At 41.7% G+C, this 199,154-nt stretch carries 163 protein-coding genes and 6 pseudogenes; 42 read left to right on the top strand and 127 right to left on the bottom strand.

Translation table 11 applies throughout. The annotated features are described in order from the left end of the window. Positions 1-209 (bottom strand): annotated as a pseudogene (locus BMZ22_RS16910) (hypothetical protein); the annotation flags it as partial. A 798-nt stretch (positions 210-1,007) separates the two neighbouring features. On the opposite strand from BMZ22_RS16910, the gene BMZ22_RS08600 reads away from it, so the two are divergent. Then, on the top strand, positions 1,008-1,598 hold the full coding sequence (locus BMZ22_RS08600) for a general stress protein (protein WP_090084396.1): 591 nt from the start codon (positions 1,008-1,010) through the stop codon (positions 1,596-1,598). A 286-nt stretch (positions 1,599-1,884) separates the two neighbouring features. On the opposite strand, the gene BMZ22_RS08595 is transcribed toward BMZ22_RS08600, so the two are convergent. The 5 genes from BMZ22_RS08595 to BMZ22_RS08575 all read right to left on the bottom strand — a co-directional run bounded on the left by BMZ22_RS08595 (position 1,885) and on the right by BMZ22_RS08575 (position 6,534). Continuing rightward, complete coding sequence (locus tag BMZ22_RS08595) at positions 1,885-2,469, bottom strand: hypothetical protein (protein WP_090084393.1); 585 nt, start codon at positions 2,467-2,469, stop codon at positions 1,885-1,887. A 60-nt stretch (positions 2,470-2,529) separates the two neighbouring features. Next, a complete protein-coding gene (locus tag BMZ22_RS08590; protein ID WP_090084391.1) occupies positions 2,530-3,993 on the bottom strand; it encodes a sodium:solute symporter family protein in 1,464 nt (487 codons plus the stop codon). A gap of 18 nt (positions 3,994-4,011) precedes the next feature. After that, positions 4,012-4,230: a hypothetical protein gene (locus BMZ22_RS08585; RefSeq protein WP_090084388.1), complete on the bottom strand. Its 219-nt coding sequence runs from the start codon at positions 4,228-4,230 to the stop codon at positions 4,012-4,014. A 35-nt stretch (positions 4,231-4,265) separates the two neighbouring features. Then, a complete protein-coding gene (locus BMZ22_RS08580; RefSeq protein ID WP_090084385.1) occupies positions 4,266-5,225 on the bottom strand; it encodes an ornithine cyclodeaminase family protein in 960 nt (319 codons plus the stop codon). Between the two features lie 142 nt (positions 5,226-5,367). Continuing rightward, the gene (locus tag BMZ22_RS08575) at positions 5,368-6,534 is read right to left on the bottom strand and encodes an NAD(P)/FAD-dependent oxidoreductase (RefSeq protein ID WP_090084382.1); all 1,167 of its coding nucleotides are present in this window, start codon (positions 6,532-6,534) and stop codon (positions 5,368-5,370) included. Positions 6,535-6,718: 184 nt separating this feature from the next. Between BMZ22_RS08575 and BMZ22_RS08570 the strand changes: the two genes are divergently transcribed. Beyond that, positions 6,719-7,909, top strand: coding sequence for a CdaR family transcriptional regulator (locus BMZ22_RS08570; RefSeq protein WP_342710334.1), 1,191 nt, complete (start codon positions 6,719-6,721; stop codon positions 7,907-7,909). A gap of 78 nt (positions 7,910-7,987) precedes the next feature. On the opposite strand, the gene BMZ22_RS08565 is transcribed toward BMZ22_RS08570, so the two are convergent. Continuing rightward, complete coding sequence (locus tag BMZ22_RS08565; protein ID WP_090084377.1) at positions 7,988-8,533, bottom strand: GbsR/MarR family transcriptional regulator; 546 nt, start codon at positions 8,531-8,533, stop codon at positions 7,988-7,990. A gap of 248 nt (positions 8,534-8,781) precedes the next feature. Here BMZ22_RS08565 and BMZ22_RS08560 point away from each other — a divergent pair, with 248 nt between their 5' ends. Genes BMZ22_RS08560 through BMZ22_RS08540 form a run of 5 tightly spaced genes read left to right on the top strand, consistent with a single transcriptional unit; the run spans position 8,782 to position 13,350 of the window. Beyond that, positions 8,782-9,903: a betaine/proline/choline family ABC transporter ATP-binding protein gene (locus BMZ22_RS08560; RefSeq protein WP_090084373.1), complete on the top strand. Its 1,122-nt coding sequence runs from the start codon at positions 8,782-8,784 to the stop codon at positions 9,901-9,903. Then, positions 9,904-10,545, top strand: coding sequence for an ABC transporter permease (locus BMZ22_RS08555; protein WP_090084370.1), 642 nt, complete (start codon positions 9,904-9,906; stop codon positions 10,543-10,545). It abuts the gene before it with no gap. A 23-nt stretch (positions 10,546-10,568) separates the two neighbouring features. Continuing rightward, complete coding sequence (locus tag BMZ22_RS08550) at positions 10,569-11,477, top strand: ABC transporter substrate-binding protein (RefSeq protein ID WP_090084367.1); 909 nt, start codon at positions 10,569-10,571, stop codon at positions 11,475-11,477. 17 nt (positions 11,478-11,494) lie between these two features. Next, positions 11,495-12,139 (top strand): ABC transporter permease, encoded by a 645-nt coding sequence (locus BMZ22_RS08545; RefSeq protein WP_090084363.1) that lies wholly within the window; start codon positions 11,495-11,497, stop codon positions 12,137-12,139. A 29-nt stretch (positions 12,140-12,168) separates the two neighbouring features. Then, positions 12,169-13,350, top strand: a complete 1,182-nt coding sequence (locus BMZ22_RS08540) for a M20 family metallopeptidase (RefSeq protein ID WP_090084361.1) — start codon at positions 12,169-12,171, stop codon at positions 13,348-13,350. Positions 13,351-13,731: 381 nt separating this feature from the next. On the opposite strand, the gene BMZ22_RS08535 is transcribed toward BMZ22_RS08540, so the two are convergent. The 6 genes from BMZ22_RS08535 to BMZ22_RS08510 form a co-directional block, all read right to left on the bottom strand. After that, complete coding sequence (locus BMZ22_RS08535) at positions 13,732-14,907, bottom strand: M20 metallopeptidase family protein (protein ID WP_090084358.1); 1,176 nt, start codon at positions 14,905-14,907, stop codon at positions 13,732-13,734. 75 nt (positions 14,908-14,982) lie between these two features. Continuing rightward, on the bottom strand, positions 14,983-15,987 hold the full coding sequence (locus BMZ22_RS08530) for a TRAP transporter substrate-binding protein (RefSeq protein ID WP_090084356.1): 1,005 nt from the start codon (positions 15,985-15,987) through the stop codon (positions 14,983-14,985). Positions 15,988-16,020: 33 nt separating this feature from the next. Next, entirely contained in the window at positions 16,021-16,824 is an 804-nt protein-coding gene (locus BMZ22_RS08525; protein WP_090084354.1) for a creatininase family protein, read from the bottom strand. Between the two features lie 18 nt (positions 16,825-16,842). Beyond that, entirely contained in the window at positions 16,843-18,117 is a 1,275-nt protein-coding gene (locus tag BMZ22_RS08520) for a TRAP transporter large permease (RefSeq protein ID WP_090084352.1), read from the bottom strand. Then, on the bottom strand, positions 18,114-18,623 hold the full coding sequence (locus BMZ22_RS08515; RefSeq protein ID WP_177183396.1) for a TRAP transporter small permease: 510 nt from the start codon (positions 18,621-18,623) through the stop codon (positions 18,114-18,116). Before BMZ22_RS08515 ends, BMZ22_RS08520 begins: the two co-directional genes overlap by 4 nt. Before the next feature lie 14 nt (positions 18,624-18,637). After that, positions 18,638-19,372, bottom strand: coding sequence for a GntR family transcriptional regulator (locus tag BMZ22_RS08510; protein WP_177183395.1), 735 nt, complete (start codon positions 19,370-19,372; stop codon positions 18,638-18,640). A 379-nt stretch (positions 19,373-19,751) separates the two neighbouring features. On the opposite strand from BMZ22_RS08510, the gene BMZ22_RS08505 reads away from it, so the two are divergent. Genes BMZ22_RS08505 through BMZ22_RS08500 form a run of 3 tightly spaced genes read left to right on the top strand, consistent with a single transcriptional unit; the run spans position 19,752 to position 22,599 of the window. Then, positions 19,752-21,167, top strand: coding sequence for a sodium:solute symporter family protein (locus BMZ22_RS08505; RefSeq protein WP_090084343.1), 1,416 nt, complete (start codon positions 19,752-19,754; stop codon positions 21,165-21,167). 53 nt (positions 21,168-21,220) lie between these two features. Continuing rightward, positions 21,221-21,355: a hypothetical protein gene (locus BMZ22_RS17380; RefSeq protein WP_281242077.1), complete on the top strand. Its 135-nt coding sequence runs from the start codon at positions 21,221-21,223 to the stop codon at positions 21,353-21,355. Continuing rightward, positions 21,352-22,599: an NAD(P)/FAD-dependent oxidoreductase gene (locus tag BMZ22_RS08500; RefSeq protein ID WP_090084340.1), complete on the top strand. Its 1,248-nt coding sequence runs from the start codon at positions 21,352-21,354 to the stop codon at positions 22,597-22,599. The genes BMZ22_RS17380 and BMZ22_RS08500 overlap by 4 nt, the downstream gene beginning before the upstream one ends. 158 nt (positions 22,600-22,757) lie before the next feature. Here the strand turns inward: BMZ22_RS08500 and BMZ22_RS08495 are convergent, their stop codons facing one another. The 6 genes from BMZ22_RS08495 to BMZ22_RS08470 all read right to left on the bottom strand — a co-directional run bounded on the left by BMZ22_RS08495 (position 22,758) and on the right by BMZ22_RS08470 (position 30,197). Further along, positions 22,758-24,440 (bottom strand): glycoside hydrolase family 13 protein, encoded by a 1,683-nt coding sequence (locus BMZ22_RS08495; RefSeq protein ID WP_090084337.1) that lies wholly within the window; start codon positions 24,438-24,440, stop codon positions 22,758-22,760. A 55-nt stretch (positions 24,441-24,495) separates the two neighbouring features. Beyond that, a complete protein-coding gene (gene treR, locus BMZ22_RS08490; protein ID WP_090084334.1) occupies positions 24,496-25,209 on the bottom strand; it encodes a trehalose operon repressor in 714 nt (237 codons plus the stop codon). Positions 25,210-25,221: 12 nt separating this feature from the next. Further along, positions 25,222-26,880, bottom strand: coding sequence for an alpha,alpha-phosphotrehalase (treC, locus tag BMZ22_RS08485; RefSeq protein WP_090084332.1), 1,659 nt, complete (start codon positions 26,878-26,880; stop codon positions 25,222-25,224). 26 nt (positions 26,881-26,906) lie between these two features. Beyond that, the gene (gene treP, locus BMZ22_RS08480) at positions 26,907-28,826 is read right to left on the bottom strand and encodes a PTS system trehalose-specific EIIBC component (protein WP_090084578.1); all 1,920 of its coding nucleotides are present in this window, start codon (positions 28,824-28,826) and stop codon (positions 26,907-26,909) included. Positions 28,827-28,980: 154 nt separating this feature from the next. After that, the gene (locus BMZ22_RS08475; protein WP_090084329.1) at positions 28,981-29,163 is read right to left on the bottom strand and encodes a hypothetical protein; all 183 of its coding nucleotides are present in this window, start codon (positions 29,161-29,163) and stop codon (positions 28,981-28,983) included. 491 nt (positions 29,164-29,654) lie between these two features. Then, the gene (locus tag BMZ22_RS08470) at positions 29,655-30,197 is read right to left on the bottom strand and encodes a D-lyxose/D-mannose family sugar isomerase (protein WP_090084326.1); all 543 of its coding nucleotides are present in this window, start codon (positions 30,195-30,197) and stop codon (positions 29,655-29,657) included. 270 nt (positions 30,198-30,467) lie between these two features. Between BMZ22_RS08470 and BMZ22_RS08465 the strand changes: the two genes are divergently transcribed. The 5 genes from BMZ22_RS08465 (at position 30,468) to BMZ22_RS08445 (ending at position 34,881) form a co-directional block, all read left to right on the top strand. Next, positions 30,468-31,502 carry a zinc-dependent alcohol dehydrogenase gene (locus tag BMZ22_RS08465; protein WP_090084323.1) on the top strand — a complete coding sequence of 345 codons (1,035 nt, stop codon included), beginning with the start codon at positions 30,468-30,470 and terminating at the stop codon, positions 31,500-31,502. A gap of 60 nt (positions 31,503-31,562) precedes the next feature. Further along, positions 31,563-31,955 carry an HIT family protein gene (locus BMZ22_RS08460; RefSeq protein ID WP_245745290.1) on the top strand — a complete coding sequence of 131 codons (393 nt, stop codon included), beginning with the start codon at positions 31,563-31,565 and terminating at the stop codon, positions 31,953-31,955. Beyond that, entirely contained in the window at positions 31,948-33,024 is a 1,077-nt protein-coding gene (locus tag BMZ22_RS08455; protein WP_090084318.1) for a TRAP transporter substrate-binding protein, read from the top strand. The genes BMZ22_RS08460 and BMZ22_RS08455 overlap by 8 nt, the downstream gene beginning before the upstream one ends. Positions 33,025-33,109: 85 nt before the next feature. Next, the gene (locus tag BMZ22_RS08450) at positions 33,110-33,601 is read left to right on the top strand and encodes a TRAP transporter small permease (protein WP_090084315.1); all 492 of its coding nucleotides are present in this window, start codon (positions 33,110-33,112) and stop codon (positions 33,599-33,601) included. Beyond that, the gene (locus BMZ22_RS08445; protein ID WP_090084312.1) at positions 33,601-34,881 is read left to right on the top strand and encodes a TRAP transporter large permease; all 1,281 of its coding nucleotides are present in this window, start codon (positions 33,601-33,603) and stop codon (positions 34,879-34,881) included. Before BMZ22_RS08450 ends, BMZ22_RS08445 begins: the two co-directional genes overlap by 1 nt. 2 nt (positions 34,882-34,883) lie before the next feature. On the opposite strand, the gene BMZ22_RS08440 is transcribed toward BMZ22_RS08445, so the two are convergent. After that, positions 34,884-35,768 carry an AraC family transcriptional regulator gene (locus tag BMZ22_RS08440; protein WP_090084310.1) on the bottom strand — a complete coding sequence of 295 codons (885 nt, stop codon included), beginning with the start codon at positions 35,766-35,768 and terminating at the stop codon, positions 34,884-34,886. Between the two features lie 99 nt (positions 35,769-35,867). Between BMZ22_RS08440 and xylB the strand changes: the two genes are divergently transcribed. Further along, on the top strand, positions 35,868-37,364 hold the full coding sequence (xylB, locus tag BMZ22_RS08435) for a xylulokinase (RefSeq protein WP_090084307.1): 1,497 nt from the start codon (positions 35,868-35,870) through the stop codon (positions 37,362-37,364). A gap of 486 nt (positions 37,365-37,850) precedes the next feature. Here xylB and BMZ22_RS17440 read toward each other — a convergent pair whose 3' ends face one another. From BMZ22_RS17440 to BMZ22_RS08325, 23 genes and pseudogenes are all read right to left on the bottom strand, one after another. After that, positions 37,851-38,255 (bottom strand): sodium:solute symporter family transporter, encoded by a 405-nt coding sequence (locus BMZ22_RS17440; RefSeq protein ID WP_342710286.1) that lies wholly within the window; start codon positions 38,253-38,255, stop codon positions 37,851-37,853. Positions 38,256-38,283: 28 nt separating this feature from the next. Continuing rightward, positions 38,284-38,388, bottom strand: a pseudogene (locus BMZ22_RS17435) (hypothetical protein); the annotation flags it as partial. 107 nt (positions 38,389-38,495) lie between these two features. Continuing rightward, positions 38,496-39,281 (bottom strand): creatininase family protein, encoded by a 786-nt coding sequence (locus BMZ22_RS08425; protein ID WP_177183394.1) that lies wholly within the window; start codon positions 39,279-39,281, stop codon positions 38,496-38,498. Positions 39,282-39,444: 163 nt separating this feature from the next. Further along, on the bottom strand, positions 39,445-41,019 hold the full coding sequence (locus tag BMZ22_RS08420) for an N-acyl-D-amino-acid deacylase family protein (protein ID WP_090084304.1): 1,575 nt from the start codon (positions 41,017-41,019) through the stop codon (positions 39,445-39,447). Positions 41,020-41,057: 38 nt separating this feature from the next. Beyond that, complete coding sequence (gene panF, locus BMZ22_RS08415; RefSeq protein WP_090084301.1) at positions 41,058-42,551, bottom strand: sodium/pantothenate symporter; 1,494 nt, start codon at positions 42,549-42,551, stop codon at positions 41,058-41,060. After that, positions 42,541-42,843: a YhdT family protein gene (locus BMZ22_RS08410; RefSeq protein ID WP_090084299.1), complete on the bottom strand. Its 303-nt coding sequence runs from the start codon at positions 42,841-42,843 to the stop codon at positions 42,541-42,543. Before BMZ22_RS08410 ends, panF begins: the two co-directional genes overlap by 11 nt. Before the next feature lie 300 nt (positions 42,844-43,143). Next, positions 43,144-43,854 carry an alanyl-tRNA editing protein gene (locus BMZ22_RS08405; RefSeq protein ID WP_090084296.1) on the bottom strand — a complete coding sequence of 237 codons (711 nt, stop codon included), beginning with the start codon at positions 43,852-43,854 and terminating at the stop codon, positions 43,144-43,146. 72 nt (positions 43,855-43,926) lie between these two features. Next, on the bottom strand, positions 43,927-45,153 hold the full coding sequence (locus BMZ22_RS08400) for a M20 family metallo-hydrolase (protein WP_090084293.1): 1,227 nt from the start codon (positions 45,151-45,153) through the stop codon (positions 43,927-43,929). Between the two features lie 69 nt (positions 45,154-45,222). Then, the gene (locus BMZ22_RS08395; protein ID WP_090084290.1) at positions 45,223-46,107 is read right to left on the bottom strand and encodes a 2-dehydropantoate 2-reductase; all 885 of its coding nucleotides are present in this window, start codon (positions 46,105-46,107) and stop codon (positions 45,223-45,225) included. Positions 46,108-46,153: 46 nt separating this feature from the next. Next, positions 46,154-47,377, bottom strand: coding sequence for a metal-dependent hydrolase family protein (locus tag BMZ22_RS08390; protein WP_090084287.1), 1,224 nt, complete (start codon positions 47,375-47,377; stop codon positions 46,154-46,156). Then, on the bottom strand, positions 47,374-48,372 hold the full coding sequence (locus tag BMZ22_RS08385) for a threonine ammonia-lyase (protein WP_245745280.1): 999 nt from the start codon (positions 48,370-48,372) through the stop codon (positions 47,374-47,376). Before BMZ22_RS08385 ends, BMZ22_RS08390 begins: the two co-directional genes overlap by 4 nt. A gap of 49 nt (positions 48,373-48,421) precedes the next feature. Continuing rightward, positions 48,422-49,510, bottom strand: coding sequence for a branched-chain amino acid aminotransferase (locus BMZ22_RS08380; RefSeq protein WP_090084283.1), 1,089 nt, complete (start codon positions 49,508-49,510; stop codon positions 48,422-48,424). 45 nt (positions 49,511-49,555) lie between these two features. After that, positions 49,556-50,011, bottom strand: a complete 456-nt coding sequence (locus BMZ22_RS08375; RefSeq protein ID WP_342710285.1) for a hypothetical protein — start codon at positions 50,009-50,011, stop codon at positions 49,556-49,558. Between the two features lie 10 nt (positions 50,012-50,021). After that, a complete protein-coding gene (locus tag BMZ22_RS08370; protein WP_090084280.1) occupies positions 50,022-50,849 on the bottom strand; it encodes a DUF3100 domain-containing protein in 828 nt (275 codons plus the stop codon). A 203-nt stretch (positions 50,850-51,052) separates the two neighbouring features. Further along, positions 51,053-52,822 carry a helix-turn-helix domain-containing protein gene (locus BMZ22_RS08365; RefSeq protein ID WP_177183393.1) on the bottom strand — a complete coding sequence of 590 codons (1,770 nt, stop codon included), beginning with the start codon at positions 52,820-52,822 and terminating at the stop codon, positions 51,053-51,055. 335 nt (positions 52,823-53,157) lie between these two features. Continuing rightward, complete coding sequence (locus BMZ22_RS08360) at positions 53,158-54,081, bottom strand: aminopeptidase (RefSeq protein WP_425434277.1); 924 nt, start codon at positions 54,079-54,081, stop codon at positions 53,158-53,160. Then, positions 54,053-54,859: an IclR family transcriptional regulator gene (locus tag BMZ22_RS08355; protein ID WP_090084270.1), complete on the bottom strand. Its 807-nt coding sequence runs from the start codon at positions 54,857-54,859 to the stop codon at positions 54,053-54,055. Before BMZ22_RS08355 ends, BMZ22_RS08360 begins: the two co-directional genes overlap by 29 nt. Before the next feature lie 81 nt (positions 54,860-54,940). Continuing rightward, complete coding sequence (locus BMZ22_RS08350; RefSeq protein ID WP_090084267.1) at positions 54,941-56,215, bottom strand: M20 family metallopeptidase; 1,275 nt, start codon at positions 56,213-56,215, stop codon at positions 54,941-54,943. A gap of 15 nt (positions 56,216-56,230) precedes the next feature. Further along, positions 56,231-57,175 (bottom strand): DUF1177 domain-containing protein, encoded by a 945-nt coding sequence (locus BMZ22_RS08345; RefSeq protein ID WP_090084264.1) that lies wholly within the window; start codon positions 57,173-57,175, stop codon positions 56,231-56,233. Positions 57,176-57,191: 16 nt separating this feature from the next. Further along, positions 57,192-58,160 carry an ABC transporter ATP-binding protein gene (locus BMZ22_RS08340; RefSeq protein ID WP_090084262.1) on the bottom strand — a complete coding sequence of 323 codons (969 nt, stop codon included), beginning with the start codon at positions 58,158-58,160 and terminating at the stop codon, positions 57,192-57,194. Then, positions 58,138-59,169, bottom strand: a complete 1,032-nt coding sequence (locus BMZ22_RS08335; RefSeq protein WP_090084259.1) for an ABC transporter ATP-binding protein — start codon at positions 59,167-59,169, stop codon at positions 58,138-58,140. Before BMZ22_RS08335 ends, BMZ22_RS08340 begins: the two co-directional genes overlap by 23 nt. 15 nt (positions 59,170-59,184) lie before the next feature. Next, on the bottom strand, positions 59,185-60,078 hold the full coding sequence (locus tag BMZ22_RS08330; RefSeq protein WP_177183392.1) for an ABC transporter permease: 894 nt from the start codon (positions 60,076-60,078) through the stop codon (positions 59,185-59,187). A 4-nt stretch (positions 60,079-60,082) separates the two neighbouring features. Beyond that, the gene (locus BMZ22_RS08325) at positions 60,083-61,045 is read right to left on the bottom strand and encodes an ABC transporter permease (RefSeq protein WP_090084253.1); all 963 of its coding nucleotides are present in this window, start codon (positions 61,043-61,045) and stop codon (positions 60,083-60,085) included. Between the two features lie 241 nt (positions 61,046-61,286). On the opposite strand from BMZ22_RS08325, the gene BMZ22_RS08320 reads away from it, so the two are divergent. Together BMZ22_RS08320 and BMZ22_RS08315 are read left to right on the top strand one after the other, a co-directional pair. Next, positions 61,287-62,903, top strand: a complete 1,617-nt coding sequence (locus BMZ22_RS08320) for an ABC transporter substrate-binding protein (RefSeq protein ID WP_090084251.1) — start codon at positions 61,287-61,289, stop codon at positions 62,901-62,903. Between the two features lie 57 nt (positions 62,904-62,960). Then, positions 62,961-63,635, top strand: coding sequence for an AroM family protein (locus BMZ22_RS08315; protein WP_090084248.1), 675 nt, complete (start codon positions 62,961-62,963; stop codon positions 63,633-63,635). A gap of 991 nt (positions 63,636-64,626) precedes the next feature. On the opposite strand, the gene cysQ is transcribed toward BMZ22_RS08315, so the two are convergent. From cysQ to BMZ22_RS08245, 13 genes are all read right to left on the bottom strand, one after another. Next, positions 64,627-65,430: a 3'(2'),5'-bisphosphate nucleotidase CysQ gene (cysQ, locus tag BMZ22_RS08305; protein WP_090084243.1), complete on the bottom strand. Its 804-nt coding sequence runs from the start codon at positions 65,428-65,430 to the stop codon at positions 64,627-64,629. After that, entirely contained in the window at positions 65,430-66,032 is a 603-nt protein-coding gene (gene cysC, locus BMZ22_RS08300; RefSeq protein ID WP_090084241.1) for an adenylyl-sulfate kinase, read from the bottom strand. Before cysC ends, cysQ begins: the two co-directional genes overlap by 1 nt. A gap of 51 nt (positions 66,033-66,083) precedes the next feature. After that, complete coding sequence (locus BMZ22_RS08295; protein ID WP_090084239.1) at positions 66,084-67,862, bottom strand: SLC13 family permease; 1,779 nt, start codon at positions 67,860-67,862, stop codon at positions 66,084-66,086. Between the two features lie 60 nt (positions 67,863-67,922). Further along, on the bottom strand, positions 67,923-69,074 hold the full coding sequence (sat, locus tag BMZ22_RS08290; protein WP_090084236.1) for a sulfate adenylyltransferase: 1,152 nt from the start codon (positions 69,072-69,074) through the stop codon (positions 67,923-67,925). Positions 69,075-69,457: 383 nt separating this feature from the next. Then, complete coding sequence (locus tag BMZ22_RS08285) at positions 69,458-70,405, bottom strand: DnaD domain-containing protein (protein ID WP_090084234.1); 948 nt, start codon at positions 70,403-70,405, stop codon at positions 69,458-69,460. 240 nt (positions 70,406-70,645) lie between these two features. Then, complete coding sequence (locus BMZ22_RS08280) at positions 70,646-71,218, bottom strand: sigma-70 family RNA polymerase sigma factor (RefSeq protein ID WP_090084231.1); 573 nt, start codon at positions 71,216-71,218, stop codon at positions 70,646-70,648. A gap of 351 nt (positions 71,219-71,569) precedes the next feature. After that, positions 71,570-72,553 (bottom strand): ABC transporter ATP-binding protein, encoded by a 984-nt coding sequence (locus BMZ22_RS08275; protein WP_090084228.1) that lies wholly within the window; start codon positions 72,551-72,553, stop codon positions 71,570-71,572. Then, on the bottom strand, positions 72,534-73,550 hold the full coding sequence (locus BMZ22_RS08270; RefSeq protein WP_090084226.1) for an ABC transporter ATP-binding protein: 1,017 nt from the start codon (positions 73,548-73,550) through the stop codon (positions 72,534-72,536). The genes BMZ22_RS08275 and BMZ22_RS08270 overlap by 20 nt, the downstream gene beginning before the upstream one ends. 33 nt (positions 73,551-73,583) lie before the next feature. Further along, positions 73,584-74,468 carry an ABC transporter permease gene (locus tag BMZ22_RS08265; RefSeq protein WP_090084224.1) on the bottom strand — a complete coding sequence of 295 codons (885 nt, stop codon included), beginning with the start codon at positions 74,466-74,468 and terminating at the stop codon, positions 73,584-73,586. A 13-nt stretch (positions 74,469-74,481) separates the two neighbouring features. After that, complete coding sequence (locus BMZ22_RS08260; RefSeq protein ID WP_090084221.1) at positions 74,482-75,432, bottom strand: ABC transporter permease; 951 nt, start codon at positions 75,430-75,432, stop codon at positions 74,482-74,484. Between the two features lie 78 nt (positions 75,433-75,510). Further along, positions 75,511-77,109, bottom strand: a complete 1,599-nt coding sequence (locus BMZ22_RS08255; protein WP_090084219.1) for an ABC transporter substrate-binding protein — start codon at positions 77,107-77,109, stop codon at positions 75,511-75,513. 28 nt (positions 77,110-77,137) lie between these two features. Further along, positions 77,138-78,787 (bottom strand): amidohydrolase, encoded by a 1,650-nt coding sequence (locus tag BMZ22_RS08250; protein WP_090084216.1) that lies wholly within the window; start codon positions 78,785-78,787, stop codon positions 77,138-77,140. 1,137 nt (positions 78,788-79,924) lie between these two features. After that, positions 79,925-80,818, bottom strand: coding sequence for a MurR/RpiR family transcriptional regulator (locus BMZ22_RS08245; protein ID WP_177183391.1), 894 nt, complete (start codon positions 80,816-80,818; stop codon positions 79,925-79,927). A 407-nt stretch (positions 80,819-81,225) separates the two neighbouring features. Here BMZ22_RS08245 and BMZ22_RS08240 point away from each other — a divergent pair, with 407 nt between their 5' ends. Continuing rightward, complete coding sequence (locus tag BMZ22_RS08240; RefSeq protein WP_090084212.1) at positions 81,226-82,350, top strand: tyramine oxidase subunit B; 1,125 nt, start codon at positions 81,226-81,228, stop codon at positions 82,348-82,350. Positions 82,351-82,386: 36 nt separating this feature from the next. Beyond that, a complete protein-coding gene (locus tag BMZ22_RS08235) occupies positions 82,387-82,530 on the top strand; it encodes an excalibur calcium-binding domain-containing protein (RefSeq protein ID WP_090084209.1) in 144 nt (47 codons plus the stop codon). A gap of 721 nt (positions 82,531-83,251) precedes the next feature. Here the strand turns inward: BMZ22_RS08235 and BMZ22_RS08230 are convergent. From BMZ22_RS08230 to BMZ22_RS08185, 10 genes are all read right to left on the bottom strand, one after another. Next, on the bottom strand, positions 83,252-84,181 hold the full coding sequence (locus tag BMZ22_RS08230; RefSeq protein ID WP_177183390.1) for a 3-hydroxyacyl-CoA dehydrogenase family protein: 930 nt from the start codon (positions 84,179-84,181) through the stop codon (positions 83,252-83,254). 486 nt (positions 84,182-84,667) lie between these two features. After that, complete coding sequence (locus BMZ22_RS08225; protein ID WP_090084573.1) at positions 84,668-86,326, bottom strand: glycerol-3-phosphate dehydrogenase/oxidase; 1,659 nt, start codon at positions 86,324-86,326, stop codon at positions 84,668-84,670. A 98-nt stretch (positions 86,327-86,424) separates the two neighbouring features. Continuing rightward, positions 86,425-87,915, bottom strand: a complete 1,491-nt coding sequence (gene glpK / locus BMZ22_RS08220) for a glycerol kinase GlpK (RefSeq protein WP_090084204.1) — start codon at positions 87,913-87,915, stop codon at positions 86,425-86,427. A gap of 15 nt (positions 87,916-87,930) precedes the next feature. Beyond that, complete coding sequence (locus BMZ22_RS08215) at positions 87,931-88,827, bottom strand: LysR family transcriptional regulator (RefSeq protein WP_090084201.1); 897 nt, start codon at positions 88,825-88,827, stop codon at positions 87,931-87,933. Between the two features lie 44 nt (positions 88,828-88,871). Next, a complete protein-coding gene (locus BMZ22_RS08210) occupies positions 88,872-90,158 on the bottom strand; it encodes a TRAP transporter large permease (protein ID WP_090084198.1) in 1,287 nt (428 codons plus the stop codon). A gap of 42 nt (positions 90,159-90,200) precedes the next feature. Next, the gene (locus BMZ22_RS08205; protein ID WP_090084196.1) at positions 90,201-90,716 is read right to left on the bottom strand and encodes a TRAP transporter small permease; all 516 of its coding nucleotides are present in this window, start codon (positions 90,714-90,716) and stop codon (positions 90,201-90,203) included. Positions 90,717-91,011: 295 nt separating this feature from the next. After that, positions 91,012-92,133 carry a TRAP transporter substrate-binding protein gene (locus BMZ22_RS08200; protein ID WP_090084193.1) on the bottom strand — a complete coding sequence of 374 codons (1,122 nt, stop codon included), beginning with the start codon at positions 92,131-92,133 and terminating at the stop codon, positions 91,012-91,014. Between the two features lie 27 nt (positions 92,134-92,160). Then, the gene (locus BMZ22_RS08195) at positions 92,161-93,063 is read right to left on the bottom strand and encodes a formylglycine-generating enzyme family protein (protein ID WP_090084191.1); all 903 of its coding nucleotides are present in this window, start codon (positions 93,061-93,063) and stop codon (positions 92,161-92,163) included. 73 nt (positions 93,064-93,136) lie between these two features. Further along, a complete protein-coding gene (locus BMZ22_RS08190; RefSeq protein ID WP_090084187.1) occupies positions 93,137-94,759 on the bottom strand; it encodes an arylsulfatase in 1,623 nt (540 codons plus the stop codon). A 23-nt stretch (positions 94,760-94,782) separates the two neighbouring features. After that, complete coding sequence (locus BMZ22_RS08185) at positions 94,783-95,553, bottom strand: GntR family transcriptional regulator (protein ID WP_090084184.1); 771 nt, start codon at positions 95,551-95,553, stop codon at positions 94,783-94,785. A gap of 230 nt (positions 95,554-95,783) precedes the next feature. Between BMZ22_RS08185 and BMZ22_RS08180 the strand changes: the two genes are divergently transcribed. The 3 genes and pseudogenes from BMZ22_RS08180 (at position 95,784) to BMZ22_RS08170 (ending at position 98,822) form a co-directional block, all read left to right on the top strand. Further along, positions 95,784-96,557 (top strand): sulfite exporter TauE/SafE family protein, encoded by a 774-nt coding sequence (locus BMZ22_RS08180; protein ID WP_090084571.1) that lies wholly within the window; start codon positions 95,784-95,786, stop codon positions 96,555-96,557. Positions 96,558-96,608: 51 nt separating this feature from the next. After that, positions 96,609-96,998: pseudogene (locus BMZ22_RS08175) on the top strand (ATP-binding protein); the annotation flags it as partial. 276 nt (positions 96,999-97,274) lie between these two features. Beyond that, positions 97,275-98,822 carry an ATP-binding protein gene (locus tag BMZ22_RS08170; RefSeq protein WP_090084568.1) on the top strand — a complete coding sequence of 516 codons (1,548 nt, stop codon included), beginning with the start codon at positions 97,275-97,277 and terminating at the stop codon, positions 98,820-98,822. Between the two features lie 457 nt (positions 98,823-99,279). Here BMZ22_RS08170 and BMZ22_RS08165 read toward each other — a convergent pair. The 9 genes and pseudogenes from BMZ22_RS08165 to BMZ22_RS08130 all read right to left on the bottom strand — a co-directional run. Then, positions 99,280-99,685 (bottom strand): annotated as a pseudogene (locus BMZ22_RS08165) (hypothetical protein); the annotation flags it as partial. Between the two features lie 168 nt (positions 99,686-99,853). Further along, the gene (locus BMZ22_RS08160; protein WP_090084181.1) at positions 99,854-101,275 is read right to left on the bottom strand and encodes a YfcC family protein; all 1,422 of its coding nucleotides are present in this window, start codon (positions 101,273-101,275) and stop codon (positions 99,854-99,856) included. Next, positions 101,259-102,476, bottom strand: a complete 1,218-nt coding sequence (locus BMZ22_RS08155) for a M20 family metallopeptidase (RefSeq protein WP_090084179.1) — start codon at positions 102,474-102,476, stop codon at positions 101,259-101,261. Before BMZ22_RS08155 ends, BMZ22_RS08160 begins: the two co-directional genes overlap by 17 nt. Before the next feature lie 259 nt (positions 102,477-102,735). Then, positions 102,736-102,906 (bottom strand): annotated as a pseudogene (locus BMZ22_RS17270) (magnesium chelatase domain-containing protein); the annotation flags it as partial. Positions 102,907-103,263: 357 nt separating this feature from the next. Then, a complete protein-coding gene (locus BMZ22_RS08145; protein ID WP_090084173.1) occupies positions 103,264-103,761 on the bottom strand; it encodes a hypothetical protein in 498 nt (165 codons plus the stop codon). 383 nt (positions 103,762-104,144) lie between these two features. Then, complete coding sequence (locus tag BMZ22_RS08140; protein WP_090084170.1) at positions 104,145-107,885, bottom strand: SIR2 family NAD-dependent protein deacylase; 3,741 nt, start codon at positions 107,883-107,885, stop codon at positions 104,145-104,147. Between the two features lie 442 nt (positions 107,886-108,327). Further along, entirely contained in the window at positions 108,328-109,302 is a 975-nt protein-coding gene (locus tag BMZ22_RS08135) for a DnaD domain-containing protein (RefSeq protein WP_177183389.1), read from the bottom strand. A gap of 5 nt (positions 109,303-109,307) precedes the next feature. After that, positions 109,308-109,484: a hypothetical protein gene (locus BMZ22_RS16905; RefSeq protein WP_218144034.1), complete on the bottom strand. Its 177-nt coding sequence runs from the start codon at positions 109,482-109,484 to the stop codon at positions 109,308-109,310. Positions 109,485-109,699: 215 nt separating this feature from the next. Further along, the gene (locus BMZ22_RS08130; protein ID WP_245745273.1) at positions 109,700-110,437 is read right to left on the bottom strand and encodes a sigma-70 family RNA polymerase sigma factor; all 738 of its coding nucleotides are present in this window, start codon (positions 110,435-110,437) and stop codon (positions 109,700-109,702) included. Positions 110,438-110,566: 129 nt separating this feature from the next. On the opposite strand from BMZ22_RS08130, the gene BMZ22_RS08125 reads away from it, so the two are divergent. The 3 genes from BMZ22_RS08125 to BMZ22_RS08115 all read left to right on the top strand — a co-directional run bounded on the left by BMZ22_RS08125 (position 110,567) and on the right by BMZ22_RS08115 (position 112,089). Beyond that, positions 110,567-110,815, top strand: a complete 249-nt coding sequence (locus BMZ22_RS08125; protein ID WP_177183387.1) for a helix-turn-helix domain-containing protein — start codon at positions 110,567-110,569, stop codon at positions 110,813-110,815. 79 nt (positions 110,816-110,894) lie between these two features. Next, a complete protein-coding gene (locus BMZ22_RS08120; protein WP_090084161.1) occupies positions 110,895-111,371 on the top strand; it encodes a competence protein ComK in 477 nt (158 codons plus the stop codon). Between the two features lie 70 nt (positions 111,372-111,441). After that, the gene (locus BMZ22_RS08115; protein ID WP_090084158.1) at positions 111,442-112,089 is read left to right on the top strand and encodes an excalibur calcium-binding domain-containing protein; all 648 of its coding nucleotides are present in this window, start codon (positions 111,442-111,444) and stop codon (positions 112,087-112,089) included. Positions 112,090-112,199: 110 nt separating this feature from the next. On the opposite strand, the gene BMZ22_RS08110 is transcribed toward BMZ22_RS08115, so the two are convergent. The 8 genes from BMZ22_RS08110 to BMZ22_RS08075 all read right to left on the bottom strand — a co-directional run bounded on the left by BMZ22_RS08110 (position 112,200) and on the right by BMZ22_RS08075 (position 120,358). Next, positions 112,200-112,469, bottom strand: coding sequence for a hypothetical protein (locus tag BMZ22_RS08110; protein WP_090084155.1), 270 nt, complete (start codon positions 112,467-112,469; stop codon positions 112,200-112,202). 553 nt (positions 112,470-113,022) lie between these two features. Then, positions 113,023-114,513, bottom strand: coding sequence for a tripartite tricarboxylate transporter permease (locus BMZ22_RS08105; RefSeq protein WP_090084152.1), 1,491 nt, complete (start codon positions 114,511-114,513; stop codon positions 113,023-113,025). A gap of 148 nt (positions 114,514-114,661) precedes the next feature. Continuing rightward, positions 114,662-115,135, bottom strand: coding sequence for a tripartite tricarboxylate transporter TctB family protein (locus BMZ22_RS08100; protein WP_090084149.1), 474 nt, complete (start codon positions 115,133-115,135; stop codon positions 114,662-114,664). A 236-nt stretch (positions 115,136-115,371) separates the two neighbouring features. Further along, complete coding sequence (locus BMZ22_RS08095; protein ID WP_090084147.1) at positions 115,372-116,343, bottom strand: tripartite tricarboxylate transporter substrate binding protein; 972 nt, start codon at positions 116,341-116,343, stop codon at positions 115,372-115,374. Between the two features lie 275 nt (positions 116,344-116,618). Next, positions 116,619-117,824, bottom strand: coding sequence for a M20 family metallopeptidase (locus tag BMZ22_RS08090; protein WP_177183386.1), 1,206 nt, complete (start codon positions 117,822-117,824; stop codon positions 116,619-116,621). A 186-nt stretch (positions 117,825-118,010) separates the two neighbouring features. Continuing rightward, the gene (locus BMZ22_RS08085; RefSeq protein WP_090084142.1) at positions 118,011-119,249 is read right to left on the bottom strand and encodes a threonine synthase; all 1,239 of its coding nucleotides are present in this window, start codon (positions 119,247-119,249) and stop codon (positions 118,011-118,013) included. 62 nt (positions 119,250-119,311) lie between these two features. Next, entirely contained in the window at positions 119,312-119,686 is a 375-nt protein-coding gene (locus BMZ22_RS08080) for a Rid family detoxifying hydrolase (RefSeq protein ID WP_090084139.1), read from the bottom strand. A gap of 12 nt (positions 119,687-119,698) precedes the next feature. Beyond that, positions 119,699-120,358, bottom strand: a complete 660-nt coding sequence (locus BMZ22_RS08075) for a helix-turn-helix transcriptional regulator (RefSeq protein ID WP_090084136.1) — start codon at positions 120,356-120,358, stop codon at positions 119,699-119,701. A 354-nt stretch (positions 120,359-120,712) separates the two neighbouring features. Between BMZ22_RS08075 and BMZ22_RS08070 the strand changes: the two genes are divergently transcribed. Then, positions 120,713-121,432 (top strand): GntR family transcriptional regulator, encoded by a 720-nt coding sequence (locus BMZ22_RS08070; protein WP_090084133.1) that lies wholly within the window; start codon positions 120,713-120,715, stop codon positions 121,430-121,432. Positions 121,433-121,477: 45 nt separating this feature from the next. Here BMZ22_RS08070 and BMZ22_RS08065 read toward each other — a convergent pair whose 3' ends face one another. The 21 genes and pseudogenes from BMZ22_RS08065 to BMZ22_RS07965 form a co-directional block, all read right to left on the bottom strand. Then, entirely contained in the window at positions 121,478-121,753 is a 276-nt protein-coding gene (locus tag BMZ22_RS08065) for an Ldh family oxidoreductase (protein WP_090084131.1), read from the bottom strand. Between the two features lie 12 nt (positions 121,754-121,765). Then, a complete protein-coding gene (locus BMZ22_RS17375; RefSeq protein WP_281242079.1) occupies positions 121,766-122,053 on the bottom strand; it encodes a tripartite tricarboxylate transporter permease in 288 nt (95 codons plus the stop codon). A 57-nt stretch (positions 122,054-122,110) separates the two neighbouring features. After that, a pseudogene (locus BMZ22_RS08055) lies at positions 122,111-122,806 on the bottom strand (tripartite tricarboxylate transporter substrate binding protein). A gap of 275 nt (positions 122,807-123,081) precedes the next feature. Then, entirely contained in the window at positions 123,082-123,474 is a 393-nt protein-coding gene (panD, locus tag BMZ22_RS08050) for an aspartate 1-decarboxylase (protein WP_090084128.1), read from the bottom strand. Between the two features lie 200 nt (positions 123,475-123,674). After that, positions 123,675-125,291, bottom strand: a complete 1,617-nt coding sequence (locus BMZ22_RS08045) for an amidohydrolase (RefSeq protein WP_090084126.1) — start codon at positions 125,289-125,291, stop codon at positions 123,675-123,677. Between the two features lie 18 nt (positions 125,292-125,309). Next, entirely contained in the window at positions 125,310-126,704 is a 1,395-nt protein-coding gene (locus BMZ22_RS08040; protein WP_090084123.1) for a sodium/glutamate symporter, read from the bottom strand. Between the two features lie 369 nt (positions 126,705-127,073). After that, positions 127,074-128,171: a glycosyltransferase family 4 protein gene (locus BMZ22_RS08035; protein WP_090084121.1), complete on the bottom strand. Its 1,098-nt coding sequence runs from the start codon at positions 128,169-128,171 to the stop codon at positions 127,074-127,076. Further along, positions 128,171-129,043, bottom strand: coding sequence for an NAD-dependent epimerase/dehydratase family protein (locus tag BMZ22_RS08030; RefSeq protein ID WP_090084119.1), 873 nt, complete (start codon positions 129,041-129,043; stop codon positions 128,171-128,173). Before BMZ22_RS08030 ends, BMZ22_RS08035 begins: the two co-directional genes overlap by 1 nt. After that, positions 129,015-129,671, bottom strand: coding sequence for a sugar transferase (locus BMZ22_RS08025; RefSeq protein WP_090084116.1), 657 nt, complete (start codon positions 129,669-129,671; stop codon positions 129,015-129,017). Before BMZ22_RS08025 ends, BMZ22_RS08030 begins: the two co-directional genes overlap by 29 nt. Positions 129,672-129,745: 74 nt before the next feature. After that, positions 129,746-131,026 (bottom strand): nucleotide sugar dehydrogenase, encoded by a 1,281-nt coding sequence (locus tag BMZ22_RS08020; RefSeq protein ID WP_090084114.1) that lies wholly within the window; start codon positions 131,024-131,026, stop codon positions 129,746-129,748. After that, positions 131,026-132,039 carry an NAD-dependent epimerase gene (locus BMZ22_RS08015; RefSeq protein ID WP_090084111.1) on the bottom strand — a complete coding sequence of 338 codons (1,014 nt, stop codon included), beginning with the start codon at positions 132,037-132,039 and terminating at the stop codon, positions 131,026-131,028. Before BMZ22_RS08015 ends, BMZ22_RS08020 begins: the two co-directional genes overlap by 1 nt. A 1-nt stretch (position 132,040) precedes the next feature. Then, positions 132,041-133,168: a glycosyltransferase gene (locus BMZ22_RS08010; protein WP_090084108.1), complete on the bottom strand. Its 1,128-nt coding sequence runs from the start codon at positions 133,166-133,168 to the stop codon at positions 132,041-132,043. 17 nt (positions 133,169-133,185) lie between these two features. Next, the gene (locus BMZ22_RS08005) at positions 133,186-134,676 is read right to left on the bottom strand and encodes an asparagine synthase-related protein (RefSeq protein ID WP_090084106.1); all 1,491 of its coding nucleotides are present in this window, start codon (positions 134,674-134,676) and stop codon (positions 133,186-133,188) included. Between the two features lie 6 nt (positions 134,677-134,682). Beyond that, positions 134,683-135,765: a glycosyltransferase gene (locus tag BMZ22_RS08000; RefSeq protein ID WP_090084104.1), complete on the bottom strand. Its 1,083-nt coding sequence runs from the start codon at positions 135,763-135,765 to the stop codon at positions 134,683-134,685. After that, positions 135,766-137,211, bottom strand: a complete 1,446-nt coding sequence (locus BMZ22_RS07995) for an oligosaccharide flippase family protein (protein ID WP_090084101.1) — start codon at positions 137,209-137,211, stop codon at positions 135,766-135,768. Between the two features lie 177 nt (positions 137,212-137,388). Continuing rightward, a complete protein-coding gene (locus BMZ22_RS07990) occupies positions 137,389-138,723 on the bottom strand; it encodes a hypothetical protein (protein ID WP_218144032.1) in 1,335 nt (444 codons plus the stop codon). A gap of 45 nt (positions 138,724-138,768) precedes the next feature. Continuing rightward, the gene (locus BMZ22_RS07985; protein ID WP_090084096.1) at positions 138,769-140,598 is read right to left on the bottom strand and encodes a polysaccharide biosynthesis protein; all 1,830 of its coding nucleotides are present in this window, start codon (positions 140,596-140,598) and stop codon (positions 138,769-138,771) included. Positions 140,599-140,820: 222 nt separating this feature from the next. Then, on the bottom strand, positions 140,821-141,585 hold the full coding sequence (locus tag BMZ22_RS07980) for a tyrosine-protein phosphatase (protein WP_090084094.1): 765 nt from the start codon (positions 141,583-141,585) through the stop codon (positions 140,821-140,823). Between the two features lie 70 nt (positions 141,586-141,655). Further along, positions 141,656-142,408 carry a tyrosine-protein phosphatase gene (locus BMZ22_RS07975; protein WP_090084093.1) on the bottom strand — a complete coding sequence of 251 codons (753 nt, stop codon included), beginning with the start codon at positions 142,406-142,408 and terminating at the stop codon, positions 141,656-141,658. 129 nt (positions 142,409-142,537) lie between these two features. After that, a complete protein-coding gene (locus tag BMZ22_RS07970; RefSeq protein WP_090084090.1) occupies positions 142,538-143,230 on the bottom strand; it encodes a CpsD/CapB family tyrosine-protein kinase in 693 nt (230 codons plus the stop codon). Then, the gene (locus BMZ22_RS07965) at positions 143,199-143,972 is read right to left on the bottom strand and encodes a YveK family protein (protein WP_090084087.1); all 774 of its coding nucleotides are present in this window, start codon (positions 143,970-143,972) and stop codon (positions 143,199-143,201) included. The genes BMZ22_RS07970 and BMZ22_RS07965 overlap by 32 nt, the downstream gene beginning before the upstream one ends. Positions 143,973-144,588: 616 nt before the next feature. On the opposite strand from BMZ22_RS07965, the gene BMZ22_RS07960 reads away from it, so the two are divergent. Beyond that, positions 144,589-145,107, top strand: coding sequence for a hypothetical protein (locus BMZ22_RS07960; protein ID WP_090084084.1), 519 nt, complete (start codon positions 144,589-144,591; stop codon positions 145,105-145,107). Positions 145,108-145,374: 267 nt separating this feature from the next. On the opposite strand, the gene BMZ22_RS07955 is transcribed toward BMZ22_RS07960, so the two are convergent. Together BMZ22_RS07955 and BMZ22_RS07950 are read right to left on the bottom strand one after the other, a co-directional pair. Continuing rightward, positions 145,375-145,845 (bottom strand): hypothetical protein, encoded by a 471-nt coding sequence (locus tag BMZ22_RS07955; protein WP_090084081.1) that lies wholly within the window; start codon positions 145,843-145,845, stop codon positions 145,375-145,377. A gap of 26 nt (positions 145,846-145,871) precedes the next feature. Continuing rightward, positions 145,872-146,315, bottom strand: coding sequence for an RpnC/YadD family protein (locus tag BMZ22_RS07950; protein ID WP_090084079.1), 444 nt, complete (start codon positions 146,313-146,315; stop codon positions 145,872-145,874). Positions 146,316-146,875: 560 nt separating this feature from the next. Between BMZ22_RS07950 and BMZ22_RS07940 the strand changes: the two genes are divergently transcribed. Beyond that, positions 146,876-148,504 (top strand): aryl-sulfate sulfotransferase, encoded by a 1,629-nt coding sequence (locus BMZ22_RS07940; RefSeq protein ID WP_090084075.1) that lies wholly within the window; start codon positions 146,876-146,878, stop codon positions 148,502-148,504. A gap of 128 nt (positions 148,505-148,632) precedes the next feature. Here BMZ22_RS07940 and BMZ22_RS16900 read toward each other — a convergent pair whose 3' ends face one another. The 5 genes from BMZ22_RS16900 to BMZ22_RS07925 form a co-directional block, all read right to left on the bottom strand. Beyond that, entirely contained in the window at positions 148,633-148,989 is a 357-nt protein-coding gene (locus BMZ22_RS16900; RefSeq protein ID WP_218144031.1) for a hypothetical protein, read from the bottom strand. 89 nt (positions 148,990-149,078) lie between these two features. Next, a complete protein-coding gene (locus BMZ22_RS07935; RefSeq protein WP_342710266.1) occupies positions 149,079-149,756 on the bottom strand; it encodes a sugar transferase in 678 nt (225 codons plus the stop codon). Next, complete coding sequence (locus BMZ22_RS07930) at positions 149,686-150,699, bottom strand: Rossmann-fold NAD(P)-binding domain-containing protein (RefSeq protein ID WP_090084073.1); 1,014 nt, start codon at positions 150,697-150,699, stop codon at positions 149,686-149,688. Before BMZ22_RS07930 ends, BMZ22_RS07935 begins: the two co-directional genes overlap by 71 nt. A gap of 87 nt (positions 150,700-150,786) precedes the next feature. Next, positions 150,787-150,927, bottom strand: a complete 141-nt coding sequence (locus BMZ22_RS16760) for a glycosyltransferase family 4 protein (protein WP_143069968.1) — start codon at positions 150,925-150,927, stop codon at positions 150,787-150,789. A gap of 339 nt (positions 150,928-151,266) precedes the next feature. Beyond that, complete coding sequence (locus tag BMZ22_RS07925) at positions 151,267-152,487, bottom strand: O-antigen ligase family protein (protein ID WP_177183384.1); 1,221 nt, start codon at positions 152,485-152,487, stop codon at positions 151,267-151,269. Positions 152,488-152,663: 176 nt separating this feature from the next. Between BMZ22_RS07925 and secA2 the strand changes: the two genes are divergently transcribed. The 3 genes from secA2 (at position 152,664) to BMZ22_RS07910 (ending at position 156,902) form a co-directional block, all read left to right on the top strand. Further along, positions 152,664-155,039 carry an accessory Sec system translocase SecA2 gene (gene secA2, locus BMZ22_RS07920; protein WP_090084067.1) on the top strand — a complete coding sequence of 792 codons (2,376 nt, stop codon included), beginning with the start codon at positions 152,664-152,666 and terminating at the stop codon, positions 155,037-155,039. Positions 155,040-155,065: 26 nt separating this feature from the next. Continuing rightward, positions 155,066-155,962, top strand: a complete 897-nt coding sequence (locus BMZ22_RS07915) for an accessory Sec system S-layer assembly protein (protein ID WP_090084064.1) — start codon at positions 155,066-155,068, stop codon at positions 155,960-155,962. 178 nt (positions 155,963-156,140) lie between these two features. Then, positions 156,141-156,902, top strand: a complete 762-nt coding sequence (locus BMZ22_RS07910) for a transposase (protein WP_090084061.1) — start codon at positions 156,141-156,143, stop codon at positions 156,900-156,902. Between the two features lie 218 nt (positions 156,903-157,120). Here the strand turns inward: BMZ22_RS07910 and BMZ22_RS07905 are convergent, their stop codons facing one another. Beyond that, positions 157,121-159,307, bottom strand: coding sequence for a 5'-nucleotidase C-terminal domain-containing protein (locus tag BMZ22_RS07905; RefSeq protein ID WP_090084059.1), 2,187 nt, complete (start codon positions 159,305-159,307; stop codon positions 157,121-157,123). Between the two features lie 411 nt (positions 159,308-159,718). Then, a complete protein-coding gene (locus BMZ22_RS07900; protein ID WP_177183383.1) occupies positions 159,719-161,827 on the bottom strand; it encodes a S8 family serine peptidase in 2,109 nt (702 codons plus the stop codon). Between the two features lie 297 nt (positions 161,828-162,124). Between BMZ22_RS07900 and BMZ22_RS07895 the strand changes: the two genes are divergently transcribed. Together BMZ22_RS07895 and BMZ22_RS07890 are read left to right on the top strand one after the other, a co-directional pair. Then, positions 162,125-163,105 (top strand): SEC-C domain-containing protein, encoded by a 981-nt coding sequence (locus BMZ22_RS07895; RefSeq protein WP_090084053.1) that lies wholly within the window; start codon positions 162,125-162,127, stop codon positions 163,103-163,105. A gap of 316 nt (positions 163,106-163,421) precedes the next feature. Next, entirely contained in the window at positions 163,422-165,488 is a 2,067-nt protein-coding gene (locus BMZ22_RS07890; RefSeq protein WP_090084051.1) for an S-layer homology domain-containing protein, read from the top strand. A 198-nt stretch (positions 165,489-165,686) separates the two neighbouring features. Here BMZ22_RS07890 and BMZ22_RS07885 read toward each other — a convergent pair whose 3' ends face one another. The 3 genes from BMZ22_RS07885 to BMZ22_RS07875 all read right to left on the bottom strand — a co-directional run bounded on the left by BMZ22_RS07885 (position 165,687) and on the right by BMZ22_RS07875 (position 173,010). Further along, entirely contained in the window at positions 165,687-168,263 is a 2,577-nt protein-coding gene (locus tag BMZ22_RS07885; protein ID WP_177183382.1) for an S-layer homology domain-containing protein, read from the bottom strand. Between the two features lie 449 nt (positions 168,264-168,712). Further along, positions 168,713-169,573, bottom strand: a complete 861-nt coding sequence (locus tag BMZ22_RS07880; RefSeq protein ID WP_090084046.1) for a hypothetical protein — start codon at positions 169,571-169,573, stop codon at positions 168,713-168,715. 257 nt (positions 169,574-169,830) lie between these two features. Then, the gene (locus tag BMZ22_RS07875) at positions 169,831-173,010 is read right to left on the bottom strand and encodes an S-layer homology domain-containing protein (protein ID WP_090084043.1); all 3,180 of its coding nucleotides are present in this window, start codon (positions 173,008-173,010) and stop codon (positions 169,831-169,833) included. Positions 173,011-173,488: 478 nt separating this feature from the next. Here BMZ22_RS07875 and BMZ22_RS07870 point away from each other — a divergent pair, with 478 nt between their 5' ends. The 6 genes from BMZ22_RS07870 to BMZ22_RS07845 all read left to right on the top strand — a co-directional run bounded on the left by BMZ22_RS07870 (position 173,489) and on the right by BMZ22_RS07845 (position 179,505). Continuing rightward, positions 173,489-174,427, top strand: coding sequence for a decaprenyl-phosphate phosphoribosyltransferase (locus BMZ22_RS07870; protein ID WP_090084041.1), 939 nt, complete (start codon positions 173,489-173,491; stop codon positions 174,425-174,427). 15 nt (positions 174,428-174,442) lie between these two features. Next, a complete protein-coding gene (dprE1, locus tag BMZ22_RS07865) occupies positions 174,443-175,795 on the top strand; it encodes an FAD-binding protein (RefSeq protein WP_090084038.1) in 1,353 nt (450 codons plus the stop codon). A gap of 29 nt (positions 175,796-175,824) precedes the next feature. Next, positions 175,825-176,565, top strand: coding sequence for an SDR family oxidoreductase (locus BMZ22_RS07860; protein ID WP_090084035.1), 741 nt, complete (start codon positions 175,825-175,827; stop codon positions 176,563-176,565). Beyond that, entirely contained in the window at positions 176,565-177,524 is a 960-nt protein-coding gene (locus BMZ22_RS07855; protein ID WP_090084033.1) for a lysylphosphatidylglycerol synthase transmembrane domain-containing protein, read from the top strand. Before BMZ22_RS07860 ends, BMZ22_RS07855 begins: the two co-directional genes overlap by 1 nt. Positions 177,525-177,589: 65 nt before the next feature. Further along, a complete protein-coding gene (locus tag BMZ22_RS07850; RefSeq protein ID WP_245745270.1) occupies positions 177,590-178,030 on the top strand; it encodes a divergent PAP2 family protein in 441 nt (146 codons plus the stop codon). Continuing rightward, complete coding sequence (locus BMZ22_RS07845; RefSeq protein ID WP_090084027.1) at positions 178,027-179,505, top strand: glycosyltransferase family protein; 1,479 nt, start codon at positions 178,027-178,029, stop codon at positions 179,503-179,505. Before BMZ22_RS07850 ends, BMZ22_RS07845 begins: the two co-directional genes overlap by 4 nt. 20 nt (positions 179,506-179,525) lie before the next feature. Here the strand turns inward: BMZ22_RS07845 and BMZ22_RS07840 are convergent, their stop codons facing one another. The 6 genes from BMZ22_RS07840 to BMZ22_RS07815 form a co-directional block, all read right to left on the bottom strand. Further along, positions 179,526-180,590 (bottom strand): glycosyltransferase family 2 protein, encoded by a 1,065-nt coding sequence (locus BMZ22_RS07840; RefSeq protein WP_218144030.1) that lies wholly within the window; start codon positions 180,588-180,590, stop codon positions 179,526-179,528. Between the two features lie 163 nt (positions 180,591-180,753). Continuing rightward, positions 180,754-182,073 (bottom strand): nucleotide sugar dehydrogenase, encoded by a 1,320-nt coding sequence (locus tag BMZ22_RS07835; protein WP_090084023.1) that lies wholly within the window; start codon positions 182,071-182,073, stop codon positions 180,754-180,756. Between the two features lie 49 nt (positions 182,074-182,122). Beyond that, the gene (locus BMZ22_RS07830; RefSeq protein WP_218144029.1) at positions 182,123-183,205 is read right to left on the bottom strand and encodes a glycosyltransferase; all 1,083 of its coding nucleotides are present in this window, start codon (positions 183,203-183,205) and stop codon (positions 182,123-182,125) included. A gap of 154 nt (positions 183,206-183,359) precedes the next feature. Beyond that, entirely contained in the window at positions 183,360-184,820 is a 1,461-nt protein-coding gene (gene murJ, locus BMZ22_RS07825) for a murein biosynthesis integral membrane protein MurJ (protein ID WP_090084018.1), read from the bottom strand. Between the two features lie 95 nt (positions 184,821-184,915). Beyond that, positions 184,916-186,082, bottom strand: coding sequence for a polysaccharide pyruvyl transferase family protein (locus BMZ22_RS07820; protein ID WP_090084015.1), 1,167 nt, complete (start codon positions 186,080-186,082; stop codon positions 184,916-184,918). Positions 186,083-186,483: 401 nt separating this feature from the next. Beyond that, positions 186,484-188,364 (bottom strand): S-layer homology domain-containing protein, encoded by a 1,881-nt coding sequence (locus BMZ22_RS07815; protein ID WP_090084013.1) that lies wholly within the window; start codon positions 188,362-188,364, stop codon positions 186,484-186,486. A 266-nt stretch (positions 188,365-188,630) separates the two neighbouring features. Here BMZ22_RS07815 and BMZ22_RS07810 point away from each other — a divergent pair, with 266 nt between their 5' ends. Beyond that, a complete protein-coding gene (locus BMZ22_RS07810; RefSeq protein ID WP_090084011.1) occupies positions 188,631-189,806 on the top strand; it encodes a C40 family peptidase in 1,176 nt (391 codons plus the stop codon). A gap of 146 nt (positions 189,807-189,952) precedes the next feature. Continuing rightward, positions 189,953-190,078, top strand: coding sequence for a hypothetical protein (locus BMZ22_RS17370; protein WP_281242075.1), 126 nt, complete (start codon positions 189,953-189,955; stop codon positions 190,076-190,078). A 117-nt stretch (positions 190,079-190,195) separates the two neighbouring features. Here BMZ22_RS17370 and BMZ22_RS07805 read toward each other — a convergent pair whose 3' ends face one another. The 5 genes from BMZ22_RS07805 to BMZ22_RS07785 form a co-directional block, all read right to left on the bottom strand. Continuing rightward, on the bottom strand, positions 190,196-191,869 hold the full coding sequence (locus BMZ22_RS07805) for an S-layer homology domain-containing protein (RefSeq protein ID WP_177183379.1): 1,674 nt from the start codon (positions 191,867-191,869) through the stop codon (positions 190,196-190,198). Positions 191,870-192,043: 174 nt separating this feature from the next. Continuing rightward, positions 192,044-193,087, bottom strand: a complete 1,044-nt coding sequence (locus BMZ22_RS17430) for an S-layer homology domain-containing protein (protein ID WP_177183378.1) — start codon at positions 193,085-193,087, stop codon at positions 192,044-192,046. Between the two features lie 122 nt (positions 193,088-193,209). After that, positions 193,210-198,054, bottom strand: a complete 4,845-nt coding sequence (locus tag BMZ22_RS07795) for an endonuclease (RefSeq protein WP_177183377.1) — start codon at positions 198,052-198,054, stop codon at positions 193,210-193,212. Between the two features lie 49 nt (positions 198,055-198,103). Then, positions 198,104-198,652 carry a hypothetical protein gene (locus tag BMZ22_RS07790; protein WP_090084000.1) on the bottom strand — a complete coding sequence of 183 codons (549 nt, stop codon included), beginning with the start codon at positions 198,650-198,652 and terminating at the stop codon, positions 198,104-198,106. 296 nt (positions 198,653-198,948) lie between these two features. Then, positions 198,949-199,154 (bottom strand): transposase (locus BMZ22_RS07785; RefSeq protein ID WP_177183376.1); only part of this gene is annotated, 206 nt, incomplete at its 5' end.

Here is a 199,154-nt window from a genome sequence, read left to right as displayed (position 1 = left end):
ATCTCTCCCTTAAAATCTTGCATGTCTCCTTTAAAGTCGCGCATTTCTGTCGTGAAGTCAGTCATGTCTCCCTTGAAACCATACATCTCTCCCTTGAAGTCATACATTTCTCCCTTGAAATCACGTATTTCTGCCGTGTGATTTTGCTGTCCTTTTTCCAGTGTTTCTAACTTTTCAAGAATACGACCCAGCAATGTTTCATTATCCAATAAGATCACCCACCTGTTTATATTTTATAATATTTTGTTGCTATATTCCATCTTAAATCTATTTTTCATCCTCAGACGATAATCTTCGCCAGCTACCGGCTTAGGCGAAATATGACCTGAAGCAAATGCTGCATTTCCAATAAAACAGCTACTTTTTGTTTATGGATCTATTTACGATAACAGTCTCCAAATTTAACCTAACTCATCAAATTACACACGTCATCTCAATACAATCCCCTTCAATTATTAGTCATTGTTACGTATAAGTTAAGCGATACCAGTTAAAAAGTCAAGAACGTTTGTTTGTGTTCGCCCCCCTTAAAATTGTCTTATGAACACCAAGAATAAGGTGAATTTCTATTTCAGGAAACATTCAAAGGTGAAATTACAAGAATACCGAAAAAGAACAGCAGAAAATGCGATAAAAATTAAATTTTTCATGTGCACGAAAAAGCCACCAGCTCTAATCGAACCAGCAGCTGCTATACAATTGCTTTGTGCGGTCGTCTGTGTTGCAGCGATTAGCGCTTATACCCGAACTGCGTACATCAATGCTTTCCGGTATTTCGCTCCTTTTTCAATTTCAATAACTTCCGGAACTGTCAGGTATTCAACATCAATTGAACACTTCCGGCACATGTTTCTGTGTTTGCGCCCATAAAATGCATACACCCGCCCATGCCCTTACGCTCTCCATCCCATACCGAGCAGCCTCACCCCCTTCAATACACAAGATGCATATATTTTGCCGCTGACGGGTATTAGTCTATAAATCATCCATAAGAGGAGGCTACAACGATGGATAAGAAAATTATCGGCGGTGTATTTTCCGATGTAAGTACAACGGAACGGGTCATCAGAGAGTTGAAAGAACATGGTTATGGAACAAATGATATTTCTGTATTTGCCCGGGATAAGAATAAAGTCAACGTAATCGAGGATGAGGCAAATACCAGCGTAAGTACCAATGATCACGGGCGCGGTCAAAATGCCGGGAAAGGCACTGGGATCGGTGCAGCATCCGGTGGTGTGCTCGGTGGTCTCGGCGGATTAATTGCCGGCCTCGGCATGCTTGCTATCCCTGGCGTCGGGCAAGTAGCTGCAGCCGGACCATTGGTGGCCGCACTAACGGGTGCCGGTGTCGGTGCAGGCGGCGGCGGAATTGTCGGCGCCCTGGTCGGAGCAGGCATTCCAAAAGAGCATGCCGAGCAGTATGAAAACTATCTGAAGGACGGGAAAATTATTGTGTTAGTGGAAGCCGACGAAGAAACTGAAAGTAAAGTCTACCATACCTTCCTGTCCCACGAGACAGAAAACCAGAGCATGTATCCCAATGGTATGTTGGACAACCCTAAGACGAAACAGCGCAGGACTGCGACGCGCCGCTAAACCAAGAAGATAGGAATGCCAACACATCGACCATGGCATACACCCCAACGTTATAGGCAAACATAACGTTTGGGGTGTTAATTATAGTTGAATTGAACTGCTTGCTCATTTTGTCGGTGCTGCCTTACAGTTCAATACCACCTCGACAGTCCAAGCGAACAAATTTGATGAAGATACTAATCTGGAAGGGGAACTCGTGGTGAGTGTATTGTAGCCATGTTGTGTTGTTGCCTACCCTGATGAACAGTTTCCAGAACATGTTGGTGACAGGCACCTTACAATAATATCAAAGTAAATCCACCTTGTTCTGCCAGCGCTCAGACATGAATTTTTCCGATTCGCCGGTATTGCCGTTTATAAAAAATGTCTCGTCCAACAGCTCGCTGCTAACCGACACTTTCCACAGCGGCAGATAGAACAGGGATATCTCTCTAATCTCATGCATCGGCTTCTTCAAAATATACGATCGGTTAATCTGGTTTTCCTGGACATTTTTCACATACCGTTCAGCATCATCCGTATCAGTTATAAATGTTTCTACAATGGATCCATCACCGATTTCCCGATTGCTAATGGGCGGGATTTTAGAGAAAACGCCCCGATACCCTGACACCGCATCAACAAAAATCATGTTAGGCTGTTTACGGGGAGGAAATGGCGGACGATCCGCGATAACGAGTGTTTTGGCAAGCCAAAAGGGATGAAATAGTAACTCACACGTTTTTGTGTTCTGCCTCAGAAAATCTTCATTGATGGAGCTGCTCAGCCGGGCCTTTATCCCGGCCGCTTTATAGACATGGTTATATAATTCGTTCTCTCGAATTGCGGGGTGATCCCCTATGACGTTAATCGTTGCTTCTTTCGTTGGCACGCATACATCATCCTATCTATTCCCAAATGGGTGTGGTTATGATTGACCCTGACAATTCTCTCATCCTGCAGATTTTTTTGTATCAGCGTCAGTTGGCTCTGCATGATACCGATTGACCTGCTCCTGTGTCTTTGCAGATGGTGGTGCCGTCATCAGACTAACGAGAATAACCAGTATCAAAGAAATTGGTGATGCAATAATCGGTTCTGATACTAACGCAAACGGCTTTGTAATGACTAGAATCAGAAAGGTGAGCGCGCCTCCCAACATGCCTGCCAACGCACCCGCTTTGTTCGCTCGATTCCACCAAATTCCAAGGACAAGCGGAAAGCCAAACGATGAAAGCAGGAAGCCGCCTACCCAGCCAACCATAATCGCAATCAGCTGTGGTGGGTTAATCGCAATGATAATGCCAACGATGCTCGCAACAATCATCACGGTAAAGCCGATTCTGGTAACCGTTTGCTCAGAAGCCTCTTTGTTAAGGTACTCCTTGTAAATATCACGTGCCACACCAGCTGAAATTGCCAAAAGCATCGCATCAGCAGAAGACATAATTGCCGCAAGAAGCCCTGCAAGCATAATACCTGCCAGAAGCGGCGACATATAATTTTCAATTACCGATACAAAGATCATATCCTGATTGTCCAATGTGTCAGCAATGCCTAGACTCGCTCCTCCTGCAGCAACAATCAGACCAAAGACAAAAATAAGCAAATATAACAGACAAGCCCACATGGCAGACCGCCGTGCTGTTTTTGCATCCCGTGACGCAAAATTACGCATCACAGCAGACGGTGACACAATTCCGAACCACAGAAATGCCAAAAACAACCCAAAATATGACAACCACGGCTGTGTCACATCCCCAAAATTTGGTGAGGCAGCAAGTGCATCCTGAATCAATGGTGAAAAACCATCATGCTGAAACAAAATGAGAATTGATAATACCAGCATACCGATAAGCATGACAGAACCTTGAATCAAATCAGTATACGTAATTGCCCACATCCCGCCAAGTGCAGCATATACTGTAAATCCGATTCCGAGCACGATAACCGCAGTTGTATAATCAATCCCAAGTACATATGAACCAATCAGCCCTGAAGCGGTCAGTTGCGGTACCATGTAAAATGTCATGCCAATCACAACGATGGCTACAGCCACCAACTGCACGGCGTTTCCATATCGCTGTTTGAAAAATTCAGGCAACGTGTTGACGCCTGAGCGCCTGATTTGTCCTGACACAAGAAAAAGTGTAAACGGCAAAATAGCGACAGCCCCAAACCCATAAGCAAACAAGAAAGGAATCCCTAATGCGACACCGGATCCAACCGCCCCCATAAGCGAACTGGAACTAGCTAAAGCTGCAAACAACGCAAACGCACCGACGAACGTATTAATGCTTTTACCAGCTGTCCAAAAATCACTTTCAGAAGAATGTGCACGACGTGTGAAGTATACCCCGATTAAAGTGGTTAAAATTAAATAAACACCTAAAATGACAGCCTCCATCACCTGCATAGATTTATCCCTCCATTTTTATCCGCCATTTTTCGCGTCTCTTTTTTCCATCCAGACAACGTAAATAATAGACAGCGCAAACCATACAAAATAACTGAAGAACATTAACCAACCTGCAAGCGTAATCCCCATGAAATAGATATCAGTCGGCCACCAGATTAATACAATTGCTGAAATAACGAGCAATATAGCAACAAGAATGATACCAGGGTCTGACCACCTGGATTTTGATTTCATAGAAAACTCTCCTCTCATCATTTTTCAAGTATCAGCTATAAGGTTAATTTGGTTCCTGCCCCTTTTTCCTTAGCTTTCCGATACATCAGATTAGCAACGACGACATCAAATAAAGCCATTCCGGTTGTTTTAAGCACAACGGTTTTGTCTTCTTTAACTTCTGCCTTATTGGCAATCAGATCAGACATCGTTATAATCGATTCCCGGTCAACCCATCCCTTTTCAATCGGTGTCGCAATATCTCCCGACTCGTCGATAGCGTGTTCAGTGTCCACAATCACCTGGTCAGCCGCTTTGAATACTGATTCAGGAAACTCCCGCATGGTCGGCTGAAATGAACCGACACCAATGATCAATTTATTTTCGAACAAATTTTGTTTATCTGGAAGAACCGGGTTGTTGGAAGTTGTGGCAGTGATCACGATATCAGCTTCATGGAGGGCTTCCTCAACCGTATGACATGGGTTGATGGAAACGTCTTTGCCTATCCATTCCTGCAGTGATTTCGTGAAGGATTCGATCTTCTCGGGTGAACGGTTGAAGAGATAAATATCGTTGATTGGTCGTTCGGTAACTGCAGCTATTGCCTGATAGAGCCCCTGAACTCCGGTTCCGATGATTGCAAGCGAAGATGCATCTTCTTTAGCCAGATGGCGTACCCCCGAGCCACCAATTGCCCCTGTTCGCATACCTGTCAAAATCGTTCCGTTTAGAATACCTTGAATGTCACCGGTCTCACTATCATTCAGCACAACCAATCCGTGAAGGGTCGGCAGCGACTCGTTATTCGGAAATATGGTCACTAGTTTGGTGCCAATCGCGTCGCCTGTAAAACACGGCATCAACAAAAGCGTATTATCGCCCTCCTTTACTTGCATGCGCTGAGGCATTTGGAATTTGCCGGATTGATAGATTTCATACGTCGCATCAATCGCATCAATGACATCCTTCATGGAAACCGCTTCTTTGATAGTTTGCTCACTTAAAAACAGCATTTTATTTTACCCCCTTTTTCTTAAATCTTGCTATATATATTATCACTATCAAACATTAGTTATCATCGTTTTTTGAATATTCGTACCGTAATTACATAAATTACTGAATTAGTCCTAATTTAGGATCTGCTTGATTTAACCACTACACAACGGCTCCTTCAACAACCAACTTATTAGTGGCAAAGCGTTCAAATTGCAATGGGCTTAAATCCAATGTTTCAAAGCGGCCGGTCCGGATCATTTCAGATAGACCTTTCCCGACAGCCGGGGCCTGCTGCATGCCATGACCGCTGAAACCACACGCCATATAGTAACCATTCAGCTCTGGGTGTTCGCCGATGATCGCGTTTTGGTCTTTTGTATTATGACTGTAGATACCCGCCCAACCGTTATTGATTTTTGCCCGCTCAAAATTCGGAATACGCGCCGCTAAAACCGGCCAAAGCTGGTCTTCAAACAGTGATCGTTTCCATCTGAAATCAATCCCGGGATTTACTTTCTCGGCCAAACCGGTTATCAGTGAGTTGCCTTCATGCCTGAAATAAACACCCGCCGGATCGATCGTGAGCGGCAAATATCTTTCGAGTGGTTCAGCAATATCGAATTGGATAATTTGTCGTTTCAACGGCACAATCGGAAGCGGAAGCCCAATCTTCTCACTTAATTCGTGCGCCCATGGGCCGGCACAGTTGATGACAATCGGCGCTTTATAAACGTCCCCTTTCTTAAGCCGAACCCCTGTTACCTCTCCTCGTTCGGTCAGGATTGTCTCAACTTCGTCATAAACATATTCCGCTCCAAGTTCCTTCGCTTTTTTGATATATCCCTGCATCACTGAGTACGGATCCAAATAGCCATCCTCTGCACAATACAGCCCCCCTTGCAAATCATCGGTTATCAGTTCCGGAATGATTGACGACAGTTCTTCTTTTGCCAGTAATTCCGACGGCACACCATGCTTATGCTGCAATTGCAGCTGTTTTTGCAGCTGGCTGACATTTTCGCCCCGGGCAAGAAAAAGGTAGCCGCGCTGCTTAAAGTCAATTTCGGCTTTTTCCGTCCCGATTGCCATATCCTCTGCAAATGTCTTATACTTTTGCAGCCCATATCGGCTGATTTGAATATTTACTTCTGTTGTAAAAAGCTGCCTCAAACCACCGGCACTTCTGGGCGTTGATGCGTATTTATAGACGTTATCTTTTTCAAATATCATAATGTCACCATCATAACCATCATTCAGCAAATTAAAGGCAATGCTAGACCCGATCACACCACCGCCAACAATGATGATGTCGCATTGTTTTTTCATTTTGACCACCTCTGACAGCAGGTTTGTTTAAATTATTCACAATATTATATTTATTTTATAACGTACTTCGCCTATAAATTTCTACAGTTAACATGAACAAGATCATAAAGATATATCATAATAATTTGAATCATGATACAATTCTAACTGGGGATGATGATTGTGATAAAGGGGGTGGAACGGTATCAACGAGTTTATTCACGTTGCACAAAACGTTGTGAAAGCGGTTTCAAAAATATTGCCGTTTCATATCAGTTTGAGTGATGAAGAAGGTTATATTATCGGATCCTCGATTCCGGAACGAATAGGCAAACTGCATGCACCATCAAAAGAAGTATTGGAAAAAGATTCGTATTTGATTTTCAACGAAGAAAAAGTTAAAAACTTGCCCAATGTCCTTCCCGGTGTTGCTGTCCCAATAAACTTCGATTCCTCAACGGTTGGTGTCCTTGGAATTATCGGTCCCCCGGAACAAGTTGAACCTTACGCACAGCTCATCAGCAAATATATTGAAATGAGATGGCAGGAAATGGTTGATGAGCAACTGGAAGAATTAAACAATAAAACATTAGAAACGTTTGCCCAGTATATTCTGTTAAACAACAAAACCGATCACTTAAGAGTCGAGCAGTATTGCAAAATGCTAAATATATCATCTGCCACTAAACGGTTTTGTATTGTAGTGGATATTGGGGATTCACTTATCAACACGGTGCAAAATAAAACGCCCATCGAACAATTGAAAAAACGATTAGCGGGTTGCACACAAAAAGCATTCAATAGCAATCAAAATGTCATATGCACCTTTTTAAATACCGAAAAACTCGTTCTGCTGAAACCTGTTCAGTCAGAAGATGATTACATGGCTGCCCTAGAACAATTTGAAACGCAAAGCCAGCATTTAACCGACATGTTTAAAACCTATCAAGTTAATCACATCTTTATCGCAGCCGGGAACATGCGCGATACCATCAATCAAATGAACGAATCATATCACGAAGCGGAAAGCTTAATTAAATTTGGCAGGCAACACAATATATCACCCCAGGTTTATTCACTTCACAATTGGGATGTGTTAAAAGAAATGCTCCCTTACCAGATCAATAACCATTTCAGGGAAAAAATCATGTTCCGGATACACTCACTTTTCGACGATGACGACTTTCCCGAACTCATGCGTAATTTTCTAGTATACTGCGATAATCAAATGAATATCAGCCAGTCAGCTAAAGAGCTATACATCCATCGCAACACCCTTAACTACCGCTTGAAAAAAATTGAGAGAATTACTTCCGTAAATATAAAGGACTTTGAGCAATGCATAATACTGTATCTGGTATTAAAAAAATATGACAAAAGCTTCTCTCTTAATTAAAGAAAGAAGCTTTTACGCATTGCATGTTCATTGCTTGGGTAAAGTCTATGAGAGGTTATCTCTTAACAAAACCTACTATTAATCACTTTGCTGAGTTGGCTTAGGGATGTGTTCAAAAACTTCTTTAGTATCGAAGAATGTAACGAGCTTATCCACCCAATCGAAAAACGCAACAGATTCTTTTGTATCCTCCAAATAGGCTTTTGCTTTCTGTATTTCTTCTTCGTTTGCATTCTCATCTGTAATGATGTCATTTAATTCTGCCATTATCTCTTCATCTATTTTTTTGTTTCGCATGACAACTTCCCGCCAATTTGAAGTGAATAATGAAATAAACATCCTATAGTAATCAGCTTCGACTGTATAATAATCCTTCCGCGTTCCTTTCACATAAACTTTTTCGGCAATATTTAAATGAGCCATTTCTCTTAGAACTTGACTCATGCGCGTTTTGCTCATTCCAGTATGTTCTGCAAGTTCATCTAAACTCATTGAATCATTATGATAATAGATAGCTGCAATAACTTGACCAATCGTGCCTTGATAACCATATGATTTCATATTTTCAGATATTTGTTGAACAATTTTGTTATGGACCTTATCTAGTTTTTGTGATTCTGTCACCACTATCACTCCCTTATTTAACAAAAAATAACATAAACCCTATAAGAATAATAGTAGCATATTGACCAGTAATCTTCAGATAAAACAAGGAATTTTAAGATAGCCCAAAACTACACACATCATAAACCTAATATTGCATGTTATTTATATAATATGAGGTTTATGCTAGTTTTCATTTGAATATGTTCTCTGTGTATAATATTGATTATGCGTTCAGTCAATATATTAAAGATAGAAGGAGAACTTCAATGATCCAATTACAAAACGTTAACAAAACTTACGATGATGGTTTTGAAGCGCTGAAAGACATTAATCTTGAATTTCAGGAAGAGAAGATTAATGTGTTGATTGGTCCAAGCGGTTGCGGAAAAACTACCACAATGAAATTGTTGAATCGGCTGACTGATCACACTAGCGGCGAAATTTTGATGAATGGAAAAAACATCAAAGAGATTGATCCAATCGAATTACGTCGGCAGATGGGCTATGTCATCCAAAACATTGGTTTATTTCCACATATGACCATCTATGACAACGTGGCAGCTGTACCAAAACTATTAAAATGGGATAAAAAAACCATTAAACAAAAAGTCGACGCGTTATTGAATATGGTTAATTTGGACCCGGAAATTTACAGAACCCGTTATCCATCTGAATTAAGTGGTGGTCAGCAGCAGAGAATCGGCGTCATTCGGGCTCTGGCTGCTGAGCCGGACACGATTCTGATGGATGAACCATTCAGTGCTTTAGACCCGATTAGTAGGGAACAATTGCAAGACGAACTTGTTCATCTTCAACAAGAAATTAACAAAACCATTGTTTTCGTAACGCATGATATGGATGAAGCTATCAAAATAGCTGATCAAATCATATTGATGGAAGACGGAAACATTGTCCAAAAAGGGACACCGAATGAATTAGTGACAAACCCGGTTAATGATTTTGTCAAAGATTTCATTGGAACCAAACGGTTAAAGAACAACCAATCAATGCCTCAGCTATCAAGTATTAAGAAGGCATTTCCATCCATTACGAAGAGCAAGCCGGTGGAAGATGCCATCAAGATAATGGTTGAAAAGCAAATCTCTTATCTGCCGGTTGTAGAAGAAGATAATAAGTATAAAGGCATTATCAACCTTTATGATGCACTGTCGCACAAAGACGGATATGTTCATGAAATTACAAATACTACCTCAAACGCAGTTAATATTAATTCTGACGCAGCAGAAGCAACACGAATCATCTCAGGATCAGGCGCTGCATTCTTACCTTTATTATCAGATACCCAGGAATACCTCGGTGTGGTTGATAACCAAGCGTTGTTAAAATCATTCGAAGGTTTTTTCGCAGACAGAGGTGGTGAAATATAAATGGAACTCGTTTCTGACTACATCGAATTTTGGCAAGAAAAGAATAACGTCATTTGGGAATATACTTATCAGCATATTGCGATTTCCTTCATAGCTATACTATTTGCCATACTTCTGACAGTACCACTAGCTATTTATATGACGAAAATGAAAAATAATTTTATTAAAAACTCTATTTTTAACATCGCCAATGTTTTTCAAACGATTCCAACCATTGCTTTATTTGCAATAATGATTCCATTTTTAGGCATAGGATTTAAACCTGCTGTTATAGCACTATTTTTATACGCCTTATTGCCTTTATTAAGAAATACGTATGCTGGTGTTCAAGCGATCGAACCAGATATTATCGAATCCGCAAAGGGGATGGGTTACAGTCCAATGCAACGTATTTTCAAAATTGAAATACCAGTTGCCTTACCCTATATTATGTCTGGCATCCGTACAACAACGGTTTACGTTATCAGCTGGACCACTTTAGCAGCTGTCGTTGGCGCCGGCGGATTGGGCGGTCTTGTCTTATCCGGCATTGGCTTTAATGACCAGCACATGATATTCACCGGAACGATCTTAGCTATATTAATGGCGTTATTACTGGATTTCTTTTTTGCAAGTGTCGAACAAAAATTATTAAAACGATAACGATTATGAAAGGAAGTATGATGATGAAAAAGATATTATTTGGCAGTTTATTTTTAATTGGATTTATTTTGACCGGCTGTGGTGATGATAGTTCAGCAGATGGCGGTGAAGTGTTTCAATATGGAGCACAAACGTATTCAGACCCTAAAATCATGGGACAAGTCGTTAAACAATTAGTGGAAGATCAGACAGATCATGAAGTGGAAATTACTGAAGACATTCAGGCTAGCCCGCAGATTATCAATGCGTTAGATCAAGGCGAGTTTGACTTTGCTACCCTATTCTCAGGAGAAGTGTATAACAATCATTTTGACGAGGATAAAATTGAGTTTTCAACAGATCCACAAAAAACAATCGATCAAGCACAAACACTGTTTGACGAAAAGTTTAATTTAAATTGGTATGACTCGATCGGATTCAACAACCAGTATAGCATCACGGTACCAGAAGAGTTTGCAACAACGCATGATTTGCAAACCATATCCGACTTAAGTGAGTATGCCAGTGATATGGAAGTCGGAGCGGATTCAGCTTGGAAAGAACGGGAGAATGATGGCTACAGAGATTTTGTTGATGAATACGGTTATGAATTTAAAAACGTACGGGGTATGGAAATTTCATTAATGTATGAGGGGATAGCAGGCGGCGACCTTGACGCCATTACGGCATACACAGTTGATCCGCATATCTTGGAAAATAATCTGGTCATCTTGGAAGATGATCAAAACTTCTTCGCGCCTTATGATGCTTCAATCGTAGCAAGAAATGAATTGCTGGAAAATTATCCAGAAGTCAGTGACGTCCTTGATTCAATTGTTGATTCAATCAGTACGAAAGAAATGACGGCACTCATCCGTGAAGTGGATATCAATGAGCGCAGCACCGCAGAAGTAGCAGAGGAATTTTTGAAGGAAAAAGGAATGCTGGAATAATTGAAAAAGGTGATTAAATGAATTTTCTTACCGAATTAGGCACTTATGTAGTTGAAAACCAAAGTGAGCTTTTGTCGATGACTTGGACGCACATTTTGATGGTTATCTACGGTATAGCGCTGGCACTTCTTGTGGGGGTGCCCCTAGGGATATTGGCGGCAAAATTTGAAAAAATTGCACCTTTTATACTGTCGTCGACCAATATTCTGCAGCTCATTCCAAGTCTTGCAATGCTGGCCATCCTAATGCTTTATTTCGGACTAGGTTTTCAAACAATGGTCATCGGGCTTTTCTTTTATTCACTGCTTCCAATCGTAAGAAATACATACGTTGGGATTAAAGAGGTGGATAAGAGTGTAACAGAAGCTGGAAAAGGTATCGGTATGACCCCCGGACAGCTTCTGAGAAAAATTGAAGTGCCATTGTCTTTACCATTTTTAATGGCTGGCCTGCGCGTTGGTTCTGTTATAGCCGTTGCAGTCGCATGTATCGGTCCATATATCGGAGCAGGTGGTCTGGGCGATGAAATTATTTCAGGCATCAGTCTTCAATCCGAAATAAAAATCTATGCAGGGGCAATACCAGCAACTTTAATAGCAATTATCGCGGACGCTGTACTTGGTAGATTTGAAGCTAAAACGAAAGCAAGAATGGCGCCGTAATGATATAGAAAGAACAGGTGAATGATTAAATGAAACGTCAAATATTTGATGAACTCGAAAATCTATATGATGAAATGATAGACATAAGAAGATGGCTTCATATGTATCCGGAGTTATCATTTCAGGAAGTAAATACTGCCAAGTTCATCGCAGATTTCCAACGCGATTTAGGACTTGACGTTAAAACAAACGTTGGCGGCAATGGTGTTGTCGCCACATTAAGAGGCGGCAAGCCGGGTAAGAATGTAGCAATACGGGCGGATTTTGATGCATTGCCTATTATTGAGGAAAACGATGTGCCATATAAGTCCAAATATGAGGGTGTGATGCACGCGTGTGGGCACGACGCACATACCGCCATTGCTTTAGGCATGTCAAAAGCATTTTCTAGCATCAAAGAGGAGCTTGAAGGCAATATTATATTTATCCATCAACATGCGGAAGAACAAGATCCCGGCGGCGCAGCTTCCATGGTGGAAGCTGGAGCGCTTGAAGGGGTGGACGTTATTTTTGCTACCCATATGGAGAATTATATCCCAGTAGGCCATATCTGGCATAATGACCAATATGTATTAGGGTCTTCAGATGATTTCGTGATCGAAATCAAGGGCGCTGGCGGCCATGCGGCTTTCCCGCAAGATTCTGCAGATGTGATCGCCATCGGAAGTCAACTGATTAGTAATTTACAGCAAATTATTAGCCGTAAAGTCGATCCGCTTAAACCGGCGGTCCTTACAGTGGGATCATTTCACGCAGGAGAAAAAGGAAATGTCATTCCAAATAGCGCCAGACTTGAAGCGACTGTAAGAACGTTTGATGAAGACGTGCGAACACAAATTCATGACTTGGTCAATCAAATAACGGAAAATACATGTAAGTCATATGGCGCGGATTACCATCTTGATTATCAATTCGGCTACCCGGCGACCAAGAATGATAAGTCGACCAATCAGCTAATGGTGAATGCAGCAAAAGATGTTCTACCAGAAGAAAATATTATCGAGATGGAACCAAACATGGGAGCAGAGGATTTTTCTTACTTCTTACAGAAAACGCCAGGAACCTATTTTTTCACGGGTTCTGCCAATGAAGAAAAAGGTTTGGTCTATCCCTACCATCACCCCAAATTCGATATAGATGAAATGGCATTATTGAACGGAGCCAAAGTATTATCTTCATCTGTTATTGATTACTGGAAGAAGCATAACTAAACTTAATGGTAAAAGTATGTGCTAGCAGATGGTTTCATACTTTAATTAGATGCCCCTTTTTTAAGAAGGGGCATCTTTTTATAGATGCTCAAATAATTTTGAGAAAGGCATGGGATAATATGGTGATTTACTTTACAACATACTCAGATTCTAAAATATTCAGGCAATGACAGGTAACCAACTAATCCTTTACTGTGGCGCATGTTTTTAACATTGCCCCATCCCCCTCCGCACCCTCCTATGGCGACCTCTCTCAAGCCCATGTAACGGCACTTGCGCCCATGTTCCCGTTTTCTTGTGCATATCGCCCCCCCTCAAAAAAGAAACATTCTCACCCCTTATTCAGGCAAGAATGTTTCTATCATAATTAAAGCGGCTATTTTATTTTAAGAATTCCACAGCAAACGAGCTCATCGCGGTTATGCCAGCTGGTATGGCCTTTTCATCGAAAATAATCCCAGGGTTATGCAAGGAACGTGTTGATTGTTCTTGATCATTCTTCGTACCGATTCTGAATAACATACCATCAACATGTTCGAGATAAAATGAAAAATCCTCGCCTCCCAAGGATGGTTCAGGAAGATAAACCAGGTTATCATCGCCGAGTTCTTTTCTCACCGCTGTATCCATAATATCCACCAGGCTTTCATCATTAATAACAGGCGGACTTCCAGGGTGAAACGTTACTTCTGCTTGGGTATCATGGGCTTTGGCTATGTTTTCACTAACCTCTGCTATATTGTTTTTAATTTGATCTCTTACCTCGGGGTCCAATGATCTCACGGTTCCAGAGAGTCTCACTTCACTGGCCATAATATTATTGGCTTCACCACCATGTATCTGCCCTAACGTGACAACTGCCGAATCTAGAGGGGAGATACGACGCGAGATAATCGATTGCAAACCGCTGACAATCTGGCCTGCAACGGGAATCGGGTCCGTACTCTTATGAGGGTGAGCGGCGTGGCCTCCTGAGCCATCGACCCGGATATCAAAAGTATCTGTTGCCGCCATAATCGGCCCTTTTCGCACGCCAATTTTTCCAGCGTCCACTTGAGGCCACGTATGCAAGCAAATAATCTTGTCCACTTTTGGTTCAGCATCCAAGACACCCTGATCAATCACATAATTTGCCCCCTGCATTACCTCTTCACCGGGCTGAAAAATAAATTTAATATTTCCATTCAATTGTTCCCGCTTTTTATTCAACACCAGCGCTGTACCAAGCAGTACGGAAGTGTGCAAATCATGGCCACAAGCGTGCATGATGCCCTCTTTGTCGGAGGAAAACGCCAACCCTGTTGCTTCTTTAATTGGCAGGGCGTCCATATCACCTCTTAGGCCAAGGGTAGGACCTTCTCCTTCCCCTCTTAGTACACCTACGACCCCGGTGTCCCCCTTCAACTTTTGCAAATCGATAGCCGTATCTTTCAGGACATCCATTACTAGATTAGTTGTATTGTATTCTTGCATGCTCAGTTCCGGGTTTTTATGGAGGTGTCGCCTGATTTTCACCATTTCTGTCTGTATCTCTTCTGTCATCTCATGTATCCGCAATCCTATATCCTCCTTGCTTTCATACAAATTTGGAGGTCGACTAACCTATTTTAGCTAGTCGACCGTGGTAATAAACTATTCCAGATCTTGTTGACCCATCTCTACAACTTCATTATACGTTTCTTCGCCCCAGATTTCGGTACCTAATTCGTCCCTTACAGATTGTGTTGCTTCCTTAAAGGCTTCGATATCCGGGTCTACGAAAGTTACGCCTTCTTCTTCCATTTCAGACTTCATTTCTTCTGCATTTTCTTCCAGTTTTTCCTGTGCATGCGCTTGTCCTTCTTCAGCAGCGCTCAGCAAAATGTCCTGATAGTCACTTGGCAGGCTTTGGAAAAACTCGTCATTTATCGTTACGAATGCTGGTTTGTACATATGGTTTGTATTAATAACATAATCCTGAACTTCATGGAAACCAGCCGAATAAATTGTTTCCAGCGGGTTTTCCTGTCCTTCTACTACCCCGTTTTGTAAGCCACTATAGACTTCACCGAAATCCATTGGCGTTGGATTGGCTCCCAGTGCTTCAAATGTTTGGACATAATAATCAACTGCCGGCGCTCTAATTTTCATCCCTTCCATATCTTCAGGCTTGGTTATTTTAACGTTGGAGGAAACCACACGCGGCCCACGCGGCAGTGTGCCGATAGTACGCACACCTTGTTCATTAATCAATTGATCGTTCCATTCCTGTCCGATTTCAGATTGAAGGACTGCTGTCCAATGCGCGTTCGAATCCATTAAATACGGCAACGCCAAATATTCAATCTCGTCCATCCCAGGGTCACCACTCGACATCATTTCGATTGTCCCAAGCTTCACCTGCTCCATTTGTTCAACAGTTGAACCAAGCTGATTGCCCGGATGCAATTCAATTTCCACATTACCATCTGTTTCCTCTTCAACAATCTCTTTAAAACGCTCCATACCTAAATAAGCCGGTTCACCTTCATTAGCCCATGTGCTGTAAGAAATGCTAAATGTTTCATTGGAACCTCCATCATCCGACGATGACTCTTCACCCCCGCAAGCAGCTAAGAAAACTAAGCTTAAAACAATACCCAATACTAATTTTTTCATCGTTTACCTCCTAAAATTTTAAAATGACGTGATTTACGTGTTGTTCTTTTTCTGCACCATATTAGAAGCTTTAATTTTTTGAGCCAACTCCACACCATACGTTGTCAACGTATCTATAATCTTTTCACCACGCTCGTATGACGCGTTGGCAGGATTGCCTACAATACCTTCGGGCGCTATCTCCTCCATGTCGAAAAAGAGATTCGCTGAGGTCGTCTCTGTGCTTACTTTATTAAAGCTTTCAACAGAGAACGATTCCCAATGATCTTTCATTTCCCATTCTTCCAGTAAATCCATCCGCATTTCCTCGGGATATAAGTAACTCATGATGGAAGACAGCGGCTCGCCGCCATGCCCTGATGGGTCTTCTTCCTGGTAGATTGTCTCTTTATTATCTTTACTGAGCCATTGCCATAAGTTAACGGCAGCTATCATAATATTGCTTTCTCTTTTTACCTTCCGGGCAACCTGATCGACTGCCGAACTATTACCAGCATGGCCATTGAATACTAGAATTTTCGTAACACCGTGCTCGGTTAAGCTGCGGAAAATTTCCTCCAAAATACGGAGAACGGTTTCTTGCGACAGCGAAATCGTACCGGGATAACCTCTAAAGTATTCGGAATTGCCAAAAGGAACAGGCGGAATGTAATAACTGCCTGACTGCTCAGCGACTCTTTTTGCTAACTCCACAGCCGCAAGATAATCCCCGGTAATCGAGTGTGGGCCATGTTCTTCCATAGATCCTAAAGGTACAATAACAACGGGATCGTTTTTAAAAGCTTGATCAACTTCTTTCCAAGTCATTAAGTGCAATGCGTGTTTATTGTTGCTCATGCTATCACTCCTAGTTGTTTATTCCATAAATGTTTCGATTAATATTAGAGACAGCGATGGGAAAAAGGCTGTTATAAACGCTGTAGCCACTAAGGGAATGTACATGGGAGCCATTTCCCTAACCAATTTGGTATATTTTAGTTTGGCAATATCCGCGACGATATATAAAAGTATGCCGACTGGCGGAGAAGCACCTCCAATTGTCAGTGTCAGCACCATTACAACACCAAAGTGAACAGGATCTACGCCTACTTGAATCGCAATTGGTGTCAAAATTGGAGCAAATACGATAATTGCTTCAGACGGCAGCATAAATAATCCAATAAGAAGCATAAAAATAACCATCAACGTAAGAATTACATAAGAGTTTTCCGAGAAACCAAGGATGAAATCTGCCAATGTATCGGATATCCCTGAAACTGTTACGACCCATGCGAACACTGTGGCTGCAGCAAGTGTGAACAAAACATTTGCTGAATCAAAGCTCGCATTCTTAAGGATGCGCGTAAACGACCGAACATTAACATTTTTATAGTAGAAAAATGTAATAACAACACCATATAACACAGCAACAGCTGCGGCTTCAGTTGGCGTAAATGCACCAGAGACAATTCCAACGACGATAATGACAGGCAATAATAAAGCTACAATCCCTGATCTGAATGCACTTCCAGCTTGTTTGATGCTTGCTCGCTCATATCTTGGGTAATTTCGTTTGCTGGCCGTAAAATAGGTGTAAACCATAAGCGAAACAGCCAGTAACAACCCAGGTATCAACCCGGCAATCAGCAGCGGACCAATGGGCTGCTGCGTAACAATTCCGAAAATAATGAGTGTAATACTAGGCGGAATAATCGGTCCTACGATGGAAGAGGCAGCTGTTATAGCAGCGGCAAACCGTTTATCATACCCTTCACGTTCCATCGATGGAATCAATACAGAACCCAATGCAACCGTATCGGCTGTCGCAGATCCGGAAATACCTGAGAAGAGCACACTGGCCAAAATATTAACCTGAGCCAGCCCTCCTTTAAGGTGCCCTACAAAAACGCGGGCGACATCGATGATTCGATTGGTGATCCCGCCAGAGTTCATTAGCTCACCTACAAGAAGGAAAAACGGAACAGCTAATAATGTGAACGAGTCCACTCCCCTAACCATACTTTGGGCAACCATGGCCAAATCAATGCCTTCAATCATCAAATACACAAGTGAACTTAACCCCAGCGCGAAGGCAACGGGCATACCGGCTACAATTAAGACCACCATTAATACTACGACTAAAAATATCATGTCTCCGTCCCCTCCTTACTTGAGTCGTCACCATACGTTCCGGAGCGGAAATCCCTTATATCCAACACACTTCTCAGTACGGTGTAACCAATCATTAAAATCGATCCAACCGTAATGGAAACACGCCAATAAGAGAATGGAATTTCGAGTGCTCCCGAGCGATTATAATGCGCTGCTGCCACGATATCGATTGATGTATAAATAAGAATGCCCAAAAAGATAACGATGACGGACCTAACGATTAAATCGCTAATTAGCTTTATACGTGGTGGCATGTTTTCCTGCAGAACATTGACCGCCAAATGTTTATCATCAAACGAGACAATCCCCGCTCCCAAAAACACCATCCATATCAGTAAAAACCTGGAGAGCTCGTCCGTCCAAACCAACGGACTATCCAATACAAACCGAAAGAACACCTGAAGGAGTGTAATAAATACAATCGCAAGCAGTAACACAACAACAATATAACGGAGTATTTTAGCAAAATCCTTTCGTTTTTCCACCTTCACACCTCCATTCAGTTTTCAAATGGCCCACCACCTTTTGAAAAAATAACTTGATAAGGCCAATGGTTACTTTTTACAAAGTATTCAACATACTCAACTGGGTTGTAATCTTTGTCAAAAGAGGTTCTTTTTATTCTAAGAAGCGCATCACCAGGGTTGGTCTCCAACAGAACACTTTGCTGATAATCTGCCTTTACAGCTGTTAATTCTTCGGAAACGTATTCAAAATTGATACCCAACACATGTGTTGCAAACTGTCTCATGTATAGAATATCGCCCGCTTCTTTTATTTTTTCCATGTCAACCGAATCTGGATAATAATGTTTCAAAAGAAATATCGGCGAATTATTTTCTTTTCTTACCCTAATCACTTGAATGATTGGTTCACCCTCAGGAAGCTTTAAGGTTCCCGTTATTTCTTCATTTACAATGGATTTAGAAACATCAACTGTGTTACATACAAGCTCACCTTCGTGGGAGCGGAAATGTGAACTAAACCCGCCCATCGGCGTCCAATCGGAAAAAATAGTATTCTCCGCAACTATGGTCCCGATGCCTGGCTTCCTGTGAATAAAGCCTTCATTTTTGAGCTGCGACATGGCAGTTCTAATTGGAGCCCTGCTTACGCCATACATCTCCTGAAGTTCCTCTTCTGTTGGTAATACATCTCCAACTGAATAATAATTAGATTTTATTTTATTGTATAAGTCTTCAAATATAACTCCAGAAAGCGTTTTCCCAGCCAAGAACACCCTCCTTCAACACACTTTGTTATAACAAAGTTTGATTATGTAATATATTAATGCTCATTTACATAATTGTCAATACTTTTTTAATTTTGGTTATGTCGTATTATTTTAAAAATGTTAGCTGGTGCCGGGCAATAACTGAGAAAAGTTACTCTTAAGATTTGCGGTGATTTTTCAAGCGGGTAATAGACTTCACCGACTGAATTATCAATTGAATATTCGATTGCCAGTCCCAACCCCACATCCCTAAATAAAACCTATCTCATAAAATAATTCATAATTGCCAAATAGATAACATATTAATTTGCAAAGCTACTAATTTTATCAAGTAATAAGGGGGATTTAGAGGAATGTAACAGGCTATGATATAGCAATAATGGTAGTCTTTTTCCTAATCATACTAGTGATTGGATATTATTCTTACCGCAAAGTAAATGGCTTCGAAGATTACGCTGTCGCAGGAAGAAAAATTCCTATCGTACTGCTTTTTGCGACGATGGCCGCAACTGCTACAGGTGGTGGAGCAACCATCGGAAGGGTTTCTTATGCGTATGATATAGGAATTGTAATTATCGCTGCTGCAGTGGGTTTTGTAGCAAATCAGATTCTGACAGGTTTATTTATTGCGCCCAAAATGCGAGCGATGGGAAATGTTTATACTATTGGCGATATCATGGGGTATTATTATGGTCGATTAGGATTAGGGATATCTGGTATTTTCACTTTCATCTATAGTATTGGGGTCTATGGAGTTCAAATACTGGCTATGGGTTTAATTTTGCATACTATGACCGGGTTTGACCTTGTTCCGCTTACGATTATCGCTTCTGCCATTGTTGTTCTGTATACATGGGCAGGTGGTATGTTCGCAGTTATTTATACCGATGCATTACAGTTTATTATTCTGGCAATTGGGATAACCACTGCAGCGATACTCAGCTTTAATGAAGTAGGAGGTATTAGCGGTCTGCAGGCTAATCTCGACCCTAGTTATTTTGACTTTACCGGCGGGTGGTCAATTGGTGCTTTTATTGCGTTTTTCCTTACATTTTTATTAGGCGAGGCAATCGCTCCCATGTATGTCCAACGCTATTTGACTACCAAAACGCCGAAAGACACCAAGTGGGGTGTAACATTATTTGGTGTTTACTATGGTTTTTATACTGTTGTTGTAACAATGATTGGCTTAGCAGGCGTCATTCTATTACCAAGTATCGACCCGGACACAGTTCTAAATGAAGTCATACTGAACTTCTTACCGGTAGGGATTGTAGGACTCGTTTTCGCCGCAATGATGGGCGCTATTATGTCCAGTGGTGACTCACTCTTGAACACCTCCGCAGTGATTTTTACACGTGATATTTATCAACGTTTTATTAATAAAAATGCAGATGACAAAAAACTCCTCTTCTGGTCCAAGATTTCTACCATAGTAGTTGGTACAGGTGGAATAGCTGCCGCATTAAGCTTACCTAAAGTATTGGATTTATTAATGTACACCTATTCCCTATGGGCCCCCTCCATCATACCGCCTATTGTAATAGCTGTTGTCTGGGGAAAAGCCCTGGATAGAAAGGTTTCGACATATGCAGGGCCCCCAGCAATAGTGATCGGATTAATCACCACATTAGTCTGGAATCATCTCCTCGGGGAGCCTTGGGGATTGCCAGCAATTGTTGCCGGTATTTTTGCAAACCTTATTGTATTCTGGGCAGTTCATGTGCTGACAAAATCAAAAACACCGACCGGTATATTTGCATCTGAGAAAATTTATGAAAACTTAAAAGAATAATAAAGCAAAAGAGTCCGTGACAAACACAAAATAAAGAATGGGAGAGAATGTAAATGACAATATGGGATATTATCTTTTATATTTCAGCCGGCATTGTATACGCAGCGGCTGGAGCTACCATTATTGGCTGGATTAACCATGCCAGAAAGGGAAATGAAAAAGATAACCGGGAAGGCGTAAATATATGACACAGAAAGCTATTGTAATTGGCGGAGGCGTTATCGGACTTTCCTGTGCATTTTATTTACGTAAAAAAGGACTTGAAGTGACTCTCCTTGAGAAAGATCAGTTCGGGAATGCAAGCTCATGGGGGAACCAGGGTTGGATTTGCCCGACACTCCATGAACCAGTCCCAGCTCCTGGTCTCGTGGGAGATTCACTAAAATGGCTAATGAAGAAAGATAGCCCGTTATATATTAAGCCTACTGCCGGCCCACAACTGTCCGGCTGGTTAGCTCAATTTATGAAGTACTGTAACAAACGTGACTTTAATTATGGAAAAGACGCCCTTCTTACTCTAAGTAAATCCACGCTATCTTTATATGACTCGCTGGAACGTGAAGGATTAGATATGGAAATACATCGTAATGGATTTTTGTTTACTTTCTTTGATGACCAACAGCTACAACAAAGCTTTGATAAATTCGAATCTAATTGGACTAACTATGGCCATAATAAACCGACAATGCTAACAAAAGAAGAGGTTAAAAAGCTTGAACCTAATATCACGCGTGATATAACTGGCGGCATTTTCCTTAATGAACAGCGTCATGTTCGCCCTGACACTGTGACAGCAGCATTCTACGATTGGCTGAAGTCATCAGGAGCAGAATTACATTCCAATACTGAGGTAACGAATGTAGAATATGAAGGAAGTACATTTAAAGCAGTCCAAACGAATGAAGGATTGATAGAAGCCGATATATGTGTTGTTACCTCTGGTGTGTGGTCGGGTTCTCTAGCAAAACAACTTAATTATTCCCTACCGTTGCAAGCCGGAAAGGGCTATAGTATCACCATATCCAATCCTAATTTAACATTTAATCGCCCAATATACCTGGGTGACTCCAAAGCAGGTATCAGCCCTTTTAAAGATCAGGTCAGAATTGGCGGCACCATGGAACTGTCAGGTATAAATACGAATCTGGATAAAAAAAGAGTAAAGAGTCTCAGAGAATCGGTTTCCAAATACCTGAGTGAGAAGCTTTACGGGGAGACAGAAGTAGAATGGACCGGCATGCGCCCAATGACCCCAGACGGTTTACCAGTCATCGGAAGCATACCGGATTTTAATAATGTATTTATTGCTACCGGCCATGGTATGGTCGGGTTATCGATGGCACCTGTCACAGGCGAAATCATATCCGATTTAGTTTGTAATGGTGAAACAGAATACGATATATCAGCATTTTTACCAGAACGATTTTCATAGCCTATAAGTTCTCTATCAAAGAGCAGACGTTAACCCCTCTTATGTTGACCGCTCTCCAGCCCTTGTAATCCGGGGGGTGACAGACGCCTAGACTTATACAGAAAGGGGGACAGAGTGTCTGACACTTTGTCCCCCTTCCTGCTGGATATCTTTTCATTTTATTTTCCTTTATACACTCTTGCTTCATACGGCTTCAATGTAACACGCGTATAACTGTCGGCAGGGAAATCACCGTAGTTACCGATCAAGCTTTCTTCGGCTGTAAATGCTGCATCTGCCGGAAGTTCAAACGGAACATGGTCACCGCTGAAGTTCGTTATGACGAGCAATTTTTCATCATGATACGAACGAAGATAAGCGTAAACCTGCTCATCTTCCGGCAGAATTAATTGATAATCTCCGTATACAATCACCGGATGCCGTTTTCTGAGCCGGATCAGCTTACGGTAATAATGATAAATGGAATTGGCGTCATCCCTTGCCTGTTTTGCATTAATCGTCCGGTAATTCGGGTTCACTTTCATCCACGGTTCACCGGTTGTAAACCCGGCGTTCTTTGAATCATCCCATTGGAATGGTGTTCTGGCGTTATCCCGGCCCTTCGCATAGATTGATTCCATCACTTTATTAGGATCTTCACCGTTTTCGACCACTTTTTCCTGATACATATTCAATATTTCAATATCGCGATAATCCTCGATCGAATCAAACCGGACGTTCGTCATCCCGATTTCTTCGCCTTGGTAAATATAAGGCGTTCCTTGCAGCATATGCAAGAACGTTGCGAGCATTTTGGCTGATTCAATACGGTGTTCACCGTCATCCCCAAACCGGGAGACCATCCGGGGCTGGTCGTGATTGTTCAAATAAAGACTATTCCACCCGATGCCGTTCAAGCCTTCCTGCCACTTCGAAATGTTCGCTTTTAAATCGGTCAGCTTTAATGGCTTAACGTCCCATTTGCCATTGGGTCCAGCGTCAAGTCCCATATGCTCAAACTGAAACACCATATCCAGTTCGTTTCGCGATGGATCGGTATATTTTTTTGCCTCTTCAACATCGACCCCGGGCATTTCACCGACCGTCATGACGTCATAGCCAGCCAATGCTTCATTGTTCATTTCGTGTAAAAATTCATGAATCCGCGGTCCGTTCCGATAATACCGGCTTCCGGAAGCATATGTCTCGCCTGATTTTACCACACCGTCCGGGAGACCGGGGACTTTGGAAATAAAGTTAATAACATCCATGCGGAACCCGTCAATGCCTTTGTCCAGCCACCATTTCATCATGTCGTACACTTCTTGACGGAGTTTCGGGTTTTCCCAGTTCAGATCGGGCTGTTTTTTACTGAACAGGTGTAAATAATACTCGTCCGTATTGGGATCATATTCCCAGGCTGAGCCGCCAAAGTTGGATTTCCAATTGTTCGGCTCGCGGCCATTTTTTCCCGGACGCCATATGTAATAGTCACGATACGGATTGTCTTTTGACTTTTTCGCCTCCTGAAACCACACGTGTTCATCAGACGAGTGGTTCACGACCAGATCCATGATGAGTTTCATGCCCCGCTGATGCAAAGCCGCAAGCAGCTCTTCCCAATCGGCCATTGTGCCGAATTCAGCCATAATCGCCTGATAATCGGAAATGTCATAGCCGTTATCATCATTGGGCGACTGATAGACCGGAGACAGCCAAACCACATCCACCCCAAGATCCTTAAGGTAGTCCACTTTTTCCGTAATACCCTGCAAATCGCCGATACCATCCCCATTACTGTCATTAAAACTTCTCGGGTATATTTGGTAAACGACACTTTCTTTCCACCAATTATGGTGCATTGAACACCCTCCAAATCCAAACACCGCCTCACGAAAACAGATAAGGCGTTGTTTATCAGTTTGTTACCCGCCGTGCAAAATCGACAAAGCGGAATTTATCAGGCCTGTGACGCGATTCGGAGTATTGAAACAGACTGGTATCGTCCAAATACACATGACTCCGGATCACCACAATGCTTGAAAAGCCTTCCATATCCAATAATGTCCTGTCTTCAGGCGTCGGTGCTTCCACAACCATTTCTTTTTGCCCAAAAGCAATCGGAAGGCCAAGTTCTTCTTCAATATACTGATAAATCGAGCGTTCACAAATGGCTTTTGATAATTTTGGGACGAAACGCTCAGTAAAATAATCTTTATCCAAAATGATACGCTCACCGGAAATTTCACGAACCCTGTTAACCTGCCAGACGTTTTCAGTACCACTCCGAAGTATGGTGGAGATTTCTTCCGCATCATCGAGGTAAGCGAGTTTTTCCACAATCGTCCTGCTGGAAAGATGCAGGTCCTCGTTCAACTCCTGAAAACTGACAATGCCGGAAACCGGGAAAGAAAATTTATTGAGATCAATGACGACTGAGCCTTTTCCCCGTATCTTTTGGATATAGCCGTTATACGACAAAAGATTTAACGCTTTCCGAATCGTTTCACGCGAGGTATTGTAGTGATCAGCCAGCTTGTTTTCTGACGGCAGCATCGACGAAGCCGGATAATCACCACCTTTTATTTTTTCCACCAAATCGTCATATATTTTCTGATATTTCTTTTTCATCGCTAAACCCCATTATGTCACATGATAGACAACCGATTCATACGGCCGTAAATGCAGTTGATCCGGGGACTTGGCAGAATCCGGGTAATTGGACAAAAGTAAAGTCACGTCACCCGTGGTGTCAACAGGAAGTTTAACCGCTGTTTCTTCAGCATAAAAATTGTTGACGACAATCAATTTCTCCCCGTTCCAATTCCGTGTATACGCAAAAACCCTCGGATGTTCTTCAAGCAAGAGCGCATAATCCCCATACGTGATGATATCATATTCCTTACGCAGGCGGATTAACGCCCTGTAATGATAATAAATCGAGCCGGGATCATTGACCGCTTCGTCTACATTTATCTGCGGATAGTTAGCCGCCGGCTCAATCCAAGGTACGCCGTCAGTAAACCCGGCATTCGCCTGATCAGACCATTGCATCGGCGTCCGGGAATTATCCCTCGACTTCTGACGTAAAATCGCCATAATCGTTTCATGCGGCACACCATTTTCCTCCAAATTCGTGTACGCGTTGAGTGATTCGACATCGCGGTATTGGTCCAGTGAGGTGAAGTTTGGGTTCGTCATGCCGATTTCTTCACCCTGATAAATATACGGGGTGCCTTGCATCATGTGAATGACCGTTGCAAGCATTTTCGCCGATTCTACCCGATATATTTCGTCATCCCCAAACCGCGATACAGCCCGGGGCTGGTCATGATTACACCAGAACAACGCGTTCCAGCCCCCGCCTTCATGCATGCCCACCTGCCAGTCGGAAAGGATTTTTTTTAACTGGATAAAGTCAAACGGGGCTTCGGTCCACTTTTCACCATTTGGGTAATCAACTTTTAAATGATGAAACTGAAACGTCATGTTCAACTCCTGCCGCTCGGGCTTCGTATACAACACACAGCTCTCAAGCGTTGTTGACGACATTTCACCGACGGTCATTAAATCATAAGGTGCCAGAGCCTTCTGATTCATTTCATGGAGATACGTATGGATTTTCGGCCCGTCTGTATAAAACTTCCGCCCGTCTCCCGTCGCATCGTTCGGAAAACGCTGGTCCTTCGAAATAAGGTTAATCACATCAAGCCGGAAACCATCGATTCCTTTCTCCGCCCAAAACGTGATCATATCGTAAAGTTTTTGCCGTAGGTCGTCGTTCTCCCAATTTAAGTCTGCTTGCGTGACATCAAATAAATGGAGATAATACTGGCCCGATTTCTCGTCATATTCCCAGGCAGGACCGCCAAATTTGGATTGCCAATTATTCGGTTTCCCGCCTTCTACCGGATCTTTCCAAATATAAAAATCACGGTATGCATTTTCGCTGGACGATGACGCTTGTTTAAACCATTCGTGGTCTGTCGACGTATGGTTAATCACCAAATCCATGATCAGCTTCATGCCGCGTTTATGGGTTTCTTCCAACAACTGTTCAAAATCCCCCATCGTCCCGTACGACGGGTTGATCGCGTAATAATCGCTGATATCATAACCGTTATCCCGTTGCGGGGACTGATAAATCGGGGTGAGCCACAAGACATCGACCCCGAGATGCTGCAAATAATCGAGCCGTTTAATAATGCCTTGAAGGTCTCCCGTGCCACTTCCCGTCGTGTCCTGAAAGCTTTTCGGATAAATTTGGTAGACGCTTGCGCGTTTCCACCATGTTTCAGTCATATGATTTCCTCCAGTCGGTTCCATGATTAATGGTTATTTAATTTTCGTTTGGCAACAAGGTATGTGATGATAAACGGCACGACCAAAACGATCGCCATGCCGATAAAGAACGCGCCCCAGTTCGCTCCAACGATGGACAAGAATGCCGGAAGACCGCCGACACCGATCGACGTTGCCTGGACATTTTGCATCGTGATAAAAGCACCGGCAAGAGCCGTGCCAATCAATGCTGCCAAAAACGGATATCTGAACCGTAAGTTAACACCAAACATCGCTGGTTCGGTTACGCCGAGAAATGCGGATAGACTCGACGTACCTGCCAGCCCTTTTGTTTTTTCTTCTCTGACAACAAGCATCATAGCGAGCGCGGCAGCACCCTGGGCGATATTCGACAGCGCCACAACCGGCCACAGGAATGTCGTGCCCGTACTGCCAATCAACTGCAAATCGACTGCCAAAAACGTATGGTGCATTCCCGTTATAACAAGCGGTGCATATAATGCCCCATACAACATACCGCCAATTAATGGAAATGCCTCGAATACACTGACAATGCCACCTGTTATCCACTCACCAATCGTAAACGTCACGGGACCAATCACAATGAATGCAAGAAAACCGGTAACCAATAAAGCGACAGGTGCGACAATCAGTAATTGCAATGAATCAATAACCCGTTTGCGAAGCCAGATTTCTATTTTAGCCATCACCCATGCCGCAACCAATACCGGCAGCACCTGACCCTGGTAGCCCATCATATTGACATCGAAACCGAACAGATTCCATGTCGGTGCGTTCCCTTCAGCTTGTGCCTGAGCGTATTCACTGGCAGGCGTCAATGCCGGGTGAACAAGAATCAAACCAAGCACAATACCAAGCAGCGGATTCCCGCCGAATCGTTTGGCAGCCGACCAGCCGATCAATGCCGGCAGAAATGTAAACGCCGTATTGGCTATAATATTGATCATATCGGCCACGCCGGCCCATTGTGGATATAATTCAATCAATGGAACGTCAGTAAAAATCGGATTAACTAAAATATTATTCAGACCAAGAAGTAAACCAGCAGTTACGATGGCCGGCAAAATCGGTATGAAAATGTCAGCAAGAACTTTCACACCGCGCTGCAGAAGATTTTGCTTTTCCCCTCCCGCTTCTTTCACATCTTCTTTCGTTGCTTCACTGATGCCTGTTTCGTCGACCATGGCCTTGTACACTTTATCAACCGTACCTTGGCCAATCACGACCTGGAACTGCCCATTTGCGGCAAACGTTCCCGCAACGAGATCGATCTTTTCCAATGCATCCTGATTGACTTCATTCTCATCATTCAACGCGAACCTCAACCGCGTCACACAATGCGTCGCAGCCTTAATATTATCAAGACCGCCAACCGCGGCGACAATCTCTTTGGCTTCCTCACCATATTCCACGCTGCTGATAGATTCCTTTTCAGTCCGCATATCGTCAGTTTCAGTCGGACTGGTTCCTTCCTCAGATTTTTCTTCGCCTTTTACGGCCGCTTCAAACAGCGCCGTCTCGCCAGCCGTGGTATCCACGGCATCTGTTTTTTCTAAAGTTTCAAGCACATCACCATTCGTTATAATGATCGGGGAAACAGCACTGGCTGCTTTTTCTTTAATGAAATCAAGATCAAAGGTGATCAGCGTATCACCGACACTCACCTGATCGCCGCTTGAGACATGGGCTTCAAATCCCTCGCCATCCAAAGCTACAGTTTCCAAGCCTATATGGATGAGCACTTCCACACCGGAAGCCGTCTGAAGACCAACGGCATGCTTGGTCGGAAACACTTGAACAATTTGACCATCGACAGGCGCGGTCACTTTTCCTTCAGTGGGATCAAGCGCCAGCCCGTCCCCCATCATCTTTTGGGAAAATGTCGGGTCAGGCACATCTTCCAGTTGAACAACCTTACCTGACATCGGAGAATAAACGATCAATCTATCATCAGCCACAAAAAATCCTCCCTCAATTAGCTGTAAAGTGAAACTTCATTCAGCGGAATGGTTTCCCCGCTGAATGTTAGTTGAACCGAATCGGGCATTTAGGGTCAGTTAACCGCCGTAGTCTGGCGGATTACTGACCATTACATGCGGGGAAAAGTGAAACTTCATTCAGCGGAATGGTTTTCGCCGCTGAAAACAGGAGAACAAAGGCTAAGTTCGCCACGTCCTCGAAAAAGAAAAGCACTTTTTCTTCGTGCGAAGTATCGCTGTCGCAGTTTTCCTTGTCCTGTGGCAACGCCTTTGTGACCTGCATCCTGCAGCCCCGAACCGAATCGGGCATTTAGAGTCAGTTAACCGCCGTAGTCGGGCGGATTACTGACCATCGATTGCAAGTATAACTATCTTACCACAACTTGTATATACATGTTGTAACGATTTCATTGTAACTTGTATGTACAAGTTTTGCAACGGCTTACATTCAACGGTATTTTTGTTATATTATTTATCCTACTTCCTCAACTTCCCTTTTGGAGCGGTTAAATAAACAATTTCCATAATGTTGTAAGCACATATAAAAAAACTCCGCAACTGATTAAAGGCGGAGTTAATTCGGTCATGCTTTATTCTTTTTTCCATTGATCATTGTTTCCGCATGCGTGCACTGCGGCCCATATTTTCCGCTTTCCGGCACATATTTTTCTGTTGGCGCACATATGAGGTGGGACAAAGTGTCAGACACTTTGTCTCACTACCAATAATTACGTCTTTGAATAGCTTCTTGTTCACTTTTTTAACTATAGGAGTTTATTCGACAATAGGAAGTCTTTCAATATCTGGATCTGTAAAGATATCATTTTCATCAGTACTTTTAGTAGAAAACTCAGATACGACTGCACCTTCACTACCAGCTTGAAACCAATGGAGTGTGTTGGGAAAAATAGTATATTGCTCTCCTGGATTTAAGACAATCTCATTCCATACTGTAAAGGTTTCTTTTTTGTCATCAGGCACAGTTGTTTTTGGATTCTCAACAGCTGGACCAGAGACATATAAATAAACAGTGCCATAACGGCATCTAAAAGTTTCCTCTTTACCAGGTGAATCTCCTACAGGTGGATGTAGATGTTCAGGGCATGTTTGTCCGGGAAGCAGAACAAGATCTTTTGCACAAACCCGATCTGTATTAATATATTCTATTAATTGAAGACCTAATTCTCTTATTCTATTAAGACCAAAATCAGCTACTTCAATCTTTTCTTTTTCTTCTTTAGTAAGTTTTATATTACATTTGCTGAAATATTCAAGTACCTCTTTTCTTATATTTTCATATACCGTACGTGAAATCATTTATTATCCCCTCCTTTTATAGCTTCTAAAAGAAATTTTAAACTAGCTTAGCATATTTTCATATAACAAATATATGTATATATTTAACCAAAACTCAAATCTTATTCACCTGGTATCACTATTATATTCCAATTCGACAAATTTCTTATCTGAGTTTTGGTTAAGCATAATTGAATTCTAGCTATAGTACTTTATAAAGGTTACAAGTATGATAGAAGTATGCAATGTAGGCGCTTACAAAAATGCCACTAAGAAAAAGGAGAATTATTTATGGTAACTAAAATGACAACACCTGAGATGAATTTGGTCGATTACGAGGGGCCTGACACACAACTTTGTGCGGTCATGACTGACAGTGAGAAAATTGAGGTAAAACGTGCGAAAATTCCTGAGCCTTCCGAGGGGGAGGTAAGAATAAAGATAAAATGGGTCGGTATTTGTGGCAGTGATGTCGAGGTTTTCCGTGGAAACAGGGAACCTGAATTTGTATCATATCCAACGCGTCTAGGCCATGAAGTTGCTGGAGTCATAGATAAGGTCGGAGAAAATGTTATTGGGTTAGAAGAGGGAGATCATGTAGCACTTCGTTACGTTTGGGGAGCCTTTGCTGAGTATGTATGTTGCAAACCTTTCTCCATAAAAGTACTACCTAAGGAGCTGCCATTGGTTGAAGGGTCATTAATTGAAGTACTTCCAGCCCTGTTATCCGCAGCTGAAAATGCAGATATCTCTCCTAATAAAAATGTATTAATTATGGGACAGGGTGTTAGTGGCCTTGCATTAACACAAGTAGTGAAACTTTACAGTCCTAAAAATTTAGTCGTAACAGATTTATTTGATGAAAAGTTAGAGCTGGCTAAAAAATATGGCGCCACGCACACTTATAAAATGCCATCATCTGATGCTAATACAATGGATATTGTTGGTGAAGACTTTCCTGAAGGTTTTGATATAGTTATTCCTTGTCTATTAGAAGGTTCTGGAATGGTTGATGCCATTGATGCTGCTGCGCAAAATGGAAGAATTGTTATGTATGGTTGCATTGGCACATGTCATAAGCCAATTGACTTCTTTAAAGTTCATAAGAAAAGACTTGATATCTTTTCAACTGAACCAAAAAGAGATATAGATAATAGAAGATATTTTGATGAAGGTTTAAAACTCGTATTAGATGGACTTGTTAATACAAAAGAAACCATCACCCACACTTATTCATTGAAAGACGTAGATAAAGCCTTTGAAACCCGTAATACACACAAAGGGGATACTATTCACGTCATGATCGATTGTGAAGTAAAGGATTGATAACACCGTATGAATAATACCTGTTTCTATTGTGAAAAAAACGATAAATTAGAGGAATTAATGATAAAAATAGCAGATTTTGAAGCTTCTACTTTATACCTGAACAGAGATCAAACCCACGAAGGAAGATGTATTCTTGCATTTAAAGATCACAAAAGGGAGGTGTATGAGTTAACCGCAATTGAACGTGATCTATTTATGAAAGAGCTGTCCTTATCAGCGAAATTAATAAGTGATATTTATGATCCTGACAAAATTAACTATGGAATATTTGGCGATTTGGTTTCACATCTCCATGTTCATATTGTTCCTAAATATGTTGGAGAGAAAAATTGGGGAGAAGCCTTTACTAATAACCCAAAACATAAAAAGAAACTACACGAGTTTGAGTACAAAGAAATAATAAGTCAGATAAATAAAAAGTTAATAATAGAGGAGGAGTATCATGTTTAAAATGAATGGAAAGATATTTTTATTTTTACTATCATTGTTAGCGGTTATTACTTTAATTGGGTGTTCATCAGACGGGGCAGCATCAGATAACAACGCAGATGATAGTAGTGATGTCGAAAACAATAGTGAAAGTGGAACAGAAGCCGAAAGTTCTGGAGAAGCAGAAATAACTTTACGACTTTCAGAGCCACAAGTTGATGACTATCCCGACTCTATTGCAGAAAAAGAATTTGCTAAAAAGGTAGAAGAATTGTCCGATGGAAGGATAAAAATTGAGGTATATACCGGTGGACAATTAGGAGACGAGAAAACAACTATTGAACAAACACAAGTAGGTATTATTGATATCGGCAGAGCAAATGCAGGTCCATTAACTGAATTTGCAGGAGATTTTGGCGTCTTCAGTTTTCCATTTCTATTTGACAGCAGAGAGCACATGTGGAATGCATTAGATAATTCATTAAGAGATAAATTATTTGCCAATTTAGAAAGTGCTGATTTAATTGGTCTTTCTATATTTGATGCCGGGGCTAGAAGTTTCTATACAATGGATCCCATTGAAACTATTGAAGATATTGAGGGCAAAAAAATTCGTGTCATGCAAAATGACATTTTAATTGATGCGTTTGGGAAATTAGGTACCTCTCCTACTCCACTTGCTGCATCTGAAGTTTACAGTGGTCTACAAACAGGCGTTATTGAAGGCGGGGAAAATAATGTAAGCACTTACGTTGCTGATGGTCATTATGAAGTAGCGGAAAATTTTACACTTTCAGAGCACTTAAGAATCCCCGGAGTAATGTTTATGAGTAAAGATTCTTGGGACAAATTGTCTGAAGAGGATCAACAAATAATTAAAGACGCAGCTTTAGAAGCTGAAAAAATCCAACTTGAAGAATACGATAAATACTCACAAGAAGCAATGGATAAAGTAGTGGAAGCGGGTAATAATGTAGTCGAATTAACTGAAGAAGAACGTGCAAAGTTCAGAGAAAAAGTAGAACCACTATATGATGAGTACGATTCAGAATATGGTGAGTTATTCCAAGTAATTGAAAATGCAAGATAACGACTAGTTTAGGGTGTGGGTAAAGGGGAGCATTTTTGACCCTTTACCCATTTTACAAGAAGTCAGATAACTGGAGGGGATTCAGTTGATCGAAAAAGCTCTCATCAAAATTAGAAAAATAGTCGAATACGCGATATTATCAATGATTGTTATTATGACAGTTATAATAGGTTACCAAGTATTCTCTAGATTTGTTCTGAATTTCACACCACCTTGGATACAACCTTTATCCCTATTGCTAATGGTATGGATTGGTTTTATTGGGATTGCAATTGGAATACAAGATAATACCCATATAAAGATAAATTTATTTGTTTCCATGATGCCAGATAAAGTGCAAAAAGTATTGATTTACATGCAGCGAGTACTAGCAATTCTATTTGGATTTTTTATGCTTGTTCAAGGGTTGATTTTTTCCTATGATATGAAGGATTCAACTATGTCCGGTTTGAGTATGCCTTCAGCAGTTCTATATGCATCTATCCCAATATCCGGTTTATTAGTAGTTTTGTATCTTTTGTTTGAATTTTCAGGAAAATGGAAGGGACCCAATCATGAAAATGAGGAGGTTGAATAATGGCTGTAGCTACATTAATAGGAGTATTTATTATACTATTAATACTCGGTGTTCCAGTTGCACTGGCGATGGGGGTAACTTCCATTGTTGTATGCTTTATACTGGATATTTCGCTGTCTATCCTTGTTCAACGAATGGTTGGTGGAATTAATAGTTTTCCCCTTTTGGCCATCCCATTCTTTATATTAGCTGGAGAAATTATGAATACTGGCGGGATAACAGATCGATTGATAAAACTAGCCGATACGATAGTCGGAAGATTCAGGGGTGGATTAGGAATTGTAAATGTTAGTTCAAGCATGTTGTTTGGCGGTATTTCTGGTTCTGCATTAGCTGATGCTTCCGCTAACGGTTCTGTCCTCATCCCTATGATGAAAAAGAAAGGATATGATACAGATTATTCTGTTGCTGTAACTGTCACTTCTTCCACACAAGGGATTGTCATTCCTCCAAGTCACAATATGATTATCTATGCACTGGTTGCGGGGGGCGGAGTTTCTATTAGCTCTTTATTTCTGGGTGGGATTATACCTGGCATTCTGTTAGGTCTTGGTTTGATGATGCTCACCTACATTATAGCTATTAAAAGAAACTACCCGGCAGAAAAGCCAGCAACAATAAAGGACTTTTTCATTGCATCCTGGAAAGGTATCCCGGCTTTAATGACGCCTATCATTATAATAGGCGGAATTATGACAGGTATATTTACAGTAACTGAGTCAGCTGCAATTGCGGTTATTTACGCTTTTATTCTTAGTTTCGTTTTCAATCGGGATGCTCATATCTCTGAGATAGTTCCTATTCTGCAACGCACGTTTAAAACACTTGCAATGGTCTTATTTTTAATAGCCGCTTCAAGTGGATTTGCATGGTTATTGGCTCTGCTACGAGTCCCAGCAATGATATCGAATAGTTTATTGTCCTTAACTGAAAATCCTATAGTTATAACATTGATTATTATATTTATTCTAATTTTGCTTGGTACTATTTTAGATGTTGCGCCAATTATTTTGATTACGACACCAATATTATTACCAATAGCTACAAGTATTGGTATGGATCCTATCCACTATGGAATTTTAATGATGGTCTGTATGGCTATAGGGCTGGTTACTCCACCAGTAGGCGGAGCATTGTTTGTAGGTAGTTCCGTAGCTAATGTTCCTATTGAAAGTGTGGTTAAAGCACTTTTACCTTTTTATATAGTCATGATTATCACAGTATTGATTATAGCTTTCGTTCCTCAATTAACTCTATTTATTCCAAATCTTTTTAACTAACCTTATTTTTGGTTAGAGATTGGCGGTTGTTTCGGTAACGAGGAAATAAAGTTTTCATCAAGAATGATCGGCTTTCCAACGACAGTGCGGGTTTGGTCACGGTAATCAGTTGGAGAAGTCCCCTCCATGCTATGGAATAATCGAGAAAAGTAAGGTGTTGATAAACCGATTTTATCTGCAATTTCAGAAATAGAAAGGTTGCTAAATTCCAGGAATTCTTTAGCCTTTTCAATTCTTAATAATTGTAAATATTTCATGGGTGTGGTGTTTAATTTTTGTTTGAACAAATCAATAATGTAATGCGGGTGGTAGTTAAAATGTTTGGATATATCGTCCAATGATATTTTCTGGTGTAAATTTTCAATAAGAAACTTTTGAATGGGAAAATCATTAGTATTTCTCTGTAACATAGCAGGTGCTGAATCGTGTGACGAGTTTTGAATTTCCTGTGTTTCTTGAACAAGCAATAGCAGAATGTTTTTAAATAAAACATCTACTAGATATGGAGTTAGCTTATCATTCTGCTTATTATGGATGGATGTTTTAAATAGTTCCTTTATTTTGGAAGAATCACTCATAAAATAAGGAATTTGAATCTTTTGGGTTTTTATCAATTCTTCAAGGTCGGAGCTAATAATGTCAAATTTTATATCAATAGTGGACGAGGGTTTTTTAAAATAGAAATGATGTTCGTTTTCTTTTGAAATAAAGTAAGCATATTTGGGCATAAGCGGATACTCTTGTCCGTTTATTTCGATTACCCCTTCACCGTCCATAATAAATAAAAGCTGAAAGATATCGCTGTGATAGTGTTTCTTTACACCAGAGTTTTTTTCGTAATCTATTCTGGAAATCCAAAAGACTCGTAATTGATCATCACGTAACATTATTCATCACCCCTTATGTTAGAATATCTTATTTTAATCTTACCAATAAATTAAAATTTTTGAAACTCAATGCAGAACTTTAAACGAGGAGGATAAAAAATGGGCTACGTACTCGGAATCGATTTAGGGACAAGTTCAGTCAAAGGGGTCTTGGTTGATAGAGGCGGGGTTACATATCAGAGTATCTCCAAAACTTATCCATTAATCAATGAGAAACCAGGGTATAGTGAGCAAGATCCACACTTATGGTATAAAAAAACTGTAGAGCTGGTTTCAGAGTTGGTTTCTAAATTAAATGGAAAAGCGGAAAAAATTGAGGGTATAAGCTTTTCTGGGCAGATGCACGGCTTAGTACTTATAGATGACGATTTAAACGTGCTACGAAATGCTATTCTTTGGAATGATACGAGAACAGCGCCCCAATGTCGGGAGATCCATAATACTTTAGGAAAGGAAAAGTTATTAGATATAACTAAAAATCGAGCACTAGAGGGCTTTACCCTGCCGAAATTGTTATGGGTGAAAAAAAACGAGAAAGGAATCTTTGATAGGATTAAGTATTTTTTATTACCGAAAGACTATCTCCGCTTTCGTCTAACCGGTAATATTCAAACAGACTACTCGGATGCTGCTGGAACACTATTGCTAGATGTAGCTAATAAAAAATGGAGTGAGGAAATTTGCGAAACATTTGGAGTTAATAAAGATATATGCCCCCCTTTGGTTGAATCACATGAATTCTGTGGGACGATAACCTCTCATTTCGCAGATGAAACAGGTTTATCGAGTACGACGAAAGTTTTTGCGGGAGGAGCAGACAATGCCTGTGGTGCTATTGGTAGTGGAGTATTGACAAATGGAAAAGCTTTATGCAGTATCGGCACATCGGGTGTTATGCTTTCCTATGACGAGTCCGGCAATAAGGATTATAAAGGAAAATTACACTATTTTAACCATGGGAAACAAAACGCTTTTTATAGCATGGGTGTTACACTCTCTGCAGGGTATAGTTTACAGTGGTTTCAACAGGCATTTAGGATAGATGATCCTTTAGAAAGCCTATTTAAGGAATTAGACTCTACTTTAATTGGTGCGCAAGGACTCATATTTACTCCGTATTTAGTTGGTGAAAGAACTCCTTATGCAGATGCAAGTATTCGAGCCAGTTTCATAGGTATGGATACATTCCATGAGAAAAAACACTTTGTTCGAGCGATAATGGAAGGCGTTACATTTTCACTAAAAGAATCTTTAGACCTATTAAGGGAAAATAATATTGAGGTTAACTCTATCATTTCCATTGGTGGAGGGTCAAAAAATAATTTGTGGCTCCAAATGCAGGCCGACATATTTAATACTAGAGTAATAAAATTATCTAATGATCAGGGACCGTCATTAGGAGCGGCTATTTTAGCTGCCTATGGTTGCGGATGGTACAATTCCTTAGAAGAATGTGCCAAGGTATTTATTACTTATGAAAAATATTATGATCCTATAGAAGAAAACGTAGAAAAATATAATGCATTATATGATGTTTATAAGAAAGTGTATTCACGTACTAGAGATTTAAACCGAGAATTAGAAATCTATAGATAAAAGATGAAAGGTCTTTTCATTACAGTGGCCCAATGAAACTCACTCCATAATCGTCAAGTAAGCAACTTATTTTTGTATGTCCCATTACAGAAGATACCCTTGTTCAGTGCGCTAGCGACCCTAAGACATTCAGCATTCAAAAATTGCCAAAAAAGCATAAACGAAATCCCCATTTATAAACAAGTGGGAGGTCCGTTTATGCTTGGGGGACAGAGTGCCTGACCTTCTGTCCCACCTCCTGGCAGTCCTATAAAAACAACAGCCTCTCTTATCAAATTTCCATTTCCAATAAAGCACTGCTTAGGCTTTTTCCGTGTGTATCCATTGCGGGGGAGGAGGTCACGCCTCTGAGTAACGGATCTAACTTGTTCAGTTTTATCATGCTTGGTGAGCAAACTTATAATGACAAGGCTGAGCAGGGAGACAGTGAAACCAATACGGTATGATCAATTTCCACGTTTAAAAATGGCCACCCCAACGTTGAAATTATGCAAGAATCATACTCCAGAACGCTCCGCTTTTTGTTACTTTGCTCCAGAACATAATCGCTAAGAAAGGCAGCACAAGAATCGTTGCAGAAAGCCGGAGTGCCCATTGGTAAGCAGTTGCTATATCTGTAACAAAATACGCAACAATTAATTCCAGGACTGTAATAATGACGACCGTTAATCTGGAAACAAACATTAGCTCTTTATTGTTTGCATCCGGTTTCATTAATCGCTGATAGATATCCCTCGATAAATTGGAACTCCCCTGTAAAATAAATGACGTTGCACCGGTCATAAGTGCAGCCATTAACCCAATAAATACTACACCGCCAATAGCCGGATGCAATAACTCCAATCGAAAATGGCAAAGGAATAATGCCGGATCGACCACCGAATCGTTCACCAAATAAATCCGCCAGTGTATAAAGTCTCTGTCTTCTTAATGGAGCGGCTAAAACGATAATTAAAAGAAGACTAAGCAAAATACCAGGAAGCGCAAATTTAAAAAACCCTGAAAGTCCAACTGTAAAGCCCATACCCATCCATCCAATAAATACGGCCGCTCCACACCAAGTACTAATATTTGCTCTCGACACTCTTTTCATTAAGAAGGTTAGCTGCTAACCAATTAAATTAACTCCTCTCATGCTTTTCCAACGTTCACCATCCGTGAGCGGAAGTATTGAACAAGAACTTTCGCATATGCTTTAAGACATAATTCTCCCAATTCAGCGTTCGCACCGGTTGGGTCACCAATAATACCATTAGATGCTAAGTTATGGATACCCCCTTCGAAGAGTGTTGTTTGTGTTTCATGTTGCAGGATATCTCCGCTGTAGCCTGGTTCAATTTCATCTCGATGTACTAATTCCGGATGAAGTGAAAGTGTAAATGATGTTTCAGCAATTCCGGCATGGCCACCTGCCCTGTCACCTAAACCTGACCACTTTTCTGCCGTTTCACGCCAAGTTTTGATAAGTCGACTTAAATCCGAAAAAGTAATCACGTTGGTTCCTTGACCAACTAATGAGTTTAACCGATGCTCCATATCCCCAAGTATACTAAAATTACCGCCATGACACGAAAATAAACAGATCGTATCGAAACCATGTTGTTTAAGACTTATACAATAATCCTCACAAATAGATTCAAAAGTGGATTTTCTTAAAGAAATCGTACCTGGAAATTCAGTATGGTGTTCAGAACTGCCCACCCGTATAGTAGGTGCTACCAGCGCATTTCCCATACGCTTGGCTACCTCGGTCCCTTGCCAAGTTGCATGTGCAGCGTCAACCAATAAGGGTAAATGGGGGCCATGTTGCTCAATGGCTGCTGTTGGTACAATGGCGGTTTTCATTCCACCATCAATCAGTTCTTTAATTTTGGGTGATGTTAAACGTTCAAGTTGTATTTCATTAGCATAATTCATTATGACTATCTCCCCTCTTTTATAGGTAAACATAATGGATGGAATTTGATATAATCCTATATTGATAACCATACTCGTGGAAACTTTTGTTGCCTAATTTAAACGACCAACAATTCAAGCTCGTTGGTCGTTCAAATACATCGTTCACATGCTTCTTATATTTCTAGGCTAAAACACTGCCGTTACCGGTTAAATGACATTCGCCTTCTTCAACACATATTTGACCATTAACAATAACGTAGTCGATTCCTACAGGTTCATTATTTGGCTCATCATATGTTGATTTGTCGGCAACTTCATCCGGATCAAACACTACCACATCCGCCCAATAATCCTTTTGTAAAATTCCTCTTTTGTCTAAACGGAGTAATTGTGCAGCAGCCCCAGTCATATGATGGATTGCTTCTTCCAACCGTAGAATGCCTTTTTCTCTTACATACCGAGAGAGTACCCTTGGTTGAGTGCCGGATAGCCTTGGATGCGGTTTCCCACCAAATATGCTGTCAGACCCAACAATGTGATAAGGGCTTTCCATCGCACTTTCCATATCTTCCTCAAGGCCCCAATGGACAACCATTGTAATATTTCCTTTTTCTTCAATCAAAAGGTCAAATGCTGCATCTGCGGCAGTTGTTTCTCTTAATTCAGCTATCTCGCTGACACTTTTTCCTTCAAACTTTTTATTATTATCACTGCCCACAGAGGAAACGATAATATTCTCCCAGCCACAATTGTAAACCCAATTTTCAAAGTCTCTGCTTTCTTCCAATTCATATTTTATCTTCTTGCGTGTATTCGGATCCTTCAGCCGTGCAAGCATTTCTTCTGTACCTCCATCATGTGTCCACGGAGGCAGAATAGCATTAAAAACTGTAGAGCCCGCCGTATAGGGATATTGATCAAACGTAACTTCAATCCCCAGAGAACGTGCTTTTTCTATCTTCTCTATTATCTGTGGGTAATATTGGCGGTTTTTAACACCAATAACCTTTAAATGGGATAGATGCAATCTGACTCCGGATTCTATTGCTACTTGTATCATTTCATCGACAGCCTCTAGAATATTAAAGCTTTCGTTTCTCATATGTACTACAAAACAGCCATCATACTCGGCTACACCTTTACAAATCTCTATTATTTCTTCAGTGTTAGAAAAAACGTTAGGAGGATATACAAGGCCTGATGAAAAGCCCAAAGCGCCCTGTTCCAGACCTTCCTCTACATGCTTTCTCATCTCTGTCATTTCCTGCCGTGTGGCTTCTCGCTTTTCAAAACCCATGACCAAAGTTCTTACATTCCCATGTGGGACCAGATACGCCATATTACCCAATATATTTGATTCTCTTAGATGGGTTAAGTAGTCAGCAACACTCAACCAATCCCAATCACCAATATCCCCGTTCAGCCCTTTTAACTGTTTCTGCCATAACTCCTTTGTATTATGGTTGACTGGTGCAACGGAAATCCCGTCTTGTCCTAATAATTCTGTCGTCACGCCTTGCTTTAATTTTATCTGATGAATTTCAGGATAGATACATAATAGATCAGAATGCACGTGTGTATCTATAAAACCGGGGGACACAACTTTTCCTGTAGCATCTATTTCTTTTATAGCTCTATCATTAATAGTTTTTTTCATTTCTACAATCTTTCCGTTTTGAATAGCTACATCTAATTTTGTCCAGGGGTTATTCGTTCCATCAACCACATATCCGTTTTTAATTAATATATCTAGCATTACATTCAACTCCTATATTAAGTTCTTCTAGAGCTGCATTACTTGGCTACAGATTTTTGAACCTGTTGTGTCGGTTCAGCTCCCCAAATTTTGTTAATTACTTCTTTATTTGGTCTCTTAGTTAAATAACTAACAGCAATCATACTGACTACGCTCAAGAATAAAGAGGTTGCAACCGCATGCATGCCAAACAACATTTCATCAAAGGCTATTACTATAATTAAGTATGCAGTGAATCCAACAAGCATAGAAGTAAGAGCTCCCCACTGATTAGCACGCTTCCAATATAAACCGAAAACTATCACTGCAAACAATGTTGCTTCTAGTCCGCCAATTGAAAATACTACAATAAATTGAATAAAATCGGGGGGCGTAATTGAAATCAAAACGACAACAATACCAATTATCAAAGTAGAAAAGTAGGACAGCTTTGTAATAGTTCTTTCAGAAGCCTTAGGATTAACATAGTTCATATATATATCCTTAACAATTGTCGAGCTGACAACTAACAACATAGAGTTTACAGTAGATATGATAGCTGCTAAAGGGGCTGCCATTATTAATCCAGCAAGCCAACCGGGCACTGCCTCTACCAAATACAAAAGCATTGCCAAATCTGGCTGTGTCACATCTGGCACCAATATTCGAAGCATAGGCCCGATTGACGCAAAACCAACAGAAAAGAGCCCCATAATAATAACTGCATAAACCATACCTTTATGCATCGATTTAGAGTCTTTAAAAGCCATACCACGCACTGCAACATGCGGCAACCCGAGCATAGCGATACCAAATAACAGCATATAGGAAAATAGCAAAGGTGGCGTAGCGCCACTACCTCCAGGTATTGTTACCAATTCCGGGTGATCAACTGATAACTGACTTACTATTGCAGTAAAACCATCAGTTTGAATCATAATTATCACCCAAATTATAATACCGCCAAAGAGCATAGCAACACCTTGAATTGCATCCGTAACTGCAACGCCTCTAAACCCTCCGAATACAGTAAGCAGAACAACTATACCTCCAAATATAAGTAATCCCCAATGATATGGAAAACCTGTAGCAGCTTCCAGTATCCTTGCTCCGCCAGCAAATTGTGCAACCATATAGGCACTAATAAATACTAATATCCCTAATGCGCTTATCAAAACTACCGGCTTACTTTCATACCTGGCTTTTAGAAAATCCGTCATAGTTACAGCACCTATTCTTCTAGAAACAATTGCAAACTTTTTACCTAAAACGCCTAGTACATACACGCCCATAGCGGTTTGAGAGGCTATTATTAATGGCCAGCTAAAACCTTGTTCATAACCTACACCGGTTGCGCCTATGAAAGTTCCTGCACTAGCGGTGGAAGCGACCATCGTGAAAGCTAATACCAGTGGGCCCAAATTTCTGCCACCAATAAAAAACTTTTCATGAAAATTGCCTTTTCCCTTTTTTAAATATCTGCGAAAATAAATCCCGACAAGTAAAGTAGCTAGTAAATAAAGGATAATAGGAATGGTAATATCAAATCTCATCGTTTAGCCCCTCCGCATCCTCGTATCCTTCCAGCGACATTTCTTTAAAAAGAAACCTGACCATCAGAAAAGTGGAAATTGATAGCAAAATAAACGATACGATTACGCCATAAAAATACCATTGCGGAAAACCCAGTACAAGTTTTATTTCACTAGCATCGACGTTATAACCTAAAGGGAAGGTTAATCCGAAAACTAAAAGAATATTAAAAACAAAAAAAGTAAACGTATACATAAATTCCTTGTTACACTGTTTAAACCTCGCATCGTCTTTCATTTTTTCTTTCACCATATAATGTCCCTCTTTTCTTATTTCAGATTTTTAATATTCTAAATAATTAAGGTTGTAGATATCCTAAAACAAATATCTTGACTTGTCAACAAAGATAAATAATTCTGACAGATGGTTTCTATAGGTGTTTTCATAGCCTACAAGTTCTCTATCCAAGATTAAAAGTTCTCCCCTCTTATGCGTTATCATTTGAGGGGATGTTATGTGATGTTAACTATTAACATTGGCAGTGCTTATCTTAGTAGATGGAAAAAGTGCAGGCTTTAGCAGAATAGATAGATGATTCCATATCAAGCATTTCTAAACAGCTCTGACATCCAGGCGAGTAATTCCTTTCCCTTTACTTTTAACCTTTTCGAGGAATATCTCTCCGATTTCCTTCGTATTTTTCACATGGGTTCCCCCACAAGGTTGTTCATCAATTTCTCCGATTTTCACAAGACGAATCTCTCTAACTGATGAAGGAATTAAATTTATGACTGTTTTAGCCATGTTAGAAACATCACTAGCCAATTCCCTTGGTAGAAGACGTGAGCTTACCTTATGAGCACTTTGAATTTCGCGATTGGTTTCCTTAATAACGTCACGCCAATCATTATCTGTTAAATGGGCAACATTATTAAAGTCAATCCTCGATTTATGTACATTTATCTGGTTTCCAGTACATAGGGCATTATAATTTCGATTAAGAACAGAACTTAAAACATGCAGCATTGTGTGATGACGCATAAACTTGTATCTGCGTTCCCAGTCAAGTTGCATATTTACGGAGGATAATTTCAAGTTGTTATGTGGTTCTACATAATGAATGATTTCGCCGTTTTCTCTTTTTACCTTTTCAACTTTGAATGCCCCATCATCTTGTATGAAATAACCTGTATCATGTTCTTGGCCACCGCCAGATGGGTAAAAAATTGTTTTGTCCAATATAATCTTATTTCCTTCAATTCTCGTGATATTTGCACTCCCTGTTTTTTTATAACTATCTATTGTAAATTGTTCTACTGCCAAGCGTTGTCACCTCCCTTACATTCTGCCGAGAAAGTACTTTAAACACTGTTTATAGGAAAGTTTTCCCCAAAATTATTTCATATACTTTAATACTGTGGCGGAAAGAAGTTTTGTCCCATCTGTGATGTCCTTAATACTTGCAAACTCATTAGGGTTATGACTCCCTCCTTTTGAGCGGACAAAGATCATTCCAATATCCGCAATTTTAGATATTATTTGGGCATCATGTCCTCCGCCGCTTGGCATGTTATGATACTTCAATTTCATTTTTTTACTTTCTGTCTGCATTGTACTGATTATTTCTTCAGCACACATTGTCGGTTCAGCATGCAGGACTGGTCTAAACTGAAATGTTACCCCTCTCTCTTGGCCAACGTTTTCTGCACGATTTTCTATTTCCTTTAATATTTTATCTCGTCTTTCAATTTCAATATCGCGAACGTCCAGTGTCATAGTGGCACGCCCAGGTATAATATTTACTTGATCAGGTTGAGCATGCATTCTTGTAATGGTCCCAACTGAAACTCCGCCATAGTTATTAAAAATTTCTTCAATTGTCAGCGCAATTTCACTCGCTGCCAATAATGCGTCCTTTCGAGCGTTCATCGGTGTACCACCTGCATGATTTTGCTCTCCTTCGACGATGATTTCCATCAAGGATACACCTGTGATCCCGGTAACAATACCAAGAGGGGTCTCTTTTTGTGTCAATACTGGACCTTGCTCTATATGCATTTCCAAATAGATTTCAATTGCGTTTTTGTTTCTCACTGCTTGTTTTATATTGTTCGGATCTAAGCCAAAATCTTTAAACCCCTGTTCACGCGTGATTCCATCCTTGTCTTTAGCCTCCATCTCTGAATTCTTAATGTCACCAACCATTGCACGACTGCCAAACATACCACCTGATAAAAATCGAGTACCCTCTTCCTCACAAAAAGCTATGACTTCAATTGTCCGTTTGAGATTAAATTTTTCTTCAGTAAGATGTTGCACAACTTCAATACCTCCAATCACTCCGATGACGCCATCAAATTTTCCCCCGTTCTTAACCGAATCAATATGAGAGCCCAAAACAATTGGAGGCTTTTTTGTTTTGTGCCCTTCTTTTCTGCCAATAAGGTTTCCCGCAGCATCTAAAAAAACGTGCATACCTGCTTCTTCCATCCATTGTGTTATAAGATTAATAGCTTCTTTATATTCCTTCGTAAGTGCTAAGCGGGTGACGCCGCCTTCCTTTGTCGCACCAATATCTGCAAGAGTATAGATTCTTTTTTCCAATCGTTTTGGATTAATCACGGGGCATGGCTCCTTACATGCATTTTTAAACCACTCGCTCTAACTGGAATACTTCAGTATCTGTATACTTTATGACATGCCCTTTATACTTTCATATACAAAACGTGTATAGGGCAAATCTTTGTTTTGATCTTCTGCCCGCTCTATCAGATAACCACTAATTGCATCAATTTCAGTCTGTTTCCCTGACTCAATGTCCCTCAACATTGATGAACGATTTCCTGCTGTATTATGACAAACTCTAAGAATATTCCGCCACTGCTCTTCCTTATTTTTCAATCCAAGTATATTTACCGCTTCTTCAAACAAACGTTTCATATTTTTTTGAAAGTGAACGTTTTCGACAAGGCTGCCAGTTTTAACTTGATATAATGCGGTTAAGGGATTAATAACTGCATTCACCAGCAGCTTATCAGCTAAAATTTGATACCAATCATCCCAATACTCAAATGGAAAATGAGGTTGTTTGACTCCTTCCAATTGGCCAGAAAGGGCTGCAATTTTTCCCTGAAAAGGAGCAACTTTTGTGGTGCCCTTTCCAACATGATCGATTTCAGAGTCTGAATGTTTTAATACACCATGTTCAATAACGCCAATAAAGATGTTTTTATGGTCAAGATCACGAATTAAATCGATGTGACCCATCCCATTTTGGACAAATAACATGTTTTGTTTTTTCTCCACGAGTGTTTTTAATTGGCCAACAATTTCTGATAAACTATATTGCTTCACCGCGATTATAATAAGATCTGCATCAATCTTTTTTGTTTCAAGTAATAATTCTGCCTTCACTTTCGCTCGATTAGTAGTCTCCCTTATCTTTAAGCCTGAGCGATTTAATTCTTGTGCCTGCTCGAAACGTCTTGTGTATACCGTTACCTCCCATTTACTTTTTGCAAAATAATATGCGCAAAGTAATCCAATCGCTCCGCCACCTATAATTCCGACCTTCATTCAACACACTCCTTATAAGGACAAATCACAAAGCTTTTTACACCCCTTAGCCACTAACTTCGCCTACGGGGGCATTGTGTATTTCAGGCTTCTTAAACATAAGTTCTCCACCCCTATATACTCTTTGAATATTCTTTAAAGCAAAGATATCTTCTAACGGATTTCCATCAACGAGAATTAAATCTGCTAACTTTCCTTTTTCAAGGGAACCGATTTGACTATCCTTTTTTACACATTGAGCAGCTGTTATCGTAGAAGCCGTAATAGCTTCATAAGGTGTTAAACCTTCTTCAATCATAATAGATAACTCATCCACCAAGAGACCCGGATAATTAAAAGGGGTGCCCGCGTCACTGCCAGAAGCAATTTTCACACCTGCTTGATAGGCCTTCCGAAAGCTTTCCTTATGCATTTCCACCATAGTTTTTGTTTTTCTGATCATATACTCGGGAACAACGTCTTTTTTGTTTGCAATTAACGATGCGGCAATCAGCGTAGGTACAAGATATGTTCCATGTTCTAACATCAACTCGATTGCCTCGTCATCAAGTATTGTCCCATGTTCAATTGTGGTTACGCCTCCTCGGACGGCATTTTTAACGCCTTCACAACCAATTGCATGAGCAGATGTGGTTCTGGACACATGCTTGGCTTCGATACTGGCGGAACGAATTTCTTCTTCACTTAATTGAATGGAACCTGGTTCGGTACCTTTTGTTAGTACTCCCCCAGTGGCCATTAGCTTTAATAAATCTGCACCAGCTTTTAGCCTTTGACGAGCTGCTTTCTTAACCTCCGCTTTGCCATCAGCTTCAGTTGCCATTGGATGCCCATGACCCCCGGTCATCACAATAGGCTGCCCTGCAGCAAAAACTCTTGGGCCCTTTACTATACCTTCTTCTATTGCATTGCGGTACGAGATATCCACATTATATCGTGTCCCAAGGTTCCTTACAGAAGTGATACCAGCCTCTATAAACTGTTGTCCTTGCTGATGTGTCCTATATGCAGTTACAGCTATGTCATCTTGTGCAATCTGTTTAAATGGATCCGGAGAACAATCCATGCCTAAATGAACATGGCAATCCATTAAACCCGGGAGAATCGTGCTTTTGTTACCATCAATTTCGATATCAACTTTAGTGGCATTAATAGAATCTTCAAACCCCAGATCGATAATTTCAGACTCATTAAAAGTGATAAATCCATTATCAATAACACCGTCGGGGCCACTTGTAATTAGCCTTATATTCCGAATTCGTGTAATCATTTCAACAACCGCTCCTTATCGAAAACTTTATTAGCGTATTCTGTGAGTAACTGAGAATAAAGTCTGAAATTAACATTACCGCCACTTACTAATACCACTGCTTTTTTATTCTTTAAATTAACATGGTTATATAATATGGCAGCTAAAGAGGCTGCTCCAGAAGGTTCAACTACCAACTTTGCACGTTCGGCTAAAATCGCTACAGTTTCGGCGATTTCCTTTTCGGTTACTAATACTAAACGATCGACATATTTTTGAGTATGCCGAAACGTCAGTTCCCCCGGTCTTTTCGCCATAAGCCCATCTGCGATCGTATTTACTTCATTTACTTCCGAGGGTTTGCCTTTTTGTAAGGAATAAAACATGGCTTGCGCGCCTTCACTGTTAACACCGATCACTTCCGTAGTGGGCTTCATTTCTTTTAAACAAGCGGCAACACCTGAAATTAATCCCCCGCCGCTCACTGGAACAATCACTGCATCTACATCCGGCAGTTCTTTTATAATTTCAATTCCAATGGTTCCTTGCCCGGCAATTGTAAAGTAGTCTTCGAAGGGGTGGATGATTTCCATGCCGTCTTCTTCATGGAATCTTAACACTCTTTCATACATAGCTATGGAGTCAGTTCCCCATTCGACTGCTTTTGCACCATAGTCAATGATTGCATTTTTTTTGCTTGGAACCGGATTTTCCGGCAATACAACAGTGGCTTGCACACCTAATGCCTTCGCTGCATAAGCCGTTCCAGCTCCATGGTTGCCAGCCGAAAAAGCTACCACCCCTTTTTTCTTAGCCGCGTTTGACAAACTGGCAATCTTATTATAAGCTCCTCGAATCTTGAACGAACCTGTTTTTTGTAAATTTTCAGGTTTGAGGTAAATCGCATTGCCACATCGATTTGAAAGTGTCTTTGAATATTGCAGAGGTGTATCCTTAATGACACCTGCTAAATTTTCTTTGGCTTGTTTAATATCTTCTAATTGGATGAACATCATTGCCTGCCCCCTCTAACCCTCTATTCATCAAACATTCTTCAGCCTAGCTTTATAGTGTTAATTCTTTTTCGACTTCTACTGTCCAATTAAACGGATCTTCTAACTTTCCCGTTTGGATTCCAATTAACGTATCAAATAACTTCTGAGATAACCCGCCTGTTTGTTTATTATTAATTACCATTTCTTGATCCCCCCAATTCAATTGACCAATTGGAGCAATAACCGCTGCAGTACCAGCGCCGAATACTTCTTCCAGACCGCCGTTCACATAAGCCTGGTGTACTTCTTCTATCGTAATATCCCGCTCATAAACCGGAACATTCCAATACTTCAGTAATTCAATGACTGACATTCGAGTAATCCCACTAAGGATCGTTCCATTTAACGGTGGTGTAATGACTTCATTATTAATTTTGAAAAACACATTCATGCTGCCGACTTCCTCTATATATTTTTTTTCAATAGCGTCAAGCCATAACACTTGGGCATTACCCTTTTCACTTGCTTTCTCCTGTGCTTTATAACCAGGTGAATAATTTCCTGCAGTTTTTGCTGCGCCTGTTCCGCCTTTAACCGCACGGGCATATGTCTCTTCTACATTGATTCCTACTGGATTAAAGCCTTCAGAATAGTAAGCACCGACAGGGGATAGTATCATAATAAATTTATAAGTTTTTGACGGTGTTACGGAAAGACTGACATCGGTCGCTATGATATATGGACGTATATAAAGAGAAGTCCCCTTTAATGTCGGAATCCAATCTTGATCAATATCCACGAGTTGTTTTACAGCCTTCAAAACGAATTCTTCATCTATGGAAGGGATGCATAACCGATCACACGAAGCATTTAGTCTTTTTAAATTTTCCTCAGGTCTAAAAATTAATATACGATTGTCTTCCGTTCTATACGCTTTAAAACCATCAAACACTGATTGGGCATATTGGAATACTGATGTTCCTGGATCTAATGAAATTGGTCCATATGGTGTAATCTTTGGACTATGCCAACCTTTTTCTGTCGAATAATCCATTATAAACATGTGATCAGAATATACTGTTCCAAACCCAAGATTTTCTGGTGCTGGTTTCGTTTTTTTATTCTTTCTTCTCTCAATATTTATTTTTGTATTCCTCATCGTATACACTCCCTTTACACTTTAATCTCTTATTCTGTAGCTGTGTTATATTATTCCTTGTATATTTAGGATTATTTCCGCAATAATTGCCGAACCAATAAATGTACCTATCATCACAACACTCGCCACAACAATTGATTTCCAACCGATCTTCAAAAAATCGGTCCACGAGCGCCCGATTGAAATCCCGGCATATGCAAGGACCGGTGTTGCCAATGCAAGTAATTCCACTTCATTCGTCCAGGACAAAATTAAATCAGAGCCAGGGGTCCAAGGTGTAGATATAAGGACGGCAATAATAGAAACATACCCTATAGTTGGAAAATTAACGGGAACTACTTTATTCAACACTAGACTGATTAAACTGATGATTATGAGCACGGATATCCCTGCAATTGCATTTAACGACATGATGTTGTAGCCAACAAAGTTACCAACTAACGAAATAACACCAATAATTATGAACAACAATATCCATTCGTTAATATTTTTTAACAACATAATTCCCCCCCTATTTAACAGATTTCTTTTGCACTGGAATTTCAGGTGTTTTGTTACGCTTATTAGTCATTAATTTATATAACTTTTCTGTAAGTGGTAAGCCGATAAAAATACTGACATATAGCCCTGTTGATAGTGACAGCAAGTTACTGGCTCCTGCAAATGCAGCAATATCATTCTCCAAGGCAGGGTATAATTCAATAAGCGAACCGCTGGCGGCTGCCATCATGGTCCCGCTCCCTATACCTGATGCCATCGCAAAGGATAAGGGGTGAAGCGGTGTCATACTCGCAATTAATCCAGCAATCAACCCCATAAATACGGCGCCAAATACGGTGCCAAAGATGTAAATTGACATAACTCCTCTTCCTTCAGGTGAGCCCATGCCATATTTATCCATTATTAACCCAACGTTCGGTTCACGCGCTACCGAGTGGGTCATGCCGATTGATTCACGTTTCAATCCCAGCCACACAGCAACAGGTAATGCGAACAGAATTGTTCCCAAGTTACCAATTTCTTGTAATAGTAAAGCCGGTCCAGCTGCAATAATATCTGGTAAAGCTGGCCCCACCGTTAAACCGATTTTTCCCAAAAATACAGTAACTGACAAAAGAATTAGTGTATCAGCTTTCTTAGACTGTTTTTTATTAATAAAAGGCGTGAAATACATCATGATGCCAAAAACGATGGCATAAATAATTGGCAGAATCATTATAACTCCCGGCCCTAAAGAAAAACTGAACGTACCGATCGCTTCCGAAATGATTACAATGAGAAAAACCACAGCGTGAAGACGCCAATCCTTCCACAGACCAAATATTGTCTCATTACTCATTAAGTTTCCTCCTCAATTTTACTGGTTAATTGAGTCATTGTTACACCTATCAGGCCATTAAAATTTAGTATCATTCGGTAAGATACTTTTACCACCTCCTTTTTCTTAAATTATATAATATTTGTAATATTAATAATATATTAAAAAGGGACAAAACATCGGGTAATGTTTTGTCCCTTTTAACTAAACGACATTCTTTTTATTTAGTTATTCTCAAGAAAACCTTGAGAATAAATAGCAAGTTGTAATTCGAACCGTTGAACCCCTGTTAAAGACTCCTGCCCTAAGAGTTCTCTTACTTTATTTAGCCGGTATTTTACAGTGTTTATGTGGACAAAGCACAATTCAGCAGTCTCACGTAAGTTTCCATTCATTTCCAAATAAACTTTTGCCGTTTCCAACAGTTGTGTTCCATTTTCCTTATCATATAATAGGATAGGACCGATTAAATCCTGCACAAATTCATTTAACTCTTCTTTATCCTGATTTAAGAACAAACGATATACACCCAATCGTTTATATGAAATGATGCTATCTAAGTTGTTACGATGCTTTAGAAATTGGACACATCGATCGGCATCTCGGACTGAACTATGAATATCTTCTATCCGTAAAAATTCACGCCCAATTCCAACCCAAAATGTAAAGAGATCTAGTTCCTTTGATCGATTTGTTATTTTTCTAAATAACCTTTCTATTTCATGGGTAATTGCAGTTTCATTAAGTTCGTAGTTATTTACGATTAAAATTTTAAAAATCATTGACTGCTCTAAAACAAATGCTTTTAACCTAAAATTGCTTAATTCTCTGTATATAAGACGTCTAAATTGCTTGATATTCCTTGTGAGCTGTTCAATCGGTATAAATAAGTTATTTAATTCTAATTTGACAAACACATATTGCGTATCATTTGCTGTCTCACTATTTTTATTAAAGTTTTTATTAAACGCCTCGAAACGGTTTGAAAGAACTTGCTCCAATAAATAACTTTCATATTTTATATGGGTATCGATTACGCCTTGCTCTCGTGTCAATTCCAATGCAAACACCGAATGAACTTGTTCTATAGCAAATAAGTCGATCGGATCTAATGTGTCATCATTCCCCAAAAAAATGGTTAGAATACCGATAATGCTCTTATCAACTTTAATCGGAAAAAAATAACAGTTAACAGTCTCATTCAGTTCTAATGTATAATTTTCGACTTCTTTTTGTTTAGCGACTTCTTCCAATAAATAAAAGTATTTCGTTTTCAGTTCAGAAGAATATATTTTACTTTCATTAGATGAGCTGGATAGCACATCATAAAACTCATTAAATAAACAAACTTCTTTTTGAACTATTTCAGAAAGCGTTTGTGTTATTTTATTAACGCCTTCATGTTTTACGTTCACTTTCATTAATTCATGGTTAATACTTTGAAAGCGCTGATTCTGTGAGAAAAGTGTAGCATTTTCAATGGCAATTACTGACTGAGACGCAAATATTTCAAGAATTTGTAAGTCATCCTTGGTAAAATGAACCTGATTACTAAAACTATCAATAGTCAGTACACCGATGCATTCATCTTTTGACATCAATGGCGCGCAAATCGTGCTTGTCGGATAATTTAATTCTCCTAATGCTTTTTGGTATAACAATTGGTTATTTTCATATAAGTTTGACATACCTTTGGTAGTGTCTTCTTTGAAGGTGAAAATACTTGCTTGTTTTGAAATGAAAGTTTTTCCGCTCATTGCTTCATTTGGTTCTAAAAATATATGTTTCATGTATGTCATATCGAACCCAGCCACGCTGCCCACCTTTAGCTTTCCTGATTTAGCATCATAGAGATATAAAACACCTGCGTCTGCATAATCGATAATATACATTACTTCTGTGATTAGTCTTTGTAATACAACATCCAAGTCAAGGGTTGAGGTTAATGTTTGAGATGATTCTATTAAACTTATCAACTGATTATCTTTTTTCATAATAACCCCGCCCCCGCGAATTTTAAATTTAAGACTCATCGATTGGCCTCTATAGGGAGTTTCTCAAAAATACCTCTTTTTGTAATGAAAGCGATTGCATGATTTTTTATTGATTGCCGCAGAGTTTAAAATATAAAAAATAAAAAACAGTTATTAAGTTACAATTCTTCTCTGTAGATTAGTTATATCTCTTTGTTATTTTTTCCCATCTCAACACTCTTAGTTGAACTAGTTAATATAAATATACCACATAAACAGATGTAAGAATAAATCTAAAATTTATAATGATAGCCTCATTAGTTTATTGTGGCACTTGTATTTAAGATATACCACATTCAAATTTTCTGCGAATCTATCCACACATCCGGACTTTTAATTATACAATCAATATGTACGCCCGCTTCAGTGACACCGCCGAAAGATTTGTTGCTGCCAAATGCAATATGTACCGTCCCAAAAACCTTTTCATCTTCTAATACATTACCGATTAAACGAGCTTTTTTATTTGTACCTATACCAAATTCGGCAATCGTCCGTCCATCTCCATCACCTAGTAACTCCAATAATTTCTTCCCGTTTTTACCAGTTGCATCTATTAACCTTCCTGATTCAATTTTTAATTTAATCGGTTCATCAAGTACGCCTATGTTACTTACAGCGCCATCAATCACAATATTACCGTTTGCAGAATCCTCAATTGGAGCTATATAACTTTCACCTGATGGTACATTGCCAGACTCACCAGGCTTTTTAAATACCCCTGTACTGCTAATACTCTTTCTTTCCTTGATAGAGAACGTTAATTCATAATCATCTTTTGCAATTTTTACGTTCTCACCACTATTTAATATTTGACAATACTTTTCAGTGAGCTCTTGAACTTCATTATAATCAGCTGAAATGGCGCCGTTTTCAAGCATGTTCATAGTTACTCCAGGCATGGTTGCAACTCTGGCACCCACTTCGGATGCTTCTTTTCTAGCCTTTGTATGAGTTAGAGAGTGTTTTGTAACACATAACACTACATCTGCCATCTTCATTAAGCCACTAATCATTTGAGGTGGCTCTTCGCCAGATTTATTTCGTGTTGGCATTTTTATAATAACAGCTTCATCGGAAAGTTCTTTACTTGCCTGGTAAAATAAATCTGCAATTTCCTTTTTGTCATCATCCGTGATTATGAGAACAGTCTCACCTGTCTCAAATCTTAAATTTTGTAATATAACATTCTTAGCTGTATCGACTAAACTCATAATCAATTCCCCTTCCCATATTACTATGATCAAAATAAAAACCATACTTTTCAATTATTAAATTGAGCTCTTCTTTTGCTTTCAGTAATTCTGTGACAAATAATTTAATATGGTCATTCGATATACGGTATGTAGGTCCTGATGCCGTCAAGGAGCCAATTATCATATCCTTATAAAAAACAGGAATGGCAACAGCAATCACGTCTTTTGTATACTCACCTTCACTAATCGCATACCCATTTTCCCTGATTAATTTTAAGTCTTCTCTTATGGCTTCAGGATCAATCATAGTTTTTTCTGTATATTTAGTGAATTGATTCTTTAAATATCTATCAATAAACGCTGGTGGCATATGAGCCAATATTGAACGATAGGAGGCACCAGTATATAATGGTGTTCTGCTCCCTATTGAAACCGAAAACCGTACAGTTGCTCTAGCTTCTACAGCGTCAATGGTTAAGCCTTCGTCGCCATCCAGGAAGGTTAAGAAGACCGATTCATTTGTAACACTATTAACTTTTTCTAAAATAGGATGTATAAGTTCTTTCATCTGTATACTTTCAGCCAGCGTATTCCCAAGTTCCCAAACAGCTAGTCCTAATGAATATGTCTTTGTTTCCTTGTGTTTGATTAAAAAATTTTGAGATTCTAATGTTTCTAAAATACGATAAACCTTCGAGTGATTCTCATTAATTTCGGCAGCTAACTCTCTACCTCCCCAAGTTGGTTTTTCTTTCGTAAACATTTTTAATATTTCTAAAGAAAGACTTACAGTTTTTAACATATGTATATTACCCCTGGTTTAACTTTGTAATTGATACAGGTGTTTGGTAATACAAACACCTGTACCTTTATTAATAATAACTTATCTCTCATATAGATAGTCAATAACTGCAGCAATGTATACTTTACAGCATCTCTCAATATCCTCTACTTTAACTTTTTCGTTATACCCATGAATACTAGGTAAGTAAGCTGGTCCATATTGAAGAACGGGGATATTGTGATTCCTGAAATGTCGTGCATCACTGCTGGCCCATTGCATGACACCATATGCTTCATGACCTGTTGCGTATGTAATATTGTCGACAATCGATTTACATACTGGATCTTCCGCACTTGTGTAGTTCGCATCACTGCGGAACCCAAATCGGCTGATCTCATAATCAATTCCTAACGCATCGAGCTTTTCATGTAAAAATGCAGTCACATCGTCTTGTGTGATACCAAATGGAAGTCTACAATCAACTTCTACTTCACAACTTTCAGGAATCATGTTAGATTTTGTACCGCCTTGGATTTTTCCGATATTTACCGTCACATGCTCCAAGACTTTCTGAAAGGGCGCTCGGTCTTTTTCTACTTCGCGCATATATTTTTTGGATTTATCTATTAAAGGTTGTACTTCGCTAGGAACCTCAATATTTAAATCCCACAACTTACGGACTTCATTTATCGCATCTATCATATTTGTAATTGCATTATTGCCTGCTAGTGGTGACAAACTTCCGTGACCTGGTTCACCAAACACTTTTAATTTAAACCAATATGAACCCTTTTGGCCGATTGTAGGATTGTAGCGAGATGAAGGTTCTGCAATCAAGCAGCCATTTCCATCAATAATTTGATTTTCCAATAGCCATGGAACACCATACTCCCCACCAGTTTCCTCATCTGGAACTACCGCTAGTGACAATTTACCAGGAAGATCAATGTTGAGTCTTTTCAAAAGCGCAAATGTATAAATGAGACCACCTAAACCAGCTTTCATATCACTGGCACCTCTTCCAAGCAACCAACCATCTACAATTTCACCTGAAATAGGATTGAAATCCCACTTTGCGGGATCGCCTGTTGGCACTACGTCTGAATGACCGCAATAAATTAAGTGTTTCCCATCTCCTCCTTCATCACCAATTGTCGAAACTAAATTATACATTTTTTCAGCAGATTCATGCCAAGTTGTTTCGGCTCCTGCATTTTTCAAATATTGGTCAATAAATGTGGTTATTTCTGTTGAATCACCTGGCGGGTTTTCACTCGGAATCTTGATCAATCGACTGCATAATTCTATTAATTCATCTTTATCATTTTCTACTTCTTTGATTAAACGATCTTTTAGTTCATTTTTTGTGGACATATTAAAAACAACTCCTTAATTAACTGGCTTTACTGATTGTTGCAAATGTGTCATCTTACCATATAATGCTTCTAAATGATTAAATTCTTTTTCATTGTAAAATTCACATTTTGATTCGCCATAAAATTTTGCTGTTTCAATACAGTAACGGACGACTTCCTCGATATCTGTCGGGCGGCTGGCACCTGTACCACACCCTGCAACAGCTGTTTCAGTCGTAATTGCTATACCTACAACCGGCTTATCTGTTGCTACTGAAGGTTGAAGAATACTATTAACATGATAAATATCATTTCCGTATGGAGTGATATCCTGCATTGTAATTGGCATTGTTACGGGAAGCTGACCAACTGATTGTGTATAAATATGAAGCAGATCATCGCTTACTTTTAAGATATAACCTTCTTTAACTGTCGGCGTGATTGCAAAACCCCGGTGATTTATAATTTGATTACCTTTTGTTGTATCAATTGAGAGGATTGCATCCATTTCGTTATCCACTTCATATTGATTCATCGTTAAAATGTCCACTGGAGAGTCCATAAAAGGTACAGGTTCATGTGGTTGCGTAGGGGCGACGGGACAAATATGGGTCGTCAATATCACATCACCTTCTAATTGGTCACCCTTATTAGTCATATCCAGTAACTTGGCAGCCGCTGCCATACTCGACAGTGCCCCATCACCATCTGAAACGAAACCTACCATTTCCGGACGAGCTCCTATCCCACCTAAACGCCCAATTATTCCAAGTGTCGACGCATTGCCGCCGTTAGATTTGCCATTTTTTCCTGGAATATGTACCTTAACAAAATCTGTTTTTCCTTTTTCACCTTCAATGGTACGAACGTCAATTTCCCCATTATTACTAATCTGTGATAGGTATTCTTTAACTGTTTCTCCCGTAACTGTTATATCATCCATTAATTCAAACATTTCTAGAACGTGCTTTAACGACATTTCAATTCCTCCTAAGTTAGTTAACTAAATGGCAAGAAGCTTGATGTTTATTACTTGCGGTCACTACTTCAGGCTCTTGAGATTGGCACATATCAATCGCCACCGGGCACCGTTCGTGAAAGCTGCACCCTGAAGGCGGATTCAACGGGCTGGGTACGGTCCCTTTTAAAATAACCCGTTCTTTATCTTCAAATGGACTCTCTTTAGGCACCGCAGAGAACAATGCTTTCGTATATGGATGTTGAGGGTTCGAGTATATTTCCTCATAGGTCCCAACTTCTACAATTTTTCCTAAATACATAACCGCGATACGGTCGCACATGTAACGGACAACATTTAAATCATGTGAAATAAAAATATAAGTTAAGTTAAACTCATCTTGCAGTTTCTTTAAAAGATTAATGACTTGTGCTTGTACCGACACATCTAAAGCTGAAACAGGCTCATCACATATGATGAGTTCGGGATTTAAAGTTAAGGCTCTTGCAATATTTATACGTTGTCGTTGTCCCCCGGAAAATTCATGAGGATAACGGTCAGCAAAGCGCTTATTAAGTCCGACAATTTCAAGCAACTCTTCGACACGGGCTCTTCTACTTTCTTTGTTACCCACTTTATGAATAGCTAAGGGCTCTGCTATTAATTCCTCCACCTTAATTCGGGGATCAAGAGACGCGTATGGGTCCTGAAAAATCATTTGAATTTTTTTTCGCGTACTTCTCAAAGTATTTGAATCCATGCCAATTAAATTTTCTTTTTTAAAATTGACAACCCCATCAGTTGGTTTAATCAACTGATTAACAAGACGGGCCATCGTTGATTTGCCACATCCTGATTCTCCAACAACTCCCAAAGTTTCTCCCGGATAGACATTGAAATTCACACCATCTACAGCTTTTACACTTTGAGTAGACTTTTTAAATGGGGCATTATTAGCTACTGGAAAGTACTTTTTTAAGTCTTTAACTTCTAGCAGTGGTTCCATTGAAGTATACATCCTCCCTTCGCTCTAATTTATGCTCCTCAGTTTGGAAATGACAGGCGACTGCATGTCCCTCGATAGGTTCCTTTAACTCGGGGGCTTTCTCGTAACAGAGTTCTTGAGCAAATGGGCAACGGTCCGCAAAGGGACAGCCTTTAATTTCATGGCTCAAGTCCGGGGGACTGCCGGGTATAGTTGCCAGCGGTGATAAACTATCATGTGATTCCGTAATTTGAGAATCCAATAGACCCCACGTATAGGGATGCAACGGATTTTCATATACTTCTTTCACACTTCCGGACTCGACAACTTTACCTGCATACATGACAAGAACTTTATCACACGTTTCCCAAACAACCCCTAAATCATGAGTAATCATAATAATCGACATGTTGAGTTGTTCTTGTAAATCTTTCATTAAGTTAAGAATTTGAGCTTGGACTGTTACATCTAATGCAGTAGTAGGTTCATCCGCAATTAATAGTTTAGGATCACATGATAATGCTATTGCAATCATGACCCTTTGGCGCATCCCCCCGGAAAATTCATGCGGATACATATTAATCCTTTTCTCCGGCGCTGGAATACCCACTAAATCAAGCATTTCTATTGCTTTTTTTCTTGCTTCTTTTTTTGAGATATTTTTATGCGTTCGAATTGATTCAATTATTTGATCCCCTACTTTAAACACAGGGTTTAAGCTTGTAGACGGATCTTGAAAAATCATCGAAATTTCATTTCCGCGAATCTTTCTTATTTGTTCATTCGAAAGCTCTAATAAATTTTTATCTTTAAAAATAACCTTTCCATTGGTGATTTTACCTGGAGGGTTAGGAATTAGACGAAGCAGGGAAGTTGCTGTAACACTTTTACCGGAGCCGGATTCACCCACAATTCCTAAACTTTCATTCTCCCCCAGGTTAAAACTGACCCCATTTACAGCTTTCGTAATAATTGATCCTGATTTAAATTCGACTTGTACACCTTGTACACTTAATAATTGTTCAGACATACCTTCACCACCTAACTATAACTTCATCTTAGGATCAAGCGCGTCCCTTAATCCATCGCCGAACAGGTTAATACCAAGCACAATAATTAGTATTGCTAACCCTGAGAAAGTTGCTAATTCCGGGCTCAGTACAAGATAATCTTTTCCTTCCTGCAACATACTCCCCCATGAAGCAGTGGGAGGTTGAACACCTAAACCTAAGAAACTTAAGGATGCTTCTGATATAATGGCTCCGGCAATACCCATGGTTGCATAAACTATCAATGGGGCAATACTATTGGGAACGATATGCCTAAGTATAATTCTTCCATGCTTCGCCCCTAATGACCTGGTCACTTCAATATACTCCATTTCCTTTACAGTTAATACTTGACCTCTAACCACTCTTGCAAATCCTGGAATATTTGAAATGCCGATCGCGATAATAACGTTAACTAAACCCTGGCCTAAAACAGTCATTAAGACGATAGCCAATAAGATGAAAGGAAACGCCATCATACCGTCCATAAATCGCATGATAACCGTATCAGTTTTTCCGCCAAAGTAACCTGAAATCAAACCTAAAAACGAACCGAATATGGCGCCAAATAACACAGCTGATATTCCAACGATTAACGATATACGTGATCCGTATATGATACGACTGAATATATCACGTCCATAACTATCGGTACCTAAAAGATGTCCAGATTCACCTGCGTTTAACAAACTTTTTGCCGTGTTCATAGCGTAAGGGTCATGTGTGGCAATAAAGGGGGCAAAAATAGCTGTTAAGATTAATAGAAATATAACCAATAAACCTAACGCTGCAAATCTATTTCTTAACAACTTACGCAGAAAGGATTGTTCTTTTTTAGCTTTTTGATATTGAAGTTCTTTTGCCTGTTCAATCGATTCAGCAGTATCCATCTCACTATGCACCTCCATTATTGGAGTCTAAGTTTACCTTCGGGTTAACAACTTTATATAGAATATCTACAATTAAGTTGATAACGACATAAATAACCGCAATAAAAATAACTGTGCTTTGAACAACAACAAAGTCCCGTTTTTCAATCGCATCTATAATTAATAAACCCATACCAGGCCAACTAAAAATCGTTTCGGTTAATACAGCTCCACCTAACAACATGGAAAATTGCAACCCCATTACCGTTATTAAAGGTGTTAAAGCATTTTTAAATGCATGTTTATAAGTAACTATAGATTCTTTTAAACCTTTTGAACGAGCAGTTTTAATGTAATCTTGAGAAATAGTTTCTAACATGCTGGACCGTATTATTCTTGCAAATTGAGCTGTAGGTATTGTCGCTAACGCTAAACTCGGTAAAATAAGATGACTCAGAAAATCCCAAAAGCCGTTCTCAAGTGACCCCATACCGGTTGCCGGAAGCCAGCCCAAATTAACACTGAAATATAATACTAACATTACCCCTAGCCAAAAAATTGGCATCGAAACCCCTATCAAAGACAGTGTGGTAACTGAATAATCTACAATAGTGTTCTGTTTCTTAGCTGCAATAATACCAGCCGGCACACCAATAATCGTTGCGATAATTAATGCACTAATTGCCAAGACAATCGTATTAGGAAAACGTTCCAAAATTAAATCAATAATTGGTTGATTATAGGAAAGCGAGTTGCCAAAATCTAATGTGATTAAGCTGACTAAATAATCGAAAAATTGTTGGTACATTGGATCATTGAGCCCTAGTTTCTCAGAGTATGCCGCTATGTCTTCAGCACTAGCTTGTGGCCCGAGCATAACCGCTGCTGGGTTCCCAGGCAGAATCCGAGTTATCAAGAAAACAATCACCGAAACAATAAATAATGTCGGTATTAATTGTAAAATTCTTCTTATAAGAAACGCTTGCAAAAAACTCCCTCCTTGACCCATTATTTGAATCGCTGTTTTACTATATGAATTAAAATGAATGGTACCATGATTTATTATCTATGTAAATATAAATATAATTAAAAATGAAAAAATTTATATTTTTTTCTACTTTGCCAAAAAAACATTTACACTTTATTAACTTTTGTGGTATTTTAATATATATTCATTATTTGAATTGTTGTGTCATTATATGAATCAAATTATTTGAAAGGGGTATTCAATGAAGAAAAATAATTGGAAGTTAGTGCTTTTTGTTATTGTCTTTGGTTTTATATCCATGGTATTAGTCGCCTGTTCGTCAGGAGCCGATTCTGACGCAGAGACTGATAGTAGCGGAGAAGCATCAGGAGAAAGCAATGGTTCTAGTGGTGGCGTATTGAACATCGGTTTATCATCAAATGCGGCAACCCTGGATCCTACCCTTTACACAGGAAAATATGAATCTCAAATTATGCGTTCCATCGCTGACACGTTAATTGTATACGACAAAGAATTGCAAAATTTTGTTCCCTCACTGGCAACGGAATGGGAACCTGCAGATGATATGATGTCCTATACATTCAAATTAAGAGACGATGTCTACTTTCAAGCAGGGGAATATCAAGACGGGAAAAAAATGACAGCTGAAGATGTTAAATTCAGTTTAGAGCGTTCAGCAGAGAACTCGGCACAAAATCGTTTAGATGGTGTCGAAAGTGTAGAAGTTTCCGGTGATCATGAAGTAATTATTCACTTGGAAGAGCCGAATTCGGCATTACTAGCAATGTTGACTGATCCCGGTAACATTATTGTACCGAAAGAAGAAGTTGAGGGCTGGGGCGACCAATTTGGGGCTCATCTTGTCGGAACAGGGCCATTTAAACTTGAGGACTGGCAAACTGACCAACAAGTAGACTTAGTTAAGCATGAAGACTATTGGGGAGAGGAACCTAACCTTGATGGTGTAACTTTTAAATTTATTTCTGATCAATCCATGATGACAAATGCTTTACGGTCTGGTGATATTGATATTGCTACTGACATTAAGGGGCAAAACAGAGAAATTATCGAACAAGATGAAAACCTGGAATTATTATCAACTCCTGGTCTTTCCATCACCTACCTTGATATGAACTATCAGCAAGGCCCTACTGCTGACCCTAAAGTAAGAGAGGCTATTACTAAAGCTACTAATGTTGAAGAGATTGTTGAAGGCGTGCATCAGTGGGGTGGAGGAACTGTCGCAAATGGACCTCTACCTGAAAGTTCATGGGGTTATGATGAATCTTTTGAATCTTTAAAAGCTGAATATGACCCTGAAGAAGCGAAAAGCATTTTAGATGAAACTAAATATGCAGGTGGATTTGAAATTGACCTTTACGTACTAGAGACGCGTGTTGATTATGCAACAATCTTCCAAAACCAAATGAAAGAAAATTTAAATATCGATGTTAACATTCAAGTTTCTGAATGGGGGACTTTAACCGATACGATTTCGGGTAACAAAGCACCTATGAACATTGGCGGCTGGTCCTGGTACCCAGATCCATATTTCTTTCTTAACCCGCGTTTCCACTCTAATCAACATGGATCTAATGGTAACGGTAAAGAATATGATAGCGAAAAAGTTGATGAATTACTAGACCGTGCAATATCAGAAACAACTGATCAAGAAGAACGGTCTGAATTATATCAAGAAGCTGTTACGGAGATCATGAACGATTATGCAACAATAGAATTTGATAACTTAGACATTGCAACAGGTATCAATTCGAAAGTTCAAGGATTCAACCTGTCTGCTGACGGAACAATTTATATCGTAAGCTCGAATGGTGTAAATATCTCACTTGAAGAATAATTTGGTAAGAGAAGTAGGGGTTGAACCTACTTCTCTTTCTTTAAAGGAGTTATTTTAATGAACAAACAAATTGGCGTTATTACAATCGGGCAAGCTCCAAGGACAGATTTAATACCCGAAATTGAAACGTTTTTTCCACCTGATGTTGAATTTATTCAAAGAGGTGTATTAGATAATTTTGATAGAAACGACTTAGAACAAATAAAACCCAAGACCGGACAAAGTACACTTGTTTCTAGACTCAAAGATGGGACATCAGTTACCCTGGCAAAAGAAAAAACACTCCCGATTATTCAACAAATAATCGATGACTTTAATCTAAAGCAAGTTAAATTAATTATTCTCGCATGTACAGGAGAATTTAAACTGTTTCAATCACATATTCCTATCATATATCCTGACTATTTATTAAATCATGTTACGCAAGGTATTTTTAGAGAGAAAGGGCAAATTGGCGTCATCGTGCCATTGGCAAAGCAATTTGAAGTAATAGAAAAAAAGTGGGATTCTGCAGGCTTTGATGCTATTTGTGTTGAAAGCTCGCCATACGTATTCGATGAGCTATCGTTCATTAAGGCTGCAAAAGAACTTGAAGAGTATAACATCAATACAATTATTCTGGATTGTATAGGGTATACTGAGAAGATGAAAGATATCGTGAAAAAATATTCAAGTAAAACTGTTTTGTTATCTAGAAATATTGTATTCAAGACCGCTTCTGAATTATATTAAAACTAAATATTCTCAGCTATAAGTTTTACCTACTGTTTAGGGAGTGTATAAGCGTGCGGCGGGCACTATCGCTTCGCAATACACTCCCTTTGCTTTCTGAAATTAAAACAATATAACATCTGTCACTAAATCCATTTGATACTGTTGACATAAGTGACAGTCTCCACCCCTTCCATATCTTCTTCGACAGGCGAAAGGGATGGGACGCAAAAAAGCGAATTAAGGCGCCCAATTCATTCTATCATGTCATCTGCCGCGGCAATTGCTGTGATGTTCTCTTCAAAGACGAAGGTAACTGTTTCTTAAAATGGTTTCATTCGGGGCGTTTGCATTGAGTATCTCATCAATATAACCTTCATATTGCCTTTTTCGGGTTCATGCTCTGAAGCCCATATTGTTTGGCTGCGCCCATGATAAACAGTTTCCGGCCCATGTTGCCGGGTTCGCACCCATATCACGCTTCTTCCCGCTCCTGTTAACGTCCATGGGGGCGCTCCCCATCACACACCCCATCACCCGCTCCGAAAACTCGCCAGCAAACGCTGGAACTCCTGCTCGGCTTCTGGACTTCGCGTCGGTGCTTCGGCTTTCTTAGCTTCACGCTTCTGCCTCTTTTCAATATCGCGCTTTTTAAAACATTCGGGTGTGACTCCCCGGGATTCGGCGCCATGCCAACTGGCGCCACCCACACCATCGCCGCTCCCACTAGCGACCTCTCCACTCGACCTCCGCCATTCCGTCTGCTGCTGCCTGTTCCGGCGAAGGGCTGCTTCTTCGGCCTGTGCAGAATCCACGGTGGTGATGCCTTTGGCTGCCCAGTCCAGCAGAATTGCTTTAACACAGCCTCAGTTTCGCTTTGATCTTCCGGCCCATATCTTGCTTGCACCGGCACATGTTTCGTTGCGCCAGCCCATCCCCCGGGGGACGTGATCACTGTCCCCCTTGTCCCCCCGGGGGACAGTGATCACGTCCCCTTGTCCCCCTCAGACACCTACCTTTTCACCAAAAACCAGCCATTCGTCAAATTCTCCCGGTTGTAATAAAAACGCTTATTATCCTCATAGCGCAATACTTGGCCGCCGGATGCCTCGACGACCGCCTGGCCGGCACCAGTGTCCCATTCCATTGTTGGGGCGTAGCGCGGATAATAGTCGGCGTTCCCTTCTGCAACTAAGCAAAATTTCAGGGAGCTCCCTGCTGATACCACATCAACGTCACGCTCACCGTCACGCAGTCCTTCAATAAATGCCTCGGTCTCCTCTGACATATGTGACCGGCTTGCCACCACGTTAACGACATCGCCCGGTTCGACTAGTGGCAACTGTAGACTGGCCTCCATCAGGGCATCATCATCAGCCACATCTATCGCGGAGGCACTTTCAAGCTTAAACGCACCCAATTCGGCACGGCCGAAGTAGAACGTATCCAATGCTGGCGCATAAATGACACCCAGGACCGGATAACCGTCCTCGATCAGGGCAATATTAACCGTGAATTCGCCGTTTTTTTTAATAAACTCTTTCGTGCCATCAAGCGGATCCACCAGGAAAAATTGCTGCCAGTCCTTTCGATCTTCATATGGCACATCGCTGCCTTCCTCACTCAAAACAGGCACATCGGGATACGCTTCCTGCAGTCCGCGCACAATTGTCTGATGTGCACGCTGATCAGCTTCTGTCAGGGGTGAGTCATCCGCCTTCGTTTCCACGTCAAAATCTTTTTCATACACATCCAGAATCTCACGTCCGGCGTCCAGTGATATATCCAACAGTGTCTTCAAGCTCACGTCAGCCATTATGCCAGGTATCCTTTCGCTTTTAAATACTTAACAATCGTCTCGACTGACTCTTCAAGGCTTTGCTGGTCCGTATCCACCGTCACTTCCGGGTTGATCGGTGCTTCGTACGGGGCGTCAATGCCTGTGAAGCCTTTTATTTCACCGGCGCGTGCTTTTTTGTATAGCCCTTTTGGATCGCGGGATTCACATGTTGCCACACTGGCATCGACAAATACCTCGATAAACTCGCCGTCTTCCATCAGCTCGCGCACCTCATTCCGGTCTTCGCGATACGGGGAAATAAAGGCAGACAATGTAAACAAGCCGGCCTCTACCATCAGCTTGGACACTTCACCGATGCGGCGGATGTTTTCTTTACGGTCTTCCGGGCTGAAGCCAAGGTTTTTATTCAAGCCGTGACGAATATTGTCACCATCCAGACGATAGGTGCGTACGCCCTGGTTATACAATTCTTTCTCCAATTCGACTGAGATTGTTGACTTGCCGGAACCGGACAAACCGGTGAACCAGATAACGGCACTCTTATGGTTATTCAGCTCGTGGCGATGTTCTTTTGTCACTTTTGAGTCATGCCATACAATATTTTTGGATTGTGCCATGTTTCATTCCTCCTATCAACATGCGGGACAGCGCGTTTAAATCCTGCCTCGCTAAAACCATACATTATAAATAATCAGGACTGATGTGATCATTACGATGATGCTAAGCGGGAGACCCACTTTCACGTAATCGGTGAATTTATAACCGCCGGGGCCATAGACAATCAGGTTCGTCTGATACCCAATCGGTGTAATGAAGCTTGCCGAAGCAGCAATTGCGATCACAACCGCAAAACCCATTGGTGCATAACCAAGTGTTTCTGCCATCTCAAGGCCGATTGGCAGCATCAGGACAGCGGCTGCACTGTTGGTGATCAGTTCGGTGAACACATTGGTCAGGATATAGATGATAAATAAAATTGCCATGAGTCCCAACGGTTCGCCAATTTCCAACAAGCCGGATGCCATCCATTCAGCTAATCCCGTCTTCCGCATCGCGACACCAATCCCCAGGGCACTGGCAATCAAAAGCAGCACATTGAAATGCACATACTTCTTGGCTTCCTGCGGTGAAATAATTTTCCCCGCCATAAAGATGAGAACGGTAAGCGCCATCGCCTTAAACATACTCAGCCAGCCGAACGTCACCGTTATAATCATGGCAAGCAATACCAAAATGGAAAACCAGCCTTTTGCCGGACTCTGATTCAGGGTCGCCGGTGTATCCAATGAGGACACAACGAAGAAATCATTCGACTGCTGATATTTATCAACAAAATCCGCACCAGCCAGAAGCAGCAGGGAGTCCCCGGGCTTCAGCACAATATCCCCGACCTTGCTCTGAATCCGTTCATTGTTCCGATGCACCGCAATAACGCCTGCATCATACTGGGAACGGAACTGCGCCTGTTTGATCGACTGTGTCAGGAGCGATGACTGGTCTGAAACAACGGCTTCGACCAGATTTGTCGTCCCATTTTTTAAATCATCGAGATCAATATTCGTCCCGGTTTCCAGTTTGAGACCTTTTATTTTCTGCAGATCGGCAATCGTTGAAATCAGCCCGGTGAAAATCAGCCGGTCACCGTTCTGAATCACTGTCGTTGACCGAACCGGTGATACGCGGTCATCACCGCGGATAATCTCGATCAGATAAAGTCCCTTCAAGTCACGCAACCCGGCGTCTTTAACGCTTTTATCAAGGTGTTCAAACGCTGGCGTTACCTGCATCTCCGCAATATATTCCTTCGAGTCTTCCTTAATCTGCTGGCTGAAACCTTTATTATCCGGTAAAAGATGGTAACCAACCGTAAATAAATAGATAAGGCCAATGAGAGCTGCCGGAATCCCGACGACAGCGAGCGTGAATAAGGAAAAGCCCTCCATGCCGAAATCAAGCAATAAGCCGTGGACAACCAAATTCGTGGACGTTCCCATTAATGTAATCGTACCGCCCAAAATAGTGGCATAAGATAACGGGATCAGAAACTTGGACGGGGCTATGCCACGGTCTTCACACCATTTCTTAATAATCGGCGTAAACGTCACCACGATCGGTGTATTGTTCAAAAAAGCTGAAAACGCGGATGTCGGCAGAAAAAAACGCAGCATGGAGCCTGTCTGACTACGGCTGTTCTCGAGCCATTTCCCCATCATCTGATCGATCAGACCGCTTTTCTGCACAGCACCTGCCACAATGAAGAGCAGCGCCACCGTCATCATACCTTCATTGGAAAATCCGCTCAGGGCTTCATCAACGCTCAGTATACCGCTCAGAAGCAGTACGACCAAAGCTGAAAATATAACCATGTCTGGCCGGGCGACTTCAAAGATCAGCCCGGCAAGCATGGTTAGTATCAACAGCAGCACAAACAACATTTCAAACGACATGGGATATCAGATCCCCTTTTAGTCTATATACGGACAAACCTGTTACACAAATTACAATCGTTAGTTTTCCTTCATCCCTTTAATCAGCACATCCGCTACTTCCGGACGGGAAAATTCCTTTGGCGGCCGTTCGCCGTTGCGCAACAGTTCACGTACCTTAGTACCACTCAAATGGACATGATTTTCCTTGTCATGCGGGCACGTTTTGGCCGACGCCATGTTCTCACAAACCGTGCAGTAGAAGGCATGTTCAAATTTGAAAATCTGAATGCCAAGCTCCTCTTCGTACTGGGCAATCAGCTGTTGGGCATCATACGTACCGTAGTAATCACCAACACCGGCATGGTCGCGCCCGACAATAAAATGCGTGCAGCCATAGTTCTTCCGCACAATCGCATGCAAAATCGCTTCTTTCGGGCCGGCATAACGCATCGCGGCTGGATAGATGACCAGTCGGACACGATCTTTTACGTAATAGTTTTTCAGGATCGTTTCATAGCTTTCCATCCGGACATCGGCAGGGATGTCATCAGACTTCGTTTCCCCGACAAGCGGGTTCAACAGCAAACCATCAACTGCTTCCAGCGCCGTTTTCTGGATATGTTCATGCGCCCGGTGAACCGGATTACGTGTCTGAAAACCAACGATCGTTTTCCAACCAGCATCGTCAAACATTTGACGCGTCTCAGCCGGATCCATGTAGTAAGCTTCAAACTGGCTGTGGTCCGGACGGTTCAAGAGCGTTATCGCTCCGCCAAGATAGACATTGCCTTTCTCATAGACTTTCTTCACGCCGGGATGCCCGTCATCCGTTGTGCCATAAACATTCTGCGCTTCCTTTTCCTGATCATATGTATATTTTTCCTCGAGCGCGATCGTTCCATAAATAATGCCGTCTTCGCCTTTAAGCGCAATCTGTTCACCGATATTAAACGTCTCTGCCTGGGCTTCAGTAACCGGCAGTGTAATCGGAATACTCCAGATTGTGCCATCGGCCAGACGTGTGTTTTCGACAACACTTTCATAGTCTGCCTGTCCCATAAAGCCTGTCAGTGGGCTGAAACCGCCAATCCCAATCAGTTCAATATCCGAAACAACCCAGGAATTGACCGTCAGCGACTGAAGCTGTTCAGCATTCCTGATTGCCTCGTCACGTTCCTTCCCCGTTAACTCACGGCTGATTAATCTGCCGCCATGTGGTTGATTGACCATACGTAAACCCTCCGAATTCTAGTTTATTTCCTATTGTAGTATATCATCAGTTATTGACGAAATCTATGTTAAAAGATTCCTACAATCACTTGGCAACGATGGGAACTAACGATAAAGCGAGAACGATTTTATTGGTTGTGTCATATAACTTCTTTTCTGTCCTTCCCTGTAATTCATGAGGGCTTAAACACTCTCTGTGCTCTGTTTGCGTATGTAATATAGTTTTATAACAACCTGAGTTAGTGCCCTCTTTAATATATATTCGACAGAAAAGGCTGTTTCCCTTCTGAATATGACAAATTTAAAATTTTTGTATAACCACCTGAAAAGCTCACAAACCTTATATGACACATCCGGAAAATACTAAAAACCAGGAAGCCCCATCATCCGCTCCGAAAACTCGCCAACAACCGGTCGAATTCCTGATCGGACTCTGGACTTCGCGTCGGTACTTCGGTTTTTTTCGCTTCCCGCTTTAGCTTTTCTTCCCGTTTCTGTTCTTTAAACCATTCGGGTACTACTTCCCGGGGGACAGTCCCCTCCCTACTCGGCCGATGCTGCCTGTTTCGGCGAAAGGCTGCTTCTTCGGCCTGTACGGCTTCCACGCTGGTGATGCCTTTGGCTGCCCAGTCCTGCAGAATTGCTCTGACATAGCCCCAGTTTCGCTTATCCCGATCCAGCGCCCGCTTCATCGCGTCGAGCACAAGCGCCTCACCGACGTCACGCACCCAATTCAGCAATGCATCGGTCACATAGGGACTGACAGGACCAAAGTTATTTTGATAAAACGCAAAAATATCCGCTGAAGTCTCGTTGTCTGCTGTAGCCATTAATTGTTTTGTATCGTTTCGTTTTGTTTTGTCTTTCTTTTGTTTAACTAATGGGGCCGCGCTCCGGTCCACATTGTGGTCCACTTCCCGGTTCATGTGTTGGGTCGCACCGCCGCTCACCGCTTGGTCCACGCCCTGATTCACCTGTTGGTCCGCATGCAAATCGTCACAGTGGCTTTCCGCTTCGTCCGCATGAAAATTTGCATCATACATCCTGCCCTGCGACAGGCCAACCATTCGATACGTTGGTGCCTGGCCGTTCCCCCGGGATTCGTAGTCAATGTAGCCTTTTTCTTTCAATTCTGTTCTGGCGCGCTTAAATGAACTCTCAGTCAGCCCCGACTTTAACCGCAAAACCGGTCCCGCAACGGTAAATGACGCTTTCCACATCGCTTTATTATTAATGTGCATCAGCGCGTGCCACAGCGTAACGGCCGATGCGGACAACGGGTTGCATTCAAGGGCATCATAAAACGCATTGATCTCTTTTATGTAATTCACTCAGTTCATCCTCCCATTTTATGTATACAAATCAAGAGAAATCATTAATAGACCCCCCTCATAGCTATTATCGAAATCGATAACGATTAGGGGGTGTGAAAATGGGAAAAAATTTATGAAAAAAGTTTTTCATTAAAAAAAGAGCCGCCGGTACTGAACCGACAGCTGATGCGTATATGGTGTTCGATAAAATACGGGAGGCCCGGGGACAGACCCCAACAATGCTATTGAGAGATCCCCTTACCCTCCTGGCAAAGGGGGACGGCGATCACGTCCCTCTGTCCCCCGCAGTTTGCGTCTGACTTCTTTTCCCCAGCTTTTTACTGCCTCGGCCGAGACGCCTTCCTGTGCTGCGATATCTTTTACAGACATATCCTCTATTATGAAAAATCTCACCCATTTCCATTGGTTTTCCGAGAGCTGGCTGCGCACGTCTTGCCAAAACGCTTCATTCTCCAGGGTGCTGGCAGATTCGGCCACATTCAAAACCAACGCGGCACGGTCGTTGTAGCGATAATAATTGCCGTCTTCCGCAACCGTTTTATGTTCCGCTTTGTATTTCGTTACAGTTTCCTGTTCTTTTTGACGCTTGCGAATCATGTCGATCATACGGTTACGGATGATAAAGTTAAAATAGGTCGCCATCGGGCCTTTGTCCGGCTGATATTTCTCATAGGCATTCCACATGGCAACCAAACCTTCTGAGTAAAACTCCTGATGCGGGTCTCTTATGTTCAGCTTGTGAATATGGTAATGAATCCTTCTTTCATTCTGCTTAAAAATCTCTTCAAACGTAACGCTATCTTCCCCCATTTAAAAATCTCCCCTCATTTAGCATCGATTAATAGAACATCTCTTATAATTACTATCGTTTCGAAAGCTGATTTGGTGGCATAAAAAGTAAAAGAATTTCTGCAACCTTCTGGGAGTTTGTGACAATAATTATCGTATCTTTAATATAGAACAATTGTTCGATAAAGTAAAGGGGAATAGTAGAATTTTAAAAATATTTTTTATCAGATTGGGGTTGGGGAAAATGATGCCGTTTTTGACCAAATATAAAAAGAGCCACCAGCTCTATCCGAACCAGTGGCTCCTACACACTAATTTCGTTCGATATAAAATGAAAAAATCGTGACGTGACAGGCACCTCTATAATTTAATTTAATCTACTAAATGACAAGAAACAAAATGGTTTGGCCTAATTTCTTTACGAACCGGTACCTTTTCGGAACAAATGTCTTCTGCTATAGGACATCTAGTATGAAAAAAACATCCTGAGGGAGGGTTCAAGGGGGATGGGATGTCCCCTTTTAATATAATGCGCTCTTTTTTTATACTTGGTTCAGGTAATGGTACTGCTGATAACAATGCCTGCGAATAAGGGTGGGAAGGATTAGAAATTAAATCTTCAGTTTCTGCTTCTTCAACAATTTTCCCTAAGTACATTACTCCAATCCGATCCGAAATATGACGAACAACACTAATATCATGAGCAATGAATAAATATGTTAATTTATACTCTTTTTGAAGCTCCTGCATTAAATTAATAATTTGAGATTGGGTGGAGACGTCTAATGCAGAAACAGGTTCATCACAAATAATTATTTTTGGATTTATAATTAAAGCTCGCGCAATACCAATTCTTTGACGCTGTCCTCCAGAGAATTCATGTGGATAATGGTAGTAATTATCACTAGAAAGTCCTACCTTATGAAGAATTTCCATCACCATATCCATTCTCTTTTGTTTAGATGCTATATTGTGTATAATCAACGGTTCTTCTAAGATACTGCCAATTCTTTGGCGTGGATTGAGAGATGAAAAAGGATCTTGAAAGACCATTTGAAAATCTTTTTTGAGTTTGACAAAGGATTTTTTTGGGTCATCAAGAATATTTTGGTCTTTATAAAGCAATTCTCCTTCTGTAGGATTATCCAACCCGAGGATTGTCCTTCCTGTTGTACTTTTACCACATCCTGATTCGCCAACTAATCCGTATGTCTCTCCTTCAAATAATTTAAATGATACATCATTTACTGCTTTTACATGCTCTACAGTTCTTCCAAGGGGCGTTTTAACAGGAAAATATTTTTTGAGACCTTTTACATTAAGAAGGGGTTTTTTTTCAGTTACTTGTGGTTGCAAATTGATCACCTCTTTCTAGAATTTCTTTATAATGCCAACACCTTACTTTATGTGTGTCATTATGACTTTCTAACTCTGGCATCTGTTGTCTGCACTTCTCATCAGCAAATTTGCATCTTGTAGAAAATCGGCATCCCTTAGGAATATTATTTAATGATGGAACTGTCCCTTCTACTTCATTCAATTTTCGATTTCGATCACCATCAATTTTAGGTATAGACTTTAATAACCCTTTCGTATAAGGATGCAAGGGTTTTTCAAAAAGACTGTCAATATCCGTTTCTTCAACCACCTGCCCCAAGTACATTACCGCTACTCGTGTACATGTTTCAGCAACTACACCTAGATCATGGGTGATAAAAATAATCCCCATATTTGATTCTTTCTTCAAGTCAAGCATTAATTCCAAAATTTGCGCTTGAATTGTTACATCTAAAGCAGTAGTAGGCTCATCTGCAATTAAAAGGCTTGGCTTACATGCTAGAGCCATAGCAATCATTACACGTTGCCTCATCCCTCCCGAAAGTTCATGAGGATACTCATTAATTCTCTTTTCAGGTGCAGGTATACCAGTTAACTTAAGCATCTCTATAGCTTGATTAAAGGCTTCCTTCCTTGATAGCTTTTGATGTAGAAGGATTGCTTCTGTTATTTGTTGGCCCACTGTAAATACAGGGTTTAATGAACTCAAAGGATCTTGAAAAATCATTGATATTTCATTTCCTCGTATGTCTTCCATCTCGGAATTTGACAACTCCAATAGATTTTTCCCTTTAAATAGAATCCTTCCCCCATGGGAAGCTAAATGTTTTTCATCAAACAATCTAAGAATGGATTGAGACGTTACACTTTTGCCACACCCCGATTCTCCCACAATTCCAAGTATTTCGCCCTCACGTAAATCAAATGTTATACCTTCTACCGCTGTTACTTTTCCACGCTCAGTCTTAAAGTGAGTACTTAAATTTTCCACTTTCAGAAAATTATGATCACCCATTTGAAATCCTCCTCAATTCCAATCCTTTTTTAGTTAAGAATTTGGATCTATAATATCTCTCAATCCATCACCAGCAAGGTTCAATCCAAGAGTTGACAATATAATGCAAATTCCGGGAAATACTGTCATCCACCATGCATTAAATATTACCAGTTTTCCGTCATACAAAATATTTCCCCAGCTGGGTTGAGGCGCGGGAACACCCGCACCAAGGAAACTTAATGCTGCTTCGATAATAATTGCATTTGCAAATATAAAGGTTGACTGTACGATAAGAGGTGATAATGTATTTGGCGCCATACGCTTCCAAATAACCCTTGTTGAAGAAGCACCTTGAGATTCAATGGCTTCTATATAAGTTTGCTTTCTAACGACTATTCCACTGGATCTGACAACACGAGCAATATGTGGTGTATATACAATACTTAACGCTAGAATAACATTATTTATACTAGGTCCTAATGCTGCCATGATCGCTATTGCCAACAATATTGCAGGAAAGGACATTAATCCATCACATATCCTCATTAAAATATTATCTAACCTTTTATAGTAACTTGCATACAACCCTATAATCATTCCACAAACGGATGTAATAAGAGCTACCGAAAAGCCCACTATTAACGATACTTGTGAACCATATATGACTCTTGATAACAAATCTCTCCCAAAGTTATCTGTGCCCAACACATGTTCAGCACTAGGACCCTCTAAACGACTAGTAGGATCCATTTCCAGCGGAGAGTACTGAACTAGCCACGCACCAACGGTTGATAGAATTATTAAAAACAACATTATACTTAAACCTGTAACTGCAGGCTTATTTGAAAGAAATTTCCGCATTAACAAGCGTCTTTGCTGCTTTTTTAAATTATTTTTAGTCTCTGTCAAATTAACATTCTGACGAACTGTGTCCATAAAACATCCCCACTTATTTTTGTGATAATCTAACCCTTGGGTCAATTATTCCATAAATCAAATCAATAAGTAGATTAATAATTACATAGGAAAAGGTAATAAATAAAATTACTCCCTGTATAGTTGAATAATCTCTACGTTCAATCGAATTGATTATTAATTGTCCAAGGCCAGGTATATTAAACACTGTCTCAACCACTGCTGCACCCGTAACTAAAACACCGAACGTTTGGCCAATAACAGTTAGTATTGGAAGGAATGCATTTCGTAAAGCATGCTTGTAAACAATACTTCTATTTTTGGCTCCTTTGGAAAGAGCTGTTTTTATATAATTTTCATTTAAAACATCAAGCATTGAGGAACGTGTCATACGAGCAATTAGAGCAGCTTGCATAACGCCTAAAGAAATAGCGGGTAATATCAAATATTTAAGATGCATTCCAATTCCTTCACTAATGGGCGCGTATCCTGCGACAGGGAGCCATTGCAATTGCACACTAATCAGTAAAATTAAAAGTAGTGCTAATAAGAAACTAGGGATTGAAATTCCTAATAAAGAAAATCCCATAAGTGACTGATCTAAATAAGAACCTTTTTTCTTAGCTGCAAGGATGCCAAAAGGTATACCAATACAAATAGCCAGGATTTCCGCTAATAAAGCTAATGCAGCGGTTGGACTGAGATGTTCTAATAATGCCGTAGTGACAGACATATCCATAAAATAGGAATAACCTAAATTGCCTGTAACGATACCACCTATCCATATAAAATATTGCTCATAAATAGGCCTATCCAATCCTAATTGACCTCTTAATTCTTCAACTTGCTCTTCTGTTGCCGTATCTCCTAGCATTACGTAAGCTGGATCCCCTGGGGTTATATGAATTATAAAAAAAACAACAAGGGATACAATGAATAAGATAGGTATTAATGATAAAATACGTTTTAGTACATACTCCTTCAAAGAAATTCTCCTTTCGAAAAAAGGATAGATTTATAGATAGTTATCTTCCCGCTCAATTAAATGAGCGGAAGTTATTACCTATTTTTCAATTTTTGTACCCCATAAGATTGGACCGTCCAAATATCTGTAACCTATAACATTGCTGTTAAGAGCACTGACTTTATTGAAATTACCAACTTTAATTAAAGGAAGATTTTCCCATGAGTACTGTTGTAATTTATCCCACATAACTTTAGCATCTTCTTCTGACTCGGCATTTTTTATGTCACTTATTAACCCATCTAATTTACTATTGTTTAGATCCCTGTATTGATCATGAGTATAAACATAATTCTCAATGGGAGTGATAAAAAATTGGTCTCCTGTAATGAAGAAATCCCATTCTTCTGGCTCATTATTTCGAGTACTAATTGCAGTCGCCCAATCATAGACTTCCAGACTCACATTTATCCCAAGATTATCTAATTGTTGTTCAAGTACCACTCCGGTATTATAAATGTGCGGGTAATCACGTGTTGTTAGAATTTTAACTTCTTCTCCATCGTAGCCTGCTTCTGCTAACATTTTTTTGGCTTTTTCAGGATCATTTTGGTTATAATATTCCTTACCTTCATCGCTATACCATTTTTCATTCTTTGTTGAGACATAACTAGAATCTACCTCATAAATGTGTTCATGCACAAAAGATGTTTCAAGAATCTCAGTAAAATCAATGCCAGCATTAACAGCCTGTCTCATATCTACATCTTGAAAAACACCAGCATTTTTATTGAAAATTAAGCTGTAGGGACCATAATCATTAATCGTTGTTTCAATACTAGGGTCGTCTAACATCATTTGATAATTATCGTTTGGAGCTTCGAGCAACAAATTATATTGCCCTGTTTGCAAGCCAGACACTTGTGTTGAAGTATCAGGTACTATTTGAAAATAAACATCTTTAATAAAAACCTCTTTTTTTCCTGAAAGGCCGTTTGGTTCACTATCCAACGATTGATAGTCTTCATATTTACTTAGATGGATATATTGATCTTGTTTCCACTCTTCAAATTTAAAGGGGCCTGTGCCAATATGCTCCGTAACACCACTTTCGGGAGTCGAATCAACAACTTCCTTAGGCATGATTGCAGGTATCTGAGTTGTAGTCCCTAGTGTTGCTAGTATAAAAATGGATGGGGTAGCAACCTCTAATGTTACCTTATACGTGTCTTCAGCTTTAAATTCTGCTTCATCTAGAAACATTTGTGCCGAATCATTGTATTCTAACCAACGTTCCATGGACGCTACAACATCTTCCGAAGTCATTTCTTTCCCATTATGAAACATTATTCCTTCCCTTAAATTAAATGTATATGTTTTGCCATCTTCACTTTGTTGAACTGACTCAGCAAGCATAGGCACTTGATTATATTCCTCATCAACAGTTATAAGTGTTTCATAGATTTGTTTACCCACGTCACGTGTTGCAATTGTAGCGGACATATGAGGATCGAGATTAGGTGGCTGAGCCCCCATTGCTATATTTAATGCAGACGTAGCATCTTCAGCACCATCCCCCGCCGCACCTGGTTCATTTGATGTGCTTCCTGAACTCTCATTTGAACCATTACAGGCTGCCAATAAAATGAGCAAAATTAACGATAATACTACGATAATTCTTTTGTAGGCGCCAAACATTTAAAAGCCTCCTTTAAACTGATTGTTTTTAAAATTTTTCGAAAACCATTTTTCCACCAATAATGGTTTTTAACACGTTAATATTTTTAATTTCCATCGGATCCACTTGAATGGGATCTCTGTCTAACACTGCAAAATCTGCATATTTTCCTACTTCTATACTACCTGTCCGTTCTTGAGAGAAGTTAAGTTTCGCACCGTATATCGTCATTGCTTTCAAAGCTGTTTTTACATCGCAACGTTGATTTGCTCCTAACAATCGTCCTTCTCTTGTCACCCGATTTACAGCTGTCCATATGGAAAACAGGGGAGAAATCGGTGTAATAGGACAATCCGAGTGTAATGTAAAAAGAAGATTTCTTCCCACCGCTTCGGATAACGGATTCATCCTATTCGCACGGTCCTCACCCAAAAAAATATTTTTATGTCTGTCTCCCCAATAATACACATGGTTAATAAAGAATGAAGCAGCAACACCTAGCTCTTGTATTTTATCTAAATCTTCATTTGTCGCAGTTTGAGCGTGTTCAATTCTATGTCTATGATCTTTTTTAGGATATCTTTGTAACGCTTTATCATAAGCCTCCAGTATGGAGCCAATTGCTCTGTCCCCATTTCCATGTACAGCAATTCGAAAACCTCTTTTATGGAGTGCTAGTACCTCCTCATTGAATTGCTCCTGATCGAACATTAATTCACCAAAAATAGACGAATCGCAATGATAAGGTTTTCGTAAAGCCCCTGTTAATCCTTGAATAGAGCCGTCCTGAAATAATTTTGCACTATCTAACTCTATTAATTCATTTGTCTGTTCCTTTATATAGACATCTAGTTCTTCCGCAGTATAATTTCCAAATTTAGCATTTTCCCTCAACAATGTATGGAATATCATGAGACGAGTTCTTATTGGATTAACACCTTGTTGAGCGGCTTTGACATGAATATCAAACTCGATTTCACCTAGGGTGGTCCCTACACCTGCATCTGTATTAGTAGTAATTCCTTGTGATAAATAATGTTTAGATGCTTTTTCCATTTTTTTTATCAATGTTTCCTCTGTATCTTTCGGAAGAATAGCATAGATATAATCAATTGCAGGTCTTTCATATAACACACCGTTTAAAATGCCTTTATTGTCAAACCCAAAACTCCCACCTTTACTAACCGGCGTACTTTCTGAAATACCAGCTAGCTCTATTGCCTTTGAATTTACGACTTCTATGTGCCCGCTAATATGTTGAATCATAACTGGGTGTTCTGGCGATACCTTATCTAAATCTTTCCTTTCAGGATGACGGTAATCTTCTAATAATGTGTCATCATAACCAAACCCTGTTACCCATTCCCCTTTAGGTGTCTCAGCAACTTTACTTGCCAAATTACTCAAGATATCATTAATATTTTTATTCAATGGGCTACTACAATTTACTTTCCCTTGGAGTTGTGAAAATTGTAAAATATGGTTATGGGTATCAATAAAACCAGGAATCAGTGTATCGCCTTTTAAATCGATAACTTCTGTTTCATCCGATAACTTCGCTATGTCGATAGGGGGGTTTCTTTGGGGCCAAATTTCTGTTATACAGCCATTTTTCACAGCTACCGACCCCGCTATCGTATCGTGGTCATCAAGCGTCAAAATATTCCCGTTAATCATGATAAGATCAAATTTGCTCATTTCAAACCTCTTTCTTTCTCCAATTAAAGTCACGCATTAAATCTAAATTGTAAACCTAGCTGGGCCGGCACCACTGCAAGATAACTATTTTCTCCATTTACGACAACGCTTACATTATTGCCCAAAATATCTTCATATTTTTGGTACTAAAGATAATATTTTTGTATTTTTTCTGAAAAACACTATCGATACTTAGCGCTTACTAACCCTTTAAAAGCATTCTATTTAACCACCTCACCTGTATTTTTCAAAATTTTTTTGTTATTTAATAAGCTATCACACAGAAGGAATTTTGTAAACCGCCTTTTCACTGAAAAAGAATAATTATTCCTAAAATGTTCTTCAAATATTCCAAAAAGAGTGATTGCTGGAAAACAGCCCCTCAGCAAACTTCTTATTCAGCTCCATGAGATATTACAAAATCATTTGGGGGATGTCCGAAGCTCAGCCCTCTGTAACAGCAGGGGTTTTACTAACGTTACATAAATTATTAAGTAAAAGTCAAGAATGAACAGAACATTGTGCAAAGATCTTTAATAATAGTGATTTTCAATAATAAAAGATATAGAAAATTCTTATAAATAGGTGCAATGCAGGAGTTCTGCCAAAACCTTAATTATAAGAGAGAAATTATTATCAACTATACCATATTAAAACTGTATTCAAGGAATACATACATTCCTTGAGTTAACCCAGCACAAATAAACGTCCATAACGCACGCTTTTAAAAATTATTCACTTCCTGTATTCAAGGTCAAGGTTTAAGTCCAAGTTGCTGTGGAATTTTTGGTTTTTCGATCCATTTGAAGTGCGTGATGCCATGATTGTCCTTGTGAAGAATGCTTTTGTTCCTGCTGAAAAGCGATAGAGGAACATTTTAATCCGATCCAGGCCCTGCCCTTAATCCCTAGTCCGTTCAATGACGGCATTAAAGAAACCGTTTTGTTTCTCTATTTTGATTGGCATAAAAATGTGATTATGATGGCTCTCTTTATTTCCACTGACGCACCCGGGTTCAGCGGACGAATACAAATGGGAATCAACAGGGGGCGGATGTTTTATTTCAGGGGCGACTACGATCATGTTTGTAGTCCGGTAACCATCCTTAATTGTTCACAAAAGTTTTAATCGAGAGATTCATAATTTAAATTTCAGATTTTGCGATGTAGTAATATTTTTTTCGTTTAATAGCCTTCCTAATTTATCCAGATGTTCTATGGAATGATCTGAAGTTCGTCTACCATATTCAATAACAAGCGCTTCAATTAGAGTAATAGTTGGCACAATAGAATATTGCTTGCTACTTGCTTTTACATTCAATAAGATAGATGAATATTGAGTAATCGGGGAAGACATTAAATCTGTAATAAGTATTACTTGAATTCCATTCTCATAACAATATTTTGCTGCTTCAACACTTTGAACAGCAAAAGGGGAATGCCCAAAAATTATTAATATCTCGCCTTTATTTATTTGTAATAATCGATCATACAAAAACTCAGCATCATTACTAATTTGGTTTATTTTCGGCGAAAACTCTTCTAGTAAAAATCCAAGATAATTAGCAGCTATTTTTGAAGACCGAAGCCCTAATATATTAATTCTGCTCGATTCGAGCATAAGATTTATTGTTTTGTTAAAATTAAAATAAAAAGCTTCGCTAAGAGTTTTTTCTAATAAAGTTATAACCTCTTCCCACACGTGTCCAACTGTATTGTTAGTTGGTTGATCGTTCTCAAAAGATTTTTTCAAATGCCACCAAGTTGTTAACCCATAATTAAGAGATGCATTATATAAGTCTTTTTTTAAAACGTTAAAACTATTATAATTCAGTCTATTAGTTAAACGCATAACTGTTGTAGTTCCTACATTAGCTTTATCAGCCAATTCTTTTGCAGTCATAATGCCAATTTGTTCAGAATTTTCAATTATGTAATTGGCTAGCATTTTTTGCTTACGAGGTAATTCTTCTTTCACACGTATCAATTTTCCTATAACAGTATCATTGAAATCGTTTGATAGTTCTTCCATCTTCAATATCATTCCTTTCCCAACCGTGCTTATCAAATTTTTTCTCAAACACATTACGAATCAGTAGCTTAAACCCATACTAACATTAACAAGCGTTCAATTGTAGATTTAACCGATGCGGAAAAAAGTAATATAGAGGCCTATATAGATGAAGGTCTCCCTTTAAGGGATAAGTTTGGATAAGCTTTCAGGAAAAAATATTCCTATTTTTCAGTAAAATGGTTTATTTTTTCCTTTTACAATGATATAATTTTGAAATGAAAGGGGTTGCATAACATATTTTTAGATGAGAATTTTGTTCATCTCATTTTCCATCCTCATTTAAAACATTGACTCATTCCAAATTAAAAGCTTTGCATGATTCATTTTATTTTACTATAAGAAAACTATTTGTAAGGAGAGTACAAATGTCCGAAAACCTAGATCTATTATATTTACAAGAAGAAGACGTTATCGAAGCCGGTGTGTTAAATATGGCACAATGTATCACCACGATTGAAGATATGTTCAGACTGATTGGTAAAGGTGATTACATTATGGGGGGCCCAAACAGGAATGATCATGGCCTGATGCTATGGTTCAACGAAAATGAACCGTTTGAAAATATGCCGAAAGCCGGGCCGGATAGACGATTTATGTCGCTGATTGCCTACCTCGGAGGGGATTATAATGTTGTAGGCAACAAATGGTACGGCTCGAACATTGAGAACTTGAACAACGGGTTGCCTCGTTCCGTCCATACATTCACGCTGAATGATAAAGAAACCGGAGCGCCGCTTGCGATCATGGCAGGCAACTTGATCAGTTCGGCCCGAACCGGTGCAGTCCCCGGTGTCTTCTCAAAGCACCTTGCCAAAAAAGAATCAAAGGTGCTGGGCGCAGTCGGGGGAGGCGCGATTAACCAATCGTGCATCGACGCTATAAGGACTTCTGTCAATACACTTGAAAAAGTAGTTCTGTTTGATATTAATCTCGAAAAAGGAAAACAAATTGCCGAAAAATTGCATGAGCAGATTAGACTTCCGGTTGAAGTGGTTGATGATATCGATGCGTGTGTTGAGCAGTCGGATATTGTAACGGTAGCGACATCCGGCAAAACAAAACCCACGATAAAAGAAGAAAGCATTAAACCAGGAGCACTTATCATTTTGACCGGAGCAGCGAGTTTTTCAGATGCGTCTTATCAAAACCACCGGGTGGTGGCGGATCTATGGTCAATGCATGAGAAATGGCTGGAAGATGGTTTGAGTCACCCTGACGGCCTCTCAAGCATTACGAGCTGGACGATGTCCGGTGAACTGTTGGAAAAAATCCATAACGGTGATTATGACAGCAGTCAAGTTGATGATCTTGGGGACATTATCGCTGGAAAGAAAGCCGGGAGAACGTCTGATGATGATGTTATTATTTGCATGACCGGCGGCCTTCCAACTGAAGATGTGGCGTGGGGTTATCAAGTTTATCAAAATGCACTGGAAAACAATATAGGAGCAAAACTCCCTCTTTGGGATCAATCTTATCTAACAAAATAGAGCAGCAATACTGAACAGAAAATGTATCCTTAAAAGTTGGAAATCTCCCTTTCTATTATTTCGTGTTACTACTATTTACTTGAAGCGATTGCTTCTGCAGAAATCGTGCTATCGGATACCGGCGATCAAGGCTATGCTTCTTATTTTGATCGTGACGGTGATGGCGTTGGCTGTGAATAATTCCTGTATCTAACACTGCATTTTCCGATCAAAGCGCTTTAAAAATTATTCGTCGGCCACGCCAATCCCCCTTCTCAAGGAATATTATCCTTGCGAAGGGGATCTTAATAAAGCATATTTGTTTTTAATTAAACGTACTCATCCCCTTCATCCGAAAACAGTGCTTCCGACCTCCAACGGGATTCCTCCAACAATTGATCATCAAATGCACTGGCTTCAATATCCTCCTGCATTGATAAAGGAGTCCTTGATCTCACAGTCCGGCATACGTTTGACATCGTTTCAATAGTAATGTTTCGTTTCCGGGCAAAGTACAATCAGGCGGAATCATAAGGCTGAAGTAAAGGATACGCACGAAAACGAGCGAACCAATTTGATGAGAATAACCGTGTTTTAAAAGAAGCTTTGCATAAGGATGGAAAGGAAAAATCTGATATACATTGAACTAATAAGACAGCCCGATGAAAGGTATTCCTGGTGTGTGGAGTGCCTTTTTTAGTTAGAAATCTTTCATATACGAAGAATAAACCTAAAAAATTTGAAAAACGAATTAAATCTTTCTCTACCACAAAAAAGCCGCCAGCTCTATCAGAACCAGCAGCTTCTATATAATAATTACAATAATGAAATTCGGTCAGTAACAGACAGCGTCCTTACATAGCGACCTATGAAATCACCTTATGAGCCTCTTACAGGACCCGAAAATCTCGCGCTCTGTCATTTACTTTTCCTGTGATAACTTTTGAAGTTCCAGAAAGTTATCGTCGCGTGTATGAATTGCATTTTCCCCATTATCATCATAGTTATAAAATCCTTCATTCGTTCGTATACCAAGCTGATCGTTTTCCACCATTTCTGATAAAAATGAAGGCACTTCCCTTGTATTTGAAAGGTCTTGCAGGATATTTCCTACCATCGCTTGTGTTGTTTGCAGGCCGGCTAAATCCTGACTTTCCATCGGGCCGCAAAAAGCCCATTTGAAACCCAGGCTGCCTTTCATGGCAACATCGATATCTTCTGCGGTTGCTACTCCCTTTTCCATCAAATTGAATGCCTCACGAAGCATGGCTACCTGGACGCGGTTGACGATAAAGCCTGTAATTTCTTTTTTCAGAACCACAGGCGATTTTCCGATTTCTTTCATAATGTCGTAAGTTGTGTTTACAACATCCTCGCTTGTGTCGTCCACTTTGACAATCTCCACAATCGGCACAAGTTGCGGTGGGTTAAAGAAGTGTGTAATGATAAATCTTTCCGGATGTTTTGCTCTTTGCGTTAATTCTTTGATTGGAAAAGTGGACGTGTTAGATGAAATAATCGTTTTGTCCGAAACAACACTTTCGATTATGTCATATGTATCCAGTTTTTTCTCAAGATCTTCAGGGATCGATTCGAGAATAAAGTCAGCATCCTGAATGGCTTCATGCAAATCAGTTGTATAAGTAATACGACCTAACGTTTGTTCCATTTCATTTTCGGTCAGGATTTCTTTTTCAACCATAATCTTCAAGCTGTCCGTAATGAGTTCCCGTGCTTTTTCCAGTGATGATTCACGTCTGGCTCTTATATGTACATTCTTACCTGCCTGGGCAAATAATTGAGCGGCGCCATGCCCCATAACACCTGCTCCAAGTATAGTTATATTTTTCATTTCCATTCTCCTTTTTAGTTCCTCTAAACATATGAATAAGTATTGTAAAAGTTTTGTTATCAGTTATTATATTGACTCAATCTGTCTATATTAGATTCTAAATACTTTCCATAAATAAGGAAACCTTTAAATTCTTCTATACGCAACAAATGGAGCTTTGTTTTCTTACTAAGGTTAGTTATTATCTAATAAATAGAGGTTACAGGAATCATTTTCATGCTCAGGCAGCACGCTATATAAAGTAATCAATAACCAATTAACCTTTCTGGTATGACAAATAACATTGGGAAGTATTAAGTGACATAGCAAATAAACCTAAACGATTTAGTAATGGGAAACAAAAAAGCCACTAGCTCTATCCGAACCAGCAGCTTCTATATAACAATTTCAATCGACATAAAATGACAAATATCGGGAAGTGACAGGCACCTTAAATTTCTGTTCCGCTTGATGCATCCGAACAAGCGGGGTCCACCCTCATAGCTATCAAATCGGATTCACGGCTTCATGGAGCAATTGATTTAATTCATCAGTATATTCCTGCCTTTGTTCGGTGCTCCATTGCAGCACACTCGCCATATAATAAATAATATTAACTTTATGCGCGCGAACAAAATCAATATCAAAAAAAAGAGCCCCGGTTCGTCGCACAAAAAAATCTGTTGGCTTATATACCATTTCGTGTTCGATAGCATATCTCAACTCGGCAAACACAACCGGTTCAATATCAAATTTAGAAGCTTGCATCTTTTCTTCCTGAAGCAATGCAAAGATCTTATTAACGTTAGCACCGTATTTCTGAATGAGGAAACCGGCTGTATCTTCGTTGATACCCAGTTCAACTGCTTCTGCAACTTTTTTTTCTTTAAATGCCTGGAAGCCTTTTGACCCGCCAACTTCACCGCCCGATATCGGCAATTGGGTCGTTTGCGATTCAGAATATAAAATATGCTCTTCTTCTTTAAGCTTGTTTGCAAGCACGTCCACCGTGTCTTCAGCCATCTTTCGGTAGCCTGTCAGTTTTCCGCCCGCCATTGAAATCAGACCTGATTCCGAGATGAACATTTCATCTTTACGGGATATTTCATCCGGATTAGCTTCGTCATTGCCTGCGATTAACGGCCGCAAGCCTGCATAGCTGGAGTCCACATCAGCTGCTGTTAAATTCAGCGAAGGGAATTGGCCATTGACGGCAGCTAATAAATAATCCCGGTCTTCTTTGGTCATCTGTGGGCGCGTGTTGGCCCCGGGATAATTAGTATCCGTCGTGCCTGCATACGTTTTTTTATTTCGCGGAATGGCGAAAATCATCCGGCCATCCGGCGCATCGAAATATATCGCCTGCTTCAAGGGAAAGCGTTCCTGGTCAAACACCAAATGGACACCTTTTGTCAGATGAAGTGATTTCCCGTATCTGCAACCATCCATTTCACGAAGTTCGTCAACCCACGGCCCGCCTGCATTGACAATCTTTTTCGCATAAACTTTTTGTTGCTCTCCCGTGACCTCGTTCTCTACAACGGCTCCTGTCATTTTACCGGACTCATAAAGGAAATCCACGACTTTCGCATAGTTGATCGCATACGCGCCATGTTCGACCGCTTTTTTCATGACTTCAATGGTAAGGCGGGCGTCGTCTGTTTTGTATTCAACATAATAGCCGGCACCTCTCATTCCTTTTGTTTTTATGAGCGGTTCCTTTTTGACTGCATCTTTGGCACCGAGCATTTTTCGGCGCTCACCCTTTTTGACTCGCGCCAGAAAGTCATACAAGCGCAGACCGATTCGACTCGTGAATGGGCCGAATGTGCCGCCTTTATAAAACGGCAGCATCATCCATTCAGGCGTCGTCACGTGCGGCCCATTTTCATAGACGATGGCACGTTCTCTGCCTACTTCAGAGACCATCTTCACTTCAAATTGTTTTAAGTAGCGCAAGCCGCCATGCACCAGTTTAGTTGAGCGGCTTGATGTGCCGGCAGCGAAATCCTGCATTTCCACCACAGCCGTGTTCATTCCCCGGCTGGAAGCATCCAATGCGATGCCGGCGCCGGTGATTCCACCACCAATCACAAGGACATCAAGCTGTTCGTCGCCGATTTCCCGAAATAGATTTTCCCGCTGATGACTTGAAAATACTGACATATCCATTCACTCTCCCGATTACTGTCAAAAACCGGCTCACTGTCATACAAGCTCGGTTGGATTTCCTGAATTTTTCTAAAAACCTTGTGCCAATCAACTTATTTAAACGCGCGTGCTGCCGCTACAGCCTTTTCCCAGCCGGTATAAAGCGTATCCCGTTTTTCGTGTTCCATTTGAGGGTCGAATATCCGGTCACTTTGCCACTGATCGGCAATCTCGCTTTTATCTTTCCAATAACCAACCGCAAGGCCTGCCAGATAAGCGGCGCCCAGGGCAGTCGTTTCCTGAACAACAGGCCGTTCGACAGATACATTAATGATGTCGCTTTGGAATTGCATGAGAAAATCGTTTTTCACGGCCCCGCCGTCGACCCGCATGGTTTTTAAATCAATCCCAGCGTCCTCAACCATGGCGTCCAGGACATCCTTTGACTGATAAGCCAGTGACTCCAGTGTGGCCCTGACCATATGGGCGCGTGTAATCCCGCGTGTGAGTCCAAAAATAGCACCACGCACAGCGCTGTCCCAATATGGTGTTCCGAGTCCGACAAACGCCGGCACCATATAAACACCATCTGTTGAGTCAACCTGCTCGGCATAGTGTTCGCTTTGCGGGGAATCATCTATTATTTTCAGGCCGTCACGCAGCCATTGGAGGGCCGATCCGGAGACAAAAATACTGCCTTCAAGCGCGTATTCCACCTTGCCGTTGATGCCCCATGCCAATGTTGTCAAAAGGCCATGATCCGATTTAACGCCTTCTTCCCCTGTATTCATCAGCATAAAATTACCGGTGCCGTATGTATTTTTTGCCATACCTTTTTCAAAGCAAGCCTGTCCGAACAATGCAGCCTGCTGATCACCGGCAATCCCGGCAATCGGCACTTCATGGCCGAAAAAATGATAATCAACGGTATTTGCATAAATCTCCGAGGATTCTTTGACTTCCGGCAGCATGCTTTTCGGCACACCCAATATGTCTAGCAGCTCGTAATCCCACTGAAGATCATATATATTAAACATCAGAGTCCGGGAAGCATTCGAATAATCGGTAACATGGGCCTTACCGCCTGAAAGTTTATACACAATCCATGTATCAATTGTCCCGAACAACAAGTCACCATTGTCTGCCTTTTCACGGGCATCATCAACGTTATCAAGCATCCATTTGACTTTAGTTCCTGAAAAATAGGCATCAATCAACAATCCGGTTTTTTCGCGGATAATATCCTGATATCCCTGGTCAATTAATGCTTTACAGATGCCATCCGTCTGCCGTGACTGCCACACGATGGCTTTATAAATCGGCTTGCCTGTATGTTTGTCCCACACAACGGTCGTTTCCCGCTGATTAGTAATACCGATGCCGGCAATTTGTGATGGATCCGCGTCTGCTTTGCGCAGCACTTCCGATATACATGATAGGACAGACGTCCATATCTCGTTTGCATCATGTTCGACCCAGCCGGGATGCTGGAAGAACTGTTCGAATTCCCGCTGGGCTGTTTCCACAATTTCACCATTACGGTTAAACAATATCGCGCGTGAACTTGTGGTGCCTTGGTCGAGGGCAAGAATATAATTTTCCATAAGGTTGGCAGCCTCCTACAATTGTTTGCTGAACAAAAAGTCGATAAACTTTTTCTCAATCGCATGAATAAAACGATCTTTGCGCTGGACAATCCATAAATCCCGGTTAAAGGTCAAATCTTTTATGGGCACCTTAACTAAAGATCCATTTTTTAATTCGGTTCTAACAACGATTTCTGATAATATAGCAATGCCTAAATTCGCCTCTACCGCACCTTTTATGGCTTGAGTGCTGCCAAATTCCATATAAACCGTAATATCTTCCGGAACGCCATGCGTCTTGAAAATCTGTTCAATGAACATGCGTGTACCTGAGTTCTTCTCTCTTCCAATTAACTTTCGACCAATCAAATCTTCTACGTTAATGGCGTGCTTTGTATTGGCTAAGGCATGATCTGGTGAACAAACTAATATGAGCTCATCTTCGGCAAACTTTTTGACTTTAAAGTAATCGCCTTCTTCAACAGCGCCTTCAACCAGAGCTATACCAATTTCATTTTCCTGCAGGCTTTGCAATACCCTTGGGGTGCTGCCAACTTCCAGATTAATATCAACATCGGGATAGATTTTTTTAAAGTCCCCTAAAATGGCCGGCAGCAAATATTCTCCGATTGTGAAAGAAGACCCCAGCTTAAGACTGCTGTCTTCCTCTCCAATTAGTTCATCAATGACAGTGAACGATTGATTGTATTCGAAAACGATTCGTTTAAAAATCTTATATAACTGTCTGCCTCCCTTTGTTGGCACTAAGCTTCCTTTATCGCGTTTAAATAATGTCGTGCCGTACACATTTTCCAACTGACGAATTTGTTTGGTTACAGCAGGCTGTGTTATAAAGTTCTTTCTGGCAACTTTGCTGATACTTTCTTCTTCGATTACTTGACAGTAAATTTCAAGGTTACTGATTCTCAATCTTCAAAGCCACCTTTGTCTTAAGCTTTTTCAATCCTCATTGCTTAAAAACCGAACATTTTAGGAAACCATAAATAGATGCCGGGAACAAAAGCTACCAGCACTAAAACAATTGCCATCCCCACCAGGTAAGGAACCGCTGTTTTAAATACATTTTGCAGCTTTACATCCGCAATGCTGCTCGCGACAAATAAACATATTCCTACAGGCGGTGTAACCAATCCAATACCTAATGTCAAAACAGTGATGAGACCAAAGTGAATTGGGTCTATCCCATAGGTCGTTGCCAAAGGCGCAAAAATAGGCACTAACATAATCATGGCCGCAGCCTGTTCAATAAATAAACCTATGAAAAGATATAATATCACCATTAACAACATAAACATCGCTGGATTTTGCGTTAATGATTGAAAAATAGTACTAATTTCAGCAGGTATGCCTTGGATGGAAAGCCACCATATCGCCACATTTCCAACTGATATCATAATCATGACGATTGCTGTGACAATGACTGTCCGTGACAGGGCCCGATAGGTTTCTTTCAGTGATAATTCTTTCGTAATAAAGAAACCGACAACTAACGCATAGACTACCCCCAGACACCCAGCTTCGGTCGGGGTCACAACGCCTCCGACAATACCTGCCACCATAATAAACGGCAGAATGGCAGCTACCAGAAAACGTCTTAATATCCGAAAGACATCTTTACCTGTATACGTCGTCATATCTTTAGGAAAATCTTTTTTTCTAGCGATAACATACGTGATTATCATCATGCTCAATCCCAGCAGAATCCCTGGGATAACACCCGCTAGAAATATAGCAGCAACCGACACATTGCCGGCAGCAAACACATAAATCAGCATCGGCAGACTGGGCGGGATTACCGGGCCAACAACAGAACTGATACTTGTTACGGCTGCGGCTAATTCAGCATCCTTGTATTCTTTCTTTGTAGCCGGTATAAGCATCGAACCGACTGCACTCGTATCGGCTACGGCGGACCCATTGATGCCGCCAAACAGCATACTGACAAGGACGTTTATATAAAGCAGTCCGCCTTTAATACGGCCGACTATCAGTCTGGCAAAGTCAAGCAAACGCTGCAGAATCCCAGACCCGCCCATCAATTCTCCGGCAAGTATAAAAAGGGGGATAGCAACCAGTGTAAATTTGTCCAGCCCCGTCCATAACCGCTGTGCAAATAAGTCAAGTGGCTGGTCTGTCATAAAAAATGCCGCCAATGTCGACAACCCCAGCGAGAAGGCTATTGGCATACTAATAGCAATGAAAACCAAAAACAATAAACCATAGATAATCAATGTACCCATGCATCATTTCCCCCCTTTAGAATTAAATCATCGACCTTCATATTAAAGTTCCGAGGCTGCATCTTTTGCCTTCAACACTTTCAAAACAGTTGATAAATTGAGTTGGAACAGCATATAAATGAAACTTACAGGCACTGATAGATAAGGAATCGCCATACTGATATTGAAAACCAGCGGATCGTTCGAATTGATACCGCTCATGGCAAAAATAAACCCATAGTAAATCATTGCGATCAAAAACACTGAGGTCAAAACATTAATCGCAATTAACAATTTTTTCCTGGTTTGTTGCTTCACACGGTCACTTATCATGTCAACAGCAATATGTTCTCCATATCTGAAAGCCAGACCGGCTCCTAAAAATGCCACCCATATCAAAAGGTATTTAGACAACGGGTTAGCAAAATTCAGCGGATTAAAAACAACAAAACGGCTAATAACTGATGTTGAAATCGTCACAACAATCGACGCCATTAATATGACACATACGATTTCAATAAACTTTGAAACCATTTGATCTGCCTTCGTCAATACGTTTATTGTTCTTTGTCTGTCCATATACCTTCTCCTAATAAGTAATATGAAGGAGGCCGGGACATAACTTTGCTTCAAAGCATGAAAGACGAACGATAACAAAGTTTAGCGAAGGAACTATAGGAATGCTCCTGCGGGGAGAGAGGACTAGGTGACACTGAAGTGCCTCAGCACGAAGAGGCTCACCAGCCGCCCGCGGAAAGCGGAGTATATTTCCGGAGCGGGTCATCCCATTCTCCCTATCTATTATTAGTTCGTCTTTTCTTTTGCTTTAGTCTTTTTTGTCCCAACCTCGCTATAAAACTAAAGTGTGCTGATTTTATTCGGAGATGTCATAACCCCATCCCCCGTCACCAACAGGGCCGATCTCCTCCTGAATAAGATCAAGTTTTTCCTGTGACATGCCTTCATTTCCAATAAATTCATCCCATACCGTGTCTTTTGTGGCTTCTTTAATTTCTTCATAATTCTCATCAGAAACGGAGTATATTTCAACGCCGGCGTCTTTCATCTCATTTATATTTTCAGTCACATAGTCACCGACGAAATCAATATGCCACTCCCTGGCCTCCTGTTGAGATTCTTCTAAAATCGTCTTAACATCATCCGGAAGCTCAGCCCACATTTCAGTGTTCACAGCTGTCACTGAAGCATAATTCTGGAAGGAAACATCAGCAATGTAATTAATCAAATCACCTTCATGAAATTGAGCAGAATGAAAACTTGCATATGGAACAGTTAAGCCATCAACCATCCCGAGCCGAACCGATTCAGGTGTCTCCGGCCAATCAACTGTCTGCCCTTTGGCGCCCCAAGCCTCCTGACTCGCTATCTCCAATGGTGATCGTGAGGCTCTGAATGTCATTCCCTCTAAATCATCCAGCGACGTAACCTTTGTATCCGATGTTCCAATAACTCTCGGACCGCCAATTTCAAATGTCGTAAACCATTTAAGACTATCACTCTCGAGTTCGCCGTTTATTTGTTCCTTAATGACGTCACTGTTAAAAGCATTTAATAGCTGATCTCTTGATTCAAATAAGAAAGGCAAGTGAAACATTTCAAAAGCCGGCGTGATACTTGCCAAGTTTGCAAACGAATCAGCAGCAAAATCCAGATTCCCGTTCTTCACCGCTTCAAATGTTTCCACCCCGGATCCTAGCTGTCCGCCATGCAACACTTCGATTTGAATATTACCGTCCGATTTTTCCTCAACTAACTCTTCAAATTTGTCTAAACCATAACTCGATACGTCTGATTCAGCTAAGACGTTGGCGACTTGAAATTCGTATTCCGCATCGCCTGAATCACTGCTTTCAGAGGATGAATTATTATCTTTGGAGGCAGCATCGCCATCACTTTCCCCATTTCCACCAACACATCCCAATAACAGCATGAAGAATGCCAGGCTAAACAAAACTAGCACGGACCTTTTGATCATAAGAAACCTCTCCCCTATAAAGTAGTTTTAAACATCTCGGACACAACGGAACCCCATATTGCCAGTAGAACTATCTGGTGTATTTGAACTTCGGGCGGCTACGCGATATCGGTTACAATAGGAATCATGACATAGGTAAGACCCTCCTTTAATAATTTTTGACTCGCCTGATTCGGGACCTTTTGGGTTTATGATGCCGTTTGTGCTTTCATCACTGACGGCAAACCAATCCATACACCACTCCCAAATATTGCCGGCCATATTGTATAAACCATATGGGTTCGGATGATAAGCGTCAGAAGGGGCTGTGGCCAAAAAACCATCTGACCCTTCATTTTGGGTTGGAAACGACCCTTGCCAGATATTACAAGCATGCTCACCATCAGGATATAATGCATCACCCCACGGAAAACGCTTCTGTTTTAAACCTCCCCTTGCGGCATACTCCCACTCCGCTTCGGTGGGCAAGCGTTTTCCGGCCCACTCACAATAACGCACGGCATCGTTCCATGAGATATGAACAGCCGGGTGGTCCATACGGTCATGAATCGTGGAATCCGGTCCTTCAGGCTTTTTCCAATTCGCATGTTTCACCGCCCACCACCAAGGCGTCTCTCTTACAACATTGAGAACCTCTTTTTCAGTCTGCTTACTTACAAATAAGTAGAAAACAAATGACCATCCATATTTTTCAGCATCTGTTGTGTAGCCTGTAGCATCAATAAATTGTGCAAAATCGCTATTCGTGACCGCACAGCGGTCGATATAAAATGAATCCACCGTCACTTCTCTTACCGGGCCTTCCCCATCTGCCGGGAATCCTTCTTCACTGTCGGTGCCCATTAGGTAGGTACCACCTTCTAAAAGCACCATACCCGCCGTACTGCCATCCTTTTCAGTCAGATTGGCGGCAACATGCGCGGTTTCCATTTGTGATACGGCTCTTTGCGGTGTACAGCAGCTTTTTACGTGTTGGTTCAAAGTGTTTCCCCCATTCACACCATTAATTGTCCTTCTCCCAGAATGGCTTGTTCGCACCGCTTTCTTCCATCAGGCGCAGAATTTTATCCCGTGGCACAACGCCACATCTTTCAGCCCACCGTTCATACTTCGCTGCCATTTCTTGTACAAATTCAGGATATTCATCAGCCAAGTCGTGCATTTCAGTACGATCCTGATGCATATCAAATAATTCCCATTTTTGCGGATATTCTTTAACAAGTTTCCACTTTCCTATTCGAATTGCTGCGTTTCCTTCATGTTCCCAAAAAAGCGGTGTATTTTTTTCCTGATCGGCCTCAAACATAGGTTTCAAGCTTCTGCCTTCCATTGGAAGAATGTCGTGGCCATTAAAGGAATTTGGATAGGATGCATCCGTTATATCCACAATTGTCGCCATAATATCTGTTAACTGGCCTGGTGTATGTCTCAAAGTTCCTTTATCTTCCAAGCCTTTTGGCCAATGAACGATCAACGGTGTTGCAATACCACCTTCGTGAACCCAATGTTTATACAGCCGGAATGGCGAATTCGACAGGTTGGCCCAAGCCGTTCCATAACTCTGGTACGTATTTTCAGGTCCGGGCATGATTGTCGGATCGTTTCCAAAAAGCACGTCTTCACCGGCTCTGGTCTGGGACTTTGCAATCAATAACTGGTTAACCAGTTCTTCTTTAGAGACATTTAATGGAATATCTTCTTCGCAGGCACCATTGTCTGATAAGAAAAATATCAGTGTATTATCCAATTGGCCTGTTTGATCCAAGGCATCAATTATTCTGCCAATCCCCTGGTCCATATTATCGATTTGTGCCGCATAGACTTCCATACATCTTTCAAGCCATTCTTTTTCCTGCGCATTTTCCCATGCAGGCTGACTTGGATCACGGTCTGTCAGCGCCCACTTTTCATCGATAATGCCCATATCGATTAATTTCTGCAGGCGTTCTTCCCGCAAATTATCCCAGCCTTCTGAGAATCTGCCTTTATATTTCTTGATATCTTCTTCTTTAGCATGCAGCGGCCAATGTGGTGCTGTATAAGCGACATATTCAAAAAATGGTTCATCTGGTGAATTTTTTGCATGATCTTTAATATACTGAACAGCCTGGTCACTAATGGCATCGGTATAGTAAAAGTCCTCATCATCTTTTACTTCATGTTCTATATTGTCGTTGCCACGCGTTAACGTGTTTGGATCATAGTAGCTTCCTGCACCAATAATCGTCCCGAAAAATTCATCAAACCCGCGTTGTAAAGGCCAGTTATTTGAAGGCGTTTCCAAGTCTTTGGCAACATGCCACTTGCCGCTCATATATGTCTTATAACCACTGTGCTTTAATACTTCAGCTATCGTGACACATTGGTCATTTAAATCGCCCGCATAGCCTTCCGGGCCACTGTTATAGGTTAAAATGCCGATCCCGGTTTGATGCGGATGGAGCCCCGTCAGTAAAGATGCTCGGGAAGGACTGCAGCGGGCTGTGTTATAAAATTGAGTAAATCGTATGCCATCGGATGCAAGCTTATCCAAGTTCGGCGTATCAATTTCCCCGCCATAACTGCCAATATCCGAGTACCCCATGTCATCATTTAAAATTAGTAATACATTTGGTTTTTGATTCATAAACGTTACCTCCATGCCTCTTTTTAAATTCCATTTCTGGATAGTGTGATTAAATACTGAAAATAATCCGGCCTGTAAACAGCTTTTAAAAACTCGACAGGATCTCCTTGCGACGTTTTTGTGGATCTCTCGATATACAACAAGGCTTCACCAATTTTAGTATTAAGCATTTCAGCTATTTGTTCATCTGCATTAACAGCACTAATAATCTGGTTAGCTTCTTTGAAATAAATGTCTAATTCCTTTTCGAAAAATTGATAGATGGCGATGGATTTTAGATCCTCGTTTTCCAGCATCGCCCCATAACTTGAAGGAAAAAACGCATATTCAACCGCTATTGGATGCTCATCAGCAAAGCGCAAACGTGTTAAGTTCCAGACATTATCGGTGTTCAGCTTTTCTTTACAGATGTCAAAGTCGTCATCATTTCTATTCAAAAGCCCGCTATTCAGAACTTCAGCATTTGGCACAAAACCGGATTCCTTTATGATCTCGGTAAAGCCCATCAAACGACCGGTCCAATTTTCAGGATGATTTGTCCTGACGAAAGTGCCTCTGCCCCTTTCCCTTGTAATGACGCCTTCATCTACAAGCATTTGCAGCGCGTTCCTAACTGTAACCCTGCTGACGCCGAAGCGATCCATTAATTCATATTCAGTTGCAATCTTTCCAGTCTCATCAACTAACTTCCGGGATAAAACCTCCTTTCGAATAACATCTCTGACTTGCAGTTGAAGAGGAACCCCGTTATAAAAGTTTATTTCGTGGCTGGATGAGGGTTTATTTTTTAACATTTAATCATCGCCGCTTTCTGAATTATTTTAAGAAATATGTATTATGATTTGTATTATTATTATAACAATTAATGAAAGCGTTTCAACTATTTTCACTATTTTTAACATAAAAAGTATTTATACGTTATTAACTAATTTTATACATTACTCCCGGTTATAACCTATAAGAAAATTAACGTTTACAGTTTCACAGAAATTTTGTAGCTTTAATGAAGAGGGAGGGGATGTTGTTGGCCTTTACGACGGGATTGATTATCCTAGTGTTAGGCATAGTGGCTGGAGGGTACGGCACAATCGTCGGTGCCGGCGGTGGGTTTATTTTTGTTCCGGCTTTATTAATCATACTTAATATGGACCCTGTGGTGGCAGCAAGTTCAGGATTATTCATCGTGTTAATTAACGCACTCTCCGGTGTGACGGGTTATGCTATCAAACGAAAAATTAATTATAAAATTGGCCTGTTAACGGCATCGGGTGCCATTCCCGGTTCATTAATAGGTGTCTGGATCCTTCAACGCTTTTCATCTCAGGTGTTTTATCTTATTTTCGCAACGATATTAACCTTACTGGGTATTTATTTATTCTTTAAAAATGTATTACCATGTTCAGATAAATATGTCCAAAACCAACCCGGTAAACGAGAAAGTTTCCCATCTATTAAATGGCTTCCTTTATTTGGCGTTTTTTTAGGTGTGTTGTCAAGCTATATGGGCATCGGCGGCGGATGGCTGCTTGTCCCCGTCTTAATATATGTGTTCAGGTTGTCGCCGCATCAATCTGCAGCAACGTCTATTTTCTCATTAGCCATCTATACCTCTATCGGTGTTGCCGCTCAATTGTTCTACAATAATATTGATTGGCTGACCGTCTTATGGGGAGGGGCCGGTGTTATTCTCGGCTCACAAATCGGCGTGATATTATCCCAAAAGTTGCCAGGTAAACTAATAGTTCAAATGCTGTCCTTTCTTCTGATCATCATCGGCGTGAGGCTGTATTTTCAGTGAGGGATGTTTAGAGGAGGGGATATAGATTAATTTCCGGCAGGTTACTCACAAATCACCTTAAATGCCATACACAGGTTTGGCAATCGGGTTAAGTTTTACACCGTGGCATCTTTATAGTTAACAAACTGATAGAAGCGAATCAGCAAGGAACGCTTCATAAACTGATAAAACAGATAGAGAAGCTCGATTTACTGGTGTTAGATGAGTTGGGTTATATTCCACTTCACAAAGAAGGCGCGGAGCTTTTTTTCAGGTCATATCAATGTATTATGAAAATAAAAACATCGTCATAACAACAAACTTACAGTTTGCCAGTAGAATCATGTTTTTGGGGACCCCGTCTTAACAGAGGCAGTCATCAATCGTTTAATTCATCATTCGCGTTTACTGCTTTTTACAGGAGAAAGCTTCCGTTACAAAGAATCTTTATTACATGAATAAATCAGAGGTGGCAAGTGGCATACAATTTTAAATGCCATTTCATACATTTTTTATTTGCCAAATACACCTAACCAGCTAGTCTTTATTGATGGGCCAGGAAATTCCCTGGCAAGGGGCGTGGCCATGCTCAAATGGGATAATTACTACAGCTAATTTTATTTCACCCTGTATATAGCTTTATTTGATTATTTCTTATACAATTAATTATGTGAAAGAAAAGATGATTAACAAGTCGCAAAAACTATTTTTGAGGGGGAGAAGCTTGTGTCCAATACCATGGGTACAATCACTAGGTCAGTAGCATTAGAAATGAGTGAAGGAACTTTTCAGGGACTATCCAAGTCAAATCTATTATTTCATCAATGTATAATAGAACTAATTGACAATGCCATTGGTGCCGCAATAAAAGATGAGCCTTTTTATGTAAACGTTATTTTTAACAAAATAAATGATGGGACCGTTGAAGTGTATGTTGCAGATCGGGGAAAAGGAATGGACTTTGACGTTTTAAGTAGAGCTTTACAGTTAGGTGAATCAGCAACAACTGAATCAAGACTTAATGAACATGGTTTTGGATTGAAAAATGCATTGGCTACTTTAACAAGTGGTTCTGGTGACTTTCAAATATGGACTAAGTCTGCCGAGGACGGGACAGTACACAGAGTTACCGGTCCTTTTAAACAGGAAATGGAAGTTATTAGTGGTGTAGAGTTTCCAGAGTCAAAGTTTTTACCCTCCAATATTTCTACTTTAATAAAACTGAATGTCAAATTATCTTTTATACAGACAGTTCAGGGTAGAGGTGCACGGAGCCAAAACTTATCGAAATTAAGGTTATGGCTGATAGAACATTTGGGGGTCACATATAGAGGTTATTTAGAGTGGAATCATCAAACAAGAAATGTAGATGGTAACATAGATGTTTCTATTAAGGATGATATCAAACCGGTATTACCGATTAAAGTTCCTATTGCAAATTCTACCACGGTTTATTTGAATGACATTGAACTTGGTGGGACCACCTATAACCTCAGGTATGAATACGGTACTTTAGATAAGGTTAGAGCAGAAACATTGCTGGACGGGTCAAGTAAAGTGAAATACTATTATCAAGGTAATCAGCAGTCACAGGGTATAGATATAAGACTAGGCAGTAGAGTGATTGCAACAAGACAATTAGAAAATGTCTGGTATAGTTATGACGAAGATAACGGAGCTAAGGTTCCACTTGTAAGACATAACAGTTACAATGATTTTGTAGGAGAATTGGTAATTCCGGAGTTACCAAGAGGGGTATTAACTACTATTAACAATAAAACGGACTTCAACTTAAATGATGAGGACTGGCAAAAAATCTTTGATGAACTTAATAAACATAAACCACAAAAACGTGTGAAGGAATATACAGAAGCTTCCTTACGGAAAAAGTGGATTGAAATGATTAGAGCGACAAACCCTTCGGATGACGTAGTCGATGATATGGTGGTTTGGGGAACGGGTACAAAAATTGACGTCTATAGAAAAGTTCACCCTTCTAATGAAGTTATTATATACGAACTAAAAGCAGGATCGGGTGAACCAATTCATTTATATCAGCTTAAGATGTATTGGGACGGACTGGTTCTAAATAATATTAATCCTTCCCAAGGAATACTACTAGTACAAAGTTATAATGAAGCGTTAGCTGATATGTGTGAAACAATAAATGAAAAAATGACCCCTCCACCTCTTGGGGGAGATTCCAACAACACCTCTGAGCTAAAGTATAATTTTAAGATAGAGAGGCATGTAGAGAAAGGATTAAGAGAGGAAGAGCAAAGCTAGATTTAAGTTAAAATAGCTTTATTCTCTCCACGAGGATCTTCTTATATAGGAATCATGTAATAGAGCAATTTCTTTTGCAAGTTGAAATTTTGATGTAACGTTTTCATCTAACAACCTCCTCAGAAGTTGAATGAACTTCTGAGGAGGGGGGGGGGATAAATCATTGCATGTGACCTTTATTGCAAGTAAATTTTTTAAAAAACAACTTGATTTAAAGAATATCCCCAATATGATAAGATTTGATTACTAGACAGTATTTGGCAAGTAAAAAAATGTATGAAATGATATGCCACTTGCCACCTCTGATTATTCATGTAATAAGATTCTCTTTAGCCCCGTGGGCAGTAGTGAAGAATTAAACGATCGATGCGATGACTGCCTCTGTTAAAAGGATCTCCCCAAAAAATGATCCCACTGGCCAAACTGTAAGGTTGTTGTTATGAAGATACCTTTACTCTTCGCGTAAGTCGTCCGTACCTGGTTTGAAAGTCAGGCCTAATACGGCTACCTTCAAACCATTAAATGTGATAAGGTGTTTGCTTGCTTTATTGTATAGGGTTGTCTTTTGATCTTTGTTTACATTCATATAGGAAATCTTCAAAGCTAGGAAGTCGTTGGATGCGTATTTAATCACATTTCAGCTGAGCGTCGGTTAACTGAGACAAGCGGTAACTTGAATGGTTCACAAATCTCCGTTAAAAAAGTTTCTCTGCTCATTTGCTTTCCGTTCCGATGATGATACGCGCTGCATGAAGGTTGTCATGGCCTGCAGAGTCTTTTGCTAAAAATTCCAGGTTGGAGGCAACTTCCACTTTCACATCAAGTACAAGGAAGTGATGGATAAATTGTTCGACTTTATCATTGATGCGGGTAAAAAAATTTCACTGCAAAAAGTCAGCAGCTCCCATACAATAATTTCACTCACTTAAAATGACGAACGTCGAGAAGTGACGGGCACCCACCTAAACCAATTAAAGAAAACAAAATGTAAGCACTCTCTTCGTCATCCTCTCTTTAAGATACCCATTAGATTAGAATGGACCAAATTCAATGGAACTTGCTATGATTAAAAAAATACAAGCAATCCCAATCCAAATAAGGATAAGGGGCCATACCCACTTTGCCCATTTTTCCCAAGGAATACCTGCGAGTGCCAGTCCTGCCATGAAGTACGCACTGGTCGGATTAAATACGTTTGTTATACCATCTCCAAATTGAAAGGCGACAACAGCGGTTTGTCTGGTCATTCCTATTAAATCAGCAACAGGAACCATTACTGGCATAGAAGCAGCAGCTTGTCCACTGCCGGACGGTATAAAGAAATTAAGTATCATTTGCACAAAGAACATTCCTATTGCCGACAAGAATGATGGTAATGCTGATACTGACTCTGCCAAATAATAGACGATTGTATCCAACACCACTCCTTCTTCAAGTACAACAATAATTCCGCTGGCTATCCCAATGACAAGTGCTCCAAAGGTTATCCCAGCAGCGCCTTTTATGAATTCCTCTGCAGTTTTATTTATACCAAGTCCGCCGACTACACCTGCTACTATACCTATAGTCAAGAAAGCCGCTGATAATTCGTGAATATACCAGCCAAGCTGGATCACACCAAAAGCTATAAACAAGAGACCAATAAAAAATATAGCTAATACAATTTTATGCCGCAATGAAAATCCTGCGTTTTCACTAACATTTTCAAGAACAAGGTCACGTTCTCTGTCTAACTCATACATTGGACTTATTGTAGGATCTGCTTTAACTCTTTTTGCATATATCATAATGTAGATAGCTGTTACCAGAACCATCGTTGAAAACATTATGACCCGGAAGCCCATTCCCGAAAATAATGGGAGCTCAGCGACCCCTTGGGCTATACCAACTGTAAAGGGATTCAAAAACGCACCTGCAAAACCTGCACCTGCCCCCAATAACACGAGCGATATTCCTGTAATCGAATCAAAACCCATTCGTATAGCGAGAACAACCATAATTGGATAGAATGGAAGTAATTCCTCCGCCAGTCCCATTACAGACCCTGTAAAAGAAAATAAAATAATAAATAAAGGCACCGCCCATATTTCTTTTCCGTTCATTTTTTCTATTATAACGTTAATACCTCTATCTATGACTCCGGTAGATTGAATTATCCCAAAGGCGCCACCAACAATAAAAACAAAAAATATAATATATGCGCCGTTTTCCATTCCTTTGGGGATTGCCATCAACATATCAAATAAATTTTGAGGGTTTGCATCCACCGCAGTGTAAGAAGTCGCATCAACTAATTCCCTTCCTGTATCTGGATCCTCATACCTGTCAAATTGCCCGGAAGGCAATATATATGTTAAAAGCCCGGCAAAAACAATAACACCAAATAATAAAACATACGTATGAGGCATCTTAAATCTGAACTTTTTTTCGTCACTCTTATTTGCCTGATTCATTTTTTCCCCTCCCTGTTATATCAAGAGCAAAATAAGTATACAGAACAGCGGCCTGATATAACTCATTCATGTTTATTTTTTCTTTTCCTGAATGAGCATCTTCCAGTCTACCTGGTCCACAAACAACTGATGGAATGCCGCCGTTTGCCAACTGAGCACCATCACTCCAGCCTGGAAACATTACCACCTCAGGGTCCCGGCCAAATAAAGTTCTTACTCCTTTTTCGAGAGCTTTTACACCCCAATGGTCAAAAGGAGTATCTAGCGGAGGGTGATAACCAGTTGTTTCTGACATTCGACGGACTGAGACTTCAATAGATGGATTTGTTTTCTTCTGTATTCGAACCAGATTGTTAAACTCTTCAATCATTGATTCCGTTGATTCTCCAGGAAGCCACCTACGATCAAATTGCAAAAAGCATTTGTCTGGCACCACATTTGGATCAGATCCACCGATGATTTTCCCTAAATTAAGAGTAGGCTTGCCTAATACAGGGTGTTCTCTTCTTTCCAGTTCTGGCAAAAGATTCTCTTGCATTATTCTAATAAATTCAGAAGCATGGTAGACTGCATTAATCCCTGCATTTGGTGTACTTCCATGTGAGGATTTTCCATGAAAGGCAACTTCAGTCCATTCCATACCTTTATGCGCAGGCATTATTTTCAATTCTGTTGGCTCACCAATTATCGCAATATCCGCTGTCAAATTTCCGGAATCCGCAATATGCCTTGCTCCCTCTGCCCTTTCCTCTTCATCAATAACACCAGCAAAAATAACTTCTCCTGCCAAGTTAGGATAATATCTCTTTAATGTAACCATTGCGACCATCATAGCCGCGATGGCGCCTTTCATGTCAACTGCGCCCCTCCCATATAAATCGTTCTCCTTCCTTTTGGGTTGAAAAGCATTCTCCATCGTATAAGCCGGCACAGTATCGATATGGCCATTTAGAATAATTCTTTTATAGGACTTATCAGATTTTCCGACTTTTGCGTAGATATTTGGCCTGTTTGGATATATTTCTTCTGTCCATGCTTCAATATCATGAGATCTAAAAAAACTCTGAATATAGTAAGCGACTGCACTTTCTCTTTGAACAGATTCTTTATGAGACTCTATTTCTATTAATTTCTCTGTTAAAACAACCACCTCTTCTTGGTCAATATTTTCAAATATGTCTTTAATTTTGTCTGTGCCCATTAATTAAACCCCCTTTATTAAATAGTTAATTCAAATATTATGATAGCGCTATCATTTTTATGAGGAGCCATCTATGAGAATATAAAACTACTAAAGAATTATTGTCGACATCCAATTGTCGACAATATAATGGCTTTATTATACAATAAATTGCATTATTTTGCAAAACTCAAAAAATATAGATAGGGACAAATATTTGAATAATTAAAGGGGCATTAAATTCAACTGGCACAATGAGTGACAGGAACCTGACCTTTTCACAATCGTTCACATACAAAGCGGCCACCACACGATCTTTTGATTCTTTAACCGAAGCATCCGGCAAACCGACAATATTGACCCCTTCCACCCCCGGCAGCAGCTGGACCTCCACATCAACACGATACCCTTCAATCCCTTTCAGACCAATACTCGACACAATCACAGCCATTCACGCTCACACCTTTATCAGTCATTGATTAGATATAAGATACGCGATATTTAATTAAAAGTCAAGAACATAAGTTCGTATATTTAACCCTCAAAATAGTCTTATTACTATTAAGAAATATGAAAATTTCTTTCTTTGAAAAAGTTTGTAAATAAATTTCCAAAATTAACAAAAAAGAGTGGGCGAAAATGCCATTTTAAGAAAACGAATAATTTTTTTTCCACAAAAAAGCCACCAGCTCTATCCGAACCAGCAGCCCCTATATAATAACATTATGCGGCATAAAAATAATAAAACCGAGAAAGTGGCAGGAACCAAACCCAGCCCCTAATGTCACAGATTAAAATGTATTTTGTTTTATTTATCTACCTTTACCTGGTCAGAAAATAATTGATCAAATATAACTTTAGCATATGTCTTAACTTCATGAAGCCCGCTATCTATTCCATCCCTCAGATATTCGTTCTCGGTCATCGGAGCATCACTTACTAAATTAACTGTATCAGGGTCACAATCCCAATTTTTTATTACTCTTTGAATACCCTGTTTTAAACTGGTGCTTTTCTCACTAAACCAAGGGCCAAAATCCCATCCAAGGTTATTAGAAAAAGAAACTGGCTCCTTAGACCCTGCAACCACATCCTTTGGAAGACCAAAAAACTCCCCGGATGTTTTTTCAGGATCTGCAAGTTGAGTTAAATCATCTGCTATTGTCAATATTTTTAGTAATTCATAGGATATGTCCGGTCGCTCATGCTTATCTATTAAATATCCTTGAAGTTTATCTTCAATATCCCTGCTCAGTTCAAGAATTTTCGCTACTGAATGGACCACAGGTGATGAATAATCGCTCATAAAAAAGTTCCTCCCTACTACTGAATCTTAACTATAATAACACTCAAACTGTACTCGATGCAGTGCCAGCCCTCTCTCTCACTTTTTATCTATTATGGATTAGGTATAAGATACACTATATTAAGTCAGAAGTCAAGAACACTAGTTCCCTTTTGGCCTTTGAACTCGTTAGATGAAAGTTTCAATTTCAGAAAACCTTCGCAAGGAAATTTCAAAAATTATTGAAAACGGGCGGGAGAAAATGCTATTTTGAATTTCATGGCCACAAAAAAAGCCACCAGCTCTATCCGAACCAGCAGCTTCAATAAAATAATTTCATTCGATATTATTCGACAAAATTCGGGAAGTGACAGGCACCTAGACTCTTTGGCACAATCTGTCAATCAATTAGCATCTCTCCAAGCCTTTCTGATTTCAGGTACAATACCCTTTTCACTTTCTTCCTTCCATATTATTAATGACTGGGGAATTTCTAATTTTTCATTTTTAAAACGGATATATAATTCATGTGCTAACTCACAAGTAAGTGCCCTGATAGGTAAAAATTCTTCCTTAATTAGTGTGCCGTAGTTGCTGTCAGCCGCGTGCTTAAATAAATCCGTTTCAATATATAAATTTGACAATGAATCAATTAATTTTTCTGTTTTGTCAGCTGTTAAAGACAAGCTTCCTGCACGAATTAAATGTATTAAAGCGTTTAGGGATTGATCTAAATATGGCGATTGACGCAAAAAAACTTTTTGGATAAGGTCATCTATAGCTTGGCTTGGGATACTGTCGATTAATTTCTGTTCAATAAGATCGATCCAATTTAAAATACCTTCCAAAGAATCAAATACCTTATTTTCTTCACCTGAATTTAAATTATACTTGATTAATTTCTCTGCAGCTTCGGACGACTTAAATCCAGTATAAACCGCCATTGGTAATATACTGGATGATGGAATCTCATCTACTTCTAAAATATCTTTAGCAATATCATATACCTTTGCCTTTAATGAATTATCATAGGAAACGGTATATAACAAAGTTGATAAAAACCTTTTATATTGAATCCAAGGAAACGGTGATAAATCTTCCATCATTCCTATATTTTTGATCAAACTACTTTTGTTTTGGTTCCACCATTTGTTTAAATTTTCAACTAATACACATATGCTATCCTTAAAAAAGCTAAAGTTTATACAGCTATTTTCTTGCTTTAACAGATTTCTTAATTCATTAAATTGTCTTTCTTCCGGAGAAGGTAAAGACCTCACATTTGGTTTACCAAAAATCTGTACAAAATTCTGCTCCAGGAACTGTTTTATTTTCTTTATAACGCTACTTTTAAATTTACTATCAAGAAGGAAATTTGAAGCAATAAACTCAAAATAAAAATCCGTATCTCCAAAATCATCCTCCTCTAAAATTTCTCCGACTTTATTCTTTTGCTCTACTGATAACAATCCCAATTCGCTCACCACGCTGATTCGCATCAGAACGTCAGTTTTTAAATTTCCATTTAAATGGTCTAACTGATTAATAAACGAATCAATAACACTGTCGCTTATTGTTACCATCTCAGTCTCTACATATTTTAAATCAACAAAATGAATTGGATCCGTAACAAAGTCTCCTTTTGATAAAGGAAGTTCTAAAATGCACTTTAAGTTTTTCCTAACACTTTCTTTCTCAAAAGCGAATAATATCCTTTTAAATAAGTTGCTAAGTTCTTTACCAAAAAGATGAATATATTTCTCTTCGTTTGACGATAAATATATTTCTACAGCCAACTGAAAACAATCCTGTAACTGGTCTTTATTGAGTCTTATAGTTAACCGTGATAAAACTTCAATTAATAACTTAAAACGTGGATCTTCCGGTAAATCTAGTTGATTGTTTTGCTTCAGGCTGTGTAATTGCTTTACTGACTCCCAAATATCCATAAACAGACTATTCACTGTTTCTTCATCTGCAATAGCAATGGTTTCTCTAACCAACAGTCCCTGTAGATATTTTTTGTTGCCCAACTCTATTAAATTATTTATTGCAAGTCTTAAATTATTCTCATGTGAGATATGCTCACTTGCTATGAGAACCCGATCCTTATCAAAAACTGTATTTCTTATTCTGTGACGTAGTCCAGTCTTCTCAATCATCTTAAATATTTGAATAACATTTCTGAAATTTCTATCGGACCTATTTCCAAATGTCATATTTTTAATTTCAATCCCGGGGTCAAAAGATACATTTTGCTTATCTTGTTGCTTTATCAGATTATTATCAACGCCTGTAACTACCTCTTCATATATACGGTTGGCATCACAATTAAGTACCTTAACAAATTCTTCCCTTTCAATACTATTAAATAAATTGGTGTGGCCAGGGCGATTTTTCAATACATTTAAAATTTTTAATATCCAACTCTCTTGTGAAAGCAACTCAATATCATTACCTTCTACATTTCTTTTTCGGATGTCATTTAAAGCATTTAAAAGTACTTTTTCTGCTTCATTGTATTTTCTAAGTTCTATAAATATAGATGCCCTTCTGACCTCCCAATAAGGTATGTTATAATTTTCAGTCCATTCATCTAATAACTTATTTGTTTTGGAATAATTAAACCGACTAAGAGTAAATAAACATTGTTGATAATAGTATTCTGCTAATTGTTCTGCATCTTCAAAACCAATTTTACTGTAATGTGATAAAATATGATCTATTTCTTCAACCTTAAAATTCTCCCTATAGTAATTAAGTAAAGTGAAGCCAATTTGAACGAGCCTTTGCTTCATCATGTGAACTTCATCTACTTGTAAACCAAATTTTATTTTAATGTGCGCGTCATTATCGATTGATTCAATAAAAGAGTTTACCATCCCTTCGATTGTTGAAATGAGCGGTTTAAATCGTGGGATGGAAAGAGATAACAATCCAGTCTCCAATCTCCAAATAAATTCGTACAGGACTGTTATGTATTCTCTAACAGGAATTTTTTCTTTTAATTTAGTTAAGTAAGGGACAATTCCCAATTCAGTTTCATGCCAAATATGATTTCTTGCATTTCTTGGAGCAATTACCCATTGAGGATACCAACTCCTTTCTTCCTGCCATTTTTTCACCAAGAGTTCTGTTGATTCGGAATTTAACTTTCTTTCGCTAAATAAGTCACGAATATTTGAATATCTATAGCCATTCTGGTTATTATCCCGGTAACTTAATTTTTCTTTCACTTCTACAGGAACTTCCCAGTCATCCAGTGGGTTTTCCTGATTCACTTCAGGCCAGTAGTATGGGATCTGACTTTGGGGTTTTAGTAATTCAAGAAAAAACCATTTCAGGGAATATTCATGATTATTTCGGACCCTTGAATAACTAAATAATTCTGAGAAATCAATGACCTTTATGTTGTTGCTTTCAAGATTCCTTTTCTGAGATTCTCGTAAATAACCACAAAAATAAATAGATGAAGCATAACTTCCTAAGTTATCCTTAACCCATCCAATCCAATTTTTAAAATTTGCATCATCACCTGAAAACCCTATAAGACACAAAGTGTTCTCCACTATACTTTGCTGTACCAAATTAACAAATGGAGTAAATCTTTTCGGATATGTTCGATAGTCCTCCTCTGTAAATATAAAAGGTCTTTGAGAAGGAAAACTACCATGTAATTTAACAATTCTTGGTTTTATAGAATTGGGAATGTCCGCAACTGTTTGAACTAGACTATAATGTTTTTCATAAGTGAATTCTCTAGTCCGTTCAATTAAAGTATCGTAATTTGTAGTAAAAATATCCGCCCAAGGAATCAACAAAAGCATTTTATGTAATTCACCTGGTACATAGTTTTCATCTGGGAGTGATTCTTTTAAAAATTCATCCAAGGCTTGTCTTCCAAACTCGAATTCATATTCCACTGCTAATTTTAAAGGGTCAGCCTCCTGGAATCCATCACCTTCCTTATCTAAATAAAGTTTATTTTTAAGCCCTTGAACAAGGTTTTGCCATGTTAAAAATGTACCCTTTGATTTTGATAACTGAGTAGCGTTCAAGCTAAACCCAGAGCCGACCATAACTGACACGTTCCCTTTATAAAGTCCCTCTCTAATCTTTTCTATATGATGCTGGTCAGAAAACATTTCATTCCCTCTCTTTTCTACTTAATAAGCGCCTAGCTACTTATAGTACTATTCTCACATAAGATGAATTGCTTTTATAGTAGCACATCTAAACTATCATAAAACCAGTTTGATGAAGATCCAATTAGATATTTCTTCCTTATTTAAACTCTGACATTTAATAGATCACAGGCACCTTTAATCATGAAATCAACTATGAATATAGTAAGTGGTACCCCTTCAGGGGTCCTAACTTATACATCCTTATCTGAGCACCTAATCTGACAAAGTACGAATCATACCGTTTCACTTCAAAAATCTTCAAGTCTTAAAAATTCTACAAAAACTCGCAGGGTAACAAGCCTCCACCTGAGAGGAGTCGACCCAAATGAAACATCCGGCAAATGTTAAAAAAGTACGGGGACTGTTCCCGCTCACCCCCGCCCTATGGGGGCACACCCCATCACCCGCTCCTGAAACTTGCCAGCAATTGCTGGAGCTCCTGCTCGGCTTCCGGGTCTCGCGTCCGTGATTGGGCCTTTTTCTTCTCACGCGTTTGCTTTTCTTTTCGTTTTTGCTCTTTGAACCATTCGGGTATGACTTCCCGGGACCCGGCACCATGCCCACTGGCGCCACTCCCACTAGCGCCCTCTCCACTCGGCCGCTGCCACCCTCGCCTTTGCTGCCGGCTCTGGCGAAAGGCTTCTTCTTCGGCCTTTGCTGCTTCCACGGTAGTGATGCCTTTAGCTGCCCAGTCTTGCAGAATTGCTTTGACATAGCCCCAATTGGTTTTGCCGCGTTCAATGGCGCGTTTCATAGCGTCCAAAACGAGCGCTTCCCCGACATCTCGCACCCAATTCAGCAATGCATCGGTCACATAGGGACTGACCCGTCCGAAGTTGTTTTGATAAAAGACGAAAACATCGTCGTGTGCTTTCTGATTTGCTGTATGATCACTGTTTTTTGGTTTTGTATTGTTTTTCTTTTGTTTAACTAATGGGGCCGTCACATGGTCCGCATCCTGGTCCGTCAGATGGCTCTGCGGATGGTCCACACCCCGGCCCGCATCATGGCTATCAGGAAGATCAGCTGCGTGTCCATCATCCTGATCCGGCAAACGAGGCCCGTCCTGCTCCACACGCTCGACTCCAATCCCGCTATCCAACTTCACCATCCGATACTCTGGTGCCAGGCCGTTTCCGCGGGATGTGCAACGAATATAGCCTTTGTCCTGCAATTCTTTTCTGGCGCGTTTGAATGAACTGCTCGGAAGGCCTGATTTCAGCCGCAATACAGGGGCTGCGACCGTAAAGGTGTCAATCCACCTTGCTTTATTGTTGATATGTATCAGCGCGTGCCAAAGGGCAACCGCCGATCCGGATAATTGATTTCGGTCCACTGAGTCATAAAATGCATTAATTTCTTTTATATAATTCATCATAATCATCCCTTCAAATATATGCCCGCTGCATGAACTCCTGTCGATCGCATTCCAATCGGCTGCCGGCTGGCCAGGATTTCATCAAGCGGTTTTTTTATCCCGCATGTTGATCGCTCTCCGGCACATACTTTCTTTTTCCCGCCCATTTTTTTATCTTCCGGAACATATCTCACCCGCACCGGCACATTTTTTTATTTTCCGGAACATATCTTGCCTGCACCGGAACATATCTGCTCCCACCGGCACATATTGCATGTGTTCCCGCCCATATCCTCCTCGCACCCGCCCATATTTCAACCGTACCGGCACATATTGCACCCGCACCCGCCCATACCTAACCCGCACCGGCACATGTTTCGCCGGCACCGGCCCATCCTCCGGGTAGGGACAGTGATCACGTCCCCTTGTCCCCCTCGTTATACAGCTTAATTAAGGCTTCTTTATCCTGTCGTAATTTCTTCCTGGCTTCCCGTGCCCAGCTTTTGACCGCTTCAGTCGTGACGCCTTCACGCTCGGCAATTTCTTTCTGGGTCATGCCATCAATGATATAGAATTGCACCCATTTCCATTGGTTCGGCGACAGCGTGGCGCGAATGCGTTCCCAGAATGCTTCATCCATGTCGGTCGTTGCTGACTCGCCAAGCTCACTGGGTCTGCCTGTAGCTTCGGTAATGGCTTGGACTGCCAGCTGCTCGCGGCGATTGTCGTTTGTTTTCTTGCGGAGCATGTCGATGAGGCGGTTACGGATGGTGTAGTTGAAGTAGGTTGCGAGCGGGCCTTTGTTCGGATCGTGTTTCTTATAGGCCATCCACATGGCGTAAATACCTTCCACATAAAATTCTTGCTGCCGGTCGTGAATGCCGAGCCGATGCATATGATAGTGAATTCGCCGTTCGTTCTGCCGGAAAATCGTCTCGAATGATGCGTTTTCTTTGTCGTACATGTTGTTCTCCTCCTTTGCTATTTTGTTTAGCATAGGCGAAAGAACACCATTCGGCATCCGGCATAACTTCCAATTTCCATTAAAAAAATCGATTTTTCCGGACACATTCACCCGAAAAATGAGAAATCCCCCGGCAAAACCGATTTTTCGACGTTCCCTGCTGAAGTTAACTAAAAAAAGTAGGAGCACGCTCTTTTTTAGTTGGTGCATGCTCCTTTTCAGCCAGCAAAAAAATTTTAACTTTTTCGCCAATCAGCCTTTTAAGGCGTGTCAATATTCCATTGCTACCAAGATAATGGGTGTTGAGGGGCGATCGTGTTGGAGGAAATAAAGCGATTTAGACAATTACTGGGGAGACAGCTACGAAAAACGAGACAGCAGTACGGACTGTCAATTGAAGACGTAGCAGGACATGTTGATACAGGGGCTGATCATCTCGGTAGAATTGAGCGTGGTGAGAGACAGCCAACCGCCTATACATTTGCCAAACTATGCGATTACTTAGGCCTGGATTCTCATGTCTTACTCGAGATCATGGACGAGCTAAAACAGCACCGGGCTGACTAACCCAACCCCGGCCTTCCCGGATTCATCACGTACCCATCATACGCCCCCTATACCCACCGCACAAAAGGAGCAGTCCCTCATGACAACCCTTCTCAACAACTACGTGATTAATGAAGATACCATGGCACTGCTCCCCGCAGCACATATTGACTATGACACGATTGCCATTGAAACAAATCAGGAACTATGTATCCGAAAAACACCCCATCAACTTATTCGTGATGCCTGTCTGAATGATTGCTCCACCTATGAAGGAAGGCGAGAAGCGGTTATGCATCATTTTGGGTTCAAACGTAAAGTCCCTGTCCCGATTAGCCCTGCTCAAAATTGCTTCGTCTTCCCAACTCACGCGCCGGCGGATTTTGTGTGCAGCTGGATCTTCTACAGCCATGTTCAGAACGTCTTGCCTGCATCCGGTTCAACTAAAAACACACACGGCCAATCGATCATTGTCTTTAAAAATGGCCGGCAGCTGCAGGTAGATGTGTCCCTTTATGTACTCGAAAAACAACTGGCGCGTACGGGCATGTGTATGTGGAAGTTTGGGGGGTGGTAGAGTGGAAGATGTCCGGTACTGACTTCACAGCGATTTGTTTTTCAAACATTATTAACAGGGGGTTTTGGTTATGATGCTAGTTGCCATTGGTTTCATCGCTTTCGCAGCTGCTTTAATCTATCTTACCTATCACCTAATACGAAAAATTAAATTTAAAGATAAAATCCTATCAAAAAAGCTGTTTTATCCTCTTCTCATCGGCGGGCTTATTCTGATGGTAATGGGCGACGCGTTTACAGATGGCGGCACCACCGCTAAACTCAATCAGGAAATCGAAAAAAACGAAGAACTGACACGTCAAATTCAGTCGCTTGAGGAAACGAATGATTCGCTAAAATCAGAATTAGAAGAACTCACTTCAAATAAAAAAGCAGTTGACGATAAGCTGGAAAGCAAGGAAAGCGAACTTAGTGAATCGGAAAGCAAAATTGATGATCTGAATGCTGAACTGGAAGACAAAACTGGCGAAATTGAAGAGCTCCAGGACGAAAATGCTTCATTACAAGCTAATGTTGAAGACTTGGAGGCTACGATTGCTTCTGCAGAGCCTGCATCATCAAATACGTCTTCCGCCAGCACAAGCAGCAATAGCACGAGCAATACGTATTACGAGAACTGTACCGAAGCCAGGAATGCCGGTGCAGCACCTGTCTATGCCGGCGATCCAGGTTATGCTTCCCACCTTGATCGAGACGGTGATGGCATTGGCTGTGAATAGATCCTGTTTCTAGCCGATCAAAATACTATAGACATTTTCCTTTTTAACGCTAATCCCCTTCGCAAGGATATTATACTCGCGAGGGGGATATGTAACCGCATGTGTCCTAATTACAGGTCTTCGCCTTCTTTATCCAAGGCCGGTGCTTCTGGATTCAATAGGTGTTTGTCCAGCAATCGATCATCAAATGCACCGGCTTCTATATCCTCCCGCATTGACATGAAATAGTCCTTGATCTCACAATCCGGCATACGTTTGACATCGCTCCAGTAGTAATGTTTCGTTTCAGGGCAAAGCACAATCAGGCCAATATCGTCTGGCAATTTCACAGTGGCAACAAGTTTATACCTTCCTTTTCTAGGCGGCATTTTCCACTCCATTTCAGCACCCTCTTTATTAATAGATTGTTATAACTTTACCACAAGGATCGATTCATGAATAGTATGAAATCTAAATTAATCATTATACTGCTTTTTAGGGTCGGGTCTTTTTACAAACGATTCATGTGAAGGCTGCTGAATGACTTATATCTTGCAAAAAGAATAGGGGCTTCTATATAATATTTTCATTCGAGATAAAACGAAAAAAACGGGAACTGGAAGGCACCCGCCTTAACAGGAGAAATTGATAGAAGGTTGGTATGAAAATCTAGAAAAGGGGACTGACGGAAGCTATATTGAGTAGATTATCCATAATATAATATTATTGATAGCTGTCTCAATGCGTAAAAAATTCCGGTTTTTGTCTTGGGATTGTAGCAATCAATAGCTACCATGCACTTAAGAAGTTTTACTAAAAAGGGCATGAACTGATGATATATAAGTCGCGTCCATTGCCCTTTATTGATGATAAGCCAATCTTCAAATATTGATAAACTCTTGCGTACTAAGTGGTAAAAACTACTTGGAAACCTGGTAAAACCTACTACAATACTCAATTTGTATCTTTCTTATTTTTGAAGTTTCTATAGACAGGTACTATCACAGAAAATACAGTTAAAATTATTAATGTTACAGAAATAGGACGACTTAGATAATATATAATTATAGAATCAGAAGTCATGCTTAACGACTGTCTGAATCCTTCTTCTGCTATCGGACCAAGAATTAAACCCAAAACTATAGGAGCTACTGGAAAACCAGTTTTTCTCATAAAATAGCCCATAATACCAACCACTAACATTATCCAAACATCAGAAATACTATTGTTTATAGCATAAGAACCGACAACTGCAAAACAAACAATTAATGGGGCTACAATTCCTGTTGGCACATTAATTACTTTAGAAATATGTTTTGCACTTAACAAACCAATAACACCCATAAGTATAGTTGCAATAAAGAAGCCGACAATCATAGAATATACAACATCCCCATGCTTAGTAAATAATTCATGGCCAGGTGTTAATCCAGCAGAAATTATCCCTCCTAATAATACGGCAGTAGCAGCACTGCCGGGGATGCCTAAAGTTACCATAGGAACAATGGAACCTCCAGTTGTTGCGTTATTGCCTGTTTCAGAGGCAGTAAGTCCTTCAATAGATCCTTTCCCGAATTTTTCTTTATTCTTAGAAAAACGTTTAGCTTCATTATAGCTCATCCAAGAACCTATATCTCCTCCAGTTCCTGGCAACATACCTACAAGTACACCAATTATAGGAGAGCGTATTAATGAGGGGACCATTTCAGAAAATTCATTTTTAGTTGGCAGCACATTTCCTTTTACTCCTTTTTCGGATAATTTTTTGTTTCCTCCTTTTTCTTCTGACAACATCATAACTTGCGAAATTGAAAAAAATCCAATCAAAGCAGGGATAAGTGATATACCTCCTTCCAAAGCTACGCTTCCAAATGTAAACCTTGGGACGCCGGTCATAAGATCAATACCGACTGTTCCTAAAAGCAATCCAAAAGTGCCTGCCATAAGCCCTTTAATAACTGATCCTTCAGATAAGCTTGCTATGATGGTAAGACCAAAAACAGCAATTAAAAAATATTCCGGTGCACTAAATAATAACGAAATATTTGCAAGAATTGGCGCTAGAAATAAAAGGACAACGCCACTGAATAATCCACCAACGACCGAACCAATAGTCGCTATTCCTATAGCTTTAGTTCCTTCACCTTGCATCATTAAAGGATATCCATCTAATACTGTAGCTGCAGAAGAAGGTGTTCCAGGCGTGTTAAGTAATATACCAGGCAAACTTCCAGCATACACTCCAGCCGTGTACACCGACACTAGCATTATTAGACCATTTGTGCTATCCATATTAAAAGTTATAGGAATCAATAAAGCAATTGCCATCGTAGATGTCATTCCTGGAATACTTCCTATGACCAGTCCAGCAACAACCCCTATGAGCAATACAGATATTGTATCTATACTTGTAAAGTTATTAATTACTTGACTTATAATATCCATAAAAATCAAGCTCTCCCCTTTTATAGTATTTGAAATTGTATGTTAAATATTAGGTGGTGGATTTTATTTATTTCTGGTTATTCCGCTGATAATGATATTACTTAAACTACTTGATAAATAGAAAATAAAATTATTTTTTATTTTATTCTTAATCAAATATAATTCCAGCAGGTAAAAAGACTCTTAATATTGTCACAAAAATTATATATATAAATATAATGAACCCAAGCGTAATAAATATATATTTTAAATAACCTTTTATTTGCATAAATAAGAAAAATGAAGGAATAAAAAGGAGAGTGGATATAATAAACCCAACATAATTAAACAAGACTACATATACAGTACTCATCAATCCAGCAACCAGAGCCCTTTTAAAAGATGGGCCATAAAAAGGATTATCTCTCTTCGTAACGTTGTCTTTTAAGTAATGCTTATTTATTTTCACAAATTCAAGTGAATTTACCATCAATATTATGGATAAAAGACCTAAAAGAATGCTAAGCCCAAAAGGAAAATAGGCTGCTCCTCCGTTTATATTAAATGTTGAAATGAAAACAAAGATGGAAATTATTAAAACTATAGCACTAACTAGAAGATTAGTCTGCGACTTAATCGTCATAATATATCGATCTCCCTCAATAGATTAATGTTTTCTCATTTAAGGTTTCTAGATTGTAAGCCACCTAAAAAAGGACATGTCATGATATACTGAAGTTAATAGAGTGTATCAGACATGCCCCACACCCAATATTTCTAAATTTACATATTTCTATACCAAAAAACTCCTGAATTACTAACACCCTAAAACACCAATCGATTGTTTCATAAATCATGTCTGTCTATCTTGATGAAAATTTACCATCCTAAAAGATCTGATACCTCTTTGTATTTTTCTTCTTCTCCTTCTAATGTTTGACGAAATTCCTCGCTATCCTGATATTCAGGTTTTATACCAGCATTTTTCTTCATCGACTCTTGATGTTCTTCATTTTGAATAGCATTCTTAAATGCTTCTTCTAAAATACTAATTTTTTCTGAATCGACTCCTGCAGGTGCGCCAATTCCTCTATATATTTTTGCATTTAAACCTTCATATCCTGATTCCTCCATAGTTGGAACATCCGGTAGAAATTCGGATCTTTCTTCACTAAAAATTGCCAGAGGTTTTATGGCTTCTTTATCAGCATTATATACAGCATTTAGTGCTATTATGGAAGAGTCTATGTCTCCGCTCATAAGATCTGACCTAATTTCAGGTACACCTTCATATTGAACTATACCAATATTTGTTCCTAGCTCTTCATTCATTTTAAGGCTCACAACATGTTCAGAACTCCCGACTTTTTGTGAGCTTGTAGTTACTTCATTTTCCTTAGCATATTCAATAAAGTCCTCTACTGTTTCGAACCTATCGTCATCCTTATTTACTGCAAGCACCAATGGATCGCTAACATGATTAGATATATAAGAAAAACTGTCTAAATCTTCACCTCTTTCTAATTCTGGGTTTAAATATCCAGTTGTAAGGTTCGGGGTATTTAAATAACCAAGTGTATATCCATCAGGATTAGCATTAATTAAATCTGTCCAACCTGCCCAGCCTCCTGCACCTTCTTTATTTATAATTTCAATACTAACTCCCAATTCGTCTTCTATATAAGGCTCCAGCTCACGAGCTCCTAAATCTGTTCCTCCTCCGGGTGCATATGGTACAATCAGCTCAATCGGTTTATTAGGATAACTTTCTGCTCCGCTACTTTCATTTCCACAAGCTGCTAAAAAAATTGCCAAAAATGCTGCCAAATTTATAAGTAGTAATTTCTTCATACTTAAGTTCCTCCCTCTATATAATAAATGCCTTGTTTGAGTTCCAGTATTCACCTTATTGTTTAACTTAAATAAATTATAGGCTGTGATTAAATAAGCTTAAATTGAGACTCGTCTTTTAAAAGGTATTTTTAACTAACTGCACAAACTGCTTTGTATCTGTTTTCAAAAATAAGAACCAGCATAGAAGCTCAAGAATAAAGAATCTAATTTCTGTTACAATTAAAGTAACTAATCAAACCCTAGCTACTTTACGGTTAACAGCTTTCATATAACTATTTTAAGACCTTCGTTGCAAGTAGTACGTAAAACTTAACTGCTTCCAAAACCTCATTTATTGGTACAAATTCATCCACAGTATGAGCAACACCCATATCTCCTGGTCCATAAATAATACTTGGCACATTTCCATCATTCTTTAGATTTGTCATATCCGTTCCAGCCTTAATACCAGTTAAAGATGCTTTTCTTCCGGTAAGTTCATAAATAGTATTCGCGGATTTCTCAACAATAAAATGTGAATCATTGGTCATAGCAGGATTTTTATCCATATTCAAATTAACAATCTCGTATTCAAAAGTGGGATCTGTTTGCCTAATTCGTTCTACAATTTGTTCTATCTCTTCGTCTAGCTGATTTTCACCCTCACCAGGAATTCTTCTGCGATCTACCACTATTTCTGCTTGATCTGGCACTACATTATGCTCGACACCCCCCTTAATCATATTGACGCTCACAACTGGGCTACCCAAATAAGGATTTTTCTCTTTATTTTTTAGAGATTCATGCAATTCTTCAATGGCAAGTGTTAATTTGGAAGCACGATAGATTGCATTCTTGCCTTTATCTGGATTAGAAGAATGTGTTGCGACCCCTTTAACAATTATTTTGCGTCGATTGCTCCCTCTATTACCTAAGGCAATTTGACATTTTGTTGGCTCACCTACCACTGCTGCTATTGGGGCCCTTCCAGCCATTCCCTTCTTAACGAAGTAATCCGTCCCTTCACCTCCCCTTTCTTCTGAAACTACAGGAGTAAATAAAAGCTCACCACGCAGTGGAAGATCTAATTCTTTAAGGATTTCTACTGCAGCCATCATTGCTGCAAGGCTTCCTTTAGCATCACTTGCTCCACGACCATAGATGAAATTGCTATCCTTTTTCCCCTCTAGGGGGTCAAAGTTCCATGGAATATTTCCTACTGGCACAGTATCCATATGGCTGTTCCACAGAAAAGAGGGTCCATTATCTGAAAATTTAAGACTACACAGTACGTTAGGACGCTCTTTAAAAACTTCTTCAAATTCCACATGTGCCCCAATTCTATGCATTTTATGTGCAATAAAATTGGCCAGATGTTTTTCATTACCTGGTGGATTTTCAGTGTTATACTGAATAAAGGTAATTAAATCCGATAAAATTTGATCTTTTTTTTCCTCAACTATCACATTTAGCTTTTGTATAATTTCATTTGTCTCCAAACTATCATCTCCAATGCCATAAAGTACTATTTTATTTAATACTATTGAGTAATTTCTAGAGTTGAGAAGCAAGAGCAAACAAGAAAAGCACAAGCCCCTACTTTTGGTAATAAGTTACTAAACTTTTTCTGGCTAGCTTCAAGGGGGTGAATAGACCACGGATAAATCAGCTAATTTTATTTAATATTATGTCTTATAGTGAAATGCTGAGTTTCTTAAAATCCTCTCACCAATTTCTAGTACAGGGGCTTCTTCCCCGACTGTTTCCGGATATTTAATCCCTGCCCCTGTATTTAAGACAAGAACATTATCATCATGTTTAATCCACCCATTTTCACGCAGCTTCCGTGCTGCTGCAAATGCAGCTGCGCCTTCCGGACAAACAAACGCGCCATCTTCTGAAGCCACAGTCTTTAATTCTTTCAGTAAGGTGTCGTCACTTACGGAAATCGCACAGCCTTCTGTTTTCCGGATTGCATCCAGAATCAAAAAGTCTCCAAGTGCTTTTGCCACATTTATACCAAATGCAATGGTTTCCGCATCTTCCCATGGTTCAGCATAAGATTTTCCTTCTTCCCAAGCTTTCACAATTGGAGCACACCCTTCTGCTTGCACCGCAACTAGGCGCGGCATTTTATCTTTACTGACCCACCCAAGCTCTTGCAGTTCCTGCAATGCTTTGTAGATTCCGATCAGACCAACACCTCCACCTGTGGGATAAAGAATCACATCAGGGACTTCCCAATTAAATTGTTCCGCAATTTCCAACCCCATTGTTTTCTTACCCTCAATACGGTATGGTTCTTTTAGCGTAGAAGCATCAAACAACTCATAATCTTTTACTGCTTGCCCAACAATTTTTCCTGCATCACCAATGAGACCATTCACTAAATATAAAGAAGCTCCTGCTGCAATACATTCTTTTCTTGTGATTTCTGGTGCATCTACCGGCATGACAATTGTTGCAGCAATATCAGCTTGAGAACTGTATAACGACCAAGCTGCACCTGCATTTCCGTTTGTCGGCATGGCAAGTTCTTTTACACTTAACTCTTTTGCTTTGGAGACGCCCACGGCCGCACCACGTGATTTAAAGGAACCGGAGGGAATCATCCCTTCATCTTTCATATAAAGGTTAGGAATATCCATATTTTTCCCAGTTTTACTCATCCCCACAATAGGAGTGAATCCTTCACCTAATGTCACAACATTATCTTTGGCCTGAACTGGTAAAAGCTCATGATAACGCCACAAGTCTGTTGGTCTTTGAAGTAGGTCGGACGCTTTAAAATTCTCTTTTAATTTATTCATTTTATACGCTACAAGAAGTGGGGAGCCGCATTCACATAATTGATTTAGTTCTTCTACATTATAAGTATTTTCACATTTCGGGCAGTATAAATGGGATACATAACTGAATGCCATAATTAAAAACCTCCTATATTCTATAGTGCTTCCATTTTAATTTACATTTTATTCCGAATAATTTAACGCATTGCAATGGACTCAATCTCTACTAGCGCATTTTTTGGAAGCTCCTTTACTCCTACCATGGCACGTGCTGGTTGTGAACTTTCAAAAAACTCACTATATACTTCGTTAATTTCTAGTGCTTGTTCCAATGAAGTAACAAAGATTGTATTTTTAACGACGTTTTCTAGCGTCATATTAGAAGCTTTTAAAATAGATTCTATATTTCTCAGTGATTGTTCCACTTGTATTTTAATATCTTCACTCATTTGATTTGTTTCGGGATTAATCGGCAATTGACCGGAAACAAAAAGTAAATTATCTTTTTCAATTGCTTGGGAATATGCTCCAATTGCTGCTGGGGCCTTTTCTGTTTGAATTTTTTTATCCATTTTTATCATCTCCTAAGTTTTGTTCAAATTTACTTCCGTACGCACTTTTTGCAAGTAATTATAGATTGTATATTTTGACACCCCCATTACACTTGCTACGTATTCAGTAGAACCTTTTATCAAAAATGCTCCTTTTTTCTCAAGTTCTCTTATCACATCAATTTTTTCATCTCTCTCAAGCAAGGTTGCTGCTTTATGGAATTTTCTCAAGGCTTCTGTAGTCATGTCACCAATAACTTCGTGGACTGTGGTGTGAAAGCTTTCTTTATTGTCTTCTATCCCACTGTCAAAAGTAATGAAATCTTGTATTTCCCCCCCAATTTGTATCATTAAACTGATATCTATGTTCATGCATAGGGCTCCAATCACTTTATTACTATCATTCCTTAAAAAAACAGTGGATGACTTCATAACTAACCCCTCTTTGGAAACGGTTTTATAATTTGCAAAATCCTGAGCTCCATCTTGCTCTCTTTGCAACTCCTTCAGTACAAGATCGGTAATAGGTGAACCAATTCTCCTATTAGTTAACGTTCCTGCTAAATAAATAAGTGACCTTTCCAAATTACTGAAATCATGTATCGCCACTTCACATTTGGGCCCTAACATTTCTACCAAAATATCAGCAGTTCGTATCGCCTGACTAAAAATTATTTCATCTTGACGATCCATAAATAACGCTCCCATCCACCTTTATCAATTAGTTAATCGCGCTTTATAAACCGCTTACATTTTATAATAGCAAAATTATTTTGAATTTACAATAATATTTTAAATATAAACTTTTTTTAATACTTAAAATATAATGAGTTATGATTGACTGCCAATCCTAACATTATTAGTCTGCAATAAACAAAATCAGGAAGTGACAATAAAAAAGTAAACTTTATTGTCTATCACTTTTAAAGAATGACAGAGGTCAACACATGACAGACATCCAGCTCTTTATAACTCCCCACTCTATTTTATGTTAAACTGTATTTATTAGATTTAGATATGTAAAATTCATACTAACGAGGGGTTCTCATGGCACTGGACTATACGAATTCAATTCCACTTTATTTGCAGCTGAAAGAACAAATTGAAGAAAAAATAATGGATGGGGTTTATACCGGCAAAATCCCCAGCGAGCGCGAGCTTATTGATGAATATTATGTCAGTCGCAGTACTGTCAGACAAGCAATTGACGCACTCACCCGCGACGGGACACTTGAAAAAAAGCCCGGCAGAGGCACATTTGTCGCATTAAAGCCGATAAATGACTGGCTGGGCAGCCTTAGTAGTACGTCAGAAACCATCGAGCGCATGGGAATGGAACCGGGCGCAAAGCTCATTAGAGCAGAGAGTATTCAATTACCAAAGCAACTGCAGAAGAAGACCAGCCTGGCTAAAGCTGTTCATATTAAGCGGGTACGCTACGCTGACCACATACCTATCGGGGTCGAAAACAACTATTACCCAGTTGGTATCGGCAAAAACATTATGAAATATGACTTAAATAAGGTGTCATTATACGATCTGCTTGAACAGGAATTGGGTGTGCTTTCAATCGAAGCTGATCAGAATATTAGATCAGAACGAATTTCCAAAGAGGATGCAAAACTGTTAGGAACGACTGTAAGCACCAGCATGCTTGTTGCCGAAAGAAACCTTAAGGATGTAAATGGTAATTTTATCGAATACGAATTGGCATCCTATCGATCAGATATGTATTCATTTAATATTAAACTATTGAGGAAAAAATAATGAACAGGCCTATTAAACGAAAATAAGTTTAATAGGCCTGTTCATTTATTTTTGCACTAAATCCATCAATCGAGGTGTTACACCATAAGCTTCTCCAACAGCCTGAAGTTCATCAGCTGTTTCTTTTGTCAAAGGGATACCGCTTGCCAGCCGCTCTCTTTCTCGTTCTGTTTCTATTTCTCCCGGTAAATAAATTCTATCGAAACCTTTGGCTACCGGTATCTGTTTAATTTCTGCTGCCATGCAATCCATTCTCTTTTTGAATGTATCCATTTCTTCAAAAATATCAGCACGCATTACGAAGAAAAATAGTGCAAACACATTGCCGGATACTTATCCCAACAGCATGGATTGGGCAAGTCCCCGTTCAGCTATCGGTCCGAGAATCAGTCCCAGCACAATTGGAGCCGGATTGAAGCCGGCATTTTTCATCACATATGCCAAAAGACCAAAGCCAATCAGCAGTGCTACATCCAGGAAATTATTACGGATCGCATACGACCCTATAATCGTAAGAAAGACAATCGACGGTGCCAGATATGGTGCCGGAATGGAAAGGACTTTTCCGTCCTCGAATATATTGATAAGAAAAACGAGGAGTCCAGCCGAATTCTCGAAAATGTTGAAGGCAATTGATAATATTTTTTTGCAAGGATCAGAATAATACAGTCATAGATGTTAAATACACCAAAGAAGATGGAGCTCAAAACCTTCTTCATACATTTCATCTTCAACGCCTTCTTCATCAAGGATGTCTAAAAATGCCTTTTCCAGCTTCTTGATGGTTTCAGGATTTGTTTCAGGCGGTACAGCGACGCCACGATCAATACCGGCTGTCATATCGTAAAACAGTTCCTTAAATGTCGGCACATCCGGCAGTGGCTTAAACGTCTCTTCTGACCCAATCGCAAGTATTTTCATATCATCTTTGTGCTTAATCAAATCACTGGAGTTGCCAAAAATTACTTCGGCATTCCCCCCAAGAAATGCCTGGATGGACGATGCGGCCCCATCAAACGGCACGTATTGTAAATCAACACCTGCTAAATCCTGCAACTGCAGCAACGTAATATGGTGACCTGAATACGTTCCTGAACCGGCTGCCGTTATCTAACCAGGAGATTCTTTGGCCTTTTTCACAAGGTCTTCAAATGATTCAATATCACTATCCTTGGAAACAGCTACGCCGATTGGTGTTGCTTGAAAAATAGCTGCTGGCACGATATCTTCGGTCTTGTAACCTGTATCATCATTTGCCAATGGTTGCAAGATGATGTGCGGTATATTAATCCCGGAGATGAAATACCCATCTGGATTTTTATTGACCAGTTCACTCCAGCCTACCGAACCGCCGCCGCCAGCTTTGTATTGAATAACAACATCCTCGCCTAAAGTTTCCTCCAGATAGGGTTGTTGGCGTCTGGCCTCAACATCTGACTGCCCCCCGGGTCAAAAGGGATACTGTATGTAATCGAATCTGACGGATAGTTATCTGCATTTCCAGATCCGTCGGCATTTTCTCCACATGAAGTTAGGAGTATTAAAGCAGAAATTATACTGATTAAAAAAAGGATTTTATTTTTCATACTTCTCCTCCAATCTTTTGAGGTATCAACCGGCAATTCCAACCGATCAAAAATCAGTTGGAATTATACCTTAATATCACCAGGTAAAAGAAGGTCATGTTCTTCAATATTTGTAATATCGTTATTCTCATCAAAGAAAACGACTTTAGGTCTTAGATTTTCAATTTCTTCTTCGTTCATTTGCGCCATGCTTAAAATGATGACAATGTCTCCAGGTGAAAATAGGTGTGCCGGCGGACCATTGAGACAAATTTTCTTGGACCCCTCAGGTGCAGGCAACGCGTAGGTTTTCCATCTGGTCGCGTTTTTCAAACTTGTTATCTGTACCATTTCATATGGCTTAATATCCGCTTCTTTCATAAACTTCTCATCTATTGTCACACTGCCAACATAATCAAGATCGGCTTCTGTGACACGCACTCTATGAAGTTTCCCTTTACACATCAATCGCTGCATAAAATATTCCTCCTCATGTTAATTCCCTCTTTAGTATAAATAGCAAATGAAGCGGTTTCAATAAGGTAGGAATGTTCGTACCAGTTTGTTGTAATTGCCAACAACTTTGATGCTACACTTCCTACCAAACATAGATCGCTAGTTAACAGAAGCCACAAAAAAACCCCACAGCATTTCTCCTGCAGGGCCAAATCAACTACTTATTTAGCAAGTACTTCTGAACTATAAATAGTCACGCCTTCTTTAATAGTTTGTAAAACTTGTATATTTTTTATATTCATTTTATCCACTTCAAGCGGGTTTTGATCCAAAATAACAAAATCAGCAAGTTTTCCGGGCTTAATACTGCCTTTTCGGTCTTCTTCAAAGTACGAATAAGCTGCATTGATTGTCACAGCCTTCAAGGCTTCATAAACAGAAACGCATTCTTCAGGTCCTATGTTAACGCCTTTTCGTGTGATTCGGTTAACGGCACACCATATTGTATGAAGCATATCAGGTTTTACGACGGGCGGATCCTGATGGAAGTTCACCACAAGCCCCCGATCAAAAGCTGACCGAGCAGGACTTATACGATTCCCGCGTTCTGGTCCCAAGTTTTTCAAATGGACATCACCCCAAAAATATGTGTGAGGGACGAATATTGAAGGTATCATCGCTAACTCAGCCATTTTGTCCAGTTGATCATAACGGACCGTTTGACAGTGAATCATCACCGGACGTAAATTATCTTTATTCGGATTGTCCGATTCCTGCAATGCAGCCTCGTAGCTTTTTAACAACTGATCAGATGCAGCGTCACCATTACAGTGGGTAAGCAACTGCACATTGTCATTAACGGCTTTCGTTACATACTGCTTTACTTGTTCATCCTCGTACCATGGATAGCCACGATAGCTCTCTTCCCCTTCATAAGGCTCCGTCATCCATGCCGTTTTGCCCTGTGGGGAGCCGTCCAAGAACATTTTGTAACCACCGATCTTTAAACGGTTGTAATAGTTTTTGGCATACGCCTCGTTATTTTTCATGTCATCGGGATTTTCAGCTACAAGCGGATACGTAACCACATCCACTTTCAAATTACCCTCGTCAGATAACGTTTTAAAAAGCTTCAGGGTTTCGCTTGAAGTTGCGCCGTCTTGTACAGTTGTGATGCCATTTCGGATATAAATTTGCTGTCCGAGGTTGGCTAACTGAACTTGATCCATATCGATATCAGCAAAGATGGTGCTCTGCAGCGCCATCAGAGGGCCTTCTTCTAAATAACCATTGGGCTCGGTTGTGCCTTCAACCCGACCAATACGGCCACCTTCTTCATCGCGTGTGTTTTCGTCAATTCCAGCCATTTTTAGTGCGGCATCATTCGCAGCCCCCATATGTCCTGATGCATGAAAAATGAGAATCGGATGTTCTTCCGATACATCATTTAGGATGTGTTTTAACGGATGGGTCGCTTCTTTTAGGAAATTATGATCGTATCCAAAGCCAACAACCAAATCTCCTTCATTTAACCCTTTATTGCTTATGTAGCTGGTAAGGGTGTCCTGAATATCATTGAAGCTTTCGCATTCTTTTAAATCAGCCATTGTTGCCAGTGGTCCCATCATGGACAAATGACCATGTGGATCAACGAACCCCGGCAGCAATGTCTTCCCTTTTAAGTCGACTTTTTCAATGGCCGGATCATTCATGTATGATTCAAATGCGTCTAGACTTCCGACTTCTCTAATTAAGCCGTCTTCAATTAACACTGCTTCTGCAGTTTCTACTTCGTTCTCCATTGTTACAATATCGCCGCCGTAATATATTCTCTTCATCTCGGAATACTCCCCTCTCTATTCTGCCGTAGCTCTTTTTAATCTCTCTACTTCTGATCCAGACGCTGACTTAAAATCATACGTTTTAGTACCCCATACTTTGAATAGCTTTAATATGATTAAATAAATTGGAATTGGTGCCAGCAGTAAAAGAATTCCCAAGCTCATCGACAACGCGCCAGATGCAATAGCCATTATCGTCGACACAGTTACAAAGGAAGCCATCATCGGCAAGTTCATTAAACCTAATTCAACGGCTGTTGAAGTTCTTAGAGAAGGATCAATAATTCTCACAAGCGCGATACCGCTCGGGACGGTTCCTGTGACTGTCCCATAGAGTCCAACGGTTCGTTCGAAATCATTGTCTCCTCCCATTCGTTGCCCAAAGTAGATGCTGATCATAACACTGAGGATCATCACAACAATTGACACAATAAGAATTGGTATCATCCAGTTTCCGATAACACTGAATGGAACGGCCATAAATGACGCAACAATCAAATAATCCGTTGACCAACCGGTAATTTTAGATTGAAAGGTATTATCCAGCATGTTTTCGATACGTAACTTTTTCATAACGAACTTAACCAGATAACCTGCCAACATACCATAAATAAACAACATGCCACTGAACGTTGATCCAATTGCGGGTATGAATGAAACAATTTCAGCCATGCCAAGCGCTATAAGGAAACAGACACCGATAATGGCAAAATGGAAAGTCATGGTGTCGATATTGCCGCTGAACATCGTTTCATTTCCCAATGATTCTCGTTTGTCGTTCTTTACGTAATAGCCGCGTTTAACGAAACCTTCAATTTTGTTGGTTCCCATGTTCTTCGCCAATCCTTTTTTAATTCCGTACCTGGCCAATGGTACACCAACGAGGAAACAAAGCAGAAACCCCAGCGCTGCGAAGGTGACACCCACTGTCGCAGCATTCGCAATTCCATATTGCTGTTCCATAATGCCACCAAAAGTTGCCGATTGTCCGGGACCTTGGGTGAATGCAAAAGGAATTAACAAGCCATATATCGGGGCCATTTTGAAGAATCCGCCGATTCCGATAATAATCAGAGCCCCCACGGCTGGTGTAAGAGCGTAGACCAAATTCCAAAGAAAGCCTAAGCCGATTGAACCTTTGGCTATGCTTTTCCCAACTGATTCTGATGACTGAGACTTCGGATTACTTGTTAATCCAATCGAAATAAATGTAACAGTAAAAAGCAAGGTGACAATATCCACGTACATCTGTGAGTCAACAGCGGTAATCAGACCGGTATTCATAACAACGAGACCGATAACACCGCCCACCACACTTGCTGGAACCAACATCTTGCTAATAAACGGTACTTTCGTTCGTATAATTAATCCTATACAGAGCATTATACTTGCTAAACCAAAAGCTATCATGAAAGTGATAACAATCTCTCCTTCTACAGCCGACTACTAATAATACAAGTCGACAGCTTTCTCTTTATTTCTCATATACTTATATTAAAGATTGTTATGCATAAAAAGCAACATGGTTCTAATGTTCGTACCAGTTAATCAAAGGTATAAAAAGACCCTATAGAGAGTCTTTTTATAGTGTCTTCTCTATAGGGTACATTTTTTTATAAAAGTCTTTTTCGCTCTTGTTACATTTAATGAATAGTTATTAACATCTCTATGGTTACCCCACTTCTGATTCCTTAATGTGCTTCGAATTGATTCTAGAGGGCCTGGGAAATTGAACCCACACAAATTTCGTTCGGTTCATCAATCAAGTATACGAATAATCTACAGTTCCATTCTCCTAATTTCCTCAACGTATGCGTCCACTACAATATTTCTATCAAACTCTTCTTCCATCTTTGTTCTACCGGCTAAACCCATACTCTCTTTCTGCTTTTTGGGTAACCTTAAGAATTTCTCGATTTTCTCAATTAAATCCTGACTGTTTCCTTTTTCAACCAGATAACCGCTAGTGTTCTCATCCACTATTTCTTTACATCCATTTATATTAGACGTAATGATAGGCCGTGCACTAGCTGCGCTTTCCAGTAATACATTTGACATCCCTTCATGGTAGGAAGGATGGACAGTACAATGAGAAACTGCCAAGTATTTTCTAATATCTCTTTGCATACCATGATATTGAATCACTTCTTGTTGATGAAGTAACCGTAGCTGTTCCTCATAATCTTCTTCTGAAAACCCTAAAACATGAAATACTGTATTTGGGTATTTTTCTTTTATATATTTGGCGGCTTCTAAATACTCGCCAATACCTTTTTCTCTCATAATCCTTGAAATAAAGACAAATTCAGTAACATTATCATCGGGATACTCTAAAGATGAAAACTGATTCAGGTTAACGCCTGATCCAGGCAACAATTCATGCTTGCCCATTGCGATATTGTTATCTACAAAGAATTGTTGATTTGAACTGTTTTGAAAAAAAATACGTCTAACATCTTTGAAAGCCCATTTATAAAGTACTTTTGAAACAGCTTGCATTATGCCACCGTTAACAACAGAGCTGCCTAGTCCCGTGATATTAGCAATATAAGGAACACCAAGCGCTTTACATGCTAATCCTCCATATATATTAGGCTTAATTGTATAAGTTAATACAACAGTTGGTTTGATATCTCTTATAATTTGTTTATAATAACGAAGTAGTTTCCATTCCTGAACAACATTTAGGCCATGCCGATTAAGGTCAACATTTAAATAGTTGCACCCCAGTTCTATCAAGTCATCGATTCTTTCGCCATAAGGGGAAGATATATATACCTCATAACCCTCCTCAAGTAACCGCTCAACCAATTCGCGTCTAAAATTGTATATAACTACATCATGATTAACTAGAAAAAGAATCTTTTGTTTTCCCATTACTTGTTCCCGCCTTCAGTCAGTTGAATCGATTCTCTCATATTTCTTACTTGGTAATCAGAAATATAACTGCTCATTTCTTTATCATAAACAAGATCCCCGAAGACTTTATTAAAAATATTAATTTTATTACGTAATAGCTGCAATATAGGGTTAAACCAACTTACAAGCTTTATGTTTTTACCATGTGCCTCAGCAATTAATTTAACCATTTCGCTGGTTTTAACATATTCCTGATTTTGAGGAAAAAATAATCCACGATCCTCATGAACTATTATAAGTCGGATAAACTCGCAAAGATTATCAATATGCAGCATGCTCCGTTTATTATCAAAGTCAGGAAATATCGGTAGCTTTTGAGCTGCAACAGCTAATTTGGGATAATTACCTTTTGAATCCTTACCGTATATCATAGGCGGTCTAATAATGGCTACTTTGAAATCTTCGTCGCCTAATGGTGAAATCCCTTGTTCTGCTTGCAATTTACTATCACCATAAAAGTCATGAGGAGCAGGAGTGGTTTCTCTATTTACAATACCACTTTTTCTTACACTCTCTCCATAAACAATAATGCTACTTAGAAAAATGAATTGGTTAACCCCTTCGTTCTTCGCCTTTCTGGCTGTTTCAATTGTTAAATCTCGATTAATTTGGTAGTATTTATTTTTCATATTGTTATCTTTAGATACATGCGCAATACCGGCAACATGAACAACTGTATCGTAATTTGAAAAGTTCTTTTCTTTCCAAGAATTATCTTTTAAGCTGATTAAGTCTACAGAATATACACCATGCTTTTCCCTATTGAGTAGCCAGTTCCTAAGGTTATTCCCAATATAGCTGTTAACGCCTGTAATTAAAACTTTCTTCACTTAGGATATTCTCCTTTTTATTCTCATGGTCACTTTTGGTATTACCCGTGCCACCTTCTATTACGCCGTCACTTTTCAATACACTTAAGATCGTACCGAAAAAACATTTGATATCCATCCAAGCACCCATTTCCTGCACATAAAAACCATCTAATTTTGCTTTTTCCCCTATTGGAATTTCATCTCTTCCTTTAATTTGTGCCCATCCTGTTAACCCTGGAGGTACATTATTCACTCCATATTTATCCCGCTCTTCTATAAGATCATACTGGTTCCATAGAGCAGGTCGGGGACCAATGATACTCATATGTCCCACAAAAATATTAAGAATTTGAGGTAATTCATCCAAGGACGTTTTCCTTAAGAATCTTCCAACCTTAGTGATATACCCCTCAGGGTTTTTTAACAAATGAGTGGGTGTATCTTTTGGGGTGTCAATTCGCATAGTCCGAAACTTTAATATATTAAAATAGGTTTTATTTATCCCAACTCTTTTTTGTTTAAATAAAACAGGTCCTTTTGAATCGAGTTTAATAGAAATAATTAGTATTAAAAATACAGGAGATAAAATAATTAAACCGACTGAAGAAAGAAGAAGATCTATAACCCTTTTAAGCTTTAAATACATATATTTTCCACCTCTGTAAAGATTTCCAAAGGATAAGGAGCCAACTAGTTATGAAGATACTCCTATCTTTTCATCTACAATCTTTGCAAACAAATATTTTCTGGACAATCTTCTTTATCGAGTTTGCTCTTCGCATCAAACACAATACCCTTTCCATGCTTCAGCAAGTAATCAAACATTCCCCATCCTTTTTCTAAATATGCTTCATGAGGAACAGCAAATACTACCGCTTCCGCTGGTTTAAGTTCGTTATAAGAAACCAAATCTATTTCATATTCCTCATACGCCTCATGCGGATCTGCATAAGCATCTGTAATTTGCACATTTATATCATAATCTTCCAGCTCTTTAACAATATCGATTACTCTGGTATTGCGTAAGTCAGGTACATTTTCTTTAAACGTAAAACCAAGCACTGTCACTGTTGATCCCTGTATAGGCATGTTTTTCTTAATCATTTGTTTGATTAACGATGTAGCAATATGCTTCCCGACGTTATCATTTGTTTTACGCCCAGCCAATATGACCTCTGGATGATGACCAACCTTCTGTGCCTTGTGCGTTAAGTAGTATGGATCCACACCAATACAATGTCCGCCTACTAATCCTGGTGAAAAATTCAAGAAGTTCCATTTCGTACCTGCAGCAGCTAAGACTTCAGATGTATCAATATCAAGTTTCTCGAAAATGACTGCTAATTCATTCATAAGTGAAATATTCAAGTCACGTTGGGTATTTTCAATTACTTTGGCTGCTTCTGCTACTTTTATGGAACTTGCTTTATGAATACCGGCTTTCACAACAGATCCATAGACTTCAGCTATGGTATCCAACACTTCATTATTCTGTCCTGATACCACTTTTGTTATTGATGTGAACGTATGTTGTTTATCACCAGGGTTAATCCGTTCAGGTGAATAGCCAACAAAGAAATCTTCACCATATTTTAGGCCTGAAGCTTTTTCCAAAACCGGCACACAATCTTCCTCAGTTGCTCCAGGATACACAGTTGATTCGTAAACAACGGTTGTCCCTTTTGCCAAATTTTGACCAATTGTTTCAGATGCTTTTAGCAATGGTGTTAAATCCGGTTGCCTATTCTCAGTTATTGGCGTTGGAACTGATACTATAATAAATTCTGCTTTATTTAAATCAGCCGGTTTTGATGTGAACTCGATTGAAGCTTGCTGCAAGTCATCAGGATCTACCTCATTCGTCATGTCATATCCCTGCTGCAAGTCTGCAATTCGCTCTTCTTTTATATCAAAACCAATAATGTTCTTTTGTTTGCCAAAAGCTACTGCTACTGGTAGCCCTACATAACCAAGTCCTACAACTGCTATATTTCCTTCCATTATAACTTCACTCCATAATAATCAATATACCAATCGATAAATTTGTTCACGCCATCCTGAATCGAGGTTTGCGGCCTAAAATCAATATCCCTGAATAGATCCTCGACATCCGCATACGTTTCAGGGACATCCCCTGGTTGCAACGGCATATAATTTTTCTCAGCTGTCTTTCCGAGTTTGTTTTCAATTGCTTCAATAAAATCCATCAACCGTACTGGGTTATTGTTTCCGATATTGTACACTTTGTATGGTGCATAACTTGAGCTGGGATCAGGATTTGCTCCTGACCAATCAGGGTTCGATTTAGCTGGGTTATCTACTAATCTATTAATGCTTTCTACAATGTCATCAATATAAGTAAAATCACGCATCATGTTGCCATGATTGAACACATTAATTGGCTCATTATTGACAATTGCTTTTGTGAACAGGAATAACGCCATATCCGGACGGCCCCATGGCCCATATACTGTAAAAAACCTTAACCCAGTTGTCGGCAAGTCATACAAATGACTATATGTATGAGCCATCAACTCATTTGATTTTTTCGTTGCTGCATACAAGCTAACCGGATGATCAATATTATCACTTGTCGTAAAGGGCTTTGTCGTATTGGCACCGTACACTGAACTGGATGATGCATAGATTAGATGCTCTACTTTAAAATGCCGACAAGCCTCTAATATATTGGTGAACCCTACTATATTAGAGTTAATGTAGGCATGTGGATTTTCAAGGCTATATCTTACTCCGGCTTGTGCTGCTAGATTAATGACGATATCAGGTTGGTGTTGTTCAAATGTTTGATTGATTGTATTAAGGTCTTCCAAGTCTGTTCTAACAAACTTGAAGTTTTCATTATTCAGTTGTTTCAATCGATTTTCTTTTAATTGTGGATCATAATAATCATTTACGTTATCAATACCAATGACTTGATGGTTTTCAATTAATAAACGTTTTGATAGATGAGATCCTATAAAGCCTGCTGTACCGGTTACTAGTATTTTTTTCATTTTACTCACCGCCTAATTCATATAATCCTTCAAATTGCTTTGCTACATTTTTTATATCAAATTTATCGAGAACTCTTTTTCTTGCAGATTGACCTAATTTTTGTCGTTCATGCTGTGATAATTTTAACATTGCCATAATTCCACTAGCTAATGCCTGTGAATTTTTAATTGGAACTATCTCACCTGTATCACCCACAACATAAGCTGAGTCCCCAGCGTCTGTTACTACGCAGGGGGTCTCACATGCCATTGCTTCTCCTACAACATTTGGGAAGCCCTCATCTATCGAGGATAATACAAATAAATCTGAAGCAGACATAACAGTTGGGATATCGTCTCTCCGCCCGAGCAAACTAATCTTATCATTAAGATTAAATTTGTCTATAAGTTGCATAAGTTCTTCATTACTTTCATCGATATTTGTTCCCGCCATTAACACATGAAAGTTAGAATCTATTTGATTTATAATTGAAAGAGCTTGAATAAAATTGTTATAGTCTTTTAAGTTATTCCATCGACCTACATGAGTTAGATACGGAACACCTTTATCTTTACTAGGCATATTGCTTACTGTATATTTAGCGTTATCAATTCGATTAAAATTGTCTACCTCGAATCCATTGGGGATAACAATTATATTCTCCGCGTTATAACCAAATTTTTCGTGAGTACCTCTTGCTTTAATAGAACAGCTGACAACCTTATCAACTTTTGCTGACAGCTTGGAATTAATCTTTGCAATAATCATTGTAGATTTCTTGTTTAATTTGGGATCTAGATTATTTCTCCTAATTCCCCAGATTAATTTCTTTTGTTTAGAAAAACTAGTTAGTAAATATCCAAATAAATCCGCATGGTACATCCAGGTTTGGATAACATCAGTGTCTTTTATAAGTTTTTTTGCTCGAAAAAAACCAGTTAATGTTGACATTCCCTTGTTCATATTCAAGCAATGGACTTTTACACCCAGTTTTTCAATTTTTGGTCCATATACACCTTGACCCATCATTGATATTACTTGAATATCAAATTTCTCATGGTCAATATACTTAAGCAATTTATAAAGCATGGTTTCCGCTCCACCCATATTTAATCCAATTATAATATGGGTCACTTTTAATCTTCTCATTATACCACATCACTTTTCTAGTTACGTCTTTTATTTCTTAAGTACTGGTATGCTTTTATTTTAGGAGATATCGTAATATCGTTTAATATATCTTTATAATTTTTACTATATGAATTATTACATTTTACATCATATTTTTTAATGAACATAGAAAATGCTGTTAACCAGCTGATAGTTGTATCGATTTTATCAATACTATCAGTTTGAACACTTGACACTGACCAATTTTTATATATTGTTTCCAGAGACTTTTCATTGAATATTCCCAACGAACTTAACTTGTTCAAATCTAATTCTTCGTCTATAAATCCGCGCAGATCATTTCTTAACCATTTACCATATTGATGAGAAGCAGGGTTGCCAGAATCTGGTGTTTCATCATCTTTCAATCCAAACAATTTACCTGTTCGAGCCCATGGTATTTTCCATAAATGACCTGGAAGCAAAGGCAATAATTTTTCATACAATACATCCGATCTGATTGATAAATCCAAACTCCATAAAAATCTTGCAACTTTAGGCGAAGTGAATAGTTGGTATAAAGGCTTTTCCATTGCAATAATGCTCATTGCAGTTGTTAAATATCTTCTGGCGTGATGTCTTTGATATTCCGTTTCACGGTACTGGAATTCTTCTCTTTTATGTTTGTCAATTGTATTTCGATAACATTTTGATTCATTCTCAATATTTTCATAACAATGCTGCACTAAACTGTCTTTTAGTAAACCTAACTTATTTGCTTTGTTAGGAACAACTGGCGGGACATTTTGAAGAGGAATTCCATTATATTCAGCCCTTCCCATCGTGTCCCCATAGCTCCCCGCTAAAATAATATCACTATCTGTGTCCTGAGCTATCGCGTTCATGGCGTGAAGATTATAGGGCGGTGTTTCCGCGCCCAATTTTTGCACTAGATAAAAGCTTTCTTTTAAAACATCAGGGTTTAAGGAAAAATGTTTATAACCCCAATCGTAATCCTCGGCAATTTTTTTTGCATACCAAACATCTCTGCTATCAACCATGCCCCAGTTATAAGCTATCACTTGACCATTAAAGTCTTTGTTTATTTGTGTTTCTTTTAGAACACCAGCCAGAATTCTACTATCCATACCACCTGATAAAAGAATACCTACTTTTTTAGTTTCACCAACATAATTCAAAACTTCTTCATAGAGAATGTCTTTCATTTTAATTGCAGCTTCTTTAGGATTTATTTTATTATTACCATGTGGTGGTATATCAAAATATTCCCAGTTGTTTTTATCTTCATTAAATTCAGCCATCCATGGAGTTCGTTTTATGGATTTTATTAATGATCTATCGCCTATGATATAACTCCGCATCAATATCTCAATGACAGCTTGTACATCAAGATCCGTATTGGAAACTGACAAGAAAACGTCATTAAAATTCAAACTGAAATTCGGAAGGTTTTCTTCTATTGAATAATAAGGATATTGACTACCAATATGCGCTTGTGTTGTTAGCCAACTTGGCCAATTTGTCATGTTCACTTACCCCTTATTTAATACAGATTGGACTACATTTTCATACTGTTTTGTGATATTTTCTATGCTGAAATTACTGACCAATTTATCATGAATATCTTTCTTATAATTTTGAAAGCTCTTTTCTTTAATTACTAAGTCACCCACAAATTTATCATGAAGCCCTAGGCATTTGATAATATCTTCAGTTCCACCTGGATGCTTAAGAACGAGAACGGGCACTTCTAAAGCAATTGCCTCGATAAGAACGTTTGGCATTCCTTCGCTTCTTGAAGCCAAGATAAATAGATCAGCATGTTTAAGCCATTTATATATATTTTTTTGAAATCCTAAAAATATAATATGATCACTTAAATTCTGATCATCTGCATATTCTATTAATTCGCTCTTTTTAGGTCCATCTCCTAAAATATATAACTTTGAACTTGGATTTTTAAATAAATATTCCTGAAAAGCATCGATGATTAGAGGAATCCTTTTCACTTCATTTAAACGTCCGACAAAAAAAATGCTTTTTTCCTCTTTACTAAAATTATATTGGGGATCTTCTTTTGATTTATACAAAATTTCATTAAAGTCTACTGGATTAAATATCTTTATAACTTTCTTTTGAGAAATATGTGAGTATTTTACAAAATCATTTTTCATCAATTCAGATTGACATATTGTTTTATCAGAAAGTTTATAAAGTATATACATTTTTTTTTGGATAAATTTATTTATTGGATTGGCGCTTAAATTCTTAGAAGGAATATTTGTTAATCTAGTGACCAATTTGGTTTTCTTTGGGAAAAAATTTTTTAATAGCAACATTAGAAGGTTCATATGCCCTAATGTTGATATGACTACATCCGGTTTTTCCCTTCTAATAAGTTTCAAAAGTCTCATAGGTGCACGTCCTACACGCTTCACTTTTAAATCAACTTCATGCACGTTTGAAGGTACTTCATAAACTTTATTTATACTAGAAAGATAAATAAGCGTTACTTCGTAAAGTGATTTATCGATTTCTTTAACTAAATTCACAAATACTCTTTCAGCTCCTCCGCCGGCCAGGGTAGGTATAACAAAGAATATTTTCTTTTTCATTTAATACACCTTTTTCCTCAAAATTTTATGCAGAGTGTTTCTATAACCTTTTACATTAAATATTAATAATAGTATTAAATAACTGGTAACACTAATAATAAATATCAAAATGAGATTTAACCAATTTATATTATTAAATGGTATGAGCGTCATTATAAGTAATAAAATAAAATTTGAAGTCAATACCTTAACTACTTGTTTTATGGGAAAAGCCAAAGGGAAAATTTTATATCCTATTATTATACTCAAAATAATCCCTATACTATATGAAAATAGTGTCGCTATAACGGCTCCGACAACCCCATAAACAGGAATCAGTATCAAATTCGCGATAACATTTACAATAGCTGAGAAAATTACAGGGATTATTTGTTTATAAGTGTTTTGCCCTAGTTGAAATGCATAATCAAAAAAATAAGCTTTAAAACCTTGTAAAAGAGTTGCAATGGACATTAGTTGTATGATAAAAACAACATTTTCACTGCTATAATTTTCACCTAATAACAATCCAGCCATAAATCGTGCTGTCATAATCATAAAGATAGCACTTGGTAAAGTAATAGATAATAATAAGATTGAATATTGACTTATCCTTTCTCTTGATTTTAGGATGCCATCATGCTCAAGCTCTTTTACAATAACAGGAAAGAAGGCCATACTACCCACCATAAATATATTAGTTAATGTGAAGGTGGTAAATTCATATGGTATTGAATATAAACCAACAGCTGATTCATTCAGAAAATGCTGGATTAGTATACGATCAGATGAGTTTATGATATATACTAGTAAAAATGTAAAAGTTAACGGAAAACCATAATTAAACACTTTTTTTGCAAAGGACTTGCTAAATTTGAAATATTCCCATCTAAAGGTAAAATACTTTTTTGTATAAATAATAATAGGAACACTGTGTGCAACTATTAAGGCTATAAATAATGCTTCTTCATTAACCTTGAATAAAAACACAAGCAATAAAGCTGTTGAAATTCTCAATATGGCCTTCAAAACCATATTGTAGGCAAAAGCTTTTGATAAAAGTTTAGCCCTCAATAAGGCCATTAACTGTTCAAATAAAGCCTGAGAGATGACTACAAAAAGACCAAGAATAAATAACCTTTCAATTTGGCCTTCACCGTTATATAAGATTATAAAAGGTACCCAGGCTACAGATAGGATAGTACTTACAACTAAAAATATAAAAAATGTAAAGTTTTCAAACTCTATTGCTCGATTTTCCTTTTTATATTGTTGGTAGAATCTCGTGCAACTCATTCTAATCCAAGGAAATAATACAGATTGAATTAGTCCGAGGACGGCTAGAACATAAGAATACCGACCATATTCTTCTTGAGTAAAAACACGAGCGTAAACTAACAAGCCTAAAAAGTTAACTAGCCCAGGTATCATTTTGGCTGGGGCATAATGTATTAAGTATTTTATCATTTATAAGCCTCTTATCATTGTAATCCCTAGTGTGCTTATCATTGATATCAAAAGTAATAAAAGTTGGTAATAGAGAGTCACTGTTAAATAAGATTATAGGTGATTGGAAATTTGCGATATCAATAAATAATTTAAATTCTAAACTTCATTTTTTACTTTTTATATAGTAATTCTTAGCTATCTAAAACTATTTCCTAAGTTCATCAATTTTGCCTTTAAGAACGGTGTTCCCATAACTAATACTAAAGCATATCCAATTAGATGGTGTCTAACTGCGGTTCCCCAGTTGACCGTTCCTAATGACCATAAAACTTCCACAATAATAAACAAAACCATTATTCCAATTAACGTTTTCCTTTTACTATTTTCTAGCCTTTTTAAACACCTGAATGAGCAATACAGAAGAATCGCTCTGAAAATGTTTTCCATGAATGCATAAATATCAATCACTGATGATACCTGCCAGGGAAAGGGTGCAACCATATAATTGGTGAAAACTAGTGGAAGCGTGCCAAGCACCATAAAAATATTACTGGTATCTAACTCCACCCCATATTGCGCTCGAGCATCTAAGGCAATACCTCCATCTCGATAGTTATCAACATATGAAGTCATATCCCCACTAAGGAGTGCTTCACTTGCTTGAGTGGATATACCCAAGGCGTCCAATAAACCTATAAATAAGAATAGGATCAAAGCGCTGATTGCAAGCCTAATTACAACACTTTTTATTCTTAATTGATTTCTAAATAGTTTAAAGACGTAAATGCCTATCAAAACAAATGTGAATAACAATAATCCATTATGAAAAAGTCCCAATAAAAAGACCGCAGTTAAAAATTTAATAGACACTTTAAGAGAAAAGGTTCCATTATTTTGAGATTCCATATAATAATAAACAGACATCAAGAAGAACAATACCTGGAAAGGTTCTCGCATGATAATGGATGTATAGATAAGCATGCTCGGTAATAAGCCAAACAGATAGACAAGCAACGTATTATAGTTATTATTTGAACCATATAATCGTTCAGTTATTTTGAGTAAAAAGCTAACAGCAACGATAAATACAAAAATGGATAACATTTCACCATTGAATTGCGAAACACCAACAATATTGAACATAAGTGCAAGAATATTCTCATAAAGAGTTCCGCCTGTATTCAATAAGTTGATATCAAATCCACTTTGTGAGATCAGAGTTGCATTATTAAAAAAACCCTTAGAATCTGCACCAGCACCATAAATTGTGAAATAATTCGAGTTCACTAGGGAAATTAATACTTTTATAAAGAAAACCATTAAAATAGCAATTATAGTGGCTTTCTTTTGAATAAATACTCTCTGTGTAAAAATAAAAATTATTGTCAGCAGAATTAATATTATACCGAACCAATCATTCGGTTTAGCCAGAATTAGAAATATAAAAGGTGCTAAAAAAACTAAACACGCTAATATATTCCAATAGTTGATTTTTGGCGAATTCATAGTTGGATTCATTACTAAAATCATTCCTATCATGGTACTGCTCTCTTCAAAAAATATTAAAAGAATGGACTAGGAACCTTCCGCCGTCAACAATGTCCGTTCCGCATAAACAACCGCCATAACATTATCTTTCAACTGCTCCGTATCTGTTTCCGGTAGATCCTCAATCAAACGTTTGATCAAGCCTGCATCCACCTCAACCGTCCTGCCCACATAAATCTTCTCATAAACTTCACCGGGCAATACCTCATCCTCACCGAGCAGTTCTTCATACATTTTCTCGCCCGGTCGTTTGCCGCTGAATTCGATGCCGATTTCGTCTTCACTGTACCCGGATAGTTTAATCAAGTTCCGGGCAAGGTCGACAATTTTGACCGGTTCGCCCATATCGAGGACGAAGATTTCACCGCCTTTGGCTAAGGTACCTGCCTGGATGACGAGGCGGGAGGCTTCCGGAATCGTCATGAAATAGCGTGTCATTTCCGGATCGGTCACGGTTATCGGACCGCCTTTGGCAATTTGTTTTTTGAATAATGGAATGACGCTGCCGCGGCTGCCGAGGACGTTGCCGAATCGTACTGCAACGAACTTGGTCGTGCTGCGTTTGGCTAGGTCCTGAACGACCATTTCGGCGATGCGCTTGGTGGCGCCCATCACATTCGTCGGTCGGACGGCTTTGTCCGATGAGACGAGCACAAATTTTTGCGCGCCGAATGTATCAGCGGCTTCTGCGACATTTTTCGTGCCGATGACATTATTTTTGACCGCTTCATGCGGATTGTACTCCATAAGCGGGACGTGCTTGTGCGCAGCGGCATGGTAAATGATCGCCGGCTTATTCGTTTCGACAATCTCAAACATGCGCTCGCGGTCCTGCACATCACCGATGACGGGAACAATCTCGATAGTGCTGTCACCGTATTGCTCTTTCAGTTCCATATCAATGTTATAAATGCTGAATTCACCGTGGCCGACGAGCAAAATCCGGCTTGGTGCGAATTTCATCAGCTGGCGGCATAACTCCGAGCCGATCGAACCGCCGGCACCTGTCACCATCACCGTATTGCCGGTGACGTATTCCGATATCGAATCGATGTCAAGTTCAACCGGTTCGCGTCCGAGCAGGTCTTCCACCTCGACGTTTTTCAGGCTGTTGACTGAGACTTTGCCGGTCATGAGATCTTCAATTTTCGGGATCATCTGCACTCTGGCATCGGTTTGGTTACAATAATCCACAATTTTCGTCAGTTCGCCGTTCGCCATTGACGGGATGGCGATGACGATATGGTCGATCGCTTCCTGTTCGACGATTTCAGGGATCCTTTTGACCATGCCAAGCACCGGGATATTATAAATCTGCATCTTTTGCTTGGAGAAGTCGTCATCGACAAACGCAACCGGATTTAATTCCGCCTGGTCCTGTTCATTCTTCAGCTGGCGGGCAATCATCGCCCCTGCTGCACCCGCACCGACAATGAGCGTGCGCTTTTTCTTATCTGAATTCGCGATATAGCGGTCACGATAAATGCGCCAGGCAAAGCGCGATCCGCCAATCAGAATTATATGTAATAACCATGTGACAAGGAGCGCCCGACTGTAGACGGAAAAATCGTTGGTCAGATATTGGACAATTGCTGCCGCTATAATGGACAGGGTGACGGCCTGTACAATGGCGAGCAGCTCACCGACACTGGCGTACGCCCATACTTTGTTATAAAGCTTGTAGACGGCAGCGAAGATATGATGAAAGATTAATAGTGCAATTGCGCTGATCGTGATCGCGTCAAGGCTGAGTACTTCCGTGTATGGATAGACGACCCATGCTGCGATGAAAATCGCCGTGCTGACAATGAGCGAGTCGAGCAGTACGAGCAGTGTCAAACGTGTTCGATATGTCACATGTACCACCCCTTTCTTTTCTTTCTTTTAGTCACTATAACATGGGAATGTTAAGTGATTGTTACACGTTCATAAAAATGACGGGTTGCGGCGAAAAATGATGCTTTCGACACGGTTCGCGTTTCCTAATTTAATAGCTATCCTAAATCTTAGTACCTGTAGAATGTGATGTACACCCTCAAAAATTGGAAAAACCGGATAAGGGTATATCCGGCGCGTCAACTAGAATATGCCAAGAAACTTCTTTTTCTTGATTGGCTGTGGTTCATCTTTGTTGACGTTCTGGCCGTTGATTAACAGCTGTGCGTTTTCCATAAAGAGGTAGGTCATGTCCTGGCCGTGTTCATCACTCAGTTCCTGGTAGGCTTCGTCCATGACAAAGCCACGGGTGGTGGTGTTATGTGCGTCGGATGCGATAAAGTGGGTCATGTTTGCGTCGATGAGCTGGTGCGAAAATTTGCGGATATTTTTCCCGAATTTGCCGGCAAGGCTTGCGGCAGTAACCTGCGTGAGTGCGCCCTTCTGCACGAATTCATGCAAAATCGATGGGTGCTGATAGATGGCTGAGTTCCGCTCGGGATGGACGATAACCGGGATATGGCCTGCCACCTGAATGTCAAACAACATTTGCTTGGCATAGCGCGGCACGTGATTCGATGAAAACTCGACGAAGACATACTTCGTGCCGTTGAGTGGCTGAATCTGGCCGTTGTTGATTTCATCGATCATATCCCCGTTAATTCGCGTTTCCTGACCGGGCAGAATGGTTACCGGGATGTCTTCTTCTTTGAGTTGGTCGTTTAGCTGGGTCGTATAGTGTAGGATGTCGTTTTTTTCGTTATCGTATGCGCCGTTGCGATGATGCGGTGTGGCGACAATCGTGTGAATGCCCTGTTCAGATGCGGTTTGGGCCATCGCTAGGCTGTCGGTGATTGCTTGTGCGCCGTCATCAATTCCTGGCAATATATGACAATGTATATCGATCAATCGCGTCACGTCCTGTCAAATTAAGCATTAACTAATCATTATTATAACAAAGATGTCAAGCTTTCACAGGTTAGCTGAAGAATTTGCGAATGCCTTTTTTTGTAATGCGTTCGGGTTCTTCTTTTACGATTGATTCATCAGCCAGGAGATGTTCGCTGTTTTGCTTTAACATTGCTGCTGTGTCCGGGTCGAGTGTGTTGTATGCTTCGGCTAAGTTGTATTGTTTTGAATGGTGGGCGTTTGAAGCGATAAAGTGAACCTTGTTGGCATCGATTAATTGCGTCGTTAATTTCCGCACTTTTTTCCTATTTTTGCCCGTGATGCTGTCGGCGTCTGCCTGTACGGCGGCACCGTTTTTTACCAAGTCATATAGGATGGGCGGTTTCTCGATAATGGCAGCATTTCGTTCGGGATGCGCAATAACGGGGATATAACCGCTCATTTGCAGGTCGTAGATGATACGGGAGGTGTATGGCGGCACGTGCGTTTGCGGCAATTCTACCAGAACATATTTTGTCGATTGATTGAGCGGCAGCAAGCGGTCATTTTTCAAGTCGCTGACAATATCTTCATAAAGATAGATTTGCTGACCAGGGACGATGTTTACGGGGATGCCGTACTGTTGCAGCTGTGCGTTGACGAAATCGGTTGCGCCGACCACGTCCATCCGCTCATTAATATACGTGCCGTTGTTGTGGGACGGTGTTGCAATGATGGTGTCAACGCCCTGATTCGCAGCCGTTTCGACCATTTTGACCGTTTCTTTCAATAATTTCGGACCGTTATCGAGCCCGGGTAAAATATGACAATGGATATCAATCATTGTGGATCACTCCTTAATTAACAATGCCCGCTTCATGATAGTGTTAATCACGTCATAGGACTTTTTTACTAATTTACTATTTTTTACAATAACAAAACTCCCTGCCGTTTGACAAGGAGTTTTTGAAAATTAGGTGCCGTAATAGTAATAGTAATTGGCTTTCTTTTTTTCGACATCGTTGAGCACGGTGCCGAGGAATTTAGCCGTTGCGGAGGTGAGTACTTCGACTGATTTTTCCGCGGATTCGTAATTGGTTTGCTTGCTGCGGATGACGAGCATCGAGCCGTCACAAATGTTGGCCAGAATTTGCGCGTCGGTGACGGCAAGGACCGGCGGTGTATCGAACAAGATGATATCATACGCCATTTTCGCTTCTTTGATGAACTGTTCCATTTTCCGGGAACCGAGCAGCTCGGACGGATTTGGCGGAATCGGGCCGCATGAAATGACATCAAGATTGTCGACATCAGTGAAAGTGACGGTATCCTGAAGTGTGGCGTCACCGACAAGAATATTGCTCAAGCCGTTCAGGTTGTCGAGCCGGAATGTGTAATGCACGGTCGGTTTGCGCATATCGGCATCGACGAGCAGCACTTTTTTGCCTTGCTGGGCATAGACGACAGCCAAGTTCGCCGCAGAGGATGATTTCCCTTCTTCAGGGCCGGATGACGTAACGATCAGACTTTTCAGCTCATGATCGGCCGATGAAAACTGCAGATTCGTCCGGACGGTCCGGTATTGCTCGGCGATCGGTGAACGCGGGTTCATTTTTGAGACGAGATGCCGCATTTTAGATTGATTCTTTTTGCGTTTGCGTGCCACTGTAACCACCCCGCTTTCGTCTGGTCATTTGTTGCTGCATGTCGCCTGAGCGAATGTCTGAATCATCCACATGGCTGATGACACCAAGGACCGGAACGCCCAGTTTGTCTGTGATATCGGACTCGGTTGTTACGGTATTGTCGAGATATTCAAGCAGGAACGCCAGCCCGACACCAAGCATGCCGCCGAGTACGATGGCGATCGCGATGTTGAGCATCGGTTGCGGGCTCACCGGTGATGGATTGGCTGAGAGTTCCGCTTCGGACAGGACGCTGACGTTATCGACGTTCATGATGTCCGGAATTTTTTCCTGGAATGTTGCGACCGTCGTGTTGGCGATGTCGCGGGCGGTTGCCGGGTCAGGGTCGGTTGCTGTCACGGTGACGACCTGTGAATTTTCAGCCGATTGGACCGACAGTTTTTCCGACAGCTGGGTGACTGAGTAATCTGCGTTCAGTTCACCTGCGACGTCTTCCAGGATGACCGGGCTTGTGATGATGACATTATACGTATTGATCAGTTCGACACTTGTCTGAACGTCATTTCGTGTGAATTGCGACTCCTGCGTTTGCTCCTGGCTCTGGTTGACAATGAACTGTGATTTCGATTCATACTGCGGGGTGAGCAAATAATATGTGATGAGTGCGCTGACTAAAGCCGCCCCGACAATAAATGTAATGATCAGAAGCAAGCGTTTTTTTAGAACCTCAAAAATCTCCTTGAGGGAAATCGTCTCTTCCATTCTAGTACCTCCAATGGCGCATTATACTATTTTCCGGTGGGACAGGGGGACGTGATCGGCGTCCCGGTGGTTGGGCCGGTGATGGGACAGGGGGACGGGATCGGCGTCCCGGTGGTTGGACTGTGATGGCTTGGGCGCCGGGCGTTCCGCTGCCGTCGGGGGACGGAGGGACGGGATCCGTGTCCCACTGATATCCCCAGGTGCCTCCCCTTCCCCGTCGCGTTGTATGGCGGGGCTGTGGGGCGTGTACCCTGCCCCTTTGGTGTCCCACTGATTAACCGGGTGCCGGCGGGTATGTGTATGCTGTCCCGCCGGGGGACAGTGATCCCGTCCCATTGTCCCTCTATCGATGTTACACGATTCGACACTACAATCGGCATTATAACATAGATTAATGGATTGTGAGGATAATTTTCAAAGGATAGGAAGAAGGTCTGATATCAGGCGGGACGGGGGGACGTGAACGGTGTCCCCCCTGATTTACCATTGATTCCCTCTTGTTTGGTTTGGTAGGTGGTGGACTTTCGGCTGGCGCCGAAAATCGGCTTTAATTGGGATGGTTGTGCCTGAGGGGGGGTGATTGTGTTGGTCGAACGAGGGGTGGTTGTCGCACGAGATGCGGTGGCTGTTGCTCGAGTGGGAGGTGCTGTCGCACGATTTTGACGGATTCCCGCACGTTTTGGGGCTGCTGCCGCTCGTTTTTGACGGCTTCCCGCACGTTTCTGGGAGGCTGCCGCTCGATTTTGACGGCTCCTCGCACGTTCTGGAGCTCCTGCCGCACGATTTTACCGGGTTCCCGCACGTTCTGGAGCTGCTGCCGCTCGTTTTTGACGGCTCCCCGCACGTTTCGGGGCTGCTCTCGCTCGAGTTTGACGACTCCTCGCACGTTCTGGAGCTCCTGCCGCTCGTTTTTGCCAGCTCCCCGCACGTTTCCGGGATGCCGCCGGACGGCCTCGAGAGATTCTCGCACGATCTAGGACCAATTTCGCACGAGTTAGGGCTGCCATCGCACGAGTTCATGGTAGATTTTCGGCTGAGGGCCGAAAATCGGCTTATTAGGAGGGGTTGGGTGGGGCGTCTTTGGTTGAATAGCGGCAGTTTATATGAGAAACCAACGAGCAAAACATTAAAATAATCTGCATGAAATTCTTAACAGGATTACATACTAATCCCAGAGGTGATAAAAGATGTTAAAAAATCTATCTGGTGTCTTTGGTTTAATTATTATTCTGTTAACGATTTACCATGATCTTACTGTCAAAAAAGAGTTGGGCGATATGAAAGCTAGACAGGGCTAAGCGGATCTTATTAGATTAGGTTAATTCCCTACGCGCTTCAGCGAACCGGGAGCATACTTACGCTAAAGGAGGGACAGTGATCCCGTCCCCCTGTCCCTTAAGCGTTACAGTTCCGATTTTATATCGTTCAATTCCTTTTCAGTAATTCCCGTTACATCCAGGATATCTTCATCCGCAAAATTTTTCCGAAGCATGGCTAATGCTATTTCTTTTGTAGTTTCCTTCTTCCCTTCCTTCCTGATCTTATCATATATCGGTTTCAAAGTTGGTGAATCAGGAAATTCCGTTTCACCCATAGGTATCCCCTCCTCTTCTATCATTGGTTCGATTTCCTCCTGCAACGCCTCTTTCATATCAGTGGGCACCTCCAACAAATAATCAATGAAGTATAACAATACCCCCGCGTACCCACGGGCATCTACCTTTTGATCCTTTACTAACAATTCCATCAATCGGCGTTTATACTGATATCGCTTACTGGCATTTTTCCTGCTTTTTATCATATACAAACCGGCTAAAACAGCGTAGGCAAACGGATTATCGGACAGCAATAATTTTTCTTCATCCTGATCCATTATTTTATATGTGTTGTACGTGTAGTTTAGTTCTGTTCCGTGAAATTGATACGTATATTGGGAGGGTTTAAATGTTTCAGCGGATCAGCGAAGAGAGCGATGGCGTAAATCTTCTTGTGGTACTTATCAAAAATGCGGTAAAAATACTGAAACATGCGCTCGGCAAAGTCATCTTCCTTATATCCCTGAACTTCAATGTGAATGAGCATCCATTGCTCTTCGCCGTTTTTCAGGTGGGCTTTCATCAGTTTGTCGGTATGCTTGGTGCCTTTTTTCTTAGGGAAAACACGATGAAATTCCTGTTCCAGCGAATCGGGCTGTTTGCTCCAATCCAATTCCGGGTGAAGATCCGGGGCAAAGAAAAGGACGAATGGTTCGAACAATTCCGTAATGACCTTTTTCCAAAGCCCATCCTGGTCAAGGTACGGTGCTGGTGGTTCAAGAATAAGAGGTGTGTCACCTTTTTCCATATCTGATCACATCCTATTGTGGGCTGATAGAGGGGGTCGTTGGTGTTTTTAACTAATCATAGAATAGCAGACTTTTTTGAAAAAAGCGATTTATATTTTATAAACCTACTTTGATTTTGGGACAGGGGGACGTGAACGGTGTCCCCCTGATTCCTATGGATTAGATGGTGGATTTTCGGCTGGCGCCTCTAATCGGCTTTATTTGGAGGTTTGGGCGCGACGGAGTGACGTTGCTATTGCTCGAGTTTGAGGGGTTGTCGCACGAGTTGGGACTGTTATCGCACAAGTTTGTGATCTTCCCGCACGAGTTGGCACCGCTATCGTTCGCCAAGTATCAGGGACAGAATTTAGGTGCCCTCTCAGAGTGGATTAACATTTATAATAGATTTTTTGGATAAACTTTCCCTTTCACTAATCAAGGGGTGTCCCCGCACCAACGGGGGACAGTGATCCCGTCCCCTTGTCCCTCTTTAACGTGGGACGGTGATCCCGTCCCTCTGTCCCTCTTTATTAGTTTGTTGTATAATTCTATTGGACTATTTTTGGGGGGATAGATACATATGCAGTGTGTGCGACGGATAGTTTTAGTTGGTATTTTTGCTTTGATTTTTATAATGCTTGCCGGTTGTTTGCCCGGTGGAGATGATGAAGAGGAGACGTTTGATCCGGCACCGAACCCGGATGCTGAGCAAATATCGGCTTACGATGACGAACGAATGGCTGAACAGGCTGAGATGGATGACGAGCTGTCGGCTGAATATGAGGACGGTTCTTATTCGTTTGAGGACCCGTTTATCAAACTTAACCCTTATGGCGTCACACCGCTTGCGGCGCTTGTTAAGTTTGAAACGGAAGAGCCGGTGGAAATTGAGGTTGCTGTTGGAAATGGGGACGGCCAGGTGCCGATTCAAAAAAAATGGGATGGCTATTCGACGAGTCATGAAATTCCTGTCCTTGGCCTTTATCCTGACACGGAAAATACCGTTGTTTTAAAAGCAGAAGATGAGGAAGGCGATACGCAGACGACTGAATTTTCCATAACGACTGAACCGCTGCCGGAGGATTTGCCTGAAACAGACCTCGAAAAAGCGAATCCGAGACAAATGGAAGATGGTCTGACGTTTGTCATTCCGAGCAAGAACTATTTGTACGCGGTTGATCATAACGCGGATGTTCGCTGGTATGCCGACATGCCATTCCGGCACATTTTTAACCGGTTGGAAAATGGCAATGTGGTGTTTAATACAAAAGAAAGCGGACAGGAAAAGTATAACCAGCTGCTGGAGATGGATATGCTCGGAAACGTGGCGAATGCATATGAGATTACGATTGACGGTTATGAGAAAGATTTTTTGCTTCACCATGATGTGATTGAGCTGCCGAATGGCAATTTGCTGGCGACGACACACGAGCCGGATTCAAAGTATGTGGAGGATTACATGCATACGATCGACCGTGAGACCGGTGAGACGATACAGGAAATTGATTTGAAAGAGCTTTTTCCGAAAGCTGCTTATGAGGACTATGACGGTGAATACGCTGAAGATAATGACTGGTTCCATTTGAATGCGGTCTGGTTTGACGAGAACGATCAATCTATTTTGATTTCCGGACGGCATCAGGATGCAGTGATGAAGCTTTCGTATCCTGAAGCTGAGATCGAGTGGATTTTGGCATCACCAGAAGGCTGGCCGGATAAATATGATAATTATTTACTTGAGGCGGAAAGTGACGATGTGAAATTCCCGGCAGCACAGCACGCCATGAAGACACTTCCGGATATGGATGGAAATGACGATACGCTTGATGTGTTGCTTTTTGATAATAATAAAGTGATTACACGGGGCGACCGTGATGAAAGTGGGCAGTACAGCCGTGCGGTGCAATACCGTATCGATGAGTCGGACGGGAGCGTTGACGAGGTGTGGTCGTACGGCGAAGAGCGCGGAAAGGCGTTTTATTCCACGATCGTCGGTAATACTCAGTACCTGCCTCAGACCGGCAACCGACTGATTACGTCCGGCTATATCGCACCCGATGAAGACGAACCGCCACGGATCAGTAAAATTGTCGAGACGAACGACCAGGCCGAAGCCGACGTTCTCTTTGAAATCACCGTGGCAGGATTTGAAGAATACAGCGGAAGACAAGCCTACCGCGCCATCAGAATGCCACTCTATCCGGAATAAAAAGGGACAAGGGGACGGGATCGCTGTCCCGCTCCGCTGGGGACAGAGGGACGGGATCGGCGTCCCATCTCATTTACCATATTTAGAGGGACGGCGCGGGACCGGCTCATGGGTTATCTTCAATAAGGTTAAGGTAGCTCCCGGCTGTTCGCCGGGAGCTTCTTTTTGTATTTGATAAATGGCGGATTTTCGGCTGATGCTGAAAATCGGCTTTTATTAAGGTCTGGAGACTTTAACGAGGTTGTCTCGTTGGTCGGATGCGGTTTTCCGTACGAGTTGATGGATTCCACACACCATTTGTGGTCGGTATCGCACGATTTTGCCGGCTTCCCGCACGTTTCCGGACATGGTGTCGCGCGGTTTTGCCGGCTTCTCGCACGTTTCCGGACATGGTGTCGCGCGGTTTTGTCGACTTCTCGCACGTTTCCAAACTGCTGTCGCACGATTTTGTCGACTTCTCGCACGTTTCCGGACTGCTGCCGCACGATCAGAAGAAACAGGGGGACGTGATCGCCGTCCTGCCCCGTCGATTTTGGCGGGGGACAGCGATCACGTCCCCTTGTCCCACCCACCTCTAGCTGGCGTTTTTGCCGAGGAGGACTTGGGTGGCTGTTTTGATGATGATTTTGATGTCGAGTGTGAGGCTGGTGTTGTTGACGTAGTAGAGGTCGTGTTTGATTTTTTCGCCGTGGTTCATGCTGCTGCGGCCGTTGACTTGCGCCCAGCCGGTAATGCCAGGTTTGACGGTGAGGCGCTCGCGTTGCTGGGCGTCGTAGCATCGGGTGATTTCGATGATTTCCGGGCGCGGGCCGATGAGGCTCATATCGCCTTTTAAGACATTATAAAGTTGCGGCAGTTCATCCAGGCTATATTTTCGGATGAATTTGCCGGCTTTTGTGATGTTTGGATTATCGAGTGACGCCGGTTTGAATACGAAGTCATCCGGCACGCGGTCCGGCCAGTTATACTTGTCGTCAGCCGTTTTCCCCGTTCCGGACGCCTGCTGCACTTTCATTGAACGGAATTTATAAATATCGAACGTGACGCCGTCTTTGCCGGTCCGCTTTTGTTTGAATAAAACAGGCCGGCCATCTTCGGCCAGAATGCTTGCTGCAACCCCCGCATAGACCGGTGTGAGCAGCACGAGACATGCGGCGCTGCCGGCGATGTCGAAGAGCCGTTTAAAGGCCGACTGAAAAGGATTCCTGGATTGTCTGGATTGCTTCTCTGTCAGATTCAGTGAGGTTTTCACGCCGTTTCACGCCTCCCATACCATCTGCTATGCCGACAATTTGGCCGGGTTCATTTTTATTATCCACGATGACGGACCCTTCTTCCCCGATGAAGCCGCCTGAGACGATGCAGACGTTATCGATCACCGATTTTCCGTACACATTTTGGAAAAAGTCCGTCGTATACGCGTCGGTCGCGATAAACTGATACGGCAAGCCGATGCGCACGTCAAGCCGTGTCACCGTATTGCCTTGCCCGGTCAACTGCTTAATGAAATCGCCGTTAAAATTGTTGATGCCGCCATCGACAAAAAACGTTTCCGCATCAATATACGGGCGAATTTTCGCCTCTTCCTCAAACGTTCCGGAAATAAACGAAATGACCGCATCAGCTTTGATGTACTGCCCGTTCAGTGCATCAACCGATCGGATTTCGGGTGCAAATGCCGGCGTAAACGTGTTCAGCCCTTCAATAATGGCGGTTTCCTTATCTTTGGAACGGCCAAGTATGTAGATATTTGCCTGTCGCTCGCTCAGCTTAAGGGTGATTTTGCCGGCGAGATTCCCTGTTCCGAGAATGATGATATTTTTTCCGGCCAGATTATCCTGGAACTCATGACGGACAAGCGTATCACACGCTTCGACCGCCATATCATTCGGTTTCAGAGTGACGAGCTCGGACTTATAGACATGGGCTTTGGCCGTTTCATACAGGTTGAGTTTTTTCTTCTGTTCGATATCGACAAAGATTGTATCGACTTTTCCGTCAAAGAACTGAAGCGTCTCCAGCAACAGATCGTAATCATCAATCAGAAAACCGGATACAGCGGCATCAGCCATACGTCTTCTCGGGAGTGTCAGAAAATCATTCCCATACCTCGCCGTGCTATTGATGGTAATGGCTGAATAGCGGCAGCCATTTAGAAATTTTAGTTCTTCGTTCAATTGTTCAGTGACTCCCATATGGCTCATCCTTGTACACAGTTTTTCGGTTGGCTAATTGTGACGCGATAAACGTTTCGAACATTTCTTCACGGTTATAGTTTTCGATCACATAGCGGCGGTTTTGACGGGCGTTTTCGTCATACTTGGTGCGTCGCCGATCATTACAAATTCTCGCCGGGCGGTTTCGAGCAATACCTGCAAATTTTGCACAATGCCGATACTGCCGGCATATGCGACTTTTAGCATGCTGCTGTTATTTGCCTGCTCGATACTTACGGGTGAAACTCCATTATACAATATATGGATATGTTTGTGACTGGATTTATCATAAATTTATTTGTTTCATAGATGCTGACACGCTCATAATATATGCTGACCGTTTGTAGATCAATTTTCCGATGCCTTTTGTCACATTATATAACAATCCGCCATTTTTTAACATCCCTGCAGACACCGCCTAATCCGGCCAGATGTCGGCGATGAGGCGCACACGTTCATCGGGGGACAATGATCCCGTCCCTGTGTCCCCTTTGTACACCCAATTATTATAACATTAAATGGTAGTTTAACCATATTATTTTTCAGTTACAAATTTTTGGGTGTTTCCTGGTCGTTTTTGCGGAGGTAGGTGGTGTACATGACCGTGCTCAACGCAGCGCCGATAATTAGCCATTGCAATAGGCCGACGGAAAACTGGTAATGAAACAGCGACATATCAACGGTTTCATAAAACAGCAGTCCGAGAAAATAACATGCCGCCCAGCGCGCAATTGGCAAGTCCAGCCCCTTCATGAGCACCGTCCATATTCCGAAAAGCAGCACGATAAAGCTCGCCAGGCCGACGAGCCCGCTTTCCAGAAAAATTTGCAGGTACTGGTTATGGGAATGGACGTAGTGAGTCCCCTCAATGAAATCTTTCGGCAAAATACCAATCTCATGGCCGAAAAGCGGGTTGTCCGCCCCGTGAGCAATTGCTTTATCCCAAATATTTTGCCGGCCGGAAAACAGGCTTTTATTAAACGTGTTGAGCGACCATTCGTTGAACTTTTCAAGAAAACTGACGCGCGAGAGCGATCCGTAAATCAATGTGAAAATCAAATTGAATGCCAGGACCAGATAAAATAATTTTGAAAAGAGATTTTTGGATAAATGCAGAACGACTCTGGAACCTGCCATAATTATTAACAATAGCAGCACCGCACGCGTCGAACTGGCGTAAATCAGCAGAACTCCGCTTCCAATCGCTGCACCGAGCATGATTTTGCCGCTTAAATGGGCTGCTTTGAACCGGGCAATCGGAAAAATCATTAGCGCAGCGAGCATGGACCCCATAATGGTTGGGTTGCGGATCAGACCCTGAAATTGAACCATTTGCAAGCCGTCAATTAACCAGTGAACGAGTATTAAAAGAATTAACCCGGCACTCATATACGCGAATATATCGAGCTGGGTGTTTTTCCACGGCATCTGAACCACCGCCAGCAAAAAGCTGAGCACAAGCAAGATCGTGCTCAGGATTTCCCGGTCGTGCGCCGCCGGGCTGAAGATAAACATCAGCACATACAGGACAGCTAAGGACAGCATGCCGAGATAAAACAGTTTAAATTGCCGCGGAAAATGCATCCTGCCGGCGGCTAAAAATCCTAGCGCAAAAATCGCCAGCATATAAGTCGCATCCACCGTCAGAAGTGCCAGCTCCTTGACCGGCTCCTCCGTCAACGTAAACATATTAAAGAGCAGCAGCAGAAAAAAGAACGCCGCCGGAAGTTTAAAACTATCTTTCTCGTTTTGATGTAAATCTTCCATCTTCATACTCCTTCGGGGACTAAGGGACGTCATCACCGTCCCCCGCCGCGCATTTAGAGAGAGGTGGGCCAGCGATCCCGTCCCCCTGTCCCTCTTTTTTCCTCTGATATCTTATCTTAACATGGTGTTTCGTGGTATACTAGTGTGTGAGATTATTTTAAGGAGTTTTCAGTGGTATGAGCAATGATTTGCTGGCGCGGAAGCCTAAGAACATACGTGAGTTAAGACCTTATTTAAATTTGGTTAAGAAGATTAATAGATTGGAAGATACATATAAACAGCTGACGGATGCGGAATTGCAAGCGAAGACGGCGGAGTTTAAGGAGCGCCTCGCCAACGGGGAATCGATTCACGATTTGACGGTTGAGACGTTTGCAACCGTTCGCGAAGTTTCAAGCCGGGTACTGGGCATGCGCCATTTTGATGTGCAATTGCTCGGCGGCCTCGCCCTTACGAAAGGCAACATCGCCGAGATGCGCACCGGTGAAGGCAAAACGCTCGTCGCCTCCCTTCCCGCATACCTTTTCGCGCTGGAGGAAAAAGGTGTACATATCATCACCGTCAATGATTACCTCGCCCAGCGTGACAAGGAGCTGATCGGCCAGATCCATGAATTTCTCGGGCTGTCGGTCGGTCTCAACATCCCCGGCTTGAGCAATTTTGAGAAAAAAGAAGCGTACTTGTCTGACATTACATACGGGGTCGGCAATGAATTCGGCTTTGATTATTTGCGTGATAATATGGTGCAGTCGCCCGACCAGAAAGTGCAGCGCGACTACCATTTCGCGATCGTAGATGAAGTTGACAGCGTCCTGATTGATGAAGCGCGTACTCCGCTTATTATCGCGGGAAAGGATCAGCCGAGCGACCGGCTGTATAAAGTGTGCGCCAGCGCGATTAAGATGCTGAGGGCTGATGAGGATTTTACATTTGATCTTGAATTAAAAGTTGTCAATTTTACCGAAAAAGGCATCAGCAAATGTGAAAAAGTTTTCGGCGTGGACAACCTGTTCGACCTTGAACACAGCTCACTTTTTCATTCGCTGCTGCAGGCACTCAGGGCACGCGTGCTGTTTGACCGGGACATCGATTATATCGTGGACGAGGGTCAAGTGAAGCTCGTTGATATGAACACCGGACGCATCATGGAAGGCCGCAGCCTGAGTGACGGGTTGCATCAGGCGATCGAGGCGAAAGAAGGCCTTGTGAATACCGATGAAAATAAAACGTTTGCCTCGGTCACCATTCAGGACTATTACCGCATGTATCCGACGCTCTCAGGCATGACCGGCACGGCGAAATCCGAGGAAAAAGAACTGAACAAAGTGTATGGCATGGGTGTTGTGCAAATTCCGACGAACAAACCGAACCAGCGCGAAGATTTTCCTGACATGGTTTTTGAGACGAAAGAGGCGAAAAATGACTTTTTACGCGACGAAATCCGCCGCCGTCATAAAAAAGGCCAGCCGATTTTGATCGGCACGACATCGATTCTCAAATCCGAAGAAATGGCCGAAATTCTTGATGAAGCCGGCTTGGATTATCAATTGCTGAACGCCAAAAGCGTTGAGAAAGAAGCGCAGATGATCGCGATGGCAGGCCAAAAAGGCAAAATTACGATTGCGACAAACATGGCCGGCCGCGGGACCGATATCATTCTCGGCGAAGGAGCCGACGAACTCGGCGGGTTGCATGTGCTCGGCACCGAGCGGAACGAAGCGAAGCGGATTGACAACCAGCTGAAAGGGCGCTCCGGACGACAGGGTGACCCGGGTTCCACACAATTTGTCATTTCGCTGGAAGATTATTTGTTTATCCGGTATGCGCCGGATGAACTGGAGCGCGCGCGGCCGAAACTGAAAATTGACAGTGACGGGCTTGTGACGTCATCAAACGTCCATAAATTGGTCACGACAGCGCAGCAGATCGCTGAAGGCATGCATTACCAGATGCGTGAGTTCAACCTCAAGCTGGAAGGCGTACTCAACAAGCAGCGCGAGATCGTTTACGAGCTGCGCAATACTATTTTGGAAACCGATGATATTTTGGCATTTTTCCATAAGCAGACGGGTGACTTGACGCATCAGATTATCGATTCCTTTTTCAACGTGGATGCGTCGCCGGAAGAGATGGACTTAAAGCCGCTCGAGGATGAATTGAACCGCATTTTGCTTGCTGAAATGACGCTTGATGATAAAACGTTTGAGACCGTTGACGAGGTGAAGGATTTTGTTGAACCGTACCGGAAAAAGCATACCGACGCGTTTTTCGCCTTTGAAAACGATACTGAAATCGTGAAATCGATCAGAGGGCTTTCGCTTGCCGTCGTCGATGACGTGTGGAAGTCGCACATCGACACGATGAATCAGCTGAAAGAAGGAATCGGCATGCGCCAGTATCAGCAGGAAGACCCGATCCAGCTGTATGAAAAAGAAGGCTATGCCCTGTTTGAATCGATGTTCAGCAGGCTGACGTTCGAAATGGCTTCACGCTCGATTCGGTTTATTAAGCGGAAAATCGCTGCCCGGGAAGTTGCGCGGAAACAGGCATAACGGCACGCGATAAAGGGGGAAACGCTATGTTTAATTTTACAAAAGGCAAAAAGAAAACGGAAGAAAAAGCCGCGCAGGCGGAGGACATTTTGCAGGAAAACGAAGACCTGGAAGCAGCTGACGATACGACACTCGAAACAGTGCTGTCGATTCCGGAAAACTGGAAATTAACCGAGGAAGAACGCTACGTTTACGCGTTTCACAATACGCAAAGTCCAAATCTCCAGGCCAATCAAATATCGATTTACGGGATGGAACTGTTGAAAACGAAAAAAGCTCTGGACGTCACCGGGCTCATCCGCAGCACCGTGACGAAATCGATTAAATTTGGCGAGACCGCCGTATTGCTGCTGGATGGCAACCGTGAACCGGTCGCACGAAGAACGTTCGACCTCAGCAAGCTTGAGTCGATCCCGGCCAATAGCGCGCGGCCGTGGACGTTTAAATTTTTGCATGACGATATTTTCGGCGATATCGATAATTTGGGAAATGACTGGTCGCTCGCATTTGAGCTGAAAAAATCGCATCAATTGGATTTGGAAAAATCGTGGGAGAAAAGCATCGCCGAGCAAACCCGCGCCTCACTCGAAAAAATTGTGAAAGACGCACCGGCATTGAAACCGGGCGAAGTGAATTTCATGGGCATTCAGGCAAAAAAACAGGAAAATGGTGACTTGGCTGTCACGGTACTCGTCCGAAACGGCGCCGAGAAAAACATCCAGCTCGAACAAATCCCGCTCGGCCTAAAAGACGCAAGCGGAGATGAGATTGCCCGCGGCAGCTTTAAAATGGACGACTTCACCGTCAAAGCCAACACAAGCAAACCATGGACATTCATCTTCCCCGCCAGCATGCTAACCAAAAACCAAATCAACCTCACCAAATGGACCACCTACCCCATCCAGGGGGACAAGGGGACGTGATCGGCGTCCCCCTCGGGGGTGTGGGACGGGGGGACGGGATCGGCGTCCCCCTCACCCATTTCAAACCTTCCCCGCCACGCCTTGTCAACTATTTTCACGAACAGCTTTTCCGTAATTTTTCCCAACATTTTTTCATTTCATAAAACCAAATCTACGTTTGAAAGGAGGTGAGTTCATAATGCCGAGAGGACCGCGTCTGAAAAGCCCGAGCGGTGTCTATCATGTGATGATGCGCGGCGTCAATAAGCAGGCAATTTTCGAAGACGACAGTGACAGATACAAACTGCTTGAAACGTTGAAACGCTATAAACCGGTCAGCGAGTTCAAGCTTTACGCCTACTGCTTAATGAATAATCACATTCACCTGCTGATTCGCGAAGAAAAGGAGCCGCTCGCCAAAGCTATCCAGCGCATCAGTTCAAGTTACGTCCACTGGTATAATGCCAAATACGACCGTGTCGGACCGCTGTTTCAGGGCCGTTACCGGAGCGAAAACGTTCTGGATTCGGCTTACTTCTTAACCGTGCTTCGCTACATTCATCAAAATCCTCTTAAAGCAGGCTTGAGCAACGATGTTTTGACATCGCGCTGGACAAGCATCGCCGCCTATTACACCTCATCCGATGATCTCGTCGATGTGGATTTGGGTCTTCGCCTTTTCTCACCCGATCGCAAGAAATCTATACCGCTGTTCACCGCGTATATGCAGGAAAAAAATGATGATACATGCCTGACGTATTCGGATAAAGTACGGTTGGAAGACGAGGAAATCCGCAGCTTTTTAAAATTGAAAGGTGTCACAAATACAAGCGCATTGCAGCGTCTGGAAATCAAAGAGCGAAACGCCATTTTACTTGAATTGAAGGAGATGGAGGGCGTGTCGGTCAGACAACTTTCCCGCTTGACCGGAATTTCAAGGAGCGTGATTGGGAGGCTTTAGAAGGGACAGGGGGACGGGATCGGCGTCCCCCTGATTGCAACTCCAAGTGTAACAATTTCACCAAAAAAAATGCCCTCTGATTGATTCTACCATTCACTGATAGAACCAGAGGGCATCTACATTGACATTTATGTGGGACGCAGGGACGGGCGGGACAGCGATCACGTCCCTCTGTCCCGCTCTCCCGGGGGACAGTGATCCCGTCCCCTCGTCCCGCTTTACTGAATGTCGGTGATGCGGTCTTCTGTTTGGGTGTCGACTTCACCCATGTTTACGACGTGTTCTTTCAGGTTTTCCCAGTCGGAGAGGCCGAGGTCTTGTACGCGGCCGTCTTCGTATACTTTATTGAAGACGTCATACCCGTCGCCGCCAGTTGCGGTGAACATGTTGGTGGCAACAGTGTACGTCGTGTCTGCTTCAATTTCGGTGCCGTCTTCAAGTTTCATGCTGACGACGCGTTCGCCTGCCGGCTGGGAACTGTCATATTCGAGATTCATACCCGAGACGTGCAGGAATCCGCCAAATTCACGCGGCGCTTGTGCAACACTGTGCTCAAATGCCTGCTCAAGCTCGGCACCGGTGATTTCCATTGTGGCGAGTGTATTACCGAACGGAAGAACTTCCATGATTTCCCCATATGTGATCGGGCCTTCATCAATATTCGTCCGGATACCGCCGCCGTTTTGGAGCGCAATCACCGTGTCTTCGTTATATTCTTTCGCTTTTTCAAGCATGCCGTCCGTAATCAGATTACCAAGTGCCGTTTCGCTGTTGCGCACGCTCACATCCGAATCATCCGACACACGTGGATTCGGGAATGGATGCATCGCCTCAGCGCCGGTTTCCCGAGTCATCGTTTCGTCAATTTTATCTTTATACGGCTTAAGTACCTCTGCAGCTTCAGGATCAGCTTCTTGTTCGTTTATGTCTACCAGTTCAGAGGCATGTCCGATAATCCGTCCGTTTTCATCAAATTTGACATCCATTGTCCCGAGAAAATTACTGTATTGGAATGTATGATTGATAAGCGTCGGTGCTTTTTCTTCACCGCTGGCGTCAACCGTAATCGTATCAGGCGTTGTCAGTTCGGTGTGACTGTGCCCGCCGAGAATCACGTCAATGCCGTCAACCGCTTTTGCAAGGTTAATGTCATTTATTTCCGGGTTATCATTATAGCCGATATGTGTTAGTGCAACGATTTTATCGATGCCCTGCGCTTCAAATTCATCAACCATTTTTTCAGCGCTGTCAACATAATCCTCAAATGTGACATCGAGCGGACTTGAAATATCTGCCGTTTCTTCCGTTGTCAGGCCAAAAATACCTACCTGCTCGCCGTCAACCGTTTTAACAATACCATCATAAATCGAACCATCCTCAGGTTCAGCCGTCACACCACCAACATCCAGCGGGCTCAGATGTTCATCGGCTGAAACGTCTACGTTCGAACTGACTATCGGAAATTCCGCTGCTTTAATAAACTCGGCAAGACCTTCGTGACTGCCGTCCTGACCGCCAAGATCGAACTCGTGGTTGCCGAATGTCATGGCATCATATTCCATCAGATTCATCATTGCCAAATCCGCCTGACCGCTAAATTCGTTAAAATAAAGCGTGCCGGAAAAGACGTCGCCGGAATCGAGAAGAAGTGCGTTCGGGTTTTCTTCACGGAAATTTTTAACCGCTGTCACACGTTTTGCCCCATTATCGACATGCGCATGGGTGTCGCTCGTGTGCATGAGGTCAAGCTCGTAATTTTCCCCAAGCTCATTAGCAATGCCCGATAGCTTGTGGAATAGCGTCGCAAACGCGCCTCTGGAAATGTCTTCAGCAGGTCTGTAATCATCCGTCTGGTTCGTCACACCCAGGTCAGCAAGAATTTGTACGCGCTTTTTATGGGATTCTGCGACATTATCAAGGTTGATCGTTTCTTCATCAATCACCTGATAGTTTGCCAGATTTTGAGCCAGTAAAATAACGGAGGCAACCTGTTCACGCGTAATATTTTTGCCCGGATTGAACGAGCCGTCGGACCCGGTAAAAATACCTGCCTCAGTAACCGCTGCTATCTGCTTCGCGTAATAGTGATCCGCATCGACGTCGTCATATTTTTCTAAAATAGCTGCTAGCTCGTCTTCTGAAGGCTCGGCCATATCAAACGCGTTGTAAAAAATCGCAGCAACTTGCTGGCGCGTAATGGACTGCCATTGGCCAAACGTATTGTCTTCATAGCCGCGAACGACGCCCGCTTCCGTCAACGCCATGATCGCCTCGTAATGGCTCTCCCCCTCTTCAACATCCGAGTAATTCTCCGCCGCAGAAACAACCGGCACAAACGCCAAACTCGCTGCTGCCGCAGCCAAAGAACCCCCCGCTAACTTCCTCAAACCCTTACTAGTTGACATAAAACCCCTCCTTATAGTGGGACAAGGGGACGGGATCGCCGTCCCCCTTTCCCCCGTGGGACAGTGATCACGTCCCTCTGTCCCTCATTCTACCAATCCTTTATTAATAAAAGATTAATAGAATGTAAAGATTTCTTGTGAAACCCCTTTCACACAGACTTAAGAACATTATACCGCACCCTTGAGTAACGGACAAGGGGGACGGGGGGACGTGATCGGCGTCCCCTCGTCGTTCCCCGCCCCCTCGAAAGTAACGAAGTCTCGGCAGGGGGCGGGATCCAGTGGCATGCCGAAACACGAAAACCCTCGGGTTCTATCATTAATCGGTTGATAGAATCCGAGGGTTATTCGACTCGACTCGGGGGACACAGTTCCCGTCCCCTTGTCCCTCTCTCATGGGGGGGACAGTGATCACGTCCCCCTGTCCCTCGTGTTGTACAGGAGGGTGGTGAAGTGTTGGCGTGTTATTTTTTCGGCTGGGCGGTAGGTGTTGTCCGGGTAGCCTTTGGCGATGTTGTTATGGACGAGTGTGCTAATCACGTCGTGTGCCCAGTGGTCATCCGGGACATCGGCAAATTCCAGGCTGCTGCCTCCTTCCAGCCTATACGCTTTGACCAGGATGGCTGCCATTTGGCCGCGGGTCAACTGGCCGTTAGGATCAAAGGTGTTATCATTTTTTCCCTTAATAAAACCAATATCCGCTGCTGCTGCGACCGCATGAAACCCGTCCATTTTCGGATGCATGTCTGAAAATCCCGGATCGGCGGCATCATATTCGTGCCAATCAACTTCCATATCTTTCAACAGCATTTTCACCGCCTGCAACCGTGTAATATTTCGCTCCGGTTTAAACTCGCCATCGGGAAAGCCGCGGATGACGCCGTCTTCAACGAGGGCATCGATTTGTTCCCTGTACATGCCCGCATCTTCAAAATAAGTTTTCGAAACCTCAATCTGGTACCCTTTTTCGGACCAGTGATCATAAGCATCAAACACCGCAATATGATAGGTTCCTTTTTCAACAGGGAGAACAAAATCTTCCCCGCTGCCTTTACCAGCATTATCAAAAAATTGCCGCTCGCCATCGGGCCCTTCCGTCGCTGACACTAAATCAAGCATGCTTGAATCGTCCGGAATAGACACATGAAGCAACCCCTCAAAATCGACATCGACCTGAAACCAGTCCGTATCCATAGGGGATGCTAATGTTGCTTCCATCGGCTCATCCAGCTGCACGTTTGTTGCGCCATCTTTTTCATCGGAAACATCGTTCGACCATTCAGGCATATCGGTTTGAAGCGCTGAATAAGCGTTCAGCCGCCCGTAACCGAGCGACTCTGTCCACCTTTTTCCGCTGACTTGATCGGCTGATTTTTCCATCATCCATTCGATTTGATCGCGCTCGGCGTCCGGATGCGCCGCTTTTAACAGTGCCGACATGCCGCTAATCATTGGCGCGGAAAACGATGTGCCGTCGTCTATGGTATGTTCGCCGTTAAGCGCCGTACTATAAATTGATAAGCCGGGCGCTGCAATATCAACGTAGCGGCCGTAATTGGAAAACCACGGTCGCTCGTCATTTTTATCAGTAGCTGAAACACTGATGACGCCGGGGTAGGAAGCCGGGTAAAACGGCCGATTCAGTCCATCATTACCCGCGGCCGCAACTAATGTGATGCCGGCTTCCTCTGCAGCGGCAATCGCTTCTTCTTCAAGCTCGCTGTACTGATTTGCGCCGAGACTCATATTAATAATATCTGCGCCGTGTTCAATAGCATAATAAATTCCTTTCTGAACATCCTGAGACGCTATTTCACCATCGGCATTTACCACTTTGATCGGCAAAATATTTACGTTGAAATCCATCCCTGTGATGCCTGGCGAATCAGGGTTTGCTGCAATGATACCGGCTACCCTTGTCCCGTGTCCGAGATTATCAGTCGGATCAGGCTTGTCATTCACCACGTCATAGCCGGGCAAAACGCGGCCCTCTAAATCAGGGTGGTCGCGGTCAACGCCGCTATCGAGTACAGCTACCGTTATCTCGTCTGAGCCTCGTTCCAACTCCCATGCTTCAGGCATTCGGATTCTATCCAAATACCATTGCTCCCCGTAACCAGGCGCATCAGGTATGTAAGAAAGCTCGCGCTGGTAATCGGGCTCTGCCATTTCAACAGCAGGATGTTCCCTAACAATGGTCAGCTTTTTGTGATAATCAGCGTTTTCCGGTACACGGACCGTTATGTATTGGGTTTGGGCGCGCTGCTCAACTTTTTTCAAGCCGAGGTTCATTGGTTTAAAAGTTGCATCCTTTTTCACTTTAATTATAATGCGCCGGTCATGAACCGCTGCGCCGTCCTGCGCGTTTTCCGACTCTGCCAATTCAGCAGATGCTTTAGCTTTGCGGTACTCAGACTGAATCCGCGAGCTATCCTCAGCCAGAACAGACCCCGTCGACATCGCCATCCCAAACAGCACAACACTTAAAATAAATAATATGTAATAACCTCTCCACCTCATCAAACACATCCTCACTCTAGCAAACTTTAACTCTATTACTATTATACACCAACACCCACCTCAGGGACAGGGGGACGGGATCACTGTCCCACGGTACGGTAGAGCGGGACGAAGGGACGGGATCGCTGTCCCCCCCCGATAAAGTGGAGCGGGACGCCGATCACGTCCCCCTGTCCCACCCGGGACTAAATACCCAATTATTGCTGAGAGGGCTTTCGTGTAAGGATATGCTTGAATTTGTACACCTTTTCCGTCATAATAAAATTGTCATTAAACAAACGAGAGGTGCCCAATAATATGAGCAAGATTAAGCGAAATGAACTTTGTCCTTGCGGGAGCGGGAAAAAGTACAAACACTGCCATGGAGCAGCCAACCCTCCGAACTCAAGCATCCAGATGATCAACAATGAACTCTATCAACTGCATAGGAAGTTTATTTCATTGGTCATGTCGACCTACGCAACCAATCTTGATAACATAAAAACACGCTATGATAAATCATCTATTAATGAAGACGCCGACACAGCTGATATTTACCATACCGGTCTGACACTCTGGATCCTTTTTCATGTTGCGATGCTCCCACACGGCGACACAGTTTTTGGTGACTTTTTCAAAAAGCATCACAAGAAAATGAGCAAACAAGCCAGAGATTTATTTGCAAGATGGGGCGAAAGTCTCCCGTCAGTTTATAAAGTGAAAAAAGTTGACGAAAACAGCAGTCAGCTAACAATTCAGGACTTCTACGAGGATACGTATGTCATTCCCTATCAGGAAGGTGAAGCCTTTATCGAAGGAAGTCTGGTTGTTGGGACACTTGTGCCATATGCTGATCAATACGGCTTCTTTTACACGATTATCAAACTGTACCGCCATGACACTCAAAAAGTTGAAAAGCTACTTGAAAAATATAAAGAAAAAGATGGCGGACTGCGCGACAACTTCCCGGATTTCTTTGCTGATGCACTGATTCTCGGAAAAGAAGACAGCAAATGGGATGATCCGCTTCATGAAGACGTTGCCCAGCTATTCGCTGACCATGTCATTGATAAAAATGTTAGCGACGATGTTCTGTTTAAAGCCGTCACAATTTGGCAGGACTACTGTAAGAAGGCGAGTCCATCATTCCGGAACACTGCCCCTTACGCTGCAGCACTAGAATATCTCGTACATAAAGATCTGCTGAATAATAAAAACGTTACTCAAGGTCAACTCGCTAACGAATACAACTGCTCAGCCGGCAGCATCTCCACCAACTACCGCAAACTCACCCGCTGAGCGGGACGCGGGGACGGGATCACTGTCCCACCAAAAGCGTTTGGAATAACAACAATCCACCATTTAGATAAAATTTAACGACCCTGCTGCTGATGAAAGCATGCAGGGCTTTTTTTCGTATTACGCACCGAAAAATGGATAGCATCCGAGCGGGGGACCAGCGGGACACCGATCCCGTCCCTATGTCCCCCCGGATAACATCCGAGCGAGGGACACCGATCACGTCCCCCTGTCCCGCGGTTTATGTTAAGATGGGTCTATGGTGACAGGAATTGGGTTTTGATTTAATTACTAGTTACATAGGGGGAGGATTATAATGTTTGAAACGAAGAACTATCATAAACTTGCGGCGGCTACGATGGCCGCAGCTTCTGCTGTAGTAGCAGTGACACCTGTAGCAGCTGCCGCAGATGACACCGTTTTCCCTGATGTAGAGCCAGATAATGATCATTATGATAGTATCCTTAAGCTAAAAAATGACGGAATTGTCATAGGGGATAATGGCATGTTTAAGCCGTATGAGCCAATTACACGCGGGCAGGTCGCAGCTATTTTAATGAAGGCTCTGGATTTGGAGTTGAAAGCTCCAGAAGTTGGGGCAAATTTAACGCAGTACTCAGATGTCTCTCCTCTCGGTAGTGACTATGCCTATCAGATTGCGGCCGTCACAGAGGCAGGTATTTTCCACGGGGATAACGGCAAATTTCATACGTATACCAACATTACCCGTGAACAGATGGCGACTGTGCTCGTCAAAGCGTTTAATCTGGATAAAATTGATGCGGACGAGGTACCATTAACTGACAAAAATATAAGTGATTCACACAGAGCCAATGTCCAGGTGCTTGCTAATCTCAACATTACGAACCAGACAGATGACTTCCAAGCGTATGACAATATCCTGCGTCAACAGTTCGCAACAATGGTGGTTAAATCAATGGAAGCGTCCGGTGTGACAGTAACAGAAGACATCGAGGTGAATTCCATAGGCACAAGTGAAGCCGCTGCTTTAACTGAGAACACAGACGGCGGTCGTGATTTCGAAGCAACCATCCGCGGGTGGAATGATGCATTGGCACCTGAAGGGACCGACGTATATGTAACGATCCCTGATGATAAGTTACAAGGCCACGTTCAGCTCAAAAATTCAGACGGTCAAACTGTAACAGCAGAAGATGGTGAGGCCCGTTTTAACGGAAATCCGGAAAATATCTATGCTTTAGAAACCGACAAGGACGGCACGATAAATTTCACACTAACCGGTGAAATGGATGCTTATGCTCAACCAACTATTTTTATTGATAATGGTGATGAAAAAGGCGAGCTGGACGCTGAAGACACTCAAGCGACAGGTGAGATGACTTCATTCAGCGAGGCTGTTTTTAAAAATTCTACCTTTAAAGCGCTGGATCAGAATGAGGAAAAAGTTGAAGATGTACAAGCGGGTGACGAAGCATCGTTTGTTTATCAATTACTGGATCAAAACGGCAAAATGAGCACCTCATTGGAACATACACCGACTTTTGAAGTGAAAAATCTCGGATTGAATCCGGTGGAAATTGAGGGTCAGACCCTCCCACAGTACGGGTCCGAAACGATGCAGATTGACTCTGAAAATGGAAAAGCCATTATGAATCTGACCGCACAGGGCCCGGCACATATATCTGTGCAAGCATCCACGCCTGAAACTTCGATCCCGGATAAGGAAGCAAAGCTTCAATTCAAAGCAGGAGCTGAATTGAAAGAAGGTATGTACTACACTGGTACGGGTAATTTAAACGAAGATGATCGCGAGGCCAAAAAACTTACCCTGTACATTAATGATCACAGACACGAATTGCCATATGACGAAGCCGATTTGTATTTTAAACGCAAGCAAGTTTCCATTGACACATTTGAAGAAGAATCAATGCATGCTTCCACTTATGTTTTCTACAATTCGAAGTCTGATGAAAACGATCAGTTCAATTTGACCGGAAATCTGCATGTGGCAAATGGCATGTTAGGTCCAAGAGAGATGCCAACCCCTGTGCCAAGTGATGATTTAAAAATCAATTCCCTGGAGGCTAAAATTGAGCAGCCTCCTGGAATGATTGGGACTTATCATAACGTATCTTTCAGAGGAACCGTTGCTTTTGAAGATATTGAAGAAGTTAAAGAAGCGACCGTAACGTTTTCGCATAAACAATCTGAAGAAACTGGTGATAGAGAAACGCGGACCATTTATGTAAATGAATACGGCATGTTTGCAGGTTCATTATCGCAGTATCCCTTCTCAGGCGGCAGCTACATTGAAGACTTTCAATTCTATGAACAACTAACCATCACATACACCAACGCAAAAGGCGAAGAAAAATCCGTCACAAAAGACTATGAATTCTAAGGGACACGGGGACGAGGGACAAGGGACACGGGGACGGGATCACCGTCCCGACAAAAGTGGGACAAGGGGACGGGATCGCTGTCCCGCTAGAAGTGTCCGGGACAACAAATCAAACACAAAAAAACCTGCAACGCATTAAAGCGTGCAGGGTTTTTTGTGTTATGGGCGGGGGACGGTGATCACGTCCCTCTGTCCCTTTTATTCAGTTACATTTACATTGATTTTTTCTGGATTATCGAACTCAATTGTTTCAACATCATCTGTGGTGCTTGGGTCTCCATCTACGTCAACTTCAAATGATTCAACATAGATTGATGTTTCTCCAGCTGAGAGTGTGTAGTCTTCATCATTAACTACATCATCATTAGCTGAAACGAATGAAACACCTTCGATAGAAGCATCTTCATCTGAGATATCAACGTTTTCCGTGATTTCATCCAGCAAATCACCATCGGCAGCAACTTCGAGATTACTGCTTGTAAATGATACTTCTGGTAGTTCAGTTGTATCTACTACAGAGAATTCGGATGTTTTAATAACTTTATTATCCAAGGTTACTTCAACAGTATAGTCCCCTGTTGACAATTCACCCGCATTAATCGTAGTACCTTCTACAACTTCGTCAGATACTTCTTCGCCATCTTCGTTCTTAACAGTTACATTTAGATTTTCAGTCTCTTCTTCGATATATAGACCATTTTCGTCAACAGCTACTACTGAGAGATTAGCAGTCAGGTCATCGGAGTTCAAGTCAATTGTATCTTCAAGACCTCTAACTTCATATTCAGCAAACTCACCTGGTTGTTCTACTGTCACTGTAAGTTCTTCAACAACATCTTCTCCAGTTGATAACTCAACAGTGTATGTGCCTTCTTCAGCGTCACCAGCTTGTACGTTCAAATTACCTGAATTATAATTCGCAGTTAACTCGGAGTCGCCTACATCAGCAGTAATTGCTGACTCAAATTCATTACCATATTGGTCTAAGACTGTTGCATCAACGTCAACCCCAACATCATCCTGTGTAGAAAGGGTAACTGAATTTTGTTCTAATTCAATGTCACTTGCTACTTTTTCAGCTTTAACATCAACCTCTACAGTTTGAGAGAAGACTTCTTCGTCGTCTTCATTAACTGAAACTTTCACTGGCAATGAACCAGTTTCGAATGCTTGAATCTCACCGGAGTTTTTATCAACAACAGCTACACTATCATCAAGTGATTCAAATGTGACGTTATCAGAAGAATATACATCACCAAATTGATCTTTCAGTTCTACATTCAAGTAATCTGGTGTGTCATCAGAATACGCTTCTGTGTCTTGTTCATAATCCTCATCAGTGAAATCTACTGATTGTGATTCAGCTACAGTCCAGTTTGATAGTTCTACTGGTTCAGCCGCTTCAGCTGTTACTGTTATTTCATCACTTTCTACTTTTTGTCCATTTTCACCAGTATATACTGCTGTTACTGTCGTCGTTGTTCCAGCATCCATATTTAAGACTTCACCGTTTTCAGTGATATCAGAATATGGTGATTCAAACGTAACATCTTCTGAATTTTCTTCTGTTATATCAACGCCGTTAGCATCATATAACTTATAATCAAGTTGAGTTGGGGTGTCACCTTCAGCTTGACCGGCTAATACTGCTTGATCTTCAAATTCAACATTTTGTACAGTTCCTAATTCAAAATCATACTGATAAGAAACTGTTTGTTCTTCACCTAGGTCAAATGTGAACTCATAAGTGCTTTCACTTTCAAGGTTATCATAAAATTCTACTGTTACTGATTCATTGTCATCTGATGAAGACACTGAGCTTACATACTGTTTAGCACCAGACTCCGTGTCTACTACTTCTAGGTCGTCTTCAGTAACGTCTTCGATAGGTTTGTTAAAGTTAACTTTAACTTCACTAGGTGTAACCGCGCTTACAGATTCTACTGCTGGTTGCAGAACGAACTCTTCAGAAAGTTCAACTTCTTCATAAGTATGACCGTCATATTCGAATGAAACGGTTGTTGCGCCGTCTTCAAGCTCTTCGTCAAGTTCAACTTCTACAGCTTCTTCTTGACCTTCAAACTGTACTTCAACAGTGTCAGCGTCAACCGCGGTTGCACTTTCAACTGCTGGCGCTTCGTTTTCAGCTACAACATTTTGAGTCAGAACAACGAATGTTGAGAATTGATCACGGCGGATGTCGTTATACGCTTGGAAATCATTCAACTGGTTCGTGATTCCCAGGTTAGCCAATGTTTGAACATTCTCTACGTGAGAGTCACTGATATGGTCGCGGTTAAGCTCAGCTTCTTGCTCAGGCTCGATATCATTCAGATTGAACCCTTCAACCAGAACAGTTGCCATTTGTTCGCGGGTAATGTTGCCCCACTCGTCAAATTCACCATCACTGCCCTGGAATACGCCAGCTTCTGTAACGGCAGCAATTGCTTCTGCATAGTCACTATTTTCATCTACGTCGTTGTATGCTTCAAGAACTTCGCCGACGTCTTCAGGTGTTTCCAGCTCAAGCGCGTTTGCCAGCATTACAGCAACTTGTCCGCGTGTAATAGATTCATATGGCTTGAATTCGCCATCCGGATAACCCGAAATAACGCCTTGCTCAGCAAGTGTCATAATATTGTCATAATGTGTATAACTTTCGTCAATGTCAGTAAAGCTTACATCCTGTGCAGATACTGCAGGTGCAACCGCCAATACTGAAGCTGATGCTGCCATTGCAGGTACAGCAATCTTACGGAATTTGTTGTTACTCATAGAGTATAACCCCATCCTTTAGTTGAATTTTTTTCCTATTCTCTTGGACTATGTATCTAAGAAAACAGTCCAAGTATGAAGGAAATCTTTCTTAGTAACGTTCTCATTTATTGTAATAACGTTTTCCAACACTGTCAAACTTTGTCACTATAAATCACGGTTTCCTATACTGGTAATTTAAGGGAACCATTCATTTCGGGCAAAAAGCCTTACACTCTAGGGTTTTTTCAGGGGACTTTAATCTCTTTAAATTGACATTAAAATACTTTTATAAAATTAAAATCGAGCCGAAAGACTCATGAAATCTCCATATTTCTATTAAAATTAGTTCCAAAGATTCATTTTTAAATACGACCCCCACCTGCACTTCTTTCGACTTATGTACGAACCGTTAAGCATAAAAAAGTCTTGCGGAAATATCTCCACAAGACGCACAGAATTTCATTCGATTATGTATACTTGTTAATCACTTGATTTATACTCGGTTTGATAGATTCCTGCAAACTTTGTAAACTATTGGTTAAAACCTGGTGGCTATTAAGAGAGGATGTATCAACATCGTTGCTTTTATTTGAACGATTTATATTCGAGCTTGTCCCAAGTGCAGCAGTGACGGCAGTTCTGCTTGAACGATCTTGTTCATCCCGCTCACTTGTTTCCGCTTCATTAGCTGAAACTGGAAATGTCCCTGCAACCAACCCTTCAACATGCGCCTTCAATTCACTGTCTTCCTGGAAAATGGGGTCTTCATACCACATGTTATCCTCAAACTTGCCTTCATTCAGGACCTTTGCTGAATTATAAGGACTATCGAAAAATTCATCACTCGGTTCGTCAACACCATATTGCGCAGCAACTTCAGCGTTATGATTCAATCCAACAATATACGGAACAATACCGGGTGCATTTTTAAAGTCAGTTACGGCTTCATGGACACTTTCCTTCCACCTGACAGCGCCTTCTTTATCGCCGGCCATCTCCGCTTCTTCCATTGCATCGATCTTTGATTCAATCAGGTTGCCATAATATATTTTGTTGGGCACATATTGATTGCCTACCTTTTCATACCACGCCGGTTCCTGCTTTGCCTGGAACTCGTTGTAGTCTGACCAGTCATTAGCGCTGATCGATTGCTGAATTAAATTATTTTGTTTCATATGAACATCGAAAAGCGGATTGACTTTTCGCGCTTCATCACCCATGACCTTTTTCCATGTATTTTCAGCGTCCTGCTTACCATTATTAGAACGAACGTACATCTCATTATTTTGCAAACGTCCAAGCGTTTCCGTTGGTGCGTTGATTGTCATAATTGCCTCCTTTCCAAAACGGTGATTACGCGCAAATTTGCCTAATTTATTAAAATTCTTATTTATCTGTATTTTACCTTAAAAGTCAGGGGAATACACGGTAAATGTTGGATTAATTGACATAATTTTCATTTGGTGTGGTGGTTAGTTAAATCTAAAAGAAAAGCCCTGCGGAGATCTCTCTCTACAGGACTTTTGTCAAGAACAAGCCTTCGACATTATTCGGAAAGTGACAGGCACTTCACCTAATTCTTAGCTTACTGATTAATAGTGTACGTAATTCTAACATTATAGGTTGTAGAGTTTCCTTGTTCATCTTCTACTTCTATATCAGAAGACACGCTACCATTATTTGCAATATAATTCTTTAGATCGTCAAGACTTGGATTTCCTGCAAAGTCATACTCAAACGAGCTATTTTCACCGAAATCAAAATCAGTAGCACCCGGGAAAGCATTCTCGTTAGTCACGTTACCTTCTTCATTAAAATTTAATACACCAGTCACAGTTTCATCTGAGCTATCGGATGAGTCTAGTGCAATAGTTATCTCATTATTTTCTGGATCAATAACTACTTCACCAAACGTATCATCGCCAGCACTTAATGTTGCACCTGTTACTAATGGAGCAAGTGTATCATGCGTAATTGTTGGAACCTCTACTGCAGTGCTGAAACCACCTTCAGTATTCTCAGCCACTACTAAGAAATCATTTTGTGTGTTCTCATTAAGAGTAGCTGTTATATTAAAGACACCTGACGCATTAACCGCTTTAGGGGTGCCAACTTCTTCATCCTCGTCATACTCCCCATTACCATTTTCATCATCAAATACATATACAGTAGTATTCGCTTCAGATATACCCTCGATGTCAATTGTATCTTCGGATGTTACTTCCTCATCGTTAGGGCTATTTACTTCAACAGCGGCAGGACCTTCAGGTGCTTCACCTTCATCAACACCCACCACAGTCAATGAATAAGTGCCATCAGATTGTTTGTTGGCAGTAATTTCTACAGTTCCACCTGCCTCAACAATATCTTCAATTTCTCCAAAGAATTTATCTTCATCGACATTACCATTTACATCCAGAAGATCGCCGTTAAAGTATAGTTCACTTGGATCGTAATTAGCTGTGTCAAATTCATCAAACTTAATCTGATTGCTTCCTGTATTCACATTTGATTCTACTGTTTCGTCATCACCAAATGTGCCAGTATAAGTTGAAGGAATTAAATTACCAGTATCTGCAGTGAAGTCAACAGATGCAGTACTGTTGTCTAAAGTATACTGCGAGCTAGATACGTTCACCTCAGCAGACGTTACGCCCAAACCATCAACTTCTAGTTCAGCACTACCATCATCATTTGCAGTAACATCAAATGATTCAGTGTTACCTGGAGTAATCGTTTGTCCTTTTACTACAATATTGTTAAAGCCAGTATTCTTCACTTCAAACGTTGCAGTGTGAGAAGTAGCATTATGTGGTTTGTTATTTTGGTCAACTACTTGGTAAACAAATTCTGCATTAGCTTCGTCGTGTTCAAGGGCTTCTACTTGATTATCTGTTCCAGCTTCGTAAACTTTAAGAGTTGCTTCTTCAAGAACAGGCTCAACGAAGTAGACAATTTCACCAGTAGCCTGCGCATCTCTATCGTCTAATCCATCTTCGCTCCCGTTCTCAATAAATACTGTTGGTACTGCGTATGCATCGTAATCACCAGTAGTTGATTCGCCAATTAAAGTAAATTCAATCACACCGTCTTCATTTGTAGTTAACTCTGCATAATCATTCGAAGCGAATGGGGTTTCATCACCGGCAGAATCTACCAATGTAACATCCCCATTAGAGTCATCCAAAGCTACTTTAACCTCAGTGCCTTCAGGGGCTAGATCTCCATTCTCTTTTCTAATAGTAGCTTTGTAGTCACGGCCACCTTCGCCACCTGCAGAGATAGCTGCTGCATATTGCGTTCCTTCTGCTTCAACTTCTACTTCTCTGTTCTGTTGATATTCAAAAGATACAGTTGAAGCTTGAGCTTGAAGTTCTGTTGTGTTTAGTCGGTCGTCACCACTCCATTGTGCGCTCTCATCTTCGTCCCCATCTTTAAGATGGCCATCGTCAAAGACTATTGGAGTAACAGAAGCATCTTCACCAGTTAACGTAAATGTAGCTTCGCCGTCTTCATCGAGTAGCACTCTAACCCATTTTTCGCCGCCATTTTTTAATTGGTAAGGGTAGTCAGCTTCATCAACTACAACCTCGTCCTCTACTAGAAATTCTCCAGACGCATCGGTAATTTCAACTCCACGAACAAGCTCGTCAGCATCAACCTCAACATTTTCAGCAAAAGCAACATTCACCCAACCGCTAGCCGGATCACCATCAGTTGTTGTTTGCTTAACTTTATAAACTTTTTTAGCTCCATTAGCCAATGTGTTGTCTTCCGTTATTTCTTCAATAGTTAGACGATCTTTTACACCCCAATAAACCATTCCGTCATTCGCACGCACAGTCGTATCATTAGTAGCATATGCCACTACGCGATCTTCACCGCCGGAGTATTGAGTGTAAGAGTATGAAGCCACGCCGTCTTCATCAGTGTAAACTTCAACAGTTTGATCTTGGTTGTCATAGTCACTTTCGTTAGCGTCAATGTTGAATGTGACTGGAATTCCTGCTGCAGATTCACCATCTTCAACTGCTACTTGCGCACGTACTGTTACTTCTTCACCAACAACAGCCTGTACAGAGTTAGTTGAGATACTAATATCTTCAGGCACAACTTCAGAAATTGGTGTTTCATTTTCAAGTACATCTTTAGTCAGTTTAACCATTGTTGTGAACTGGTCACGCTGGATGTCTTGATATGCATGGTATTCATTCAACGCTTTAGTGATTCCAAGATTAGCCAATGTTTGAACATTGTCTACGTGGGATTTACTGATGTGATCTTTGTTAAGCTCAACATCATCACCTTTGTCGTAGTCGTTAAGTCCGAATCCTTCTACAAGGACAGTTGCCATTTGTTCACGGCTAATGTTGTCATACTCACCGAACTCGCCATCGTTACCTTTGAAAATGCCTGCTTCTGTTACAGCCGCGATTGCTTCAGCATAGTCGTTGCTTGAATCAACATCACTGTAACCTTCCAGTGCACTGTCCAGGTCTTCAGGCACATCAAGATTCAATGCGTTTGTCAGCATCGCAGCAACCTGTCCGCGTGTGATTGATTCATATGGTTTGAAAGTGCCGTCCTGATAACCTTGGATAACACCTTGCTCAGCCATAGCCAGGATATTGTCATAATGGGTATGATCCGGTGTAACATCAGTAAAACTTACTTCTTCTGCAGCAACTGCCGGAGCCACTGCTGCTACTGTTGCGGATGCTGCCATTGTTGAAATGGCTGCTCTGCGGAATGTTTTTTTCTGCATAATTTAAATGATCCTCCCTTTGCAATTATATTACGCTTTCTTTACGGACTATGTAGTAAGAAATAAGTCCCGAAGAAAGACTATTAACCTAGTGACTATGTAAGTCCATTACAGTATATTGCCAGAGTAATATAATGTCAATACTGCCTTTTTTTGACAATATTCGACACGTCTAAGTATGATTCCAGAGGTTTTTCTGCAATGTACTAGGTTATATTTCATTATATGGTTTATTTTTCTAGTTTGCAAGCCTTTCCAGGTCCTTTTTACTCATTTTTTGCAAACATTCATTACATTTTCAAATAAACCACAATTGTTATTGTATTCATATTTTGGAAATAAATGCAAGGACTTTTGTAATTTTTTCGTAAAAATTATGGTAATAAATTCCCTAAACCTCAGACTCATGCACTAGAAGTCTATTTCATGACAGCTTGGGATCTTAGTAGTTTCGTTGTGTGGGCTTATGTTATAATCAATGCGGAATAATAAGTGTTGTGAAACCACTTCCAATTTTATTTTTGCAATCGGAGCGATTACCTTGATCGACAGACATACCATTCCATTACTATGGAAGCAGCTGCGGCCAAAGCAGTGGACGAAAAATCTGCTCGTCTTTGCGGCGCTTTTATTTTCGTTTCCGCTGCCTGAATTCGAGGCGGTTTGGCTCGCTTTTTTTGGCTTTGTCGCCTTCAGTTTCACGGCCAGCAGCATTTACATTTTGAACGACTATAAAGATATCGAGGCAGACCGGCACCACCCGCTCAAAAAGATGCGTCCGATGGCTTCAGGTGCACTGAATCCGACGCTTGCGCTGACCGTTGGTGTTATTTTGTTCGTGATTTCGGTCGGGAGCGCGTATTTCTTTAGTCCTTTGTTCACGTTAATTTTAGTAATTTATTTCATGCTTAATGTGCTTTACAGTTTCACACTGAAACATGTGGTGATTATCGACATTATGCTTATCGCCTCAGGGTTTGTCCTTAGGGCAATCGGTGGTGCGGTCATTATTCATGTGCCGTTTACGCCTTGGTTTTTGCTGTGTGCGATGCTTTTGTCGCTTTTTCTGGCAATCGGCAAGCGGCGCCATGAGATGGTGCTTGCAATGGAGTCGGGCAGTGAACACCGAAAAGTGCTTGATGATTATTCGCTTCCCTTTCTTGACCAGCTGATTGGCATTGTCACTTCAGCCACGATTGTGAGCTATGCGGTATTTACATTTACCGCGGGTGCCACGACGCATTTGATGTGGACGATCCCGTTTGTCATATACGGTCTGTTCCGTTACTTATACTTAGTTCATGTGAAACAGAAAGGCGGCGCGCCGGAGAAGGTGTTGCTTGAAGACAGGCATATATTAGTCACCGTCGGACTGTACGTTATCAGCGTGATGACTATATTAACTTTATTCGATTAACAGGATGTGAAAGCGATGATAAAGCCAGTTAAGAAACAAATGGCCGGCTGGGGCAACTTTCCGAAGCACACCGGTTTTGTGTATCAGCCGGAAACGGTACAGGATATTCAAGCGATTCTTGACGACAATGATTCGAGTCAGATCGCGTACGGCCTCGGGCGAAGCTATGGGGATAATGCCCTGAACGAAAATAACGGCATGCTCGTGCTCGATCATTTGAACCATATGCTTGCATTTGATGCTGATACGGGACTGTTGACGTGCGAAGCGGGCGTCTCGCTCAGTGAGATTATTGACGTCTTTTTGCCACGCGGTTTTTTTCCGCCGGTAACACCGGGAACGAAGCTTGTGACCGTCGGCGGCGCGATTGCGAATGACGTGCACGGGAAAAATCACCATACAGACGGTACGTTTTCCGAGTTTGTAAGCAGCTTTGATCTACTACTTGCATCGGGGCAAGTTATGACGTGCAGCCGGGACGAAAACGCGGATGTTTTCTGGGCGACGGTCGGCGGGATCGGACTGACCGGGATCATTGTCAGGGCAACGATTCAGCTGATGCGTGTTGAGACGTCCCAGATTAAAGCAACGTATGAGAAAGCAGACAATCTTGATGAGGCATTTAACCGATTTCAGGAAAATGATGCAAACTACAAATACTCGGTCGCCTGGATCGACTGCCTGAGCACGGGTGACGCGCTCGGCCGCTCGGTCCTGATGCGCGGTGATCACGCTGAGCGAAGCGATTTGGACAAAGGGGTGCGCGACCCGCTCGCACTTCCGAAAAAACCCGGGCTGAAAGTGCCGATGAACGCGCCGTCGTTCGCGTTGAATTACTGGAGTATTTCGGCGTTTAATCAGCTCTACTATAAATCGTATAAAAATGAATCGAAGCTTGTCGATTTGACGTCGTTCTTCCATCCACTTGATGCGATCGGTGACTGGAACAAACTGTACGGGAAGAACGGCTTCGTGCAGTACCAGGCGGTGTTTCCGAAAGATAATGCGCCGAAAGAAGGCATTCGACAGCTTTTGCAGAAATTAAGCAGCGAAAAACGTTCATCGTTTCTTGCTGTGTTGAAAAGCTCAGGAAAAGCAAACGACGGACTCTTGTCGTTTCCAATGGAAGGGTATACGCTCGCGTTGGATATTCCGATTAAGCGAGGGCTCTTTTCGTTCCTGAAAGAGCTTGATGACATCGTTGTGTCGTTTGGCGGCCGCGTTTACTTGGCGAAAGATTCCACGCTTGATATCGAAACGTTCCATAAGATGTATCCGAACTGGGAGGAATTTATGGCGGTCAAACAGCGACTCGACCCTGAGGGGCGTTTTTCCTCCTCCATGTCACGAAGACTTGGACTCGGTTAAAAAATTTATGAAGTGACGGGGTGTTATGTATGCAGACAGTGCTTGTCCTTGGCGCAACCTCTTCGATTGCACAGGAAACAGTAAAGCGGCTTGCGGCCAAAAAAATGAACCTGATTCTTGCCGGCAGACGGACGGATCAGATGGAAACGATGAAAAGCGATTTGGAAATCCGCCATCAAATTAAGGTGTCGGTCAGAGCGTTTGATGCACTCGATTTTGACGGGCACGACGCATTTTTTAACGACGTCGTTGATGCGCACGGCGGCATTGACGGTGTATTGCTCATGTACGGCGCGATGGGTGATCAACTTGAAGCTGAAACGTCATTTGTCGAAACCCGTCAGATGATTGATGTCAACTACACGTCTGCTGTGTCGATTTTGAATATCGCGGCGAATTATTTTGAAGCGAAAAAGAGCGGCTTTATCGGCGCGGTATCATCGGTTGCGGGCGACCGCGGGCGGCAGAGCAACTATATTTATGGTTCAACGAAAGCCGGCTTGAGCGCGTATTTGCAAGGGCTGCGCAATCGGCTGCATAAGTCAGGCGTGCAGGTACTGACGATTAAGCCGGGGATTGTTAATACGAAAATGACGTACGGTACGGTCGATGACTCACCGCTCCTCGCTGAACCGGACAAGGTGGCACGCGATATTGACCGGGCCATCACGCGGCGCCGGAGCGTGCTGTATACACCGTGGTTCTGGCTTGTGATTATGCTCGTTGTTAAATTGATTCCTGAATGGCTCTTTAAACGGACGGATCTGTAATGGCACATGATGAAAATCTGTCATCAAGCCGGCTGATTCCCCGGCTAATGATCGGACTCATATTTGGCATCATTGTCGTTGCTGTGTTTCTCTTGTTGGGCGATTTGCAAAACGTATCCGGCGTGATGACTGAAATGCCACTTTCCTTTTTAGGCCTGGCATTTCTTTTTACGTTTCTCAGTTATCTGATGCGGCTGTGGAAATGGCATGCATTTTCCAGATGGGCGGCCTTTCCTGTCGATTTGAAAGAAAATGCGTCGATCTTTTTTATCGGTTTAATGATGTCGATTACACCGGGAAAAGCGGGCGAGCTGATCAAGTCCTACTTGCTGCGGCGAAAAAGCGGTGTCCCGTTTGCCAAGTCGGCGCCGGTCGTTGTTTATGACCGGCTGAGTGATTTGCTCGCAATGCTGGCGCTGATTGGTGTTGGACTGCTCGCGTATCCGGCTGGTGTGCCGTCGGTTATTGTTGTCGTCGCAGGCGTCGTTGTGTTCTTTTTGATGCTTGGACGCCAGCGGCTTGTTGCACGTGTGATTGATTGGGTGACCGGTCCGCGGCGGTTGAGACGATTCCGCGTGTCACTAAATGATTTTTACCGGCAGATGCTGTTTTTTATGCAGTTCCGTATTTTAAGCTTTTCGTTTGGCCTCAGTGTTGTGGCCTGGTTTTTGGAATGCGTGAGCCTGTATGTGATTATTCACGCGCTCGGTCTCGACGTGTCGTTTATCGCAAGCATTCTCACGTTCAGTCTCGGCACACTCGCCGGTGCCTTGTCGATGATCCCCGGTGGGCTTGGTGTCGCTGAAGGAAGCATCACCGGTCTGCTGATGTATTTTGGCGTCGCGGGCAGCATGGCGATTACCGTTTCGCTCATTATCCGGTTTGTCACCCTCTGGTTCGGCGTCATTCTTGGTATTATTGTATTCTTTGTTAAACGTAAGACCTATTTTCCCGGTTGAGGGGGGACTGACCCCGGTGAAGGGCGCGTTCCCGTGAGGGGGGGCTGCCCCCCCTTAAGAAAGGAGTGTTTTTTTCGTTGCCTTATTTTCTCGCACCATTAATTGGCTGGGTGGCGTCCGGCGTGTTGAAGTTTGCCATTCATTTTTTCAAATATGGAAAAGACGCTGCCGGCCATATGGGGAACGGCGGTTTTCCAAGCACCCATACGGCAACGGTTTCGTCGGTCGCTTTTCTCATCGGTTTTGGTGAAGGGTGGCTGTCATCGGCGTTTGGCGTTGCCTCGGGGCTTCTTGCGATTGTGATTATTGATGCAACTGGGCTGCGAATTAATGTCGGCAAGCAGGCAGCCATTGTCAACCGCATGAATAACGGTGAAAAGGATTATGAGCCGTTGCGTGAGCGCATGGGGCATTCGCTGATTGAAATTTTTGGCGGGCTGGTGCTCGGGCTTGCGGTTGCTGCTGTTCTGTACGGGCTGTTTGGCTTATGGGGGTGGCAGGTGTGAAACGCTTGATGACACCTGATGTGTTTTGGCTCGCCGTGTTGTTTATTTTATATAGCGGGGCACTTTTGGTTCGTGCCGCGTTTGACCCTGAAGGATATGTCACTTCTGACTCCGCCCACTACATGCAGCTTGCTCAAAATTTATTGAACGGTGATGGCTTATCGACCGCGAATTATGTTGAAGGTATGAGCACCTATTTTGCTACGTGGCCTGTGGGCTACCCCGTCTTGATAGCGATTGTGTCGTTTGTGACGGGGCTTGGTGTGTTTTGGGCAGCTAAAGTGGTGAATATCATTTTTCTTGCGCTCTGTTTTGTCGTGCTGCAGCGGCTTTTTAAAGAGCGCTCAGCTATCGTGGCGTTATTGTTTTCGATTAGCACGGTCAGCTACTTATTTGTCCATACATGGTCGGAAGTGCCGTTTTTATTCGGGCTTCTCTGGCTTGTTTATGGTCTGGCACGCTATATTGAAACGGAGAAACCCCGGTATATCGTCCATTTATTTTTCGCATCGTTATTTTTATTTCTAATGCGTTATATCGGATTGATCGGCGCGGGCATTGTCGGGCTGCTCGGTTTTTATTATTTATTCCGGAAAAAGTGGCGGCCGACGCTGTTATGCTGGTTCAGCGGGAGCGCCGTGATTATGATGGCAGGCGTTTATCTGTTGATCAACTGGGTACAGACCGGCAAGATGACAGGTGTTGAGCGCGTTCCGAAGGCCGAAACTGGCGCTGAGTTTTATGAAATGCTGCGCGAGGCTGTTTCGACTGAGTGGGATTTATTTACGATTGAGTTGGGCGAGGCGAGTCTTTACTGGACGTTTGGGCTGATTTTGGCTGCGTTGATGTTCTTTACCAGGATTAAACATTTGCGGGCGTTTCTGCAAGTGCTCAGGGGCAATTTTCTCGTTCCGGGGCTATTTTTGTTTGTTGGATCGGTGTATTTTATTGCGATTGTTGCAATGCGCTGGACAGCATATTTTGATGCATTTAATTTCAGGCTTCTCGGACCTGCGACGTTCATGTTTGCGTTATTTTTCGTCAGCTGGGCGGCGGGCGTTGAAGGAAAGACATGGACAGCGTGGAAGCGGGCGCTCGTCGTTATTTTCGGTGTGACTTTTATTGTTAATGTCGGTCAGCCTGTTTATATGGCCATCACATCAGACGAGCCGACTTATAAGGAAACGATCGCAGAAGTTGAAGAAACTTATCGTGCGATTCCTGAGGCGAGTATCGTTGCATTTGAAAATGTCCATGCACGGTATTTGCGCATGGACATTCAATTTGTGAAAGTACACTTCCGGCCGTATTTCGCCGAACCCGAATCCATTGATGACTTCCGCGAGCGCATCACCCCGAACAGTGCCGCGGGGGCCTATTTACAGCGAAAATCACTCAAAGGCTACGACTACCACAAAACCTTTGACAATAAGATGGGACAAGGGGACGGGATCTTTGTCCCCCTGGGACAGTGAGCCCGTCCCCTTGTCCCTTTTCACCTTAATGGGGTCCAGGTGGATTTTTTTTCGCCTTTTAAATATTTTATCATTCCGATAAAGCTGGCAAATATGGTGACAAAAAAATAAAAAGGAATTGTCAGCAATTTGATATTCGTTCCCATTTTAATGGTTACATACCCCATGATAACTAACACATAAAATAAAAGCTGCAGGAAAAGCGATAAGGCATATAAGCCATTTTCGGGAAGCAAGATTATATTTGTCGCCAGCAATCCGATCAACAGCACGACTGAAAGCCACCTCAAGAGTTTATGGGAGAACAACTGCATGATGGTGAAGGGTTTCTTTCTTACGTTCACAAATTCTTTAAGCATGTATGAAATGCCCCGAAAACCACGCGTCACCACCCGTACACGCATGCTGAACTCATCTCCTGTATTATCGGTAGGCTCCTCATATGCCACTGCATCTGTTTCATATACAGCTCGATAGCCACTGTTGATGACACTTATCGGCTGTACAAAGTCTTCATTAATCGCCTCATCTTTTGGCTGGGTATATAACTTTTTCCTCATAGCATACATAGACCCTGAAGCGCCCATGACAGAGTTAACATTGCTTTCCATTTTTCGGATAAACGTTTCGTAATTCCAATAGAAGCCCTGTCCTTCTGATGTTTCAGTATCCCGCGCAGCATATCTTAATTCACCAACGACTGCCCCGACCTTTTCATCATAAAAATTCTTTGCAAGATGTTTAAGCGCGTCAGCCGAAAATAACGAAGTCGCATCCGAAAAAACAATGATATCCCCGGTGCTTTGTTCAACCATGTTTTTCTGTAAAGTGATTTTGCCGGTGTTATGCTTTTGATCGTATAACTGTATACCATTCTTGTGATATTTTTTCACAATGGCGCTTGTCCTGTCTGTTGAGCCGTCTGAGCCAATAATCACTTGTAATTTCTCTTTCGGATAAACTAAACCTAAGAGGTTGTTTATCTTTTCTTCAATATGTTTTTCTTCGTTATAAGCCGAAACTAAAACACTGATATTTGGATAGTATTCATTTCTTCTCACCGCATTTTTTTTAACCTTGCTCAACATGAAAAGTAAGAAGGGATATCCAACATACGTATAGACTAAGAGACAGAAAAAAAGCCAAAAAAACACTTCAATGATTAAGATTAACATAAAACCACCATTCCATTGTTTGTGCTGTAGTCAGCAGAAGCCCTTCTGCGGCGTTGTGAATTCGCTAACGTTATTAAAGACGCCAGTAACTGTATCCCATGTGCTCTGCGGCTGATTTATCAAAAATACTTTTAACGTCAATCATCACTTTCTGATTATCGGAAGAATCACCAAAAAACTTATCGATCTCCTCCCAATCCAGACCGGCGAACACCTCATGCGCCACCGCAAAAACCAGGCAGTCAGCATTTCTTATAGTCTCCAACTCAGTCAGCTCGACACCGTATTCGCGGTTTGCCTCTTCTTTATCAGCCTCAGGATCAACGACCAATGGCTCAACCCCATATTCTTTAAGCGAGGCTATAATGTCAATCACCTTTGAATTTCGAATATCAGGTGAATTCTCTTTGAACGTTACCCCAAAAATAACGACCTTTGCTTGTTTTACTACCATATTAGCCAAAATTAATTGCTTAATAATAGCGTCAGCAATAAATTTACCCATACCGTCATTAATCTTTCTTCCCGACAAAATAATCTGGCTGTGATAACCCAATCTTTCTGCTTCATACACAAAGTAATAGGGATCAACGCCTATACAATGTCCACCAACAAGACCAGGTGCGAACTTCAACGCGTTCCACTTCGTATTCATTGCATCCAAAACATCTTTTGTATCAATTCCCATGCGATCAAACACCATAGCAAGCTCGTTCATAAATGCTATATTGATATCACGCTGACTGTTCTCAGCCACTTTGGCCGCTTCTGCTACTTTTATGGAAGTCGCTCGATGCACACCCGCTTCAATCACTAATTCGTATAACTTGGCGATTTGCTCCAAACTGTTATCGTCCATGCCCGAAACGATTTTGGTTATTGTTTCCAATGTGTTTATTTTGTCACCCGGGTTAATTCGTTCGGGGGAATAGCCAACTTTAAAATCGATGCCGCTCGTAAGCCCCGACACGCTTTCTAGAATGGGAATACAAATATCTTCCGTAACCCCTGGATAAACCGTTGATTCATAGACAACGATTGATCCTGCAGTCAAGTTGCGTCCTACCGTTATACTTGCTTCTTTAACAGATGCAAGGTCTGGTGTTTTATCCGAATTAATCGGGGTTGGAACAGTAATAATATGAAACTTTGCACACCTAAGTTTCGCTTCTTCTGACGTAAATTCGACTTGAGATTGATTCAAAACATGATGGTCTACCTCACCAGCAGGATCGATACCTGATTTATATAAATCTATTTTCTTCTCATTTACATCGTAACCAATAACATTTACCTTTTCAGCAAGGGCAACAGCCAGTGGCATGCCAACATAGCCCAGACCGATAACAGCGACACTCTCTTCTTTATTGATTATCTTTTCGTATAATTCCATGTGATACTTCCTCACCTTCATTCGCGCTTTCAGGATGCGGGCTTATAAATCAATTTGTTTTATTATAAATCATGTCAAAATAAACCTTCTCCATTTGTACAACGTTGCGGGACCACGCGTAGTCATTCCGGACAAATTCGCGGCCTTTACTGCCCATCAGCCTTCTTTTTTCCTGATCCATTACCAATCGGGCAAGTTTGTTTACACTGTCATCTACATTGTCCGGTTCAACCATAAAGCCGGTTTCTTCGTCTTTAACCACCTCTGGAAGCCCCCCTACACGACTAACCACCACAGGCACTTCACATGCTGAAGCCTCAAGCACGGCAACACCGAAACTTTCACTTCTGCTGAATGCACAATAAACATCCAATTGATTGAGGTATTGCGGTACCTGGTTATTGGGGACAGCCCCGACAAACTCAGTTATATGGCCTATTTGCAGTTTTTCTGCCAATTGCTGAAGTTCTTTGAGGTCCGGTCCTTCCCCGACAATCATTAATCTTATTTTTCCTGCGATATCATCAAAGTGATTTGATCGCAGGTATGCGATTAGTTCAGCTGTCGCTTTAATTAATGTATCAATTCCATAGACATGTTTCAGACGTTTGATCGTCCCTATTACAATTGAATCATTGGTTTTTGGCTCTCCGGGTTTAAATAAATTCAGGTCAATCCCAAACGGAATAACATCTATTGAAGATGCCGGTTTGACGAATTTTTCCGTTTGGGTTTTCATCGCGTAACTCGTCGAAGTGATTCGGTCTACGAAGGCTAGATTTTTGCGTATTATCGATTCATTGCGCCTGCTTTGTTCCGGGAACAGATACACATCACTTCCCCACACGGAAAGCAAAGCGGGTTTATAATTAACCAACCTTGCAAGTGTTCCATATCCAGTGGCATAATGCACGTGAAGCAAATCCGGTTTAATCTTTTTTACCAGAATTGCCGCTTCTAACCAATTTGCATAGTAACCAACAGGTGCAGGGACTTTTAACTTATGGACACTGACTCTGTAATCGATATCGTGCAATGTGGTATCGTGCATGGTGACAAGATGAATATCGTGCCCGCGATTGACCATGGCGTTAATCCAGCGAACTGCATGACTCGACTCCACTTCTGCCAAAAAACAAATCTTCAATTTACATTTCCCCGTTCTATAAATCATAAATATTATTATAACACTAAAAGGAGTATATCCGGCACCCACCGGTCTTTCTCGGTATAAATCCAACTTTAAATTAGTATACTAGTCTGCCTGTCACGCGTTAATTCACTATTTATTTAACAAGTTTTAATCCGGTGGCAATCGTTATGAGCGTTATCATACCGCCCAAAAGCAAGGAAAGCCATACTGCCGCTATATCTATGAATGACACCAGCCAGAAAATCACCAGCACCAAACTGACAAATGATAATAACCGAACCAGATATGCCCTTGAACAGACAATTAATTGAAGCTTAATCTTTGCAAACAGAATGAGTAACAGCATGTTGATGATGGTACTTACCACGGTACCAATTGCGATAGCAAATGCGCCCCATTGATCGATGAATAATGAAATGACCGCTATATTGATTCCAAATACGGAAATAATGCTTAAAATATTTGGCAAAAGCGTACGTTCCAACGCATAAAAAAAGCGCGTTACATATGTATTTAAGGCAAGACTGAAAATTGATAACGAAAAAACCTGCAGCAGCGGATACGTTACATTGGTCGACTCCTGACTAAAGTTACCATACTGAAAGATAAACGTAATGACATCTTCAGCATAAAAAAAGATAAATATACTTGCAGGTATCAAAAGTAAGGTCAACATCCGAAACCCTTTTTTATATGCCTGGTTTATTTGTTGAAAATCACCATCAGCGGCGGATTTTGCCAGCATGGGATAGACAATAGTTGTGACACTAGTCATCAATACGCCCTGAGGGAACTGGGTCATTTTTGATGCATAATTAATCGCTGCAATTGCGCCATCATCGAGACCAGCAGCAAAAATGCGCTGAATTATCAAGTAGAACTGAAGAGTAGCCCCGCCCAATATTAGCGGCATGGCCAATTTAACAAGTCGCTTCAGTTCGGGGTGTTTAACGATTTTAAAACGAAGGGGCACTATCTGCTGCTTTTTTATTTGATAAATAAGGAGAAGGAACATGAACAACGCACCAAGTGTCGCACCAAGTGCATACGAATATTCCTTCAATATTGGGGTCAAACTAACCCCTATAAACAGATAGACACCGTTAAATATTAACGCAGCAAACGAACTGTATCTGTAGTTCTCATGAACATTATGAAGACCGCTGAGGACCATCGACACTACTAAAAACAAAGTGGCGGGCGCTGTCACCAGGAATAAATGCGTTGTTAGTGTCAGGGCATCCTCCGACATACCGGAAAAAAAGAGTTTCATCCAAAATCCGGGGAAAATCATAAACAAAATGGTCGTGGTTCCCACTGTTAAACAGAGAAATGTCATTAGAGTTTGAACAAAGTCATGTTTTACAGTTCTGTCCAGCTTGCTGTAGACAGAAATAAAGGCTGTGGTAATCGCGCCCCCAAGGACGACATATAGAAAGTTTGGAATGGTAAAGGCTGTTATTATACCATCAGCTTGATAGCTTGTTCCATATTGGTAGCCAATCGTTAATTCTCGGGCAAACCCAAACAGCCGAGCAAAGATATTAATGATCGTAACGGCCCCTAATAGTTTTAAAAACCGCGAATTAAACATATGAACACACTTTCTGCCATTCCTGCGAGTGCTATTACAAATATAAGAGCTTTGTATGTATCACTGGTTTAGCTCAGTTTCTCCGTCCTTTATTATCACACAGCCTTTTTATCGCGACGCTTATAAATGCGCTTAAGCAATTCCGCACCATTCGACTGCTTGCCTCTCATCCTATCTGCAATCGCTGTAAACCGCTGCAATGCAACGTTCCAATCTTTATCCAGCTTGTGGTAAAGATTTAAAAATAAGTCATCCCGCTGATTGAGACGGTCAATCGGCAATACAAATTCGCTGCAATCAATCATATCCATAAAATCCTGAACTTTATGATGGTATGCGACAGCAATAATCGGGGTATGTGCCACCAGGGATAAAATTAATGAATGCAACCTTGTACCGATTACCAAATCCTGCTTGTTAACCAAGTTCAAGATTTCGCGGTAATTGATACCTTGATCAACTAATGTGCATCTGTCCTTGTAGACCATCAGTTCTTTAATGTCTTTTGTTACTTCTGTGTCAAATGGATGCTTGGTGGAAAAAAAGTTAACCCCTGCAGAAGGGTTGGCGTGTAATAGGGAATCTAGATTATGCGCCATCCCATTGATATAATCAGTGTACTTTTTCCTGTCTTCCACTGGCCAGTAGCTTTTATTGTAAAAGGGTACTGCTGTTACACCAATTTGGAATCCTTCTTTTTTTTCCTCGGTTTCATTTGGCGGTTTAACATAAAACGCCGGATCTGAAATCACATATATCGGCTCTTTAACGCCAATGGACTGTAATAAGTCTTTTGATTTCGGGTCACGTACCGTAACAAGTTTTGCCATATTTCCAAGCGATTTTAGAATCTGCTTGCCGGCAAAAGATGAAATCGGGCCGGCCCCGGCACCATATATCACTACAGGTGTTTTAGTCAGTCTTGCAAGCCAACCGTACATGCCGATAATAATTGGACCATTTTTATAAAGGTCCATTAAGATGCCGCCGCCTCCAATGATGAGAAGGTCAAGTTTCTTAATAATAGGTTTATTCTTTATCACTGTTGCAATCAGTTTCATTGGATCGCTTTTTCGCTTTTGGAAAAGCGGAAAAGATTGAACACCATGTTTTTGCTCAATTTGATCCGGTTTATTGGAAAATACAATAATCTCTTCCCTGTTAATCTTATAGGTTTCGTCCAGCTGAACTAAAATACCCTCAAGAATGGCATCATCACCTTGATTATCATTGCCGTAGTTACCTACAATCCCAATCGTCATTACTATTTCATTCCTTCCAAGCTTATAACAAACGTTAAAATGATCTCTCCTGCGTCGAATTAACCAAAACAATGCAATGGGATTTATTAAATCGTCAGCCCGTTCCAGTATTCTGTAAAACGATTAATTGACGCCTATAATTGAAGAATTATTACAGCGACCGTTTCGGTATACGATAATACATTATACCATGAAACAACGCCCCAATCCTACATTCGTATATGTGAAAATTTTTTTCTCAAAAAATTATCGAGGCGAATGCTGACAAAAAACGAGAAGGCCCTCTAACATAAATGCATGTTTATCACAGCAAGTATATCTAGAAAGAGCCTTCTCAAATTGGGTGGGACAAGGGGACGGGATCTTTGTCCCCCTGGGACAGTGAGCCCGTCCCCTTGTCCCTAGTTTTTCATGGCTTTGAAGACAAAGGTTGCGAATTGGCCGCGTGTGACGTTTTCGTATGAGCGGAAGTTTTCAGGCACTGATGTGATGCCGTGATGAGCGAGCAGCTGCACATTTCGTTTGTGATCAGGTGATACGCTGCTCAGCTTTATGTCAGTATAGCCTTCTGCATCCTCAAGATCAAATGCTTCTGCAATGACCGTTGCCATCTGTTCACGTGTCAACGGCTGATCCATAAACTTCCCATTGCTTCCTCTGAAAATGCCTGCTTTATAGGTTGCTGCAATTTGATCTGCATACATGTGCGAGCCATCAATATCATCAAAGTTTCTTAAAACGCCGTCAACATCATCCGGAATTGGCAGGTCCAATGTGTTTGTGAAAATGACTGCCGCATGCGAACGCGAAAGTGACTCGCCCGGGCGGAATTCCGCACCGTCTTCAGTCGGATAACCGTTAATCACACCCATGTCCACCAATTCATAGATAGTGTCAAAATGACTCGATCCCGGTGGCACGTCATTAAACATGGTGTTTGCAAACTGTTCAACGTGTCTCTCCTGAATCCAGACGCGTTTACCGTTCAACATACCACGGTACCACGTCGTGCTGCCGACCTCTTCTGTCAAGTCAACTTCGAATTTTTCCCCTTCCATCGTCGACAAATCAGGATAAACTTTATCTTTTTCACCGCCCCAGGCCAGGGAATAAGCCGATCCGGAACCTTTTACAGCTTTGATTTTATCTTTGCTGTCGATACCAGTGTGAGATTTAACATTAATATCTCTGCTGTTCACCCAGCCGATGACACCCTCACCGCGTTTATGATGGTCACTGATCAAATAATATGTCTGGCCGCGCAGTTTGCCTTGTTGTTTAATAAAATAAACATGGTCTGAGTACGTCTCGCCGGCTTTTTTGTAGTTTTGATTGTCTTCCGGATCGCCATAGATTGGATCTTCTTCTGATTTAATTTTACCAAGCTTGCTCGTATTTTCGGTCTGCATACCCATATCATTCAATTTTGCATAAACCAGACGGGCAAACGCAGCCCAGTCATAGCCGTAGCGTTCAAAATATCCATGCGGATCAACGTGGTTGGTGCCACCGAGATACCTTGACACTGCTTCATGCGACCAAAGCGTGCCTTCACCATCCCACTCTGCATTATCATAGCCAAGGTTGTATTTGTACAAAAGGCCGGCGATATATGTAGCATAGTTATTAATCGAACGGATGAATTGGTTTTTATTATCAACACGGACAAGCTCCACGTGAATGAAGCGTTCGTTGGCTACAGGCCCGGCGCCCCACGCAGCGTAGTTTGTCGGGTGGACCTCAATGACACGCTCATGATCGACAAATGCATGGACAAACGCATTTTGATAGTTTCGTGACATGTAAGAGATTTCACCATCGATGGTAGAGTAATCATTCGCCGTTTCGTGGGCGACAATCCCCTCGGGTCCGGTGAACCGGTAGCCGAATTTCGGCAAATGATGGAGGTGATTGTATTCTGTTTGAGCTGCGGACAGACCGTTGTTCAATATGTAATTATTAATATATGAACTCTCCTGCAGGCTGATGTTGCGTTCTTCTTTTTCATTATCTTCTTCCGGGTCGTAATGTTCCTCTGCTTCCGGGTGTTCTGTCTCGTCCTCTTCTATTTTCCCGTCGCGCCACGATTCAGGCACATATTTCAATTCCTCTTCAGTTAATTCACTTATATCGATGCCGTGGACTTCGGTACCTTCTTCAATCTCCTGTTTGTTCGGTTCCTCAGAATGATCGTCAGAACCGGATTCGTGTGCTGAGAACTGAAGCGGAACTGACAAAAAACTTAAAACAGCTATAAATGCAATGATGACTGACCTTCTCATAATCTATATACTCGCCCCTTTTAGATACTTTTCTTATATTAATATAATATATCAAAAGCCAACATATTCCAATATCAAATCTCAAAATCTGCTAAAATAGGAACTGGGACAGGGGGACGTGATCGCTGTCCCCCTTGACGTGTATGAAAGCGCGGAGCCCCGGCAGCACTATATTACAAATAGATTACAAAACACCTTGGAGTCTATTATTTTCGACAACGCTCATGCTATAATTATCTTACGCTATTACATGGGGGTAATTTCCATTGACAAATAAACGAATCTTTATGTCCGTAACTGCAAGTGCCTTTATCGCTTCGGCATTATTCGCTGCCGAGGATGCAGAAGCAGCTTCATATAAAGTTAAGAGCGGTGATTCATTATGGAAGATTGCTCAGCAGCATAACACAAGCGTCGGCGAGTTAAAGTCACTGAATGGCTTATCGAACAATATTATTTTTCCGAATCAAGTCCTGGAAACGTCCGAGGCTAAGCAGTTAGCCGATTCATCGAGCAAGGGTGACGCCAGTTCGGATGGGTCCAGCAGTTCCAACGGGAGCAGTGGAAGCGGGAAGTCTACATACACAGTCAAAAGCGGGGATACCTTAAGCAAGATTGCTGCACGACATAATATTTCACTTTCCGACTTAATGAAATGGAACAACCTTGATTCTTCACTGATTTATCCTGGCGATAAATTTATCGTTTCAAAAGGTGGTTCCAGCGGTATTTCTGACAGCAGCGCAGATTCAAGCGCGTCGGATGAGCGTGCCAGTGTTGGATCTGATAGTGGGTCCGATGGCTCTGATGGTGGCTCCGGCAGCGGGGCGAGCAGCGGATCGAGCGCTCAGTCAGGCGATGTCTACACCGTTAAATCGGGGGATACGCTATCAGCCATCAGCAGAAGTCAGGGCGTTTCCGTCAGTCAATTGAAGAGCTGGAACAATCTATCATCGGATTTAATTTTGGTTGGCCAAAAGTTGAGCATCGGTTCTAAGGGGTCGCCTGAGTCAGAGTCCACCAAAAAAGAGACAAGCTCAAGTTCAAACAGCAGTTCTTCTATTGATGCAGAATATAACGTCAATAAATTGATCAGTACAGCACACGGGCTGACCGGCACACCTTATGTTTGGGCTGGTTCATCACCGAGCGGCTTTGACTGTAGTGGCTTTATCCAATATACATTTAAAAAAGCAGGTAAAGACATGCCGCGCCGCTCAAGTGCAGGTTATTACAACCGTGCGCAATACGTGAACAACCCACAGCCAGGTGATCTTGTATTCTTTGAAAATACGTATTCCGGCGCGAACGGGATTTCGCACATGGGAATCTACCTCGGCGGCGGTGACTTTATTCACGCAGGATCAAGCGGCGTAACCGTCTCGAACGTGAACAACCCTTACTGGGAAAAACACTTCGACGGCTACAAACGATTCTATTAAAGTGGGACGAGCGGGACGGAGGGACGGGATCACTGTCCCCCGACCGCCCATCAATTTATAAGGTTTAGGGAAGCTTCCGGCTTTGGGCCGAAAGTTTTTTTGTATTTAATGGTGTTGGGTTTCGGAATCTTAAGGTTCAGGTTTGTTTGGTGGGTGTAGGAGGCGGACGGGTTTTAAATGGGGTTGAGCTGGGCGTTGTGGGGTTCTCGCTCGCTTCGGTCGGTATGCCGATCGGTTTGACATTGCCTTCGCTCGATACAGCGTTCCTTTAGCTTGATAACCATACAAGGCGGGACAGCGATCCCGTCCCCCTGTCCCTCTTAAAAAGAGGACGTTCCCGTTGCCCCGGTGTTAACCCCGGGGGACAACGATCACGTCCCCTTGTCCCTCTATTCTTCTTCTGGTTCGTCTTCTGTTGGTTCGACGAGGTAGTCGCCGGATACCCAGCCGGTGGTACCGTCAGCTTTTACTTTATACCAATTGCCGTTTTCGCCGATGACTTCAACTTCTATGCCATTTTCGTATTGCCCTGTTTTGGTTCCCCAAGGCCATTCTCGTACGTTAAGCGTATCGCCATCGCCTTTCGTATCAACTTCATAGATTGTGCCTGCGTTAGTTTCGTCAATCGCATACTGATCTTCCCCGTATGGTCGAGGTGAATTAGCCGGCTGATTTTGATATTTCGGTACTTCGAATGTAAATGTATATTTATCGAGCAACCCGGTCTCTTCATATAAATCTTTTATTTTTCGGGCCTGAATTGTTGCCCATTGAACGTGTGTGGCATATTGCTTCCATGATTTTTGCGGATTCCACCGCATTTTATAAAGGGTGTCCCGGCCTTCACTGATATAGTCATCAACAATAAACTCAGCACCACCTAAGATAGCTTCTTCAGGTGAGAACCAACCCTCGTTATAAGCTTTTTTGGCCCCGGATTCATTGGCACTATCGTCGAATGCATTGACACCAAACATATTATAAGTTGTTTTGATATCTGTCAGGTTATCTTCATTCTTTTCGGTAACCAAATTCGGTTTGCCTTTTTCATTAAGCCCGACCTCGATGCCAGTTGAGAGCGCGGACGTTCCATTCCCCGTCTCATGCAAAGCATGGGCAATGAGATAAAGAACATTCGCACCGAGCTCCTGGCCGGCATCGATAAATGCGTCTCCCTGTCCTTCAAGCGTGCCTTTACCCCTCAGAACATCGCGATTCAATTCATCAGCTTCCAGCCCTGGTTCATAAGATAATTTGAGGAACTGAAAAAATTCATCATCGTTTTTATTAAAATTGCTCGGATTGGCATAATGCGCTACGAGTTCTTTAGTTGCTTTAAAGTCACCGGCGCCATCCACCTTTGCACTTGTTTGATCATTTACGGCATCAGAAAAATCTATATCAAACTGCGTTTCTATGTACTCATGACTCAACTCACCCGTTACTTTCATAGATTTATATAAAAATGTGGCAAATTGGCCTCTTGCAAGCGACTCGGCCGGACGAAAGTCTTCCAGTTGGTTGGTAATACCAAGGTTTGCAAATGTTTGTACCCGGTCAACGTGAGATTCGCTTACATTATCGAGATTGACTTCCACGTCCTCTTCACTTTCAAGTTCTGTAAGTTCAAGCCCCAGTACAAGTACTGTCGCCATCTGCTCCCGTGTTATCTCAGCAGCCGGATTAAACTGACCATTACTTCCTTTGAAAACGCCAGCCTTTGTTACAGCAGCGATCTGTTCAGCATACAAGCTGTCACGGTTTACATCATCGTAGATTCCCAGTGTTTGTTCAATATCAGATGGGATATCCAACTCCAGTGCCAGTGTTAACATAACAGCAACTTGCTGCCTTGTGACATTGTCGAACGTCCCAAATGATCCATCTTCATAACCATTTATGATGCCTTCCTTTGCCAGTGACATAACGCCCTCGTAGTGAGAATCGCCTTTTTCTATGTCACTAAAAGACGGATCTTCAGCAAACACAGCCCCTGGCATCGTCAATACGAGCACACCAGCAAGAAAACCTGCTGATAGCGTCTTCATAAATCGTGTTGTCAAAATATCGCACCTCCTAAACATTCTATTATCCATAATAATCTAAAACTCTATCAAATTAAAGAGCAGATATAACTAAATTTAGGGGGACAGGGGGACGCGAACGCCGTCCCTCTGTCCCCTTGTCCCTTTATTCAATGCTCTTTTGGGGGACAGTGATCCCGTCCCCTCGTCCCGCTATGGTGTCATGAACAGTTGTGTCCAGTAGGTGCGGTAAGGGCTCTCAGTATCTTCCACGTAACCGACGCCTATGTGAGTAAATCCTTCATTCAATATATTTTCACGATGCCCCTCACTGTTCATCCAGCTTTCCACTACTTGTTCAGGACTTCGCTGACCTGCCGCAATATTTTCCCCGGCAGTACGGAAACTGAAATCAAACTGTCGCATCATATCAAAAGGCGATCCGTATGTCGGTGATGTGTGGCTGAAGTAATTATTGAGTGCCATGTCACGTGATTTCCTGCGCGCAAGGTCACTCAATCGACTGTGCATTTCCAGCGGTTCCAGGTCCCTCTTAACACGCTCTTCATTAACAAGTTCCACAACTTCCTCCTCAGATGTGGAAGTGCTTATATTTTCGTCAGTCAGCATACCTGTAATCTTCATTGATTCATATAAGAAGGTGGCAAACTGGCCTCTGACAAGCATTTCAGCCGGCCGAAAATCATTAAGTTGTGTTGTGATACCAAGGTTTGCCAATGTTTGCACTCTTTCAGCATGTGATGGATCGACATTTTCCAAATATATATCAACATCACGATTGGTTTCATAGTCTTTGAGATTCAGTCCAAGTACTAGAACGGTAGCCATCTGTTGCCGGGTTATTTCATTAGTCGGTTTAAATTTACCATTGCTTCCTTTAAAAATGCCGGCTTGTGTTACAGCAGCTATCTCTTCGGCATACAGACTGTTTTGATTAACATCATTGTAAATCTCTAACGTTTGATCAATATTGGACGGCGCCTCCAAATTCATTGCCAATGAAAGCATCACAGCAACTTGCTGCCGTGTTACATTATCAAACGTTCCAAACGACCCATCTTCGTACCCGTTTATTATTCCTTCTTGTGCCAGTTGCATAATGCCCTCGTGGTGCGCATCACCTTCGTCAACATCATTGAAATTGATGTTTGCCGCTGAAACGGCACCCTGCATTGTCAGCACGAGCAAAAATGCAAGAAATCCCGTTGATAACATCTTCATCCATCGTGTTGTCAAAATACCAAACCTCCTAAACATTCTATGGGGGGACAAGGTGGGACAAGGGGACGTGAACGGCGTCCCTCTGTCCCCCTGTCCCATTCTCATTCAATGCTCGTCGGGGGAGATGGGGACAGTGATCACGTCCCCCTGTCCCAGATCGCTTCTGCCCATTGTGGGTGGTCGATGAATGGGTTGCGGTTGCCTTGTTCGTCATGTATGGCATCGTTGCGGTTCATTTCGTAGGTGTCGACTGGGTCCTGCTCGTGCCAGTCGAGCAGGACGGAAAGTTTGCCGTGGTACGGTGCGCTGCCGTTTCCGGTTTGCTCGTTCAATTCGAGATCCACATAGTTGTTGCCTTCATAGCGCACCGCCATGTAAAACAGCATGCGGGCAACGTCACCTTTCACATCGTTCGGCGGTTCCCACGAGTCGCCGTCGCGCTTGCATTCGTCGCAATTGGTCACATCTGCCTCGCCGCCGTTATCGAAATCCAGATTGCCGCGCGAGCTGTTCACCTGCACGTCGGTCGGGCGCAAATGATGGATGTCGGTGCCGGGGCCGGTGCGCGTGCCGAAGTCCCCGTGCGACTTCGCCCAGACGTGCTCGCGGTTCCAATCACCGACCATACCGCCGTTTTTATCTTTTGAGCGTGACTCGCCGGAATAGAAAAGCCGTACGTTTTCCGGATTGTCCGGGTCTTCATCGGTTTCCCTCAAAGCCGACCACACCTCATCATACGACAGCTGGTCATGATCGGAAATGATCTCATGCAATGAATCTTTTAACGCATCGCCTTCTTTTCCGTATGCATCGTCATAATACGGATCGCCTTCCTGCGCCTCAGCGGTTACGGTAAATTCAGCCGAAACGGTTGCTTCGCCGTCATCAGCTGTCACCGTTACGTCATGTGTACCCTCATCCGGGCTGAACGTAAACGTTGAACCATCGATTGTGCCGTGCGTTGACGTGAAGCTGAGCGCATCACCATCGGGGTCGCTGAAATGATCGGTTAATTCAATCACCGTTTCACTCCCCGCTGCCATCGTCACATCATCGATTGGCTGCTCAAGAACCGGTGCACTGTTCACGATCGGAAAAGTCGGTGTGCCGAGTGATTCGCCATTTGAATCGGTAAATGTGATAGTCTCCGGATCAGCGCCGTTTTTATAGTCTATTTCCTGAATGCCCTCCGCTCCGCGTATTTCACTGAGATTTTCGCCGTTCACTTCGACTTCTTCAATTTCATAGCCGGCAAAGTCGACAATTGCGCCTTCATTTTCCGGATTGATTTCGATGCTTGTGGCCGCGAGTCCTTCACCGGTCAATTTGGCATAATCACCGGTGAGCGTCAGATCGCCTGCAATTTCAGATGACGCAGCCAAGCTGATCGCAACGCTTGGTGATGTTACAACCAAATCATTGGTCGTGAAATCTTTTAGCGTGAACGATTTTTCCGGAACGTTTGGCTCGGGTTCATCAGCGGCTAAATCAATCGCCGCCAGCACCGGATCGTGGTCGCTTGCACGCCCGTGCATGTCGGTGAAATCAGCATTGATATGCAGCACATCGACCTCAGAAGCATCTGCCAAATTGCTTGACACAAGAATGTGATCGAGCACCTGTGAGTTGCCTTGATACGTGTACGTGTAGCGCTCCGCTTCAGGCACATCGTCGATCAAGTTGGTCAAAACATCGCCTTCTAACATCTCCATTGGGTTGGAAAACTGGAAGTCGTTAAAGTCGCCCAACAGCACCACGTTGGCCTCTGAATTGTCAGCCAAAATATCGTCAACAAAACCGTTCACCACATTGGCAATTGCCATGCGCTGGTCTTCACTGCCGAGTTCAGGCGGCTGTGTGGAACCGAACAATGGCGTATCGCCCGATTTGGAATTCCAGTGATTGGCGACGACAACAACTTCTTCGCCGTTAAATTCAAACTGTGCCGCCAGCGGTTTGCGGCTGTCGTCAAACGCCTCATTCGTCGGATCGATGCGTCCCGGGTTGTGCGTCAATTTTCCGTTTTCATAGCCGATCGCCGTTGTCGCGTCACCTTTTGGCATGTCGTCAGCAAGTGAGACACGGTCCGGATTATACAGAAAACCGACGCGGATATTGGCATCCGGTGCACCACCGTCCTCGTTGTATTCCGGATTAATGTTGGCATAGTCGTAGCTGACACCGCCTGCTTCTTCAATTTCATCAATCAGCCGCTCGTAGCTTTCCGATGCATCGGCATCATCGGGGCCTGCGTCCTGGCCGTTATTGTCCTGGACTTCGGTGACACCGACAATGTCGGGACTTTCCATATCGTGTGCAAACGCCCGGGCCAGTTTTTCGGCTTTGGCGTCAGGTGTTTCACCGCTTGATGCGTTATTTGAAAAGTTTTCCAGATTATACGAAGCAACGGTTAATTCATCGTCGCGCTTTTTAATCGTTGTCGTTTCCGGTTCCGCGGGTCCGGCCGAATGAGCATTTTCCATATCGGCTAAATCCGCGTAAATTTTATAGTTTTGATAGCCGTAATTGACAACACCTGTCATCGGGCCGTCAAATGTGTCGCCGGTTGCAACTTTAAAATCACGCGCCTCGTAATTGTCATGCAATTTGAACTGGATGCGCCCAGGGTTTTTATCGTCTTCCGTGTGCAGCAGGCCGCCGTTGATCGTATCGGTCGACATTTCATCGAGCGTTGTGATCAAGTCACCGTGCTCTTGCGGGGCAACAGCTTTCAAATCACCCGTTTGCACACGCATGCCTTCAAGGCTTTCCCAAAAGTCAATCGCGTATTGCTCCCGGTCAAATTCATCAAACCCTTCGTCGCTCGCAATTTCATCGGGCAAATTTTCCTGGGTGATCTCAACCGGTTCAGGCAGGCCGGCGTCTTTTTCCAGCACATCAACCGCACCGCCCTGATCACCGCGTGCATTAATCTGGGTGACCGGCAAGTCGGTTTCGGACGCATCGGAATAACCGTCGATATGGTATTCATCAGCGGTTCCGTTCACGCTCACCAAATCGCCGATCGAGACGTCAGCTTTCTCGTTTCCTGTGTACACGACAAGCCCTTCTGATGTCGCGGGGTTGTCGTCTGTTTGATCGTCGGGCGTCTGAATGTGCAGGTAGTTGCCGCCATTTAAGTCATAAATGTAGGTGACAATGCCTTCCACATTTTCGACGTGCTGCCCGACCATTGGCGACGCGTGCCCGTCACCTTGAATATCGTGAATTTGCACGCCTTCTTCCGCGTCATAGACCGAGTAGTCAAATGTTTGGACCGGACTCGGGTCGCGATCATCGTGGGTTGCCGCAGCCCGGATGGTCACATCGTCATTGACCGTAATCGGCTCCTGATAAAGCGTGCCATTTTCGAGCGGATCATCGCCATTCGTTGTACAGTAAATAGCTGCACCCTCGGTTGTCGTTGAGAGTTCGACAGCCGTGCCTGAAGGGATCGTGCCAGCTTCAGGCGTTGCGGTCACAGGCTGAACGACCGAATCATCCGCCACAATGTCAGCGGTGTCGCGCGGCAAAATTTGATAATCGCCGTTAAATTCCTGCACGATGCCTGTGATTGAATCGTAAGTCGCACCTTCAGTCAGCCCGAGTGCTGCATTTTCATCACGCACGAGAAATTCCGCCGTGCCATCGGTTGCGGTGTAGTTAATCCAATTGCCGCCATCGTTCGCGGTCTCGAGCGTCACGTTATCGACGCGCGCCAGCTTCGACTCATTTTCTTCATTCAGTTCCGCCCCCGTGAGTTCGATGGGGTCAGTCCCCTCTCCCTGTACCGGGGCTTCGGTAAGTGTCGGGTTCTGCAGCTGCAGCAGGCCGTTATATTCGCTGAGTGATCCGCTGACAGTGATGCGGTCACCTCGTTGCACGTCGAGGGCCGATTTTGGATAAATAGCCAGCGCGGCCGTGTCATCCTGGATGTGGATGGTATTGTTCAACTCGGCTGTCACCGTTCCTTCAACCGTCACATCCCCCGTGCCTTGCGCGCGGGCTTCTGCGATTGTGAGCACGTCAGGCTCATCTTCCGGCGGGGGACTGTCCCCGAGGTCATGCGCGCCTAAATTTTCAAATGTATTCTGCGGGTGGTCGGTCCATTCGTCTGCGGGATCAAATGCATCGTCTGTGGTGGTGTCACCTGACGTCACAGATGGCTTGCGGATGAGCGTGACATTTTCACCCCACGCATCCTGCACACCGACCTGACCGAACGAATCGATAACGGTGTCGGATTCCTTGAGAACGATCGCGTCATCGCCGTTAAAATTTGTGACACTGTTGTTTTCCAGGTCGCCTTTTTCAATTAAAGCATCAGCCGCCTGCCCGTTATAGACTACATAGGCCTGTCCCTCTTCCAGCGTGCCGGAAAGATCAAGTGTCGCGTTCGCTTCACTATTGCCGTTACTGTAAAGTTCAACGGAATATTCAGTAAGATCGATCGCCTCACCTGTGCCATTGTAAAACTCGAGCGCTTTATTATAGCCGCTGCCTTCAACGTATTCTGACATGATCAAGCTCTCAGCTGCCGGTGCTTCAGCTGCCATTTGATAGTCGAATGTGTCTTTAAGCCCTGGCTGGCCGAAGTACGCGTCAAGATTCCCTGTCAGAATAACTTTTTCACCAGCCAATTCAGGGTGCTCGGCTAAATTTAAGTTATCCCGCACATCGCCGGACGGTAATTGCACCGGGAGAACATTGGCCGGATCGGTTTCGTTCGGGTCATCCGCCAAAGCCAAGTTGGTGCCGCTGTACGCCGCCGGGTCTGTTACGACCTTGGGGCCGTTCTGGAACGTGCCGACAATGTAGCCTTCAACACTCGCTTCTCCGCTGTTATTTTCAATCGCATCAGCGACCGATATTGTGCCGTCCGCCGCCTTGGCAATGCCGCCGGAAGCCGGTGTCAATAGACTCACTACCATAATGATGGTCAAAAAGATACTTGAGCTTCGTTGATACTTTTTCAGCTTCATGATTTCCTCCCCCATTCAAATCGCGTTATGTGCCGTCTCCCGAGTCGGTTCAAATCTCTGTGTCACCCAGCACCGTTATGCCGTTTAACATGAAGACGTTACCTTCGAGTTCTGTGAGATCCAAATCCCCTTCAACCGTAATAGTTGAAAAAGTCATATCGTCAGAAGCTGAACCGACGAGTGTCAGGTCGCCTTCAACGGTTGCATTTTCCAATGTCGTTGCACCCGTAATGTCGACTGTTACTGAAGTGGAGTGGGTCGTGTTGTTGAATTCTTCCGGGGTGAGGGTTACCGGCCCATCATCACCGTCGTCACCACTGCCGCCATCCCCTCTGCCGGGATTGTCATCCGAGCAGCCTTTACCCGGGTGGTCGCCGTTATGGCCCTTGCCGGGATGGTCGCCACTGTGGCCCTTGCCGGGATGGTCGCCACCGTGACCTTTACCGGGGTGGGTTGCATTTCCATTTCCTGGGTGGTGCCCATTGTTGCCGTTGCCCGGGTTATCATCCTTATTTCCGTTCCCGGGATTCGGACCGGGGCAGTCATTCCCATCTCTCGGGTGATCCCCATTCCACGGATTGTTGCCGGGGCCCCTCATCTTGCCCGGACTTTTTCCATTATTGAATGCAAATGTAAAAATTGGCGCGTTTGTTTCAAGCGCAAATGGATAATTCGCTGTGTGCTGCTTGTCCCATTGGATGATCGGCGTATCCCACGCATTGAATTGGGCCGCGTCGCTATACTGCTCGTTTCCATGACTTCCCTCGGTGCTGCCAACGAATAGTCAAGTCCATAGTTATGTGTAAATTGGGTTACAAGCTTTCAACCTTTAGTGCTCTTATGTGAATATTGATTTGGCAGGGTATGGGGCCGGCCCCATACCCTGCCAAATCGTCATTTTTTCTTGGTATGGTTGGGAACTCCGATAATATTTTTCTTTTGCTTCTGTTTTTCAGCCTCATCCATTAAGACGGCGCCAATCAATCGAAAGGCGGATTGGGTATTTGGAAAAATACGTATGACTCTTTCTCTTCGTCTCACTTCCTGATTCAAACGTTCCAAGGAATTCGTACTGTGAATAAAGCGGTGATATTTGACCG

It is taken from the genome of Lentibacillus persicus (assembly GCF_900112705.1).
GTDB classification, from domain to species: Bacteria; Bacillota; Bacilli; order Bacillales; family Amphibacillaceae; genus Lentibacillus; species Lentibacillus persicus.
This window is presented reverse-complemented; position numbering and strand designations above follow the sequence as displayed.

Coding starts and splice junctions, on each gene's coding strand:
- BMZ22_RS08600 (WP_090084396.1), top strand. CDS start 1,008: ATGGATAAGAAAATTATCGGCGGTGTATTTTCCGATGTAAGTACAACG.
- BMZ22_RS08590 (WP_090084391.1), bottom strand. CDS start 3,993: ATGCAGGTGATGGAGGCTGTCATTTTAGGTGTTTATTTAATTTTAACC.
- BMZ22_RS08585 (WP_090084388.1), bottom strand. CDS start 4,230: ATGAAATCAAAATCCAGGTGGTCAGACCCTGGTATCATTCTTGTTGCT.
- BMZ22_RS08580 (WP_090084385.1), bottom strand. CDS start 5,225: ATGCTGTTTTTAAGTGAGCAAACTATCAAAGAAGCGGTTTCCATGAAG.
- BMZ22_RS08575 (WP_090084382.1), bottom strand. CDS start 6,534: ATGAAAAAACAATGCGACATCATCATTGTTGGCGGTGGTGTGATCGGG.
- BMZ22_RS08560 (WP_090084373.1), top strand. CDS start 8,782: ATGATCCAATTACAAAACGTTAACAAAACTTACGATGATGGTTTTGAA.
- BMZ22_RS08555 (WP_090084370.1), top strand. CDS start 9,904: ATGGAACTCGTTTCTGACTACATCGAATTTTGGCAAGAAAAGAATAAC.
- BMZ22_RS08550 (WP_090084367.1), top strand. CDS start 10,569: ATGAAAAAGATATTATTTGGCAGTTTATTTTTAATTGGATTTATTTTG.
- BMZ22_RS08545 (WP_090084363.1), top strand. CDS start 11,495: ATGAATTTTCTTACCGAATTAGGCACTTATGTAGTTGAAAACCAAAGT.
- BMZ22_RS08540 (WP_090084361.1), top strand. CDS start 12,169: ATGAAACGTCAAATATTTGATGAACTCGAAAATCTATATGATGAAATG.
- BMZ22_RS08530 (WP_090084356.1), bottom strand. CDS start 15,987: ATGAAAAAATTAGTATTGGGTATTGTTTTAAGCTTAGTTTTCTTAGCT.
- BMZ22_RS08525 (WP_090084354.1), bottom strand. CDS start 16,824: ATGAGCAACAATAAACACGCATTGCACTTAATGACTTGGAAAGAAGTT.
- BMZ22_RS08520 (WP_090084352.1), bottom strand. CDS start 18,117: ATGATATTTTTAGTCGTAGTATTAATGGTGGTCTTAATTGTAGCCGGT.
- BMZ22_RS08505 (WP_090084343.1), top strand. CDS start 19,752: ATGGTAGTCTTTTTCCTAATCATACTAGTGATTGGATATTATTCTTAC.
- BMZ22_RS17380 (WP_281242077.1), top strand. CDS start 21,221: ATGACAATATGGGATATTATCTTTTATATTTCAGCCGGCATTGTATAC.
- BMZ22_RS08500 (WP_090084340.1), top strand. CDS start 21,352: ATGACACAGAAAGCTATTGTAATTGGCGGAGGCGTTATCGGACTTTCC.
- BMZ22_RS08495 (WP_090084337.1), bottom strand. CDS start 24,440: ATGCACCATAATTGGTGGAAAGAAAGTGTCGTTTACCAAATATACCCG.
- treR (WP_090084334.1), bottom strand. CDS start 25,209: ATGAAAAAGAAATATCAGAAAATATATGACGATTTGGTGGAAAAAATA.
- treC (WP_090084332.1), bottom strand. CDS start 26,880: ATGACTGAAACATGGTGGAAACGCGCAAGCGTCTACCAAATTTATCCG.
- treP (WP_090084578.1), bottom strand. CDS start 28,826: ATGTCAGGTAAGGTTGTTCAACTGGAAGATGTGCCTGACCCGACATTT.
- BMZ22_RS08475 (WP_090084329.1), bottom strand. CDS start 29,163: ATGCAGGTCACAAAGGCGTTGCCACAGGACAAGGAAAACTGCGACAGC.
- BMZ22_RS08470 (WP_090084326.1), bottom strand. CDS start 30,197: ATGATTTCACGTACGGTATATGAAAATATAAGAAAAGAGGTACTTGAA.
- BMZ22_RS08465 (WP_090084323.1), top strand. CDS start 30,468: ATGGTAACTAAAATGACAACACCTGAGATGAATTTGGTCGATTACGAG.
- BMZ22_RS08460 (WP_245745290.1), top strand. CDS start 31,563: ATGATAAAAATAGCAGATTTTGAAGCTTCTACTTTATACCTGAACAGA.
- BMZ22_RS08455 (WP_090084318.1), top strand. CDS start 31,948: ATGTTTAAAATGAATGGAAAGATATTTTTATTTTTACTATCATTGTTA.
- BMZ22_RS08445 (WP_090084312.1), top strand. CDS start 33,601: ATGGCTGTAGCTACATTAATAGGAGTATTTATTATACTATTAATACTC.
- BMZ22_RS08440 (WP_090084310.1), bottom strand. CDS start 35,768: ATGTTACGTGATGATCAATTACGAGTCTTTTGGATTTCCAGAATAGAT.
- xylB (WP_090084307.1), top strand. CDS start 35,868: ATGGGCTACGTACTCGGAATCGATTTAGGGACAAGTTCAGTCAAAGGG.
- BMZ22_RS08425 (WP_177183394.1), bottom strand. CDS start 39,281: ATGAATTATGCTAATGAAATACAACTTGAACGTTTAACATCACCCAAA.
- BMZ22_RS08420 (WP_090084304.1), bottom strand. CDS start 41,019: ATGCTAGATATATTAATTAAAAACGGATATGTGGTTGATGGAACGAAT.
- panF (WP_090084301.1), bottom strand. CDS start 42,551: ATGAGATTTGATATTACCATTCCTATTATCCTTTATTTACTAGCTACT.
- BMZ22_RS08410 (WP_090084299.1), bottom strand. CDS start 42,843: ATGGTGAAAGAAAAAATGAAAGACGATGCGAGGTTTAAACAGTGTAAC.
- BMZ22_RS08395 (WP_090084290.1), bottom strand. CDS start 46,107: ATGAAGGTCGGAATTATAGGTGGCGGAGCGATTGGATTACTTTGCGCA.
- BMZ22_RS08390 (WP_090084287.1), bottom strand. CDS start 47,377: ATGATTACACGAATTCGGAATATAAGGCTAATTACAAGTGGCCCCGAC.
- BMZ22_RS08385 (WP_245745280.1), bottom strand. CDS start 48,372: ATGATGTTCATCCAATTAGAAGATATTAAACAAGCCAAAGAAAATTTA.
- BMZ22_RS08380 (WP_090084283.1), bottom strand. CDS start 49,510: ATGAGGAATACAAAAATAAATATTGAGAGAAGAAAGAATAAAAAAACG.
- BMZ22_RS08375 (WP_342710285.1), bottom strand. CDS start 50,011: ATGTTGTTAAAAAATATTAACGAATGGATATTGTTGTTCATAATTATT.
- BMZ22_RS08370 (WP_090084280.1), bottom strand. CDS start 50,849: ATGAGTAATGAGACAATATTTGGTCTGTGGAAGGATTGGCGTCTTCAC.
- BMZ22_RS08365 (WP_177183393.1), bottom strand. CDS start 52,822: ATGAAAAAAGATAATCAGTTGATAAGTTTAATAGAATCATCTCAAACA.
- BMZ22_RS08355 (WP_090084270.1), bottom strand. CDS start 54,859: ATGTTAAAAACTGTAAGTCTTTCTTTAGAAATATTAAAAATGTTTACG.
- BMZ22_RS08350 (WP_090084267.1), bottom strand. CDS start 56,215: ATGTCCACAAAAAATGAACTAAAAGATCGTTTAATCAAAGAAGTAGAA.
- BMZ22_RS08345 (WP_090084264.1), bottom strand. CDS start 57,175: ATGTCGTTAAAGCACGTTCTAGAAATGTTTGAATTAATGGATGATATA.
- BMZ22_RS08340 (WP_090084262.1), bottom strand. CDS start 58,160: ATGGAACCACTGCTAGAAGTTAAAGACTTAAAAAAGTACTTTCCAGTA.
- BMZ22_RS08335 (WP_090084259.1), bottom strand. CDS start 59,169: ATGTCTGAACAATTATTAAGTGTACAAGGTGTACAAGTCGAATTTAAA.
- BMZ22_RS08330 (WP_177183392.1), bottom strand. CDS start 60,078: ATGGATACTGCTGAATCGATTGAACAGGCAAAAGAACTTCAATATCAA.
- BMZ22_RS08320 (WP_090084251.1), top strand. CDS start 61,287: ATGAAGAAAAATAATTGGAAGTTAGTGCTTTTTGTTATTGTCTTTGGT.
- BMZ22_RS08315 (WP_090084248.1), top strand. CDS start 62,961: ATGAACAAACAAATTGGCGTTATTACAATCGGGCAAGCTCCAAGGACA.
- cysQ (WP_090084243.1), bottom strand. CDS start 65,430: ATGGCTGACGTGAGCTTGAAGACACTGTTGGATATATCACTGGACGCC.
- cysC (WP_090084241.1), bottom strand. CDS start 66,032: ATGGCACAATCCAAAAATATTGTATGGCATGACTCAAAAGTGACAAAA.
- BMZ22_RS08295 (WP_090084239.1), bottom strand. CDS start 67,862: ATGTCGTTTGAAATGTTGTTTGTGCTGCTGTTGATACTAACCATGCTT.
- sat (WP_090084236.1), bottom strand. CDS start 69,074: ATGGTCAATCAACCACATGGCGGCAGATTAATCAGCCGTGAGTTAACG.
- BMZ22_RS08280 (WP_090084231.1), bottom strand. CDS start 71,218: ATGGGGGAAGATAGCGTTACGTTTGAAGAGATTTTTAAGCAGAATGAA.
- BMZ22_RS08270 (WP_090084226.1), bottom strand. CDS start 73,550: ATGGGTGATCATAATTTTCTGAAAGTGGAAAATTTAAGTACTCACTTT.
- BMZ22_RS08265 (WP_090084224.1), bottom strand. CDS start 74,468: ATGGACACAGTTCGTCAGAATGTTAATTTGACAGAGACTAAAAATAAT.
- BMZ22_RS08255 (WP_090084219.1), bottom strand. CDS start 77,109: ATGTTTGGCGCCTACAAAAGAATTATCGTAGTATTATCGTTAATTTTG.
- BMZ22_RS08250 (WP_090084216.1), bottom strand. CDS start 78,787: ATGAGCAAATTTGATCTTATCATGATTAACGGGAATATTTTGACGCTT.
- BMZ22_RS08245 (WP_177183391.1), bottom strand. CDS start 80,818: ATGGAAGAACTATCAAACGATTTCAATGATACTGTTATAGGAAAATTG.
- BMZ22_RS08240 (WP_090084212.1), top strand. CDS start 81,226: ATGTCCGAAAACCTAGATCTATTATATTTACAAGAAGAAGACGTTATC.
- BMZ22_RS08230 (WP_177183390.1), bottom strand. CDS start 84,181: ATGAAAAATATAACTATACTTGGAGCAGGTGTTATGGGGCATGGCGCC.
- BMZ22_RS08225 (WP_090084573.1), bottom strand. CDS start 86,326: ATGTCAGTATTTTCAAGTCATCAGCGGGAAAATCTATTTCGGGAAATC.
- glpK (WP_090084204.1), bottom strand. CDS start 87,915: ATGGAAAATTATATTCTTGCCCTCGACCAAGGCACCACAAGTTCACGC.
- BMZ22_RS08210 (WP_090084198.1), bottom strand. CDS start 90,158: ATGGGTACATTGATTATCTATGGTTTATTGTTTTTGGTTTTCATTGCT.
- BMZ22_RS08205 (WP_090084196.1), bottom strand. CDS start 90,716: ATGGACAGACAAAGAACAATAAACGTATTGACGAAGGCAGATCAAATG.
- BMZ22_RS08200 (WP_090084193.1), bottom strand. CDS start 92,133: ATGATCAAAAGGTCCGTGCTAGTTTTGTTTAGCCTGGCATTCTTCATG.
- BMZ22_RS08195 (WP_090084191.1), bottom strand. CDS start 93,063: ATGGAAACCGCGCATGTTGCCGCCAATCTGACTGAAAAGGATGGCAGT.
- BMZ22_RS08190 (WP_090084187.1), bottom strand. CDS start 94,759: ATGAATCAAAAACCAAATGTATTACTAATTTTAAATGATGACATGGGG.
- BMZ22_RS08185 (WP_090084184.1), bottom strand. CDS start 95,553: ATGTTAAAAAATAAACCCTCATCCAGCCACGAAATAAACTTTTATAAC.
- BMZ22_RS08170 (WP_090084568.1), top strand. CDS start 97,275: ATGGGTACAATCACTAGGTCAGTAGCATTAGAAATGAGTGAAGGAACT.
- BMZ22_RS08160 (WP_090084181.1), bottom strand. CDS start 101,275: ATGAATCAGGCAAATAAGAGTGACGAAAAAAAGTTCAGATTTAAGATG.
- BMZ22_RS08155 (WP_090084179.1), bottom strand. CDS start 102,476: ATGGGCACAGACAAAATTAAAGACATATTTGAAAATATTGACCAAGAA.
- BMZ22_RS08145 (WP_090084173.1), bottom strand. CDS start 103,761: ATGAGCGATTATTCATCACCTGTGGTCCATTCAGTAGCGAAAATTCTT.
- BMZ22_RS08140 (WP_090084170.1), bottom strand. CDS start 107,885: ATGTTTTCTGACCAGCATCATATAGAAAAGATTAGAGAGGGACTTTAT.
- BMZ22_RS08135 (WP_177183389.1), bottom strand. CDS start 109,302: ATGAATTATATAAAAGAAATTAATGCATTTTATGACTCAGTGGACCGA.
- BMZ22_RS08120 (WP_090084161.1), top strand. CDS start 110,895: ATGACAACCCTTCTCAACAACTACGTGATTAATGAAGATACCATGGCA.
- BMZ22_RS08115 (WP_090084158.1), top strand. CDS start 111,442: ATGATGCTAGTTGCCATTGGTTTCATCGCTTTCGCAGCTGCTTTAATC.
- BMZ22_RS08110 (WP_090084155.1), bottom strand. CDS start 112,469: ATGGAGTGGAAAATGCCGCCTAGAAAAGGAAGGTATAAACTTGTTGCC.
- BMZ22_RS08105 (WP_090084152.1), bottom strand. CDS start 114,513: ATGGATATTATAAGTCAAGTAATTAATAACTTTACAAGTATAGATACA.
- BMZ22_RS08100 (WP_090084149.1), bottom strand. CDS start 115,135: ATGACGATTAAGTCGCAGACTAATCTTCTAGTTAGTGCTATAGTTTTA.
- BMZ22_RS08095 (WP_090084147.1), bottom strand. CDS start 116,343: ATGAAGAAATTACTACTTATAAATTTGGCAGCATTTTTGGCAATTTTT.
- BMZ22_RS08085 (WP_090084142.1), bottom strand. CDS start 119,249: ATGGCATTCAGTTATGTATCCCATTTATACTGCCCGAAATGTGAAAAT.
- BMZ22_RS08080 (WP_090084139.1), bottom strand. CDS start 119,686: ATGGATAAAAAAATTCAAACAGAAAAGGCCCCAGCAGCAATTGGAGCA.
- BMZ22_RS08075 (WP_090084136.1), bottom strand. CDS start 120,358: ATGGATCGTCAAGATGAAATAATTTTTAGTCAGGCGATACGAACTGCT.
- BMZ22_RS08070 (WP_090084133.1), top strand. CDS start 120,713: ATGGCACTGGACTATACGAATTCAATTCCACTTTATTTGCAGCTGAAA.
- panD (WP_090084128.1), bottom strand. CDS start 123,474: ATGCAGCGATTGATGTGTAAAGGGAAACTTCATAGAGTGCGTGTCACA.
- BMZ22_RS08045 (WP_090084126.1), bottom strand. CDS start 125,291: ATGAAGAGAATATATTACGGCGGCGATATTGTAACAATGGAGAACGAA.
- BMZ22_RS08040 (WP_090084123.1), bottom strand. CDS start 126,704: ATGATAGCTTTTGGTTTAGCAAGTATAATGCTCTGTATAGGATTAATT.
- BMZ22_RS08035 (WP_090084121.1), bottom strand. CDS start 128,171: ATGGGAAAACAAAAGATTCTTTTTCTAGTTAATCATGATGTAGTTATA.
- BMZ22_RS08025 (WP_090084116.1), bottom strand. CDS start 129,671: ATGTATTTAAAGCTTAAAAGGGTTATAGATCTTCTTCTTTCTTCAGTC.
- BMZ22_RS08020 (WP_090084114.1), bottom strand. CDS start 131,026: ATGGAAGGAAATATAGCAGTTGTAGGACTTGGTTATGTAGGGCTACCA.
- BMZ22_RS08015 (WP_090084111.1), bottom strand. CDS start 132,039: ATGAAAAAAATACTAGTAACCGGTACAGCAGGCTTTATAGGATCTCAT.
- BMZ22_RS08010 (WP_090084108.1), bottom strand. CDS start 133,168: ATGAGAAGATTAAAAGTGACCCATATTATAATTGGATTAAATATGGGT.
- BMZ22_RS08005 (WP_090084106.1), bottom strand. CDS start 134,676: ATGACAAATTGGCCAAGTTGGCTAACAACACAAGCGCATATTGGTAGT.
- BMZ22_RS08000 (WP_090084104.1), bottom strand. CDS start 135,765: ATGAAAAAGAAAATATTCTTTGTTATACCTACCCTGGCCGGCGGAGGA.
- BMZ22_RS07995 (WP_090084101.1), bottom strand. CDS start 137,211: ATGATAAAATACTTAATACATTATGCCCCAGCCAAAATGATACCTGGG.
- BMZ22_RS07990 (WP_218144032.1), bottom strand. CDS start 138,723: ATGATTTTAGTAATGAATCCAACTATGAATTCGCCAAAAATCAACTAT.
- BMZ22_RS07975 (WP_090084093.1), bottom strand. CDS start 142,408: ATGATTGATATCCATTGTCATATTTTACCCGGGCTCGATAACGGTCCG.
- BMZ22_RS07965 (WP_090084087.1), bottom strand. CDS start 143,972: ATGGAAGAGACGATTTCCCTCAAGGAGATTTTTGAGGTTCTAAAAAAA.
- BMZ22_RS07960 (WP_090084084.1), top strand. CDS start 144,589: ATGCGGTGGCTGTTGCTCGAGTGGGAGGTGCTGTCGCACGATTTTGAC.
- BMZ22_RS07955 (WP_090084081.1), bottom strand. CDS start 145,845: ATGGATCAGGATGAAGAAAAATTATTGCTGTCCGATAATCCGTTTGCC.
- BMZ22_RS07950 (WP_090084079.1), bottom strand. CDS start 146,315: ATGGAAAAAGGTGACACACCTCTTATTCTTGAACCACCAGCACCGTAC.
- BMZ22_RS07940 (WP_090084075.1), top strand. CDS start 146,876: ATGCAGTGTGTGCGACGGATAGTTTTAGTTGGTATTTTTGCTTTGATT.
- BMZ22_RS07930 (WP_090084073.1), bottom strand. CDS start 150,699: ATGGGAGTCACTGAACAATTGAACGAAGAACTAAAATTTCTAAATGGC.
- BMZ22_RS16760 (WP_143069968.1), bottom strand. CDS start 150,927: ATGCTAAAAGTCGCATATGCCGGCAGTATCGGCATTGTGCAAAATTTG.
- BMZ22_RS07925 (WP_177183384.1), bottom strand. CDS start 152,487: ATGGAAGATTTACATCAAAACGAGAAAGATAGTTTTAAACTTCCGGCG.
- secA2 (WP_090084067.1), top strand. CDS start 152,664: ATGAGCAATGATTTGCTGGCGCGGAAGCCTAAGAACATACGTGAGTTA.
- BMZ22_RS07915 (WP_090084064.1), top strand. CDS start 155,066: ATGTTTAATTTTACAAAAGGCAAAAAGAAAACGGAAGAAAAAGCCGCG.
- BMZ22_RS07910 (WP_090084061.1), top strand. CDS start 156,141: ATGCCGAGAGGACCGCGTCTGAAAAGCCCGAGCGGTGTCTATCATGTG.
- BMZ22_RS07905 (WP_090084059.1), bottom strand. CDS start 159,307: ATGTCAACTAGTAAGGGTTTGAGGAAGTTAGCGGGGGGTTCTTTGGCT.
- BMZ22_RS07900 (WP_177183383.1), bottom strand. CDS start 161,827: ATGAGGTGGAGAGGTTATTACATATTATTTATTTTAAGTGTTGTGCTG.
- BMZ22_RS07895 (WP_090084053.1), top strand. CDS start 162,125: ATGAGCAAGATTAAGCGAAATGAACTTTGTCCTTGCGGGAGCGGGAAA.
- BMZ22_RS07890 (WP_090084051.1), top strand. CDS start 163,422: ATGTTTGAAACGAAGAACTATCATAAACTTGCGGCGGCTACGATGGCC.
- BMZ22_RS07885 (WP_177183382.1), bottom strand. CDS start 168,263: ATGAGTAACAACAAATTCCGTAAGATTGCTGTACCTGCAATGGCAGCA.
- BMZ22_RS07880 (WP_090084046.1), bottom strand. CDS start 169,573: ATGACAATCAACGCACCAACGGAAACGCTTGGACGTTTGCAAAATAAT.
- BMZ22_RS07875 (WP_090084043.1), bottom strand. CDS start 173,010: ATGCAGAAAAAAACATTCCGCAGAGCAGCCATTTCAACAATGGCAGCA.
- BMZ22_RS07870 (WP_090084041.1), top strand. CDS start 173,489: ATGCGGAATAATAAGTGTTGTGAAACCACTTCCAATTTTATTTTTGCA.
- dprE1 (WP_090084038.1), top strand. CDS start 174,443: ATGATAAAGCCAGTTAAGAAACAAATGGCCGGCTGGGGCAACTTTCCG.
- BMZ22_RS07860 (WP_090084035.1), top strand. CDS start 175,825: ATGCAGACAGTGCTTGTCCTTGGCGCAACCTCTTCGATTGCACAGGAA.
- BMZ22_RS07855 (WP_090084033.1), top strand. CDS start 176,565: ATGGCACATGATGAAAATCTGTCATCAAGCCGGCTGATTCCCCGGCTA.
- BMZ22_RS07835 (WP_090084023.1), bottom strand. CDS start 182,073: ATGGAATTATACGAAAAGATAATCAATAAAGAAGAGAGTGTCGCTGTT.
- murJ (WP_090084018.1), bottom strand. CDS start 184,820: ATGTTTAATTCGCGGTTTTTAAAACTATTAGGGGCCGTTACGATCATT.
- BMZ22_RS07820 (WP_090084015.1), bottom strand. CDS start 186,082: ATGACGATTGGGATTGTAGGTAACTACGGCAATGATAATCAAGGTGAT.
- BMZ22_RS07815 (WP_090084013.1), bottom strand. CDS start 188,364: ATGAGAAGGTCAGTCATCATTGCATTTATAGCTGTTTTAAGTTTTTTG.
- BMZ22_RS07795 (WP_177183377.1), bottom strand. CDS start 198,054: ATGAAGCTGAAAAAGTATCAACGAAGCTCAAGTATCTTTTTGACCATC.
- BMZ22_RS07790 (WP_090084000.1), bottom strand. CDS start 198,652: ATGAGGGGCCCCGGCAACAATCCGTGGAATGGGGATCACCCGAGAGAT.